This window comes from Methylomicrobium agile, assembly GCF_000733855.1.
GTDB classification, from domain to species: domain Bacteria; phylum Pseudomonadota; class Gammaproteobacteria; order Methylococcales; family Methylomonadaceae; genus Methylomicrobium; species Methylomicrobium agile.
Genome location: NZ_JPOJ01000001.1, coordinates 1,428,691 through 1,656,858, shown reverse-complemented (window position 1 = coordinate 1,656,858; position 228,168 = coordinate 1,428,691). Strand labels below are relative to the sequence as shown.

General features: G+C 55.7%; 215 protein-coding genes, 1 tRNA gene, 6 pseudogenes and 1 other annotated feature (2 of these 223 cut by a window edge). Of the genes and pseudogenes, 107 read left to right on the top strand and 115 right to left on the bottom strand.

The genetic code is table 11. The annotated features are described in order from the left end of the window. Positions 1–298, top strand: the 3' end of a protein-coding gene (locus tag CC94_RS0108005) for a hydrogenase maturation protein (RefSeq protein WP_005368730.1). 1,466 nt of this gene lie to the left of the window's left edge; only the last 298 of its 1,764 coding nucleotides appear in the window; the start codon falls outside the window, past its left edge; its stop codon occupies positions 296–298. 144 nt (positions 299–442) lie between these two features. On the opposite strand, the gene CC94_RS0108000 is transcribed toward CC94_RS0108005, so the two are convergent. The 7 genes from CC94_RS0108000 to CC94_RS0107970 form a co-directional block, all read right to left on the bottom strand. Continuing rightward, positions 443–1,204: an SIR2 family NAD-dependent protein deacylase gene (locus CC94_RS0108000; protein WP_005368729.1), complete on the bottom strand. Its 762-nt coding sequence runs from the start codon at positions 1,202–1,204 to the stop codon at positions 443–445. Between the two features lie 434 nt (positions 1,205–1,638). Next, a tRNA-Ser gene (locus CC94_RS0107995) sits at positions 1,639–1,726 on the bottom strand. 69 nt (positions 1,727–1,795) lie between these two features. Continuing rightward, on the bottom strand, positions 1,796–3,691 hold the full coding sequence (locus CC94_RS0107990; protein ID WP_005368728.1) for an ATP-binding cassette domain-containing protein: 1,896 nt from the start codon (positions 3,689–3,691) through the stop codon (positions 1,796–1,798). Between the two features lie 2 nt (positions 3,692–3,693). Beyond that, positions 3,694–4,917, bottom strand: a complete 1,224-nt coding sequence (locus tag CC94_RS0107985; RefSeq protein ID WP_005368727.1) for a competence/damage-inducible protein A — start codon at positions 4,915–4,917, stop codon at positions 3,694–3,696. A 19-nt stretch (positions 4,918–4,936) separates the two neighbouring features. After that, entirely contained in the window at positions 4,937–5,863 is a 927-nt protein-coding gene (locus CC94_RS0107980) for an AEC family transporter (RefSeq protein ID WP_005368726.1), read from the bottom strand. A 169-nt stretch (positions 5,864–6,032) separates the two neighbouring features. Further along, positions 6,033–6,233 (bottom strand): cold-shock protein, encoded by a 201-nt coding sequence (locus tag CC94_RS0107975; RefSeq protein WP_005368725.1) that lies wholly within the window; start codon positions 6,231–6,233, stop codon positions 6,033–6,035. A gap of 191 nt (positions 6,234–6,424) precedes the next feature. Continuing rightward, positions 6,425–6,778: an FUN14 domain-containing protein gene (locus tag CC94_RS0107970; RefSeq protein WP_031430426.1), complete on the bottom strand. Its 354-nt coding sequence runs from the start codon at positions 6,776–6,778 to the stop codon at positions 6,425–6,427. Between the two features lie 898 nt (positions 6,779–7,676). Here CC94_RS0107970 and CC94_RS21340 point away from each other — a divergent pair. Next, entirely contained in the window at positions 7,677–8,054 is a 378-nt protein-coding gene (locus CC94_RS21340) for a hypothetical protein (protein ID WP_005368722.1), read from the top strand. 118 nt (positions 8,055–8,172) lie between these two features. On the opposite strand, the gene CC94_RS0107960 is transcribed toward CC94_RS21340, so the two are convergent. Continuing rightward, positions 8,173–8,937 carry an inositol monophosphatase family protein gene (locus CC94_RS0107960; protein WP_005368720.1) on the bottom strand — a complete coding sequence of 255 codons (765 nt, stop codon included), beginning with the start codon at positions 8,935–8,937 and terminating at the stop codon, positions 8,173–8,175. A gap of 204 nt (positions 8,938–9,141) precedes the next feature. On the opposite strand from CC94_RS0107960, the gene CC94_RS0107955 reads away from it, so the two are divergent. From CC94_RS0107955 to CC94_RS0107940, 4 genes are all read left to right on the top strand, one after another. Beyond that, positions 9,142–11,034 carry an ATP-binding cassette domain-containing protein gene (locus tag CC94_RS0107955; RefSeq protein ID WP_005368718.1) on the top strand — a complete coding sequence of 631 codons (1,893 nt, stop codon included), beginning with the start codon at positions 9,142–9,144 and terminating at the stop codon, positions 11,032–11,034. Positions 11,035–11,213: 179 nt separating this feature from the next. Then, positions 11,214–11,723, top strand: a complete 510-nt coding sequence (locus tag CC94_RS0107950) for a hypothetical protein (RefSeq protein WP_005368717.1) — start codon at positions 11,214–11,216, stop codon at positions 11,721–11,723. Between the two features lie 8 nt (positions 11,724–11,731). Further along, the gene (locus CC94_RS0107945) at positions 11,732–12,175 is read left to right on the top strand and encodes a universal stress protein (RefSeq protein WP_005368711.1); all 444 of its coding nucleotides are present in this window, start codon (positions 11,732–11,734) and stop codon (positions 12,173–12,175) included. A gap of 78 nt (positions 12,176–12,253) precedes the next feature. After that, positions 12,254–12,682: a TM2 domain-containing protein gene (locus CC94_RS0107940; protein ID WP_005368710.1), complete on the top strand. Its 429-nt coding sequence runs from the start codon at positions 12,254–12,256 to the stop codon at positions 12,680–12,682. Positions 12,683–12,771: 89 nt separating this feature from the next. Here CC94_RS0107940 and CC94_RS0107935 read toward each other — a convergent pair whose 3' ends face one another. Genes CC94_RS0107935 through CC94_RS0107920 form a run of 4 tightly spaced genes read right to left on the bottom strand, consistent with a single transcriptional unit; the run spans position 12,772 to position 15,039 of the window. Next, on the bottom strand, positions 12,772–13,179 hold the full coding sequence (locus CC94_RS0107935; protein WP_005368708.1) for a CBS domain-containing protein: 408 nt from the start codon (positions 13,177–13,179) through the stop codon (positions 12,772–12,774). Then, positions 13,176–13,526, bottom strand: coding sequence for a P-II family nitrogen regulator (locus CC94_RS0107930; RefSeq protein ID WP_005368706.1), 351 nt, complete (start codon positions 13,524–13,526; stop codon positions 13,176–13,178). The genes CC94_RS0107935 and CC94_RS0107930 overlap by 4 nt, the downstream gene beginning before the upstream one ends. 8 nt (positions 13,527–13,534) lie before the next feature. Further along, a complete protein-coding gene (locus tag CC94_RS0107925; protein ID WP_005368704.1) occupies positions 13,535–14,314 on the bottom strand; it encodes a DUF1538 domain-containing protein in 780 nt (259 codons plus the stop codon). Then, positions 14,311–15,039, bottom strand: coding sequence for a DUF1538 domain-containing protein (locus CC94_RS0107920; RefSeq protein ID WP_005368701.1), 729 nt, complete (start codon positions 15,037–15,039; stop codon positions 14,311–14,313). Before CC94_RS0107920 ends, CC94_RS0107925 begins: the two co-directional genes overlap by 4 nt. 443 nt (positions 15,040–15,482) lie before the next feature. Here CC94_RS0107920 and CC94_RS0107915 point away from each other — a divergent pair, with 443 nt between their 5' ends. Beyond that, positions 15,483–15,863, top strand: a complete 381-nt coding sequence (locus CC94_RS0107915; protein WP_005368700.1) for a hypothetical protein — start codon at positions 15,483–15,485, stop codon at positions 15,861–15,863. Positions 15,864–16,247: 384 nt separating this feature from the next. On the opposite strand, the gene CC94_RS0107910 is transcribed toward CC94_RS0107915, so the two are convergent. From CC94_RS0107910 to CC94_RS0107900, 3 genes are read right to left on the bottom strand one after another with little or no spacing between them, the layout of a single operon-like run. Further along, positions 16,248–18,203 (bottom strand): transglutaminase TgpA family protein, encoded by a 1,956-nt coding sequence (locus tag CC94_RS0107910; protein ID WP_005368698.1) that lies wholly within the window; start codon positions 18,201–18,203, stop codon positions 16,248–16,250. Beyond that, positions 18,200–19,156, bottom strand: a complete 957-nt coding sequence (locus tag CC94_RS0107905; RefSeq protein WP_005368696.1) for a DUF58 domain-containing protein — start codon at positions 19,154–19,156, stop codon at positions 18,200–18,202. Before CC94_RS0107905 ends, CC94_RS0107910 begins: the two co-directional genes overlap by 4 nt. After that, a complete protein-coding gene (locus CC94_RS0107900; RefSeq protein ID WP_005368693.1) occupies positions 19,156–20,058 on the bottom strand; it encodes an AAA family ATPase in 903 nt (300 codons plus the stop codon). The genes CC94_RS0107905 and CC94_RS0107900 overlap by 1 nt, the downstream gene beginning before the upstream one ends. A gap of 147 nt (positions 20,059–20,205) precedes the next feature. Here CC94_RS0107900 and CC94_RS0107895 point away from each other — a divergent pair, with 147 nt between their 5' ends. The 5 genes from CC94_RS0107895 to CC94_RS0107875 all read left to right on the top strand — a co-directional run bounded on the left by CC94_RS0107895 (position 20,206) and on the right by CC94_RS0107875 (position 24,527). Continuing rightward, positions 20,206–20,544 carry a TraR/DksA family transcriptional regulator gene (locus tag CC94_RS0107895; protein WP_005368691.1) on the top strand — a complete coding sequence of 113 codons (339 nt, stop codon included), beginning with the start codon at positions 20,206–20,208 and terminating at the stop codon, positions 20,542–20,544. A 20-nt stretch (positions 20,545–20,564) separates the two neighbouring features. After that, complete coding sequence (locus CC94_RS0107890; protein ID WP_031430422.1) at positions 20,565–21,620, top strand: phosphotransferase enzyme family protein; 1,056 nt, start codon at positions 20,565–20,567, stop codon at positions 21,618–21,620. A gap of 174 nt (positions 21,621–21,794) precedes the next feature. After that, positions 21,795–22,544, top strand: a complete 750-nt coding sequence (locus CC94_RS0107885) for an MBL fold metallo-hydrolase (protein ID WP_005368688.1) — start codon at positions 21,795–21,797, stop codon at positions 22,542–22,544. Between the two features lie 242 nt (positions 22,545–22,786). Next, the gene (locus CC94_RS0107880; protein WP_005368686.1) at positions 22,787–23,629 is read left to right on the top strand and encodes an HDOD domain-containing protein; all 843 of its coding nucleotides are present in this window, start codon (positions 22,787–22,789) and stop codon (positions 23,627–23,629) included. Positions 23,630–23,645: 16 nt separating this feature from the next. After that, positions 23,646–24,527: an MBL fold metallo-hydrolase gene (locus CC94_RS0107875; RefSeq protein ID WP_005368685.1), complete on the top strand. Its 882-nt coding sequence runs from the start codon at positions 23,646–23,648 to the stop codon at positions 24,525–24,527. Here the strand turns inward: CC94_RS0107875 and yihA are convergent. Then, the gene (gene yihA / locus CC94_RS0107870; RefSeq protein ID WP_005368683.1) at positions 24,524–25,132 is read right to left on the bottom strand and encodes a ribosome biogenesis GTP-binding protein YihA/YsxC; all 609 of its coding nucleotides are present in this window, start codon (positions 25,130–25,132) and stop codon (positions 24,524–24,526) included. The two genes, CC94_RS0107875 and yihA, sit on opposite strands and share 4 nt — an antisense overlap. Positions 25,133–25,238: 106 nt before the next feature. Here yihA and CC94_RS0107865 point away from each other — a divergent pair, with 106 nt between their 5' ends. Together CC94_RS0107865 and CC94_RS25450 are read left to right on the top strand one after the other, a co-directional pair. Next, positions 25,239–25,925 (top strand): c-type cytochrome, encoded by a 687-nt coding sequence (locus CC94_RS0107865; RefSeq protein ID WP_005368681.1) that lies wholly within the window; start codon positions 25,239–25,241, stop codon positions 25,923–25,925. Between the two features lie 579 nt (positions 25,926–26,504). Next, positions 26,505–27,062, top strand: coding sequence for a thiol:disulfide interchange protein DsbA/DsbL (locus CC94_RS25450; protein WP_051040439.1), 558 nt, complete (start codon positions 26,505–26,507; stop codon positions 27,060–27,062). Between the two features lie 82 nt (positions 27,063–27,144). Here CC94_RS25450 and CC94_RS0107855 read toward each other — a convergent pair whose 3' ends face one another. Then, on the bottom strand, positions 27,145–27,852 hold the full coding sequence (locus CC94_RS0107855) for a copper resistance protein B (protein ID WP_005368678.1): 708 nt from the start codon (positions 27,850–27,852) through the stop codon (positions 27,145–27,147). After that, positions 27,849–29,501 carry a copper resistance system multicopper oxidase gene (locus tag CC94_RS0107850; RefSeq protein ID WP_245619717.1) on the bottom strand — a complete coding sequence of 551 codons (1,653 nt, stop codon included), beginning with the start codon at positions 29,499–29,501 and terminating at the stop codon, positions 27,849–27,851. Before CC94_RS0107850 ends, CC94_RS0107855 begins: the two co-directional genes overlap by 4 nt. Before the next feature lie 277 nt (positions 29,502–29,778). On the opposite strand from CC94_RS0107850, the gene CC94_RS0107845 reads away from it, so the two are divergent. The 6 genes from CC94_RS0107845 to CC94_RS0107825 all read left to right on the top strand — a co-directional run bounded on the left by CC94_RS0107845 (position 29,779) and on the right by CC94_RS0107825 (position 34,786). After that, positions 29,779–30,177 carry a hypothetical protein gene (locus CC94_RS0107845; protein ID WP_005368675.1) on the top strand — a complete coding sequence of 133 codons (399 nt, stop codon included), beginning with the start codon at positions 29,779–29,781 and terminating at the stop codon, positions 30,175–30,177. An 85-nt stretch (positions 30,178–30,262) separates the two neighbouring features. Then, the gene (locus CC94_RS0107840) at positions 30,263–31,111 is read left to right on the top strand and encodes an HvfB family MNIO-type RiPP peptide maturase (RefSeq protein WP_005368673.1); all 849 of its coding nucleotides are present in this window, start codon (positions 30,263–30,265) and stop codon (positions 31,109–31,111) included. Positions 31,112–31,117: 6 nt separating this feature from the next. Continuing rightward, complete coding sequence (locus tag CC94_RS0107835; RefSeq protein ID WP_005368671.1) at positions 31,118–31,873, top strand: HvfC family RiPP maturation protein; 756 nt, start codon at positions 31,118–31,120, stop codon at positions 31,871–31,873. 208 nt (positions 31,874–32,081) lie between these two features. Continuing rightward, positions 32,082–32,918, top strand: coding sequence for a DNA adenine methylase (locus CC94_RS22960; protein WP_005368669.1), 837 nt, complete (start codon positions 32,082–32,084; stop codon positions 32,916–32,918). 9 nt (positions 32,919–32,927) lie between these two features. After that, the gene (locus CC94_RS0107830; protein WP_005368667.1) at positions 32,928–33,611 is read left to right on the top strand and encodes a hypothetical protein; all 684 of its coding nucleotides are present in this window, start codon (positions 32,928–32,930) and stop codon (positions 33,609–33,611) included. Further along, complete coding sequence (locus CC94_RS0107825; protein ID WP_005368666.1) at positions 33,608–34,786, top strand: DGQHR domain-containing protein; 1,179 nt, start codon at positions 33,608–33,610, stop codon at positions 34,784–34,786. The genes CC94_RS0107830 and CC94_RS0107825 overlap by 4 nt, the downstream gene beginning before the upstream one ends. Before the next feature lie 289 nt (positions 34,787–35,075). On the opposite strand, the gene CC94_RS0107820 is transcribed toward CC94_RS0107825, so the two are convergent. Both CC94_RS0107820 and CC94_RS0107815 read right to left on the bottom strand, forming a co-directional pair. Then, positions 35,076–35,630 (bottom strand): hypothetical protein, encoded by a 555-nt coding sequence (locus CC94_RS0107820; protein WP_005368664.1) that lies wholly within the window; start codon positions 35,628–35,630, stop codon positions 35,076–35,078. A gap of 119 nt (positions 35,631–35,749) precedes the next feature. Next, positions 35,750–36,532 (bottom strand): TIGR01458 family HAD-type hydrolase, encoded by a 783-nt coding sequence (locus CC94_RS0107815; protein WP_005368662.1) that lies wholly within the window; start codon positions 36,530–36,532, stop codon positions 35,750–35,752. Between the two features lie 219 nt (positions 36,533–36,751). On the opposite strand from CC94_RS0107815, the gene CC94_RS21335 reads away from it, so the two are divergent. After that, positions 36,752–37,654, top strand: a complete 903-nt coding sequence (locus CC94_RS21335) for a PA0069 family radical SAM protein (protein WP_245549437.1) — start codon at positions 36,752–36,754, stop codon at positions 37,652–37,654. Positions 37,655–37,961: 307 nt separating this feature from the next. On the opposite strand, the gene CC94_RS0107805 is transcribed toward CC94_RS21335, so the two are convergent. After that, positions 37,962–38,612 (bottom strand): glutathione S-transferase family protein, encoded by a 651-nt coding sequence (locus tag CC94_RS0107805; RefSeq protein WP_005368656.1) that lies wholly within the window; start codon positions 38,610–38,612, stop codon positions 37,962–37,964. Between the two features lie 112 nt (positions 38,613–38,724). Between CC94_RS0107805 and CC94_RS0107800 the strand changes: the two genes are divergently transcribed. The 6 genes from CC94_RS0107800 (at position 38,725) to CC94_RS22220 (ending at position 43,930) form a co-directional block, all read left to right on the top strand. Continuing rightward, the gene (locus CC94_RS0107800; RefSeq protein WP_005368654.1) at positions 38,725–39,294 is read left to right on the top strand and encodes a TetR/AcrR family transcriptional regulator; all 570 of its coding nucleotides are present in this window, start codon (positions 38,725–38,727) and stop codon (positions 39,292–39,294) included. 92 nt (positions 39,295–39,386) lie between these two features. Further along, on the top strand, positions 39,387–40,019 hold the full coding sequence (locus CC94_RS0107795) for a hypothetical protein (protein ID WP_169740948.1): 633 nt from the start codon (positions 39,387–39,389) through the stop codon (positions 40,017–40,019). A gap of 174 nt (positions 40,020–40,193) precedes the next feature. After that, positions 40,194–40,376 carry a hypothetical protein gene (locus CC94_RS0107790; protein ID WP_005368650.1) on the top strand — a complete coding sequence of 61 codons (183 nt, stop codon included), beginning with the start codon at positions 40,194–40,196 and terminating at the stop codon, positions 40,374–40,376. A 287-nt stretch (positions 40,377–40,663) separates the two neighbouring features. Next, positions 40,664–41,872 carry a hypothetical protein gene (locus tag CC94_RS0107785; protein ID WP_005368648.1) on the top strand — a complete coding sequence of 403 codons (1,209 nt, stop codon included), beginning with the start codon at positions 40,664–40,666 and terminating at the stop codon, positions 41,870–41,872. Positions 41,873–42,011: 139 nt separating this feature from the next. After that, a complete protein-coding gene (locus CC94_RS0107780) occupies positions 42,012–42,845 on the top strand; it encodes a DUF4198 domain-containing protein (protein ID WP_005368646.1) in 834 nt (277 codons plus the stop codon). Next, positions 42,842–43,930, top strand: a complete 1,089-nt coding sequence (locus tag CC94_RS22220) for a HupE/UreJ family protein (protein WP_005368644.1) — start codon at positions 42,842–42,844, stop codon at positions 43,928–43,930. The genes CC94_RS0107780 and CC94_RS22220 overlap by 4 nt, the downstream gene beginning before the upstream one ends. A 422-nt stretch (positions 43,931–44,352) precedes the next feature. On the opposite strand, the gene CC94_RS0107770 is transcribed toward CC94_RS22220, so the two are convergent. From CC94_RS0107770 to epmB, 7 genes and pseudogenes are all read right to left on the bottom strand, one after another. Then, positions 44,353–44,793 (bottom strand): phage virion morphogenesis protein, encoded by a 441-nt coding sequence (locus CC94_RS0107770; protein WP_005368642.1) that lies wholly within the window; start codon positions 44,791–44,793, stop codon positions 44,353–44,355. A 2-nt stretch (positions 44,794–44,795) separates the two neighbouring features. Further along, positions 44,796–44,975 (bottom strand): hypothetical protein, encoded by a 180-nt coding sequence (locus tag CC94_RS0107765; protein WP_031430410.1) that lies wholly within the window; start codon positions 44,973–44,975, stop codon positions 44,796–44,798. Further along, positions 44,972–46,372 carry a phage head morphogenesis protein gene (locus tag CC94_RS22955; RefSeq protein ID WP_084675314.1) on the bottom strand — a complete coding sequence of 467 codons (1,401 nt, stop codon included), beginning with the start codon at positions 46,370–46,372 and terminating at the stop codon, positions 44,972–44,974. Before CC94_RS22955 ends, CC94_RS0107765 begins: the two co-directional genes overlap by 4 nt. Positions 46,373–46,397: 25 nt before the next feature. After that, a pseudogene (locus tag CC94_RS0107755) lies at positions 46,398–46,916 on the bottom strand (phage portal protein family protein); the annotation flags it as partial. A gap of 12 nt (positions 46,917–46,928) precedes the next feature. Further along, positions 46,929–47,396 (bottom strand): phage portal protein family protein, encoded by a 468-nt coding sequence (locus tag CC94_RS24070; RefSeq protein ID WP_169740947.1) that lies wholly within the window; start codon positions 47,394–47,396, stop codon positions 46,929–46,931. A 295-nt stretch (positions 47,397–47,691) separates the two neighbouring features. Further along, entirely contained in the window at positions 47,692–50,862 is a 3,171-nt protein-coding gene (locus CC94_RS24065) for a calcium-binding protein (protein WP_031430404.1), read from the bottom strand. A gap of 147 nt (positions 50,863–51,009) precedes the next feature. After that, positions 51,010–52,020, bottom strand: coding sequence for an EF-P beta-lysylation protein EpmB (gene epmB / locus CC94_RS0107740; RefSeq protein WP_005368634.1), 1,011 nt, complete (start codon positions 52,018–52,020; stop codon positions 51,010–51,012). An 83-nt stretch (positions 52,021–52,103) separates the two neighbouring features. On the opposite strand from epmB, the gene efp reads away from it, so the two are divergent. From efp to CC94_RS23670, 8 genes and pseudogenes are all read left to right on the top strand, one after another. After that, a complete protein-coding gene (gene efp, locus CC94_RS0107735) occupies positions 52,104–52,673 on the top strand; it encodes an elongation factor P (protein ID WP_031430402.1) in 570 nt (189 codons plus the stop codon). Between the two features lie 158 nt (positions 52,674–52,831). Further along, complete coding sequence (gene epmA / locus CC94_RS0107730; protein WP_005368630.1) at positions 52,832–53,833, top strand: EF-P lysine aminoacylase EpmA; 1,002 nt, start codon at positions 52,832–52,834, stop codon at positions 53,831–53,833. Between the two features lie 80 nt (positions 53,834–53,913). Then, positions 53,914–56,253, top strand: a complete 2,340-nt coding sequence (bamA, locus tag CC94_RS0107725; RefSeq protein ID WP_031430401.1) for an outer membrane protein assembly factor BamA — start codon at positions 53,914–53,916, stop codon at positions 56,251–56,253. Positions 56,254–56,352: 99 nt separating this feature from the next. Next, the gene (locus CC94_RS0107720) at positions 56,353–56,838 is read left to right on the top strand and encodes an OmpH/Skp family outer membrane protein (RefSeq protein ID WP_005368624.1); all 486 of its coding nucleotides are present in this window, start codon (positions 56,353–56,355) and stop codon (positions 56,836–56,838) included. A 143-nt stretch (positions 56,839–56,981) separates the two neighbouring features. Further along, the gene (gene fabZ, locus CC94_RS0107715; protein ID WP_005368622.1) at positions 56,982–57,425 is read left to right on the top strand and encodes a 3-hydroxyacyl-ACP dehydratase FabZ; all 444 of its coding nucleotides are present in this window, start codon (positions 56,982–56,984) and stop codon (positions 57,423–57,425) included. Positions 57,426–57,427: 2 nt separating this feature from the next. Then, complete coding sequence (gene lpxA, locus CC94_RS0107710) at positions 57,428–58,198, top strand: acyl-ACP--UDP-N-acetylglucosamine O-acyltransferase (RefSeq protein WP_005368620.1); 771 nt, start codon at positions 57,428–57,430, stop codon at positions 58,196–58,198. A gap of 6 nt (positions 58,199–58,204) precedes the next feature. Continuing rightward, entirely contained in the window at positions 58,205–58,816 is a 612-nt protein-coding gene (rnhB, locus tag CC94_RS0107705; protein ID WP_245549436.1) for a ribonuclease HII, read from the top strand. A 186-nt stretch (positions 58,817–59,002) separates the two neighbouring features. Continuing rightward, positions 59,003–59,108, top strand: a pseudogene (locus CC94_RS23670) (IS630 family transposase); the annotation flags it as partial. Between the two features lie 120 nt (positions 59,109–59,228). Here CC94_RS23670 and CC94_RS0107695 read toward each other — a convergent pair. The 8 genes from CC94_RS0107695 to mnmG all read right to left on the bottom strand — a co-directional run bounded on the left by CC94_RS0107695 (position 59,229) and on the right by mnmG (position 69,351). Continuing rightward, positions 59,229–60,749 (bottom strand): terpene synthase family protein, encoded by a 1,521-nt coding sequence (locus tag CC94_RS0107695; RefSeq protein ID WP_005368616.1) that lies wholly within the window; start codon positions 60,747–60,749, stop codon positions 59,229–59,231. A gap of 66 nt (positions 60,750–60,815) precedes the next feature. After that, positions 60,816–62,909 (bottom strand): cache domain-containing protein, encoded by a 2,094-nt coding sequence (locus tag CC94_RS0107690; RefSeq protein WP_005368614.1) that lies wholly within the window; start codon positions 62,907–62,909, stop codon positions 60,816–60,818. 8 nt (positions 62,910–62,917) lie between these two features. Then, entirely contained in the window at positions 62,918–64,180 is a 1,263-nt protein-coding gene (locus CC94_RS0107685) for a hypothetical protein (RefSeq protein ID WP_005368613.1), read from the bottom strand. Continuing rightward, a complete protein-coding gene (locus CC94_RS0107680; RefSeq protein ID WP_051911400.1) occupies positions 64,180–64,545 on the bottom strand; it encodes a type 2 periplasmic-binding domain-containing protein in 366 nt (121 codons plus the stop codon). Before CC94_RS0107680 ends, CC94_RS0107685 begins: the two co-directional genes overlap by 1 nt. 655 nt (positions 64,546–65,200) lie before the next feature. Beyond that, positions 65,201–66,073: a ParB/RepB/Spo0J family partition protein gene (locus CC94_RS0107675; RefSeq protein WP_031430395.1), complete on the bottom strand. Its 873-nt coding sequence runs from the start codon at positions 66,071–66,073 to the stop codon at positions 65,201–65,203. A gap of 3 nt (positions 66,074–66,076) precedes the next feature. Next, a complete protein-coding gene (locus CC94_RS0107670) occupies positions 66,077–66,844 on the bottom strand; it encodes a ParA family protein (RefSeq protein ID WP_005368606.1) in 768 nt (255 codons plus the stop codon). Between the two features lie 3 nt (positions 66,845–66,847). Continuing rightward, positions 66,848–67,480: a 16S rRNA (guanine(527)-N(7))-methyltransferase RsmG gene (gene rsmG / locus CC94_RS0107665; protein ID WP_031430393.1), complete on the bottom strand. Its 633-nt coding sequence runs from the start codon at positions 67,478–67,480 to the stop codon at positions 66,848–66,850. Further along, positions 67,480–69,351, bottom strand: coding sequence for a tRNA uridine-5-carboxymethylaminomethyl(34) synthesis enzyme MnmG (gene mnmG / locus CC94_RS0107660; protein ID WP_005368602.1), 1,872 nt, complete (start codon positions 69,349–69,351; stop codon positions 67,480–67,482). The genes rsmG and mnmG overlap by 1 nt, the downstream gene beginning before the upstream one ends. An 83-nt stretch (positions 69,352–69,434) precedes the next feature. Here mnmG and CC94_RS21325 point away from each other — a divergent pair, with 83 nt between their 5' ends. Beyond that, positions 69,435–69,641 (top strand): DUF7230 family protein, encoded by a 207-nt coding sequence (locus CC94_RS21325; protein WP_005368600.1) that lies wholly within the window; start codon positions 69,435–69,437, stop codon positions 69,639–69,641. A 307-nt stretch (positions 69,642–69,948) separates the two neighbouring features. Here the strand turns inward: CC94_RS21325 and CC94_RS0107650 are convergent, their stop codons facing one another. From CC94_RS0107650 to trxA, 3 genes are all read right to left on the bottom strand, one after another. Continuing rightward, entirely contained in the window at positions 69,949–70,776 is an 828-nt protein-coding gene (locus CC94_RS0107650; protein ID WP_005368598.1) for an undecaprenyl-diphosphate phosphatase, read from the bottom strand. 34 nt (positions 70,777–70,810) lie between these two features. Beyond that, positions 70,811–72,067, bottom strand: coding sequence for a transcription termination factor Rho (gene rho, locus CC94_RS0107645; protein WP_005368596.1), 1,257 nt, complete (start codon positions 72,065–72,067; stop codon positions 70,811–70,813). Positions 72,068–72,252: 185 nt separating this feature from the next. Then, entirely contained in the window at positions 72,253–72,579 is a 327-nt protein-coding gene (trxA, locus tag CC94_RS0107640) for a thioredoxin TrxA (protein WP_005368594.1), read from the bottom strand. Between the two features lie 113 nt (positions 72,580–72,692). Here trxA and CC94_RS0107635 point away from each other — a divergent pair, with 113 nt between their 5' ends. Next, a complete protein-coding gene (locus CC94_RS0107635) occupies positions 72,693–73,997 on the top strand; it encodes a DEAD/DEAH box helicase (RefSeq protein WP_005368592.1) in 1,305 nt (434 codons plus the stop codon). Here the strand turns inward: CC94_RS0107635 and yrfG are convergent. Beyond that, a complete protein-coding gene (gene yrfG, locus CC94_RS0107630; RefSeq protein WP_005368590.1) occupies positions 73,960–74,616 on the bottom strand; it encodes a GMP/IMP nucleotidase in 657 nt (218 codons plus the stop codon). The two genes, CC94_RS0107635 and yrfG, sit on opposite strands and share 38 nt — an antisense overlap. A gap of 47 nt (positions 74,617–74,663) precedes the next feature. Between yrfG and nudE the strand changes: the two genes are divergently transcribed. Then, positions 74,664–75,218, top strand: a complete 555-nt coding sequence (gene nudE / locus CC94_RS0107625; RefSeq protein ID WP_005368588.1) for an ADP compounds hydrolase NudE — start codon at positions 74,664–74,666, stop codon at positions 75,216–75,218. On the opposite strand, the gene CC94_RS0107620 is transcribed toward nudE, so the two are convergent. The 7 genes from CC94_RS0107620 to CC94_RS0107585 form a co-directional block, all read right to left on the bottom strand. After that, positions 75,213–76,907: a BatD family protein gene (locus CC94_RS0107620; protein ID WP_005368586.1), complete on the bottom strand. Its 1,695-nt coding sequence runs from the start codon at positions 76,905–76,907 to the stop codon at positions 75,213–75,215. The two genes, nudE and CC94_RS0107620, sit on opposite strands and share 6 nt — an antisense overlap. A gap of 36 nt (positions 76,908–76,943) precedes the next feature. Continuing rightward, a protein-coding gene (locus tag CC94_RS22945) for an IS5 family transposase (protein WP_157203402.1) occupies positions 76,944–77,707 on the bottom strand; the annotation gives its coding sequence in 2 pieces (ribosomal slippage) (positions 76,944–77,350 and positions 77,350–77,707; 765 coding nt in all). An 89-nt stretch (positions 77,708–77,796) separates the two neighbouring features. Then, a complete protein-coding gene (locus CC94_RS0107605; RefSeq protein WP_005368584.1) occupies positions 77,797–79,620 on the bottom strand; it encodes a VWA domain-containing protein in 1,824 nt (607 codons plus the stop codon). After that, the gene (locus CC94_RS0107600) at positions 79,617–80,597 is read right to left on the bottom strand and encodes a vWA domain-containing protein (protein WP_005368583.1); all 981 of its coding nucleotides are present in this window, start codon (positions 80,595–80,597) and stop codon (positions 79,617–79,619) included. Before CC94_RS0107600 ends, CC94_RS0107605 begins: the two co-directional genes overlap by 4 nt. Beyond that, complete coding sequence (locus CC94_RS0107595; protein WP_005368580.1) at positions 80,594–81,070, bottom strand: DUF4381 domain-containing protein; 477 nt, start codon at positions 81,068–81,070, stop codon at positions 80,594–80,596. Before CC94_RS0107595 ends, CC94_RS0107600 begins: the two co-directional genes overlap by 4 nt. Continuing rightward, complete coding sequence (locus tag CC94_RS0107590) at positions 81,071–82,009, bottom strand: DUF58 domain-containing protein (RefSeq protein ID WP_005368578.1); 939 nt, start codon at positions 82,007–82,009, stop codon at positions 81,071–81,073. Continuing rightward, positions 82,010–83,002 (bottom strand): AAA family ATPase, encoded by a 993-nt coding sequence (locus tag CC94_RS0107585; RefSeq protein ID WP_005368576.1) that lies wholly within the window; start codon positions 83,000–83,002, stop codon positions 82,010–82,012. It lies immediately after the preceding gene. A gap of 367 nt (positions 83,003–83,369) precedes the next feature. Here CC94_RS0107585 and CC94_RS0107580 point away from each other — a divergent pair, with 367 nt between their 5' ends. The 4 genes from CC94_RS0107580 (at position 83,370) to CC94_RS0107565 (ending at position 86,362) form a co-directional block, all read left to right on the top strand. Beyond that, complete coding sequence (locus tag CC94_RS0107580; protein WP_031430387.1) at positions 83,370–84,701, top strand: POT family MFS transporter; 1,332 nt, start codon at positions 83,370–83,372, stop codon at positions 84,699–84,701. Between the two features lie 54 nt (positions 84,702–84,755). Beyond that, positions 84,756–85,016, top strand: coding sequence for a DUF4124 domain-containing protein (locus tag CC94_RS24600; protein ID WP_245619716.1), 261 nt, complete (start codon positions 84,756–84,758; stop codon positions 85,014–85,016). Positions 85,017–85,337: 321 nt separating this feature from the next. After that, on the top strand, positions 85,338–86,168 hold the full coding sequence (locus CC94_RS0107570) for an SDR family oxidoreductase (protein WP_005368570.1): 831 nt from the start codon (positions 85,338–85,340) through the stop codon (positions 86,166–86,168). A 2-nt stretch (positions 86,169–86,170) separates the two neighbouring features. Further along, positions 86,171–86,362: a CPXCG motif-containing cysteine-rich protein gene (locus CC94_RS0107565; protein ID WP_031430385.1), complete on the top strand. Its 192-nt coding sequence runs from the start codon at positions 86,171–86,173 to the stop codon at positions 86,360–86,362. 131 nt (positions 86,363–86,493) lie between these two features. On the opposite strand, the gene CC94_RS0107560 is transcribed toward CC94_RS0107565, so the two are convergent. From CC94_RS0107560 to CC94_RS0107550, 3 genes are all read right to left on the bottom strand, one after another. Continuing rightward, on the bottom strand, positions 86,494–87,666 hold the full coding sequence (locus CC94_RS0107560; RefSeq protein WP_005368566.1) for a coiled-coil domain-containing protein: 1,173 nt from the start codon (positions 87,664–87,666) through the stop codon (positions 86,494–86,496). Between the two features lie 197 nt (positions 87,667–87,863). Next, entirely contained in the window at positions 87,864–88,067 is a 204-nt protein-coding gene (locus CC94_RS0107555; protein WP_005368564.1) for a hypothetical protein, read from the bottom strand. 145 nt (positions 88,068–88,212) lie between these two features. Next, on the bottom strand, positions 88,213–88,896 hold the full coding sequence (locus CC94_RS0107550; protein ID WP_031430383.1) for an SDR family oxidoreductase: 684 nt from the start codon (positions 88,894–88,896) through the stop codon (positions 88,213–88,215). A 580-nt stretch (positions 88,897–89,476) separates the two neighbouring features. On the opposite strand from CC94_RS0107550, the gene CC94_RS0107545 reads away from it, so the two are divergent. From CC94_RS0107545 to CC94_RS0107490, 12 genes are all read left to right on the top strand, one after another. Further along, positions 89,477–89,947, top strand: a complete 471-nt coding sequence (locus CC94_RS0107545; RefSeq protein WP_005368560.1) for a transcriptional repressor — start codon at positions 89,477–89,479, stop codon at positions 89,945–89,947. Between the two features lie 56 nt (positions 89,948–90,003). Then, the gene (locus tag CC94_RS0107540; protein ID WP_005368559.1) at positions 90,004–92,049 is read left to right on the top strand and encodes a TonB-dependent receptor; all 2,046 of its coding nucleotides are present in this window, start codon (positions 90,004–90,006) and stop codon (positions 92,047–92,049) included. Positions 92,050–92,125: 76 nt separating this feature from the next. Then, complete coding sequence (zigA, locus tag CC94_RS0107535) at positions 92,126–93,349, top strand: zinc metallochaperone GTPase ZigA (RefSeq protein WP_005368557.1); 1,224 nt, start codon at positions 92,126–92,128, stop codon at positions 93,347–93,349. Beyond that, positions 93,342–93,587 carry a hypothetical protein gene (locus CC94_RS0107530; protein WP_005368555.1) on the top strand — a complete coding sequence of 82 codons (246 nt, stop codon included), beginning with the start codon at positions 93,342–93,344 and terminating at the stop codon, positions 93,585–93,587. Before zigA ends, CC94_RS0107530 begins: the two co-directional genes overlap by 8 nt. Then, positions 93,584–94,357 carry a ZIP family metal transporter gene (locus CC94_RS0107525; protein WP_005368553.1) on the top strand — a complete coding sequence of 258 codons (774 nt, stop codon included), beginning with the start codon at positions 93,584–93,586 and terminating at the stop codon, positions 94,355–94,357. Before CC94_RS0107530 ends, CC94_RS0107525 begins: the two co-directional genes overlap by 4 nt. Before the next feature lie 10 nt (positions 94,358–94,367). Then, positions 94,368–95,084 carry a DUF1826 domain-containing protein gene (locus CC94_RS0107520; RefSeq protein ID WP_005368551.1) on the top strand — a complete coding sequence of 239 codons (717 nt, stop codon included), beginning with the start codon at positions 94,368–94,370 and terminating at the stop codon, positions 95,082–95,084. 24 nt (positions 95,085–95,108) lie between these two features. Beyond that, positions 95,109–96,785, top strand: a complete 1,677-nt coding sequence (locus CC94_RS0107515) for a formylmethanofuran dehydrogenase subunit A (protein WP_005368549.1) — start codon at positions 95,109–95,111, stop codon at positions 96,783–96,785. A gap of 8 nt (positions 96,786–96,793) precedes the next feature. Beyond that, positions 96,794–98,578, top strand: a complete 1,785-nt coding sequence (thrS, locus tag CC94_RS0107510; protein ID WP_005368547.1) for a threonine--tRNA ligase — start codon at positions 96,794–96,796, stop codon at positions 98,576–98,578. Next, positions 98,575–98,988 carry a 6-carboxytetrahydropterin synthase QueD gene (gene queD / locus CC94_RS0107505; protein WP_005368545.1) on the top strand — a complete coding sequence of 138 codons (414 nt, stop codon included), beginning with the start codon at positions 98,575–98,577 and terminating at the stop codon, positions 98,986–98,988. The genes thrS and queD overlap by 4 nt, the downstream gene beginning before the upstream one ends. Next, entirely contained in the window at positions 98,985–99,770 is a 786-nt protein-coding gene (gene folE2, locus CC94_RS0107500) for a GTP cyclohydrolase FolE2 (protein ID WP_005368543.1), read from the top strand. Before queD ends, folE2 begins: the two co-directional genes overlap by 4 nt. Next, positions 99,767–100,204, top strand: coding sequence for a phosphoribosyl-AMP cyclohydrolase (hisI, locus tag CC94_RS0107495; protein ID WP_005368541.1), 438 nt, complete (start codon positions 99,767–99,769; stop codon positions 100,202–100,204). Before folE2 ends, hisI begins: the two co-directional genes overlap by 4 nt. Before the next feature lie 25 nt (positions 100,205–100,229). Next, positions 100,230–101,231 carry a CobW family GTP-binding protein gene (locus CC94_RS0107490; protein ID WP_005368539.1) on the top strand — a complete coding sequence of 334 codons (1,002 nt, stop codon included), beginning with the start codon at positions 100,230–100,232 and terminating at the stop codon, positions 101,229–101,231. Positions 101,232–101,281: 50 nt separating this feature from the next. On the opposite strand, the gene CC94_RS24595 is transcribed toward CC94_RS0107490, so the two are convergent. Next, entirely contained in the window at positions 101,282–101,434 is a 153-nt protein-coding gene (locus tag CC94_RS24595) for a hypothetical protein (protein WP_245619815.1), read from the bottom strand. Between CC94_RS24595 and CC94_RS25445 the strand changes: the two are divergent. Next, positions 101,370–101,769, top strand: a pseudogene (locus CC94_RS25445) (CobW family GTP-binding protein); the annotation flags it as partial. The gene CC94_RS24595 and the pseudogene CC94_RS25445 sit on opposite strands and share 65 nt — an antisense overlap. Continuing rightward, complete coding sequence (locus CC94_RS21315) at positions 101,770–102,282, top strand: GTP-binding protein (RefSeq protein ID WP_425411956.1); 513 nt, start codon at positions 101,770–101,772, stop codon at positions 102,280–102,282. A 259-nt stretch (positions 102,283–102,541) separates the two neighbouring features. Here CC94_RS21315 and CC94_RS0107475 read toward each other — a convergent pair whose 3' ends face one another. Continuing rightward, positions 102,542–102,817, bottom strand: coding sequence for a metal/formaldehyde-sensitive transcriptional repressor (locus tag CC94_RS0107475; RefSeq protein WP_031430374.1), 276 nt, complete (start codon positions 102,815–102,817; stop codon positions 102,542–102,544). A gap of 72 nt (positions 102,818–102,889) precedes the next feature. Here CC94_RS0107475 and dmeF point away from each other — a divergent pair, with 72 nt between their 5' ends. After that, a complete protein-coding gene (gene dmeF / locus CC94_RS0107470; RefSeq protein WP_031430372.1) occupies positions 102,890–103,855 on the top strand; it encodes a CDF family Co(II)/Ni(II) efflux transporter DmeF in 966 nt (321 codons plus the stop codon). Between the two features lie 24 nt (positions 103,856–103,879). Here the strand turns inward: dmeF and bioA are convergent, their stop codons facing one another. The 5 genes from bioA to CC94_RS0107445 form a co-directional block, all read right to left on the bottom strand. Next, the gene (gene bioA, locus CC94_RS0107465) at positions 103,880–105,190 is read right to left on the bottom strand and encodes an adenosylmethionine--8-amino-7-oxononanoate transaminase (protein ID WP_031430371.1); all 1,311 of its coding nucleotides are present in this window, start codon (positions 105,188–105,190) and stop codon (positions 103,880–103,882) included. Positions 105,191–105,259: 69 nt separating this feature from the next. Next, a complete protein-coding gene (locus CC94_RS0107460; RefSeq protein ID WP_031430370.1) occupies positions 105,260–106,267 on the bottom strand; it encodes an L-threonylcarbamoyladenylate synthase in 1,008 nt (335 codons plus the stop codon). A gap of 4 nt (positions 106,268–106,271) precedes the next feature. Next, a complete protein-coding gene (oadA, locus tag CC94_RS0107455; protein ID WP_031430368.1) occupies positions 106,272–108,101 on the bottom strand; it encodes a sodium-extruding oxaloacetate decarboxylase subunit alpha in 1,830 nt (609 codons plus the stop codon). A gap of 179 nt (positions 108,102–108,280) precedes the next feature. Further along, positions 108,281–109,699 (bottom strand): acetyl-CoA carboxylase biotin carboxylase subunit, encoded by a 1,419-nt coding sequence (locus tag CC94_RS0107450; RefSeq protein WP_005368526.1) that lies wholly within the window; start codon positions 109,697–109,699, stop codon positions 108,281–108,283. Positions 109,700–110,166: 467 nt separating this feature from the next. Next, positions 110,167–110,625: a hypothetical protein gene (locus CC94_RS0107445; protein WP_031430367.1), complete on the bottom strand. Its 459-nt coding sequence runs from the start codon at positions 110,623–110,625 to the stop codon at positions 110,167–110,169. A 554-nt stretch (positions 110,626–111,179) separates the two neighbouring features. Between CC94_RS0107445 and nhaR the strand changes: the two genes are divergently transcribed. Beyond that, complete coding sequence (gene nhaR / locus CC94_RS0107440; RefSeq protein WP_005368520.1) at positions 111,180–112,070, top strand: transcriptional activator NhaR; 891 nt, start codon at positions 111,180–111,182, stop codon at positions 112,068–112,070. Positions 112,071–112,180: 110 nt separating this feature from the next. After that, entirely contained in the window at positions 112,181–113,806 is a 1,626-nt protein-coding gene (locus tag CC94_RS0107435) for a SulP family inorganic anion transporter (RefSeq protein WP_031430366.1), read from the top strand. Here CC94_RS0107435 and CC94_RS0107430 read toward each other — a convergent pair. The 3 genes from CC94_RS0107430 to CC94_RS23665 form a co-directional block, all read right to left on the bottom strand. Then, a complete protein-coding gene (locus CC94_RS0107430; RefSeq protein ID WP_245549433.1) occupies positions 113,784–114,272 on the bottom strand; it encodes an NUDIX hydrolase in 489 nt (162 codons plus the stop codon). The two genes, CC94_RS0107435 and CC94_RS0107430, sit on opposite strands and share 23 nt — an antisense overlap. Positions 114,273–114,381: 109 nt before the next feature. Further along, entirely contained in the window at positions 114,382–115,437 is a 1,056-nt protein-coding gene (locus tag CC94_RS0107425) for a transposase (protein WP_005368514.1), read from the bottom strand. Beyond that, entirely contained in the window at positions 115,409–115,648 is a 240-nt protein-coding gene (locus CC94_RS23665; RefSeq protein ID WP_157203401.1) for a hypothetical protein, read from the bottom strand. Before CC94_RS23665 ends, CC94_RS0107425 begins: the two co-directional genes overlap by 29 nt. Before the next feature lie 12 nt (positions 115,649–115,660). Here CC94_RS23665 and CC94_RS0107420 point away from each other — a divergent pair, with 12 nt between their 5' ends. From CC94_RS0107420 to CC94_RS0107390, 7 genes are all read left to right on the top strand, one after another. Then, positions 115,661–116,227 (top strand): c-type cytochrome, encoded by a 567-nt coding sequence (locus CC94_RS0107420; RefSeq protein ID WP_005368508.1) that lies wholly within the window; start codon positions 115,661–115,663, stop codon positions 116,225–116,227. A 102-nt stretch (positions 116,228–116,329) separates the two neighbouring features. Then, positions 116,330–116,752: a hypothetical protein gene (locus CC94_RS0107415; protein WP_005368506.1), complete on the top strand. Its 423-nt coding sequence runs from the start codon at positions 116,330–116,332 to the stop codon at positions 116,750–116,752. Between the two features lie 92 nt (positions 116,753–116,844). Continuing rightward, the gene (locus CC94_RS0107410) at positions 116,845–117,729 is read left to right on the top strand and encodes a fructosamine kinase family protein (protein ID WP_005368504.1); all 885 of its coding nucleotides are present in this window, start codon (positions 116,845–116,847) and stop codon (positions 117,727–117,729) included. A 120-nt stretch (positions 117,730–117,849) separates the two neighbouring features. Then, positions 117,850–118,362, top strand: a complete 513-nt coding sequence (locus CC94_RS0107405; RefSeq protein WP_005368503.1) for a hypothetical protein — start codon at positions 117,850–117,852, stop codon at positions 118,360–118,362. Positions 118,363–118,830: 468 nt separating this feature from the next. After that, positions 118,831–120,057, top strand: a complete 1,227-nt coding sequence (locus CC94_RS0107400) for a GIY-YIG nuclease family protein (protein ID WP_031430365.1) — start codon at positions 118,831–118,833, stop codon at positions 120,055–120,057. Positions 120,058–120,072: 15 nt separating this feature from the next. Beyond that, positions 120,073–122,745 (top strand): EAL domain-containing protein, encoded by a 2,673-nt coding sequence (locus CC94_RS21310; RefSeq protein ID WP_051911397.1) that lies wholly within the window; start codon positions 120,073–120,075, stop codon positions 122,743–122,745. Between the two features lie 436 nt (positions 122,746–123,181). Beyond that, positions 123,182–125,107 (top strand): glycoside hydrolase family 17 protein, encoded by a 1,926-nt coding sequence (locus CC94_RS0107390; protein ID WP_036303813.1) that lies wholly within the window; start codon positions 123,182–123,184, stop codon positions 125,105–125,107. A gap of 50 nt (positions 125,108–125,157) precedes the next feature. Here CC94_RS0107390 and CC94_RS0107385 read toward each other — a convergent pair whose 3' ends face one another. From CC94_RS0107385 to uvrD, 8 genes are all read right to left on the bottom strand, one after another. Then, positions 125,158–125,772, bottom strand: a complete 615-nt coding sequence (locus CC94_RS0107385) for a Uma2 family endonuclease (RefSeq protein WP_005368491.1) — start codon at positions 125,770–125,772, stop codon at positions 125,158–125,160. Between the two features lie 131 nt (positions 125,773–125,903). Next, a complete protein-coding gene (dapE, locus tag CC94_RS0107380; protein ID WP_005368489.1) occupies positions 125,904–127,031 on the bottom strand; it encodes a succinyl-diaminopimelate desuccinylase in 1,128 nt (375 codons plus the stop codon). Continuing rightward, entirely contained in the window at positions 127,028–127,387 is a 360-nt protein-coding gene (locus CC94_RS0107375; protein ID WP_005368488.1) for an ArsC family reductase, read from the bottom strand. The genes dapE and CC94_RS0107375 overlap by 4 nt, the downstream gene beginning before the upstream one ends. Next, positions 127,387–127,632: a hypothetical protein gene (locus CC94_RS0107370; RefSeq protein WP_005368487.1), complete on the bottom strand. Its 246-nt coding sequence runs from the start codon at positions 127,630–127,632 to the stop codon at positions 127,387–127,389. Before CC94_RS0107370 ends, CC94_RS0107375 begins: the two co-directional genes overlap by 1 nt. Positions 127,633–127,691: 59 nt before the next feature. Continuing rightward, the gene (dapD, locus tag CC94_RS0107365; RefSeq protein ID WP_005368485.1) at positions 127,692–128,510 is read right to left on the bottom strand and encodes a 2,3,4,5-tetrahydropyridine-2,6-dicarboxylate N-succinyltransferase; all 819 of its coding nucleotides are present in this window, start codon (positions 128,508–128,510) and stop codon (positions 127,692–127,694) included. A gap of 9 nt (positions 128,511–128,519) precedes the next feature. After that, the gene (gene dapC / locus CC94_RS0107360; RefSeq protein WP_005368483.1) at positions 128,520–129,716 is read right to left on the bottom strand and encodes a succinyldiaminopimelate transaminase; all 1,197 of its coding nucleotides are present in this window, start codon (positions 129,714–129,716) and stop codon (positions 128,520–128,522) included. Between the two features lie 3 nt (positions 129,717–129,719). Beyond that, on the bottom strand, positions 129,720–130,505 hold the full coding sequence (locus CC94_RS0107355) for a M48 family metallopeptidase (protein ID WP_005368481.1): 786 nt from the start codon (positions 130,503–130,505) through the stop codon (positions 129,720–129,722). 131 nt (positions 130,506–130,636) lie between these two features. Next, positions 130,637–132,814, bottom strand: a complete 2,178-nt coding sequence (gene uvrD, locus CC94_RS0107350) for a DNA helicase II (protein ID WP_005368480.1) — start codon at positions 132,812–132,814, stop codon at positions 130,637–130,639. Positions 132,815–132,924: 110 nt separating this feature from the next. On the opposite strand from uvrD, the gene CC94_RS0107345 reads away from it, so the two are divergent. Further along, positions 132,925–133,164, top strand: coding sequence for a YgaP family membrane protein (locus CC94_RS0107345; protein WP_005368478.1), 240 nt, complete (start codon positions 132,925–132,927; stop codon positions 133,162–133,164). Between the two features lie 99 nt (positions 133,165–133,263). Here the strand turns inward: CC94_RS0107345 and CC94_RS0107340 are convergent, their stop codons facing one another. Next, a complete protein-coding gene (locus CC94_RS0107340) occupies positions 133,264–133,710 on the bottom strand; it encodes an FxsA family protein (protein WP_005368476.1) in 447 nt (148 codons plus the stop codon). A gap of 106 nt (positions 133,711–133,816) precedes the next feature. On the opposite strand from CC94_RS0107340, the gene cutA reads away from it, so the two are divergent. The 17 genes from cutA (at position 133,817) to CC94_RS21305 (ending at position 149,641) form a co-directional block, all read left to right on the top strand. After that, entirely contained in the window at positions 133,817–134,143 is a 327-nt protein-coding gene (gene cutA, locus CC94_RS0107335) for a divalent-cation tolerance protein CutA (RefSeq protein ID WP_005368473.1), read from the top strand. Then, positions 134,125–136,344: a protein-disulfide reductase DsbD gene (gene dsbD / locus CC94_RS0107330; protein ID WP_005368472.1), complete on the top strand. Its 2,220-nt coding sequence runs from the start codon at positions 134,125–134,127 to the stop codon at positions 136,342–136,344. The genes cutA and dsbD overlap by 19 nt, the downstream gene beginning before the upstream one ends. After that, positions 136,341–136,856, top strand: coding sequence for a TlpA family protein disulfide reductase (locus CC94_RS0107325; RefSeq protein ID WP_005368470.1), 516 nt, complete (start codon positions 136,341–136,343; stop codon positions 136,854–136,856). The genes dsbD and CC94_RS0107325 overlap by 4 nt, the downstream gene beginning before the upstream one ends. 156 nt (positions 136,857–137,012) lie before the next feature. Further along, on the top strand, positions 137,013–137,459 hold the full coding sequence (gene aroQ / locus CC94_RS0107320; RefSeq protein WP_005368468.1) for a type II 3-dehydroquinate dehydratase: 447 nt from the start codon (positions 137,013–137,015) through the stop codon (positions 137,457–137,459). A 2-nt stretch (positions 137,460–137,461) separates the two neighbouring features. Further along, positions 137,462–137,908: an acetyl-CoA carboxylase biotin carboxyl carrier protein gene (accB, locus tag CC94_RS0107315; RefSeq protein ID WP_005368465.1), complete on the top strand. Its 447-nt coding sequence runs from the start codon at positions 137,462–137,464 to the stop codon at positions 137,906–137,908. A gap of 11 nt (positions 137,909–137,919) precedes the next feature. After that, on the top strand, positions 137,920–139,263 hold the full coding sequence (accC, locus tag CC94_RS0107310) for an acetyl-CoA carboxylase biotin carboxylase subunit (protein WP_005368464.1): 1,344 nt from the start codon (positions 137,920–137,922) through the stop codon (positions 139,261–139,263). Between the two features lie 262 nt (positions 139,264–139,525). Continuing rightward, the gene (gene prmA, locus CC94_RS0107305) at positions 139,526–140,404 is read left to right on the top strand and encodes a 50S ribosomal protein L11 methyltransferase (protein WP_005368462.1); all 879 of its coding nucleotides are present in this window, start codon (positions 139,526–139,528) and stop codon (positions 140,402–140,404) included. 6 nt (positions 140,405–140,410) lie between these two features. Further along, complete coding sequence (locus CC94_RS0107300; protein WP_005368455.1) at positions 140,411–141,064, top strand: zinc-ribbon and DUF3426 domain-containing protein; 654 nt, start codon at positions 140,411–140,413, stop codon at positions 141,062–141,064. Between the two features lie 3 nt (positions 141,065–141,067). Next, positions 141,068–142,264, top strand: coding sequence for a class I SAM-dependent rRNA methyltransferase (locus CC94_RS0107295; RefSeq protein WP_005368453.1), 1,197 nt, complete (start codon positions 141,068–141,070; stop codon positions 142,262–142,264). An 18-nt stretch (positions 142,265–142,282) separates the two neighbouring features. Then, entirely contained in the window at positions 142,283–142,477 is a 195-nt protein-coding gene (locus tag CC94_RS0107290) for a heavy metal translocating P-type ATPase metal-binding domain-containing protein (RefSeq protein WP_005368451.1), read from the top strand. A gap of 2 nt (positions 142,478–142,479) precedes the next feature. Then, on the top strand, positions 142,480–143,037 hold the full coding sequence (locus tag CC94_RS0107285) for a hypothetical protein (RefSeq protein WP_005368449.1): 558 nt from the start codon (positions 142,480–142,482) through the stop codon (positions 143,035–143,037). Positions 143,038–143,251: 214 nt separating this feature from the next. Beyond that, positions 143,252–144,220: a tRNA dihydrouridine synthase DusB gene (dusB, locus tag CC94_RS0107280; RefSeq protein ID WP_005368447.1), complete on the top strand. Its 969-nt coding sequence runs from the start codon at positions 143,252–143,254 to the stop codon at positions 144,218–144,220. Between the two features lie 97 nt (positions 144,221–144,317). Continuing rightward, positions 144,318–144,566: a helix-turn-helix domain-containing protein gene (locus CC94_RS0107275; RefSeq protein ID WP_036303809.1), complete on the top strand. Its 249-nt coding sequence runs from the start codon at positions 144,318–144,320 to the stop codon at positions 144,564–144,566. 47 nt (positions 144,567–144,613) lie between these two features. Beyond that, entirely contained in the window at positions 144,614–146,173 is a 1,560-nt protein-coding gene (gene purH / locus CC94_RS0107270) for a bifunctional phosphoribosylaminoimidazolecarboxamide formyltransferase/IMP cyclohydrolase (RefSeq protein ID WP_005368443.1), read from the top strand. A gap of 196 nt (positions 146,174–146,369) precedes the next feature. Continuing rightward, a complete protein-coding gene (gene purD / locus CC94_RS0107265; RefSeq protein ID WP_005368440.1) occupies positions 146,370–147,653 on the top strand; it encodes a phosphoribosylamine--glycine ligase in 1,284 nt (427 codons plus the stop codon). 443 nt (positions 147,654–148,096) lie between these two features. After that, positions 148,097–148,729 carry an MlaC/ttg2D family ABC transporter substrate-binding protein gene (locus CC94_RS0107260; RefSeq protein ID WP_005368437.1) on the top strand — a complete coding sequence of 211 codons (633 nt, stop codon included), beginning with the start codon at positions 148,097–148,099 and terminating at the stop codon, positions 148,727–148,729. Positions 148,730–149,032: 303 nt separating this feature from the next. Further along, positions 149,033–149,641 (top strand): phosphoribosyltransferase, encoded by a 609-nt coding sequence (locus CC94_RS21305; protein WP_005368436.1) that lies wholly within the window; start codon positions 149,033–149,035, stop codon positions 149,639–149,641. Between the two features lie 17 nt (positions 149,642–149,658). On the opposite strand, the gene CC94_RS0107250 is transcribed toward CC94_RS21305, so the two are convergent. From CC94_RS0107250 to CC94_RS0107235, 4 genes and pseudogenes are all read right to left on the bottom strand, one after another. Beyond that, positions 149,659–150,564 (bottom strand): cation diffusion facilitator family transporter, encoded by a 906-nt coding sequence (locus CC94_RS0107250; RefSeq protein WP_031430358.1) that lies wholly within the window; start codon positions 150,562–150,564, stop codon positions 149,659–149,661. 213 nt (positions 150,565–150,777) lie between these two features. Then, positions 150,778–151,431: pseudogene (locus tag CC94_RS22940) on the bottom strand (arsenic resistance protein). 136 nt (positions 151,432–151,567) lie between these two features. Next, positions 151,568–152,071: an arsenate reductase ArsC gene (locus CC94_RS0107240; RefSeq protein WP_031430357.1), complete on the bottom strand. Its 504-nt coding sequence runs from the start codon at positions 152,069–152,071 to the stop codon at positions 151,568–151,570. A 23-nt stretch (positions 152,072–152,094) separates the two neighbouring features. Continuing rightward, entirely contained in the window at positions 152,095–152,433 is a 339-nt protein-coding gene (locus CC94_RS0107235) for an ArsR/SmtB family transcription factor (protein ID WP_031430356.1), read from the bottom strand. Between the two features lie 294 nt (positions 152,434–152,727). Here CC94_RS0107235 and CC94_RS0107230 point away from each other — a divergent pair, with 294 nt between their 5' ends. From CC94_RS0107230 to CC94_RS0107220, 3 genes are all read left to right on the top strand, one after another. Continuing rightward, positions 152,728–153,357, top strand: coding sequence for a DUF47 domain-containing protein (locus CC94_RS0107230; RefSeq protein WP_031430354.1), 630 nt, complete (start codon positions 152,728–152,730; stop codon positions 153,355–153,357). Positions 153,358–153,366: 9 nt separating this feature from the next. Continuing rightward, complete coding sequence (locus tag CC94_RS0107225) at positions 153,367–154,479, top strand: inorganic phosphate transporter (RefSeq protein ID WP_005368424.1); 1,113 nt, start codon at positions 153,367–153,369, stop codon at positions 154,477–154,479. Between the two features lie 393 nt (positions 154,480–154,872). Further along, positions 154,873–155,454 (top strand): HdeD family acid-resistance protein, encoded by a 582-nt coding sequence (locus CC94_RS0107220; RefSeq protein WP_031430352.1) that lies wholly within the window; start codon positions 154,873–154,875, stop codon positions 155,452–155,454. On the opposite strand, the gene CC94_RS0107215 is transcribed toward CC94_RS0107220, so the two are convergent. The 4 genes and pseudogenes from CC94_RS0107215 to CC94_RS0107200 form a co-directional block, all read right to left on the bottom strand. Then, positions 155,448–156,116, bottom strand: a complete 669-nt coding sequence (locus CC94_RS0107215) for a response regulator (RefSeq protein ID WP_031430351.1) — start codon at positions 156,114–156,116, stop codon at positions 155,448–155,450. The two genes, CC94_RS0107220 and CC94_RS0107215, sit on opposite strands and share 7 nt — an antisense overlap. Before the next feature lie 53 nt (positions 156,117–156,169). Next, positions 156,170–156,568: pseudogene (locus CC94_RS25205) on the bottom strand (IS5 family transposase); the annotation flags it as partial. Then, complete coding sequence (locus tag CC94_RS25200) at positions 156,460–156,936, bottom strand: IS5 family transposase (RefSeq protein WP_031429487.1); 477 nt, start codon at positions 156,934–156,936, stop codon at positions 156,460–156,462. The pseudogene CC94_RS25205 and the gene CC94_RS25200, both read right to left, overlap by 109 nt. 239 nt (positions 156,937–157,175) lie before the next feature. Beyond that, positions 157,176–158,588 carry a sensor histidine kinase gene (locus CC94_RS0107200; protein ID WP_036303805.1) on the bottom strand — a complete coding sequence of 471 codons (1,413 nt, stop codon included), beginning with the start codon at positions 158,586–158,588 and terminating at the stop codon, positions 157,176–157,178. Between the two features lie 238 nt (positions 158,589–158,826). On the opposite strand from CC94_RS0107200, the gene CC94_RS0107190 reads away from it, so the two are divergent. Together CC94_RS0107190 and CC94_RS0107185 are read left to right on the top strand one after the other, a co-directional pair. Next, positions 158,827–159,258 carry a hypothetical protein gene (locus tag CC94_RS0107190; RefSeq protein WP_005368418.1) on the top strand — a complete coding sequence of 144 codons (432 nt, stop codon included), beginning with the start codon at positions 158,827–158,829 and terminating at the stop codon, positions 159,256–159,258. Between the two features lie 23 nt (positions 159,259–159,281). After that, on the top strand, positions 159,282–159,755 hold the full coding sequence (locus CC94_RS0107185) for a DUF3280 domain-containing protein (protein ID WP_031430349.1): 474 nt from the start codon (positions 159,282–159,284) through the stop codon (positions 159,753–159,755). 11 nt (positions 159,756–159,766) lie between these two features. Here the strand turns inward: CC94_RS0107185 and tnpC are convergent, their stop codons facing one another. The 9 genes from tnpC to CC94_RS0107130 all read right to left on the bottom strand — a co-directional run bounded on the left by tnpC (position 159,767) and on the right by CC94_RS0107130 (position 169,115). Further along, positions 159,767–161,401, bottom strand: coding sequence for an IS66 family transposase (tnpC, locus tag CC94_RS0107180; RefSeq protein WP_005368386.1), 1,635 nt, complete (start codon positions 161,399–161,401; stop codon positions 159,767–159,769). 74 nt (positions 161,402–161,475) lie between these two features. Further along, positions 161,476–161,826 carry an IS66 family insertion sequence element accessory protein TnpB gene (tnpB, locus tag CC94_RS0107175; RefSeq protein WP_005368390.1) on the bottom strand — a complete coding sequence of 117 codons (351 nt, stop codon included), beginning with the start codon at positions 161,824–161,826 and terminating at the stop codon, positions 161,476–161,478. Then, positions 161,814–162,101 carry an IS66 family insertion sequence element accessory protein TnpA gene (gene tnpA / locus CC94_RS0107170; protein ID WP_005368392.1) on the bottom strand — a complete coding sequence of 96 codons (288 nt, stop codon included), beginning with the start codon at positions 162,099–162,101 and terminating at the stop codon, positions 161,814–161,816. Before tnpA (CC94_RS0107170) ends, tnpB begins: the two co-directional genes overlap by 13 nt. A 263-nt stretch (positions 162,102–162,364) precedes the next feature. After that, complete coding sequence (locus tag CC94_RS0107160) at positions 162,365–163,216, bottom strand: HDOD domain-containing protein (protein ID WP_031430348.1); 852 nt, start codon at positions 163,214–163,216, stop codon at positions 162,365–162,367. A gap of 293 nt (positions 163,217–163,509) precedes the next feature. Next, positions 163,510–164,241, bottom strand: coding sequence for an oxygen-binding di-iron domain-containing protein (locus tag CC94_RS0107150; protein WP_031430347.1), 732 nt, complete (start codon positions 164,239–164,241; stop codon positions 163,510–163,512). A gap of 115 nt (positions 164,242–164,356) precedes the next feature. After that, positions 164,357–164,971, bottom strand: coding sequence for a hypothetical protein (locus tag CC94_RS0107145; protein WP_031430346.1), 615 nt, complete (start codon positions 164,969–164,971; stop codon positions 164,357–164,359). Continuing rightward, positions 164,968–167,127 (bottom strand): putative bifunctional diguanylate cyclase/phosphodiesterase, encoded by a 2,160-nt coding sequence (locus CC94_RS0107140; RefSeq protein WP_005368409.1) that lies wholly within the window; start codon positions 167,125–167,127, stop codon positions 164,968–164,970. Before CC94_RS0107140 ends, CC94_RS0107145 begins: the two co-directional genes overlap by 4 nt. Further along, positions 167,120–167,899 (bottom strand): oxygen-binding di-iron domain-containing protein, encoded by a 780-nt coding sequence (locus CC94_RS0107135; protein WP_005368408.1) that lies wholly within the window; start codon positions 167,897–167,899, stop codon positions 167,120–167,122. Before CC94_RS0107135 ends, CC94_RS0107140 begins: the two co-directional genes overlap by 8 nt. Positions 167,900–168,158: 259 nt before the next feature. Beyond that, positions 168,159–169,115: an IS5 family transposase gene (locus CC94_RS0107130; protein WP_005369880.1), complete on the bottom strand. Its 957-nt coding sequence runs from the start codon at positions 169,113–169,115 to the stop codon at positions 168,159–168,161. A 732-nt stretch (positions 169,116–169,847) separates the two neighbouring features. On the opposite strand from CC94_RS0107130, the gene CC94_RS0107125 reads away from it, so the two are divergent. The 3 genes from CC94_RS0107125 (at position 169,848) to CC94_RS24590 (ending at position 171,273) form a co-directional block, all read left to right on the top strand. After that, on the top strand, positions 169,848–170,336 hold the full coding sequence (locus CC94_RS0107125) for a hypothetical protein (RefSeq protein WP_005368407.1): 489 nt from the start codon (positions 169,848–169,850) through the stop codon (positions 170,334–170,336). A 382-nt stretch (positions 170,337–170,718) separates the two neighbouring features. Continuing rightward, entirely contained in the window at positions 170,719–170,970 is a 252-nt protein-coding gene (locus CC94_RS0107120; RefSeq protein ID WP_031430345.1) for a FitA-like ribbon-helix-helix domain-containing protein, read from the top strand. Between the two features lie 72 nt (positions 170,971–171,042). Next, positions 171,043–171,273 carry a PIN domain-containing protein gene (locus CC94_RS24590; protein WP_245549432.1) on the top strand — a complete coding sequence of 77 codons (231 nt, stop codon included), beginning with the start codon at positions 171,043–171,045 and terminating at the stop codon, positions 171,271–171,273. Between the two features lie 159 nt (positions 171,274–171,432). Here the strand turns inward: CC94_RS24590 and CC94_RS25025 are convergent, their stop codons facing one another. Beyond that, positions 171,433–171,558 (bottom strand): hypothetical protein, encoded by a 126-nt coding sequence (locus CC94_RS25025; RefSeq protein ID WP_005368404.1) that lies wholly within the window; start codon positions 171,556–171,558, stop codon positions 171,433–171,435. A 325-nt stretch (positions 171,559–171,883) separates the two neighbouring features. Further along, the gene (locus CC94_RS22205) at positions 171,884–172,858 is read right to left on the bottom strand and encodes a helix-turn-helix domain-containing protein (RefSeq protein WP_005368402.1); all 975 of its coding nucleotides are present in this window, start codon (positions 172,856–172,858) and stop codon (positions 171,884–171,886) included. A gap of 158 nt (positions 172,859–173,016) precedes the next feature. Here CC94_RS22205 and tnpA (CC94_RS0107100) point away from each other — a divergent pair, with 158 nt between their 5' ends. Both tnpA (CC94_RS0107100) and CC94_RS21290 read left to right on the top strand, forming a co-directional pair. Continuing rightward, the gene (gene tnpA, locus CC94_RS0107100) at positions 173,017–173,448 is read left to right on the top strand and encodes an IS200/IS605 family transposase (protein WP_005368400.1); all 432 of its coding nucleotides are present in this window, start codon (positions 173,017–173,019) and stop codon (positions 173,446–173,448) included. A 316-nt stretch (positions 173,449–173,764) separates the two neighbouring features. Then, entirely contained in the window at positions 173,765–174,529 is a 765-nt protein-coding gene (locus tag CC94_RS21290; protein ID WP_005368396.1) for a hypothetical protein, read from the top strand. Positions 174,530–174,847: 318 nt separating this feature from the next. Here CC94_RS21290 and CC94_RS22195 read toward each other — a convergent pair whose 3' ends face one another. The 4 genes from CC94_RS22195 to CC94_RS0107080 form a co-directional block, all read right to left on the bottom strand. Further along, positions 174,848–175,279, bottom strand: a complete 432-nt coding sequence (locus tag CC94_RS22195) for a hypothetical protein (RefSeq protein ID WP_051911391.1) — start codon at positions 175,277–175,279, stop codon at positions 174,848–174,850. 30 nt (positions 175,280–175,309) lie between these two features. After that, on the bottom strand, positions 175,310–178,624 hold the full coding sequence (locus CC94_RS21285; protein ID WP_051911389.1) for a hypothetical protein: 3,315 nt from the start codon (positions 178,622–178,624) through the stop codon (positions 175,310–175,312). 428 nt (positions 178,625–179,052) lie between these two features. Then, positions 179,053–180,270, bottom strand: coding sequence for a Wadjet anti-phage system protein JetD domain-containing protein (locus CC94_RS0107085; protein WP_245619714.1), 1,218 nt, complete (start codon positions 180,268–180,270; stop codon positions 179,053–179,055). A 9-nt stretch (positions 180,271–180,279) separates the two neighbouring features. Beyond that, positions 180,280–180,570 (bottom strand): hypothetical protein, encoded by a 291-nt coding sequence (locus CC94_RS0107080; RefSeq protein ID WP_031430343.1) that lies wholly within the window; start codon positions 180,568–180,570, stop codon positions 180,280–180,282. Between the two features lie 3 nt (positions 180,571–180,573). On the opposite strand from CC94_RS0107080, the pseudogene CC94_RS0107075 reads away from it, so the two are divergent. Next, positions 180,574–181,401, top strand: a pseudogene (locus CC94_RS0107075) (IS256 family transposase); the annotation flags it as partial. A gap of 35 nt (positions 181,402–181,436) precedes the next feature. Here CC94_RS0107075 and CC94_RS0107070 read toward each other — a convergent pair. From CC94_RS0107070 to dnaA, 13 genes are all read right to left on the bottom strand, one after another. Beyond that, positions 181,437–182,665 (bottom strand): IS3 family transposase gene (locus CC94_RS0107070; RefSeq protein WP_169740946.1). Its coding sequence is split into 2 segments (ribosomal slippage): positions 181,437–182,374 and positions 182,374–182,665, totalling 1,230 coding nucleotides; the frame shifts between segments, so codons are not numbered across the junction. Next, positions 182,265–182,381 (bottom strand) — a sequence feature (AL1L pseudoknot). Its footprint overlaps the gene before it by 117 nt. Before the next feature lie 92 nt (positions 182,666–182,757). Continuing rightward, complete coding sequence (locus CC94_RS24585) at positions 182,758–183,030, bottom strand: hypothetical protein (RefSeq protein ID WP_245549430.1); 273 nt, start codon at positions 183,028–183,030, stop codon at positions 182,758–182,760. Positions 183,031–183,261: 231 nt separating this feature from the next. Continuing rightward, positions 183,262–183,732 carry a TniB family NTP-binding protein gene (locus tag CC94_RS24580; protein WP_245549429.1) on the bottom strand — a complete coding sequence of 157 codons (471 nt, stop codon included), beginning with the start codon at positions 183,730–183,732 and terminating at the stop codon, positions 183,262–183,264. Beyond that, positions 183,729–185,729 carry a Mu transposase C-terminal domain-containing protein gene (locus CC94_RS0107055; protein ID WP_031430341.1) on the bottom strand — a complete coding sequence of 667 codons (2,001 nt, stop codon included), beginning with the start codon at positions 185,727–185,729 and terminating at the stop codon, positions 183,729–183,731. Before CC94_RS0107055 ends, CC94_RS24580 begins: the two co-directional genes overlap by 4 nt. Next, entirely contained in the window at positions 185,692–186,414 is a 723-nt protein-coding gene (locus CC94_RS0107050; protein ID WP_031430340.1) for a TnsA endonuclease N-terminal domain-containing protein, read from the bottom strand. Before CC94_RS0107050 ends, CC94_RS0107055 begins: the two co-directional genes overlap by 38 nt. Before the next feature lie 247 nt (positions 186,415–186,661). Then, positions 186,662–187,084: a helix-turn-helix domain-containing protein gene (locus CC94_RS0107045; RefSeq protein ID WP_031430339.1), complete on the bottom strand. Its 423-nt coding sequence runs from the start codon at positions 187,082–187,084 to the stop codon at positions 186,662–186,664. Between the two features lie 747 nt (positions 187,085–187,831). Beyond that, positions 187,832–189,538, bottom strand: a complete 1,707-nt coding sequence (locus CC94_RS22190; RefSeq protein ID WP_005368371.1) for a hypothetical protein — start codon at positions 189,536–189,538, stop codon at positions 187,832–187,834. Continuing rightward, positions 189,535–191,508, bottom strand: coding sequence for a hypothetical protein (locus tag CC94_RS0107030; protein WP_031430337.1), 1,974 nt, complete (start codon positions 191,506–191,508; stop codon positions 189,535–189,537). The genes CC94_RS22190 and CC94_RS0107030 overlap by 4 nt, the downstream gene beginning before the upstream one ends. Before the next feature lie 67 nt (positions 191,509–191,575). Beyond that, positions 191,576–192,365, bottom strand: a protein-coding gene (locus CC94_RS22930) for an IS5 family transposase (protein ID WP_005368367.1) whose coding sequence is annotated in 2 segments (ribosomal slippage) — positions 191,576–192,104 and positions 192,103–192,365 — 792 coding nt in all. Because the reading frame shifts where the segments join, the coding sequence is not laid out codon by codon here. A 167-nt stretch (positions 192,366–192,532) separates the two neighbouring features. Further along, entirely contained in the window at positions 192,533–194,968 is a 2,436-nt protein-coding gene (gene gyrB, locus CC94_RS0107020) for a DNA topoisomerase (ATP-hydrolyzing) subunit B (RefSeq protein WP_005368366.1), read from the bottom strand. Between the two features lie 28 nt (positions 194,969–194,996). Beyond that, positions 194,997–196,085, bottom strand: a complete 1,089-nt coding sequence (recF, locus tag CC94_RS0107015) for a DNA replication/repair protein RecF (protein WP_005368365.1) — start codon at positions 196,083–196,085, stop codon at positions 194,997–194,999. Positions 196,086–196,095: 10 nt separating this feature from the next. Next, positions 196,096–197,196 carry a DNA polymerase III subunit beta gene (gene dnaN, locus CC94_RS0107010; protein ID WP_005368364.1) on the bottom strand — a complete coding sequence of 367 codons (1,101 nt, stop codon included), beginning with the start codon at positions 197,194–197,196 and terminating at the stop codon, positions 196,096–196,098. A gap of 77 nt (positions 197,197–197,273) precedes the next feature. Then, positions 197,274–198,590 (bottom strand): chromosomal replication initiator protein DnaA, encoded by a 1,317-nt coding sequence (gene dnaA / locus CC94_RS0107005; protein ID WP_031430335.1) that lies wholly within the window; start codon positions 198,588–198,590, stop codon positions 197,274–197,276. Between the two features lie 172 nt (positions 198,591–198,762). On the opposite strand from dnaA, the gene rpmH reads away from it, so the two are divergent. The 9 genes from rpmH to amrA all read left to right on the top strand — a co-directional run bounded on the left by rpmH (position 198,763) and on the right by amrA (position 209,815). Further along, the gene (gene rpmH / locus CC94_RS22925) at positions 198,763–198,897 is read left to right on the top strand and encodes a 50S ribosomal protein L34 (RefSeq protein ID WP_005368362.1); all 135 of its coding nucleotides are present in this window, start codon (positions 198,763–198,765) and stop codon (positions 198,895–198,897) included. Between the two features lie 11 nt (positions 198,898–198,908). Next, positions 198,909–199,277, top strand: coding sequence for a ribonuclease P protein component (gene rnpA / locus CC94_RS0106995; protein ID WP_005368361.1), 369 nt, complete (start codon positions 198,909–198,911; stop codon positions 199,275–199,277). Continuing rightward, a complete protein-coding gene (gene yidD, locus CC94_RS22920) occupies positions 199,259–199,495 on the top strand; it encodes a membrane protein insertion efficiency factor YidD (protein ID WP_005368360.1) in 237 nt (78 codons plus the stop codon). Before rnpA ends, yidD begins: the two co-directional genes overlap by 19 nt. Further along, entirely contained in the window at positions 199,488–201,218 is a 1,731-nt protein-coding gene (gene yidC, locus CC94_RS0106990; RefSeq protein WP_031430334.1) for a membrane protein insertase YidC, read from the top strand. Before yidD ends, yidC begins: the two co-directional genes overlap by 8 nt. Further along, positions 201,219–202,565, top strand: a complete 1,347-nt coding sequence (gene mnmE, locus CC94_RS0106985; protein ID WP_031430333.1) for a tRNA uridine-5-carboxymethylaminomethyl(34) synthesis GTPase MnmE — start codon at positions 201,219–201,221, stop codon at positions 202,563–202,565. 342 nt (positions 202,566–202,907) lie between these two features. Continuing rightward, the gene (locus CC94_RS0106980; protein WP_031430332.1) at positions 202,908–207,047 is read left to right on the top strand and encodes an EAL domain-containing protein; all 4,140 of its coding nucleotides are present in this window, start codon (positions 202,908–202,910) and stop codon (positions 207,045–207,047) included. Between the two features lie 116 nt (positions 207,048–207,163). Continuing rightward, positions 207,164–207,991: an OmpA family protein gene (locus tag CC94_RS22185; RefSeq protein WP_051911388.1), complete on the top strand. Its 828-nt coding sequence runs from the start codon at positions 207,164–207,166 to the stop codon at positions 207,989–207,991. Positions 207,992–208,078: 87 nt separating this feature from the next. Continuing rightward, on the top strand, positions 208,079–209,116 hold the full coding sequence (locus CC94_RS0106970) for an ExeA family protein (RefSeq protein WP_245549428.1): 1,038 nt from the start codon (positions 208,079–208,081) through the stop codon (positions 209,114–209,116). A 141-nt stretch (positions 209,117–209,257) separates the two neighbouring features. Then, a complete protein-coding gene (amrA, locus tag CC94_RS0106965; protein ID WP_213069424.1) occupies positions 209,258–209,815 on the top strand; it encodes an AmmeMemoRadiSam system protein A in 558 nt (185 codons plus the stop codon). A 223-nt stretch (positions 209,816–210,038) separates the two neighbouring features. On the opposite strand, the gene CC94_RS0106960 is transcribed toward amrA, so the two are convergent. From CC94_RS0106960 to CC94_RS0106950, 3 genes are all read right to left on the bottom strand, one after another. After that, a complete protein-coding gene (locus tag CC94_RS0106960) occupies positions 210,039–210,971 on the bottom strand; it encodes an alpha-E domain-containing protein (RefSeq protein WP_031430330.1) in 933 nt (310 codons plus the stop codon). 11 nt (positions 210,972–210,982) lie between these two features. After that, positions 210,983–212,437, bottom strand: a complete 1,455-nt coding sequence (locus CC94_RS0106955) for a circularly permuted type 2 ATP-grasp protein (protein WP_031430329.1) — start codon at positions 212,435–212,437, stop codon at positions 210,983–210,985. 213 nt (positions 212,438–212,650) lie between these two features. Further along, positions 212,651–215,953: a transglutaminase family protein gene (locus CC94_RS0106950; RefSeq protein WP_031430328.1), complete on the bottom strand. Its 3,303-nt coding sequence runs from the start codon at positions 215,951–215,953 to the stop codon at positions 212,651–212,653. A gap of 226 nt (positions 215,954–216,179) precedes the next feature. Between CC94_RS0106950 and CC94_RS0106945 the strand changes: the two genes are divergently transcribed. Next, positions 216,180–216,920, top strand: coding sequence for a proteasome-type protease (locus CC94_RS0106945; RefSeq protein WP_031430327.1), 741 nt, complete (start codon positions 216,180–216,182; stop codon positions 216,918–216,920). A 263-nt stretch (positions 216,921–217,183) separates the two neighbouring features. Here CC94_RS0106945 and CC94_RS0106940 read toward each other — a convergent pair whose 3' ends face one another. From CC94_RS0106940 to CC94_RS0106905, 7 genes are all read right to left on the bottom strand, one after another. Further along, positions 217,184–219,061: an OprO/OprP family phosphate-selective porin gene (locus CC94_RS0106940; protein WP_245619713.1), complete on the bottom strand. Its 1,878-nt coding sequence runs from the start codon at positions 219,059–219,061 to the stop codon at positions 217,184–217,186. A 149-nt stretch (positions 219,062–219,210) separates the two neighbouring features. After that, a complete protein-coding gene (locus CC94_RS0106930) occupies positions 219,211–220,470 on the bottom strand; it encodes a coiled-coil domain-containing protein (RefSeq protein ID WP_036303800.1) in 1,260 nt (419 codons plus the stop codon). Next, positions 220,460–221,752 carry a hypothetical protein gene (locus CC94_RS0106925; RefSeq protein WP_005375078.1) on the bottom strand — a complete coding sequence of 431 codons (1,293 nt, stop codon included), beginning with the start codon at positions 221,750–221,752 and terminating at the stop codon, positions 220,460–220,462. The genes CC94_RS0106930 and CC94_RS0106925 overlap by 11 nt, the downstream gene beginning before the upstream one ends. Before the next feature lie 257 nt (positions 221,753–222,009). Beyond that, the gene (locus tag CC94_RS0106920; protein ID WP_005375077.1) at positions 222,010–222,309 is read right to left on the bottom strand and encodes a SemiSWEET family sugar transporter; all 300 of its coding nucleotides are present in this window, start codon (positions 222,307–222,309) and stop codon (positions 222,010–222,012) included. A 66-nt stretch (positions 222,310–222,375) separates the two neighbouring features. After that, a complete protein-coding gene (gltA, locus tag CC94_RS0106915) occupies positions 222,376–223,680 on the bottom strand; it encodes a citrate synthase (RefSeq protein ID WP_005375076.1) in 1,305 nt (434 codons plus the stop codon). Positions 223,681–223,739: 59 nt separating this feature from the next. Continuing rightward, a complete protein-coding gene (locus tag CC94_RS0106910; RefSeq protein ID WP_005375075.1) occupies positions 223,740–224,390 on the bottom strand; it encodes a bifunctional 4-hydroxy-2-oxoglutarate aldolase/2-dehydro-3-deoxy-phosphogluconate aldolase in 651 nt (216 codons plus the stop codon). A gap of 259 nt (positions 224,391–224,649) precedes the next feature. Beyond that, positions 224,650–225,969, bottom strand: coding sequence for an MFS transporter (locus CC94_RS0106905; RefSeq protein WP_005375074.1), 1,320 nt, complete (start codon positions 225,967–225,969; stop codon positions 224,650–224,652). Between the two features lie 156 nt (positions 225,970–226,125). Between CC94_RS0106905 and CC94_RS0106900 the strand changes: the two genes are divergently transcribed. Both CC94_RS0106900 and CC94_RS0106895 read left to right on the top strand, forming a co-directional pair. Further along, a complete protein-coding gene (locus CC94_RS0106900; protein WP_005375073.1) occupies positions 226,126–227,778 on the top strand; it encodes an AAA family ATPase in 1,653 nt (550 codons plus the stop codon). A gap of 3 nt (positions 227,779–227,781) precedes the next feature. Continuing rightward, positions 227,782–228,168, top strand: the 5' end (the start) of a protein-coding gene (locus CC94_RS0106895) for a general secretion pathway protein GspB (protein WP_005375072.1). It continues 477 nt past the right edge of the window; only the first 387 of its 864 coding nucleotides appear in the window; it begins with the start codon at positions 227,782–227,784; its stop codon lies beyond the right edge, outside the window.

Genomic DNA, 228,168 nt, shown 5'->3' with positions numbered 1-228,168 from the left:
TGATTTTTATAATGAAATCCGCAGCCAAATCAACAAAACTGTGCATGATGAGGTTGTGTTTTCTGGGTTTATTTCCCAAAAGAATTTCGATAGGAAAAAGGAAGATCGCGAGAAACCTTTATCGAGTTATTTCGAGGAAGAGCTGAAGGAAATGCGTATTAATTTTTATGGGAAGGATCGTAGTTATCATTATGCCCGTGAACGATTTGTTTTTAAAGTAACTAAAGTAACTTGCGGAAAAACGCCAAGTAATATTGCTTTTCACAGAAAAAATGAAGAGGTCATGGCAGCCGGGTAGATCGGGCAACAGCTTCATCGTTGCCCAACGTTTAGGAGGCAATCTTGCTCTGTTATTGCAACAATCTGAAACCGCCACCCAATTGAAACCCTGCAAATGTCGGGCACAAAAAGCGTGCCCGACCTACAGGGCTTTATACACGGGTTAAAATAAGTCCTCCAGGGATTGCAGCAGCGCCGGTAAAATTTCTCCGGCACGGCCTTGGAAGTTGTAATGGACTTGACTATCTAGCGGCGTAGACGTAGCATTGATTTGTATGATCTTTGCTCCATGCAGCTTCGCTCTTTCCGGTAGTTGAGAGGCAGGCCGCACTAACCCGGAAGTCCCGATAGAAAAAAATACATCGCAAGCCATCGCCGCTTGCTCGGCAATCTCCCATGCCGATGACGGCAATGTTTCGCCAAACCAAACCACCCCCGGACGTATAGCGCCCTGGCATTCGCTGCATCTGGGCGGCTCTAAGCGTCTCCCTCCCGCCGGTTCCTCGGGAAGACCGGAAGGAAATGCATAAGAAGAGCCACAATCGAAGCAGCGGGGATGATGCAGGCTGCCGTGCAAATGTGTAACGCCGCAACTGCCGGCGCGTTCATGCAGATCATCGACGTTTTGAGTAACGACGGTCAGACGCTCGACAAAGCTCGCCAACTCGGCGATCGCATAATGCGCGTCATTAGGGGCAGCTTCTAACACTTGCATTCGCCGCCATTCATACCAGCCCCAAACCAAAGCTTGATCCGCTATAAACCCCGTGGGACTGGCTAAGGCATGTGGATCATAATGTTCCCATAGTCCGGTTTGTGCATCTCGAAAAGTCGGTATCCCGCTTTCTGCCGAGATACCTGCGCCGGTAAATACGACGATATGTTCGGCTCTGAGCAAGCCCATTAAAAAATCATTGGAAAACATTACTTACGCTCGAATTTTCATGAGGACGACCTAAGACTTGCAGGCTACGATGTTCGGAATTTTATCCAGCCCGCGCAGCATGTCATTCTTGCACACCTACCGAATCAGCACAGCCGGGTAGGTCGGGTAACAGCTTCATCGTTGCCCGACGTTTAGGAGGCAATTTTGCTCTGCTATTGCAACAATATCTGAAACCGCTACCCAATTGAAACCCTGCAAATGTCGGGCACAAAAAGCGTGCCCGACCTACAGGGCTGATGGCGGTATCTGAGAGCGGCATGACGGTACAAGCTCCGGCAAAGTGCGATATACCGCCATTTATACCGTCCAGTGTGACGGTATGTCAATGAACTTAGTTGGGTCTTTTTTGGACAATAAAAAACCCGCTAAGCCAGTAAACTTGCGGGTTTTTTGAATCTCGTTAAATGCTCAGTTGGCGGAGAGAGAGGGATTCGAACCCTCGATACGTTGCCGTATACACACTTTCCAGGCGTGCGCCTTCGACCGCTCGGCCATCTCTCCGAATTTTGAGCCCATCAGTATGGGAACCGCCAATGATACCGGTTTTTCGCTTTTTTGGCAATGTCTTGCTCAGCCATTTTCACCGGCCAGCGCTTCCAATTCGTCCCAGCGCTGGTAGGCTTGCTCCAGCGCGGCGATGGTCTGGTTCAGTGCGTCCATCGTTTTCGCGATCGTCGCCTGGTCGTTCTTATAGAACTCGAACGAATTGATCAGGCCGTTCAGTTCGGCCTGGCGCGTTTCGAGCCGTTCGATTTGTTCGGGCAGTTGGTTCAGTTCCTGCTGCTCCTTGTAGCTGAGCTTTTTCTTTTTGGCCGGCTGCGGCTGCTCGGCTTTTTCCTTTTCCGGCGCTTTCTTGGCCGGCTGCGCTTTCTGTCCGGGTTCGGGGCGCTGCCGGAACCAGTCGCTGTAGCCGCCGACGTATTCCTCGATGTTGCCGGTGCCGTCCAGCACGAAGACGCCGGTGACCACGTTGTCCAGAAAGGCGCGGTCGTGGCTGACCAGCAGCAGCGTGCCATCGTAATTGACCAGTTTTTCTTCAAGCAATTCGAGCGTTTCGAGGTCGAGGTCGTTGGTCGGTTCGTCCATCACCAAGAGGTTGGCCGGTTTGGTGAACAGCCGGGCCAGCAGCAGGCGGTTCTTTTCGCCGCCGGACAGGCTTTTGACCGGCGAACGGGCCCGTGCCGGCGAAAACAGGAAGTCGGCCAGATACGACATCACATGCTTCTTGCCGCCGGGCAGGTCGACGAAATCGTTGCCGTGCGCGATCGTGTCCGCGACGGTCATTTCGGGATCGAGCTGGTCGCGGAGCTGGTCGAAATAGGCGATTTCGAGCCGGGTGCCCTGTTCGACCGTGCCGCTGTCCGGTTCGATCTGTTTCAGCAGCAATTTCAGCAGCGTCGATTTGCCGGCGCCGTTCGCACCGATCAGGCCGATCTTGTCGCCGCGCTGGATCAGCGTCGAAAAATGGCTGACGATGGGCCGGTCGCCGTAGGCGAAGCGGATGTCGTTCACTTCGATCACTTTTCTGCCGGAGGCTTCGCCGCGCTCCAGGATCATGCTGGTCGTGCCCTGCCGCTCGCGGCGCTGAGCGCGTTCGCGGCGCAGTTGCTCCAGGGCGCGCACGCGGCCTTCGTTGCGGGTGCGCCGGGCCTTGATGCCCTGGCGTATCCAGACTTCTTCTTCGGCCAGTTTTCGGTCGAATTCGGCGTTCTGGTTCGCCTCGTCTTCGAGCGCGGCGGCTTTCCGGCGCAGGTAGTCGTCGTAACTGCCCTGCCAGGACACCAGTTTGCCGCGGTCCAGATCGACGATCCGGGTCGCGAGTTTTTGCAGGAAGGCCCGGTCGTGCGTGACGAACAAGACCGCACCCTGGAACATCAGCAGTTGCTCTTCGAGCCAGGCGATGCTTTCGAAGTCGAGGTGGTTGGTCGGCTCGTCGAGCAGCAGCACTTCCGGCTCGATCACCAGCGCGCGGGCCAGTGCGACGCGGCGTTTCCAGCCGCCGGACAGTTCGCTGATCCTCAGGTCGCCGGGCAAGGCCAGCCTGCTCAGCGTGGTATCGACGCGGTTGCCGAAGTGCCAACCGTTATGCGCTTCGAGCTTGTGCTGCAGTTCGCCGAGTTCGCGCAATGCCTGCTCGTCGTGCGCGGACTGCGACAGATGATGGTAGCGGGTCAGCCACTCGCCGAGTTCGCCGAGTCCGCCGGCGACTGCATCATAGATCGTCGCATCGGCCGGCAGATCGGGGGCCTGTTCGAGCCAGGCCAGTCTCAGGCCGGGCTGGCGCCAGATTTCGCCGTGGTCGGCCTGGATCTGCCCGGCGATGATCTTCATCAGCGTCGATTTGCCCTCGCCGTTGCGGCCCAAAAGGCCGACCCGTTCGCCGGCGTCGAGCTGGAAGTTGGCGTTGTCTAGCAGGGCATGAACGCCGAAGGCGATCGAAAGGTTGGTTAAGCGTAGTAACGGCATGTTTATCGATTGTCTTGTAAGTGGCGGCGCAGCAGATCGAGCCCGAACAGCGCGGCCTGATTTTGCTTGCGCTCTATAGGGCCGGCCAGGATATGGCGGCTTTGCTGAAAGGAATTTTCGGTCAACAACGTATTATAGAGGATGATCGTCCGGTCTTTGTCGCGGAATTGGGACTGGCTGCCTTCATGAAGCTGGACCAGTACAAAATCGGCCGCCCGTTGATCTTGTAATGCTTTCGCAAGTCGCGCTCCCGTCTTGCTCAAATCATTTTCGTCAACGGCTGTGCCGAAACGTTCGCACAATGCGCTCGGCGACCGTTCAAATACGGCGATCTTGAGCCAGGCAGATCCCATGCATTTGGCAGAGAGCAGACCCTGGTTGACAGTCTCGACGACGGCTAGCGCCGCTCCCGTCTCGCACATCAGTTTGTCGACGACCGCGGCGAGGCTGCCGACTTTTTCGGTGAGTCCATCGATGCCGAATACGAAGCGGGAGCTCAAGCGTTCGGCGATTGTATAAGTCAATGCGGCTGTTTCTTCAGCCGGATAATCCGCCGGAAACAACAGTTTGGTTTGTACTTCGTCGATACCGGCACGGAAGCCGAGTTGCACCGAAGGCGGTATTTGGAGTCCGTCGAGACGCTGTTGAATGTCCGATTCGCCGATCCCCACGGTTTTGATCGTGACCAATCTGGAAGGGGTTAACACGAAGCGATCAGGCAGCAACGGCTTGACGCGTTCCAGAAAGATATTGCGCATTTCCGACGGCACGCCGGGCATGAACGCAAACCAGCAGCGGCCGGCCTGCAAGGCGAAGCCCGGCGCGGTGCCCCAGTCGTTGTCGAGGCGGATCGAACCTTGCGGCAGCAGGGCCTGCTTGCGGTTCACCTCGGGCATCGGCCGCTGGCGGTTGCTGAAATAGGCTTGAATCTGCCGGTAGGCGATCTCGTCGAATGCGAGCGGCAGCCCGAACGCCTTGGCGACCGCTTCGGCGGTCAGGTCGTCGCTGGTCGGCCCGAGCCCGCCGGTGCAAAGGCAGCAGTCGGCGCGTTCGGAAATTTCCTTCAACAAGCCGATCAGGTCGCCGAGTTTGTCGCCGACCGCGGTATGCCGGGCGACCGTAAAACCGAGTTGCACGGCTTGCTCGGAGAGCCAGGCGGCGTTCGTGTCGACGGTCTGGCCGGTGACGATTTCCTCGCCTTGGGAAAAGATTTCCAGGATCGGCATGCTCTTAGGTCCGTATGAATCAAAATCCGCCGGCCGCGACCCGATGCCAGAACGGCAGGGTAATAAGGCTCAGCAGGGTGCTGAGCGTGACCGACATGGCGTAAAGCGCGCTGTCGAGCCGGTAACGGTCGCAGAACACGATGCCGAGCACCATGCACGGCATCGCCATTTCCAGCGTCAGGGCGTTTTTATGCGCCTGGTCGAGCGTCAAATACTGGCTGAACCAGAGCGCGAACAAGGGCATCAATCCCATTTTGATCAGGATCACCGGCGCTACGTGCGGCAGATTGCGCAGCGTGACGGCACCCCAGCTCAGCGCCAGGCCCAGCGAGATCAGCATCAGCGGCACCACGCCTGCGCCCAGTTTTTGCAGCACCGAGGCCACCCCATTGGGCAGCGGAACATGGCAAAGATTCAGGATCACCGCGAGTATCGCAGCCAGAAAAGGCGGCGTCGTCAAAAACGATCCGACCGGCTGGCGAACGCTGTCGCCGTTTTGGCCGAAATGGCGCGCGGCCGCAATCCCGACCGTGAACAAGACCGGCGCGACCGCGAACAGATCGATCTGGATCGCCACCGACCGGGCCCAATGGCCGAAGGCCTGTTCGAGCACCGGCAGGCCGAGGTAGGTTACGTTCGGAAACACCGCCGCCAACAGAACCGCACCCATTTGCGGCGGCTCGAACCGGAGCAGACGGCCGCACGTCCAGATGCCGAGCATCCCGAACGCCAGGCAGACGGCGCCGAATAGGGTATATTGCAGCGAGTGGAGTCCGACATCGGCCTTCCAGAGCACTTCCAGTACCAGTGCCGGCAGCAGCAGGTAATAGACCAGGGTGGTCAGCACGGTCCGTGTCTGTTCTGCGGACAATCCGGCCGGGCGTGCGCAACGCCATGCCGCGCCGCAGGCAATCAACGCGAACATTTGCCACAATGTCGAAGTCATGAAGTCCCTGATGATTTAACGATGCGCTATTCTAACATCCGGCATCGCAAAGCAGGATTTCGGCCGCGGAAAGAAGCCGCTGGGGATGAGGGGGAGAAGGAGGCGAGGCGGAGAATCGGGTGGTGATCCGGCTGCAGGCTTTTATCGGCCTGCAGCCGGAACAAAGAAATCAAAGCGGAGTGACTTCTTCGGCTTGCGGGCCTTTTTGACCTTGGGTAATGTTGAATTTTACTTTTTGGCCTTCGTCCAGGGTTTTATAGCCCGTGCCGACAATATTGCGGAAGTGTACGAAAACGTCGGGGCCCGATTCCTGTTGAATGAAGCCGAAACCTTTTTCTGCGTTAAACCATTTTACGGTACCAGTTGCCATTGTTTATGTCCTTTAAAAAAAATGAAAAATAGCCTTCAAGGCGGGTGGTTAGAGCCGGGGAATAACGCGAATCACTTATGATAAACAGGACAAGCAAAAAACAAGGAACTGCGTAGAGATAAGCAACGGTAAATCACTCAGACTCGATTCATCTTAAAGGACACCTACGCTCCCTGTCAACAGCTTAGCTTTTAACCTAGCTTGAATCCCAACGAAAAGCCGGCCACGGCGCTAACGCCACGGGTCGTAATCGTCGACAGGCGGTCGACCAGGAAGCTGCCCGAATTCTTGGCGGCCTGGGTCGCCGCGTCCGCCACATGTTCGAGTTGCGCGCCGTTGATCGTGACCAGGCCGTAATACTCGCCCGCGAACATCAGCACGATCAGCCCGCCGCCGACGAACAGCGCGGTCTTCAGCATCTTTTTGGCGAAATAGCCGACCGCCATGCCGATCACGAACGGCGCGCCGACATTGCCCAGCAAAAAAGGCGCGCTGAAGATATCGTTATCGGAGGCCGAAGGAATGTCGATGGATTTTTGAGTCATACCGGTAAAAAGCAGATGGGCTGGCTTTACGCTGCCCGAATTTATCGCCGATAGTATATAGAATTCAGAACGGCAAATACACTTGAGCGTGTCGATCTCCGGCATCTAGAGCATTTTCGTATCGCGTGTAGGGAAGTCCTCACCTGCTGAAGGGCGCCATGCCGTTAAGTCCAGCCAGCCCCGTAGGGTACGCTGTGCGTACCCTCGATGTCGAAAGGTACGCATAGCGTACCTTACGGGGCTGCATGCCGGACGGGATATTTATCCCATCCGTAACGTTTAACACCGCGCGAACACAGACGAGGATTTTATGCTGCCGGTAGGTCTTCAAACGTGGGGAATGGGGTTATCAACCCATAGGCGCTAATCTAAGATATAAGATATAAGATATAAGATATAAGATATAAGATATAAGATATAAGATATAAGATATAAGATATTGAAAATAAAAGGAATTTCACCTTAAAGTTTTACTTTGATTTGCCGTTCAAAGAGCAGCAACACATTGAAAATTAATGACTTTTATTGGAATGGGTCAATTTTTAAGTTAGCGCCTATGGGTTATCAACCATCCCGCTCAGGGGATTGCCGAGATCCAGATGATAGGGAGGTATGAGGGCTAATCCTCCTGGGTTTCGGGATTCCAGCAATCCCTGACCGGGGCAGGCTCTGCCGGAATGACGTGTTTTCCTTACGAAGGCCATATACCCCAAGCAAAAATGCTCTAGCGGCGCGGCTATCCGGAACCTTCTTCGTCACCGGCCTGACGGGTTCAAGCGTTCGCCTTCGCCGGTGGTTTGGCGGATAGAAAGCGGCTGGAGAACTTATAAAACCAGGGAACGAAGCGTTTAGCGGCCGGTCCGACTGATGTAACACCTTTACATCAGAGGAGAGCGTCATGACAACGCTCAAGAAAAAAATATTAAAAAACCCGCCCATTACGCTGGCGATATTATCCGTAACTCTGCTCCCCCTCAACGCCGGGGCCAATGACGGGCTGGGTACGGGAGCCGTGCTCTATACGACTCCAGCTTACGGCCCGGCCATTCACAGCTATCCCGGCAGTACGGTGGAAAAAAAGTCGCCGCGGCCGGAAATCGTTTACGTCAGCCTGGCTTACGGCCCGGCGATTTACGGTTATCCGCATGCGGGCCGCGAAAAAACCGTGCCCTGGAATGTCGAGTATGTGGATCCGGCTTACGGTCCGGCGATCTACAGCTATGACAGAATTCGGGTTCAGGACAAAGCCAGCGTGTTCTCGCTTCTGTTCGATTGAAGCGGCACGAAGATCGAAAGCCGGTTTAATTGCTGAAAGGCGCTGACAGACCCGCCGGGTTTTTAAAGTCTGGCGGGTTTTTTTGCGAAATACCATTTTGCGCGCGAATGCCGCGGGCCTACATCAACGGCAGGATTTGGTCGAGAAGCTTGCCGTTGGTCGCCAGGATCTGTTTCGGAAACAGTCCGGGGTTGCCTTTGAAGTCGGTCAGAGTGCCGCCCGCTTCCAGTACGATCAATGCACCGGCGGCGACGTCGTACAAATTCAGTTCCTGTTCCCAGAATGCATCGACCTGCCCGTCCGCGACCATGCACAGGTCGAGCGCGGCCGAGCAGAAACGGCGCTGTCCGGTGGTGCGCTGGGCGATCCGGCAGAAGCGTTCGAGGTTGTTGTCGGCCAGGTAGTTGCGCAGGCAGGCGAAACCGGTCGAAATCATCGCATCGCCGAGCACCGCTTCGTCCGAAACATAAGTCCGCTCGCCGTTCTTGACTGCTCCCTTCCCTTTTTCCGCGAGATAAAGATCGTTCAATACCGGGGCATGCACCGCGCCGAGCACGATCTCTCCGCCGATTTCGAGCGCAATACTGATCGACCAGCCGTACTGGCCTTTCGCGAACGAATGCGTGCCGTCGATCGGATCGACGATCCAGCGGCTGCTCTGGTCGGCGCTCTGTCCGGTTTCCTCTCCCCAGAAACCGTATTCGGGATACTCCCGGGTCAGCGTTTCCTTCAGGAATGCCTCGATCGCGACATCGGCTTCGGTCACGAAATCGCGCGCAGCTTTTTTGTTGATCGCGATGTTCTTGCGGTTGTTGAAATATTTCATGCCGATCACGCCGGCAGCGCGAATCACTTTTTCAAGCGCGGCTGGGGTGACCCTCATAGGGACAGTTCCGATAACGGCGGGGTTTGTCATAACGCAGCAAAAATCAATGAAAAAACGCCATTATACCAGCCGCCCCGCTTCGGCCGGCCGAAAAAGTCCCGAGTTGCCTTGCGCGGGGCGGAGATTTTGTTATATTGGCCCGCTGATCGGGGCGCGATGAAATCGCCTCTCGGAATATTGCGGATTTATTGATGATATTTCATGCTCAATTTTAAAAATATCGCTCTGCGCCGGGGCGCCAGACTGTTGTTCGACGAAGCGTCGTTTACGATTCACCAGGGCGAAAAAGTCGGGATCACCGGCGCGAACGGGGCCGGCAAGTCCAGTTTCTTCGCGCTGATCCGGGACGAACTGCATCCCGACGCGGGCGATTTTTCGATGCCGCCGGGACTCGAAATCGCGCATGTCGCCCAGGAAACCCCAGCCGCCGACTGCAGCGCGATCGACTACGTGATGGACGGAGACCGCGAACTGCGCCGCCTGCAGGCCGAACTGAAAGCGGCCGAAGCGGCTCATGACGGCCTGAAGCAGGCCGAGCTGCATGCGGCGCTCGACGTGATCGGCGGTTACGAAGCCCAGGCGCGCGCCTCGCGGCTGATGAGCGGGCTCGGCTTCAAAGCGGCGCAGGAACAGGCCGCGGTCGGCGCTTTTTCGGGCGGCTGGCGGATGCGGCTGAATCTGGCGCAGGCGTTGATGTGCCGTTCCGACGTGCTGCTGCTCGACGAGCCGACCAACCACCTCGACCTCGACGCGGTGATCTGGCTGCAGGACTGGCTGTGCCGGTATCCGGGCACGCTGCTTTTGATTTCGCACGACCGCGATTTCCTCGACGCGATCGCCGATCACGTCGCCCATATCGAACAGGGCAAGGTGAATCTTTATACCGGCAACTATTCGGCGTTCGAAAGAATGCGCGCCGAGAAGCTCGCCCAGCAACAGGCCGCCTTTCAGAAGCAGCAGCGCGAGATTGCGCACATCCAGAGCTTCATCAACCGCTTCAAGGCCCAGGCCACCAAGGCCCGGCAGGCGCAAAGCCGGATCAAGGCGCTGGAACGGATGGAGTTGATCGCGCAGGCGCATGTCGACTCACCGTTCCATTTCAGTTTCGCCGAACCCGGCCGGATGTCGAATCCGCTGTTGACGCTGGATGCCGCGGATATCGGCTACGGCGACAGGATCGTGGTCAACAAGGCCGGCCTGTCGCTGTCGCCCGGCGACCGGGTCGGGCTTTTGGGACCGAACGGCGCCGGCAAGTCGAGCCTGATCAAGGTGCTGGCCGGCGCGATGGCGCCTTTAGCCGGTAAGCGAAACGAATCGATGCACCTGAAGATCGGCTATTTCGCCCAGCATCAGCTCGAACAGTTGCGGATGGAAGAGTCGCCGCTCTGGCATTTCCAGAAATTGGACCCGCAGGCGACCGAAAAGGACCTGCGCAATTTTCTGGGCGGCTTCGATTTTCAGGGCGACAAAGTGATGGAGCCGGTGCGGCCGTTTTCGGGCGGCGAAAAAGCGCGGCTGGTGCTGGCGCTGCTGGTCTACCAGAATCCGAACTTGCTGCTGCTCGACGAGCCGACCAACCATCTGGACCTCGAAATGCGCGAGGCCCTGATCATGGCGCTGCAGGACTATCAGGGCGCCCTGGTCACCGTCTCGCACGACCGGCATTTGCTGCGTTCGGTCACCGACCGGCTGCTGCTGGTCGCGGACGGCAGGGTCGAGCCGTTCGACGGCGATCTGGACGATTATAAGAACTGGCTCGGCGAGCAGAAAAAAGCCGAGCCGAAGGAATCGGCGATCGAACCGGCGTCCGGCGTCAACCGCAAGGATCAGCGCAGGCTGGACGCCGAGCGCCGGCAGCGCAACAAACCGCTGATGGACGCGTTGAAGAAAGCCGAGCAGGCGGTCGAAAAATTCCATCAGGAACAGCGGCAACTGGAACAACAATTAGCCGACCCGGCGATTTATCAGGATGCGGACAAAAACCGGCTGAAAGACGTGATGGCACGAAAGGCGCAGGTGGACAAGGCGCTCGAAGACGCCGAGGCGCTCTGGCTGGAGGCGGAGGAAAAGCTCGCGGCGGCGCAGCAGGATTGAGCGGTCGCGGACATGCACCCGTAGGGTACGCTGTGCGTACCTTAACCATGCCGCCTCTGCGAAACGCTGTATTATTAAGGTACGCACAGCGTACCCTACCCGGAATGACGTGCTTTCCTTACGAAAAGGCCATATACCCAAAGCGAAAATGCTCTAGAAGCAAAGTAGGAGGCCCGCCCATGTACGAACTGATCGTTCTGCTCTTCGATATCTGCCGGTTTAAAAAGGGGCCGGAGGATTTGCCTTATTCGCTGGCGTTGCTCAAAATAGTCGCGGCCGCCTTCGCCGTGGTCCGGGTGCTGATGCATTACCGGGGACATAACCTGCTCGGCGCGGTTCTTGAGACGGCGGCGGAAGTCGGGTATATCGGGCTGTTCAGCGGCGTGATGCTGCAGACGCACCGCCACCTGAACCGTTATTACCAGGTTGCGGGCGCTTTTTTCGGATGTTATGCGCTGATCGGTTTTATCGCCTGGCCGGCTGCCGCGATGCTGGCGGTCGGGCAGTCCGCCGGTCTTGCCTTCATTTTGGCAATCGGCATCATCGTCTGGCTCTGCGCGGTCACGGCGCACATCGTTTATCATGCGCTCGCGCCGAACATTCTGGTCAGTTTGGGTTGGGCGCTGGCGTTTTTAGTCGGTTTCGTATTGCTGGCCATGTCTTTCGGGCAGGTCGACGGCATCGGTTAGGAGGAATTGTGAAGTCATACAAGCACATATTATTGGCGGTGGATTTTTTCGACCGGCAGACGGTCGTCGCCGAGCGCGCGAAGGATCTGGCCGAACGTTACGGGGCCAGGCTCAGCCTGATCCATGTGGTCGATGCCCTGCCGATCGGCGATCCGGCGAACGATGTACTGGTTCCTTTCGAAATGGATTTGTCGCAGGAATTTATTGCGCTCGGCCGCAAAAAACTGGCCGAACTGGCGTCGTCGTTGGGCGTTCCTGAGCATCAGACCTGGCTGGAAACGGGCAGTCCGAAACAGGAAATCCTCCGGATCGCCGAAGAAAACGGGGTCGACCTGATCGTGGTCGGTTCGCACGGGCGGCATGGCTTGGCGCTCCTGCTGGGCTCGACCGCGAACGGCGTTCTGCATCATGCCAATTGCGACGTGCTGGCGGTGCGTTTGCAGCATCCGTAGAGCAGAATAATAAACGGGCGTCCGCCGGGCGGCAGCGGATCCGCGGGTGAACGTCTTTCACATGTAAGGTAGGGGAAAATGATAGGAAAAGTACAAAGTTTCGATCCCGAATCGGGGAGCGGCGCGATCGAAAGCGAAGGCCAAACATATCCGTTCGAGATCAAGGACTGGGTCGAGGGCGTTCCGCCCGAAGCGGACGACGAGGTCCGCTTCGACCCGGAAGGCGGTCATGCGGTTCGCGTCGGTTTGCTCGGCGTTTCTCGCGAGGAACCGAAAGCGGTCAAGTCCAAATACCTGGCGGGCCTACTCTCGCTGTTGTTCGGCTGGGCGGGGTTGTCGCGGTTTTATCTGGGCTATTACAAGGTCGGCTTCATTCAGGTCTTGCTGACGCTCTTTTTGGTGTATGCGAAGTTCCTGGTATTCGTGCCACAGTGGGGCTTTTTGGAAGCGGTATTGCTGCTTTCGAGCAAGTTCGACCGCGACGCCAAGGGAAGGCCGCTGAAATAAAGCGGAGCGATCCGGCGCCGGCTTCGGGGAAACCCGCGAGGTTTTAAACCTCACGGGTTTTCGGCCGGTATTTTTAAAAGCCGCCCGCTTCAGGTAAATATTTTGTAAAGGCCGTCCAGCACCAGCGAGTTCGGGCTGACGATGCCGACCACTTTCCGATCCTCGATCACCGGTGCCCGGACCAGGTCATACTGCGCGAACAGCCTCGAACAATAGCGGATATCCATCTCCGGATGCACCGAAATGACCGGTTTGTTCATGATTTCATAGACATTGACCCGTTCCGGCGCCCTGTCCTTGGCCAGCACGTGGCGGGCGATGTCGCCGCAGTTGATCATCCCGTATTCGTCGTCGTCGTGGCGTTTGTTCACGATCAGTACGGCGGTCTGCATTTCCTTCATTTTCTTCAGCGCTTCGGCCACGGTAGCGATACCGTCGATCGAGCCGAAGTCGGTTTTCATCACGTCCCTGACGCGGATAATAAGGCGGTTGTTCATAGGGAGCCCTCCAGTTCTTGTTGCAATACCTCAACCTGATGCATCACGCCGATCGCGTCTTCGACGTCGATTTGAATCGCGATACCGGTGCCGGGCGTGTTGTCGAAATCGGCGACGGTCGCGATTTTTTCCATGATGAAGCGGCTGAGGTGTTCTTCGACCAGCATCAGCACGACATCGCGCTGCGCTTCGAGCGTCAAACCGAAGAAGGTCTTCGATTGTTTCATGCCTTGACCACGGGCGTTGTTGATCACGGTCGCACCTTTTGCCCCGCCTTGGCGAGCCGTATCGAGCACCAGATCGGTTTTGTCGTCGTCGACGAATACAATGATGAGTTTGAAATGCATGATGTACCTCAGGATTTTGACGGGTAACGGACTTGATTCAGCCATTGCGCGATTTGAGCATAACCCAGCACCGCGATGACCGGAAACAAACTGGCGTAGGCGATTAGCCCGAATCCATCCAGTAGCGGATCGCGCCCGGGCACGGCTTCGGCCAGGCCCAGGCCCAGCGCGGTGATCATCGGCACGGTCACCATCGACGTGGTGGCCGCGCCGGAATCGTAGGCCAGGCCGAGGATCAGTTCGGGAGCGGAGCGGGTCTGAATCACTACCATGAGATAACCGCCGAGAATGAATAAAAAGAATTCGGAGCCGGTCACGATGCGAAAAGCGCCGAGCGCAATGCCGAAACCCACACCGAGCGCGACCGAAATACGTAATCCCCAGGCCCGGATCGTGCCTCCGGAAATTTTCTCCGCCTTTAGCGCGACCGCCAGCAGCGAGGGTTCGGCCAGCGCGGTGGCGAAGCCGATGCTGGCGGCGAAAGCATAAACCCAGGCATAATCGCGCCAATCGACTTTGCCGGCAGTCGGTTCGACGCCGAGAAATTCGGGTAGGGTCAACTGGGCGGCCATCAGCTTGCCAAGGGGAAACAGCGCCATATCCAACCCCTTGAGAAAGAAAACGATCCCGAACAGCACGGAAACGAAACCGATCAGAATTTTTCTGGTGTGGGCGATCGGACGGCGGATAACCAGCAATTGAAAGCCGATGATGGTCGCGGCAATCGGCAACACATCCCGGCAGATTTCCAGCAGGGTAAATACAAACTGTATCACTACGTCAATCATACGGCCATCCCATAGATCAGTACGAAAATAATCGGCGTCAACGACGCGAAAACCACGATGCCGAAGCCGTCGGTCAGCGGGTTGCGCCCCTTGATGGCGGTCGCAAGGCCAACGCCGAGCGCGGTCACCAAGGGGACGGTAATGCTGGAGGTCGCGATGCCGCCCGCATCGTAAGCGATGCCGACGACTTCCTTCGGCGCAAACGGGGTAATCGCCGCCACGCCCAAATAGCCGAGAAAAACCGGTATATAGACGGGCCAGCCGCGGATGATCCGCACGACGCCGACGATCAGTGCGAGTCCGATCGACAGCGCAACCGTGACGCGAAGCCCCAGCGCATAATTTGCTCTCTCGGCATCGCTGGAACCGATGATGTGGCCGTCGCTGGCAATCTGCGCGGCTTGCTGGGCCGCGGCGATCAGCGCCGGTTCGGCGATCGCCGCGCTGAAACCCAGACAGAACGCGAAGAGCAACAGCCAGAACACACTGCCCTTGCGGGCGAAGTCGTAGGCCATGTCTTCGCCGAGCGGGAACAGGCTGAGTTCCAGCCCTTGGACGAACAAGGTCAGGCCGACGATCAGAAAAAGCGATCCTTCGATCAGGTTGGCCAGGTCGGGAGGCGGCTGTTTAATCACCAAACCCTGAAAAACCAGCACGACCGCAAAAATCGGCGCCAAATCCCGGCAACTGCCCAGCAGGTATTTGATGAAGCGATTTTTGAACATGTTGATTCCTGTAATTTCCAAGTCCGGAGGGATTGTATATGAAAGCGCGCGGATAAGGCTAATCGGAAGGCCGTTGCAAGACAAAAATGTGGCCATCGATAAGTGTCAGTCAGGGGCCGGCCCGATGTCGTTAAAGAAGCTCTGATTTTTGCAAGCTCCGTCGCTCTTTTCAGTTGTAGGGTACGCTGTGCGTACCTTTTCAACCTCCATGGTACGCACAGCGTACCCTACCACGGTTTAACCCAAGCCGGCACGATAAGCGCTCGGCGAAGGAACGAGAGAGGAGAAGTGATGATCGACCCAATCCTTAGGAGCATTGAGCGCGGACCTGGAGACATTTCCCCCGTAAAGGAATTCCTGCGCACGGAGACGGCTCGAACGTTATAAAATAAGGCAATCTATTCATCTACCGCAATTATCGCGATAACCTCCGAGGCATTTGCATGAACAAAACGATCACCAGTCTGATTCTTGGCTTGGGCATAACCTGGACAGCCTTTGCCGAAACCGGGCAGCCGGCGGCCGAATCCCCCCCGGCATCTCCTGCCGTCCCGGCAGCGCCCGAGACCGGCAAGCATCACGGCATCAAGCTGAAACAATTGAGCCAGGAGCTCGGCCTGAGCGAAGAACAGGAATCCAAATTCAAGGCGCTGTTCAAAAAGCACAAACAAAAAATCAAGGAAATCCGCGAGGAAGGCCAGGAAGAGGCCAAAGATACGCTGACGCCGGCGCAAAAGCTCAAATTGTACCAGTTGAAAGAGAAAAACAGCGAAAAGCTCAAGGCGTTAAAACAGGCCGTCAAGCAAGAAGAAAACAATCCTTAGAGCATTTTCATATCGCCTATAGGGAGATAATGCCGTTAAGTCAAACCGTCATCTCGGCAGGGATTCATGCCAGGCTTTCCTGCCTGGCCCCCTTCGGGTCAATGCAAATCTGTTCCAGACAGATTTGTGCCGAGATCCAGACTGCAGGGATGCATTAAAGCTTGCCATCCCTGGCTTCTGGATTCGGCAACCGCTCCCTGCGTTGCTCTCGATCGCGTGTTCCTGACGCGATCTACCTCGCCCTTCCTTGGGCTCGTATCTCCCGCATCCCTGCAGTCGTCCGGCAATCCCTGTCGGAATGGCGCGTTTCCCCTCACTTTGCGGCATGGCTTATGACCGTACACCCAAAACGAAAATGCTCTAGCCTCTTGGAGCGAGATCGCGTTACGGTTTGAATGCGGCGACCCGCCGTTTCAGCCGCTCGATGTTCTGGGGATTTGGCCGCCTGCCGTAACGCAGATTCATGAAAATTTCTGTGATTCCGTCCACTTCGTCCGCATGCTCCGGCAGGGCGGCCTTGACCCGTTCGGCGAAGTCTTTCGGGCCTTCGCCCGTGCCTTTGACCAGTCCTTTCCGGGCGAGTCTGCCGCAAAAGCGCGCGTAAATCCGCAAGGCCGGATCGAGTTGCCGGCGCCTTCGGTATAGGATCGCCAGGCTCGACAGCACGGTAACGGCGAGCAGGATCGCGCCCAGCCAGTTCAGCATCGCCCGGCTGCCCTTGATTCCGAAGCCGGCCAGGAAGTGGGCCTGATGGGTGCCGTTATAGTTGATGATCCAGCGCTGCCAGCCGTAATCCACGGTATCCCAGATCAGTCCGGCCTGTTTGAGGAAGCTGACGATCTTGCCGAATTCTCCGGCGGCGCTTTCAAAGTAGATAGTTTCACCCGGACTCAGACGGCTCACGTCGAGCGGATATTCGATTCTTTCCGGCGCCACCGCCGCGGTCGGGTCGTAGCGGACCCAGCCGTGTCTGTCGAGCCAGACCTCGGCCCAGGCATGCGCATCCGCCTGCCGGACCTGGATGAAATTGCCGACCTCGTTCGTTTCGCCGCCCTGGTAGCCGGTCACGACGCGGGCCGGAATCTGCGCGGCGCGCATCAGGTACACGAAGGCGGAGGCATAATGGCTGCAGAAACCGGCGCGCGTATCGAACAGAAAAGACTCGATCGGGTTGGCGTCGAGCTTCGGCGGCTCCAGCGTGTAGCGGAAATTCTCCCGGCGAAAATGGTCCAGCAGGTTCTTGATGAATAGCTCGGGCGCTGCGTCGTAGCCGTGCAGCCGGGCGACCAGATCCTTCACGCGCGCCGAAGGCGTGCCGGGCAGTTGGGTCGCGTCCCGGTATTCGGCGGATGACAGCGGGCCGGTATTGTAGTCCGGATAGGACGTCAGCTTGTAGGCCGCGCGCTGTCCCCGCATCTCGGAAGTGACCATCTGAAAATTCGCATTGCGGCTTAACGGCGGCGAAAATTCGGCCGGCATGTCGAGCGCGAACACCCAGTTCTTTTCCTGAGGCTCAAGCAGCAGGGTGTAACGGTAGGGCCGGCCGGAAACTTGCGGATCGGGCTTCGGATAGCGTTCGAAATTCTGCGCCTGCACCCAGCGTTTGCCGTCGGTCGCCGCCATCACCGGGCCCCGCCAGTAACGCTGATGCGGCGGCGGCAGCGGGCCGTCGAAGCGGGCGCGGAACACCAGTTCGTCGGACAGTCCCAGATTGGTGATCGAGCCCGGCTCCAGCACTTCGCTGAGGCCGGTCCGGTTTCGGGTTTCGCTGCCGATAGCCAGCCATTTCGGCGGGTCGAGGCGCGGAAACAGGATGAACATCGCGGCCGCCAGCGGTGCCGCCTGCAGGACGAAAACCATCGCCAGCTTCAGCGCCTGCGCGATGTGATGCTGCAGGCCGTTCATCGCAATCAGCAGTGCGAGCAGCAGGCAGCAAACGAGGCCGATATAGGCGCCGAACAGGATGCTTTGTTCGTAAAGAAACTGGGTGGCCGCCGCGACGAAGGCCATATAAACGATCAGGCAGGAATCGCGTTCCCTTTTCGTTTCCATCAGTTTCAAGCCCAGGGCGGTAATGAACAGGTTGGAGCCGGCGTCGCGGCCGAGAATGCCCTGCCGTTCCGTGAACAGCAGCACGATGCCCAGGAGCAGCAGCAAAAACAGGACGCGCCGTCCGGGGAGCCAGGCGGGATGCCGGACGCCGAGCAGGCGCCAGCCCAAAAGTGCCGCGAAAAAACCGAAAGAAAGGGGCGGAAGATGCGGGTAATGCGGCAGCACGGCCAGGCCTACCGTTCCAAACAATAAAAATTGCAATTTTTGATGGGAGGCGGTCGCCTTCATAGCGGATACAGTGCCAGGGCTTCGAGACAGGACTGCCGGTGTTGCGCGCCGTCCGCGGGCATGATCCGGTTGCCGGGCAAGCGCAGGCCGTAACGCAGGCCGGCCTGGTCGGCTTCCAGCACCCAGCGGCATAACCGGCTCAATCTTTCTTCGGTCCCGCCGCCGGGCGTTTCGTCGAAGTCCAGCCAGAGCTCGCCGCTGCCGCCGCCGCGGTATTGCTTGCTGAGTACGCCGTAGCCTTTCGCATAGGCTTTCCAGTGGATGCGCCGGACCGGGTCGCCGGCCGAGTAGTTTTTCAGCCCATAAAATTCATCGCTGCCCTGGCGGCCGACGCCATCCCGGTCCGGGCCGGCGGACAAAGGCGGGAGAGGAACGCCAGCCTCGGCGAGCTGCGGATAGACCAAGATTTTCATGTTGAAGCGCAGCGGGGACCAGGCGCGGAACAGGCCGAGCGGAAAGGTGCTGCAGAGCGTGATCGGGCCGGCCTCGCACCAGCCGCGCCGCGCGGCGGTCCGGTGCACGAAGATTTGACTCCGGCTTTCCGGCGGCAGCGTCAGTTCGGTTTCGGGCTGGCCTTCGATTCGGATTTGCGGCCGGAGCAGCGAGGTCGGATTGTCGATATGGATCGGAAAGGCCGCCGTGTCGCCGGCGAACACCGGTTTGCCGTAACCTTCGCGGATCACCAGTCCGGCCAGCGTCCGGAAGGTATGGACGGTGGAGAGGAAAAAGATGCCGGCCAATAAAAACGCCAGCAGGTAAACCGGATTGTTGTTGTACACGAACCCGATGAAAAACAGCAGCGTGGCCAGGAACGCGAAACCGAGGCCGCGCCGCGTGGGCAGGATGAAAATGCGGCGATGATTCAAGATCACCGGATCCGGCGAAGCTTTCTCGCCGCGCACGAAACGGCTGAGCCGGAAGCGTTCCTTCATCTTCAGGCCCGGCGCGTTCATCACACGGCGACCTGGTTCAGGATCGGCGCCACGACCGCAGCGGCGTCGAGATGCCCGGAGCGGATTCGGTGGCCCGCGACCGCGGCCAGCACAGCCTGAATGTCTTCCGGAATCGCCGCGTCGCGTCCGTCCATGTAGGCCCAGGCTTTGGCGGCGGTCAACAGCGCCAGTCCCGCGCGCGGCGACAGGCCGGCCGGGTATGAAGGCGATTCGCGGGTGAAACGGATGATCGCCTGGCAGTAATCGAGCAGTGCATCCGAAGCGTACACCCGAAGCACCTCTTTTTGAATGCGCTGGAGCTGCGCGGGCGGCAGCGCCACGGCCAGGCCGTCGATTAAACTGTGGCGGCTGTGGCCGGTCAAAAGTAAACGCTCGGCGGCGGAATCCGGATAACCGAGTTCGATCCGCATCAAAAAGCGGTCCAACTGCGATTCGGGCAGCGGGAAGGTGCCGATCTGGTGCGACGGGTTTTGCGTCGCGATCACGAAAAACGGCTCCGGCAGCGGATACGTCTTGCCGTCCACGGTGACCTGATGTTCTTCCATCGCTTCCAGCAAGGCGCTTTGCGCCTTTGGCGTCGCCCGGTTGATTTCGTCGGCCAGCACCATCTGGTTGAAGATCGGCCCCGCATGAAAGTTGAATTGCTGGTTTTTCGCATCGAACACCGAGCCGCCGATCATGTCGGCCGGCAGAATGTCGCTGGTAAACTGAATACGCTGGTAATCGAGGCCGAACAGCCGGGCGAGCGTATGCGCCAGGGTGGTCTTGCCGACGCCGGGAATGTCTTCGATCAACAGGTGGCCGCGGGCGAGCAGGCAGCAGACCGCCAGCCGGACTTGCCTTTGCTTGCCGAGCAGGATTTGATTGGCCGAATCCAATAACGCATTGATTGCATTTTGCATGAGTGATGATACGATGGCTGAGCGGAATATGTCAGGCTTGCGACAAGCCTGGCAGGAACCTTGCAAGTATAGCAGGATGTGGCGCCACGTCCTGACGGGCGCAAGACGGTGCGCCGGCTGATGTTAGACTGACATGGAGGAAATCCTGTGGGCGGATATGAAGAAATACGCGGTAATTTGATCGGCATGCTGGAAGAGCTGAACGACCGGCTGAGCAAGATCACCGAAGACGTCAAGCATGTCGCGGAGCCTCCGGAGAAAGACTTTGCGGAACAGGCCGTCCAGGCCGAGAATTACGAAGTGATTGATTTTCTGGGCAATCGCGCCAGGAACGAGATTGCGCAGATCAAGGACGCGATCGCCCGGATCGACGCTGGCCAGTACGGGGTCTGCCAGAGCTGCGGCGAGCCGATCGGCGAAGCCCGGCTGAAGGCATTGCCCTATTCCGACCTCTGCATCAAATGCGCGAGCCAGCAAGGCTGCTGAAACGCCAAAGCGCGCCCCGCATGACTGAACTTTTATCGATAGCCCGGCAATTTGCCGGGTCGAGCGCGGCCGTCCTGCCGCTGGGCAACGGCCTGATCAACGAAACCTATCAAGTGCTCACCGCCGCCGAGCCTTTCGTGTTGCAGCGCATCAATGCGCATGTGTTTCCGGAGCCGGAAGCGGTGCTCGCGAATCTGGCCGAAATCGCCCGGCATCTCGACCGCAAGGCGCCCGAAGATGTCGAACTGAAAATTCCCCGGCCGCTCGAATCCGAAGCCGGGCTTTTCCATGTGCGCGACGGCCGGGACCGGCTCTGGCGCGCGCTCGACTATATTCCCGACACGGTCAGCCTGGAGTCGGTCGGCGATCCGGGCGAAGCGCGCGAGGCCGGTTTTGCGCTGGGGCATTTTCACCGCCTGCTCGGCGACCTGGACCCGGCGCGGCTCAAGGATACCCTGCCCGGATTCCATATCGCTCCGGCTTACCTTGCGCGTTACCGTGAAGTGCTCGCCAACGCCGATTCCCGCCTGATCGACGCGGACTGCGCTGCTTTTATCGACCGCCATCAGGCGATTGCCGATAACCTGGAATCCGCGAAACGGCAGGGGCTGCTGCCGCTCCGAATCATCCACGGCGACCCGAAGCTGAACAATTTTCTGTTCGGCAAGGGCCGGCAAAAAGTGGTCGGCGTGGTCGACCTCGATACGGTCAAGCCGGGCCTGCTGCATTACGACATCGGCGACTGCCTGCGTTCCTGCTGCCATCGCCCCGAAAACGACGCGTTCGATCTCGGCATCGGCGAAGCGATACTGGGCAGTTACCTTGGCGAAGCCGGCCGGTTTTTTACCGGCCCCGATTACGATTATCTGTTCCCCGCGATCCGGCTGATTCCTTTCGAACTGGGAATTCGCTTCTACACCGATCATCTCGAAGGCAACCGCTACTTCAAGGTCGAAGACCCCGGGCAGAATCTTCACCGCGCGCTCGGGCAGTTCCGGCTGTGCGCGAGCGTGATCGATCAGGAACGGGCAATCCGGGCGCTAATCGCTTCGCTGCGCGGCAAAACGGCGGAATGAGCACGGACGATCGGCGATTTGCTGCAATGTTTTCCGGTGGCGGGCGACCGTAGCATAATGTAAGACAGGCGTGCAGCCGACCCTCGTCATGCTGGTTTTCGATACGCTTCCGGCGCCAACTTATTCGCTTCCCTGCGGTCCAATAGCCAGTTGACCCAGCCGGAGGACATCCGCATGACTCTCCCCGAAACCGAAATTCTTGCCGCTCTGGCGCCGCAATGGGTGTGCCTGGAGTGCGGCTACAACATGATCGGCGAAATGCCCGACGTGTGCCCGTTCTGCGGCGCCCGGCACGACCGTTTCCTGCCTTGGGATACCGTCGAAAAACAATTCCGGGTGACCGGGACGCCGGTGAGCGAGGGCGTTACCCAGTTGCTGTCGGTTCCGAAACTCGGCTACGAGCATGCCGCCTACCGGATCGAGACGGAGCAAGGCGGCGTCTGGATCGACGCGCCGTCGGCCTTCAACCGCGATCTCGAACCGGTCAGGGCGATCCTGTTTACGCATCTTCATTTCATGGGCGCTTCGAATCAGTATCGCCGGCTATGGCGGGCGGAAGTCGGGCTGCACGAGCTCGATGCGAGGCATCCCCTGGCCGCGCGGTTCGATGTCGACCGCCGTTTTACCGGAGACTTTACCGCTTTCGGAATCGAAGCGCATCATAGCGGCGGACATACTCCGGGTTTCACGTTTTATATTTACCGCGATGTGCTGTTCATCTGCGACTACGTCTTTTTGACGGCCGACGGCGGAATGATCTTCAATCCTTACGGGCCAAAGCGCGAAACGCGCCGGCAGGGCGCCGTAATTTTCGAAAACCTGAAAGGCCGGCCGCTCAAAACGGTCTGCGGTTACGACTATGTGATCCCTTTTGCCGACTGGCTGGCCCGCTTCGAACGGCTGGCGGCCCGGAGCGATCGTTGATCGAAATTTCGTCAATCTAAATTTCCCGGAACTTTTTCACCCTCCGTTCGCTCTCAATGACGTACGCCTCACAACGGCGTCGGATCAGCCTCGCTCTCCCCCTGCATTCGGCTGATTTTCTTCAAACCCCAAAATACCGCTCCGGTATTTTGGGGTTTTTTCTTTTCTACGGGTCCTCCGGCCGTTAAATTCCGTTTTCTTTGCTATGCTCATAATAATCTTTTTTCATTTTGTGCCAAAGCATGGAAAGTCCGAATTACGCCGAACTCGTTGCCCTGGTGGAAAAAATGCCCGCTTTTCCGAAAAGCGTACAGCGAGTGGTGCAGTTGACCGCCAATATCGAGGTGCCTGCGAAGGAGATCGTGCAAGTGATCGAATGCGACCCGGTGCTGACGGTGAAGATTTTAAAGGTAATCAATTCCGCATTTTACGGGCTATCCCATAAAATCAATTCGATACAGCGCGCAGTCGTGCACGTCGGGTTGAACACCGTCAAGAATCTCGCGATGAGCATCGCCGCGATGGGGATGCTGAAAACTTCGAACAAGGCCGGTTTCAACCCGAGCGCATTTTTGCTGCATGCGTTGACCACCGCCGAGATCAGCCGCAAACTCGCCGAGAGAGCGGGCCTGAGTCAGCAGGCATGCGGCGATTGCTTCGTGGCGGGGTTGCTCCACGATTTCGGCAAGGTGGTGTTTGCGGAGTTCAGGCCGGAAGGCTTCAAGCTGGCATTGGCCAAAAGCAAAGAGGAGAACATGCCGCTGCATCTCTGCGAGCAGGCTTTTCTCGGCATCGACCATGCCGAAGCCGGGGCGTTGCTGGCCGAAAAATGGGAGCTTTCCGAGCTGTTGACCGAAACGATCCGGCATCATCACCACCCTCCGGACAATGCTTTCGGCGAATGCCTGTTTGCGGCGAACCAGATCGGCAAAAGGCTGCGCTACGGCGATGGCGGCAATCCGGTGACCGAGGCCTTTCCCGAGACGGTGGTAAACCGTTTCGGTTTATCCCTGGAAGCCTTGATCGACGACCTCGGCAATCTGGACGTCATCGCGCAGGGAGCCGAACTTTTCATCAAACCGTAATTGCAAAGATAGTTTAATGAAATTCAAATTCTGGGGAGTGAGAGGATCGATTCCGACGCCGGGGCCGATGACCGTCAAATACGGCGGCAACACGACCTGCATCGAAATCCGGACGGAGCGGGACGAATTGATCATTCTCGATGCCGGCACCGGCATCCATGCGCTGGCGCAAACCCTGCTCGGCAGCATGCCGATCACCGCGAACATTTTCATCACCCATACCCACTGGGACCACATCCAGGGCCTGCCTTTTTTCCTGCCGATATTCTTTAAAAACAACCGGATCAACATTTACGGCGGACTCGACCCGGTCACCGACGAAAACATCAACCGGGCGTTGTCGGTGCAGTTGCAATACAGTTATTTTCCGATTCATGAAGCGCAGTTGAAAGCCCGGATCGAATATCTGACGGTCCGGCCCGGCGAAACGGTCAGTGTCGGCAGCGCCCGGATCACCCCGATCATTTTGAATCATCCGGTGCTGAATTTCGGCTACCGGGTCGAGTGCGACGGCGCCTCGCTGTTTTTCACCGGCGATTTCGAAAATCCGGTCAACATTTATCAGCCCGAGGACGATTACTACGAGTCTTTCCAGTTGTTCCTGGTCGAAAAAAACCAGGAAATCCAGGCGGCGATGCGGGGAGTGGATGCGCTGATCGTCGATTCGTCCTATACCGATGAAGAGTATGCGATTCGGCAGGGCTGGGGGCACGGCACTTACCGGTCCGGGATCAAGCTGGCCATCGAGGCGAATGCGAAGCGGCTGTTTCTGACCCACCATGAGCCGACCCGGACCGATGCCGACCTCGACCGGATTTACCGGGAATTGAAGGAACAGCATCCGCATTTTACGGACAGGCTGTTCATCGCGCACGAAGGCATGGAAGTCTGCCTCTAATCCGCGGCCGGCCGGGCGAATAACCGGTCGAGCGCGGCGTGCGCCTCGTCCACCCCGTTTTTCTTCAGCGACGAGAACAACTGCACGCTCAGCGGAATCGGCGCGCCGCTCAATTCTTTTTGGACCTCCAGCAGCGCATTCTTGGCCGCGCCGAAGCTGAGCTTGTCGGCCTTGGTCAGCAGAATGTGCGCGGGCAGCTGCGCATGTTCGCACCATTGCAGCATCTGCCAGTCGAATTCGGCCAAAGGGTGGCGCACGTCCATCACCAGCACGATCCCGCACAACGATTTCCGCCGGTTCAAATAATCCTCGATCGCCTTGCGCCACTGCTGTATGGCCGCGAGCGGCGCGGTTGCGAAGCCGTAGCCGGGCAGGTCCACGAAGCGCTGCCCCTCGGTGATTTCGAAGAAGTTGAGCATCTGGGTCCGCCCCGGCGTTTTACTGATTCGGGCCAGCGCATTTTGCCGGGTCAGGGTATTCAGCGCGCTCGATTTACCGGCGTTGGAACGGCCCGCGAAAGCCACTTCCAGTCCGTGGTCGGGGGGCGCATGTTTCAGATTTGGAGCACTGTTAATAAATTTTGCTTGATGATAAACTGGATTCATTGCTGTCTCGATCCGCTAAGATAAATGGGGTAGAATCCCGGGCCAAGCCGGAAACAGCCAGTTCCGAACGTCATAAAAATAACGAAAAATTCCGAAGGGGAGTCTGATGAAAATAAAGTTCCTGGCCGTTGCAGTCGGTATCGCGATGTGCGGCGCTTCCGCTATTTTACATGCGGAGGGCAATCCTCGCGCAGGAAAAGACAAAGCGGCCGCCTGCAACAGTTGCCACGGCGACAACGGCAACAGCATGGCGCCGAATTTTCCGAAACTGGCCCAGCAACATGCCTCCTACCTGGCCAAACAACTGCTGGCATTCAAGAGCGGCGCCCGCAACGATCCGATGATGTCGGCGATGGCGCTGCCGTTGTCCGACGGAGACATGGCCGATATCGCCGCTTACTATGCGGCGCAGAAAATTTCGGCGAATGCGATGCCGGTGCTGCCGCCGCCCGATGAGGACGAAGACGAGGACGAGCAGCCGGCCGCGGCCCCGGTCAAATCCAAATCGGTGCCCGAACTGATCGCTCAAGGCAGCGACCTGTACCGCAACGGCGACCGCCAGCGCGAGGTGTCCGCCTGTATCGCCTGCCACGGCCCGTTCGGCGAAGGCAACCAGCCGGCGGCGTTTCCGGCCCTGTTTTCGCAGCATGCCGATTATCTGATCAAGGCGTTGACCGATTTCAAAACCGGCGCGCGCGGCAATACGTCGGAAAACATGATGCACATGATCGCCCGGAAGATGACCGACGAGGAAATCCGGGCGGTTGCTTACCATATCTCGATGATGAAATAAGGCCGTGTCGGCATCAGGCGAGAAATAGTGTCGAAAGAGCGCTCTTCATGACGGGCTGTTACGGCGAAAGTTCACTTGGAAGCTCGGGCGGATGAGCGAAGCGCATCCGCCTTTCACTTCATTCGATGGATGTGCGCCGCTATCTCTTCAGCGCCGTTTCGGGTTAGTCTCCGGCGTTAGGTGCGGACACCTTTTTGATGATCGTTAAGTCATACGCTCGTCACCCTGTCTCCAAAGTGAGCGTGTCATTTACAACTACCTGGGAAACCGAAGTTAATGCGTAAAAACTTTATCCAAATCGGACTGATCATTCTGACGCTTGCCGTACTGGCAGGCGCTTCGATATTTTTCTACCAGAAAATGCAAGAGCGGCCCGGCAGTGAGACCGCTGCGCCCGAACAGGCGACGGCAGCCCCGGCGTCCGCAGAGAAACAACCGGCTGCCGAAGCCTCGCCGCCTGCTCCGGCTACGCCGGCGGCTCAGGCGCCGCAGCCCACCGCCGAAACGGCCGCGCCCGCCCAGGTCGAACCGGCCGCCCCGGCGGCAGAGCCGGCCGCAGGCCCGGCAGCGGAGGAAGAACTGGCCGGCGGCTATGAAACGCTTGATGCGCCGCAACCGACCCAGGATCCGGACAAGATCGAGGTGATCGAGTTTTTCTGGTACGGCTGTCCGCATTGCTACGACTTCGAGCCGATTCTCGAAAGCTGGGTCAAAAAGCTTCCCGCCAATGTCGATTTTATCCGCCAACCGGCCGCGTTCAGCGATCTTTGGGCGAAGCACGCGAAAGCGTTTTATGTCGCCCAGGCCTTGGGCGTACTCGACGACAAGGTTCATGCGGACTTCTTCGATACCCTGCAGAACAAGCGTCAGAAGCTGGAAACCGAAGAGGAGCTGGCCGCGTTCTTTACCGCGCACGGCGTCAAGGAAGCCGACTTCCACGAGGCCTACAATTCCTTTCTGGTCGATACCAAGGTCCGCCAGGCTGCGGCTATGCCCGCGCGTTACGGCGTGACCGGCGTGCCGGTGCTGATCGTGAACGGCAAATACAAGGTCGACGGCAGATCGGCCGGATCGCATGAAAAAATGATCGAGGTCACGAACCAGTTGATCAAAAAGGAAGCCGCGGCCAAAAAATAATTTTCCGCTTGAAGACCTGCCGGGTTTTTAAAACCCGGCAGGTCTTTTCCTTATAACGGCGCCGATTTCAGCTTTCGCCGTCTCAATACCAGAACCGCATTCCCACCACAAAGCGCACGCTGTGATGGTGTTCGCGCAGCGACTCCTCTTCCACATAATCGAAGCCGACATAGGGCGCGAATTCGCGCTCGATCTCGTAACGCAGCCGCATGCCCGCCTCGAATTCGGTTACGCCGGCCTTCACGCCGCGGTTCTCGATGTCCTCTGCTGCGACATTGACTTCGATTCTGGGCATCAGGATCAGACGCTGGGTCAGCAGCATTTCGTAGCCCAGGCTCAAGCGGCCCAGCAGATTGCCGTTGTCGGTGATGAAGACGGCGCCGTCGACCTCGACGAAATAAGGCGCGAGCCCCTGAAAGCCGATCACCGCGTCAAAAGTCCGTTCCGGCTCGAACGCCCGGCGCGCGCCGATCTGAAAATCCCAGAACGTATCGATATTGCGGCTGTACAGCAGCTGCAGGTCGGCGCGCCCGAAGATGTCCTGGTCGGCCGAATAGTCGCCCTCGGTTTTCAGGTAAAGCTTGTGGTCGTCGTTGCCGATCCAGTGCTTGATGTCCCATTTGAACAAATGCAGGTTTTCGTTGCCTTCGTACTCGAAACGTTCGGCCATGAACCTGCTGAAAATCATCCGGTCGTCCTGTGCGGAGGCCGGATGCGCGTAGAACAGGCCCGCCAGCAGGCTCCCTAGCAGGAGGCGGAGCTCGACCGGGTTGAAGGAATAGGTCTTCATTCGCGGACGTGCTCGGCTTTCTCGACGATCAGTTTGCGAAACATGCCGGTATCCATGTGGTACAGCAAATGGCAGTGGAACGCCCATTCCCCCTCCGCGTCGGCGATCACGATCACGCTGACCGTCTGGCCCGGCGGCACGTTGATTACGTGTTTTTTCGGATTGAAAGCGCCGTTGCCGTTGTCGAGATACTGCCATAGGCCGTGCAGATGGATCGGATGGTTCATCATCGTTTCGTTCACATAGGTGAAGCGGATATGCTCGCCGAACTTGACCCGGATAGGCTCCGAGTCCGAATATTTGACGTCGTCGAACGACCAGATATAACGGTACATATTGCCGGTCAGGCGTAGCCTGATCTCGCGGTCTGGCTGCCGCCAGCCGCGGTTCGGAGCGGCGGCCATTAGATGCCGATAGTCCAACGCCTTGTAGGAGCCCATCGCGGGCGCTTCCGCGTGAGGCACGGAAGCCGGTCGGGGATGCCTCTGATGTCCGGTATGATCCGCATGATCTGCATGCGGCGGCTGATCAAGTCCGTTATCGTTCGGTACGGCCGCCTGATGCTCGGCATGGGCGCCGTGACCGACGTGCATCGGCCCCATGTCCGCCAGCGTCAACAAAGTGTGCGGACGCATTTTCGGCAATTCCGCCTGCAAACCGATTTTGGGTGTCAGGGTCGCCGACGCAAAGCCGCTTCGATCCATCGCTTCGGCAAAAATCCGGTAAGCCCGGTCCGCTTCCGGTTCGACCAGAACATCGTAAGTTTCGGCGACTGCGATCCGGAGCTCTTCCACATCAACCGGCATCACCGGCTGGCCGTCCGCTTCGATCACCCGCATTTTCAAACCCGGAATCCTGACGTCGAAATGGGTCATCGCGGAAGCATTGACGATGCGCAGGCGCACTCGATCGCCGGGACTGAACAGCGCCGCCCAGTCCATCGCCGGCGTGTGCCCGTTAACCAAAAAATGATAAGTGGCGCCGGTCACATCGGCCAGGTCGGTCGGCTCCATCCGCATCTGCCCCCAGGCCAGCCGGTCGTTTATTGTTTCAGAAACGCCGCGTTCACGCAGGTCGGTAAACAGGTTCGCGACGGTTCTTTTCTGAAAATTATAGTAATCGCTCTGTTTTTTCAGGCGCGCGAGCGTCCGTTCCGGATCGGCCTCGGGCCAGTCCGAAAGCAGCAGCACATAGTCGCGCTCGGTTGGCCGATGCGGGTGTGCCGGCTCGATCACCAGCGCGCCGAACAGACCCTGTTGTTCCTGCATGCCGGAATGGCCGTGGTACCAGTAGGTTCCGTTCTGTTTGACCCGGAACCGGTAAGTAAAGATTTTCCCCGGTTCAATCCCCGCAAAGCTAATGCCGGGTACGCCGTCCATCCGGTAAGGCAGCACGATTCCGTGCCAATGGATCGAGGTCGGCTCCTTCAGGCGATTGACCACGTTCAGCGTGACCTCTTCGCCTTCGCGCCAGTGCAGCGTCGGTGCGGGCAGGCTACCGTTGGCGACGATCGCGGTTTGCGGTTTTCCGGTCAGGTTGACTGCTTTTTCGTCGATCGTTAGCGTATAGGTTCCAGCGCGCGCCGAACCGAAACACAGCAGCGGCAGCCACAACGCCAAAATGAAAAAGCGACGATAAGACAGATTCATGGCAAAAAACGCGGACGGCAATGTAGGGATCGAGGCGGTTTGAAGATAATTTGCATCCATTATCCCAGGCCCTTGCTCTGAGGCGAGGGGAAGGAATCTTTCGAGGCGAATACGGACTAAAATCGCAAGTGGCGAAAATGACAGAAAATCTGTATAGTCGGCGCTTTCGTATCTCTTTTAAGACTATATTCATCTCTTATTCAGATGTCTAGCGTAGATTTACAACCGTTCGGCCGGTTTCCTGGCTGAAAATATTATGAGTAAACGAGGAGTCACAATGAAAAAAATGAACAAATCGCCTTTGGCCGCTGCGATGGGTGCTGCGATTATTTCCACCGCGACCGTCACCGCGCATGCGGAAGCCAATCCGTTCGGCATGACCGAACTGAACGGCGGCTACATGCAACTGGCGGCCGGCGAGATGGCCTGCGGCGCGAACATGGGCGGCATGGATAAATCGAATATGCAGCCGCCGCAAAACAAAACCGCGGAAGGCGCCTGCGCCGGCCAAAAATCCACTGCCGCGCCGGCACCGGCCAAAGCCGCCGAAGGCCAATGCGGCGAAGGTAAATGCGGCGGCATGATGGACGACGGCAAAATGAAATCAGGCATGGAAAGCGTCTGCGGCGCGATGATGAAGGGGCAAGAAGGCTCTTGCGGCGCTACGAAAAAATAATTCCGCCTGAATCTGAGGGAGCGGTGTTTTCTCCGCTTCCTTTCTGCTTTAATTTCATTGAACGAACTTCTTCTTTCGTTTTTTTATGTCGAACTTTCGCGTTCAAGGGGCGGGGCTCGGGCTGAGGCGCTCATTGCTCGCCGAGATCGCCAATCATCCCCCGCTGCAGACCGTCGGTTTCTATGAGGTCGCCCCGGAGAACTGGATCACGCTCGGCGGCCGCTACGCAAAACAATTCCGCTCCCTGACCGAACGCTTCGATTTCGTCTGCCACGGCCTGTCGCTGTCGCTCGGCAGCAGCGATCCGCTCGACGAAAAGCTGGTGCTGGACATCAAAGCGTTCATGGCCGAACACGGGATCAAGCTGTACAGCGAACATTTGAGCTATTGCAGCCATAACGGCCATCTTTACGACCTGATGCCGATCCCGTTTACCGAAGAGGCGGTCAGGCATGTGGCAGGCCGGATCAAGCGCGTGCAGGAACTGCTCGAACAGCGCATCGCGATCGAGAACGTGTCGTACTATGCCGCGCCCGGCCAGGAAATGGCCGAAATCGATTTTTTCAATGCGATCGTCCAGGAAGCCGACTGCGACATCCTGCTCGACATCAACAACATCTACGTGAACAGCGTCAACCACGGCTACGACGCCGAAGCCTTTTTAAGGGCAGTGCCGGGCCAAAGGATCGCTTACGCGCATATCGCCGGGCACTATGTCGAGGCCGAAGACTTTCTGGTCGACACACACGGCGCGGCAGTGATCGATCCGGTCTGGAAACTGCTCGGCAAGGCCTACGAACTGTACGGCGTGTTTCCGACCCTGCTCGAACGCGATTTCAACCTGCCGCCGCTGGCCGAACTGCTCAAGGAAGTCGAGACGATCAAGGCGATCCAGGACGCCTGGCGCAGCGAACATGCGAAACGCTCGGCCTGATTGACGATGGGCGCCGATTTCAAAGCTAGGCAGCAGGCGTTTTCCGATTATCTGCGCAATCCGGAAAGCCATCCCGCGCCCAGCGACGTGAAACCCGAACGGATGGCGATGTACCGGGAACTGTTCTTCAACAACATCGACAACTTCCTGGCCGTCAATTTCCCGGTGCTGCGTAAGATTCTAAGCAATGCGCAGTGGCGCGAACTGGGGCAGGATTTTTATGCGCGCCATACCTGCGCCACCCCTTATTTCTCCGAAATCGCCGAGGAATTTCTCGATTATCTGCAAACCGAGCGGGACCATCCTTCCGACCCGCCGTTCATGCTCGAACTGGCTCACTACGAATGGGCCGAAATGGCGCTGTCGATCGCGAAAGAGGAAGCGCCATTCAATCCGCCGTTTTCCGGCGACTGGTCCGAAGCAACCCTGCAACTCTCGCCGCTCGCCTGGCCTTTGGCCTACCGCTTTCCGGTGCACCGGATATCGCCCGACTACCAGCCGCCGGAGCCCTCCGGACAGCCGACATTCCTGATCGTGTACCGAAACTACGAAGATGAAGTCCGCTTCCTCGAAATCACACCGGTTACCTACCAACTGCTCGCCTTGATCCAGGAACAGCCGGGCCAGACGGCTGCCTCTTACCTCCAATCAGTGGTGGAGCAGCTAAAGCACCCGCAGCCCGAGGTTATTTACGAGAGTGGGCTTAAGATCGTGCAGGACCTGACGGCCAAACATATCATCCTTCTGGGCACCCATAAGTAGGATCGATTTGCCGAAGGCAAACCATCCTTTGGAGTTCCTGCATGTTTCTGGTGGATTGCTGCGAATCCGCATTCTGTGTTGACTGTGGCAATAAAACTCAGGATACTGCTGCAACGTTAGATTAAATGTACCATATCTAGCTTCTTTGAATGATGAGAGGCTAATATGAGATGTCTTTTGTTAATTTGATTCTACCTTTTTAAAATGCATGGAAGAACCTATAGTTATTAATCTAAAACTTAATCAAATTACGTTACCTCCACCATTTCTTAAGTGGGCGGGAGGCAAAAGGTGGGTTTCTAGTCGTATTGTTGAAATGATTGCTCCACTTACGGGTAAGTATATTGAGCCATTTCTAGGGAGCGGTGCAGTTTTTTTTGCATTGAGGCCAGCCCAAGCGCTACTTTCGGATATTAATTTTGAATTGATCAATGCATATAACGCAATAAAGATCAACCCAGAAAACGTTTTAGCGCTTTTACGTGAGCATCAGGCTCATCATTCAAAAGATTATTACTATCGAATTCGCAGCTATAAGCCGAGTTGTATGTTCCATATGGCAGCACGGTTTATTTATTTAAATCGTACATGCTGGAACGGGCTATATCGGGTAAATCGCAATGGAGAATTTAACGTTCCAGTTGGTACAAAGTCGAGCGTTCTTATGTCGACAGATAACTGGTTTGCAATATCGGGTATATTACAATCGGCAAAGCTTGTTTGTGGCGATTTCGAGGATTCAATTGACGTTGCGGAAAAAGGGGATTTAGTTTTTGCCGATCCTCCTTATACAGTGAAGCACAACCTGAATGGATTTATAAAATATAACGATGCACTTTTTTCATGGGGTGATCAGATTCGCTTACGTGATGCGTTGGTGCGTGCAAAGCTTAGAGGAGTCAGAGTTATCGTTACAAATGCACATCATGCATCTATTCGAGAACTTTACCAAGAGCACTTTCTTTTAGAATCAGTAACACGAGCAAGTGTATTGGCAGGTTCGTCGGCACATCGTGGTCGTTTTGAAGAATTGTTGATTTATTGAGAATTCCTTATGTCTATGGAAGAAATACGAATATGCAAAACCAAATTTTTTAGCTCATTATTTCATCTTTGGTTAAATTTAATTGGTTATTTATCACATCTCTGGCTAATTGGATCGTTGTTTAAAGCGGGTCGTAAAACATACGCAGGAGCTTTATATGAATTTACATATTTGCTCTTATGGTCGATTTTACCATTTGGTTTAGGTGCGCTAACGCTTTACGTGGCTTCTGATGATCAAGGTAAAAGTTTCATAGACTTTTGGTTAAGTACTTTTCGAAATGGCGAACTTTTGGTTTTTACAATCTCAATGCTTGCCCCGATCTTGTATCTGACACTTCATGAACCTGATCAAGCCGGACAATTTCCACATAAATTGCCCATATCAACTGTTGTTGCATTGATTGTAGTCACCTGTGCGGCTCTTTTTGCGCTATTAAAGGCACATGCGGTTAAAGACATAGACTTTGTATTTAAACTTTCTGTAATTTTGACACTACTAGCTCTTGCATTTCGCTATTTGGCACTTGTTTATCATAGACTACGAATGCCCCAAATTACTGAGAACGAGTTACGTTCAGCACAAGATGACTTCGTAAATGATTATCGGAAACACGTTGAAGATACGGAACCTCACCACAATGTAGAGGATTTTATGAGGGGTTTCGAAAATCATTTAGGAGGCCAACAATGAGTTTATTTGACTCCGAGAGCCCAATAGAATTTTCCGTTCCTGCCATTTCAATTCGACAGCCTATTGGCGATTTTTTGATTGCCTCTATTCCTTCGAAACTTCTATGTGAAATTGCATATTTTGACGTCCGTCGCATGTTGAAGGAGCGAGATATCGAAACATATCTTGGTATCCAACGTCCTCTTAGCCAAACACGAGTGACCCAACTCCAAACATATGTAAAGACAGTTGATGCTTGTTTTCCTACGGCAGTTATTTTGGCTGTTGAAGGCAGGAGTGCTAGTTTTAATCCTGTAAATAATACGCTGACATTGCGCAATGACCCGAACCCAGAAGACGGATTGGAACCGATTTACTATCGTAATATTGCCAAAGTTCTAGATGGGCAGCATAGAATTGCGGGATTGATGGGTTATCTAAAAGATGATTTTCAAGTGAATGTAAGCATTTTTATTGATATCGATATTGAAGATCAGGCTTATATTTTTTCTACTGTTAATTTAGCACAAACCAAGGTAAACCGTAGTTTAGCGTATGACTTATCTGAGTTAACTAAAACCAGAAGTCCGCAAAAGACTTGTCATAATATAGCCGTCGCATTGGATCAGCTTGAATCTAGTCCACTTTTCCGACGAGTTAAACGGCTTGGAACTGCAACTCCAGGCCGAGATTTTGAGAGGCTTAACCAAGCAACATTTGTTGAGGCATTGATGCCGTTCATTTCTGCAGATCCGGCGCTTGATCGAGATATTCTGAAACGAGGAAATAAGCTACCTTCTCCAAATCAGGCAGAGATTCAAAAGTATCCATTAAGGCCTCTTTTTGTTGATAACGAAGACATGAAGATCGCCGATGTGCTCTTCCGATATTTCTCATCTGCTCGGGATAGATGGCCAAATGCTTGGGCATCAGATGAGAAAGGGCTAATTCTAAATAAAACAAATGGATTTAAAGCTCTTATGCGAACCTTGATGGTAATTTGCAGAGTATTTCAGCCTCCGCCTCATAAGAAACTGCCTGTAAAAGAGGATTTTGATGCCTTATTTGCAAAAGTACAACTAGAAGATAAAGATTTTACTGTGGATAACTTCAAACCAGGTACTAGTGGTGAGAGTACGCTTTATCACATATTGGTAAGCGATATGAGACTTGATGGCCAAATGAATTTGTTTTAATTGTCGTATTATCCAAATATAAAGAGCAATATATCAAAGAAGCCCATCATTTGCGAATGGTGGGTGGCTCTGATTTCGGGTATTCAAAATCGTCTATTTGATTCTTTCAGCACGATAGGATGGGCTGAGGTACGAAGCCCATCAATCGCGAACGATGGGCTTCCTCCTTCGTCAGCCCATCTACGGGGCTAAATTGCGATTAATTAATGCGCGTCCTAAATATTCAAAAACTCAACTCTTTTCGCTGGTACACATGAATAGTTGAATGGATATCGAAAGTCAAAATCATCTATTTGATTTTCCCAAAAGTCATCGAGTTTCTGAGGGCTTCGATAAATCGGCCGATATAGAGCCGAGGGCGATACAGCCGAATTTTGAACCATGCTTTGACCTGTTTAAGCCGTGCCGCGATTCTTTGATGAATAGCGCTGAGCTTGATCTTTTCGATGATCGACAGGATCAATTCATAAGACCGTTTAAACCAGCCGAACGTCATCAGTTTTTCTTTCGAAATGCGGAACAGCCAGAAGGTAAACGCGGCGACCGGAATCTTGCCGGCGTAGAGCATCGTTCCGGCGATCACCTTTCCTGTGCCGATCAGTTGCAGCGCGAAAAGCCCCAGCAGCTCTACCTGGACGAATAAAACCAGAAACACCGCCAGCAGCACATGGCGGTCGAGTCCCCGGATAAACTCTTCGGGTTTTTGCAGGATTGCCAGGCTATGGATAAACCGGTAAATGGGCTCGGCGATATTTTCCCAGACCAGCTCTTCCAGGACGATATAGACGGTTACGAGTATTCCCAGAACAATATCGGTGATTTTGGCGAAGAGTTTTTTTAGCATGGTACGATTTCCGAAAACATCATTGTCAAACGCTTGATTATAGGAACTCAATTCAGTTTGAAAGGTTTAAGCCGCGTCGTAAACAGAAGCCGATCGGCAGTCCGTATTGCGCTTCACGGCTACAACCCCGGCAAAAGATTGGGCAGTTTGGCAACGGAAGGAATGATCAGGCCCGGAACGATTTGGCTGTTTTCCGCATAATCCTGCCGGTATTTGCCGGTTTTGACCAGGATGCCGGTCAGGCCCGCGCGCTGTCCGCCGCCGACGTCGGCGTCGATGTCGTCGCCGACGATCGCGACCTGCTCTGGAGGCATTCCCAGTTCGTTCAGGGCCGCCTTGAAAAAATCGGACGAGGGTTTGCCGATGATCGTCGCCTGCTTCCGGCTGGCGTATTCCAGGCCGCTGACGAAGGCGCCGATGTCCAGCTGCAGGCCGCGTTCGGTCTGCCAGAAACGGTTTTTATGGATCGCGATCAGTTCGGCGCCGCCGATCAGCAAGTTGAAGACGTTGTTCAGTAGCGGGTACGACCAGGCATTACCGATGTCGCCGACGATCACGAAATCGGCCTTGCTGTCGGACTGCCTGAGATGCCGGAAGTCTTGCTTGACGTCGTCGGTGAGCAGCAAATGGCAGACCGGGTCGCCAAATTGCCGAAGGTGGATCAGGGCGGCCTGGGGCGCGCTGACGATTTCGTGTTCGTCGATGTCGAAGCCGAAACCGGCCAGTTTTTTGTGCAGCGAAGCGCGGGACAAGGTGCTGGTATTGGTGACGAAGCGGCAGCAGTAGCCGCGCCGCTTGATTTCGCGGACGGCTTCGATGGCGCCGTCCACGGTCCGGGAGCCGACATACAGGACCCCGTCGAGATCGATCAAGATGCCGCGAATCAACGATAAAGGAGTCATCCGAAATTCCGAAGCCAGAAGTTAAAAGATAAGCGATGAACCACGACGAGCATAATACGCTTCCTCCGCAGGCTCGCAAAGGGCGCGGTGCTTTGAGCATCCGTACGGGGCGCTTCGAGAGCGCCACGAAAGAGGCGTTCGACGACGGCTGGGGCAGCCTTGATGAGCGGCCGGCGCGCGTTCCAACGACGTTGAGCGTCGATACGGCGAAGACGGTGATTGCGTACAACCAGTCGCCGGACGTGCCGTTCGACCGCTCGATCAACCCGTACCGCGGCTGCGAGCACGGCTGCGCCTATTGTTTCGCCCCCCGGCCATGCCTATCTGGGACTGTCGCCGGGGCTCGATTTCGAAACCCGGCTGTTTTACAAGCCCGATGCGCCCGAACGGCTGCGCGAAGAGCTCGGCGCCCGCCGCTACCGTGCGGCTCCGATCGCGCTGGGCATCAATACCGACGCCTACCAGCCGGTCGAACGCAGGCTTGGCCTGACCCGGCGGATTCTCGAAGTGCTGCAGGAAACCCGGCATCCGGTTTCGATCGTGACCAAGTCCGCGCTGATCGAGCGCGACCTGGACATTTTGGCGGAGATGGCTGCAAACGGCCTGGCGCAGGTTGCGGTCTCGATCACGACGCTAAAGGCCGAGCTGGCGCGCCGCCTGGAACCGCGCGCGGCGGCCCCGCACCGGCGCCTGCAAACGGTCGAGCGCTTGGCGGCGGCCGGCATTCCGGTGTCGGTGCTGGTCGCGCCCTTGATTCCGATACTGAACGACGAAGAGCTCGAAAAGATTCTGAGCGAAAGCCGCCAGGCCGGCGCGGTCGATGCGGGCTACGTACTGCTGCGCCTGCCGCTCGAACTCCGCGATCTGTTCGGCGAATGGCTGCGTACGCATGGGCCGTTGAAGGCCGAGCGCGTACTGCACCGGATTTTCGAGGCGCGCGGCGGCAAGGCCTATGATTCGGCTTTCGGGACGCGGATGACCGGTACCGGCGAATACGCCGGCCTGCTCGGCCAGCGCTTCAGGCTGGCCTATAAACGGCTGGCTTTTCCCGGTTCGCCCGGCTTCAATCAGGACCTGTTCCGGCCACCGCTTCCGGGGGGCCAGACGGACTTGTTCCGGTAAGTGCAATGCCGCTAAGGATTTGGGCGGAAATAACTTCCCGGTTTTACCCTGTTCGCATTGCGTAGCTTTTTAGCGCCTATGCGTTCAGTCCCCCTCTTTGAAAAAGAGGGGTTAGGGGAGATTTTTTTAATAAATCCCCCTCGATCCCCCTTTTTCAAAGGGGGAAGCCCAGTAGGTTGGGTTAGGCGCCAGCCGTAACCCAACGCTCGAAGCCGAATCCCGTTGGGTTACGCTTCGCTAACCCAACCTACGGGACTTATCCACCCTTCACGCATTAACTTCTTAACGGCATTGCCGGCAAGCCGTCCTATTTTTGCGCAAAAAAGGCCTGGACCGCCGCGTCCCGGCCTTCCGCGACCTGCTTGACGTGAGGCCGGCTTTCCATTTGTTCGAAGTAATCCACGATACCCGGCACATGCGCCGCAACCAGATTCTCGCCGTAAAGCTTTTGCGTCGCCATCCCGATCAGGCCCAGATGCAACCAAGCGACGATGTCGGCCGCGGTGAAGCTTTCGCCAAGCACATAAGGCGAAAAACGCGCCAGACGCATCACACCTTCGAGGCCCGCTTCGACTTTCTGCCTGACTTCGTCCTTGATTTCCTGAGAAACCGGCGCGCCGAACAGCGCCTCTCCGTAAATGCGGCGCGCAACCAGTTCCACGTTCAGCTCCAGATGCTGGATGAACTCCCGGCATTTGGCGCGTTCAAAAACATTGGCCGGATACAGAGGCTGTTCGGGGTAGGTGTCTTCCAGGTATTCGAGGATCGCCTGCGATTCGGACAGGTAACCGCCGTCGGTCTTGATGAACGGGATTTTGCCCAGCGGCGAGCGCTTTAAGACGGCCGCATCCTGGGACGGCCTCACCACCTCTTCGTTGAACGGAATGCCTTTTTCGAGCAGGGCCAGTTTGGTTTTGTTGTAATAGTTGCTGAGCGCGAAACCGTATAAGGTAATCATGAGGTTCATCTCCGGGTTGAGCGTTGAAAAAATAGACTGACCGGTAAGTCATTTGCAATGATACAGACCGGTCGGTATAGTTGCAACTTTATTTCTGCTTTCATTCTTTATCATGTCCAGCAATCTGAAAGAACGCATCCTGCAAACCGCGTCCGAACTGTTTTACCGCCAGGGCATCCGCGCCACCGGCGTCGATGCGATCGTAAAGGCGGCAGGCACCACCAAAATGAGCCTGTACCATTATTTTCCGTCCAAAAACGATCTGGTGCTGGCGCATCTGCAGAAAACCGCCGAGACGATGCGCGAGAAGATTCTGGGCGGCATTGCGGCGCGGGCGTCCGAGCCGAAAGCCCGGCTGCTGGCGGTCTTCGATGTGTTCGGCGAATTGCTGGCATCGGACGGTTTCCGCGGCTGCCCGTTCATCAATGCCGCGACCGAATCGGCGGCCGAGGGCGAACCGTTCAGGCTGGCGTCCGTCGATTTCTACCTGCAATTCCGCCGCCGGCTGACCCAACTGGCGGAAGAGGCGGAGGCGCGGCAGCCCGAACTGTTGGCCCGGCAATTGAGCCTGCTGATTTCCGGCGCGATCGTCGCCGAACAGATGCAGCGCGATTCGGGCGCGATGCAGGCGGCGCGCGCGGCAGCGGAAATCCTGATCAACCGCAGCCTCGATGCAGCGTAGCGGAATCGAGGCGTTTTTTAGAATCCTTTGAATTTTTCACTGCCGGAGCCAGAACCATGCTTTTTCCGATCCGTTGCTTGCTTATCTTTGTTTTGTTAACGGCGGTACCCGGCCATGCGGTACGGGCACAGGAAGTCGCTTTCGACCTCAACCCGCTTCCCCGCGAAGGCCGCACACTCGACGATTTCACCCCGCGCGGGTGGACAGTCGCAGACAAGACGGATGGCGACTTGAACGCGGACGGCATTGCGGATATCGCCGCGATCCTGGTTCCGTCCTCCACCGATTCGACAGCCGAAGAGGGGCCTCGGGTTCTGCTTGCGCTACTCGGCGGGGCTGGCGGAAAGTTTAGGCCCGCCGGGCATAACGGCGGCTTTCTCGTATGTATGCACTGCGGCGGCGTCAAGGAAAGCTCGGGCGTCGAAATCAAAAGAGGCGTGCTGATCGTGCATCAATTAACCGGTTCCCGCGAGTTTACCGATCAAACGTGGCGGTTTCGTTACGATCCGAAGCTCAGTCGCTTCGTGCTGATCGGGAAGGACCGGACCGACGGCGACGGGCTTCTCGGCACCGGCGATAAAGTCAGCTTCAACTATCTGACCGGCTTCAGGATCAGCGAACGCTACCGTTATGATCCCAAGCGCAACCGGGAAATCACGCTGGCTTCGAAAAAAGAAAAAATTCCGAAAACGACCCCTTTTCTTGAAGATGTCGGGATGGAATGAAAAAGTGAGGGATGCGGAAAAACCGGTACAAAAGCCAGGTTTTCGCCGAACCTCGGTAATATTTTCAATTAGGCTGCTCGAAATTCAGAGTGATCAATTAAAATTGGCCGCTTTTTCTCCCTATCTCAAAAGCGATCCGGCAGAAAAGGCGCGGTCGCGATATCCGGTAAATTTATGCGAAAAACGAGGAAGTCCAAGAAAAATACCAAGCAAACCGATCTATTCGAGCTGGTGGCGCACCTGGAACAACTGGAGCAAATAAGCTCGGAGCTGACGATGATCGATGCGCTGGGACAGTTAGAGTTAAGCACGATCGTCGAGAAACAAATAGACTGGGTGGAATTGGATGAAAGTTGAGCCGGAAAGTCCTGTAGGGTTCAAAAACGATTGATTGGCGTATCACTGTACGAAGGCTCAAGAATTAGCCATTATCTTGTGATTGCATTCTGTAAGGATTGCCCCCTTTCGGGTTCTTTAAAACTCCCAATAATCCTAACGGATAGGCAGCTTTTGCAAAAGTCAACGCACGATTGACAAGCCGGAGCCTCGATGTTAGCGTATCGGCGCCAAAAGACGCCAAAAACCGTTCATTTTTCGTTAGAGTCGCTGGTATAAAACCCATCAAGCCGTAAGAGGACGATGATATGAAACTGCGCAGCTGTTATCGATTTTTCTCCGCTAAAACGGCCTGGTTGGCGGCCCTTTTGGCTTTCTCCTGCACTTTTCCACCGGTGCAGGCCTCCGATCACGCCGACCCCGTTCCGCCGATAAAACTTACAGGCCTGGACGACGGGCTGATCGGCCTCAACGGCCTGTACGGCTTCGTCGACGGCGACCGCCTGGTCGTGATGGTCAACGTTGGGCGGGAACTTATCGATGTCCCCAACGATGTGGCGGCAGCAATGCAGGATACGATCTACAAAGTCCATTTCGACACCCACACCCCGGCGACTTTCGACAATCCGCTGATGCTGCAACGGTTCGGCGGCAGCATAGCGCCCGAAGCCTGGCCGAATATCGCGCCGGATGCCTCTATCACGTTCCGACTCCAAAAGAACCCCAAGGGCGGAGTCAGCGCGAACCGGATCGTTTTCCAGTCGGAGCCCGTAACCACCGGTTTGAGCAATCCCGGCAGCATCCAATTCCAGGCAGGGCTGTTTGACGATCCTTTCCTCTTCAATCGGTTCAACAACAAAAATACCGTAGCGATGATAGCCGGCATTCCGCTTTCCTCGTTCGCAGACAAGCCCAGGAACTTCGTGATGTGGGCGACGGCGCACCGAAGCAACGGCACCCAGTTCGATCACGTGGGCCGCGCAGGCCGGACCCAGCAACCCCGGCTGGATTTCCTGAATGCCTTGCCGCCCAGCAAGCACGTTCCGGCGATCGTCGAAGAGCGCAACAAAAACATGATGCAGCAGTCGCTGTTGAAGGCCGTTTTGAACAAGGAGGTTAAAGACTTCATCAATCGCGAACTGTCCACTCGCATTCAACAAATCTTTCAAATTCGCAATTATGACGGCGATATTCCCGACGTGATGATCCTGAACCTGGATCGTCCGATAGGTTATCCGAACGGCAATGTGCCGGGCGACGACGTGGCCAGATACACTTGTATCGAGGGCCTCGGCGAATGCCAATTGTGGGAAATCGCCAGCTTTACCGATGCCTGCCAGCCGCGCCGGACCTATCCGGACAAGCCGCTGTCGAATGCGTTTCCTTATCTCGGCGAGCCTTGGACCAGGCAGATTTCGATGGATGAGATTCAACGACAGTGTCAACTGGAACGCGATAAATTCAACGAGATCGTGGTGCCGGGCTCCCGATTGCAGCTGAAACCGGTCGCCAAGTAGACTGGCGTTCATTATTTATTATGTCGCCCCTAACCAAAGCGGCATATCGTGCGGGGCTTTCTTCCGTGATCGGGAGAAAGTCCCGTCGTCAATCGGCCGGCCGTCCATTAAGACGCGATCCGGGTTAGAAACTCCTGACATGCGCTCGTTTGCAAACTTGTCCTTGCTCATCGGCAGTATCTTCGTATCGCCGAAACTCGCCGCCCACGAATACTGGCTCGCTCCCTCGGCCTACAGCGCCCCGGTCGGGCAAACCCTTGCGGTACAGGCCTATGTCGGCTCGGATTTCAAAGGCGAACTTCGGCCCTTTGCGGCGACCCGCACCGTCCGTTTGGAGGTGCAGACCAAAGAGCGCAAGGACGTCAAATCCCGAGCCATCAACGGCGACCTGGACCTCGCGCACTTGACCGTGGAAGACGAGGGCGGCATCGTGGTGGCCTTCGAGACCCATTTCGTGCCGGTGGAACTGCCGCCCGAAAAATTCGACGAATATTTGCGCCGGGAAGGGCTGGAAGGCCCGCTAAAAGCGCGGGAGGCCTTGGGAGCTGCCGCAGGGCCGGGCCGCGAACGCTATTTGCGCTGCGCCAAAGCCTGGATCGCGGGCAGCGACGACTCCCGCCTCCGAAAGCCGTTCGGGATGCCGCTGGAAATCATTCCGCGCAGCGATCCCCTGGTATCCGGCAAGCTGACGGTACAGGTGCTTTACAACGCGCAACCGCTCGAAGGCATCCGGGTGAAAGCCTGGAACCAGGCGCTGGCCAGCGGCGCTGTTCCGAGAGACCAGATGGCCAGGGGCCCCGTTCAGCCGGTCGCCCAGACACGTACCGATAAGAACGGCGTCGCGATATTAGAAATCGAAGGGCCCGGCGAATGGCTGCTCAGCGCGGTGCACATGCAGCCGAGTGCGGACAAGCAAGCGGCGGACTGGGAAAGCCGCTGGGCTTCGTTGACCTTTGCACGGGTACCAAAATGAAAGCGGGGCTCGCGCTTTTTTATGTCCGGATCGCGCTAACCCTGTTCGGTTTGAACACCGCAGAAGTTTTCGCCCATTCCGAACCGTACAGCCACCTCGACATCCGCCTGGAGCCGGGCCGGGCCCACGGCAAAGTATTGGCGCACATGGTCGACCTCGCCCATGAGGGCGGGCTCGAGAAACCCGAACGCCTGCTCGATCGGGCCTTTGCCGAGCAGAATCTGGTGATTCTGCACAAAGTGCTCGACTCCCACATGCTGGTTAAAATCAACGGAGAGCCGGCGCATTTTGAATGGCAATCCTTCCGGATCGCCCCCAATCGCCGCTCTCTGTCCTTCAACTGGACCTTACCGCTCGCCCGGTCTGCCGGCAAGGTCGAAGTTTCAAGCCCGCTGTTTCCTTACGATCCGCCGCACGAAACCTACCTGAACATTTACGAAAACGGCGAGATTCGTCTTCAAGACCTGCTCGACAGAACCCATCGCAGCACGACTCATTACAGCGGCAGCATCCAGGGCAGGATTGAAGTGGCTCGCGAGTTCGTCGCGCAGGGGATCCACCATATTTTTATCGGCCCCGACCATATCCTATTCATCATCGGCCTGCTGCTGCCGGGCGGCGACCTGCTACGGCTGTTGAAAATCATCACCGCGTTTACCGTCGCCCACAGCGTAACCCTGGCGCTAGCCACGCTGAAACTGGTCAATCTTTCGCCGTCGATTGTGGAGCCGGCCATTGCGCTGAGCATCGTCCTGGTCGGCCTGGAATCACTGTATACACGACTACAGAACCGCCGCGACTACCGCATCGGATTGGCCTTCGCTTTCGGGCTGATCCACGGTTTCGGCTTCGCAGGCGTGCTGTCCGACTTCGGCCTGCCCGAGGGAGCACTGGGATTATCGCTGGCTTCGTTCAATATCGGCGTGGAAATCGGCCAAGCCTGCATCGTACTGATCGTCACTTCCGTTCTGACGCTCCTTGCCGCCCGCCATGCGCGCTATGCCCGGCGCATGGCCTATCTCGGCACACTTGCCACCATCGCCGCCGGCGGGTTTTGGTTCGTGCAGAGAGTGATGGAGGTTTAAAGCCTGAAGACCAGGATATGGCAAAAATCATTTCCCGAAAGGCCGCCTGATTGCGCCCACGCGCTACGCGCGCATGAGGCACCTCGCGGGTGGCAACAACGGGGCAGACACGCTCTTTAAACACCCCTTATGTTGCAAACTCCATCATTCTTTTCAGGGTACGCTGTGCGTACCCTATTCAACCTTTCACGGTACGCACAGCTGAATAGAAATTAGATAAATGAAAGGGGAAAAGCGAGATAAATGGAAATGAAACGAAATGAAGAGGGATAAAACGGAACGAAAAATAAAAATAATTTGCGCAGAGCGAAAATAAAAAAATCAGCGCGCTCGCCCCTCAAAACGGGGTCTTCAGGGCGTGAACAAAGCCCGGATCAAAAACAGCCCTTGCAATGCTCGAAATCCATAGACGATGGCAGAACTCACAGCGCGGCCTGGATATGATCGCGAATGATGTCCAGAATCTCATCCCGATCGTCATCCGATACGCCCAAAAACGGCCGCTCCGGAATATGCCGGCGCGGGTCGCCGTATTGGTGCGTCGCGCCGTACTTCGAACCCGTCCCGAACAACAGCTGATCGGCCGAGACTTCATAATGCAGCGATCTCCGCAAATCACCCTCCAGCGTCAAGATCTTGTCCTGGTTTTTCGGCTTGCGCGCCAGGTAGCTGGGGGACAATTCCTTCCACGGCTCGTCGTCCGGCGCAACCTGTCGACCAAAGCGTTCGTCATGGCTTCTCGTCAAATATTCGCCGATATCCGCGAAAGCGGGCTCCAAATCGCCCGTCAGATCAACCAGGCGCCGCAACAGCTGCTGTACCGCGCGGTCGTCAAACTCAACTTCGATAAATGCGCCGGCCATGATTATTGATTGCGCAACTTCTCAAGGTATTCCAGCTCATCATCCAGACCCAGATTATCCGGCTCCTCGCGGTTACCGCGCGCATACCCTTCTTCCAACCTGCGCCGCTGCTCTTCTTCGGTCGTGGGCTTCAGCTCTTTCATGGCGCGTTCGAACTTTTCACGGTCTACATTGAATTTCATAATCGAATCCCCTGGTTTTCCAGATAGGCTTGTAAAACAAGCCGTGATCGGCTGCCGGCTGACAAATCGAACACCATCACTCGCGGACCGCCATGCGTTTGCCACCACGCCCGGCCGGCTTCCGATGCCATCAGGTCCAGTACGCTTCGCGCGGTCCGCAATTCCGGCGGTAGTGCGGCGATATCTTGGGCGGTTAGCGGCGCATCGTAGCCCAATCGCGGCCACGTATAATAGCCATTATACGCTTTTTCCTCGAAAGACCCCGCGGCATACGTTTTTATACTGGCGACTCCTAGATCAGCCAATGCCACCACTTGCAGCGCAAAACTGCGCGTTCCAATTTTTTGTTTGCGAAATGCCGGCTCCAGCGCAAAATAATCGTTATGCATGACAAGACCACTCACATCCGCCTGCAAATGCCGCATCATCGCGTTTTGTAACAATGGTCCGGTTGCCTCGAATTCATAGGCATTATCGACGGCTATCAATTCGATCACGCTGCCATCCGGTGCGCCCATCATACTGGCCGCCCCAGCCGCATCTATACCCAGTTTCGGCATCACCCCATCCGGATCGCGCACCTCCACGCGACCGTTGAAATACTTGTCCGTCAGAGGGTCGCGGCTGCTCAAAAACGCCTTCAGCTCATCCCCCATCGCCGGCGGCAATCCCTCGGCCTTGCGCAACGCCTGCTCCCGCACCACGTCCGCCCGCGACCGCCCCGGCGCATAGTCCCAGAACGGATCGATCCCTTGAGGAAAGCGGTGAATCTCGCCGGTCTTCGGATCGGTCCAATCGTAGTGGCCGTCATCCGGCGGCGTGTCCGGCCCGGTCTTGCCCAGCTTGCGCAAGTCGCGCTCGGACAAGGCGAACATCCGGCACTTGCAGCCCCAGCCGTTGGGCGGCCAGTGCGTCTGCGCCCAGGGATCGTCCTGCGCCACCACCAGGCCATCCCAGCTGACGTGCAGCTCCCGCGGATGGATCGACGCATCGGAATGGCGATAGATCAGGTACGGCCGGAATTGCTTGACCGCCTGCACCTGTGCCCAGCGCCCGGCCTGGTATGAGGCGTGCAGATTGGTCTCGTAGATCACCCGCGCCCGCCACGCCCGCCCGGCTTGGGTGTCTTCGCCGGTCCAGCCCGTCCAGCCGCGGGCTGCCACGATCGCTTCGAAATCGCGGGTAAACTCGGCCAGCGTGGTGCCTTGCTCGATGGCCTTGGTCACCGCCTGGTGCAGATCGCTCAGCAGATCGGCCTGCATGGCCCCGGCGACGGTAAACGCTGTATCGTGCTGCTCGCGAACCCGATCGTTCCAGCGCTCGGTCGGGACCAGCTCCTTGGCCCGCCAAAAGGCAATTTGTTCCTTGAACGGCAGCGAGCCGTACCGGACGCCCATTACCGCAGACTCGGACGCGTCGTCATCAACGCCCCTCGTTCACATCGCCCCGGCCGGCCAACTCCGCCGCTAAAAACGCCTCGGCAAACACCGCCGCCAGCGCTTCTTTGTCCCAGGCCGGAAAGATCTCCGCCAGCCGCTCCCGCACTTCGAGCAGGTCCGCGGACGAATGCAGCACGCCGCGCACCGCCTCCATCAGCCCATCGACCGCCGGCTGCGCGGCGCGCTCCAACAGATCCACCATTTCGCCCGGCGGATCGTCGAGCGGACGGGCTTCGGCAAATTGCGCGGCCGGATTATCGGCCTTCCGCCCGGCGTTATCCGGCCGGGCGGGCGCACGGTTTGCCAGGGCTACCGGGTCATTCGTGGAGGCATTGGTGTCGGGCTTCGCCTCGAATTCGCCGCCATACGTATCCTTGACGTATTGCAGCGTCGGCTTATAGCCCATATCGAATATCACTTTGTCGCGATCGGCGCGCTTCTTCAAATCTTCCGGCGCTTCGACTTCGCGCCACACGCGCGGCGGCTTGGCGCCGGGAAAGTTCCAGTCGGTTAGTCACTTGACGACCGACAACTTGAAAAACGTCGGCCAATACAGCCAGTGCGCCAGGCCCAGCCCATACGGATCGTCATCGTCGTCGGCGCCGGTCGCATAGGCCCAAAACTTGCGCGCCGGCAGTGCCTCGCCTTGCGGCGCCCGCGAGGTCAACAACCGCAGCGAGCCGTCCGGCGCAAAGCCGAAACGGCGCTGCTTCTTGACTTTCACGTTGGCCAGGGCGATGAATTGACCGTCGCGCGCCCACAGGCATTCCGATACGGCATAACCCCAAAACAGGCCGGACAGCATCTTTTCGGTCAACCGATCGAACAGGATGTGATCGAGCTGCTCTTTGATAAAATCCGCCGCGGCCTTGTCGGCGCGCTGGGTGCCGCCGGGCTCGACCGTCCATTCCTTGCTCGACAAGGCCAGCTTGCGTTGCTGCGGGTACGCTGTGCGTACCGTTTCACCCTCCGTGGTACGCACAGCGTACCCTACAGCTGCATTGTTCTCGATCGCGTGTTCCCGACGCGATCTACCTCCTGCATGAACCCCATGGATGGCGTGAATGCAGAGATTGCACGACTGTAGGGATACAGGAGGTAGGGCAACGCAGGGAGCGGTTGCCGAGGAGCAAATCTCTGCCCATGCAGTCGAGCGTACCCTACAGCGGCTTTTGCCCTTGGGGGTGTAACCCAAGCCGGGCAATAGAGGATAAGCGGCCGACGGGGAAACCCGGGAAAAGGGATGACCGACCCAATCCAAATACTCTCGCTGATGGTTAAATGAGCAAGTCGAAATCGGTGACCAACAGATCCGGGAAAGTCTTGGTTCCGATGGGTACGACTTCGGGGGGGCTTGCTGGCCCGGAACCAAAACCGGTTCCGGTTCCGGTTCCGGTTCCGGTTCCGGTTCCGGTTCCGGTTCCGGATGAATTCTGACCGCTTCCCGAGGAAGCCCCAAACCCGCCGCTCGTAACCTCGGTGGGAGCCGGTCCGCCGGCTTGCCCGCCATCGCCGGTAGCGGCCAGTTTGGCGAAAAGCACGGGGCTTTTTCCAGCCTCGTCGTAATACAATTTACCGCTTTTCGTATCGTAAACGATAAAAGACGCCGTATCGGTTTGCGCTCTTTTCAAGCCGGGAGCGCTTTCGAAATTGATGATGCCGTCATTGTCTGAATCGAGGTTTTTAAAGATAACGGAGCTCAAGCGGATCTTGTCCGAACCGCTCTCGAAATCGGTAATCAGATCCACATTGCTTTTCGATAAAATGTCTTTGAAAACGAATATATCGCCGTCATCCCCTCCGGTCAGGGTATCCTTGCCTTTTCCTCCCGAAATGATATCGCTGCCGGCGCCGCCGATAATCTTGTTGTTGCCATCATTGCCGATCAGGATGTTATTGTCGTCGTTGCCAACGAGCTTCAAGGCTTTTTTCCCGGCCAATTCGACATTTTCGATATACTGCAATCCCTTGATTTTATTCTTGCTGCTATAAGGTTGGGACAGGTCGACATTGATTGTCGATACCTGCAAGGTATCGTTGCCCCCGCTATCGTAAATGATCAGCGCCTTGCCCAGGGCGATATACAGGTCGTCGCCATTGCCGGCCTGCAGCGTATCGGGAGCGCCCTTGGTGTTGCCGCCGGCCAGCGTGTCGTTTTTATCCGTTCCCGACAAGGTATTCGCATGCTTGAGGTCGAAGTCGGAAAGCTCGATCCCCGCCACGTCGATCGTGTTGCCGGAGCCTCCCGAACCGCCCGTGCCTCCCGAACCGAAGCTGTTCAGGCTGATGATGCCGTCGTCCGTTTCGCCGGTTTTGACGGCGAACTCCAAATACTCGACGCCCTGCAGCGTATCGGTGCCCATATCGGCATAATTCGTATTCAAGGAACGAACGGTAAAACCGCTGCCGATTTTCTTGACTTCGTAATCCAGTTTACTGCCCAGCAGCACAAGGGTATCCGAGCCCGCTCCTCCGTAAATGAAATCGTTTCCTTCGCCGGCGATGAAGCGGTCGTCCCCGGCTCCGCCGACCATAAAATCGTTCCCCTTGCCGGCATCCAGAATATCGTTGCCGTCCCCTCCTCGCAAGGTATCGTTTCCGTCCCCGGAAGTCAGTCGGTCGTTACCGTCCGCGCCATCCATTTGAATGGGCAGCGATCCCCCGATGTTCAGAATGTCATCGTCCACGCCACCGGCGATTGACAGCCCCATCTTGTTGCCGTCTTTATCGAAGCGTTGCATGATGATTTCGGTGCCCGACAAACCATTCTGGTATTTGCCTTGTTGATTGCCATCCTGATATTCCGCCACCCACGAAACGACAAAACCGCCATCGCCAAGTCCGGTGACGGACGGTTCTTTTTGCGAATCCGCCACCTTGGTGTTAATCTGGAATTCGTCGCCGACTTTGTTGCCGTCGTTGTCGAATTTCTGCCCGTAAATGCCGCGATAACTGCCGTCCTGCAACATGGACTGCCAGACCACGACGAAGCCTCCGTCCTTGAGCGCCGCCACCGCGGGCTCCTTTTGATCGTAGCGCGTAAAAGTATTGGCCTTGATTTCCTGAGTCAGCGCCTCGCCCGTCGCGTTATCGTACAAGCGCAGCATGATGCTGCGATCGTAGTCGACGCGCGCCTGGCCGGTTGGTGGAACTATCAAGTAGGGATCGACAGGCGCCTGCCAAACCACCACCGTTTTATGATTCAGCGTCAAGGTGGCGGCAACGGCGTTTTTCGTCTCCTGGCGAAGCTCGTTTTCGATAGCATTGCCCGCATCATCAAAAACTTGCGCTTTGGGTTCGATGGCGTAGTTAATGTTGAACGGACTTTCAGCGTAATCGGCATAGATGGAAGCGAGCTGGTCGTCATAAGCATCATACCCATCGCCCGGCCCGCTTCCGTCCGCGATGTCCGGATGGCTTTGCGAATCGTAAAGATAACTTTCGACGTTTCCGTAATCGTCGAAAATCTTGGCATTCATCGTCATTTTCTCGGTTCCGGTCGAGATGCCTTCATAACCGATGACGACGCGGTTGTTGTCGAGCGCGCTGAGGAACGGATGCGCCGCGCCGCTGTCGCTGACTTTGACTTCCCAGCCGATTGGAACCGGCACGGCACTCGCGTCGTACCATTGCGCAAAAACGCCCGATTGATTCGGGTCGTCGCCGAAGCTCTGGCCGTCGTGAATGGAATCGCCTTGATTTTCCGATACCCAGGCAACCACAAAACCGCCTTCGGACAATACGGCAATGGCCGGACTCCCTTGATCCGCGGTAATGGTGTCGTTCACGCGGAATTTAGGGGAAACCGCCGTTCCATTGGCATCGAAGCGCTGGGCATAAACGCCCGTACCGTCGGCATCCGCGGAACTCCAGGCAACGACAAAGCTTCCGTCGTTGAAATTGGCGACGGTGATGTCGGAACTCAAGCCATCGTTTACGCTATCGAGCAGTTTTGTTTCGAAACGGTCGCTGGTCGTGTCATTATTGAATTTCCTGAAATAAAAGCCGTCCCCGCTCAGCCAAAAGTTCAGAAAGCCACCGTTCGCAAGCGCTAACACCGTAGTATTGGTTTGATTGCCGGCGGTCAGCCCATTGGCCACCATTTCCTGAGTCAGGGACAGGAACGTCGGCTTCGGGTCGGCACTGGCGCTATCGGCAAAGCGCACGATTTCGATGTCCGCCCGCACACGATCGGAGCCGTCCGAGACGCCGTCGGCGTCATTGTTATCGGTAACCCCCAGATAATAACCGAACGACTCGTCGTAGGCCGCCGTCAAAGTGTAATTGGCAACCCCCGTCGCGCTGTCGGCATATTTTCCGCTAAAGAGCGCCGTATCGACGCCGTTAAAAATACCCGTCGGTATGCCGGCTTCTCCTCCCGTCAAATCGTCATCTCCGGCCAAACTTTTCAATACATCGTTCTTGGAACTTCCATTGATTATCGACATGATGACAGTACCTAGTATCTGATAAATATGCTAAAAACTTTGACCAAAGGTTCGGAAAGCGACTGCAACCCAGTATAGTTCAACCACTGTTTTTTGACTACGGACAAGCCGGCCTGACTTTCCGATTTTGCGAGGGAAATCGGGAATTTATAAAATCCTTTGCTTCGAATCGGCGCCGGCGATTTCCTTGACCAGCTTCGGCACCAGATAACCGGGCAATTCGGCCGACATTCGCCGCACCAGTTCCAAAGCCTCGGCTTCGCCGACTTCGAAATGACCCGCGCCGCTGACTTTGTCCAAGAGGTGCAGATAGTAGGGCATGATGCCGCAATCGAATAGGCGCTCGCTCAGCGCAACCAGATCGGCTGCCTTATCGTTCACTCCGCGCAAAAGCACCGATTGGTTCAACAAGATCATGCCTTTTTGTTTGAGCGGACGACAGGCTTCGGCGACCCGGTCGGTGAGTTCGTTCGAATGGTTGCAATGCACAACCAGCACGACCGGTTTGGCGCTTTGGCTCAGAACTTCGAGCAGGCTTTGGGTGATCCGGGCCGGCAGCACGATCGGCAGGCGGCTGTGGATCCGGACCCGTTTCACATGCGCAATCCCGGCGATCTGCCGGAACAGACGCCGCAGGCGCTCGTCGCTCAACAGCAAAGGGTCGCCGCCGCTCAGGATCACTTCCGTAATGTCCGGGTTCTCGCGGATATAACGCAGCGCGGCGATTTCCTTCTCCTTACCGAGCTGCAGGTCCGCGTAGGGAAAGCTGCGGCGGAAGCAGTAGCGGCAGTTGATCGCGCAACTGCCGGTATTGATCAGCAAGACCCGGCCGCGGTATTTGTGCAGCACGCCCGCGGCGTTCGACGCTTCGAGATCGCCGACCGGATTGTCGCTATAGCCCGGAAAAAAAAGCATTTCATCCCGAATCGGCAACACTTGCCGAAGCAGCGGATCGTGGGGATTGCCTTTTTCGATGGCTTCGGCGAAGCTGCGCGGAACTTTCAGCGCAAAGCTTTTAGCGGCCGCTTTCGATACGGGCAATTGCTCGACCGAAAGATTCAGATAAGCGCAGAATTCGTCGATGTCGGTGAAAGCTTCGGCAAGCTGCCGCTGCCAGTTTTTTGCAAAATGGTCGGTTTGTTCGTTGAGTTCCGGCATGAAAGGGCGTTTTCGAGGTTTCTATTGGCAAAAGCCTCTATTATAATGGTGGGATTTTACATTGTTTTAGGTTCGAGGAAAAAATGGCCACATACAGCACCAATGAATTTAGAGGCGGGCTCAAAGTCATGCTGGATAACGATCCCTGCGCGATCATCGAAAACGAATTCGTAAAACCGGGCAAGGGGCAGGCATTCAACCGGGTCAAGATCCGCAATCTGAAAACCGGGCGGGTGATCGAAAGAACCTTCAAGTCCGGCGAAACGCTCGAAGGTGCGGATGTGGTCGATGTCGAAATGCAGTATCTCTACAACGACGGTTCTTTCCGCCACTTCATGAAGCCGGACACGTTCGAACAGTATCAAGCCGACGAAAAAACGGTCGGCGATGCGGTGCAATGGCTGAAAGACCAGGACAACTGCACCGTGACCTTGTGGAACGACGCGCCGTTGGCCGTCACGCCGGCAAATTTCGTCGAACTGGCGATCGTCGAAACCGATCCGGGCGTGCGCGGCGATACCTCGGGCGGCGGCGGCAAACCGGCCAAGCTGGAAACCGGCGCGGTCGTGCGCGTGCCGCTGTTCGTACAGACCGGCGAAGTGATCAAGGTCGATACCCGGACCGGCGAGTATATTTCCCGCGTGAAAGATTGAGCGACAATCTCGCATTTTCCCATTAAGACTTTCAGCCGGGTTGGCCTTTATCGCGGCCCGGCAGCATTTTTGCAGGGTAAGCTTCGCGTGCCTTGATATCTAACGCATTCCGCAACCCTCTCGGCAAGGTACGCACAGCGTACCCTACAATTTCACTCATGATCCATCCAGGCAATCTTTCCGGCGCCGACTGGCGGCCCGGCTGTTCCATCGAGTTTTTGCGGCAAAGAGCGGAGCTCTTACGGCAGATCCGCGAGTTCTTCCGTGCACGGGACGTGCTCGAAGTCGAAACACCGCTGCTGAGCCAGGCCATCGGAACCGACCCGCAACTGGCTTTTTTCCGCACCGAGTTCGATTTTCCTCCCTTACGGCAAGCGATGTATTTGCAGACATCTCCCGAATTTGCGATGAAACGCCTTTTGGCTGCGGGTTCGGGTTCCATTTATCAAATTTGCAAGGCATTCCGGAACGGCGAAGCCGGCCGCTTTCACAATCCCGAGTTTACGATGCTGGAATGGTACCGGGTCGGTTTTTGCCTGGCCGACCTGATGGACGAATGCGAGGCGCTGATCGGAAGCTTATTCGCAGGCATCAAAGCGCTGGAGCCGGCGCAGCGGTTCGGTTACTGTTCGCTGTTTGCCGACTATACCCGCCTGAACGCAGCCGAATTCTCGCCTGCCGATTATCGCGCTTATGCCGAGGCTTCCGGACTTCCGGAAGCGGTCACGGTTTGCGGGGATGATCATGCGACTTGGCTCGATTTCCTGTTCAGCCACCGGATTCAGCCGCATCTGGGAATCGGCCGTTTGTGCATGGTATACGGCTATCCGGCCTGCCAATCTTCGCTGGCGCGCCTGAATGAACACGATCCTCTGATTACCGACCGGGTCGAGCTGTTCATCGATGGCGTCGAACTGGGCAACGGCTTTTTTGAATTAGCCGATCCGGAGGAGCAAAACCGGCGTTTCGATCAGGAACTCGCGGCTCGCCGCCAACAAAAATTGCCGGTCGCGTTAAAAGACGAGCGTCTGCTCGCGGCGTTAAGAGCGGGCTTGCCCGACTGCTCGGGTATCGCGATCGGGATCGACCGTTTGCTGATGGTGCTGTTCGGCAAACCATCCATCGGGGATGTCGTCAGTTTCTCGATAAACCGGGCATAAGCTGTACAAACAAATTCTTATGTTATAATCCGGCCGAGCCCCCTACAAATCAGAGATTGCCGTTCTCTTTCACCTGCCGAATGATGTCTAAACCGATTGCCCGCCTGTTGTCGCTGTACCTGCTGTTATCCCAGGCAGTTGCAGCCGACGAGGACTTCATCGTGACCGATATCAAAGTCAAGGGCTTGCAGCGGATCTCCCAAGGCACTGTTTACAATTATCTCCCTATCAACGTCGGCGAACGGTTTTCGCTGGATAATGCCGGCCCCGCAATCAAGGCGCTGTTCAAGACCGGCTTTTTCAAAGATGTCTCGCTCGAACGGAAAGGTTCCACCCTGATCGTGAACGTGGTCGAGCGTCCCTCGATCGCCAAGATCCTGATCGAAGGCAACAAGGATCTGAGCAAGGAAGACCTGACCAAAGCCCTGGACTCGATTGGAATGTCCGAAGGCAAGGTGTTCAACAAGCAGGTGCTCGACAAGGTCGAGCAGGAATTGAACCGCCAGTATCTGAGCCACGGCAAGTACGCGCTGAAGATCAAGACCGAGGTGACCAATCTGACCCGCAACCGGGTCGGCATCCATATCAAAATTTCCGAAGGCCGCGTCACCAAGATCAAGCAGATCAACATCGTCGGCAACAAGGCGTTCGATGACGAAACCCTGCTCAAGCAGTTGGAATTGAGCACGACCAACCTGCTATCGTTCTATACCAAGAACGACCAGTATTCCAAGCAAAAACTGTCCGCCGACCTGGAAACCCTGCGTTCGTATTATCTGGACCGGGGTTACATCAATTTCTCGATCGAATCGACCCAGGTCGCGATTACCCCCGACAAAAGAGACATTTACGTCACGATCAACGTGAAGGAAGGGGATGTCTACACGCTGGACAAGGTCAAACTGGCCGGCAATCTGATCGTGCCGCCCGAGCAGTTGATCAAACTGGTGAGCATCGGCCCCGGCGAAATTTTTTCCCGGAAGCAGGCCACCGAAACCTCAAAGGCGATCTCGGACCGTCTGGGCGACGAAGGCTATACCTTCGCGAACGTAAACATGGTCCCGGAAATCAACGAAAAAGACAAAACGGTCGTGATGACTTTTTTCGTCGATCCGGGCAAACGCGCGTATGTGCGCCATATCAATTTTGCCGGCAACACCAAAACGCGCGACGAAGTGCTGCGCCGGGAAATGCGGCAGATGGAAGCGAGCTGGGCCTCGGGGTCCAAAATCGAACGCTCGAAAACGCGCCTCGAACGGCTGGGTTATTTCGAGGACGTAAACGTCGAAACGCCGCAGGTCGTCGGCACCGCCGACCAGATCGACGTGAATTACAAAGTCACCGAAAAAGCCTCGGGCAACTTGTCGGCCGGTGTCGGTTTTTCGCAGGTGCAGGGCATCGTGCTGAATGCGAACATTTCGCAGGACAACATCTTCGGTTCCGGTAAGCGGGTCAATTTGGCCTTCAACAACAGCGACTACCTGACCAGTTACCAATTCGGCTTCTTCAATCCGTATTTCAACGTGGACGGAGTCAGCCAGGGCTACAACCTCGGCTATACCAGCCGCGATGCCAGTACGATCAACATCGCCCGGTATTCCACCGATGTCGCCAATGCCGGCATCAATTTCGGGATTCCGTTGAACGAGTTCGATAGCCTGCGCTTCGATGCGGACATCAAGCATACTTCTCTAAAAAAAACCGACTTTTCCTCGATCGAAATTTCTGATTTCATCAAACAGCAAGGCGACAGTTTTTTTACGTTCGCTCCGGCAGTCAGTTGGTCTCACGATACGCTGAACAAGGCAATTTTCCCGACCAAGGGAGGACAACAGCGCTTTTCCGCTCTCGCCACCGTTCCCGGAAGCGATCTGGAATATTTCAAGGTCAGCTACAAGCATCAGCTTTACATTCCGGTCGCCCAGGATTTGACTTTCCGGCTGCACGGGGAAGTCGACTACGGAGACGGCTACGGCGATACCGATAAGCTGCCTTTCTTCGAGAATTATTTCGCAGGCGGCACCGGCTCGGTACGGGGTTATAGGAACAATACGCTCGGCCCCAGGGACCACATTTGCCCTAGCGGGGGAACGGGTTGCATTCCCGGCAAGAGGGTCGCCAACAATCCTTTTGGCGGCTCCACCAAAATCATCGGCAATGCCGAATTGTTTTTTCCGGTGCCGTTTCTATCTGATGTCAAATCGGTCCGGCTGGGAACCTTTCTCGATGCGGGCACGGTCGAGGACGGTTTCAATTTTGGCGACTTGAAATACTCCACCGGCATCTCCGGCGAATGGCTATCGCCGTTTGGCGCGTTGTCGGTCAGTGCCGCATTGCCGCTGAACGCCAAATCAGGAACTCCAACCGATCCGGGCGATCAGAAACAGATATTTCAATTCAACTTCGGGCAGAATTTTTAAAGTGCAAGTTGTTTTGGCTTAAACCTACTTATCCCCTATAATCTATTAAAGTTTACCTCTATTTCCTACATTTTCGATCCTCTGGAGAATTGATCCACAATGAAAACCAAAATTGCATTATTCCTGGGCTTGCTGCTCGCTTCGAACGTGTGCCTGGCCGAGCTCAAAGTGGGCATCGTCTATATGAATACAGTGCTCAAGGAAGCTCCCGAATTGAAGCGGCTCGAACAGGAATTTTCATCGCGCGTGAAGAAAATCAAATCGATGGAAACCGAGCTCAAATCCCTTGAAGACAAATTGAACCGCGACGGCGCGGTGATGAGCGAAAGCGAGCGTACCAATCTGGAAAAAAAGCTGCGGGACAAATCGCTCGATTATAAACGAGCCAGCGAAGAGACCGGCTACGACTTGAATACCCGCAAAAACCAGGAGCTCGGCAAATTGCAGCGTCGCATCATCGAGGCCGTTCAGGCGATCGCGAAAGAGCAAAGCTTCGACCTCGTCTTGTATGACGGTGTACTCTACGCCAACGACAAACTGGATATTACCGCTCAAGTTCAGAAAAAACTGGCATCGGCGCAATAGCCCGGCCAGCGCCTCCTCTATTTCCTTTAGTTTAAATCGATACGAATGGCAGCGATCATGCCTCCGGACGGATTCCATCCCTCGACGCCATTCGTAATTTGAATGACGGGAATCGCATCCTCATCATCAAAGCGATCCGCACCATGTCCATCAAGTTAGATATTTTACAAATACAGAACTTTTTACCACATCGCTATCCCTTTCTGCTGGTCGACAAGGTCATCGAGTGTGAACCTGGAGTCCGGTTGCTGGGAGTCAAAAACGTTACTTATAACGAACCTTTTTTTCAGGGCCATTTTCCCCAAAAACCGATTATGCCGGGCGTATTGATCATCGAAGCGATGGCGCAGACGACCGGCCTTCTGGCCTCCGAAACGGCTCCTGAAGAACTCAGCGGGATGATTTATTATCTGGTCAGCGTCGACAAGGCCAAATTCAAACGCCCCGTCGTTCCCGGCGATCAATTGATGCTGGAAGCCAAATTCTTGAAAAGCAAGCGCAATATCTGGGCATTCGATTGCTCGGCCGAAGTCGATGGCGAATTCATCGCCAGCGCTGAAATCCGCTGTGCAGCCGTGGTAAATTAATTTTGATCGATCCAACTTCCATTATCGATAAACGCGCTGAATTGGCCGGCGACGTTTCCATCGGACCCTATACGATCATCGGTGCCGACGTAAAGATTGATTCAGGCACCGTCATCGGCCCGCATGTAGTCATCAAAGGACCGACTTCCATTGGTAAAGATAATCGCATCTTCCAATTTTCTTCGATAGGCGAAGACCCTCAAGACAAGAAATATGCCGCCGAACTGACCCGGCTCGAAATCGGCGATCGCAACACGATCCGCGAGTTCACCACGATGCATCGGGGGACGCAGCAGGATAACAGCCTTACCAAAATCGGCAACGACAATTTATTCATGGCCTACACCCATGTCGCGCACGACTGCATGATAGGCGATCATGTCGTGATGGCCAACGGCGCTTCTCTGGCCGGCCATGTCAGTCTGAGCAGCCACGCGATTCTTGGCGGTTTTACACTGGTCCACCAGTTTACCAAAATCGGCCAGTACAGCTTTGCTGCAATGGGCAGTGCGATCACCCAGGACGTGCCGCCTTTCGTGATGGTCGGCGGCAAACCCACCCGACCTCATGGGATCAATACGGTCGGGATGGAGCGCAACGGTTTTTCTCCCGAAGACATTCGGCTGATCAGAAAAGCGTACAAAATCGTTTACAAGATGAATCTTCGTCTCGAAGATGCGATTGATGAGCTGCTGAACCTTGACGAAGAAAATACCCATTTAGGCGAATTCGCGGATTTCTTGCGCCATGTCAGCCGCGGCATTTTACGCTAGCCGCGCATGGGACCTGTTTACGCAATGGCGGACGTCATTCTTGCGGAATCCGGGCTGATCGCCGGCGTCGACGAAGCCGGGCGGGGCCCTTTGGCGGGACCGGTCGCGGCTGCCGCCGTCATCCTCGACCCGAAAAAACCGATAAGCGGCCTAGCCGATTCGAAAACGCTGAGTGAGAAGAAAAGGCTGGCGCTTTATCAGGCCATTCGGGAAAACGCCCTGGCCTGGTCCATTGCCGAAGCTAGCGTAGCGGAGATCGACCGGCTGAACATTCTGCAAGCCACGCTGCTGGCCATGCAGCGGGCGGTCGCGCAGCTATCAATCCCGCCGGACCACGTCCTGGTCGACGGCAACCGCCTGCCGGTTTTAGCGGTCCCGGCCCGGGCAATCGTGCAGGGCGACCGGAAGATTCCGGCCATCAGCGCGGCTTCTATCCTCGCCAAAGTCCACCGCGACCGGACCATGGCGGACTATGCAAAAGAATTTCCCGGCTTTGCGTTCGATCTGCATAAAGGTTACGGCACCCGGCAACATCTGTCCGAACTGGCAGAGTTCGGACCTTTGAGCATCCATCGCCGGTCTTTCAAGCCGGTGAAAGATCTGTGCCGCGACAAATGAAAGGATATCGATGACAATCGCATTGATGTGCTCAAGCTGGTGTTTCTTGATAAAACAGTGATTATCTAAGGAATACCTGCGCTCTCAGCAGCTCGAATCGACTTTGCAGCCCGACGATCTCGTCATCTATGACAATTTCCGACCCGACCCATAAGATGGTCTGATTTCGCAGCAATGGCAGCGTAAGGCGCCGCCTTGAAATACCTGCCCCCCTTTTATAGCCCGGCCTTGAATCCAATTGAACAGAGGTTTGCCAAGCTGAAAGTCCTTCCGCGCAAAGCCACGGAACGGATCGTCGATCAGCTTTGGCAAATCCTGGGCACCTGGCTTAATGAGATTTAACCCGAGAAATGCCAAAACTTTTTGCAAAATGCGGTTTATGATTATAACAAATAGAGAAATACTCTAAATGTTAAACGAATGTCTCCTTCAAACGGGTATCAAGTAATTTTGGATGCCGTCCTTCAACAGATAAAACCTCCCAAATAACATGCCCTTCTATCCAGTTTTCTATGCTTTCAATTGCGGTAGATAGTGGTGCAATATCGACTGGCTTTTCTCTTTCTTCACCGGAGGCTTTTAAGCATATTATCGCTTCTTGTTTTTTAATCTGAAACTCTGCTGCACAGGTATTGACTTCTTTCATTACCGCATCGACTGCTGCTTTAAAAGTAAGTTCTGGGTTTATTTCCATATAATGAAGAACAAGGTTTTCATGTAAACCTTCATTCTTTTCTTTGCTTCCGGAAAGCACATCATTAAAATAGCAGATATGATCTTTTCCAAGACGAAAAAGATGATTGTCCTCCAAAATCTCCCGTTCTTTCTGAGTTAGAGATATATTTTGTAAAGCAAAGGCAATTTCAAGCACGAAATCAACCGAGCCTGCATGATGTCTTGTAGCATTAAGTAAAGATAAGGATATTTGAAGATCAATACCAGATTTGCCTTCAGCCAAATCTGCTTGCTTTGTTCGTGTTCCAGCTTCAGTTACGCAACCATTTTTGTACTTCAAGAAACCTTCATATATATATTTGGTTAGAGAAGGTTCTACTATTTCTCTTAGCCTTTCGCCTATATTTTGCAGTCCATTCAATAAACCTAAAATAATCGATCCTTTATTATCAGGGAGGTTGGAAGGCAATGCATAATCTTCTCCCTTTATGGCTTTTAAATATTCATCAAAAATTTCAGAAACCAGTTGTTTATTTTTATTGATATCTGAATTTCTGGAATCCAATAAGTCATCATTAATAAACAACCATGCATTAACATCGCTAGCGATTTTTAATGCCTCTTCCCCTACTGTTGGTAGAGTTGCGGCAGCAAGTAATGCAATATTGGTCTTTTGCATCTTTGCCACTCGACTTTGTACTTGGCAGAAAAGATCTTGCGATAGCTGATGTGTATTTGTCGGACCTGGTACGATATTCATATCGTGAAGCCACTGAACACTATAATTTTCTAGTCCAAAAAAGTGAGGATTAATAAATATCTTTCGTTCTGGTGTTTTAACAAACTTGCAAACTCCCTTAATTTCAACCCCATCGATGAATCCTAGATTAAAAGGATAAGTTCTGTCTCTATAAACCTGTGGGGCATTCTTAATAAACTGCCTCAGATTAAGCAATCTATCCGGTACGACCCATCCGTCCGAAGGTGTTGAACTCAATGACAATGATTCTAGATTTTGTGTTTTGGCATTAAAATGGGAATCAGAAGGCTTTTTGATTGAGACAATCAAGCTACTATCCAGCTTATGAACTACGAAGCCTTTTTTTTCAGCATCTCGCATTATTGCTGCCATAGATAGCTCTTCAGCCGTATTTTGTTGTTCTATAATCGAGGCTTTAATTTTAAAAAAATTAATGTAATTAAATTTCGATTTGACATTATTAAACCATTTAGAAGGTAACAAATAACTTTTGTTCATATTGTCGTCACTATAAACTCTAATCTACCTTGCTTAAGGTAAAAACTGTAAGGGAAATTTATCTTATTATCGAGCCTTCACGACGTTCTTGTTTAAAATGGATTCCTGATCAGAAAAATATAAACACCATCGTCCTTTACCGTTCTTTTTCGCTTCATACATCGCCATATCCACATTGACCATCAGCTCTTCCACATCCTTGCCATGTTGGGGCAGCAAGGCAATGCCGATACTTGCCGAAATCCGGTACTCTTTATTTCCGAACTGGAATTTACGCTCCTTCAACCGCTCATTCAGGGAAGCGGCGAAGGTTTCGGCCCCCACCTGTCCGGTTGTCGGCATCAACACAGCGAATTCGTCGCCGCCCAGCCGGGCGATCAGGTCGGATTTGCGCGCACGCGCACGGAGTTCATTGGCAAGAATGACCAGCAGCGCATCCCCGGCCGCATGACCGCTGCTATCGTTGATCGTTTTGAAATAATCCAGATCGAGCAGCAGCAGTGCGCTGGAATTACCGCTGCGTACCGCATCGGCAAAGCTTCTTTCGAGTTCTTCATGAAACCGCAGCCGATTTGCCAAACCCGTCAAAGGATCGTGGTGAGCAAGCCAGCGGCTGCGGTTTTCGGCCACGATACGGTCAGTCGCATCCATTCCGACGGACAGCACGACCGCGTCGTCTTGATACATGGAGCCTAGAAAAGTATGAATCCAGATAATATGGCGCAGTTCGCCGCTGGCATCGATAATCGACCCTTCGTGCTCGAGACGGTGCAGGGAAGACGAGAATAAATGGATCTGGTTGTTCTGATATTGCTCTTTGCCTTCGTTCCCTTCGAGCAGGTCGACGAACAGATTTTTCTTCAGGTGCTCCGGCGGACGTCCCAGCATTTCGGACATATACCGGTTTACCATGTGCAGCCTGCCGTCGCGCGTCTGCGTTAAAATCATCACCTGCACACTGTCCAGAATACCTTGAATGAAGTCTCTATCAGCAGCCAGGGCCAGCTGACTCTCCTCGATTTGATGCGTCAGGTCGATCGAAGTCTCATACAGCAAATCGATTTCGTCCTGTTTTTTGGGAAAGCGTCCCAACACATTGAACGCCTGATAAGCCTGTGCATACCATCCCCGCGCAACCAGAGGCAAGGTTTGTGCTAAATGGCTCAACCGTTGCAACGGCTTGCGCAGCAGCAAAAACAAAAAGACCTCGGCAAGCAGCAGCGACCCGAGTATCAAAAACAGACTGTTACGGTTGGTCGTTTTCAATGCAACCGTATCTTCCGTAACATCGGAGATGAAAACCAGATAACCCCTTGCACCGGAAATGATGTGCTTAAGAGGAACAACATGGAAGACATAAAAATTATCCTTCCATCGCAGCCAGACATCGGGGGGAATATCCTCCGGCGACGGGTAACGCTCCGACAGATCCTCAATGAAGGGCCTTAATGCCGAAGCATGGGTCAAGGCAGCGGTATACAAGCCCCATCCCGGAAAAACCTGTTCCATCCTTTCGATACTGGCCGGCACCAAAATGCCTATATCCACGCCGGTTGCGGTAGAAAACTCCATTACCAAGTCGGTAATGCGTTGGCTCATGCCGATGAATCCGACGTGTTCGCCATCCGCCAGCAATGGCATCACCACGTTCAGTTCGCATTGCAGCTGGCAGTCTAAAACAGCCCCCGGCTGTTCGCTCTGTTTCGCATGCGCAATGGCGTCCATCATCGATTGCATCGAAACGGCACTGCTGCTATCCGGTGCCCAATTCCAGCGGATCGCGCCCTGCTTATCGAAAATAACGATTCTTTCGACATCCAACTCGTAACGCACGCTGGAGAACTTTCGTTCGAGTTCAGTTGACCGAATCGTACCGTCGTGCGACTTCAATCGGTCCGACAAATTGCCCAACGAGGCAATCACGATGCTGAGACGCTGCAGCCGATCTACCGAATGTTTAATCAAGCCCTTCAATTCAGCGGTCCAGGACGCCTGGCTTTGCGCATACTGCGCTTTAACCTGTGCCTTCAGATACCAGTAATTCAACGCGCCAAAAGCTACACCCAAGGAAAGCAGCAATAAGCTCAGCGACGCCAGCCACTTGCGATGTAAGCTCGAGAAGCGCGGCTTATGCCTGACTTTATATAAATCCTCAACCATTTAAAAATTTAAAACCGAAATGACAGCATTGTAGTAAACAGACTAAAATGCGGCGAGGTTCCGGGGTTATTCAGTGTGGGGTTATCCTTCTCATTCAACCAAGCAGTACCATTCACATAATGATAATCAACCGCCAACAAAAAATTACGTGCGAATTCCCAGCGCACGCCCGCAGTTAAATCCCTCGCGTAAAAACGATGAGGAGCGACCCTTCCACCTGTCATTTGCGACATCTCTCTACCATCTCGGTCGTCGCGGTTGAGATGTAATACATCATAGCGAAGCACCGCCGAAAAATCTGGAGTAAAACGGTATTCGCCCTGTAAATAAAAGTTTTCGGATGTATTTTGCTTCCAGGTAGGAAAATTTTGTAACGATGGAGAATAACCACTACGTTGGCTATCGATCCACCCATATTCGGCTGTCAATGACCATTTTTCCGCATTATACTGTGCCGAAAACAGCGGAAAGGTAATTTTAGTATTACCGTTCTGATAAAACGCATTCGATGAATGAAAATCGCGCTCAATATCGACGATAGAAAACAATAACTTTACACGTCCCCCCATCCATTCATAAAAACTTCTTCCTATAAACGCAGGGCGTCCTCCAAAACTCCCCTGCGCCGCAGGTAAAACCGAAGGGATGCCTGTCCAAAATGCTGCAACTCCCCCTGTGTTGTCTTGAGTCTCGAAAGTCAGAAACTCCAAGCCATACCTGTGTTCACCATGGGTATAACGACCGTAGAGCGCTCCTCCGTCACCCGAAAGCATCCCCTGACGCAAGGCTAGCGCATCGAAATAAATCGACTGAGGTAATAACACGGTGGGTCGAGTCCACAAAACATCGCGGGTATCATTATATAAGCCGAACGGAAGCTTAACCCGCCCGCCGCGAACCCCCATTATCAAAGCTGAATCCAAAAATGCATGGCTATAATCCGCCTGCGCAAAATCGAGACGAACGCCTTGCGTATCAGAACCGCCCGCATCCCGATATAAACCTTGGGCAGAAATTAACAAATTAGGTAACGGTTTTACAGAAGTTGTAAGGCCCATTTCCCTAAAATCCAAACTGACATCGCGGCTCGAACCGAAAACCTGATTATGATCGGTATAAGTCACACCTTGACCGGCAAAACCGTGTACCTGCACCTTTCCGTCCAGCCATTCCAGTGCCGCAACGGCTGTAGGCATCAATAGAGCCAATAAGGAGCAAAGAATCATCGGAGCAGCTTTGCCGAAAATAACATCAAAGTTGACTGATCTCATCAATGATCTCCTGATATGGTCTCTGTATAACCGATAGCGCCTGGCGTAGACTCAATGCGTGCGCGCATTTCTTCTTCCGATTCCACGGTAGTGGGGGAGACGCCGGTACCTGAAAAAACCAGCCGGTCCCAGGCCGAGCGGAGTTGGAACGGATAGACGCCCAAAATTTCTTTCGCAAAACGAATGTGCAAGGGGTGATTATCCGGAAGCACGAACACATGAATAGGGGTGCCGTCAGGCCAGGTACTCAGCCGCATGAAGAATATTTCGCGTATCGTCTCGGTAGTCAGCTGTTTGGCGTTTTTGGTGGAGTCGAGCAAGCGAACTTTTGAATCATCCGCCTGCAAGGCCATTGTCGGCAGCATAACCGCCGACAAAACGACAGCCCGGCGCAAATTGACTAAGACAAGAAAAAAGCCTGGCTGGATGCGACAATCAGACGGACTCGCGTAGCGTTTTTGCTAAACCACCCGGAGCTAGGCCGCTGCATGGGAATTCCCAAAAAAATGAAGAAGCTCGGACAATTCAGCCGAATCGAGACGTAAAGCGTAGAGAGGAAATAGGATCGACGACCGGCCCTGCAATTTGCAATGTTGCCGCCCGGATACAGAAAAAACGGAAAATCGATTGTTACAAAGCCAGCCCTCCTTAATCCCGGCATGAATCATTGAAACAATAAACCCTTCAAAGCAATACGCATACCCGCGCCGCAAGGCATGCCTCACTTCGTCAATGAAAAATAAATCGCTGTATTTCATGGTCAGAATATAGCACAGCTTCGCATTTGTTAAACCTTATGCGGCCCCTTCCCCTGTTATTAAAAGGGACATTCTTGCCTAAACCTGTCCCGTCTTTCCGGAAGCTGGAGCAGGAAATTGAAAAAGCTCGAGCCCGAACTTTTTAAATGGTATTTATAAGAGGGAAAGTTTTTGGCCGTCAACTGAAAATTCAGCCAACGCGTGAAGGAGGGAATGCTTTCGTCTGCCTGCGTCAAACGAAAGCGGAACTGGAAAGGAAAGCTTATTTGATCTGCCCGATGATCCCATCGAGCTCTTCCAGGCTGGAATAAGCGATGATCAGCTTGCCGGCGCCGTTTTTTTTATGGTCGATCGAAACCTTCGCACCCAAGCGGGAAGTCAGGTCTTCCTGCAGGCGCAGAGTATCCCGATCGATGATTTTGATTTTTTTCGTCTCGTCCTCAGGCGACTGAAGCTCCCTGACCAACCGTTCGGCGGCCCGGACCGTCAAACCTTCCTTGTCGATTTTATACGCGGCGGCGACCTGTTTCTGTCCTTCCAAGCCGAGCAGGGCGCGCGCATGGCCCATTTCGATATGTTTATTCAACAGCAGCTTTTTGACTTCCGGGTGCAAATCCAAAAGCCGCAATAAATTGGTCACGGTCACCCGCGATTTGCCGACCGCATCGGCGATCTGTTGATGGGTCATGCCGAACTCGTCGAGCAGGCGCGCCAACGCTTCCGCTTCTTCGAGCGGATTCAAATCTTCGCGCTGGATGTTTTCGATCAACGCGACCGCCATCGCGGTACGGTCGTCGATCTCCTTCACCACGACCGGCACTTCGTGTAATCCGGCCAGTTGCGCCGCGCGCCAGCGCCGCTCGCCGGCAACGATTTCGTATTTTTCGCTTTCGAGCTTGCGCACCACGACCGGCTGGATCACACCCTGCGCCTTGATCGAATCGGCCAGTTCCTGCAGTTTTTCCGGATTGATGTCCCGGCGCGGCTGGTATCTGCCGCGTTGCAGAAACTCGACAGGCAGCGCTTGCAACGCGTGCGAAGGGGCTGAAGACAGCGTTACTTCCGGTTTAGTAATTGAAACATCGCCGAGCAATGCATCGAGGCCGCGGCTTAATCCACGTTTCTTGATCGACATGCGCTACTTCTTCTCTTTTCTCAACATTTCACCGGCCAGCGCGAGATAGGCCAACGCGCCCCGTGAAGTTTTGTCGTAGGCCAAAACCGGCAACCCGTGGCTCGGCGCTTCGGCGAGACGGACATTCCTCGGCACGCAAGTGCGGAACACTTTGTCCCCGAAGTATTCGACCAATTGTTCGGAGACATCCTTGGTCAGGCGGCTGCGGTCGTCGAACATGGTCCGTAAAATACCTTCCAGATGCAGTTCGGGATTGACCGTATTCTGGATGCTTTTGACCGTGCTCATCAAGGCCGACAAGCCTTCCAGAGCATAATATTCGCACTGCATCGGAATCAGCACGCTGTTCGCCGCGACCAGCGCATTCAAGGTCAGCATGTTCAAGGAAGGTGGACAATCGATCAGGATATAATCGTACTGCGTCTTGATCGGCATCAGCACTTCGGCCAGCCGCCGCTCCCGGCGCTCGGCGTCCATCAGCGCGACTTCGGCCGCGGTCAGATCGCCGTTGCCCGCGATCACCGAGAAGCCGAGCTCCGGCAGTTTGATCACGGTTTGCTCGGCCGGCACTTCTTCGACTAAGAGATGGTAGCTGGAATAGAGGACTTTCTGTTTGTCGACCCCGCAGCCCATCGCCGCATTGCCTTGCGGATCGAGATCCACGAGCAGCACGCGGCGCTTGGCCGCCGCCAGCGAGGCCGTCAGATTGACACTGGTCGTCGTCTTGCCGACCCCGCCTTTTTGATTGGTTACCGCAATAACTTTTGTCACACTTTATCCTACAGGGATTGCTTCATTTTGAATGATCACCAGGCAACGCTCCGCCTCGACGCCGGGCGTCGCGAGCGGGACAACGGACGATTTTACCTTAACTGCCGCCAGTTCATCCCGTGGATTTTGCCCTTTCATCGCCAATAACACGCCGTGCTCGTCGAGTAAGTGCGCCGTGGTCTTCAGGATGTCCGGCAACCCGGCGAACGCCCGGGTGATCACCGTATCGAATTTTCGCTCCGGCCGAAAGGCTTCGGCCCGGCTATGGCAAACCTCGACATTGCCGAGTTTCAGTTCCAACACCGCCTGCTGTACGAAGCGGGTTTTTTTCGCATTGCTGTCGAGCAAGGTAAATGACGTTTCGGGCAAAAAAATCGCCAGCGGAATGCCCGGCAAGCCGGCGCCGGTACCGATATCGATCACGCGCCCTCCTTTTGTGTAAGGAAGAACGGCGAGGCTGTCCAGAAGATGCAGCCGCGCCATGTCTTCGAGGTTCCGGATCGCGGTCAGGTTATAAGCCTTGTTCCATTTTTCGATCAGCTTCAGAAAGACGAGCAACCGGTCGATTTGCGCTTCGTTCCATGAAATCCGCAGCGTATCCAGGCCGGTTTCGAGAATACGTCGGCAAGACTCCATCAGGCGCTTTTCTTTTTCAGATAGATCAAAAGCAGCGAAATCGCCGCCGGCGTGATACCGGGAATCCGCGAAGCCTGGCCCAGGGTTTCCGGACGTTGCTTGCGCAGTTTTTCGCTGACTTCGTTCGAAAGCCCCGGCACGCCGGCATAATCGAGCGTCTCGGGCAGGCGCAGGTGATCGTAGCGCAGCGCCCGGTCGATTTCGCTCTGCTGGCGGACGATATAACCCGCATACTTGGCCTGGATTTCGACCTGTTCGCCGACCTGTTCGGGCACTTCCGTGCCTTTGTCGCAGAACGACAGCAACCGAGCCACATCGACTTCCGGACGGCGCAGCATTTCCAGTAGATTCACTTCTTTCTGGATCGGCTTGCCCCAATAGGCTTCGGCCGCGGAGGCCGCCTCGGTTTCCGGCCGGATCCATTGCTTTTTCAAGCCGTCCTGCAATGCGCCGATCGCGTTCTGTTTGTCTTCGAACGCGCGCCAGCGTTCGTCGTCGACCAGCCCCAAGACACGGCCCTGCGGCGTCAGCCTGAGATCGGCATTGTCTTCGCGCAACTGCAGCCGGTATTCGGCGCGGCTGGTGAACATCCGGTACGGCTCTTGCGTTCCGCGCGTGATTAAATCGTCGATCATCACCCCGATATAGGCTTCGTCGCGGCGCGGGCACCAGCTTTCCTTGTCCTGCACCAAAAGCGCCGCATTCAAGCCGGCGATCAAGCCTTGCGCGGCCGCTTCTTCGTAGCCGGTCGTGCCGTTGATCTGGCCCGCGAAAAACAGGCCGTGCATATGCTTGGTTTCGAGCGAGGTCTTCAAATCGCGAGGATCGAAGAAGTCGTATTCGATCGCGTAGCCGGGGCGGACAATTTCGGCGTTCTCGAAACCGTGCATCGAACGCACGAACTCGTACTGCACATCGAACGGCAGGCTGGTCGAAATCCCGTTCGGGTAAATCTCGTGCGTATCGAGCCCTTCCGGCTCAACAAAGATCTGGTGCGTATCGCGGTCGGCAAAACGCACGATCTTGTCTTCGATCGACGGGCAGTAACGCGGCCCGATCCCTTCGATGATGCCGGAATAGAGCGGCGAACGGTCGAGCCCGTTACGGATGATGTCGTGCGTTCTGGCATTCGTACGCGTGATATAACAAGGGATCTGACGCGGATGCTGCTCGCGCCGGCCGAGGAACGAAAACACCGGCACCGGATCGTCGCCGTGCTGCACATCGAGTTTGGAAAAATCGATCGTGCGCCCGTCGATCCGCGGCGGGGTGCCGGTCTTCAGGCGGTCGACCCGAAACGGCAATTCGCGCAGCCGCTGCGCCAGCGCGATCGAGGCCGCATCGCCGGCGCGGCCGCCGCTATAATTTTCGAGACCGATATGAATCTTGCCGGCCAGAAATGTGCCTGCCGTCAATACGACCGCCCGCGCGTTGAAACTCAGGCCCATTTCGGTCTTCACCCCGACGACCCGCTCGCCTTCCACGATCAGGTCGGCCACCGTTTGCTGGAACAGCGCCAAGTTCGGCTGGTTTTCGAGCATATGGCGCACCGCCTGCTTATAGAGCCGCCGGTCGGCCTGCGCGCGCGTGGCCCGGACCGCCGGCCCTTTGCTGGCGTTCAGAATCCGGAACTGGATGCCGCCGAGATCGATCGCCCGCGCCATGCAGCCGCCGAGCGCATCGATCTCTTTGACCAGATGCCCCTTGCCGATCCCGCCGATAGCCGGATTGCAGCTCATCTGACCGAGCGTTTCGATATTCTGCGTCAACAGCAGCGTCTTCACGCCACAGCGGGCAGCCGCCAACGCGGCTTCGGTGCCGGCATGGCCGCCGCCGACCACGATCACGTCAAAATCTTTTTTGAATTTCACAACTGTTTTCTTATCAAACGGGCTGTTATAGTAAACCGGTTTTCCGAAGCCGGAAAACGATGCACTATTATAAGAGGTAAACGATGAAAAAACGTAGAAATTTGAATGAAATAGAAAATATGCAACGGTTGAATCCGGTCGCGAAGCATGCGCACCGGTTTAACAAGGCGAAGGTTTTCGAGGATAAAAGCCAATACCGCCGTAAAGCCAAACACCCCAAGCAGGAGGCTTTCCCAAAAGTTCTCGAACGAATTTTCGGCAAAGCTCCCTGTTTGGCGAAAGCGGCCTGATCGTTCCCACCGCGGCGCGCGTCATCAGACACCTCGCAGCGCGACAACGGCGTAGAGACGTGCTTTAAACACAACCTTCAGTAGGGTACGCCATGCGTACCATTGGAGAGGTGAAAAGGTACGCACAGCGTACCCTACTGCGGCTTGTGCCCTTTAGGGTGTAACATCTGAACAAAAGAAAGATATCATGCAAGTGCTCGGCAACATCCCGGCTTATTTCATTCACCTGAGCCTTCGCATCATGAACATCTTTCAACGCCTTATCGGCAATCGTACCGATAAACTTCGTTGCATGGACTGCTGCCGCTTAACCGCCGCTCCAGTCCACCCAGCCCATCTGCGCCGAGAGCAGCACCAACACCCCGAATGCAATCCGATAATAGGCAAACACCGAAAAATCGTGCCGACTGATAAAACGCAGCAAACCGCGTACTGCCAGAAAGGCGCTGATGAACGACACCGTGCCGCCGACCGCGAACAGGTCGAGGTCGCTCGCGCTGAACAGCGCGCGGTGCTTATAAACGTCATAGAAAGTCGCCGCGAACATGGTCGGAATGGCCAGGAAAAACGAGAACTCGGTCGCCGCGCGGCGGGAAAGCCCGAAAAACAGGCCGCCGATGATCGTGGCTCCGGAACGCGAAGTACCGGGAACCATCGCGACGGCCTGCGCGAAACCGACCTTCAATGCGTCGCGCCAGGTCATGTCGTCGATCGTCTCGGCGTTAATCTTGTGCTCGCGGCGTTCGGCCCAGAGAATCAGAAAACCGCCGACGATAAAGGCCGAAGCCACCACGAAAGGATTGAACAGATAGGTTTTGATCTGCTTCAAAAACAAAAAGCCGAGGATCGCGGCCGGCAAAAACGCCACGATCATGTTGATCGCGAGCCGTTGCGACACCGGCTCGGTTCTAATGCCGGTCAGCGTGTGCCAGAGCCGGCTCCGGTATTCCCAGACCACCGCCAGGATCGCCGCGAACTGGATCGCGATTTCGAAGACCTTGCCTTTTTCGTCGTTGAATCCCAGCAACTGGCCGGCCAGGATCAAGTGCCCGGTCGACGATACCGGCAAAAATTCGGTCAAGCCTTCGACGATACCCAAAATCAGAGCATCCCATAGCACATGAAGATCGGTCATAAGTATGCTCCCTGATAGCCTGACGGATGAAGGCTCAACGCTTCATCGATTCGAAAAATTCGGCATTGGTCTTGAAATCTTTCAGTTTACCGATCAGGAATTCGGAGGCTGCGGTTTCGTCCATCGGTTGCAGGATTTTGCGCAGGATCCAGGTTTTTTGCAGCGTGTCCGGATCGACCAGGTATTCTTCGCGGCGGGTGCCGGAACGGTTGATGTTGATCGCCGGGTAAATCCGCTTTTCCGCGATCTTGCGGTCGAGGTGCAGCTCCATGTTGCCGGTGCCCTTGAATTCTTCGTAGATCACCTCGTCCATCCGCGAGCCGGTGTCGATCAGTGCGGTCGCGATGATCGTCAGGCTGCCGCCTTCTTCGATGTTACGGGCCGCGCCGAAGAAGCGTTTCGGCTTTTCGAGCGCATTGGCGTCGACGCCGCCGGTCAGAATCTTGCCGGAAGAGGGTACGACCGTGTTATAGGCGCGAGCCAGACGGGTGATCGAGTCTAACAGGATAACTACATCGTGCTTGTGCTCGACCAGACGGCGCGCCTTTTCGATCACCATTTCGGCGACTTGCACATGGCGGGTCGGCGGCTCGTCGAATGTACTTGAAATTACTTCGCCGCGCACGCAGCGTTCCATTTCGGTCACTTCCTCAGGACGTTCGTCGATCAGCAGTACGATCAGGTAACATTCGGGATTCTTTTCCGCAATTGCCTGCGCCAGGGCTTGCAGGATCATCGTCTTGCCGGCTTTCGGCGGCGACACGATCAAGCCGCGCTGGCCCTTGCCGATCGGCGCGACCAAATCGATGATGCGGCCGGTGATGTCTTCGGTGGCGCCGTTGCCTTGTTCGAGCACGAAACGCTCATGCGCGAACAGCGGAGTCAGGTTCGAGAAATGAATCTTGTTTTTGGTGTTTTCGGGCGGCTCGAAGTTGATCTCTTCGACCTTGAGCATCGCGAAATAACGCTCATTGTCTTTCGGCGGCCGAATCTTACCGCTGATCGTGTCGCCGGTCTTCAACGAAAAGCGCCGGATCTGACTCGGCGAAACGTAAATATCGTCGGGGCCGGCCAGATAGGAACAACCGGGGGTACGCAAAAAACCAAAACCGTCCTGCAAAATTTCGAGCACGCCGTCGCCATAGATATCGTCGCCGGCCTTCGCCTGCTTTTTCAGGATCGCGAAAATCAGATCCTGTTTGCGCGATCGGGCAACGTTCTCGAGGCCGAGCGATTCGGCGATTTCGATGACTTCACTGATTTGCTTTAGTTTTAACTCGGTAAGATTCATATAAAGGAGGGCTCGACAAAGCGACTGCGGCGCTAGGCCACACGTGCTTACAATAGGATTAGAATTCAGGGATGCAGATTATCGGACGAATAGAGTGAAGCGCGCTGGAATCAGCGCACTCCGTAAGTATAACGCAATAAAAGGAGCCCGTCCAGTGACGGGACGGAGCGAATCGAAAGAATCGCTCAAATATTGCTATTGAGGAAAGCGGTTAGCTGCGATTTGGTCAAGGCGCCGACTTTGGTGGCCTCGACTTCGCCGTCCTTGAACAGCATCAGAGTTGGAATGCCGCGCACGCCGTAGTGCTGAGGGGTTTTCGGATTTTCGTCGATATTGATCTTCACGACCGTCAATTTACCCACAAAGTCGGCCGCGATTTCATCGAGAACCGGGGCGATCATTTTGCAAGGTCCGCACCATTCAGCCCAGTAATCCACCAATACAGGCCCTTTAGCCTTGATAACCTTTTCGTTAAATTCGCTATCGCTTACATGAAGGACTGAGTCGCTCACGCTATTTCTCCAACAATAAAAAAAATTCAACTATAGGAGGGAAGACTGCCGGAGTCAATCAATTTCTAGCTCCGGGTTCAGCCGATCCGATTTTTACGTTATCCTATTAGGATATGAGTAAAACACATCTGACCGAAACCCGATTTTCCAACCTCGAATTATCCGATTCGATCCTCAACAGCCTGGACAGCGCAGGCTTCAAATGCTGCACGCCGATCCAGGACCGGGCGCTGCCGCTGCTGCTCAGGGACCGCGACATTGCGGGCCAGGCGCAAACGGGAACCGGCAAAACCGCGACGTTCCTGCTCGCGACCTTCCAGCGGCTGTTGAACGATACGGAAGCCAAGGAAGCCGCCAATCAGCCGATCAAAAACCCTCGCGCGCTGATTCTGGCGCCGACCCGGGAACTCGCCATCCAGATTCACAAGGATGCGCTGCTGTTGAGCGAGCATCTGCCCCTGAAGTTCGCGTTGATCTACGGCGGCACCGACTACCAAAAGCAGCTCGACAAGATCAAATCGAACGTCGACGTGATCATCGGCACGCCGGGGCGGATCATCGATTTCTACAAACAGCAGGCTTTCAGCCTCGACCACATCCAGGCCAGTGTGCTCGACGAAGCGGACCGGATGTTCGACCTGGGTTTCATCAAGGACATCCGCTACCTGCTCCGGCGCATGCCGCCGCGCGACCAGCGCCTGAACATGCTGTTTTCGGCGACCCTGTCGTACAAGGTCACCGAGCTGGCTTACGAGCACATGAACAACCCGGTGCTGATCAAGATCGAAACCGAAACGGTCACCTCCCGATCGATCAAACAGACTGCGTTCTGCCCTTCGAACGAGCAAAAAATACCGCTTTTGATCGGTATCCTGCAACAATACCAGCCGCAGCGCAGCATCATCTTTGTCAATACCAAGCGTTGCGCGGAGCTGCTGGACGACACCCTGACCGCGAACGGCTTCAAAACGGCGGCCTTGAGCGGCGACGTACCGCAGGAAAAGCGCCAGCGGCTGTTGAACGACTTTCAGGAAAACAATGTCAGCCTGCTGATCGCCACCGACGTCGCGGCGCGCGGCCTGCATATTCCGGACGTTTCGCACGTAATCAACTACGACCTGCCGCAGGATGTGGAAGACTATGTGCACCGGATCGGCCGCACCGCCCGTTTCGGGGCCTCGGGCGAAGCGATCAGCTTCATCTGCGAGGAATACGCCTATTCGATGCCGGACATCGAAGCGTACATCGGGGAAAAGGTGCCGGTCCAGGCGGTCACGCAGGAACTCCTGGCGCAGGACGTGATCCTGCCGGAAAGGAAACCGCGTCCGCCGCAGGGCGACAAACCGCACCGGCGCCAGAGAAACGGCAAGCCCCGGCCGCCTAAAGCCCCAGCATCAGCTCCCGAAAATCCTCGATAGCCCGGTAATCGATAATCACTTTTTTCGGCTGCCGGGAATCGGGCCGGCTGACCGAAAGCAAATGTTCGATTCCGAATGTCCGGGCTGAATTCAACACCGCCAGGCTGTCGTCGATCAGCAACGTGCGGCGCTTATCGAAAGGGTGGTACCGGCTCAGCCAATCCCAAAACCCGGGATGCTCCTTCGGCCTGCCCGAGGCGTGCGAACTGACGATTTCGTCGAAGAAGGCGTGCAGGCAGGTCTTTTCCATCTTGAGCCCGAGGCTGCCGGGATGCGCATTCGTGACCAACAGCACTTTTCGCGGCGTGCGCCTGACCGCTTCGAGAAATTCGGCCACATGCGGCAGCACGCCGATCAGGCCGGCGATTTCGGCTTTGAGCCCCGCGATGTCCAGTTCCAACGCCCGGCTCCAGTAATCCAGGCAATACCATTCCAGTTTGCCTTCCATGCTTTTGAACAGCGGTATCAGCCGCTCCTTGGCCTCTTCGAGCGTCAGGCCGTTCTTTTCAGCATAGTTCAGCGGCACGAATTCCTTCCAGAAATGATTGTCGAAATTCAAATCCAGCAAAGTGCCGTCCATGTCCAGCAAAACGGTGTCAATTTTGTTCCAATCGATCATAATAGGCGCGGTACAATGAAAAATCTCCGATTCAAAATCATAACACCGTGGCCGACAAACCAACCATCCTGAACAAGACCACCGTCGCGCAAAGCCGCCTGTTCCATATCGAAGCGATCGAGATCCGATTCAGCAACGGCGTGCAGCGCAGTTTCGAACGGCTGACCCGGGGCAGGCCGGGCGGCGCGGTATTGATCGTGCCGATGCTCGACGACGACACCGTGCTGCTGGTTCGGGAATATTCGGCTGGCGTGCACCGCTACGAGCTGGGGCTGCCGAAAGGCAAGACCGATCCCGGCGAATCGTTTCTCGAAGCCGCGAATCGGGAACTGAAGGAAGAAGTCGGTTTCGGCGCGCACCGGCTGCATCATCTGAGTTCGTTTTCACTCGCACCGTCCTATCTGGAGCACATGACCGAGATCATCCTGGCCGAAGATCTCTACGAAGAAAAACTGCCGGGGGACGAGCCCGAAGAACTGGAAGTGGTACCCTGGAAACTCTCCGAAATCAACGCCCTGCTCGCGACCGGCGAATGCACCGAAGCGCGTTCGATCGCGGCGCTGTTCATGGCGCTCGAATATTTGAAAGCGCGCGTCTTATAGACGGAACAGCGGCTCCAGGGCCTCGTGCCCGGCCTTCGTCCACTGTTCCCGCGCCTGGTTTTCGGTAAAGGCCTGATACAGTTTCTTACCCTGCCACGGCTCCGCTTCCCGGCTGTACAGCGCTTTATTCAACGCCAGAATTTCATCCCTGAGCCGCGCATCGCAAAAAGCGGCAACTTCACCCAGACTGTTCGCATCAAGTTTCTGCCGCCCCCACGCCAGCAGCGCGTTTTTGGCTGCTGAAGCAGCGTTATCCGCACAGGCTTTTTTCAGGTTTTTGCGGTATTCGTTTAAAGTCTCGGCCGCCGGCTGTTCATCCTTACCCGCCTCGGTCCGGGGACGACGACGTACCAGAAAAAAGGCCAGCGTCGCAAGCCACCCGGCCGCCAGCCCGGCGGAAACCCAGATCCAGATGTTCTGCGCGGCCGTCCGGCTTTCGATCGCCACGGGCGTCCGCACGGCTTCCGGCGCAGCCGGCAAGGGCCGCGCTTCGGTTCCGGGAAGCGCGGAAGCCGCAGCGGCCACTTCGATCGCGGTTTCCGGAATCTTCGCAATTTCCATTTGCCGAGTCCGCGTATTGAACCAGGGAATTTCGATCCCAGGCAGCTTGAAAGACCCGGCCTTCGACGGAATCAGCGCGATCTTTTCCTGGCGTCTGGCCGTCAAGCCGTCGGCATTTTTTTCTTCCTGTAGCACCGGTTGATCCGGGTAGGATTTGACCGCCTCTTCCGGAGCGGAATGATGCAGTTCAGGCAATTGTCCGACCGTACTGCCTTTTGCCCACAGCGTCAGCGTGCGGGTCAAAGGCTCGCCGACTTTCATCCTGCGCGCATCGCCGGACCACTCTTCCTTCAGCTCCAGTTGCTCGGCGGCCAGCCAATGCTGGCCGGTAAAGGAGGAGGGCGCCGGTTTGACCATCAGACTGACCGCCTTCGAAGAAACGCGCTGGGTCCGGGTGAGACTCGAACCGAAAAACCCGTTGAAAGCCGACCGCGCATGGGTCATCACTTCCGCGGTCAGCACGAGCGGCGGAATCGTGATCATCCCGCTTTTTTGCGGAAAAATCGCATAGCGGCGTTCGGTGACCATATAATCGACGCCTTCCACTTGAGTCTGAAAATTTTTGTCGTCACCCAGTTTCTCGATCAATGCATCGGCCTGCTCCGGCTCGTCGATCGTCGCCCGCGCAATCTCGACCTTTGTATATATCCTTACCGTGTACAGAATCTGCGCCTGCACATAGGGATTTTCCGGCGTCGCCTCGACCTCGATAAAAATGTCTTCTTCGTTGCTCGAATTGCCGTTCGCGGAATGTCCGTTTACTACCAGCACAGTCGGCTCGCTCGCGTCCTTTCCGAAACTGACCGGCGGTACCTCCAGACGTCCCGGATGCTTGGCCATCACCGTCAAAGTCCAGCGTATGCTTCGGGTCATCTTCCCGTTGATCAAAGAGACGCTGTTGCTGCTGCTCTGCGAGAGCACCTCGAAATTCTCTTCGAGCGGGCTGAAATCGGGTTCGCCGTCCGGCGCGGCATCGGCGTTGAAGATGAGCTGAAACGACTCGTCGATATTGACCGGATTGCGGTCGAAAGTCGCCTGGATAGTGGCCGCGACCGCCGCCTCGATGGTCAGCGCCTGCCATAATAACAGCCACAGGACTGTCCAGCTTCGCTTGATTTTTTTATCCATGGACGGAATTCCTCTGCGTCTGACTATATAGCGTCGTCATAAGATAGCAGCCCAAAGAGCCATGCAGCGAATCTGCACGGCGGCCAAGAATGAATCAGTGTTTTTGGCATATCGAGTGGCAATCCCTCTCCATCGTTTCAAGTGCAAAAAGGCGTTTTCCACTAAATGGCGAAGACGGTATAGAGCCTTGTCATAACCCCGTGGCTGAATGCGATTCTTCTTGGGCGGGATGACGACGTTCATCTGCTGTGCGGCAGCCTTATCAACAATAGCATCGGTATCGTAACCTCTATCTGCTAGCAGATGCCCGGCATCCAAGCCATCGATCAAGGTTGAAGCCTGTGTGCAATCAGCAGTGGTACCTGCTGTAATAACGACTCTGAGCGGCATACCATGCGCATCCACGGCCAGATGTATCTTACTGTTGAGCCCCCTTTTGTGATCGCCATGTCCTGGTTACCCCCTTTGGCTCCGGCCGCATGCGGATGCACTTTGATATGGCTGGCATCAATCATCAGCCATTCATAATCGGGCTCAGTCACCCGTTGTTCCAGCAGCGACTCCCAAATGCCTTTATCTCGCCAGCGACAAAACCGGCGATGGGTATTTTTCCAATCGCCATAGTCTGGCGGCAAGTCGCGCCACGGTGCGCCGGTGCGTAAAATCCAAAAAACAGCATTGATAAACAATCGGTTATCGCGGGCTTTACCGCCCCAGGCGCCTTCACGTCCAGGCAAACGGGGTTCCAATAATTGCCAGACTCGATCCGATATATCGTGTCGACGATGTGCTGATTTCATCAACTGCTCCCTTCAAAATAGTGTAGTAGCGTGATTATCTCATAACCTTGTGACGACACTATGTAAAGTGATCGGCATCGTTTTTATCGCTACTGCCTGCCGGCGCGCTGCTGGCGCAGGCCGTACTGGTACTTGAATTTGCGTTTCAACAGGCCGCCCGGATCGTCGGGAACCCGGTTCAGCCATTGCTGATTGGCCTGGGCGGTCTCGTCGGCAGGCTGCATGGCTTGGGCCTGCGTCGATGGTTCATTCCGCTCGGCCGAATCCCGTTTCTCTCCATCTTTGGCCGCCGCGGAGGCTTCCTGAGAAGGTCGGGTTTCGGCCTGCTCTTCTTCCTCGCCGGCTTTCTCCGCATCTTTTTCCTGGCCGGCTTCGGATTTGCCGGGTTGGCTCTCGCCGTTTTGTGGTTCGGAATTTCGGTCTTTTCGCTCGGACGGCTGCCCGGCATCGGACTGGTTTTGCGCCGATTCCTGCCGATCCTGCCGTTGGCCTTTTTCCGAATCCTGCTGCTTGGAGTCGCTCTGCTGCCGATTCTGTTGGGATTGTTGTTTCTGCTGCTTCATCGCTTCTTCGACCAGTTTTTTATTATATTCGGCGTCTTTATTGTCCGGATCGATCGTCAGCGATTTGTCGTAGGCGGCGATCGCTTCCTCGAAGCGTCCCGATTTCGCGAGCACATTGCCCTGATTGTAAAAACCGGTTGCGGTGTCCGGGATCGGCAACTCGCCGTCCACGGGTTTGGCTGCACGGTATTGCGCGGCCGCCTTCCAGTCCGGCTTCTCGAACAAGTCGGCCGCGCGGTCGTATTGCCGCGCCGCAAACGCTGCCGCGGCCTGCTGGTTTCTGGTTTGCCACAAATCCTGCCAGTCCAGCGCGTAACTGTTTTCCGGCAACGGCAGCAATACGGCGAACGCCAGGCACAACAAACCTCTCCGGAACGAAAACGCGGCCAGCGGCAGCAAGGCGAGCACGATCCAAGGGCCGAGATCGTCCCACAGATCGATCAGTAGCCGGTTATCGGTTTGGCCCTTGGCCTCATCGGCAACGGGCATATCGACTCCGGCCAACACGCTTTCGATATCGCTGTCGTCCGCCGCCAGGGTCCGGTAAACGCCGCCACCCGCGCCGGCCAGGGCGGCCAGGGCATCCGGATGCAGCTTCGGCACCACGATCGCGCCTTGTTCGTCCTTTAAAAAACCGCCTTTCGGCAGCGCAATCGGCGCGCCTTCGGGCGTACCTACGCCGAGCACCGATAAACGATAACTGCCCAGTTTTTTCGCCGCCGCCAGCGCGGCATCGGGCTCGACTCCGTCGGTGATCAACAGAATCTCGCCTTTGGGCAGGCCAGCCTGCTGCAGCAGCCGCACGGCCAGATTCAGCGCCGCCTCCCCCTGACTGCCCTGCGCCGGCATGATATCGGTGGTCAGGGCCTCCAGCTGACTCGCAATCGTTTCGGTATCGTCGGTCAGCGGCGTGACCGTGAACGCATCGCCCGCGAACACCAGCAGCGCGGTCTGGCCGTCCTTGCGCCGCTGCAGCAGGTCCGCGATCTTGTAGCGGGCCCGGATCAGGCGGCTCGGCTTGACGTCTTCCGCATCCATCGAACGCGACAGATCCAGCGCGATCACCAGGGCCGAATCGTTTCTGAATACCGGCGACGGCAGGCGCTGAACCGTCGGGCCCGCCAGCGCAACAATCGCCAGCAGCGCCATCACCGCACTCGTCACCAATGACTTCCGGCTCGCGGTTACGGCTTTTTCCTGCAAGAGATAGGGCAACAGCGCCGCATCGCAGACCGCCTCCCAGTTGCCCCGGCCGAGCTTGTTCCTGAACAGCAGGAACACGATCAACGCCGCCGGAACCAATGCCAGCAGCCAGTAAGGCCGGATAAAATGAAATTCGCTCAAATTCATGATTCTCTCAAGCGCGACAGACCGATCGCCCCGGCCAGCGCCAGCGCGAGACCCAAAGGCCAGTAAAACAGTTCGCGCCGGGGCCGGAAAAACTGGCTGTCCTTGTTGATCGGCTCCAGTTGATCCAGCAGCAGATAGATGTTGTCCAGCTCACGGGTGTTGCGGGCCCTAAAATAACGGCCGCCGGTCTTCTGCGCAATGTCGAGCAGGGTTTTCTCGTCCAGATCACGCGACGGGTTGACCTTGCGGGCGCCGAACAGGCTGCGCACGATCATTTCATCCGCGCCGATCCCGATCGTATAAATTTTCAAGTGATGCTCGGCCGCCAGCTCCGCCGCTTTCAGCGGCGAAACTTCGCCCGCGGTATTCGCCCCGTCGGTCATCAGAATCAGAACCCGGCTGTTGGCGGGCTGATTTTTCAGGCGCTTGATCGCGAGGCCGATCGCATCGCCGATCGCGGTATTTTCGCCCGCCATATTGATGAAGGACTCCTGCAGCAAGGTCTTGACCGTCTTGCGGTCGAAGGTCAGCGGCGTCTGCAGGTAAGCCTGCGTGCCGAACAGGATCAGGCCCATCCGGTCGCCGACCCGCCGTTCGATAAAATCGCCCGCCACCCATTTGGCCGCGGTCAGCCGGTCTACCTGCTGCTTGTTGATCACGAAATCCTGTTCTTCCATGCTACCCGATAAATCGATCGCCAACATCAGGTCGCGCCCGCTGACCGTCTGTTCGATCGGCTCGCCGAGCCACTGCGGGCGCATGCCTGCGGCCACCAGCAACAGCCAGGCCAGAGCCGCCAGACGCAGCGGCCATTGCCGGGGCCGCGAAACGGCCCGCGTTCCGCCATCGGCAAAATCTTCCAGAAACGGCACTTTCATCGCCGCCTGTTCGGCCGGCAACAGCGGCGGCAATAGCCAGCGGATCAGCCAGGGCAGCGGCAGTACGAGAATAAGCCAGGGCCAGACGAGATGAATCATTTTTTGCGTTTACGTTGCGCTTTGAGCCAGTCTTCACAGAGTTGGAACACATCCCGAACCGCCGGTTCAAACGGCGCGGCCTTTCGATAAGGCATATCGAGGAACACGCGGCCGGGGCCTTCGCTGAACGGCGCGCCCTTGAGCGAACGGTCCAAATAGTGCAGCCAGTCCTGCCCGGTCAGGCCGGCGACTTCGGCGCGCGCATCGATGCTGACCGCAACCCGGCGCAACAGCGCGGACAACTGTGCAATTTTCGCCCGATCGTCCAGCGACGGATCGTTTTTCAGCGTCTTGAGCAATTGGCGGGCGGTTTTGACCACGGTTTTCCGGGTCAGCCGTTTATACAGCCAATACCACATGCCCAGCAGCAGCGGAATCATGACCAGAATCAGCCACCAGCCGGGCGCCGGCGGCCACCAGCCGATCGCTTCCGGAAGATGAATGTCGCGCAACGGCAGATCGGCAACCGGCATTTACGGTCCTCGCATCAGATGCTTCAAAAGCTGCGCCGGGTCGTCCGCGGTGCCGCACAGGACCAGTTGAAACTTTTCCCGGCGGGCAAGCATCTGCAAACGCAGCAGACGCTCCGCGAAACGTTGCCGGTACTCGGCCAGACGCTGCGCATCGGCGCTGTCCATCACCACGTCGCGCTCGCCGTCGGTGAAACGGTAACGGCCTGTGGCGGGAAGACTTTGTTCGAGCGCATCGAACACGAAGAACAGGACCACGTCGCAATGTTCGGCGATCCGCGCCAGATACGTCTCCGCCGCTTCGTTGAGGCCGCGAAAATCGCTGATCAGATACACCCGGCTGCCGGGGTGGGCATGCTTGACCAATCGAGCCAGCGCCTGCTCGAAAGGGTATTCGCCCGGTTGCCCCCGAACGGAGCGATCGGTCAACGCATGCAAAAAATGCAGCACCGCCCGCTTGCCGTTCTGCGGCTTCAGCTCCCGGCAATCGCGGTCCGAAAAGATCTGGCCGCCGATCCGGTCGCCGTGCTGCTCGGCGGTCCATGCCAGCAGCGCGGCCAGTTTCGCGGCTTGTACCGATTTGAACGCGCCGCGGGTCGCGAAATACATTGCAGGGCGGTTATCGATCGAAACGAACACCGGCCGCTCGCGCTCTTCGCGGAATATCTTCGTATGGGGCTTGCCGGTGCGCGCGGTGACTTTCCAGTCGATCGTGCGCAGGTCGTCGCCGGGCTGATACAGCCGCGTTTCGTCGAATTCCATTCCGCGCCCCTTGAATCGGGACAGATAGCTGCCGCCTTGAAACGCGCGGATCCGGCTTCCGGAAGCGGGAAAGCCCGCCGCGAAACGGGCCAGATCGACCAGAGTCTTCAGGCTGACCGTAACCCGTTCATCGGGCTCAACCTCGCGATGCTGCGCGGACTTTCGCTTGACGGACAGCATTTACGGTACGGCAATCCGGGCAATCAATTCCCGGATCACATGATCGGCGGTAATGCCTTCCGCCTCGGCTTCGTAAGACAGAATCAGCCGATGGCGCAGCACGTCGAACGCAATGTCCTGGATGTCTTCGGGACCGACGAAATCACGCTCCTGCAGCCAGGCTTTGGCGCGGGCGCAGCGGTCGAGGGCGATGCTGGCTCTCGGGCTGGCGCCGTATTGCAACCAGCCGGCCAGATCGCGGCCGTACGCTTCGGGATTCCGGGTCGCCAGAATGATCTGCAGCAAATAGTCCTCGAGCGCTTCGGCCATGTACACGTCCAACACCTCATTCCGTGCGGCGAACAAGGTTTGCTGCGAAACGGTTTCGAAGCGTTCGGCCTTGGCGGTAAATTCGGAGCGCGCTTCCTTTCTGGCCAAATGCAGAATGTCTTTTTCATGCTTCGGATTCGGATAACCGACCTTTACATGCAGCAAAAACCGGTCGAGCTGCGCTTCGGGAAGCGGATAGGTGCCTTCCTGTTCGATCGGATTCTGCGTCGCCATCACCATGAACAAATCCGGCAGCGGATAAGTGGCTTGGCCGACCGTGATCTGCCGTTCGGCCATCGCTTCGAGCAGGGCTGCCTGCACCTTGGCTGGCGAACGGTTGATCTCGTCGGCCAGAATCAGATCGTGGAACAGGGGGCCTTTTTGAAATTCGAACGTGCCCTGCTGCGGACGGTAAATTTCGGTCCCGGTCAGATCGGCCGGCAACAGATCCGGCGTGAACTGCACCCGGTGAAAATCGCCTTGAACTCCCTTGCTCAGTATGTTGATCGCACGCGTTTTAGCAAGGCCCGGCGCGCCTTCGACCAGAATATGGCCGTCGGCCAGCAAACCGATCAGCATCCGTTCGACCAGCACTTCCTGACCGATGATTTCCCTGTTGATGATGTTTTTGAGTTTGATCAACGCCTGTTGCGTGATGTTCTGAGTAGTAAGGATTTCCGCCATGTTTCCGTCTCGTTGATTCCTGGATGACAACAACGTTGAGCAAAATGTTGCCGTAAGAACTCGTTTTTCGGTAATGGTTCAATATTTTATCCGCTTTCGGGCCGCCAATTCTAGAGAGTAACTCTGTGTGGAAAGCCTGTATTTTCTGTGGATAGCGTTGCGCAAAACCGCATAATGAAACTTATCCACAAGCCGTCAACAAATTCGCGACGGTTTTAGCGACAGTTTGTGCTATTAAACAAACCCCTGATAATAAAGGCCTATTTTGTCTTATTCACAGACTTTTCCAACTTAATAGCAATAAACAGATTTTAAATCTTTTTACCTTAGTTATGATTACGGCGCGCCGCAACGTTTTTATTAAATTATGGATATTTATAAAAATCAACAAGATATAACTACCGAAATGCCGTCTGGCATTCCCTACATCATCGGGAACGAAGTGGCCGAACGCTTCAGCTATTACGGCATGCGCGCGATTCTGGTGATTTTCATGACCCAGTATTTGATGAGCGCGTCAGGTCAGTCCGACCCGATGACGGAACGGGAAGCGCAGGGTTATTTCCATTTGTTCGTCGCGGCGGTGTATTTGATGCCGGCGTTCGGCGCCCTGCTGGCCGATTATTTCTGGGGCAAATACCGGACAATCATCGGCCTGTCGCTGGTGTACTGCCTCGGCCATTTGAGCCTGGCTGCGAACGATACCCGCCTGGGCCTGGCGCTCGGCCTGGGGCTGATCGCGATCGGTGCGGGCGGGATCAAGCCCTGCGTGTCCGCACATGTCGGCGATCAGTTCGGTCCCGGCAATTTTCATTTGCTCGGCAAGGTTTTCGGCTGGTTTTATTTTGCGATCAATCTGGGCGCTTTTTTGGCGATGCTGATCGTGCCCTGGCTGCTTGCCCATGCCGGTGCCTCGGCCGCGTTTGCCGCGCCGGGCGTGTTGATGGGATTGGCGACTTGGGTTTTCTGGCTGGGAAGGCGCCGTTTCGTGAAGATTCCGGCGGCAAGAACGCAACTGATCAATGATTTGAAAGATCCGGCCGTCTGGCGGGTGCTCGGCCGATTGGCCGCGATTTATGCGCTGGTGGCGGTATTCTGGGCCTTGTTCGAGCAGATCGGCTCGTCCTGGGTACTGCAGGCCGAAAAAATGGACCGCTGGGTCGGGAATGTCGAACTGTTGTCCTCGCAGATCCAGGCGTTGAATCCGTTGTTTATCATGCTGCTGACCCCGTGTTTCTCGTACGGCGTTTACCCTTTTCTGAGCCGGCGGATCGGGTTGACGGCTTTAAAAAAGATTTTGTTCGGTCTATTTCTGGCCGTATTCGCGTTCGCGATTCCTGCCGCGATTCAGATGCGGCTGGATCAGGGCATCCAGGTGCACATCCTGTGGCAATTGCCGGCCTACTTGCTGATGACCGCGGCCGAAGTGATGGTGTCGATCACCTGCCTCGAATATTCCTATACCCAAGCGCCGAAATCGGCCAAATCGGTCGTGATGGCGGCTTATTTTTTATCGGTATCGTTGGGCAATTTGTTCACCGGCGCGGTCAATTTTCTGATCGGTCATGCAGAGGGTGGGATGAAGTTGTCCGGAGCCGGCTATTTCTGGTTCTTCACCGGGCTGATGCTGGCGACCGCGCTGCTATTCGTCCCGCTGTCGCGAGCGGCCGAAAAGAAAGATTCTGCGCATAGGGCTTGATGCCGATTTGGCCTATACTCAATGTCTATTTTATTGTCGGACAGGCGGAACACCATGAAACTCATCGTTATTTTATTCGGCATCCTGTTTTCGCTCGCGGCCGGCGCGGGCGTTTACAAATGCACCGACGAAGCCGGTAGAATCGTTTACAAGGCCAATCCCTGTGCTACGGGACAGAGCAATGTAGAAATCGACCTCAAAACCGGTATAAAGCGGGATCTGGATCGGGAACAGAAGGAACGGCAAATGCAAGACGAACAGGAACAGGCAAAACTGGACGCGCAGCAGGAGGAAGAAAAAAGCAGGCCAGGCTGAAACAGGAAGCGAAGAACGAAAGCGCAAAAAATCAGTTCCTGATCAAGAATAACCCGTTAAAATACTCGGCCTTTGCGATCCCACCCTACGATCCTGAACAACTGCCGTCTCCGGTCAAAAACTTTGCCGAGCGCCTGCCCGAGATCGAGCGTTTACGGCGTGCCGCGGCCGAAAAAGCCCTCGCGTCCAATCAGTGCGGCCGGGTCGAGTCGGTCGAATTGAACGGCAAAAGCACGCAAGATGCGCTGGTGTTTCTGGTCGATTGCAGCACCGGCAAAAAATTTTATTTAACCGAACAGGAAATCAAGTCTCTTTAATCCGATGAATTCAGCGAAAACGATCCTGATTACCGGCTGTTCGACCGGTATCGGCTACACGACTGCAAAAGTATTGAAAGATCGCGGCCATACGGTTATTGCGACCGCGCGCAAAGCTGACGATGTTGCCCGCCTGCAGGCGGAGGGCTTTACCGCGCTGCGGCTCGATCTGGCCGACAGCGGCAGCATCAGGCTGGCGGTCGAACAAACGCTCGAATCGACCGGCGGCAGCTTGGACGCGCTGTTCAATAACGGCGCTTTCGGCCAGCCCGGCGCGGTGGAGGACTTGAGCCGGGAAGTGCTGCGTTTCCAGTTCGAAACCAACCTGTTCGGCACGCACGAACTGACCAACTTAATCATTCCGGCGATGCGCCGCCAGGGCTATGGCCGGATCATCTACAACAGCTCGGTTTTGGGCCTGGTCGCGCTGACCTACCGCGGCGCTTACAATGCGAGCAAGTTTGCGCTCGAAGGGCTGGCCGATACCTTGCGCCTGGAGCTTCGCGGCACCGGCATCGCCATTTCGCTAATCGAACCGGGCCCGATCCTGAGCCGATTCCGGGAAAATTCGTTCGCGCTATATAAACGAAATATCGATGCCGAACACAGCGCTCATCGCGATAAATACCGGGCGATGGAAGCGCGCCTGCAGAAAGAAGGCGCGGCGGTGCCTTTCACGCTGCCGGCCGAGGCGGTCGCCGAAAAAGTCGTGCATGCGCTCGAAGCGAAACGGCCGAAAATCCGCTATTACGTGACTTTTCCGACCTATCTGTTCGGCACGCTGAAGCGGCTCTTGCCTGCCGCCTGGCTCGACCATCTCCTGATCAAGGTATGACGATGCAGGAACCCGACGAAATCATGATCGATTGCCCCTATTGCGGCGAACCGCTCGACGTGCGGGTCGACACTTCGGCAGGACCCCAGCGTTATTATGAAGACTGCTCGGTCTGCTGCCGGCCGATCCTGTTCATCCTTTCCGAGGATGCAGCCGGCGAGCCGGTTCTGGACGTCAAGCGGGACGATGAATGATCTTCCCCTTGCCAGCCTGGGTTATGCACAAACCGCTGTAGGGTACGCTGTGCGTACCTTTTCACCCTCCAATGGTACGCACAGCGTACCCTACAACTGGGCGGCAAACGCGGCGATGCATGACCCGGTTTTTAGCGGAAACTGTCCGGATGCAGGAAACCGCCGAGAAAATCGTCAAAGTCATCCGCCGGCCGTTTTTTCGGAATTTTGTAGGATTTCAAAAAGGCTTTCAGCGCGGCCGAGTTCCGAAAAATTCCGATTTCCTCTTTCAGTTTGCCGATGTCGCGGCGGAGCGAGCCGATATCCTGCTCCAATGCCATCATCATCGTCTTCGGGCTGAGCCGGGCATAAAACGGCCGCCCCATTCGCCCGTTGAATTCCTGCTCGTAACCCAAGACTTCCTGTTCCAGCTCGGACAGTTGTTCTTTCAATACCTTGATGAAATATTTCAGCCGGTCTTCGGCGATATTGTTCAGGTGTTCCTGGTCGATCTGCTCGGCTTCGAGCTGAAGCTCCAAGAGCTGCAATAAATTCTTTTTTTCGTAGGCGGCATTGACGCGCTGCATCAGCTTGGTTTTGCGCCCACGTTCCTCGGCGTCCGGCTCGCGGTCGGGGTGCAAAGCGGCGGCCAGCTTGCGGTACACTTCGCGGATCGACTGGCTGATGTTTTGCTCTTCCTGCTGTTTTTTGGCTTCTTTGTCGAGCTGTTTTTGCGTCTTTTTGCGCTTGCCCCGTTTTTCCTCGGCCTGCCGCTGCTTTTCGGCCTGTTCGGCCTCGGCTTCCCGCATTTTTTCATGCAGGAAGGCCTGCATTTTTTCCGGGGAACTGACGTCCACTTCGTCCCCGATTTCGATCCCGAACATGCCGCCCATCATCGATTTCATCAATTCCGCCGCCATCGCATCGGCTTCTTCCTGCGCCGCATCGATATCGTCGCCGACGTGTTTGTTGTACAGTTCCTTCAACTCGTCTTTGCCGTGTTCGAGAATCAGCTGCTCGGCCAATTCGGTCAGGATGTGCCTGATTTTGGCTTTATCGCTTTTAGTGAAAAGTTTTTCGCCGTAGGCGCGGTCCAGCAGATAGACCATGTCGACGCGGTGACTGTTGTAGCTGTCCCAAAGCGTCTGGTATTCGCTGGCGATTTTTTGATTGTACAGCGGCAGGGTTTCCTGCCATTCGAGCAGCGCCTGTTTCTGTGCCTCGATTTTCTTGAGCAGGTTGTTGAACTGCTTTTGGGCTCGGGACAGTTCCTTAACGGCGGAGGTTTGAATGATCCGGATAACTTGATGATTGCGGTGAGGCATGGCGAGAGAAAGAAGAAGAAATGATCGCCGATTGTATCAAATTTCGGAAGGTACAAAAGTGCGCACCGAACTTGAATGCCTGCCACTAGGCAGACATTCGATTTGAAGAAACCGCAGCCCGGAACCGATCAGCTAGGAGGAAACTGCAACCGGGCTGCGGCAATTGGCAGCACGCCAAAAGAGAAGCAGACTACAGGCTACCTCAAGGACAATTCATATTCGTCCAGTTCGCAACGGTTCACCGCGCGCTTGCGGGCCTGAACATTGCCGTTTTGCTCGCGGAACCAGCCGATCACTTCCGGGCTCAGGGCCAGGTCGAAGCTTTCGCTGATTTCATCGAAATCCCGCCATACGGAGGCCGAAGACGCTTTGCTCTTGGATGGGGTTAATTTTCGTATCATGACGCGACCTTATCGATTGATAATAATACAAGTCAAGTATAAGTTAACTTTATGACACGGCCATGACAGCGAATGTTCCTGGCTTCAAACGAGACTTATATTTCCGCCGAATACCGGAATGAGCCGTACCTCACCATTCCCGGCATTACCAAGGCAGAATCGAGCCGTCGTATTTCAAGAAACTGCCGCTGTCCCGAAGCGTCGAATCCGCAATGACCCGACGCATTCCGCTCACGCTCAGTGTCGCGTCGATCAGCGCGTTGGGCCCGCCCATGTCAGTCTTGACCCAGCCCGGATGCAGAATGAGTACCCCGATGCCGAGGTCTTTCAAATCGATCGATAGGCTCTTCATCCCGGCATTCAGGGCGGCCTTGCTGGTCCGGTACAGAATGCTGCCGCCGCTGCCGTTGTCGGCGATGCTGGCCATCTGGCTGCTGACCGTCACGAGCCTTTTCAGCTTGCCGCGCTGCAGATGCGGCAGAAAGGCTTCGGCCATTTTGACCGGCGCCTGCGTATTGATCAGCAAGGTTTTGGCCCAGGCCGCATAGTCCAGTTGCCCGAAGCCGTGGCCGGAAATATCGCCGTAGATGCCCGCATTGTTGATCAGTACATCGATCGGAGTCTCCCTGATTTCCTTTGCCAGACTGTCTATCCGGGCAAAATCGGCCACATCCAGGGACAGCAGCCGCACATTCGCGATGCCGGCCAGTTTATCGGCCTTTTCCGGTTGCCGGCAACAGGCCAATACCTCCCAGCCTTCCGCCGCGTATTGTTTACAAAATTCCAATCCCAGACCGCGGCTTGCGCCCGTTACCAATACTGTAGCCATTATGGTTTGCCTTCTGCGTAGTTGTGATTAATCGAATACCGGAAACGATAATTTTTCAAAAATCCTGCAAGACTATTATTTTAGTCCAGGTTTGACGGAAGTATGTTCATGCCGGTCGGGGTAACGGGTCCTTGAATGATGCGAAGCTGAATTTTTCGACCATAGCGCCGCTACATGCGGGTTCTGGAAGAGGGTCCAGCCGGTTCGCGCCCGGCAGCGTTTCTTGGATTCATAGAAATAGCCGGGAAAACGCGTACGATCGCTCAAATGAAATGCGAGAAGGGGCATTCGCTCGATTCATGCTTCGAACAAACCCTAATGGCTTTGACGTTTCGTGCGAAAACGATAGGGAAATTCTGCCCCATGTGAAACGGCCATTTTTCGCCATTAGCCAACAATCCGAACGTCTGGCCCATCGCAATAGAAGACATCGCCAGTCTTCTATTGCGATGGGATTATCCGTTGATTAAAAACGAGCTTGTCTTGCTTTTGTATGTGATGTTATATTATAACATAATTCATGGCATTATCGATCATCATGACAACTGTAAATACTCTCTCTACTTCGGCACTCTCTTCGATGCAACGTTTACCCAATCATGATCATCATGATTGTCGTCAATCCGCCATTCGGACGGCCTCGCTGCTTTGCCAGCAGCGAGGAGTCCGTTTTACGGAAATTCGAAAGCAAATACTGGAGCTGATATGGGAAAGTCATCGCGCCGTAAAAGCCTATGATTTGCTGGATAAAGTAAAGCTGAATTCGAGTAGCGCCAAGCCTACCACCGTTTACCGCGCCTTGGATTTTTTGCTGGAACAAGGCTTGATCCATAAAGTGGAAAGTTTGAATGCTTATATCGGCTGCAGCCATGCCGATCGCAAGCACGAGCAATTGCTGTTGACCTGCACGCAATGCCACGAAGTTGAAGAAAGAACCGCGGAGCGCGTGATGGATGCGATCGTCCAAGAGTTGCGGCAAGCGGGCTTCGTGCACCAATATCAGGCGGTTGAAATTCACGGTCTTTGCGTCAAATGCGCCTCCGTTCGCTAATTCTGCTCCTCATTTTTTCGTTTGAAAAATGTAATGATATAACATTCATATTAAATATGATGCCGAAACATAAGCTACTAATTTTACTTGCCGCATCCGGCAGTCTTGCTTTGCCCGTGCAAGCGGAACAGCAACCGGCCGTTGAACTGGATCCGATCATTGTTACCTCGCCGCTGCAGTTGAAACTCTCCGACAGCGCAATGCCGGTTACCGTCTTGAGCGACGAAGAATTGCGCATGAAGACCGGCCACAGCATCGGCGAAACGCTGAAAAACGAATTGGGCATCACCAGCCAGTCGTTCGGGCCGGGCGTCGGCACGCCGGTGATTCGCGGCCAAGCCGGTCCCAGGGTGCGAGTCTTGAATAACGGCATCGGCAGCAACGATGCATCCGCGATCAGCCCCGACCACGCCACCAGCGTCGAACCGTTGCTGGCCGAACGGATCGAAGTGTTGCGCGGGCCGGCCACGCTATTGTACGGCAGCGGCGCGATCGGCGGTGTGGTCAACGTGATCGACAATCGGATTCCGGGCCGAGCCTTCGACAAAGCCCTGAATGCAGCCTTGGAACAACGCTTCGACTCGACCAGCGACGAAACCAGCACGGTGATGAAAGTCGAAGGCAGCAAAGATCATCTTGCCTACCATGTGGACGGCTTCTACCGCCACCGCAACAATCTGGACATTGGCGGCAGCGGCATCGATACCGCCAAAGTGGCAATTACCGATCCATCGCTGGATGTAGTCGACAATCCGAAAGGCTATTTGAATAACACCGGCGCCGAAGCCATTAGCGGTTCCGCCGGTTTGTCGTGGATTGGCGACAACGGCTTTGCCGGCGCCTCGATCAACAATATCAATAACAACTACGGCATCGCGCCGGACGGCACCGGCGAAGAGACCGTGCGGATCGCAATGCGCCAGAACAAATACGACTTCAAAAGCGAGTTGGCCAACCCGTTGCCGTTCGTTAAAAGCGTGCGTAGCCGCTTGGGTTATACCGATTACCAGCATACCGAAATCGCCAACGGCGAGCCGGGGGCGTTTTTCACCAACAAGACCTACGAAGGCCGCCTGGAGCTGGACCATAACGACATTGGACCCTTGCGCGGTACGGTTGGATTTCAAGCGCAGTCCAGTGATTTCCATGCTACGGAAAAACTGACTGGCGAAAGTATCGTGCCGCGCTCGGACATCAGCAGTTATGGTGTATTCGGTGTCGAAACGTTTGAGGCAGGCCCGTTGACTTACCAGTTCGGCGTGCGAGTCGAGCAAACCGACGTCCGTCCTGACGGTCATGACAGTCTGAGCTATACGCCGGTCAGCGCCTCGGCTTCGGCGCTGTGGAAAATCGATAAACGCAACAGCCTGAATCTGGCGATTACGCGTTCGTCGCGCGCGCCCAACGTGCAGGAATTGTTGTCCGACGGATACCACGATGCTACCCGCAGCTACGAGCGAGGCAGTTTAAGCCTGAAAGAGGAGACATCCTACAACCTGGACTTGGGCTACCGTTTCCGAAATGACTGGATGCGAGCGGAACTGGATTTATTCCACAACTGGGCCAGCGATTACATTTATCAAGCCCGCACAGGCGAATTCGTCGACGAAGACGGCAACCCTTGTGCCGTGGATTGCAAACCGATGGTGCTCAGCAACCAATCTGACGCCATCTTCAAAGGCTACGAAGCGAAACTGATTTTCCCGCTGATGGAAAACCGCAACGGTCTAGTGGAGTTGACCTTGTTCAGCGATTACACGCGCGGCGAATTCGTGAACGGCGGCGACGTGCCGCGCATGCCGCCGTTGCGTTACGGACTGCAGTTGGACTACAACCGGGAAAAGCTGGCCAGTTATTTGCGCTTCACGCGCGCGGACGACCAGCCGCATGCCGGCGACTTCGAAACGTCCACCGCCGGCTATTTCCTGCTCAACGTCGGAGTCAACTATCAACTGAAGGCTTACAAGGACGCCAAGCTGCTGCTGTTTGCGAAAGGCAGCAACCTGCTCGATCAGAACATCCGCAATTCGACCTCGTACCTGCGCAATTTCGCGCCGGAAGCGGGACGGGGCGCGGAGATCGGATTCCGTTTGAGTTATTGATCGGCATCATTTCGACCGGGCGCGCCTCGAACCGCGCCTTTTTTTGAATGTACAATTGTTATAATATAACATTACAATGATCGACTCGAATCACACGCATACCGACAAACTCCCCGTGACGGTGCTGTCCGGTTTCCTGGGCGCGGGCAAGACTACTTTGCTGAACCACATCCTCGGCAACCGGGAGAACCGCCGGGTGGCGGTGATCGTCAACGACATGAGCGAAGTCAATATCGACGCCGCGCTGGTCAAAAACGAGGTGCAACTGAATCGCGGCCAGGAAAAACTGGTCGAAATGAGCAACGGGTGTATCTGCTGCACCCTGCGCGAGGACTTGCTGGCCGAGGTCGGCAATCTGGCCAGGGAAGGCCGCTTCGATTATCTGGTCATCGAATCCACCGGCATTGCCGAACCGCTGCCGATCGCCGAAACCTTTACTTTCCGCGACGAGCACGGGGTCAGCCTGTCCGACGTAGCTCGATTGGATACTCTCGTTACCGTGGTCGATGCGGTCAATTTCCTGCACAATTATCAGGAAGCCTTGAGTCTGAAGGAAGCGGGCGAGGCATTGGGGGGGGAGGAGGACGAGCGGAACATCGCCGACCTGCTGGTCGACCAGATCGAATTCGCCAATGTCATTTTAATTTCCAAGATCGACCTGGTCAGCATGGACGAACTCGCCAATCTGAAGGCGATCTTACGCAGCCTGAATCCGGAGACAGACATCATCCCGATGGTGATGGGCCAAGTCGACTTGGCAAAGGTCCTGAGCACTGGCTTGTTCGATTTCGAAAAAGCCGAGCAAGCACCGGGCTGGCTGAAGGAATTGCGCGGCGAACATACGCCGGAGACCGAGGAGTACGGCATCGGCAGTTTCGTTTACAGCGCGCGCCGGCCGTTTCATCCGGAACGTTTTTACCGGCTCCTGCACGAAGGCGAATGGGACAACGGTACACTGCTGCGCTCCAAAGGGTTTTTCTGGCTGGCCTCACGCCCGGAACATGCCGGCAACTGGTCGCAGGCCGGCGGCATCATGCACCACGGTTTGGCCGGACGTTGGTGGGCGTCGGTGCCGAAGGAGGAATGGCCCGAGGCGTATTTGGCGGATATTCGCGCGCAGTGGCTGGAACCCTATGGCGATTGCCGGCAGGAGCTGGTATTTATCGGCCAGAACGTCGATGCCGATCAAGTTCGCCGCGAACTGGATGTTTGCCTGCTGACCGATGCTGAACTAGCGGCCGGCCCGGCCGTTTGGCGCGGCTATCGGGATGATTTTCCGCAATGGTTCGGCAATGGTTGACGTCGATACCTATCTGCACCTGATTGGCGGCGAAGTGCTGATTATCCTGGGTATCGTCATCCCGTTGCTGGACGACAAAACCCACAAGCGCGCGCTGTCCTTCTTATTTGCGGCCGTGCTGGGCTTGATGCTGGTCCACCTCGTCTCCTATGTGTTGCCGAAGCGGCTGGCCAATTTCATCTACAGCTCGCACCACGCCTACCGTTCCCTCCAAACACAAGAGACACAACGGATATGAATGTCGCCTTGCCGACGATCGCCGCCTGCCTGGCCGTGAGCTTATGTTCGCTGTCCAGCGCCTTCGCACTGTGGCTGCCCCCTGACACTTTGAAGCGCATGGTGCCGTTTCTGGTGGCATTGGCGGTCGGTGTTCTGCTCGGTGACGCCTTCATCCATGTGATCCCGGACGCCGTCGCGCGCCGCGGCTCGGTCAGCAACGTGTGTCTGACCGTGTTGGTTGGCGTATTCGGCTTTTTCGTACTGGAAAAACTGGTGCGCTGGCGCCACGACCACAACGTCGATACCCAGCCAAGCAGCAGCGAGATTCTACCCTTGGCGAAAATGAATTTGATCGGCGACGCGATCCATAACTTCGTCGACGGCATCCTGATTGCCGGCAGCTTTCTGGCCGATCCCCTGGTCGGCCTGACGACGACTGTGGCGATCATCGCGCACGAAGTGCCGCAGGAACTCGGAGACGTCGGCGCGTTGCTGCGCGGCGGTTACCGGCCCCGGCAAGCGGTGCTGTACAACTTTTATTGCTCGCTGAGCGTCCTGCCCGGCGCGCTGTTCACGTTGCTGCTCAGTCAGGCCGCGGAATCCTCGCTGATCGTGCTGCTGCCGATTGCCGCCGGCGGTTTTATCTATATCGCCGCGTCCGACCTGATCCCTGTTCTGCACGAGCGTTCCAGCTTTCGCCACCTGGGTGGCCAGAGCGCTGCATTCGCCCTTGGCATCGGTTTTATGCAAGCGATCGTTTCATTCGAACACACCCTGTTAAGCCCTTAAGGAGTCCACCATGTTTGCCCGTGTGCCCTTTGCGCAACCCGACCTATCGCCGCACTTGCTGAATGGCCCGTATCATCCCGTCAAACGCCGGCCGACGCCCAAGACTGTCGTGTCCGATTGCATGGCCGATTTGGCGCGTATCTATGAGGATGACGTCAATCTGTGCTTGATCCGACGACCGTTGCCGGAAGACATCGAAGTTTTCGCCCATACTGCGCTCGACGCTAACATCCGTCTCGAAACCAGCCGGCCGGTCGATCCCCGGTGTTTCGATTTTTCCCTGATCTGGCCGGAGGCCGCAGGAATTCCCGGTTACCAATCCTGGACAGCCGATATTGCGTTATTGGCCGGCGCTTTCTGCGAATTGTTCGGCCGGCGCGAAGCCGGTTTGCGGCTGCGCACGCTGGACAAGGCGATGTGCCCGCGTTTTCATGTCGATTCGGTCGCCGCCAGGATGATTTGCAGCTACGGCGGCAGCGGCACCGAATGGCTGCCCGAAAATGCGCTGGACCGTTCCAAGCTGGGCATGGGCAGTGGCGGTCAACCCGACGCCCAATCCGGCCTGATGACCGATCCGGCCGCGATTAAGCAAATGCCGGTCTTTGCGGTGGGCTTGATGAAAGGCGAACATTGGGAGGGCAATGAGGGCCGCGGCTTGGCGCACCGCTCGCCGATGCCGGCTGACGCGCAACCGCGCCGGTTGCTGCTGACCTTGGATATGTTGTAAGCCGATTCCATAATCTACGATCTCATGCGCATCAAACTGCATAACGGTTCCATTTACGATCCGACCCAAAATTTACATGGCGAAACGCACGACCTGTTCATTCAAGACGGTATCATCGTCGCCGATCCCGGCCCGGCAGCCCGTTTCGACGCAGTGTACGACTTGACCGGCCTGATCGTGATGGCCGGCGGCATCGACATCCACAGCCACATCGCCGGCGGCAACGTCAACACCGCCCGGTTGTTATTGCCCGAGCAGCACCGCAACCATATGGCCCGGCGTTTAAATCAGTCGTTTACCACAGCCAAATGGTCGACAACCGACACCGGCTACCGCTATGCGCGCATGGGCTATACCACCGTGGTCGAGCCGGCGATGCTGCCGGTCAACGCGCTGGACGTGCATCTGCAAATGGCCGACATCCCGATCATCGACACCGCCGCGCTGGCGATTCTGGGCAACGACGATTTGTTGTTGAGATTGATGCGGGCGAAGGCCGGCCAAAACCAAGTCAACGATTACGTGGCCTGGACCCTGAACGCCACGCGTGCCCTGGGTTTGAAAGTCATCAATGCCGGCGGTGCCAATGCTTTCAAGTCGAATGCCCGCCAATTCGGCCTGGACGACGTGGTGCCGGATTACGGCCTCAGTTCCCGGCAAATCCTGCAAACCTTGCAAACCGCCGTTTATCAGCTCGGCGTGCCGCATCCGGTGCACGTGCATTGCAACAATCTCGGCATTCCGGGCAATGTCGAGACCCTCGTCGCGACGATGGACGCCGCGCAAGGCCTGCCGATGCATCTGGCCCACGTGCAGTTTTACGCCTATGGCAGCGAAGGCGCCAAAGGTTTTTCCTCGGCGGCGGCCAAGCTGCTGGAAGCCTTCAACCGCCATCCCAACATCACCATGGACGTCGGCCAGGTCTTGTTCGGCCAGACCGTCACCATCTCCGGCGACGTGATCGCCCAATACAGCCGCCACAGCGATGCCAGCCCCGGTAAATACGTGATCTGGGACGCCGAAACCGAAGGCTCGGGCGGCGTGGTGCCGTACCGCTACCGCGAGGCCAGCTTCGTCAACACGCTGCAATGGGCAATTGGTTTGGAACTGTTTTTGCTGGCCGAAGCACCGGAACGACTGTTTTTCACCACCGATCACCCCAATGGCGCACCATTCACGGCCTACCCGGAACTGCTGCGGCTGCTGATGGACGCCGACTATCGGCAGGAATGCATGGCGCGGCTAAATCAGGAAGCGTTGGCGCTCACCCTATTGCCGGGTCTGAAACGCGAATTGACTTTAGATGAAATTGCCACGATGACCCGTTCCTCTGCCGCCAAACTGCTGGGCCTCGACGACCGTGGCCATCTCGCTCCCGGCGCCGTGGCCGACATCGCCGTTTACGATCCGCGTAAGCGATCCGGCCAAAGCGCCGGCACTCGTATCGATTACCGGGCCATGTTTGCCGACGTCGCGTTGCTGTTCAAAAACGGCCGGCTGGTGGTGCAGGACGGCGTCGTGATCGAGCGCCCAGCCGGCTTGGCGCAAACCGTCACCCCGGTTTACGACGCCGGCATCACCCGCACCGTCAAGCAGCATTTCGACCTTTTTTACAGTTTGAAACTCAGCCAATACGGGGTCAACGACGCCGATTTCGATGGCCTCAAACAGCCGCGTTTTCGTCACATCGCAGCGCTTTAATTTTCGCCATGCAAGCCAATCAATCCGCCATCGAAACCGACCTGGAAACCTTACGCCACGACTGCGCCCACCTGTTGGCGCAAGCCGTCAAGGAATTGTATCCGGCCGCGCAAGTCGCCATCGGCCCGGCCATCGAACAGGGCTTTTATTATGATTTTGCGTTTCCGCGGCCGTTGACGGCCGACGAACTGCCGGCGATCGAACAGCGCATGCGCGAGATCGTTGGCCGCCGCGAACCCATTCGGCGGGAAGCATGGAGCCGTGCCCAAGCCGATGCTTTTTTCGCCGCGGCAGGCGAACGCTTTAAACAAGCGTTGCTGGCCACGATCCCGGAAGGCGAAACCATCAGCGTCTATCGGCAAGGCGAATTCACCGACCTCTGTCGTGGCCCGCACGGCGAGGATACCGGGCAAATCGGACTCGCCTTCAAATTGCTCAAGCTGGCAGGCGCCTATTGGCGCGGCGACCACTGCCAGCCCATGCTGCAACGTATCTACGGTACGGTGTGGCCGACGCAAACCGAGCTGGATAGCCATCTCAAACAACTGGAGGAAGCGGAACTGCGCGATCATCGCCGTCTGGGGCGGGACATGGATTTGTTTCATTTCCAGGAGCAGGCGCCCGGCTCGGTATTTTGGCATCCCAAAGGTTGGCGTTTGTTCCAGCGCTTGATCGATTACTTGCGGCAACGGCAAACGGCGGCAGGCTATCAGGAAATCAACACCCCGGATGTGATGGACATTGGCCTGTGGCAGGCCTCCGGCCATTGGGAAAAATTCGGTGAACACATGTTTACCACCCGAACCCCGGATGAGCGGGTTTTCGCGCTCAAGCCGATGAACTGTCCCGGCGGCGTACAGGTATTCAAACAGGGGTTGCGTAGTTATCGGCAATTGCCGCTACGGTTGGCGGAGTTCGGCAAGGTGCATCGTTATGAACCTTCCGGCGCCTTGCACGGCTTGATGCGGGTGCGTTCCTTCACCCAGGACGACGCCCATGTCTTTTGCAGCGAGCAGCAGATTACCCAGGAAAGCCTGGCCATCTGCGAGCTGATTTTAAGCATCTATCGCGACTTCGGTTTTCATGACATTCGCATCAAATTCTCCGACCGCCCGCTACAGCGGGTCGGCAGCGACGCGGTTTGGGATCAGGCCGAACAGGCCTTGATTCAAGCCATGCAAGCCAGCGGTCTACCGTACACGCATAACCCCGGCGAGGGCGCATTTTACGGGCCGAAACTGGAATTCGTACTGCGCGATGCGGTGGGGCGCGATTGGCAATGCGGTACCTTGCAAGTCGATTTGAATCTGCCGGGCCGCTTGGGAGCCAGCTATATCGACGCCGACGGCAACAAGCAAACCCCGGTGATGCTGCATCGGGCCTTGTTCGGTTCGCTGGAGCGCTTTACCGGCATTTTGCTGGAGCATTACGCCGGCTGGCTGCCGTTCTGGCTGGTGCCGCTGCAAATTGTGGTTGCGCCCATCAGCGAACCAACCGAAGCCTATGCGCTGGCCGTCGCCGACCGCTTAAGCCACGCCGGTTTGACGGTGGAAAGCGATTTACGCAACGAAAAAATCGGCTACAAGATCCGCGAACACAGTGTGGCTAAAGTACCGCTGTTGATCGTGGTCGGCCAACGGGAGATGCAAGACGGCCAAGTCACGCTGCGCTGGTTGCACGGGGGGCGTCAACAAACTCTGCTGTTGGCGCAAGCCGTGGCCGAACTGGCCCTACAAAACCAATACCTTTCATCCCTATCCGGTAAACAAACAGGCCACCTCGAAAACCCATGACTCGCTCTGTACAAACCCAGCCAACCTGCGGCCTCTATACCCTGAAAGTCCACGCCCAATTTTGCTCGGCGCATGCCTTGCGCGATTATCCCGGCGATTGCCGCCGTCTGCATGGGCATAACTGGAAAGTCGAAACCGAAGTACAAGCCAGGGTACTGAATGACATCGGCATTGCCATCGATTTCAAAGCCATCAAGGCGGCAACCCGGCAATTGGCCGATAGCCTGGATCACCGTTTTCTCAACGACATCGAACCCTTCGACCGCATCAACCCCACCGCCGAAAACTTGGCGGCCTGGTTTTTCCGCCAGTTGTCGGCCGCCCTGAACAGCACGCATGTCAAAGTCAATGCCGTGACGCTATGGGAAACCGACACCGCCTGCGTCCGTTACACCGAGGTCGCCGCATGAAAACCTGCACCATCGAAGACATCCAGGGCCGTACGGATACCCGCCGCATTGCGATCGACAAGGTCGGCATCAAGGACATCCTGCATCCGGTGCGGGTGCGGGATAAAAGCGGCGGCGAACAACACACCGTCGCCCGTTTCGACATGTACGTGAATTTGCCGCACGACTTCAAGGGCACCCACATGTCGCGCTTCGTGGAAATTTTGAATAGCCATGACCGGGAGATCAGCATCGCCTCGTTCTCGACCATGCTGCAAGAAATGTTGGCGCGGCTGGAAGCCGAATCCGGCTACATCGACATGCGTTTTCCGTACTTTATCGAAAAAGCCGCGCCGGTGAGCGGCGTGCGTAGCCTGTTGGATTATCAGGTCAGCTTCATCGGCGAAATCGACGCGCAAGGTTGTCGCACCAAGGTCAAGATCGTCGTGCCGGTGACCAGCTTGTGCCCGTGCTCCAAGGAAATCTCCGAGCGCGGCGCTCACAACCAGCGCTCGCACGTCACCGTGACGGCCGGCACGCGGGAATTCATCTGGTTGGAAGAATTGATCGCGCTGGTCGAGTCCGAAGCCTCGTCGCCGGTTTATGGCCTGTTGAAGCGGCCGGACGAAAAATACGTCACCGAATATGCTTACGACCATCCGAAATTCGTCGAGGACATGGTGCGCGACGTTGCGGCCCGTTTGGACGCCGATCCGCGTATTGGCGCCTACACGGTGGAATCGGAAAACTTCGAATCGATTCACAACCACTCGGCTTATGCGCTGATCGAGCGGGTGAAATGAAGCTGTTCAAGCATGCGGAAACCCTGGCCGTTGGGGACAGCCTGTCCTGGGACGCCGTATTGGCTGAATTACCCTTCAACGCCGACGGCCTGTTGCCGGCCATTGCGCAACAATCCGATAGCGGCGAGGTATTGATGCTGGCCTGGATGAACCGCGAGGCTATCCTGGAAACATTGAGTACCGGCCGGGTTTGTTACTGGTCGCGCTCACGGCGGAGGCTATGGCGAAAAGGCGAGACCTCCGGCCATCATCAAACTCTCAAGGAACTGCGCATCGATTGCGACGGCGATACGCTGCTGTTGCTGGTCGATCAACAGGGGCCAGCCTGCCATACCCGGCGTTCCAGTTGTTTTTATCACGCCGTGCGCGGCGAACAAGTCGTGGTGATCAGTGCGCCACAGCCGGATAGCGAATCGCTGTCCAGCCAACGCTAACCCCTGTTCCTTCAGGAGATTCAAGATGAACGCAAGCCCAAAACTCAACTACCCGGTACCGGTCACCATTTTGACCGGCTTTCTCGGCGCCGGTAAAACCACGCTGCTGAACCGCATTCTGACCGAACACCACGGCAAACGCATTGCCGTGATCGAAAACGAATTCGGCGAAACCGGCATCGACAACGAACTGCTGGTACAAGCCGACGAGCAAATCGTTGAAATGAACAATGGTTGCATCTGCTGTACCGTGCGCGGTGATCTGGTGCGTATTCTCGGTGAATTGTCGGAGCGCAGGGAGAACGGTGAGGCCGGCTTCGAACGGGTGATCATCGAAACCACCGGTCTGGCCGATCCGGCGCCCGTGGCGCAGACTTTTTTCGTCGATCAGGACATCGCCGAATATTATCAACTGGATGCTGTCATTACCGTGGTCGATGCCGTCCATGCTCACCGGCAACTGGCCGATCACCATGAAGCGCAGGAACAAGTGGGTTTTGCCGATCGCATTTTGTTGTCCAAAACCGACCTTGCGGAACCGGAAATCATCGCCGAACTGGAAAGCCGATTGCACGCCATGAACCCCAGGGCACCGATCAAACGCGTACATTTCGGTGAAACCGAATTACCGGATATTCTGGATATAGGCGGTTTCAACCTCGAAGACATTCTGAAAATAGAACCGGATTTTTTGCAGGACGTCAGCCATGAACATGACGATGACATCAGTTCAATGGTGTACCGTTCGAAACAACCTTTGGACTCGGCTCGCTTCATGCACTTTCTGGACATCATTATCGGCGCCTTCGGCAAGGATTTATTGCGCTACAAAGGCATACTCAATCTTGCCGGCAGTCCAAACAAAATCCTGTTTCAGGGAGTGCATATGCTGATGGGCGACAGTCAAGGCCTGCCGTGGGCCGAGAAGGAAGAGCGTGAAACTCAACTGGTGTTCATCGGCCGCAATTTACCCAAGCAGCAGATACTAAAAGCGTTGATGGCCTGCCATGTCGATGCCGACGTTTAGATACGGGGATAAAGTGTACAAGTTATATTTTGCTGGTGCCTTGGCGTGTTTCACAGCAACATTTTCGAGATATCGATGATTCCAAACAAAATCCCGGTCATCGTTCTGACCGGCTTTCTGGGTAGCGGCAAGACCACGTTGCTGAACCGCTTGTTGACGGACGGCGTGAAGACGGCGGTGCTGATCAACGAGTTCGGCGCCACGCCGATCGATCAGGATTTGCTGCAAAGTCGGGACATTCCGATGGCGGTACTATCGGGCGGTTGCTTGTGTTGCCAGATCAAGGGCGCGTTGGCGCCGACTTTGAAGAACTTGTGGATGGCTTGGAATAATGCCGCAACCAAGCCTTTCGAACGCATCATTATCGAGACCAGCGGCGTCGAGCCCGGAACCCATATTGGACACGCTGCTGCGCGAACCCTGGTTGTCCAAACGCTACCGTTTGCAACAAATCATTACCACGCTGGCGATTCCGTCAGCCATTGCCCAACTGGAACGTCACGCCGAAGCCCGTGCGCAAATAGCTTGGGCCGATCTGTTGCTACTGACTCACGCCGATCTGGCCGATTCGAACGAACAGGCGGAACTGATTGAATACCTGAACATTCAGGCACCGGCAATTCCAACGCTGACGGCTGCGCTAGACCTATTTGAAGTCTCCGCTTTGCATTGCTACGTCCCCCCCGCTTTCAGGCGTATTCCCGATGGCAATGCCTTGCCGGAACATGGCTTCCGCAGCGTATCGCTCTATCTGGAACACGCGCCAAGCTGGCCGCATCTAAACACCGTTTTACAAACCTTGTTGATAAACCATCCCGACGATTTAGTTCGAATCAAAGGGGTGGTTTATTTCCCCGAGTGCTCTACACCCTCAGCGGTGCATGCCGTCGCCGGTCACTTGTACCCACCAGCGCCCTTGCCGGAACGCCCGAACCAGGATAGACGCAGCCGCCTGGTTCTAATTACAACTTCCGATCCGGAGCGTTTGGCTAGGGCATTGCTGATCAACCTGGACGGAGGAAACAACAAAGCTTCGATACGGCTACATTAAGAATCAAAGTAGGGATTTGCGCGAGCTTTACGGGTCGTCAATCAAGACTCGACGGGGTTATGCAAATTCAGCATTTATTGAAGATCGATAGAATCACCCCGCACAAGATTGCCTTTTCACAATTTATTTGCCTAAAGAGAAAATGCTGGAAGCGTTGAAGTCAGGCCAGGTTCCGGTTTGATTCAGGCTGGCCGGAAGCCGAACGGTCAGCTGTTTCACACGGGGAGCCACGGCATCCGAAAAAAATCGTGCGCTAAGCCTACTTGAGGTAGGAACGCAGCACGGCAACCACCTGTTCCACATCCTCGCTCCGCTGCTTCGGAGGTAAGTCATCCGCGCCAAGGTGTTCGCGGATGTGCCCTTCCAGCACCTCGGCCATCAATCCGTTCACCGCGCCCCGGATCGCGGCGATCTGCTGCAGCACTGCCGAACATTCCGTCTCCTGTTCCAGTGCCCTTTCCAGCGCCTCGGTCTGGCCCTTAATGCGTCGAACGCGGGTCAACAAGGGTTTCTTACCTTTGATGGTATGGGGCATGGCGGCCTTTTTGCTTGGCAATAAAATATACTGGAGTATAGTATATCGAATTTAGACAAAAGGTACTGTCAAATGCCAATTTCCGCTTCTGTTGATGCCTGGCGCCACACCCACGTCTTCGACGAGGGTAATCCGCTGGCCGAGAGGAACACACGCGGGGCTCTCGTATTGACCTCTGTCATGATGGCTGCCGAGATCGCCGGGGGATGGACCTTCAACTCGATGGCGCTGCTGGCCGACGGTTGGCACATGAGTTCGCATGCCTTGGCGCTGGGTCTCTCGGTGCTGGCTTACGGGGCGGCACGACGCTTTGCCCGCGATAAGCGCTTTGCCTTCGGTACGTGGAAAATCGAAGTGCTGGGCGGGTACACCAGCGCCATTTGCCTCGTAGGCGTCGCCGGACTGATGCTCTACCAGTCGATTGAACGCCTCGTCGCCCCGACGCCGATTCACTACGATCAAGCCATCGCGATTGCCGGGGTTGGTTTATTGGTCAACCTGGTTTGTGCATGGCTGCTGAAAGATGGTCATACCCATCATCACGATCACGGCCATCGCCATGAGCACGAAGATCACGCTCACCCTCATCACGACTTGAATCTGCGTGCGGCTTATGTACATGTCCTGTCCGACGCGGCGACCTCGATGCTCGCTATGCTGGCGTTGTTTGGCGGCAAACGTTGGGGAGCGAATTGGCTCGACCCGGTAATGGGCATGGTGGGGGCCGCTCTCATTATTATATGGGCGTATGGATTGCTGCATGACACCGGACGCGTACTGCTCGATGCTGAAATGGATGCGCCTGTGGTGGCCGAAATCCCCGAGGTTATCGGGACAAGCCCCGTCAAGGCTGAAATTACCGATCTGCACGTCTGGCGTGTCGGGAAAGGCAAGTACGCCTGCATCCTGTCGCTTGCCGTTCAAGAAGAGGCGACGCCGGACGACTTCAGGAAACTGTTAGGCATCCATACGGAATTGGTTCATGTGACGGTGGAAGTGAACCAGCACCGAGAACGGCAAAAAATTATGCCGCTTTGAGGGATAGGTAAGGGGTGATTGCCGTCAAATGCCAATTTTCGCCAATTGTTCGATCACAGCAAATATCTCCCCGGCCAGATGGCCGAGTTCGGCATCATTGATGAGGTAAGGCGGCATCGTATAGATCAGGCGGCCGAAAGGCCTGAGCCAGACGCCGCGTTCCATCAGCAGCTTCTGTACGGCCGCGATCCGGACCGGCGCGGCCATTTCGACCACGCCGATCGCGCCGAGCACTCTGACGTCGGTCACTCCCGGCAAATCGCTGCATGGAGCCAGGCCTTCTTTCAGCCCGGATTCGATACGGCCGATGCGGCTTTGCCAGTCGGAAGCGAGCAGCAAGTCGATGCTGGCCGCGGCGATGGTGCAGGCCAGGGGATTGCCCATGAAAGTCGGGCCGTGCATGAAGCAGCCGGCTTCGCCGTGCGAGATCGTTTCGGCGATGTCCGCCGTGCATAAAGTCGCCGCCAGGCTCAGATAGCCGCCGGTCAGGGCTTTGCCGACGCACAGGATGTCGGGGGCGATGCCCGCATGCCCGCAGGCGAATAGGCGCCCGGTGCGGCCGAAGCCGGTCGCGATTTCATCCGCAATCAGCAGCACATCGTAGCGGTCGCAGAGATCGCGCGCGGCCTTCAAATAGTCGGGATGGTAGAACCACATGCCGCCGGCACCCTGTACGACCGGTTCGAGGATCAGCGCGGCGCAATCGCCGGCATGTTCCTGGAAGAGTTTTTCCAAGCCTTCCACATCGCAGGGGTTCCAGGTTTGATCGAAACGGCAGCCGGGACGCGGAGCGAAAAAGTGTTTCGGCAGCACCGAGCGGAAAAGGTGATGCATCCCGGTCACCGGATCGCAGACCGACATCGCGCCGAAGGTGTCGCCGTGATAGCCGCCGCTAAGCGCGATGAAGCGGTGTTTTTCGGTTTCGCCCTGCGCCTGCCAGTATTGCAGCGCCATTTTCAACGCCACCTCGACGCTGACCGAACCCGAATCGCAGAAGAATACCTTGTCCAGCCCCCGCGGGCAAATGGCCAGCAGGCGTTCGACCAGCCCGATCGCGGCCGGGTGAGTCAGCCCGCCGAACATCACGTGCGCCATTTTGCCGAGCTGTTCGATGGCGGCTTCGTTCAGGCGGGGGTGGTTGTAGCCGTGGATCGCCGCCCACCAGGACGACATTCCGTCGATCAGTTCCCGTCCGTCCGCCAGTTTCAGCATGACGCCGTTCGCTGAAACGACCGGATACACCGGATCCGGAGCGATCATCGAAGTATAGGGATGCCAGATGTGATCGCGGTCGTAGGCGAGCGCCGCTTCTAAATTGAAAACTTTGTCGGCCATACTGAATATTGAAAGACCTGGAGCAGGGTACGCTCCGCGTACCTTATTTGGAATTTGAGCTTACCGGGCTTACGAGCCGGGAATCGCCGAACCGGAGGGCACGGTTGCCTTGCGCAGCCGGTCGTTCACCGCATGCCAGGCCTCGCTTTCGGGAGGCTGTTCGATTACGATCATGTCGAGGCCAAGATTATCCGTTTCGCGCAGGGCGGCATAAAGCGCTTGGGCGTAATCGTACGCTTCCGCAGGCATGAGCAGGGTATGGGCCAAACCGGGAGGAAGCACGGCGCGGTGGTAAGCGATCAGGCCGACCCGGCGGCCTTGGGCGATCAGTTGCCTCAGCGTTTCCCAGATATCCCCGCTGGGGCATAACAGCGCGGTGGTACTGGGTGCGTAATGCACCGCCATCAGTCCGGGCGCACGGACATTGAGCGACCCGGCTTTCGCGGCAAGCTCAAGGCCGACTCCCAGCACTTCTTCGATCTGAACCCGGCTGATACGACCGGGCCGCAGCAGCCGCGGCCGGGCGCCGCTCAGGTCGACGATCGTCGATTCGACGCCGACCTTGCACGGGCCGCCGTCGAGAATCAGATCGACGCTATTGCCGAGTTCTTCTTCGACATGCCGGGCCGTGGTCGGACTGATCCGGCAAAAACGGTTCGCGGAAGGAGCGGCAATGCCGCCGCCGAATTTTTCGAGCAGGCGCAGCGCGACCGGATGGCCCGGTACGCGCAGGCCGACGGTCGGCTGGCCGCCGGTCACCGCATCGGGCACGTGCGGCCGCTTTTTCAGAATGATCGCCAGCGGGCCGGGCCAGAAACGTTCGGCCAGGCGCCGGGCAGCCTCGGGTACGGACTCGGCCCAGTCGTCCAGGCGGCCGGCGCCGTTGATATGCACGATCAACGGATGATCCGCCGGGCGTCCCTTGGCCGCAAAGATGCGGCCGACCGCTTCCGCATTCGCGGCATCGGCGCCCAGGCCGTAAACGGTTTCGGTCGGAAAGGCGACCAGGCGGCCCTGGCGCAGCAGATGAACGGCTTGGTCGAGCGCGGCATCATCCGCGATTATCGGTTTGGTCATTGAGTCAATTATTGGGTAGGATTTCGATCAGGACTTCATCCGGGTTGGCGGGTTCACCCTTGACCACATGTACGGCTTTGACGATGCCGCCGACCGGCGCGGTGACCTCGGTTTCCATTTTCATCGCCTCGGTGACCAGCACGGGCTGGCCGGCCTCGACCCGCTGGCCGACCTTGACCGGAACCTCCAGCACATTGCAGGGCATCCGTACGCCGACGTCGCCGGGTTCGGTCGGGCGCCGGCGTTTGCTGGCGATATTGCTTTGCACCGCGCCTTGCGTGCCGCCTTCCAGTACGATTTCATCCAGCGTTTCGACCACGATCTCTTCCGGCACGCCGTCGACCATGAAATAGAAATGGCGCAGCATCTGGTTCTTCGGACCGGCGCCGGTCACTTTGACATGGTAGGACTCGCCGTGCAGTGCGACATTGAATTCGGTCGGCGCCTTTTTGATGCCGCTCTCGGCCGCCGGCTCGATTTCGAGCGGCTCCGGCACCAGATTGCCGGAAGAACGTTGTTCGAGAAACTGTTTGCCGACTTCCGGAAACATCGCATAGCTCAGCACGTCCCGGTCGTTCAGCGCGAGATGGCCGATTTCCTCGCGCAGATGGTCGAGTTCCGGCTTGAGCAGATCGGCCGGGCGGCAGTCGATCGGTTCTTCGCTGCCGATCGCGCGTTTCTGCAAATCCGGATCGACCGGCGCGGGCGCCTTGCCGTAGCCGCCCTGCAGGTAGCGTTTGACTTCATTGGTGATCGATTCGTAGCGCTTCCCGGTCAGCACGTTCAGCACCGCCTGGGTGCCGACGATCTGCGAGGTCGGGGTGACCAGCGGCGGGTAACCCAAATCTTTCCTGACCGACGGAATCTCCTTGTAGACTTCGCCGATCCGGTCCAGCGCGTTGCGTTCCTTCAACTGGTTGGCCAGATTCGAGATCATGCCGCCGGGAACCTGAAAAATATGCACCTGGGTATCGATGCCGGTGAATTCGCTCTCGAAGCGGCGGTATTTCTTGCGTACTTCGGCAAAATAGCGGTTCGCCTCCTGAAGCCGGTCGAGATCCAGGCCGGTGTCGTGGGAGGTGCCTTGCAGTGCAATCACCAGGCTTTCGGTCGGCGGGTGGCTGGTGCCGCCGGACCAGGACGACAAGGCCGTATCGATATGCCGGCAGCCGGCTTCGATCGCCTTCAACTGGCACATTTCGGCCAGCCCCGAAGTCGCGTGCGAATGCAGGTGCAGGGGCAGGTCGACCGCATCCTTCAGCGCCTTGACCAGCTCGTAAGTCGCGTAAGGGGTCAAAAGGCCCGCCATGTCCTTGATCGTGAGCGAAGAGCAGCCGAGTTGGGCCAGGTCCTTCGCGAGCGCGACGAAGCTTGCGGTGTCGTGCGCCGGGCTGGTCGTGTAGCAGATCGTGCCCTGCGCATGCTTGCCGCTGGCCTTGACCGCTTCGATCGCGGTTTTGAGGTTTCTAATGTCGTTCAAGGCGTCGAAAATGCGGAACACGTCCATGCCCGCTTCGGCGGCCCGCTGTACGAATGCTCTGACCACATCGTCCGAATAATGCCGGTAACCGAGCAGGTTCTGTCCGCGCAGCAGCATCTGCAGCGGGGTTTTCGGCAATGCGGCCTTCAGTTTGGCGAGGCGCTCCCAGGGATCTTCCTTTAAAAACCGCAGGCAGGCGTCGAACGTCGCGCCTCCCCAGCATTCCAGCGACCAGTAGCCGATCGCGTCGAGCATCGCGCAGGCGGGCAGCATGTCTTCGGTGCGCAGGCGCGTCGCAATCAGGGATTGATGCGCATCGCGCAAAATAACATCGGTGATATGAACTTTTTGCATGGTTGGGTCTTGATCAGCAGAGACTAACATTGTCCACGAAAGGCACGAAAACGTTCACAGCACGTACCGTCGAATAGCGATCCAAGTGAAGGGTAGGCAAACGATGAAGCGGTCTGCCCGCTCTACCGGCTTTTTGCACCCAATCTCCCGTCTCATTTTTCTTTTTGTGGACATTAAAATCAAAGGCCGGTATGCGCGGCCATCGCGGCCGCGATCACGCTGGCCAGTACTTCGGGCCGGGGTTTGTGCGAATAATGGATCAGCTCCGGGTGCTTTTCGACGAATCCGGTATCGAACTGCCCCGAGCGGAACTCGGGGTGGCGCAGAATTTCGAGATAATAAGGAATCGTGGTCTTGATCCCGAACAGGCCCATGTCGCGCAGCGCCCGTTCGCCGCGTTTGATCGCATCCTCCCAGCTCAGCGCGCTGACGATTACCTTGGCGAGCATCGAATCGTAGAACGGCGGTATTTCATAGCCGGTATAAATCGCGGTATCGGTCCGGACGCCGGGCCCGCCCGGCGCGTAATAGCGCGAGATGCGCCCGAAGCTGGGCAGGAAATTGTTTTGCGGATCTTCGGCGTTGACCCGAAACTGGATCGCGTAGCCGCGCCGGCGAATTTCTTCCTGCCGGAAGCGCAAAGGCAGGCCGGCCGCGACCCGGATCTGCTCCTCGACGATATCGACGCCGGTGATCGTTTCGGTGATCGTATGCTCGACCTGCACGCGCGTGTTCATTTCCATGAAATAGAAACGGTCCTGGTCGTCGAGCAGGAATTCGACCGTGCCGGCGTTCGTGTAACCGACCGCTTTGGCGGCGAGCACCGCAAGTCCGCCGATATATTGGCGCTGCGCTTCGCCGAGCTGCGGCGACGGCGCGATCTCGATCAGTTTCTGATTGCGGCGCTGGATCGAACAATCGCGTTCGTACAGATGAATCGTGTTGCCGTGCTGGTCCGCAAGCACCTGCACTTCGATATGGCGCGGGTTCACGATGCATTTTTCGAGAAATACTTCGGCCCGGCCGAACGCCTTGCCGGCCTCGGAAATCACCCGGTCGTAATTGCGCCGAAGTTCTTCGGCCGAATCGCAGCGGCGGATGCCGCGCCCGCCGCCGCCCGAAGTCGCTTTCAGCATCACCGGGTAGCCGATGGCTTCGGCCACTTCGAGCGCTTCGTCTACCGTATCGAGGTTTCCGGCGGAACCGGGCGTGACCGGCAGGCCCGCCGCGATCATCGCTTTGCGGGCTTCGGTCTTGTCGCCCATTCGCTCGATCACCTCGGCCGCAGGGCCGATGAAGATCAGTCCACGATCGGCGCAGGCCTTGGCGAATTGCGCGTTTTCGGAAAGAAAGCCGTAACCCGGGTGGATCGCGTCGCAGCCGGTGGCGGCGGCCAGATTGACCAGCCCGTAGACGTTCAGGTAACCCGCGACCGGCTCGCTGCCGATGCAGTAGGATTCGTCGGCTTTCTTGACATGCAGCGCAAACCGGTCGGCCTCGGAATAGATCGCCACCGAGCGGATACCCATCTCGGCACAGGCGCGAATGATGCGCACCGCGATTTCGCCGCGGTTCGCGATAAGGATTTTTCGTAACATAACAGGGTGTGGGAGAACGGAGAAACCGTTGTTATTGAGCCGACAAACGACGCCATTGGCGACAGGCTGCCAATATATCAGATTCTTGACCGGTTTGGCGTCATAGGGAGCGTTTCTTCAGGGCAATCGCGCTATGTCCTTTTTTCCGAAGATCCACGCAGCGCGCCAACGGTCCAAATGCCGGACGGGATATGATCCCGTCCGTAACGTTTGGGGATGTTTCCAAAGGCGGTCATGCAAGGTTGTCTCGAATGTTTCAAACCGGCTTAATGGCTTCGATAAAAGGCAGAAGCTCCAATAGCGTGATTGCCTGCGCGTTTCTTGGAGATCACCGATATTGCGCCGGCCCGCTGAAGCTTCGGCTCCGCTTAGTCCGAACCCTTCGATAAGCGCGGGGAGCCTGCCGAAGGACTTGATCGGGACCGTGATCAATAACAACTTAAATCGGGAATTCGGTGACGAAAGATTCAGCTGGTGGCCCAGAAATACAAGCCGAACATGCCGGCCATGCACCCGGCCAGCACTTTTATCCGTTTGCGGCCGGGCAGCTCGGTCCAGAACTGTTTGCCGTCCTTGATCGTTTTCAGCCAGGAAGCACGAAGATACGCAGTGGTGCGGTGATAAAGCCTGGGCGCCGTTCGCCATATTTTATAGGCTAAACCCGCAACGATCACGACTTGCGCATAAAACAGGATCAGCTGGCTATGGTACTTGCTGAGGTGGAGGCTATGTCCGATCAGCTCTTCGAGCATGAAACACAGCGATTCGTAGAAGATATGCAGAAATTCCAGCGTGTAGTGGGCGCCGGCCAAATAGAGGTCGGGCACCAGGATAAGGCTGCCGATCAACCCGGAGCTTACGTAAGTTTTGCGCTGGAATGGAGTCAAGTATTGAATTTTCAGAAGAAGATCAATCAGTTTGCTCATCGGATAGTCCTTTGAATTTCTGAAAAAGAGAAGTTTTTTAAGTGCAGCTAAAAATCGTCGATTTAATGGGGTTGCCAATATACGGCTTCCGGACTGGCGCATTTCCGAGAGAGCGCCGCTCCGTGCCGGCATAAGCGATGTCATGGATCGGGTAAGGCTGCGTTAGCCGGTGTCGGAAAGCCTTCGAAGCGGCGTGGTTAGTGTCGTTAATCAATGGGAGCATAACTTAACCTGACCCGAGAAATTTGGAAAGCAGAATATCTTTAATGAAATGATCGAAAAATTCGATGCATTATCAAAATTGCGCTCTTATCAAGTCAGTGTATACTGCATAATAATCGACAAAACCGAATAGTTTCGAACCGATATAATTATTGCTTTTCAAGCGTCTGGTCATTTTGTATTTGTATTCGTTTGCGCTGCGGCATTGCCATAAAATGGGACGGCAGTCTCGCCAGGGGTCGGCACTGTGTCCGATAAGTCTGCTTTTGTTGGGAAAAAGATAAAAAGTCTCTGCCTGGAGTTTTTATTTTCTGGAAAGTAAAGGCTAAGTCATGATCAATTACAAACATTTGCATTATTTCTGGATGGTCGCGAAGGAAAAAAGCATCGTCAAGGCCAGCGCGCAATTGCATTTGACCCCGCAAACGATCAGCGGCCAGCTAAGTTGCCTGGAGGAAGCGATGGGCGTGACATTGTTCGACCGGATCGGCCGCCATCTGGAACTGACCGATGCCGGACGGCTGGCCTTTTCCTACGCGGATGAAATATTTTCGCTGGGCAGCGAACTGCAAAACGCGGTCCGCCACCGGCCTAAGAAATCCTCCCTGGCATTCAAGATCGGCATCGACAACGTGGTGCCCAAATCGATTGCATACCGTTTATTGGAGCCGGCGCTGCATATTCCGGATGCAATTCATTTCAATTGCCGCGAAAACGATCTGGACGCCTTGCTGAGCGATTTGCTGCTGCATAAACTCGATCTGGTCATTTCGGACAGCCCGATTTCATCGGATCTGGATTTTCGCGGCTATTGCGATCCTTTGGGCGAATCCGGCCTGAGCATTTTCGCCTCAAGGGCTTTGAGGGAGCGCTTGCGGGGCGAATTTCCTTATTGCCTGGACAATATGCCGCTGTTATTGCCGGCTTCGAACACGGGCATCCGGACGCATTTGCAGCGCTGGTTCGACAAATGGCGCATCCATCCGGCCATTGTCGGCGAATTCGAAGATAGCGCATTGATGAAGGAGTTCGCCCAGGCGGGGGTGGGCATGATTGCCGCGCCGACCTCAATCAGGGCCGAGGTCGAAAGAAAACATGAATTGATGGCAATCGGCGAGGTCGAAGAAGCAATCGTTCGGTATTATGGAATTTCGTTACAGCGTAAAATTTCGCATCCGGGTGTTACGGCAATCAAGGAAAAGGCAAAGGCTTGGTTGTTCTAAAGAAGAATATAATTAACAAGGTATATAAATTTTTCTTTATAGTATCGATTCGAAACTAGTATACTAAACGTCAAGGTCTTACTGCCTCGTCTTTGATAAGGAGTCAATCCATGATACACAAACACCTTCAATACTATACGAGCCATTTGAAGGGGGACATACCTTCCGGTATCGTTGTCTTCCTGGTGGCGTTGCCGCTCTGTCTGGGTATAGCGCTCGCTTCGGGCGCGCCGCTGTTTTCAGGCTTGCTGGCGGGCCTGGTCGGCGGTCTCGTGATCGCCTGGCTCAGCGGTTCGCAGCTCAGCGTTTCGGGGCCTGCCGCCGGTTTGACCGTGATCGTCCTGAATGCGATCGAGCAACTCGGCAGCTTTCAAGGCTTTCTGACGGCGCTTGTCATAGCAGGTTTTCTCCAGATGGTCCTGGGTTTTTTGCGGGCGGGCATCATTGCCTCCTTCTTTCCTGCCTCAGTGATAGAAGGAATGCTGGCGGCAATCGGTCTGATCCTGATCATGAAGCAGTTGCCGCATGCGGCAGGTTACGACTCGAGTTTCGAGGGCGATGAAAGCTATATGGCCGATACAGCCTTGTCCAGCCTGCATGCGATGGTCGATTCATTGAGAGCGATCTCGCCCGGCGCGCTCGTAATCAGTTCGGTCGCCCTGCTGATCATGATCATTTGGGAATTATCCTGGTTCAGGAAGCGCAAGCTTTTCAATTTGATCCCCGGGCCGTTGGTGGCGGTGGTCTGGGGCGTGGGATATAACCTGGCGGCGATGAAATTCGCTCCGGAGTGGGCGGTCAACAACCTCAAACACATGGTGACTTTGCCCGTTTTGGATCATCCGACCGCGTTTTTCGATCAGTTTGTATTTCCCGATTGGAGTTTTCTCGCCAATTCCCAGATTTATACCGTCGCGGTGACAATGACCATTATTGCAAGTCTGGAAACCCTGTTGAGCCTCGAGGCGGTCGATAAACTCGATCCGTTAAAACGCATCGCGCCGACCAATCGCGAACTGAGGGCGCAGGGCATCGGCAACATGATCAGCGGCTTTATCGGCGGCCTGCCCATCACCGCCGTGATCGTGCGCAGTTCCGCAAACATCAATGCGGGCGGCAGGACCCGTATCGCCTGCTTCGTGCATGGTTTGTGCTTATTGATCAGTTTGTTGTTCTTTTCGCAATATTTGAATTACATCCCTTTGGCCTGTCTGGCGGCGATTTTGCTGCAAACCGGTTATAAACTGGCAAAACCGAAGGTATTCATGCACTTTTACAAGAAAGGATGGGGCCAGTTTCTGCCTTTCGTGATTACGGTCTGCGCGATTCTGGCAACCGACTTGTTGGAAGGCATGGCGATCGGCATGGCGGTCGGGCTGATTTTCGTGATCATTGCGAATTACCATGCCGCGATCACCCTGACGCAAGACGGATCGCATTATGTGCTTTCTCTCAATAAGGATGTTTCGTTCTTGAACAAGGCGTTGCTGCGCAAATTTATTTTACGTATCGAGGCAGACAGCACAGTCGTGATCGACGCAAGCAAGGCGGGGTTCATCGATCCTGATATCGTCGAAACGATCGAGGGTTTCTTGACCACCGCGCCGGATGACAATATCAAAGTTCAACTGATTGATCTACATGGCAAGGAAAAGATCAAAAAGCACAAAGCCCATGTCGTGCTAAACGGCCGCAGCAAAAAACCTCAGGCCGTTACCGATCCATTGGCAGGATGAAATCGGTGGCCGAATCTTCCGGGGCAAGCAGCCCCTCATTTCGACGGACTGCGGTCCTCCGGATGATTTCGGATAGTCCGGCGGCCAGGGGGTAGTTTTCGAGATTTTCGAGGTTGATCCAGCGCGCTTCCGTGACATCGCTGGCGGCGCAGGGAGTATTCGCGCATTCATCGCGCAGTTCGACCAGAAAATCGACGATCACATAATGGAAGTTTTCGACGCGCCGTTCGACCACCGCAATCAGCGACAGTACATTCACGTCGAGTCCCGTTTCTTCCCGGATTTCCCGCCGGCAGCATTCGGTCAGTCCCTCGCCGGCTTCGAGTTTGCCGCCGGGAACCGACCATAATCCCTGCGAAGGCGGTTTGTTGCGTTTGATCAGCAGCACTTGGTTCTGCCGGTTAAAGAGGAGGCCACCCACGCCGATCATCGGTTCAGGAAAGGAGGAATTTTCTTTATTACGCACGATTTTGCACCCACTGAGTTTTTCGTGTTACCAGGCACGGCTCATCACCTATCACTTTACCCCGTTCCATAAAAGGCGGGCAAAGGGATGCCGTTTTGCAGGCAGCGCTTCAGTCGGCGCAGACCGCGGATGAACCAGGAGACCAGGCTGCGGCGGAGTTTCCTGAAGCTCCAATGGTCGGGGTCACTTTGTTCCCCGGTTTTTTTTCGAGCGGCGTCGGACGCGCCAGGGCGTCGTCCTGGCCGACGCGGACGCACCAGTACATCGCCAGCGCCATGATCAGGACCAGTCGCTCCAGGCGGTCCGCGTGCCAAAGCTGTGAGCTCCCCAGGTCGAAGCCCCGGCCCTTGAAGTCGGAGAACATCGGCTCGATGGCCCAGCGCGCGGCATAGTCCAGCACCGACGCCCGCGACGGAGGGCAGTCCATCGCGATGATCCAAGGGTCTGGATGCCCGGCTTCGTGGAGGATGCCCAGGTTCGTCATGAGCCCCTGTGTGAACAGCCTCACCCCCGACAGATAACGTTCCGCCACGCCTTGTGCCAACTGACCGGTGATGGTCTCGTCGCCATGTCCGGTGTCCGCCAGCACGTTGCCTTTCAGCCGCAGCCGGTAACCCCAACCGTGGGTCTGGACCCAGCCGAACAGAGCGGCTGAGGGGTAGAACCGGTCCGCCGAGAGCAGCACCTGCGCCCCCGCAGGCAGCCAGGCCCGCACCTGCTCCAGCAGCCTTTGCTGACTCTCGAAGCCGATGTTGGCCGGCCCCGCCTCCGCCCGCCAAACTAAGGGCAGCGCCCGGTCGCCGACCCTCAGGGCCACCACCAGCAACGCCATCCGGTCGCCCAAGTCAGTCTGGTCCATAGCCAGCAGCACGGTCTGGCCGTTCCGCGCGGCCTTAGCCAGCGCCTCCCGTGTGAACGGCTCCATCACCCTCGGGGCGAGCAGCAAGGGATTCTTCAGCAAGCGCCTCAGCCATTGTTCGCGCATGTCCTGCCGCTCGGTCTCCAAAGGCAGCAGATTGGCCAGTTCCACGGTGTTCGGCGTCTGGCCTTCGATCATCGCACCCACGGCCAGCGCCAATTTCCCTACCACCGTCTTGCGCAGCCTCGGAAGTGCCCCCGCAAGCCCGTGCTCCACTTCATTCGCCAGTTTTCTTACAGTTCCCAAGCTTACCTTGAATCAAAAGTTGCAGAGGGGGATAGTTTATCTGAAACTGATAGGTGATGAGCCAGGCACGGATACCCGCTTGTAAGCCAATGATCAACATGGTATGTTGCCGAAGCATACACAGCGTTCCAGAAACCTGCGAGAACGAATTTGAAAGATTCTTTCCGCTTGGAAATTTACCATCAAAGTTAATTCCAATAATAACTGTCATGAGAGGTAGAGTATGTTTTCATTAAAGCATTCCGTGTCTGCGTGTCTGGTACTGGCTACTTCCTATTCCGTTCCGGCGCTGGCGGCCGATGCGGCGGCCGGCGCTGAAAAAGCGGCGATATGCGCCGGCTGCCACGGCCCGAACGGCAAAAGCAGCAATCCGCAATGGCCGAATCTGGCAGCCCAGCAACCCGATTATCTGGCCGTACAATTGAAAGCTTTCAAATCCGGCACCCGCAAAAATCCGATGATGCAAAGCCTGACCGCGAATCTGAGCGACCAGGATATCGAAAATCTGGCGGCTCATTTTGCCGCTCAACCGGCCGCAAAAGCGGGCGGCGATACCGCGCTGGCCAAAACGGGCGAGGAAAAGGCCGGCATCTGCCTCCATTGCCACGGCGCGCAAGGGCAAGGCAGTGCGCAAATTCCCCGGTTGGCGGGACAGCATCCGGGCTATCTGGAAGCTCAATTGAAACATTTCAAAGAAGGCAGCCGTCAGGGCGGCCCCATGCAGGGCATGGCGAGCAGGCTTTCGGATGACGACATCAAGGCACTGTCGGCTTATTTCGGTTCGTTGTGATTTGAATTTTCATAGATCGAATTTCAAATTGGATAGCGCTCTCGATTGCCAAGCCTTCGCTTCGGCCGGGTTCCGGAAACAGCATTTTAGACTGGAGGCTTTATGAAAATTGTTCGGTGCTTTACCACGTCCGGGATTGTTTTGTTGCTCGCCGTTTCCGGCGGCGCTAATGCGCAACAGGATAAGGATATCGGCCAGGAGAGGAGAGGAGGTTGGGAATCGAGCGAAATCACCCGCAATAGACAGTCGAGGGACGAAGATAATGTCCGCGGCAGGGCACGGGCCGAGGAACGGCGGGGATTTCGCGATACGCCGCGGGAACCGGGTTCCGCATCCGGCGAAATCAACAACGACAAGCAAACGCGGACCGATCAGGAGGCGCAGGAAGCGGGCAGAACCACCGAACGGCATGAACCGAAGGGCCACCACGAGGCTGCCGCGAAAACCCAGGCTAAACCTCGAATCCAGTCCAAAGCCAAGGCCAAGGCCAAGACAAAGAAAGCACGCAAAACCCCTCGGAAATAAACCTTGGAGAGCTGCGGTAGAGATTCCGAGGTTTTCCGCCGCGGCTCTTTTTATGAGTTCTCTTCATTCTTTTCCGCAGGGTAAAAACGCTAATGAACTGGCAGGCGATTTCCGATCGAATCCGTCTCGAAACCGGCCGCGACTTTCATTTTGCCGCCGCACAGCCCCTGGGCGGCGGCGACATCAACTCGGCCTACCGTTTGCAAGGCCGGGACCGGTCGTATTTCGTCAAGCTGAACCGGCGCGAGCTGGCGGACATGTTTGCGGCCGAATTCGCCGGCCTTCGGGAGATCGCGGCCGTCGGCGCAATCCGCGCGCCGGCTCCGGTCATTCATGGCGAAACCGGGACGCAGGCATACCTTGTGCTCGAATATCTGGAGTTCGGCGCCTCGACCCGGGAGTCCCAGCGCCTTCTCGGACAGCAGCTCGCCGACTTGCACCGGCCGCGGCAGCCTTATTTCGGCTGGCATCGGGACAACACGATCGGCAGCACGCCGCAAGTCAATACCCGCAGCGACGACTGGATTGCATTCTGGCGCGATCAGCGCCTTGGTTACCAGTTGCGGCTGGCCGCCAGCAACGGCTACGCCGGCCGTCTGCAAGCCCAGGGCAAACGGCTGTGCGGCGTCTTGGCCGGGCTCTTCGACGGCTATCGGCCGCAGCCCTCGCTGCTGCACGGCGATCTTTGGGCCGGCAACAGCGCAACGGACAGCCAGGGCCGTCCGGTCGTTTTCGACCCGGCCTGTTATTACGGCGACCGCGAAGCCGATATCGCGATGACCGAACTGTTCGGCGGCTACGGCAAGGATTTCTATCAGGCTTACAATGAAAGCTGGCCGCTCGATGCCGGCTATCCGGTCCGCAAGACGCTCTATAATCTCTACCATGTTCTGAACCATCTGAATCTGTTCGGCGATGGCTATCGGCGCCAGGCCGAGAGCATGACGGTGCAATTGCTCTCCGAACTCGGCGCTTAGCCGGATTTTTCCCAAGGCGGCAGCCCTTCTGCCCACCGCTACCCATGAACTTCCGCTCTCGTTATAATGGATAGTTTTGTTGACCCTTAATAACCATTGTTTTCGTGCGGCATTTAGATCATGAGTCTATTAACCAAATATCTGGCGCTTTGCTGGTTTCACAATAACCCGCTTGATTTGACCCCTTCCAAGTCGTTCATGTGGAAGACAGTGATTTTTTATCTCATCTCGGGCATGATCGTCGAAGGCCTGATCGCGGATCCGGCGGACGGTTCGCTGGAGGTGATGCTGAGGACCATCATGGCGTTTTCGTCCATTACCGTTCTATTGCTGCTGCTCAAAAAACGGCAATACTTCTACCAGCTATTCACCGCGATTTTCGTCTGCGAAAACTTCATCATGACGCTGGCGACCGTGACCGAAGGGCTGTATTTCTGGATGGTGATGAACCACCGGGAAAATGCGGAAGAAATTTCGATCTTGATCGGTGTTTTTCTGGTGCTTTGGTATCTGGCGATCGTCGCCTACATCTTGCGCCGGGTTTTCACCTACCATCGCGCCGCCAGCCTGATTCTGGCGTTCAGCTATTTCGTCCTGACCTATGGGCTGCCGATGATGTTCATGGACATCTGAACCATCGGCGACTTCGATCCGACTTCATTGATCCGTGTCCGGCCAATGCCCTAAAGGCTCGGCTTGTCCAGGAACGTTTTTCAATTTCAAGGAATTGCACGATTCCAACTTACCGGGCACGGCGATCAGGCACTTCCAGCCACCGGAACCGGCCGCTGGCGGAAGGGCGGCCATAAATTATCAGGCAGCCCTCATCCTGGGCAAGTTGTTCAACGTGTCCAGTAATTCAGCGTCGGCAGCAGTTTCAGACATGCTTGCATTTGGAACGGACTACGCATACGCTGTATAGCAGGCCGTACCGCCGACGATGCGCTGCTGCCGCCGCGCGTTTGGGAACACATCGACCTCCGGCGCTTACCTTTGGCGTAGCGGCGCCAAGACCGGCGCAGGCAAGTTCGGGCTGGCAAGCCCTTAAAACCGGCTTTCGCGCGCTTTGTTTTCCATATTCCTGAGACGACCCGAGATACTTTGACCTCCAAAACCAACTGCAAGCTCGATGCGGCTACCCTTGGCAAAATCGTTTTCGCCAGATTCCTGTCACTACCCCTCAAGACTTATGACCGCTGTGTAGAGAAAACCGAAGCTTCGCCTTGCTTTCAGATACTTCATCCCTATGTGAAGGCATCGGTGCTCGACCGAGCCGTTCTGTACGAAGATTCGCCCGAGTACCCGTCCGTGTCGGCTGGCGGGCTTGGCGAAATATGCCTGCTGGCGGGTCGTCCGGAATTCGTTTATTACCGCCCCAGTTTCGTCCGCGAGTACCATCTCGACGAGTCTGCCATCGGGCAACTACGACAGGCACACGCTCTCTCACGGAAGTTGGCTGCGACGATTCATCGGCTTCACCTCATCAATCACCGTAACCGGATGACACATGCTCTGATCCGGACCCTGCTCGATGTTCAGGCCGACTACCTCATGTCGGGCGATCCCATGACATTGGCGGCTCTGCCGCAAATCCACATGGTGCGAATTCTCCTGGAGCGCGCCGATCTACTCAAGGTTGCCGACGCCAGTCGTCTGTCCCGCCTTGTTCGCGGCCTCTCCTTCAGAATGGCGGACGGAAAACTGCAGCCATTGAGCACACTCTTTCCCAGCGAGCGATTACTCAATTGCCATCGCGTCGATGTTCTGATCAAAAGGGAAAAATCCTTGCTGATGGAAGGACGGATCGAGCATCCCTTGTCGGATGCCGCTATCGCGGCTCTTCTGGCGCAACAATGGGGTGTTTCCCTGTCGAGACGTTCCGTGACAGCCGTTCGACATTATCTCGCTATCCCGGACCGGCGCCGTCGGGCCGGAAAGGAAGATTATCTGGCGGCAACCGAGGGATTTTCCCCCTTGCTGCTGATGACGCAGCAATCGGTGAGCGGATCGATTCCGTCGCATCCGGGCGTTTATGAGATACGTTCCTCGGTATTGCGCGAGGAAACCGATCCGCAGGATGCCGCCCTTGCGGCCGAGCGGACACGGATCGTATATATCGGTTCGACGCGAAATTTGCGCAAGCGTTTGGCCGATCATTTACGGTGCAATAACGGTAATGTACTATTGTCCGATCTTCTGGCGGGGGGAGGTGCAAGAGTAAGGTATCGTGCCGTCAGCACAAACTGGCGTCTTCTGGAACGGCAGTTGTATCATGCTTTCTGCGAGACGTTTGGCGCACCTCCGCCATGCAATCGGATGAGTCCATGAAAAATAACAATCATTGTGAAATGGAAGAAATATTGCGCAAGCAAGCAAGCAAGCAAGCTCGGCGATAGGTTTATTTCATCCGAATGGGTGGCGATGAAGACCGGAGGAAGAAAGCCAATCAGCGAGGCTGTCGAATCCATGATCGTCGCGCTCGGCCTGAGCGAGGCGGCGGTGACGACACGCAAAGCGTTCCTCGGCTTCTCCGAAGCGGATGTCCATCATCTAAAAAAGCTCCATGAAGCGTTCGAGGATAGAGGGCCCACATTCGCCAAGCGCTTCTGCGAGCATATGCTAAGTTTCCCGGAAACGCGCCGCTTCATTACAGACTCGTCGATATTGGATCGACTGCAACAGGCTCAGGCCGAATACTTCGGCACTCTCACGGCCGGACATTACGGCTCCGACTATATTCGCAACCGCTTGCGCGCCGGCATTGCCCATCAGCGCATCGGTTTGGAAACGCAATGGTATCTCGGCGCCTATGCCAAATATCTCGTCGATCTCATGCCTGAAATATGGCAAAAACTGGGAGCGGATCACGAGGCTTTCATTGCCGCCTTACAGTCGCTGCTCAAAGTCGTGCTGCTGGATATGGGGCTTGCCGTCGATACCTATATCCATACCGACAGGCGAATGATCCTGGCGCTCCAAGAGTACGCGGAACGGGTGTTCTCCGCCATTCCGGACGGACTGTGCGTTTTGGCCTCCGATTTCACCGTACTTTCCGCAAATCGCGCATTTCTCGACCGCTTCGATTTGTCCAAAGCCAATCTGCGCGGACGCTCTCTGCTTGCCGTTATCGCGGCCGATGGACTTGGCGCCAAGCTCTCTGAAGTGTGCGATTCCGGCATGGCCCAGCACGACCTATTATTCGAAATGGGACGGGTCGGAGAGTCCACGCGCCATCCTGTGCGCGTTACCCTTTCGGGTATGCGCCTTGAGGAAGAAGCACGGTTATTGGTCGTTGTGGAAGACATCACCGAGCAGGTCCGCTTGCAACAAGCCCTTAAAGAGAGCGAGGCCACCTTGCTGCACGCCCAGGAGATAACCCATATCGGAAGCTGGAAGTTGGATTTCAAGACCGGGGTGCTGACCTGGACGCCCGAAGTTGGGCGCCTTTTCGATCTTCCCTTCGATCCTCCCCAAGATACGCCGATCAGTTACGACACCTTCCTCGCCAACGTTCATCCGGACGACAGGGAGATGCTCCGTACTGCCTGGCAAGCAGCCATCAAGGGCGTGCCCTATCGCATTCAGCACCGCATCGTGGCGCGTGGTGAAACGCGCTGGATGGAAGAGCGCGTTGCGCTGGTGTTCGACGATGATTGCCAGCCGGTTCGGGCGGTGGGTACCGTTCAAGACATTACCGAACACAAAGCCGCCGAGATACGGATTGAAAACCTGGCCTTTTACGATATGCTGACCGGCTTGCCCAATCGCGCCCTGTTCATGGATCGCTTCAAACATGAACTGGCGGCGGCAGAGCGTCGCGCTCAAAGGCTTTCCCTGCTGTTTCTCGATCTCAACCGTTTCAAGGAAATTAACGATACCTTGGGACACGATACGGGCGATCGCGTGCTTTCGGAGGTCGCCCATCGCCTGAGGTTGGCGTTGCGCGAGGAGGAGACCCTGGCAAGACTTTCCGGCGACGAGTTCGTGATCATCGCATCCGATTCCAGCGAAGCCGCTTCCCACATTGCAGAGCGCATCGGACGCGCATTTTCCGCGCCCTTTCTGATCAATGGACAGAGCTTCGCGATTTCCGCCAGCATTGGTATTGCGATCTTTCCGGAAGACGGACGGTCCACCGAAGAATTGCTCAAACATGCCGATATTGCAATGTACCGCGCCAAGGGCGGCGGTGGCGGCTATTGCTTCTACAGCGCCGAAATGGGCGAAGCCCTCGTCCGGAAACGTGCCGTGGCGAAACGCCTGGAAGCGGCGCTGTCGAACGGCGGCCTACAGCTCTTCTATCAATCCCAGATACATTTGTCGAACGGCAGACTTGCGGGTGCCGAAGCATTGGCCAGATGGCAAGACGCGCAGTTAGGCGTCATTTCTCCGACAGATTTCATTCCTATCGCTGAAGAGCGCGGTCTGATAGGCACTTTGGGCGAATGGGTGCTCCACGAAGCATGCCACCAAGTGCGGCTTTGGCAGGAACGGCATTACCCAATGCCCGGCAAAGTGGCCGTTAATATCGCGACTCGGCAATTCGAGGATGACGATTTCGTGGATCGGATGCTGCGCATTGCCCGCGAACATCGCATTGCCGCCAACCGCATCGAACTGGAACTCACGGAAAACGGCATGATGCGTGACCCTGAGCGCGCCGTTGACATCGCTCGTGCGCTGGCCTCCGCCGGATTCGCACTTTCGATCGACGATTTCGGTACCGGCTATTCTTCACTTTCCTATCTCCAGCGTTTTCCGGTAAACAAATTGAAGATCGATATTTCCTTCATACGCCACATGCTGACTGACCGCAATGACTACGCAACCGTCAGCACCATCATCGCGATGGGGAAAAGCATGGAGTTGGAAACGCTTGCCGAAGGCGTCGAGCAGGCCGAGCAGGTTGACGCGCTTCTCTCGCTGGGATGTATGCTTGCACAGGGCTATCACTTTGGGCATCCGCTTGCCGCTAACGATTTTGAACGGACTTGGCTTTCCCATGCTTCCTCGTAGCCCTATCGTATTCAACCCTGGGTCGGGTGACGGCGGAGTATCGAGGCTTTAATCATAACAAGATGAAAGGAACTAAAATCTATTTATTATTACTACTATGGAAAATTATGTGTTTAAGAGTCGTTAATATTTAAATATCAAGGACTTGTTTTATGGCGTAAGCTGTCGTTAAAATCCCTGCCAATTTGTTCACAACTTGTGGATAAATCGATACGCGATTTTTTACACAGCCTTATCCACAACTAACTTCGCTTGAATCCACACGATTATTCACCGAAAGTCTTTTTTCCGTCGGCCTTTGGGTTCGTGCCATAGAGAATGTCGATCAGCCGGGAACGGTTGTCGGTCCTCTTCTACAATCCTCATTGGCAATCCCGGCCCCGGGCGCTATGATAGCGGACAAATTTTCACCAGCGCTTTCCTCCACTTACTATCTATGAAAATTGCCCGGACTCTTTTGTTGGTTGCGTTGGCAGTCATCGTCAATGTCTTGATTACCTGGCTGAACAATCTGCCGCAGGATGCCGGCGTGGACGTACCGGACGGCAAGGTCAACAGCGTATCGTTCGCGCCGTTTCGCGAGGATCATAGTCCGTTGACGCTGGTTTTTCCGAATTCGCAGGAAATCGACGAGGATCTGCGGTTGTTGGCCGGCCAAACCCATACGATCCGTACCTACGCGAGTTCGAAAGGATTGACCGGGGTGCCGGCGATCGCGCGCAAATACGGCCTGAAGATGATTCAGGGCGCCTGGATCGGCGGGCCGACCGTCGCGAAGGAAAACGAGGAAGAGATTACCGCTTTGATCAAGGCCGCGAACGATTACCCTGACGTGATCACGCGCGTGATCGTCGGCAACGAGGTGCTGCTGCGCGGAGAACTCGAGCCCGAGCAGCTGTTGAGCTACATCCGCCGGGTCAAGCAGGTGGTCAGGCAGCCGGTGTCCTATGCGGACGTCTGGTCTTTTTACATGCGTTATCCCGAAATTGCGAAGGAAGTCGATTTCTTCACCGTGCACATCCTGCCGTATTGGGAAGACGAGCCGCTGCCGGTCGACAAAACCGCCGAGCATATCGTGAAGAATTACCAGCGCATCCGCGAGGCGTATCCCGGCAAACCGATTCTGATCGGCGAATCGGGCTGGCCGAGCGCGGGACGCCAGCGGGGCTGGGCGGTGCCGAGCGTGGTGAACGAGGCGAAATTCATCCGTTCGCTGGTGCAGGTCGCGAACAAGAACGGTTTCGACATCAACATCGTCGAAGCCTTCAACCAGCCCTGGAAGAGCAAGCTGGAAGGCGTGGTCGGTGCAAATTGGGGACTGTATTCGGTCGACCGCAAGCTGGTGTTTCCCTTGACAGGCAAGGTCGTCGAAAATCCGGCGTGGCCGAAGCGGGTCCTGTTTGCGGGTTTGCTGACCCTGATCGCGGTCGGATTTTACGCGAAGCGTCTGGCGGCGCTTTCGGCGTTGCCGCTTTTAGCTTTCGTCGGCTTCGCGCATTTGCTCAGCGCGCTGCAGGTCAATCAGACCGCCGACCTCTGGTACACTAGCTATAACAATATGGAGCGCTTTCATGCCCTGTCGATTGCCGCCTTGGGCATTGCGCTCGGCGCGCTGTTGCTGCAGCGGGGGGCGGAGCTTCTGCGTTGCGCGGAGCGTTGCGCCTGCGTGCCGGTGTGGAGCCGGTATTTGTTTTTGACCTTTGTCGCGCTGGCCTTCTATAAAGCCCAGGCGCTCGGCTTGAACGGGCGCTATTTGAACATTCCCTATCCCTTGACCTATATTCCAGTAATCGGCGTGCTGGGGCTGCTCGCGCTCGGCGCCATCGGCGGGGAGCGCAACTGGCGGCTGGTTTTGGCCGAAATGCTCGGCGGTACGGAAAATTCGCGTTTCCGCGCATGCCGTCTGAGCGCCTGGGCGGCGCTGGCCGGCGCGGCGCTGCTCGTTTTCGAAGTGCATCTGACGATGACCGGCACCAATTTCCCGACCGCTTACCCCATTTTCGCGGACCGGCTTTACGCCGCTTTCATCACTTTACTGACTTACAGCCAGATGCAGGGCTGGGTGCTGTTGATCGCGGCAGTCATTTTCCTCCTGCCGCCGAGGTTTCTGGCCGGCGCATTGATTCTGGCGGTGCCGGCGCTGATCGTCGGCGAAACCTATGCCTTTATGATCGGCCACGATTTCATCGAAGCCCATCCCGATTTCGGCGACCGCCTGCAGACCGCGCTGCTTTATACGGTGACCAACTGCCAGATGTTGCGGTGGTTGGGCAGCCTTGGCGTGATGGCGCTGCCGCTCTGGGCGGCCGGACGCAGACAGAATGTGAGTGCGCCGGTTGCGGTCTCGGTGCCGTTACCGTAAAGGGCGGATTAGACTGTTCGGGTTGAGCCCATTCAACCCGAACGCCGGATTTATTCGTCATCGAAGCCTTCAAACACTTCGCTCAAATCGATCGAGAGATCGGGAAATAGATGCGATTTTGCCATGCCGCTGTTAGGGTACATGGCGTTTAATCGATAACGTCCGTTATTGTCCGATACGAATTGATAGATCGCCTGTTCGTAAGGATAGACCAGCCAATATTCGCCCACGCCGCTTTCCGCATAGAGTTCATATTTGATCTGCATTTCTTTTTTGGAATTGCCTTTCGAAAGAATCTCGATGATCCATTCGGGAGCGCCGTTGCAGCCTTGAACATCCAGCTTGGCGGTATCGCAGATGACGCATAAATCGGGTTGTACCACGGTATGGATGTCTTTACTGGCTAAGACGGATTTTTTGCGGTCATATAAACGCACGTCGAAAGGCGCAGCAAAGACCTGGCATTTTTTCCCCTTGAAAAAATTGTATAACAAGGCTGCCAAACGGATGGAGACGCGCTGGTGCCCGACATTCGGCGCGGGAGACATCAGCATGATCTTGCCTTTGATCAACTCGATCGTTTCGTCCAGCTGCCAGGTCAGATAATCGGCATAGCTGTAAGTCTGATTCAAGTCCAATTGGGACAGGCGGGTGATTTTGGGCATGGCGGCCAGGCTCCGATCGACTGAAACGGTTTTTCAGGATGATAACACGGCGGCCTAGCCGATAAAATGAATTCGCGCCGGCGGAACGGGACGACGGTCAGAGGGCTTTTCGTCTCTGACCGCAAGGATTGCTAGGTCAGCAGGTTAACCAATACTTGTTCGTAGATCGAGGACAAAATTTCCAAATCCTCAAGCCCGACATGCTCGTTGACCTTGTGAATGCTCGCGTTCAAAGGCCCGAGCTCGATCACCTCGGCGCCGGTCGGCGCGATGAAGCGGCCGTCCGAAGTGCCGCCGCCGGTGTCGTCGTGCGTGTCATCGCCGGTCACCGATTTGATCGCCGCGTGCGCCGCCTCGATCAGCCGGCCTTTCGCGGTCAAAAACGGATTGCCGGACAGCCGCCATTCAATGGCGTAGTTCAGGCCGTGCTTATCGAAGATCGCTTGCGTACGCTGCTTGATCGTCCGTTCGTCCAGCTCGGTGGAGAAGCGCAGGTTGAACAGCACTTCGACCGATCCGGGAATGATGTTTTCCGCGCCGGTGCCCGCATGGATGTTGGAAATCTGAAGCGTGGTGGGCGGGAAAAACGCGTTGCCTTTGTCCCAGACCTCCTCGGTCAATGCTTTCAGCGCCGGCACGAACGTATGGATCGGGTTTTCGGCCAACTCCGGATAAGCCACATGGCCCTGGATGCCTTTGACGGTCAGTTTCGCGCACAGCGAGCCGCGCCTCCCTACCCGGATCACGTCGCCGATCTTCTGGTCGCTGGACGGCTCGCCGACCAGGCACCAGTCGATCTTTTCATTTCTCGCTTCGAGCACCTCGACGACCTTGACGACGCCGTGCGTCGCAATCCCTTCTTCGTCGCTGGTCATCATGACGGCGATCGAGCCTCGATGGTCGGGATGCGCGGCGAGAAAGCGCTCGAGCGCGGTCGTGAACGCGGCGATGCTGCCTTTCATGTCCGCCGCGCCGCGGCCGTACAATTTGCCGTCGCGGACCGTCGGCTCGAATGGCGGCGATTGCCAGGCTTCCAGCGGTCCGGCCGGGACCACATCGGTATGGCCCAAAAAGACGAACAGCGGTTTCGTATCGCCTTTTCTCAGCCAGATATTCTGCGTGTTGGCAAAATTCAGCCGTTCGTCGCGAAAGCCCAAAGGCGCGAGCCGCGCGGCCAGCACGTCCTGGCAGCCTTCGTCCTTTGGCGTGACCGAGGCGCGGCCGATCAGTTCTTTCAATAACTCCAGCGTCGCGCTCATCCTTTTATTTCCGCCAGATTCAACGAATCATACTGGTCGGCCTTGAAACCGAGCTGCAGGGCGCTGCCGGTGTCCAGGATCGGGCGCTTGATCAGCGTTGGGATTTCGAGCATCAGCCGGGCCGCTTTCTCGCGGGTCGGATCGGCCTGCTGTTCGGGGCTCAGCTGTCTCCAACTGGTGCTGCTCTTGTTCAGAAGCTTTTCCCAGCCGAGGCCGTCGATGAAATGCTGCAAGAGTTCCGGCGTCAGGCCGTCGGCGCGAAAATCGTGAAAACGGTGTTCAACCCCGTTCTGTTCCAACCATTGCCGCGCCTTCTTGCAGGTGTCGCAGTTCTTGATTCCGTACAACGTGACCATTACAGCTGGCTGTTCAACAGTTCGTCGAGATCCGGCAGCGATTTGTCGGCCTTGCAGCGGCTTTTGTAGACGTCGACGAATTCCATGAACGCCTGTTCCAGATCGTCCAGGATGTCCTGCTCGTTGTCGATGTCTTCTTCCGGCACGTCGTCCGACTCCAGATATTCCTTCTGCAGGATGATTTCGCTGTTCAGCGACAGCAGGGCGTAGATGATTGCGTTATTGGTCAGTTGATTTTCGCTCATGGGAATGGGGTAGGCTAAATGGAAGAAAACCGGGACGGAGTTGTCCCGGTTGCGGAGGATCAGTCGCGGAGCAGTTCGTTGATGCCGGTCTTGCTGCGCGTCTTTTCGTCGACCTGCTTGATGATCACCGCGCAGTACAGGCTGTATTTGCCGTCCGAGGACGGCAGGTTGCCCGAAACCACGACCGAGCCGGCCGGAATGCGCCCGTAGGTGATTTCGCCGGTCAGCCGGTTGTAGATCTTGGTGCTCTGGCCGATGTAGACGCCCATCGAAATCACGCAGCCGTCTTCGACGATCACGCCTTCGACGATTTCGGAGCGCGCGCCGATGAAACAGTTGTCGCCGATGATGGTGGGGCCGGCCTGCAAGGGCTCCAGCACGCCGCCGATGCCGACGCCGCCGGACAGATGCACGTTCTTGCCGATCTGCGCGCAGGAGCCGACCGTGACCCAGGTATCGACCATCGTGCCGCTGTCGACATAAGCGCCGATGTTCACGTAGGACGGCATCAGAATCGCGCCCGGCGCGATGTAGGAACCACGGCGGGCGACCGCGTTCGGCACCACCCGGACGCCGGCTTTCGCGAAGTCTTCTTCGCTGTAGTTCGCGAACTTGCATTCGACCTTGTCGTAGTAACGGGTGTTGCCGCCGTCCATCAGCCGGTTTTCGTTGATCCGGAACGACAGCAGCACCGCTTTTTTCAGCCATTGGTGGGTAACCCAGTCGCCGTTCACTTTTTCGGCGACGCGCGCCTTGCCGGTGTCGAGCAGGTTCAGGCACTCCTGCACTGCATTGCGCACTTCCGGCGAAACGGTAGCGGGCGTGATCTCCGCGCGCTGTTCGAACGCGGCGTTGATGAGGTTTTCTAAATCGGACATGGTTGGTTTTTATCGTGTGTGAAGAAAATCTTTGATTCTGAAGGCCGCTTCGACGCATTCTTCGAGCGGCGCGACCAGCGCGATCCGGACATGGTTCCGGCCCGGATTGAGGCCGCCGAACTCGCGGGACAAATAGCTGCCGGGCAGCACGGTCACGTTTTCCCGAGCGAACAATTGCCGCGTAAATTCGGTGTCGTCGATCGGCGTTTCGATCCAGAGATAGAAGCCGGCGGGGGGCTTCGACAGTTGCACCGCATCGCCCAGCATGCCGATTACGGCGGCGAACTTTTCGCGGTACAGGCGGCGGTTCTCGGCCACATGTTTCTCGTCGCCCCACGCCGCGATGCTCGCATGCTGGGTCGGCAGCGGCATTGCCGCGCCGTGATAGGTCCGGTATTTGAAATAGTCCCGCAGGATCGCCGCATCGCCCGCGACGAAGCCGGAACGCAGGCCGGGCGCGTTCGAACGCTTCGACAGGCTGTGGAACGCCACGCAGCGTTTGAAGGCGGTATTGCCGATCGCGAACGCCGCTTCGAGCAGGCCCGGCGGCGGGCTGTTTTCGTCGTCGTACAGTTCGCTGTAGCATTCGTCCGACGCGATCACGAAGTCGTATTTTTCGGCGAGTTCAAGCGACCGGATCAGTGTTTCGCGCGGCATCACCGCGCCGCTCGGATTGCCCGGCGTGCAGAGGTACAGCAGCTGGCAGCGCCGCCAGACGTGTTCGGGCACGGCGTCGAAATCGGGAAGATAAGCGTTGTCGGCGATCGTGTTCAGAAAATAAGGCTCCGCGCCCGCCAGCAGGGCCGCGCCTTCGTAGATCTGATAGAACGGATTCGGCATCACCACGAGCGGATCGGCGGTGCGGTCGATCAGGCACTGGGCGAACGAGAACAACGCTTCGCGGGTGCCGCTGACCGGCAGGATCTGCGCTTCGGGATTCAACAGGCCTTCCGCGAGCCCGAAACGTCGGGCCAGCCAGACGGCGATCGCCTGCCGAAGTTCCGGCAGGCCTTTCGTGGTCGGATAATTCGACAGGCCGTTCAGGTGCGTCAGCAGGGCTTCCTGGATCAGGTGCGGGGTCGCATGTGCCGGTTCGCCGATCGACAGGGCGATGTGCCGCTTACCGGCCGGCGGTGTTATGCCCTGCTTCAGCGCGGCCAGCTTTTCGAACGGATACGATTGGAGCTTGTGCAGATACGGCGTCATCGTTTACTGGCATTGGGGGCGTCGGCCCATCGCCTGCGCTTGTTGATAAAAGCCCATTGCCTGGGGCATGTGCTGTTCGAGGTCGTGGATCCGGGTTTCATTGGACGGGTGGGTGGACAGGAATTCGGCGGTCTGTTGCCCTTGTGTCGCCTGGCTCATCCGTTGCCACAGGTTGATGCTTTGGCGCGGGTCGAAGCCGGCTTTGGCCATCAGGTCGACGCCGATGATGTCCGCTTCGCTTTCCTGGGTCCGGCCGTAAGGCATCAGCACGCCGTATTCGGCGCCGAGCCCGAGCATGCCGAACGCGGCCTGGCCGAGCGTCGACTGGGGATTGCCCATCGCCTGAATCATCGACATGCCCGAGTTGACGGCCAGTTCCTGCGAGGCCCGTTCCGCGCTGTGCTTGGCCAGTACGTGGCCGATCTCGTGGCCGATGACCGCGGCCAACTGGTCCTGATTGGCGATCAGATTGAACAGGCCGGTGTAAACGCCGATCTTGTTGCCCGGCAACGCGAAGGCGTTGAACGAATCATCCACGAACACCACGACTTCCCAGCGGCCGCCGGTGGTGCTTTGGGTAATATTGCCGGCGATGCAGTTGGCAATTTGATTCAAACGCGCATCGTTGCTGATCGGTTTGTCGCGTTTGAGCGTTTCGAAGGCTTGCAGGCCCATCTGGTCGACCTGCGAGTCGGGCAACAGCATGAGCTGTGAACGTCCTGTCGGACTGGTGGCGCAGGCGGTCAAAGCGAATGCCACGGCCAATGCGGTGCGGATCTTCTTTAACATGATTCACCTTTTCTATCGTTTGGAAAAGATCATTTTAACGTATCTTGATGGGCGCGGGTTAGGATTAATGCGCACATTGTGCGTATGCTGAGTGTCACGGCTTTGACGGGCGGGATGCGCTTGACGGCTTTTCACGGCAGGGTTTCGAGCCCCGCATAAGCCAGCATCAGCCATTTGACGCCCACGCCCTTGAAATTGATTTGCGCGCGCTCCTGGGCGCCCTGGCCTTCGAGCTGCAGGATCATCCCTTCGCCGAACTTCGCATGGCTGACGCGCTGGCCGAGCTTGTACCGGCTAACCGACAGGGACGGGGATGCCGAGGGTTTCGCGGGCGAGGCGGCGGCCGGACGGCTGACGTTCGCGCGCAGTCGGACTTCCTGGACGCATTCGTCCGGAATCTCGCGCAGGAACCGGGACGGGCGTGGATAGGTTTCGCGGCCGTAGAGGCGCCGGGATTCGGCGTAGGTCATATATAAGGTTTGCATGGCTCGGGTCATCCCGACATAGCAGAGCCGGCGCTCCTCTTCGAGGCGCTGCGGGTCTTCGACCGACTGCAGCGAGGGAAACAGGCCTTCTTCCATTCCCACCATGAACACGACCTTGAATTCGAGGCCCTTGGCCGAATGCAGGGTCATCAACTGCACGCAGTCGTCGAAATCGTCCCCCTGCATCTCGCCGGCTTCGAGGGCCGCATGCGCGAGAAACAGTTCGAGCGGGGCGAGGTTTTCCTCGTTGTCGGCGTTGAAATCGAACAGGCGGGCCGCATTGACCAGTTCTTCGAGGTTTTCGATCCGCTCTTCGCCCTGGTCGCCTTTGCTGTTTTGATAGAATGCGATCAGGCCGGATTTTTCGATGACCCGTTTGACCTGTTCGAAGAGCTCCATGCCTTCGGTTTCGGCCGCCATCCGGTCGATCAGCTGCAAAAATCCGGCCAGCGCGTTGCCGGCGCGGGCGCTCAGCAGGCGCTGTTCGAGCATGGATGCCGCCGCGTTCCAGAGCGAGGTGCCGCGGTCGCGGGCGACATTCCGGATGTCGTCGACCGTTTTTTCGCCGATCCCCCGCGTCGGGGTGTTGACGATCCGCTCGAACGAAACGTCGTCGTTCCGGTTCGCGGTCAGCCGGAGATAAGCCAGCGCGTTCTTGATTTCGGCGCGATCGAAAAAGCGCAGGCCGCCGTAAACGCGGTAGGGAATGCCGGCCTGGAACAGCCGTTCCTCGAATTGCCTGGACTGTGCGTTCGAACGGTACAGAATCGCCGCGTCCCGGCGCGCGCAGCCTTCGCCGATCCAGGCGCGGATCCGTTCGATTACGAAAAAGGCTTCGTCCTGCTCGTTGAACGCCGCATACAGCGAAATCGGCTCGCCTTCGCCGGATTCGGTCCACAGCTCCTTGCCGAGCCGGCCCTCGTTGTGCGCGATGACCCAGTTCGCGGCTTTCAGAATGGTGCCGGTCGAGCGATAGTTCTGTTCGAGCTTGATGACTTCGTGATTCGGAAAATGCTGCTGGAAACTGTAGAGGTTCTCGATCCGCGCGCCGCGCCAGCCGTAGATCGACTGGTCGTCGTCGCCGACCACGAACAGGTTGTTCCGGTCCTGGGTCAACAGGCGCAGCCAGGCGTACTGGATCGTATTGGTGTCCTGGAACTCGTCGACATGCACCTGCTCGAAGCGTTGCTGGTAGAAGGCCAGCACCTCGGGATTGTCGCGCAGAAGCTCGTGCGTTCTGAGCAGCAGCTCCGCGAAATCGACCAGACCCGAGCGGTCGCACAGTTCTTCGTAGGCGCGGTAAATCGCGCTCATCTGCCTTAGATACAGATCGCCGGTTTCGGGCATGTGCCGGGCGCGGACGCCTTCGTCCTTTTGCGCGTTGATGAACCATTGCACCTGTTTCGGCGGCCAGCGCGCCTCGTCCAGGTTCAAGGCCTGCAGCACGCGCTTGGTCACGCGCAACTGGTCGGCGGTATCCATCACCTGAAAGGCGTCCGGCAGTTTCGCCTGTTTCGCGTGGCGGCGGAGCAGCCGGTGCGCGAGGCCGTGGAAGGTGCCGATCCATAGGTTGCGGGTCGGCCGCTGCAACAGTTCTTCGATCCGGCCCCGCATTTCGCGGGCGGCCTTATTGGTGAAGGTGACCGCCAGAATGCCGTGCGGCGAAACGCCCTGCACCTGGATCTGCCAGGCGATCCGGTGCACCAGCACGCGGGTTTTGCCGCTGCCGGCGCCGGCCAGCACCAGCATGGGCCGCGAAGGCGCGGTGACGGCCCGGCGCTGCGCGTCGTTCAGAGGGTCGAGAAGGAGAGTGACGTCGATCATTTTATTGCTTGCACATTTTTTGTGGCTGTGTATATTTGTTCGGCTCTGGGCGTGACAGGCAGGGGCCGTGCTTGGCGGAAAAACAACAATGACACAGTGAGGGTAAGAAGATGAGTTTTGATTTTAAACGTATGTTCAAATTTGAACACAATGTCGGCGATAAGGAAAAAAAATACCGCATTTACGGCGGCGCCGCGCTGTTTGTGCTTTCGGTCGTCACCGCATCGATCTTTTTGCTGGTTGTCGGCTGCGCGCTGATTGCGAGCGGCTTCTCCGGCTTTTGCCCGGTTTATGGCGGTCTCGGCAAGAATACCTGCGGCACGGCCGGTTCGGCTCCCTCCGGCGAATGATATCCGTCAGGCTCGGGACCGTATGCTGCCTGTCTTGAGCCTGATTTCCGAGCGCTTTCGTCTTTGCGGAGGCGTAAAGCGTGGCCCATTCGCCCGCGCTCAATCTTCCTTCCGGAATTCCCCTTCCAGCGCATCCCCGCGCGCCGCTCCGCGCGGACCGAAGGGGCTGTTCGACTGGATTACCTGGATCATATGTTTTTCGAGAATATACTGGGCGATTTTTTGGCGCAGGGGCGGAATCAGGCAAATCATCCCCAACAGGTCGGTGATGAATCCGGGCGTCAGCAGCAGGGCCGCGCCGACCAGCAGGATCGGTCCTTCGATGATTTCGTAGGTCGGCACGTTGCCTTGCGCCAGGTTTTCCTGAAAGCGCCGGAGCGTTTGAAAGCCCTGCCGTCTGAGCAGCCATGCACCGAGCACCGCGGTAAACACCACCAGCGCGATGGTCGGAAAGGCGCCGATGAGGCCGCCGACCGTCAGCAGCAGATAAATCTCCGCGAACGGAAGGATCAGGAGGAACAGGAACAATAACTGGAAGATTCTCATCTAAGGGCTCGGTTTGGGGTCTGACTTGATAAATCCAGCAATACTAAAGATATTGACAGCGGATTTCTAGCATAATATCCGCTTTTCGCTTATTCGCCTGCAAAACATGCCGAACGATGCCCAATTGATTCTTTGCACCTGCCCGGACCGGGAAACAGCGGAAACCCTCGCCAAACGGCTGGTCGAAGGCCGGCTGGCCGCCTGCGTGAACATCCTGCCCGGGCTGACCTCGTTTTACACCTGGGAAAACCGTCTGGAAACGGCCGAAGAGCATCTGCTGCTGATCAAAACGGCCGGCGTCCGCTATCCGGCCGTCGAGCAGGCGATACGCGAGCAGCATCCCTATGACCTGCCCGAAATCATTGCCCTGCCCATCGCGCACGGCCTGTCCGATTACCTGACCTGGATCGATGCATGCGTCTCTACCGACTGATTTTTTTCTGTTTGCTCACTGTCCAAAACGCGGCCTTCGCCCTGAACGGCGAAGACTTGCTGCCGCCCGACCAGGCGTTCAAGGTTTCGGCGCTGGCGCTTTCGCGTGGCCAGCTTGAATTTTCCTGGAACATTGCCGAAGGCTTTTCTTTATACCGGAAAAATTTGCGTTTCGAGTCCAGGACCGAGGGGGTCGAACTCGGCACGCCTCGCCTGCCGGAAGGCAAAACCCTGCATGACGAAGTGCTCGGCGATACGGTGCATTACCGGAACAAGCTGACGGTGCCGGTGCCGGTAAAGGCAGGCGACGCGATTCGCTCGGTAAGCGTGCTGGCGCGTTACCAGGGCTGTTCGGACGAAGGGGTCTGTTATCCGCCACAAAAGAAAACGCTCGACATCGCGCTACCGGTTGTGGCCGCCGCCGTTTCCGCCAATCCGCTCCAGAATCTGGTCAAGGGCATCGCCGGTCTGGCTTCTTCGGCGCAGGAGGATCTGTTGCCGCCCGATCAAGCCTTCCAATTTTCCGCGGCGGTCGGCGATCCGAATACCTTGCAGGTGAACTGGCGGATCGCGCCCGGCTATTACATGTACCGGGACAAGACGAAACTCGAATTGATCGAGGCGGGCGGCACTGCGCTGGACATTTACGAAATGCCGCGCGGCGAACCGAAGGACGACCCGGAGTTCGGGCAGGTCGAGGTTTTTCACGACGAGCTGAGTTTCGATCTGCCGCTGCGGCGCGGCGGCCAGGCCGCGCAGACGGTCACGCTGAAGGCCTCCTATCAGGGCTGCGCCGAGCGTGGCGTCTGCTATCCGCCGATGAGCAAGACAGTGAGGCTGGACTTGCCCGTGGCGCAGCGGATGGCTGCGGCGACTGCGAAACCGCAGGCGCCGGTGTCGGAACAGGACCGGATCGTGCAACTGCTCAAGCACGACAGCCTGGGCATGACGCTGGCCAGCTTTTTCGGCTTCGGGCTGTTGTTGTCGTTTACCCCTTGCATCTTCCCGATGATTCCGATCCTGTCCGGCATCATCGTCGGCCACCGTGCGATCACCACGCTGCGCGCCTTTCTGCTCTCGCTCAGTTATGTGGTCGCCTCGGCGCTGACTTATACCTTGTTCGGCGTCCTTGCCGCGCTGTTCGGCGGCAACCTGCAGACCACCTTTCAGCAGCCCTGGATCATTGCGGTCTTCAGTGCGGTTTTCGTGCTGCTGTCGCTGTCGATGTTCGGCTTTTACCATCTCGAATTGCCGAAATCCTGGCAGGCCGGACTGCACAATTCGAGCGAGCGGCACCGCGACGGGTCGCTGTGGGGGGCGGCGATCATGGGTTCGCTGTCGTCCCTGATCGTCGGGCCGTGCGTGGCCGCGCCTCTGGCGGCGGCGCTGATCTATATCGGCCAGACCGGCGATGCGGTGCTGGGCGGCAGCGCGCTGTTCGCGATGGGCATGGGCATGGGCGCGCCGCTGCTGCTGGTCGGCGCCTCGGCCGGCAAGCTGCTGCCGAAGGCCGGAGGCTGGCTGAACGCGACCAAGGGCGTGTTCGGGGTAATCATGCTGGCGATGGCGGTCTGGATGTTGAGCCGGATCCTGCCGCCGGCGGTCAGCATGCTGTTGTGGGCGATGCTCTTGATCATTCCGTCGATCTACCTGAGCGCGATCGATCCTTTACCCGAACACAGCAGCGGCTGGCGGAAGCTCTGGAAAGGCGTCGGCCTGATCATGCTGGCTTACGGCTTATTGTTGTTGATCGGCGTTTCGGGCGGCGCCACCAATCCGCTCAAGCCTTTGCAGGGCGTGTTGATCAGCGGGGCCAGCGCCGGGGCCAGGCAGGAAGGCATCGTTTTTCGGCGCGTCGCGAATCTTCGGGAGCTCGAACAGCGGATTGAAGAAGCTAGCGCGCAGGGCCGCTATGTGATGCTCGATTTTTACGCCGACTGGTGCATCTCCTGCAAGGAGATGGAAGCCTATACTTTTACCGACCCGAAGGTCAAACAGGCGCTGGCCGATTTTGTGCTGCTGCAGGCCGACGTGACCGAAAATTCGGAACAAGACCAGGCCCTGCTCGCAAAATTCAAACTGATCGGCCCGCCGGCGATCCTGTTCTTCGGTCCGGACCGGCAGGAAAGGGCCGCGCAGCGCGTGATCGGCTATCAGGACAGCAGCACCTTCATCGAAACCTTGCAACGGATCAAACCATGAAACAGGCGGCTATTGTGATCATCATCGGGTTATTGGCGCTGGCCGGCGGCATCGCGCTGCGCTACAGCCTGTATCCCGCCCCGGAAGCCGAGGCTTCGCCTTTGCCCGAATTTACGCTGCCCGATTTGTCGGGCCAAAATCGTTCGGTCAGGGAATGGAAAGACAAAATTCTCGTGATCAATTTTTGGGCGACCTGGTGTCCTTCCTGCCGCGAGGAGATGCCCGACCTGGTCGCTTTGCAGACGCAGTATGCGGCGCAGGGCGTGCAGGTGATCGGGGTGGCGCTGGAGGACAAGGCGCCGGTCGAAGAGTATCTCGACTCCGTCAAGATCAATTATCCGACCCTGATCGCGGGTGAGCAGGGCATGGCGCTGGCCGGCCAATTGGGCAACCGGGCCGAAGCGATTCCTTTCACGGTCGTGGTCGACCGGCAGGGGATGATCCGGGACCGGCATCTCGGCAAATTCTCGAAGCCGGAGCTGGCGAAAATCATCGACGGCCTGCTGGAGTAAAAGGCTATTTGTTGCCCCGCTTTTTTTCGAATGGCGCCAAAACTCCGGCTTAATGACGCTATCTTCCCGGAAAATTAATATATTTGGATTAAACTCTGCAAATCGTGCGGAAATTGTGGGATAATTTCCGCCGTTTTTCATTCGCAGGTTGCACGCATGGCGACGATTGCCGTTCTGAACGGGCCAAATCTGAATTTATTGGGGATCCGCGAACCCGGCCATTACGGCAACAAGACGCTGGACGATATCCGGCAAACGCTGGCCAACATGGCCGAAGGATTCCAGCACCGGCTGGTTTTTCACCAGACCAACGCCGAACACGAAATCGTCGGACAGGTGCACCAGGCCTATCACGACGGGGTGGATTTCATCATCATCAATCCTGCCGCATTCACGCATACCAGCGTCGCGCTGCGCGACGCCCTGCTCGCGACCCGGATTCCGTTCATCGAGGTGCATCTGTCGAATGTGCACGCGCGTGAACCGTTTAGAAAACATTCCTACTTTTCGGATATCGCCAAAGGCGTGATTTCCGGGCTGGGAGCCACAGGATACGAATTGGCCTTACGGGCTGCACATCAGATATTAGCCGAGAGACATTAATCATGGATATTAGAAAAATAAAAAAACTGATTGAGATTATCGAAGAATCGGGTATCGCCGAAATCGAGATTAAGGAGGGCGAGGAATTCGTCCGGATCAGCCGCTATTCCGCCGCGCCCGCGCCGGTCGTCTATGCGTCGCAACCGGCTGCGCCCGTGCCGGCTGCTTCTGCCGCGGCCGCTCCCGCCGCGCCTGCCGGCGAAGAAGTCATCACCGGCCATATCGTGAAGTCGCCGATGGTCGGCACTTTCTACCGCTCCGCGTCCCCCGGCGCGAAACCGTTTACCGACGTCGGCCAGAAGGTGCAGGCAGGCGACACGCTTTGCATCATCGAGGCCATGAAGATCCTGAACCAGATCGAAGCGGACAAAAGCGGCACCATTACCAAAATTCTGGTCGAGAACGCCGAGCCTGTCGAATACGGCCAGCCGCTGTTTGTGATCGAATAACGGAGCGCCTTATGTTCGACAAAATTGTGATCGCCAATCGCGGCGAAATCGCGTTGCGCATTTTGCGCGCCTGCCGGGAGCTCGGCGTGAAGGTCGTCGCGGTGCATTCCGAGGCGGACCGAAACCTGAAGCATGTGCGCCTGGCCGACGAGTCGGTCTGCATCGGCCCCGCGCCGTCGATCGACAGCTATCTGAACATTCCCGCGATCATCAGCGCGGCCGAGGTGACCGATGCCGAAGCGATCCATCCGGGCTACGGCTTTCTGGCCGAAAATGCCGATTTTTCGGAAAAGGTCAAACAGAGCGGTTTCGTGTTCATCGGTCCGAACGCGGACACGATCCGCTTGATGGGCGACAAGATTTCCGCGAAAAAAGCGATGCTTGCGGCCGGCATTCCCTGCGTGCCCGGCAACGGCGACCCGCTGCCGGACGATCAGGAGAAAAACCTGAAACTCGCGCGCGAAATCGGCTACCCGGTCATCATCAAGGCAGCCGGCGGCGGCGGCGGGCGCGGCATGCGCACCGTGCACACCGAAGCGGCGCTGCTGAACGCGATCGCGATGACCAAGGCCGAGGCGGCCAACGCGTTCGGCAATGCGACGGTGTACATGGAAAAATTCCTCGAAGACCCGCGCCATATCGAATTCCAGGTGATCGCGGACGCGCACGGCAATGCGATCCATTTGGGCGAGCGCGACTGCTCGATGCAGCGCCGCCACCAGAAAGTCGTCGAGGAAGCGCCCGCGCCCGGCATTACCGAGGAACAGCGCCGCGAAATCGGCGAACGTTGCGCGAAAGCCTGCATCGACATCGGCTATCTGGGCGCCGGCACGTTCGAATTCCTGTATGAAAAAGGCGAGTTCTATTTCATCGAAATGAATACGCGGGTGCAGGTCGAGCATCCGGTCACCGAAATGGTCACCGGCTTCGACATCGTGAAGGAGCAATTGCGGATTGCGGCCGGCGAGCCGCTCTCGATCACGCAGGATCAGGTCAAGATGACCGGCCATGCGATCGAATGCCGCCTGAATGCGGAGGATCCGAGGACGTTCATGCCGTGTCCCGGCACCATCGAGCAGTTCCACATGCCCGGCGGTCCCGGCATCCGCTGCGAAACGCACATCTATAACGGCTATAAGGTGCCGCCGTATTACGATTCGATGATCGGCAAGCTGATCGCGCACGGCGAAGACCGCAAGAGCGCGATCGCGCGGATGAATACCGCGCTCAGCGAAATCATCATCGAAGGCATCAAGACCAATATTCCGCTGCAGCAGGAAATCATGAGCGACAGCGCCTTCGCGGCCGGCGGGCAGAATATCCATTACCTGGAAAAGAAGCTGGGTTTGTATTGATCCGTAAAGGTGGTTATTCGTAGGGCGGATTACGACTGCACGGATGCAGGAGAGAGGGCAACGCATGGAGCGGTTGCCGAAGACGCGCTTTCCTATGTACTCTCCGGTTTCATTGTCCTTTCCGCGCGTCGTAATCCGCCGCCATTGGGAGTCACCTTCATTCGGCGGATTACGACGCGCGGAAAGCTCCGCTAAGCCGGAAAGCGCAACATGGAGCGCGTCTAATCCGCCCTACATCTTGTTTTTTTACCTTTCTCTCCGTATGGCTTGGCAACAAATTACCGTAATCACTGACGAGAGTACCGCTCCCCAAGTCGCCGAACTGTTCGATGATCTCGGCGCGGTATCGGTGACCTATATGGACGCCGAGGACGAGCCGGTTTACGAACCCGCGATCGGCGAAACAAAGATCTGGAGCAATACGCAGGTGATCGCGCTGTACGAACTCGATACCCATCTCGAAGCGGTGACCGAACGGGTACTCAAGGCCTTCGGCTCCGATCGGCTGCGCGACTGGCGCGTAGAGCAAATCGAAGATCAGGCGTGGGAGCGCGCCTGGATGGAGTATTACCATCCGATGAGATTCGGCGACAAACTCTGGGTTTGCCCGACCGGCCAGGAACAACACGAGCCGGGCACCGTCTGCATGCTGCTCGATCCGGGCCTGGCGTTCGGCACCGGCACCCACCCAACCACCGCGCTCTGTCTGGAATGGCTGGCCGAGCACGATCCGGCCGGCAAGACCGTGATCGATTACGGCTGCGGTTCGGGCATTCTCGCGGTCGCCGCGGTGCTGCTCGGCGCGAAGGAAGCCCATGCGGTCGATATCGATCCGCAGGCACTGACCGCGACGTTGAGCAATGCCGAAAAAAATGCGGTACAGGACAGGATCAAGGTTTATCTGCCGGAACAACTGCCGAAGATGCAGGCCGAGATCGTGCTGGCCAACATTCTCGCGAAACCTTTGTGCGAGCTCAGCGAAAGGATTTCCGATCTGGTCAAGCCGGGCGGCGCGCTGGTGCTGTCCGGTATTCTGGCCGAACAGACCGGGCAGGTCGCGGATGCCTACCGGTCTTCCATCGAATTGAACGCTCCGGCGCAGCAGGAAGACTGGATTCGCCTGGACGGAATGAAGCGTTGAGCCGTGATGTTTACCCGCTGCCCCGAATGTCTGACGACGCAGGCTGTGACGCCGGAAGCGCTGCGCAGCGGCCGGGGCATGGTGCGCTGCAGCCGCTGCGCGGTGATGTTCGATGCGCTGGCGACCCTGGCCGAAACCGAAACGCAGGCGGTTGCCGATGCGCCGCCGGACGATGAACCGTGGGCCGAAAAAAAAACGCGCAGCCCGCGGGTGTGGCGCTTCGGGTTTTTTACCGGCCTCTTCCTGCTGATTGTGCAAGGCGTCTATTTCGAAGGCGTCCGCGCTTTGCAAAACCCGAAATTGCGTACGGCCCTGGAAAACCTCTGCGGAGCCTTGCATTGCCGGTTGCCCGACTACCGAAACCTGGCCGAACTCAGCGTCCTGCACAATTCGTTCGACGAACTGCCGAACCGGCATTATGCGTTCAAGCTGGTGCTGAACAACGAGTCGTCATTTTCGATGCGCTATCCGGCCATCGGTCTGACCCTGCTCTCTTATGGCGGCCAGCCGTTTGCATACCGGTTGTTTCAGCCGGGCGAATATCTGGCCGGGCAGCCGGAAAATGCGCAATTGGCCGCGAACGGCGCGGCCGAAATCAGTCTTGAAATCGCCCCGACGCAAACGAAGGTCGGCGGTTTTCATTTCGATCTCAGTGATTAAGACATGGACATTCCCGAACTTTTTCTCAAGAAAAACGAAGACAAGCGCCTACGCCTCGGGCACTTGTGGATATTCAGCAATGAAGTCGACATCAAGCGCTCGCCGCTGAACCGCTTTGCGCCCGGCGACCTGGCGCAGGTGGCCGCGCATGACGGCAAGCCGCTCGGCACCGCCTATGTGAATCCGAATGCGCTGATTTGCGCGCGCCTGCTGTCGCGCAAGCCGAATCTGAAATGCGGGCCGAATTTCTTCAAGGATCGGATCGGCACCGCGCTGGCAAAGCGCGAAAAAGTGTTCGACAAACCCTATTACCGGTTGGCGTTCGGCGAGAGCGACGGACTGCCGGGACTGGTGATCGACCGTTTCGGCGACGTTTTGTCCGCGCAGATTACCACGGCCGGGATCGAACAACGCAAGGAGGCCGTGCTGGCCGCGCTGGTCGAATTGCTGAATCCGGCCGCGATCGTGCTGAAAAACGACAACAGCCAGCGCCAGCTCGAAGGCTTGCCGATGGAATCGGTCGTCGCCTACGGCGAATTGCCCGATCCTTTGGTCATCGAGGAAAACGGCGCAAAATTCCGGATCGACATCCTGAGCGGCCAGAAGACCGGCTGGTTTTACGACCACCGGATGAGCCGGGCGGAACTGGCCCGGATCGCCAATGGGCAGCGCATTCTGGATTTGTTTTCGTACACCGGGGCCTGGTCGATTCCGGCGGCGCGGGCCGGCGCACTGGAAGTGATCTGCGTGGACGCCTCCGAAGCGGCGCTGCAGCTGGCGCGCGAAAATGCCGCCTTGAACGGCGTCGAGGACAGGATGCGGTTCGCGCACAGCGACGTGTTCGATTTTTTGAAACAGGCGCGCCAGGAACGCCGGCTCTATGATATGATCGTGCTCGACCCGCCCGCGCTGATCAAACGCAAGAAGGATTACCCGCAAGGTTACGAGGCCTATCGGCGTTTGAATCATTTGGCGCTGCAGGTACTCGCGAAAAACGGCCTATTGATTTCTGCCTCCTGCTCGTTCCATCTGAGCCGCGAAGATCTGCACGAAATCCTGCGTTCGTCCGGACGCCATATCGACCGGCATCTGACTTTTATCGCCCAGGGGGGCCAGGGGCCCGATCATCCGATCGATCCCGCGATTCCGGAGACTCAGTATTTGAAAACCTTTTTTTGTTCGGTTTCGTCCGCTTTATAAAGTCATTGAGGCATCTTGATGACCAAGGTAGAATATCGCGACTTTTGCGTTCTCTGCGGCCAGCCTGTTGAAATCGAAGGCTTTACGTTGCAAACCCCCGAAGGGATGTTGAAGTTTTGCTGCGCCGGCTGCCTGAGTATCTATCAACTGCTTAACGATAACAATACGGTATCGACAAGCACATCAACCCATAAAAACGAGGATAAAGAATAACAATGAAAGCTTGTGAATCATGTTCCGGCCGCGCCGAGATCGGCAAATATCATAAACAGGTTCCGGTCTGGCGCCGGGCGGTCGGCCTCGTGTTCGTGTATCTGCCGATCGTGACCTTGCCGTTCGTATTCCTGAGCGCCTACATGGTTTATTTTCATTTGCACCTGATCGGCGGCCGCAACATCAAGCCTTTCTCGGCATTTCTGCCCGCCAAGGACAGCCACCGCTATAACCTGAAAAGCCAGATCACGATGGACGGCTCCTTCAAGGCCAGCCTGTCGCAGTCGAAGCTGTACTGGATTTTGAATTGCACTTGGTATTGCCCGGTCAGCGTCGCGGTGTTCGAATGGCACGCCTACATGGTCAAGATCGTCGAGAACTGGTGGTGCCCTTTCACTCACGAAAAGAAGGAAGGCTACAGCAATGCGAAGATCGACCAGTCTTTCTGGCATATTTATCCTGAAGACCGCGTCAAACTGAACAAGGAAGACCTCGACAATCCGATCTGGAATGAAGAAGCCGAGGCGGCCAAACAGGCTGCGACCGGCCCCTCTGTCTGATCGAGCTCAGGTTCGGCCGATAATGAGCCGGCCAATCAGGGAGCGGTGCCCGGAGGCAGCCGCTTCCGACATCGAATTTTAGATACCGGCAGGGTTTTGCCGTATCCCGACCCACTGGCGCAGCCGCCCGCATCGCAGAGGCGCTGCGCACTAGCTTGATTTTCCACCGCTGCCGCGGGTTTTACTTTCTGTTTTTTTGTTCGTGTGGAACCCGATGCGGATAGGTCCTTACCAACTCGCTAACAATCTGGTTTTGGCGCCGATGGCGGGCATTACCGACCGCCCTTTCCGCGAGACCTGCAAGCGCTTCGGCGCGGGTCTGACCGTTTCGGAAATGACCGCGTCGAATCCGGCCTTCAGGCAGCATGCCCGAACGCTGCTGAAATCGGATGGCGAAGGCGAAAGCGGCGTGCGTTCGGTGCAGATTCTCGGCACCGATCCCGCGCAAATGGCGGAGGCCGCCAGGTTTAACGTCGACCGCGGCGCCCATATCATCGATATCAACATGGGCTGTCCCGCCAAGAAAGTCTGCTCGGTGGCGGCCGGGTCCGCGCTGCTGAGAGACAAGAAGCGGGTCGGCAGCATTCTCGATGCGGTGGTTGCGGCGGCCTGCGTTCCTGTGACGCTGAAGATCCGGACCGGCTGGGATGCGCAGAACCGGAATGCGGTCGCGATTGCCCGGATTGCCGAAAACGCCGGCATCGCGGCATTGACCGTACACGGGCGCACCCGCGCCTGCAAGTTCAACGGCGAGGCGGAATACGACACGATTGCGGCGGTCAAGCAGGCGGTCCGGATGCCGGTGATCGCCAACGGCGACATCGACAGCCCCGAAAAGGCCCGGTTCGTGCTCGATAGGACAGGGGCCGACGGCCTCATGATCGGCCGCGCCGCCTGCGGCAATCCTTGGATATTCGAACAGATCCTGCGTTTTTTCGAGAGCGGCGAGAAGCGCTGGGAGCCGTCCGCCGCGGCAATCAAGGACACGATCGTCTCGCATCTCGAGCAATTGTACGATTTCTACGGCGAATCGACCGGTGTTAGAATCGCCCGCAAACACATCGGCTGGTATTTGGGGCCTTTCGGCTTGATTGGCCGGGAGACCCTGCAAAGGATCAATACCGCCACCCAATCCGCAGAGCAACTGCGTTTGATGCATCTGGCGCTGGATTTTTTAACGTAACCGTCGGGTTGAACATTTTATGGAAACATCCGATAACTCCCCCACAGACAGATTTGACCGCGGACCCAGCGGTCAGCTAGAAAAAAGAGAAACTCACTTGGACCCCAACGCTACGCACTCGATTCCCTTGTCGGCGCACGTCAAGCAGGCCATCGATCTGTACTTTGCACAGATGAAGGATCACGACGTCGCCAATCTTTATGCGATCGTCATGAACGAAATCGAAAAACCTTTGCTCGAGTCGGCTTTGCGCCATTGCGGCTATAACCAGACCAAAGCCGCGAAGGCGCTGGGCCTGAGCCGCAGCACGCTGCGCAAAAAGCTGGAGCAATACGGTTTGTCCTGATCCGAAATTTTTTACTTCTCGATTTTTTTCCACCTTTTCAATTACCCATGAATAAAACGATCAAACGCGCGCTGGTCAGCGTTTCCGATAAGACCGGAATCGTCGATTTCTGCCGCGAACTCAGCGAGCTCGGCATCGTCATCCTGTCCACCGGCGGCACCGCCAAAACCTTGGCGGAAAACAAGATTCCGGTGACCGACGTTTCCGAGCATACCGGTTTTCCCGAGATGATGGACGGCCGCGTGAAGACGCTGCATCCGAAGATTCACGGCGGGATTCTGGGCCGGCGCGGCATCGACGACCAAGTGATGGCCGCGCATGGGATCGAGCCGATCGACTTGGTCGTGGTCAACCTGTACCCGTTCGAGCAGACGATCGGCAAGCCGGATTGCGATCTGGAAACCGCCATCGAAAACATCGATATCGGCGGACCGACGATGATCCGCGCCGCCGCGAAAAACTATAACGATGTCGCGGTCGTGGTCGAGCCGGCCGATTACGCTCCGGTGCTGGCCGAACTGAAGGCCCAACACAATGGCTTGAGCCAGGCGACCCGCTTTAAACTGTCGTTGACCAGTTTCGCGCATACCGCGCGCTACGACACTGCGATCGCGAGCTATCTCGCCAAGATCAACGAACAGCCGTTCCCCGACACGCTGAATCTGCAGTTTTATCTGAAAGAAACGATGCGCTACGGCGAGAATCCGCATCAGGCCGCGGCGTTCTACCAGGAAAAAAATCCGCCCGCCGGCACGATCGCGGCGGCGGCGCAACTGCAGGGCAAGGCGCTTTCTTACAACAACATCGCCGATGCGGATGCCGCGCTCGAATGCGTGAAGTCGTTCGACCAAAAGCCGACCTGCGTGATCGTCAAGCATGCCAATCCCTGCGGCGTTGCCGAAGCCGATTCGCTGCTTGCGGCTTACGACCGCGCCTATGCGACCGACCCGACCTCGGCGTTCGGTGGGATCATCGCCTTCAACCGCGAGCTCGACGAAGCCACCGCGGCCGAAATCGTCAAGCGCCAGTTCGTCGAGGTGATCATCGCGCCGGCGGTCGGCCAGGCGGCGCGGAACGTGCTCGCGGCGAAACAGAACGTGCGCGTGCTCGAATCCGGCGCCTGGCAAAGTAGTGAGACGCCCGGCTTCGATTTCAAGCGCGTTGCGGGCGGTCTGTTGGTGCAGAACCGGGACAACGGCCGGATCGGCGTGCACGACATCCAGGTCGTCAGCAAGCGCGCGCCGACCGCCGAAGAGCTCGGCGACCTGCTGTTCGTTTGGAAAGTCGCCAAATTCGTCAAGTCGAATGCGATCGTCTACGGCAAAGACCGGCAGACGATCGGCATCGGCGCGGGGCAGATGAGCCGGGTCTATTCGGCGAAGATCGCCGGGATCAAGGCGGCCGACGAAGGATTGGTAGTGTCCGGCTCGGTCATGGCTTCGGATGCGTTCTTCCCATTTCGGGACGGCATCGATGCCGCTGCCCAGGCCGGCATTACCGCAGTCATTCACCCCGGCGGCTCGATCCGCGACGAAGAAGTGATCGCCGCGGCCGACGAGCATGGCATGGCGATGGTCTTTACCGGCATGCGCCACTTCAGGCATTAATCGATAAAATGTAGGGTGGGTTCGACGCGCTGTGCTCTTTACCTTCTGAGTTAGGCAGAGTTTTCCGCGCGTCGAACCCGCCTGGCAACCTGGCGGGTTACGGCGCGCGACCATAATAGATGCCATCCAAGTGCGCACCGTAATCCACCCTACATTTTTTCTCTTCTACCGTTTATAACTTTTCTTGCTGAACATTATGCAGATTCTCATCGTCGGCAGCGGCGGCCGTGAACACGCCCTGGCCTGGAAGGCCAAACAATCCCCGAAAGCCGAAAAAGTCTTCGTTGCGCCCGGCAACGCGGGTACAGCGCTGGAGCCCGGCATCGAAAACGTTGCGATCGCGGTCGACGACATTTCAGGCTTGCTCGACTTCGCGAAACAACACGCGATCGGCCTGACCATCGTCGGTCCCGAGGTGCCTCTGGTGCTGGGGATCGTCGATCGCTTCCGGGAAGCCGGCCTCAAATGTTTCGGTCCACCCGCCGCGGCGGCGCAGCTCGAAGGCTCGAAAAGCTTCTGCAAGGATTTCATGGTCCGCCACCAGATTCCGACCGCCGCCTATCAGACTTTCACGGATAAGGATCGCGCCATCGCTTACATTAGGGAGCAGGGTGCGCCGATCGTGGTAAAAGCCGACGGGCTTGCGGCCGGCAAAGGCGTGATCGTCGCGCAGACCGAAGCCGAAGCGGTCGCCGCCGTCGAAGACATGCTGTCCGGCAATGTGTTCGGCGAAGCCGGCAGTCGGGTCGTGATCGAAGAGTTTCTGCAGGGCGAAGAAGCCAGCTTTATCGTAATGGCCGATGGTCAGCATGCGCTCGCGATGGCGACCTCGCAGGACCACAAGGCCCGCGACGACGGCGACAAGGGCCCGAACACCGGCGGCATGGGCGCCTATTCGCCCGCGCCGGTCGTGACGCCCGAAATTCACCGGCGCGTGATGAACGAAGTGATCGAGCCGACCCTGAAAGGGATGGCCGAAGATGGCCTGCCGTACACCGGCTTCCTGTACGCGGGGCTGATGATCGCCGCCGACGGTTCGATCAAGGTGCTCGAATACAACTGCCGCTTCGGCGACCCCGAAACCCAGCCGATCATGATGCGGATGAAGAGCGATTTGGTCGAACTTTGCGAGGCGGCGCTGGAAGGCAGGCTTGATCGAGTTACCAGCGAGTGGGACCCGCGCGCCGCGCTCGGCGTGGTAATGGCGGCCGGCGGTTATCCCGATGCTTACCGGAAAGGCGCGGCGATCAGCGGGCTTCAGACCACGGCAAATAAGGACATGAAAGTCTTCCACGCCGGCACTTCGCGATCTGGCAAAGACATCGTCACCGCCGGCGGCCGCGTGCTCTGCGCCTGTGCGCTCGGCGACACGATCGCCGAAGCCCAGAACAAGGCCTATCGCCTGGTCCGCAACATCGATTGGGACAACGTTTATTACCGGACCGATATCGGTTTTAAAGCCATCGATCGGAATTTGTAGGCGAGAGTTGATGTAGATACGGTTATTCACGTCAAGCGTTATGAAGCGCAGTGTTGTAGGGCGTTTTCGCGATAGCAAAACGCCAATCCGTAAGGCGGAACCGGCTCTGCCGGGTTCCGCCGCAGGATGACGGATCGCTGAATGTGATGGCGGATTGCCTGGCGGCGAATCCGCCCTACAAGGTCTACAAAAGCCGTAGGATGTGCCGAGGAACGAGGCGCATCGGCCGAGATATAACGCGAACGATGCGCTTCCCTTCGTTCAGCACATCCTACATTGCTTGTCAATAAGATCTGGCAGGCCTCACTTCCGGCAAGCGGATAAAACGCGGCCCATTAACGAACGATGATCCGAAATTCAGTCCCTGTTAATGCCGGCGAAGTATATTCCGCCTGGAAAAGCATTTTTCTGATTTTTTCATTATTCCGACAGGATAATCAATCATGCAAAACCTGATAAAAAAATATGCGCTGTTCGCCCTGGTCATGCTGGGGCTGATCCCGATGACCAACGCGGCGGCCGGCGGCTTGCAGGAGCCGCAGCAGGTGATTCAGAACGTTTCGGAGCAGTTGCGCCAGCGTTTTCAAGACAAGGCGTTCACCCGCGATTTTGCGCAGGTGACCCGCTTCGTGGACGGCGTGATCTACCCGCATGCCGACTTCGACGTGATCGCGCCTCTGGTTTTGGGCAAGCACTGGAAAACCGCGTCCCTTGCCGAACGTGAACGCTTCAAGAACGAATTCCGGACGCTGCTGATCCGGTCTTATTCCCGGGCCTTCGTCGAATACGCCAACTGGACGCTCCATTTTCAGCCGATCGATGCAGGCGACGGCAAAAAGGTCGTCGTCAAAACCGAAGTCCTGCAGCCGGGACAAAAGCCGGTGCAGGTCAATTACCGGATGTTTCAAGGAAAAGGCGGCTGGAAGGTGTACGACATCATCATCGAAGGCGTGAGCCTGGTGACCAATTACCGTTCGAGTTTCAGCGAGGACATTCAGAAGAAAGGTTCGTTGAGCGCGCTGAACGATTCTCTCGCCAAACGTAACGCCGAAGCGTTAAGCGGCAAAGGTTCCTGATGCTGCTGCCGCGTTGAGCGCTCAGGGTGCGTGACGGCGCCCTGACTCCTCTCCTATTTTTTCCTCCCGTTTCACCTGCAACGCATCGCGGTATTCTTCCGTTCCATTCCGCTTCGCTGACGTTCGACTCGCTGAAAGCCGATGTCTGAAAGGCCCGTTGCCGGGGAGACAAGCGCGCGCCGAATCCCTGCCAAGCAGGCTCCCCGCTTAAATCTGCCGGCCTTCTCTCCGGATGCCGTTTGACGCAACGGTGTTATGCTATCGGTCACCGGAACGCGGTCTATATACAACGAGGATTTGTCTATGATGCCCGAAACCATGCCTTGCACCCTGGTCACGTGGGAAGAAGTTTACCGTCTATGCCGGGAGGCGGCGCGGAAGATCCGCACCGCCGGGGCCCCGGTCGATATGATCGTGGCGATCGCGCGAGGCGGGTATATTCCGGGGCGGCTGTTGTCGGACATGCTGGGCGTTTCCGACCTGACTGCCTTGAAGATCGAGCATTACCGCGGCGCGCAAAAACAGCGCGAGGTGCTGGTCAAATATCCTTTGAATGCCGACATCAACGGACGCGACGTGCTGCTGGTCGACGATGTGTGCGACAGCGGCGAGACCTTCGCGGTCGCGGTCGAGCATCTCCGTAGATCCGGAACGTCCCGTTCCTTGCATACGGCGGCGATGCAATTGAAAACCGTCTCCGAATTCGTGCCGGATCATTATGCCGGGACGATCGGCGAATGGCGGTGGATTATCTATCCCTGGGCGGTCAATGAAGATCTGTCGAGCCTGATCGAGAAAATGCGGCTCGACACCCGGGATCCCGTCCGTTTGCGGCAGGCGTTCAGGCGGCTGCACGATGTCGACGTGACCCTTCGGCAGGTCGAGGATGCGTTAGGGTTGCTCGATGACTAACGTCGTCTCTTCCGCCGCTAATAACATTGTTCGGAATGGCAGGCGGCTTCGCCGGCGGATTCGAACTGAATCGTCGCGTGGCCGATGCCGAAGCGGTCATGTAAATCGTGATTGATCTGATGCAGCAAAGCATTGCTCCGAGAATCATCGGTAAGCACCAAGTGCACGGTCAGTGCCGCCTGGGTGGTACTGAGGCCCCAGATATGCAGGTGGTGCACATCGGTTACCGCAGGCAGTCCGAGCAGGTAGGCGCGCACCGCCGCCGCATCGATGCCTTCGGGAACCGCGTCCAGCGCCAGATTCAGCGAATCCCACAACAGCCGCCACGAGCTGTAGATGATGGTCAATGCCAGTATGAGGCTGAGCGCCGGATCCACCCATTGCCAGCCGGTGAATAGAATGACGGCGGCGCCTGCGACGACTCCGGCGGAGACCAGCGCATCGGCGGCCATGTGCAGGAACGCGCCGCGGATGTTCAAGTCGCTCTTGCGTCCGGACATGAACATCATCGCCGTGCCTGCGTTGATCACGATCCCTGCCACCGCGACCCAGATCACCGTGTCGGCGGCGATCGGGGAGGGCGTTTCGAGACGTTGGACCGCTTCCAGGATGATCGCGCCGACCGCGACCAGCAATAACACCGCATTGGCGAGTGCGGCCAGCACCGACGCGCGCTGCAGGCCGTAACTGTGCCGTTCGGTGGCGGCGCGGCGGCTCAACGCGGTTGCTCCCCAGGCGAGAAACAGTCCCAATACGTCGCCGAGATTGTGTCCCGCATCCGCGATTAGCGCCAGGGAGTGCGAAAGGAATCCGTATACGACTTCGGCGGCGATGAAAATCGAGTTCAGCAGGATTCCGACGGCGAAAGCGCGGCCGTAATTCGGCGCGTGCGAGTGTGGGTGAGAATGATGCTCTGTATGCATGACAATAATGCGCGGTTGTGATCGGAACCGGAGGCAATGCCCCGAGTCACCGCATTATCGACAGGAAGGCGGAGAATTGCAATCGATGGTGCTCGGCCGCACCCAGGACATCGGTTTACCGAAGAATCGGCGATTTTTCAAACCATAGACCAACGGGCGCCCGACAAATTCATCGGCGAACTTTGCCTTAAAGCTGTTCCGGCAACGGAGAGGCTATCGGTGCATAGGCTGCCATGTTCGCCCGTATAACCGTTTTTTAAAGAGAAACGCCACATTGACCCGTCCGATCATCACCGGCACTTCGATCAGCGGACCGATGACTGCCGCAAAGGCGGCGCCGCTGTGGATGCCGAATACCGCTACCGCCACGGCAATGGCCAGCTCGAAATTATTGCTGGCCGCCGTAAACGCCAAGAACGCCACCAGACCGGCCGCGTATTCATTATCGCCGCGCGCCAGTTCGTTTCAGACGATCACCATTGCGATGCAGCGGGCCAGCCCGATCAGAATCAGGCCAGCCATGTATTCCGGATAATCGCGCAGAAATACGACCGCCAGCGCGAACATCAGCACCGGCCCGATGATCCAGTTCTGCAGCAGCGACAGGCCCAGCACCCGCCAATCCCGAAACACATCGCCCAGCGCTTCGTGGCGCGCCTTGGCCAACGGCGGGTACATCATCAGAATCAGGCCGGCTGCAATCGGGAGATTGGTCGTTCCGACCGAAACGGCTCGATTGAATTGTTGAATTGGTTCCGGCCATAGAAATCCGATTCCTACGCCAAGCGCCATAGCCATAAAAATCCAGAGCGTCAGAAAGCGATCCGGGAACGACAAGCGGGGAGCGGGGCAACGAGGTATGTTCATGAGGGAACCGAGCCGATCGGGAAGTCGAATTTGGCGTAATCTTCCCGAATTACGCTGGATTCGGCCTGAAATAGGGCGCTGTAGAAAGCGATATTCCGTTAAAGATCGTCTATGGCGATATGAAGACGAAAGCGCTTCATGCGGATTCTCCGGCAAGCGATGAGGGAAGCAAGGTTCCGATGCGGTCCAGTTCGGTTTTCAAGCGGCCACGATCCTGCTGCAGCGCGTTTAAAGGCAGCCGCAGAAACTGCTCGATGCGGTAGCGCAAGATGCGATATGCCTTCATAAAGGCGGCGTCGATTTCTTCGTCGCCGCCTTCGGCATGGGCGGGATCTTCGACGCCCCAGTGGCTGCGCACTGCAGGCCCGAGATAGACCGGGCAGGTTTCGTTGGCGGTATTGCCGCAGACGCTGAGTACGATGTCGGGTGTCGCCGGCAGAGCGTTCCAGGATTTGCTGAAATAGCCTTCGGTGGAAATCCCTTCGCGTTCCAGCAGCGCCAGCGAACGCGGATGCACTTTGCCGGTCGGTTTGCTGCCGGCGCTCATCGCCTGCCAGCCGGGCGGCGCCAGATGGTTGAAGGTGGCTTCGCCGAGGATCGAACGGCAGGAATTGCCGGTGCATAAGAACAAAACGTTCATGGAAGCTCGTCCTTTGATGAAAATTAGGGGTTGCCGCGGCAGGTCTTCGCCGGCTCTGCATCGAAGCATTGCTCTGCATGGCCGCTGCAGCATTCGGCAGTCAAATAATCGATCAGCGCCTGCATCACCGGCAGATTGGCGCGGTAACGCTGATACCGGCCTTCCTGGGTTACGTTGAGCAGGCCCGCATGGGTCATGGCCTTCAGATGGAAAGACAGGTTGGTGGGCGGCAGGGCCAGCAGTGCGGCGATTTCCCCGGCCACCAGGCCGGCAGGCGCGTGCTTGACCAGAAGCCGGAACACATCCAGCCGGATGCCGGAGGCCAAGGATTCGAAAAGGGAAGTGGCGAGTTGTTTATCCATATATTAACTATACAACAATGATTGAAATATTGAAAACAAACAACGATAAATTTTCCTCTTGTTCATGGTTTTCGATCGACCGCTTTGATTTTCAAAACGCGCCGTAAAAGCGCCTATTTTCGGCTGGCAGGGTATTCGACCGGCCGGCTTGCTCCCGGCGGCAATAGTTCTTGTGGCGTTTGCTCGCCCTCGCACGCATCGGCATCCCCAAAACTTCTCATATTCAGCCAACAGGTTATGCGATAATGGGAGAGAATTAGCAAAGCCTTACGGGGCAAAAATAAGGAAGAAACCATGTTTTCATTGCAAACTATCTTCGGCAAAGGCGACAAGTTTTACAGCCTCCTCGAAGCCAGTGCGGAATCCGCGCGTGCGTCGACCAGGGCGCTGATCGAACTTTTGAGTACGCCCGCATCGCAGCAATCGCTGGAAAAGTTTAAACAGGCGCGCCGCCAGGAAAAGGATTTGGCCGCGCAGATCAGCGAAGAACTGGTCGACACTTTCGTTACCGTACTCGAACGCGAAGATATCGAAGCCCTGAACGGCGCGCTCTATAAAATTCCCAAGATCGTGGAAAAATTTGCGGAGCGTTACACGCTTGCCCTGGCGCGAATCGGCGACGTGGATTTCGCGAGCCGCGCCGCCATGCTGGAACAGGCCTGCGAAGTTTTGCAACAGATGATCGGATTGTTGCGGTACGGCATGGATCTGGACCGGATCAAAAAATTGAACGATCGGCTGCACGCGATCGAAGGCGAGGCCGACCGCCAGATCCTCGAATTGTACCGGGATGCCTACGCGAATGAATCCGATCCGATCCGTTATCTGATCAAGATGAATTTGTTCGAAATTCTGGAAAAGGCGATCGACCGCTGCCGCGACGCCGGCAATGTCATTTATCACATCGTTTTGAAAAACTCGTAAAAGGTCGCCATGCTGACTCTGCTTTTGCTTGTCATCCTGGCAGCGCTTGTCTTTGAATTTATCAACGGATTCCACGATACCGCCAACTCGATCGCCACGGTTGTGGCCACCAAAGTGCTGACGCCGACCCAGGCGGTCGTGCTTGCGGCCGCCACGAATCTGTTCGGCGCCTTGTCCGGGACCGCCGTCGCCAAAACCATTTCCTCGGGGCTGGTCGATACCAGTCTGGTGGCCATTTCCTCCGAAGTGTTGATCTGCGCGCTGGTCGGCGCGATCATCTGGAACCTGATCACGTGGGCGCTGGGACTGCCGTCCTCTTCCAGCCATGCGCTGATCGGCGGCTTGTGCGGCGCGGCGCTGGCGGCGGGCCACAATGATTTCGATGTGCTGATCTGGTCGAAAACCGCGGACGTCTGGACGGAGAACAAGGGGCTGCTCTGGAAAGTCTTGATTCCTATGGTCAGTTCGCCGATTGCCGGATTTTCGCTGGGTATCGTGATCATGGGAGCATTGATGGCCGTGATCAGTGGGATGAATTCGCTGGGCGGGGCGTTGGCGCGGAGCGTCCGTCCGAAATGGATCAATGTCGCGTTCGGTAAAGCCCAGCTGGTTTCGGCCGGCTACATGGGGTTTGCGCACGGCACGAACGACGCCCAGAAAACCATGGGCATCATTGCCTTGTCGCTTTTTACCGCGAACAGCGCGGGCACTCTCGACCAATTGCCGGCCTGGGCCGAATTCCTGCGGCCGGACGGAGGCGAGAAGGATATCGATACCTGGATCGTATTGACCTGCGCGCTGGTGATGGCGATGGGCACCGCCATCGGCGGCTGGCGGATCATCAAGACGCTGGGCCATAAAATGGTCAAATTGCACCCGATCAACGGTTTCGCTGCGGAAACCAGCTCGGCGACCATTTTGCTGACGGCGGCCCACTTCGGGATGCCGGTTTCCACCACGCACAGCATTTCTACCGCGATCATGGGCGTAGGTTATGCGAAAAATCCTCACGCACTGAAACATTCCGTGATCGAGCGGATCGTCTGGGCTTGGATTCTGACGATTCCGGCCGCAGGCGGCCTGGCCTGGGGCATGGTAAGCCTGCTGTTGCTGTTCCGGTAGGCCTAAATTCCTCATCCGGTATCCCTTCCTTATTATTATCCGGCCTGCTTCAGGCCGATATTCAAAGTTTGCCGCCTCCGGACTTTTGCCGACCGGGGCGGTTACCTTGCCGAATCTTCCCGACAGTCGGCAAGCCTGGTAGGTCGGGCAACCGCTTCACCGTTGCCCGACATTTGGGCGGCGAAGAGGCCGTTCGATGATCCGTAACCGTGACCTCATACTGCCGCATCGAAAAAGTTCGGGCACAAAAAGCGTGCCCGACCTACACGGCGGCCGGCAGGCTCTTTGCCCGCATCGCTATCCAAAACGACTCGCGGAATTCATGGTCTATCGATAAATACGCGAACTTTGTTCGCGCAGAGGATTCGTTATGGCTTGCAGTTGGAGAAGATCATGAATACGAAAGAACACATCGATATTGAAATCCGGCTCATTCAGGAACGAATGCAGCACTATTTCCACAGGCATTGGAAACTGTTCCTGGCGGAAGGGATAATTTTCATCCTGCTTGGATTTTGCGCCATAGTCGTCCCCCGGTTTTTCTCCGTGGCCGTGGTGATTTTTTTGGGCTGGCTGATTCTGTTCGGCGGGATCGTGCATATCAGCCGCGCTCTGCTGTTTTCCGGAATGCCCGGTTTCGGATTGTGGCTGTTTATCGGTATTTTACAGGCGGTGTTGGGCTATCTGTTCATTGTCCGGCCTGCCTCGGGGATACTCACCTTAACGATGCTGATCACGTTGTATTTTGCCCTGGAAGGCATTGCCAAAATTTCTTTGGCTTTCAGGATGCGCCCTTTACCCAGTTGGAGGATGATTTTGTTCAACGGCATTACGGGATTGGCTTTTGCGTTGATCGTCGTGATCGCCTGGCCCGAAACTTCGCAATGGCTGCTGGGCCTGTTCCTGGGCATCAATATGCTTTTCCTGGGCGCGGCGTTGGCCAAAATCGGCCTGCATCATAAAGTCAGCTATTGACTTTCGGCTTTCCCCGCGTCCGTCAACTCCAGCAGATCGATCACGTTCAGCCGGATCGCCAGCCGCGTCAGCTCGATGTCGCTGGCCGCGCCGAGTTTGCGTTTGATCAGGTAATGGCTGTTGCAGACCGTTTTCTGGCTGATGTTGAGCGTCTGCGCAATCGCCTCGATCGGCCGGCCTTCGACCAAAAGGCGCAGAATTTCGAACTCCCGCACCGTGAGCGCCTCCAGCGCCATCCGCTCGCTGCCGAGTTTTTCCAGCGCCAGCGCTTGGGCGATATCCGGGCTCAACGCATGGCGGCCCGCATGGACCTCGAAGATCGCGCGCAGCAGCACGTCCGGCGGGCTGCTTTTGGTGACGTAGCCCAGGGCGCCGGCGCGGCTGGCCTGGACCGCGAAGCTCGGGTTCTGATGCATGCTGAACACCAGGATTTTGGCGTCCGGACAGCGCTGCCTGACCCGCCCGATCAATGCCAGGCCGCCGATGCCCGGCAGCGACAGGTCGGTCACCATCAGGTCCGGCTTGCATTCCTTGAAGCGGAGATAGGCCTCCGCGCCGTCCGCCGCTTCCGCGATCACCTGCAGGCCGGTTTGCTTGGCCAACAGCGCGCGGTAGCCCTCGCGGACGATCGCATGGTCGTCTACCAGCAGGATGTTGATCATCGATTTCCGGCCTCCTCCGTCATTTTGTTGAGTTAAAAGCTTAGATAGTGTCGTCATAAGATAGCTGTCCACAGGGCGATGCACCGGATCTGCACAGCGGCCAGGAACGATGCGGTGTTCTTGGCATAGCGTGTGGCAATACCTCGCCAGCGCTTGAGGTGCAAGAACGCGTTTTCTACTAAATGCCGCAGTTTGTACAGGTCGCGATCGTAGTCGCGGGGTTGTTTTCGATTGCGGCGTGGCGGAATGACCACCGTCATCTGATTTGCTTCGGCTTGGGCTACGATAGCATCGCTATCGTAGCCTTTGTCCGCCAATAAGTACTGAGCATCCACGCCTTCGATCAAGGCTGAAGCCTGCGAACAATCTGCTGTGGTACCTGCTGTAATAAGGATTCTGACCGGCATACCATGCGCATCCACGGCCAGATGTATCTTACTGTTGAGCCCCCTTTTGTGACCGCCATGCCCTGATTGCCGCCTTGCGCGCCGGTCGCATGCGGATGGACTTTGATGTGGCTGGCATCAATCATCAACCATTCATAGTCGGGTTCGGTGACCAACTGTTCCAACAGGGCTTCCCAGACGCCGTGATCTCGCCAACGGCAAAACCGGCGATGGGTGTTCTTCCAATCGCCATAGTCAGGTGGCAGGTCGCGCCATGGCGCACCGGTACGCAAAATCCAGAAGACCGCATTGATAAACAAGCGGTTGTCTCGCGCTTTTCCGCCCCAGGCCCCGGCACGGCCGGGCAGATGGGGTTCCAGTAAGCTCCAAACCGTATCGGAAATGTCATGGCGGCGGTGGGCAGGTTGGGACATGGCTCTTTAATCTCATCAGCAACGACAATCTCCGTATTATACCTGACAAAGACTTATCTTGTGACGACACTATCTAGGGTCCGGTAGGAAATAACTTCCCGAATGTTGATTATTTTGAAAAGCGGATGATTCACTCCCCTCTTTGAAAAAGAGAGGAGGGGGAGATTGATCCGACAAATCCCCCTCGATCCCCCTTTTTGAAAGGGGGTAGTTGTTTTTGACGCAATCCTTATTCCCTTTCAGCTTTCCCGCCAAGGCGAAAAGGAGCCAGCCGCGCTCGCTGCCATTGCCGCGCAGCTTGGCTCGGCCGCCCTGGGCATCGGCAATACGACTTCAATCTTCAATCCATGAGGTTCGGCGATGGACAGCGTCAGTTGTCCCTGCAAGGCGGCGACCCGTTCGCGAATTCCGAGCAGGCCGATGCCGGGGCCTTCCGGAAAAGGCAGCGTGTCGGCGATGCCGTCGTCGCGGACGGTTAAAGTCGCCCGCTCTTCGGCCACCGTCAGCGTAACTTCCACATGATTGGCCGCCGAATGTTTCGCGCTATTGGTCAGGCATTCCTGGGCGATCCGGAACAGCGCGATCGCCTGCGGCTCCGGCAAGGTCCCGCAGTCGCCGCTGATGTTCGATTCGTAACGGATTTTGCCGGCGCCATGTTTGTTCCATCCCGCTATCATACTGTTCAGGCTGGCGGCAAGCCCCAGTTCGTCGAACTCGGCGGGCCTGAGGCTTCCGAGCAGGCTGCGCACATGAGTCATCATGTGTTCGCTGATCCGGACGATGCGGGTGGCTTCTTCGATCAGTTCCGGACATTCCCGCTCCGCCGTATGGATGATCGAGGCGGCGACCGCGTTGATCGCGGCCAGGCATTGGCCGAATTCGTCGTGCAGTTCGCGGGCCAAGTCGCGGCGTTCTTGTTCCTGTAGATCGATCAGCTGGACGGCGAGCTTTTGGCGCTCCGCTAGCAACTGCTGTTGAGCGGCCGCCAGCTGGTTGATCGCGGCGGCGGTCTGCGCCCATTCTCTCGGTTCGAACATGGGCAGGCGATGAGCCAAGTTGCCCTCCCTCAGGGTTTCCAATCCGGCGACGATGACGCCGGCCGGCCGCAATGCCCGATTGACGCTCAGGTAAACGGGCAGGCAGACGGCCAGGATGGTCAGCGCGGAAAGTCCCAGCAGATTCCTGACATCGCTCCAGGCCTGCGCAATGTCCATTTCGGCGCTGGACGATACGGCCAGCGTGCCCTGGATGCGGCCCTTGAAGGCTACCGGCCGCGCTATCTCGAGGCCGGGAGCGAACAACGCCCGGTACAGGCTGGCGAAGCTCTCCGGCGAGCCGTGCGGGGACAGTTTCGCGCCGTTGCACAAACTTTTAACGGCGGTATTGTCTGCGGGTTCGAAACGGATACACAAGCCGGGAACGCCGGCAGTCTCTTTCCAGAGCGAGAAGTCCGGAAACGTCCGGGGTTGGCCGAAGCCGGCATCGATGCGCAACAACTGAAATTCCAACTGTCTGCCCAGCGATTCGGCGGTGGTCTGAATCGTCTGCAGGGTTTGCCGATGGCTTTTCTGCAGCACGTAGACGGAGTCGGCCAGGAGGCATGCCAGCGCGACGGCCGCGATACGGAACAGCAAATGGCTTTGTAGATTCATGGGCAAGCCTGCCGGCCTTTTGTCCGAAGATGGCTGCATTTTAGGTGACGGCCGGCGCGGTGAAAAGCCGCCGGAACGAAAGCAGGCAAATTGCCCGTGCTTTCCGGGCGGATTTCGGCTTACGGCGGATTTTTTTTGTCATAGACTGAGGCCTGCCCCGAATGCCTCACGAGTAAGGGCGAGTGCAGGGAGCCGTTCTCCCGTGCGATTCTACACACTGACCCTAAGGAAAAACCGCATGAACCCGCTTCTTTTCGACCGCGCCATTGCATGGCAAACCCTGGAAAATATCGCGCATTTGCAGTATGCGATCCTGGACATCGACCGGCAGAACAGGATTATCGATGTACTCTTCAAATTCGCCGCGCAGGCGCAGATCGTTCTGCACCGGCATAAGGTGTTGAACCACATGCTGGTGATTCAGGGCGAACACCGCCTGTACGAGGCCGACGGAAGCCTGAAGGAAATCAGGCCGGTCGGCCGCTATACCGTCAGTCCTGCCAGCGACGAGCCGCACCGGGAAGGCGGCGGCGACGAAGACGCGATCGTCTTTTTTAGCATTCGCGGCAGCGATGGCGTGCTCTATGAGATTCTGGACGATGACCTGAATGGGGTGGCTACTTTGAGCATGCAGGACTTTATCGATTTGCACAGCCGTCGAATGCAGTAATAGCGGGTTTTGGGAGAAATCGCATGTATCGCTCGACAATATTCGTAGTGTTGGTTTTTAAGCTGCTCGCCGGTTATACGGCACAGGCTGCGGAACGGATCGCCGTTTTGGATTTCGAACTGAACGATCTGACCTCTTTGCCCTATACTCCCGAAGAGCGGCGGCGTACCGCCTCCTTCCGGCCTTTGCTGGAACAGGCGCTGAAGCGGACGGGCGATTACGAAATGGTTCGGGTCGATGCCGAAGACCAGGCGGCCGCCGATGCGGGTTTGGGTTATCTGTTCCGTTTTCCCGAGCTTGCCGCCAGGCTCGGCGAGCAGGCCGGCGCCGATTGGGTGGTTGTCGGCCGGCACAGCAAGCCCAGCTTTTTGTTCTCTTATTTGATCGCGAATCTGGTTGATGTCAAAAATCGCGCGTTAGCCGCCGGCTATGCGATCGAGCTGAAAGGCAGCCACGAAAAAGGTAAGCGGCCAGCGGAACCACATAGCCAGGACTAAAACGTTATGATTTAATCCGCGAAGCGAAGAGGCAGAAGCTCGTCGATGCGACTGTTGGGCCAAGTTGGGAGCTTTTCCAGGGTTTCTTTTAGCCATACCGCTGGATCGAACCCGTTGAGCTTGGCGGTGCCGAGCAAGGTTTGAATGATGGCGGCACGCTGGCCGGCGCGTTCGGAGCCTACGAACAACCAGTTTTTTTTGCCCAATGCAATCGGACGAATGCTGTTTTCGATCGGGTTATTGTCGATCGGCAGATCACCAGTCTCGGCGTAGCGCGTGAGCGCAGCCCATCGCTTCAAACTGTAGTCGATCGCTTTGGCGGTGGCACTGCCGGGCGCGGTGCGCAAACGGGTTTGCTGAAGCCAGTCGTGGAAGGCTGCCAAGGTCGGCAGCGTTTTTTCGACACGCAGGGCTTGGCGCCCATCGGGCGTTAGGTCACTCCCTTCGGCTTCAATCGCATACAGCACCGCGATGCGGTTCAAGGCTTCGTGCGCGATCGGGCTCTGGCTGGCCTGGAACAAGTCGAAGAATTTCCGCCGTGCATGCGCCCAACAGGCGAGCTCGATGCACGGTTCAAGCAGGCGTTGATCCTCGGGATGCGCGCGGGCGGCCGCAAACAGGGCTTTGTAGCCGGCATAGTCGTCGACGACGAGGTGGCCTTGCCAGTCTTGCAGAAACTGCTGCGCATGCCGGCCGCTGCGGCCGGCTTGATAGTCGAAGACGAGGATCTTCGGTCCCGGCTGCAAGTCGTTGCTGCGATACGCCCACAAATAGGCCTTTTTCGTTTTGCCGTTGCCGGGATCCAATTGCGGCACCGGCGTCTCATCCGCATGCAGGCAATCGCGTTGCAAGAGGTGCCAGGCCAGACGGTCTGCCAAAGGCTCTAAGGCGACGCCGAGGCGTCCGACCCAGTCGGCCAGGGTGGAGCGGGACAAGGTTACGCCGTCGCGGGCAGCGATCTGTTCCAACCGGTACAGCGGCAGGTGATCCAGAAATTTACTGATCATCACCCAACTCAACAAACCGACCGCCGCCATGCCGCCATCGATCACCGCCGGCGGAATCGGCGCCGCGGTCACGGTTTCACAGCGCCGGCAGGCATATTGCGGGCGGATGTGCCGATGCACGAAGAACTTGGCCGGCTCGACGTCCAGTTGCTCGGTCACATCCTCGCCGATCTTGACCAAGTCCCGGCCGCAGTGCCCGCAGGTGCAGGACTCGGGTTCATGCCGGTGCTCGACGCGGGGCAAGTGAGCGGGCAACAGCTGACGACCGGCACGCAGGCGTTTCGGACGAGCCACCGTTGCACAAGGGCTGTCATCCTGCAGTTGCTCGACTTCGGCTTCAATCGCCGAAATATCCGTGTTCCAGGTTTCCTCGAAGACATCCCGCTGCAGCGGAGCCAAGGCTTCGCTCTTGGTACTGAAACGGATGCGCTTGTAATAGGCCAACTCGTGCGTCAGCGCGGCGATTTTGACCTCTTTGGCTTGCAGGCTGGCGTCCTTCGTTTGCAGGAGTTGCTGCTGATTCGCAATGGTTTGAGCATCCTGCGCCGCTTGCTCGACAAGCGTCTGAAGCATTGCCGCGACTTGGGCTTTAGCGGCCGGTTCCAGGTTGAGTTGATCGAGTTCAGCGAGCAAATTCATGGGGGATATTATACCGCACTCATCCCCTGAAAGCCTTGATATGACTGATGTTCAAGAGGATTTTATCGTTAACATCAGACTCGCCATTCCGCCGAGGGTTGAGCCGATAACCGTTGCCAATCGACACCGGCGGCCAACCACTGCCACTGGGCCGGACTGATCGCAAACACCGGATCAGAGGCCTGGGGCCAGACAAAACTGCCTCGATGCAAGCGCCGCTGACAGAGCCACACGCCATTGCCGTCCCACAGCAACAGGCGCAAGCGGTTGCCGGCACGGTTGCGGAAGATGAAGGCCGACCCAGCACACGGCGAATGACCCAGGCTCTGCTGCACGATCGTGGTTAAGCCATCCAGGCCGCGCCGCATGTCGACCGGCGCCACCGCCAGCCAAATCTGTGCCGGGCTCGCGATCAGGCCAGGCATCGCAACAGCTCCGCGAGCCAACTCGCCGGCATCGAAGCCGGCAGTTCCAGGCGATGGCCCTGAGCATGGGTAAAGACAATGACCTCAGTGACAGCCGGTTGAATCTGCACCGGTATCAAGGCCGTCGAATCCTGCTTGGGTAATTTGCGATAATCGCTCAGCCGTGCTGTGAACGTACGGACATTGAGTTGCTGTGCTGCGCAATACGCGGCTTGCGACAAACCACTGCGTTGCCACGCTTCGATATGCTGACGCCATTTCGCTGTGATGGCCATGCTAAAACTCCTGATCAAAAAAATCACAGGATGCCGCAGACGAAAACTATTTTATAGGTGGCTCGGATGGACGCTTACCGAAAAAGTTTCGCAGCGAGGCATCGAGGCGCTGGCGAAAAAAATTCATGATTCGATTAAAAAATAAATACGGCAAGAGGATGCGGGGATGCGGCATTCCCGCCAAACAAAAAAAGCGGCGATCTTGTCGAAGCGGCTCCGGAAGCGTTTGTCAGATTGCTCGTTGGGCAGGCGGCTAGGATTGATTATCCAAAAAGGCTATTGACTAATTCGATGTTGTCCGAAATATTCTCGAGCGTGATCGTTTCGGTGTCGAAGCTGAGTCCGAGTTTGGCGAAAGCGGGCACTATCGAGCAATCGACTCGACAGGCCGGATGGTCGGTTCCGGCAATGCTTTGTAAAAAGGCGACTTGCACAACGTCTACATAATCAGCCTTGGCTCCCGCATCGTATCGGAAATTGTTGTATTCCGAGGCGACCGGCTTTATCGTCGCCGGAAAGTTCAATTTATCCATCACGATTTTGCCGGCGGTGCCGTGCGCTTGTTCGAGCAGCAAACCGACGAGGGTGGGGCTTTCTTTGAACTCTTCAAATTCGGGGGATTGATCAATCATCATGAGTATGGGCAATTTCCCTACTTGGTGAATGAGTCCGGCAAGTATGGCCTCATTGGGGTCGAGGTGAGGCGCAAACGAGCAGAGGAAATGGCTGGCGGCAGAGACATTCCTGCTCAGCTCCCAGATTTGCTTGAATTCGTTTTCCAGAAATTTCGAGGAGGGCGCAAACAGTTGCTGGGTGATCATGCTGCTGACCAATGTGCGGATCGTGTTGTTGCCTAGCCTTAACACCGCCATCTGCACATTGGAGATTTCGGTTCTTCCCCGAAATTTCGGACTGTTCGTCACACGTATGAGACGAGCCGATATCGCCGGATCGGTGAGGATAATTGCAGCCAGATCCTTAGGTGAAGTTTCCTCTTTGGAAACCGCGTTCATAATGTTGATGGCAACGTCGGGTAGCGTCGGCAGATAAGGACTGTTGTTTACCAATTCGTTACTGATAACATCAATGGCGGTTTCAAGTGAAGCTAATTTCATTCTTTCATCCTTATTAAAAAATCTCATTTATTCTTCAGATAGGCAAACCCTCCAGGGTTCCATCCATGTCTTTAATTTTAGATGAAATTTTGCACAATTCTCTTGCTTGTCTCATGAATTTGAAGCCGCATCACAGAGATTTCCGAGTAGGGAAGTAATCATTTTTTGAAATAGAAGCTGGCGCTTGTCAGGCGGCCGGGCGTCGACGTCGCGCCCCGGCACCAGAAAACCGCGCCCGGATCGGCGAGGGCGATCGCCTTGGCCACGCCGATAAAGCTTTTTCTCTGGAAGAGTCAGACTGCCATGCCGACCTGTAAAGCATCGAACCAGTCTAAGAAACGCCCCACATCGTCACCTTTGAACATGCGTCCGTGTTGCGGAGCCAGAATCTCGATATCCAGTTTTCTAACCCGTTCGATCCAGGTCTTTTTGGCTGGGTTGGAGGGCATCCAACGCTGGTGGAAATAACGCATTTTTTCCGTATGCGCTTCGAAATCATCGACGAATAGCGGCGCCTCCCCCGGTTCGAGCGCGGCGCCGATGTCGCCGCTCATCAAAATCTTTGCCTCCGGATCATACACGTGAAAGTTGCCCGAGGAATGCAGATAGTGCGCCGGGATAAACTGCAGCTCAATCGCCTCCAGTTTGAGGCTGCCGCCATTATCGGCAATCGGAACATATTCGATCGATTCACACCCGTAATGCCGTAAAAATCCCTCCCAGATTTTCGGAGCATGAAGTTTGGCGTGGGGCAGTGCCTGATCCCAGAGACTCAGCGACGAAATGACATCCGGGTCCTGATGTGAAGCAAACAGATCGGTAATTTGTTCAACAGGCGCATGATGCAAAACCGCCGCCATCATGGGAGCAAACAGTTCATAGCCTCCGGGATCGAGCAACAGGCAGCGGTTGGCCGTACGTACCATATATTGGTTGGAATCGATGATGTTATCGGGTTTGTTTTTGTCCCGGCCGAACATGATCCATTGATGCTGAGATCCTTCATAAATATTGATCGATTTCATGGTACGAGAGGCTCTGTTTTTGGCAGATTAATAATGTATGTCCGATAAGGCCTGACCGAGGTCGGCGCCCAAGTTCGAAAGACGACCCGTTACCCGTGCAACGGGCGGCAAGCTTTTATTTGTTGGCTGAACCAAACCGGGATAGGGCTATGATGCAGCGTTGTACATGGTCGTGTATTTTGCGGGCGGCGTTATCCACGCTTTTCGATACGGTTTGCAGACTTTGTAAGTATTCGCCTGCCTGAGACGCTTCGATTCTGGAGTATGTCGCAATAATTCCTGCCGTTTTGGCATGTTGCGTTACTGTATCCAGATGATCCATCAGCAGGGCGACGTCGCGCTTAAATTGCAGCTGACAATTCTGTACTATAGCCTTCGCGTCGGCCAAGGGTTTTTGCATGGAATGGGCATGAACCGCCGAGCCGCACGTGGTGGTAATCAATTCAAATTTATTGAAAGCTTCCGTTTTTCGATATTCCTTGATCGTTATCCGGCATAATGATGTTGCCAGTTCGTTGATAATCTCGATATTTTGTATCATCTCTTTCGCCAAATCATTGATGAAATCGGTAATCGGCTGAAATCCCCTGGCTTTGTCTCCGGCACGGAATGCGATGGCTTTGGCGTTTGCGGCAGCCAATGAAATTTCCTTCGATATCGATATAACGGCGGTTAATTCAGAGGTGATGGAAGCCACCGCAATGAACTGTGTTTTGGTTTGATGATTCATAAAGTGTTCAGCGGCAGCCCGATATGAAAGCCTTGTCCGAAGTTGATGCCCATGTCTTTCAATAGATCGAAGATTTCCTGAGATTCGACGAATTCGCCGATCGTCAAAATATCGAGTTCCTGGCATAAACGGGACAGGTTGTGCACCAAGGCCCGATCGATTTTCGAGTTGAGGATATTGCGTACGAAGGCGCCGTCTATCTTGACATATTCGAAACGCAGTTCCCGAAGATAGTGAAACGAATTGTAGCCGCTGCCGAAATCGTCCAGCGCGAACGCAAAGCCTTTTTTCCGGAGATTGGTCAGGAACTTGCCCATATGCGTGATATCGCTGATCGCGTCGCGCTCGAGAATTTCGAACACGATGCTGCTTGGCGGCACTTCCAACTGAGCGCACAATTCTTCGGCGTAGCCTAAAATGCCCCGGCCCTGGATTTCCTGGGCGGACAAATTGATAAACAAGCGTTTGGGTTTGCCTTGGGAATGAATGATCTGCCGATTGGCTTCGATCACTTTCCGTACCATGATCCGGTCCAGTTCGCGTCCCATTCCGTATTTCTCGATTGTCTCGATGAATTGGCCGGCTACCGTGACGCGGCCGTCCGTTTCAAGCAGCCGGGCGATCGATTCGTAGGCGAATATTTCGCCGCTTTTGCAATCGACGATCGGTTGGAAGTAGGGCTGAATGCGTTCCTCGCGCAATGCCCGGCGCAATTCCTCGGCGACGGAGCGACTGTCGCGCATGATTTGCTTTAAATGCGCGGCGGCATCGAACTCGCATACTTCGTTTTTACCCAGACCTTTTGCCTGGTACAGCGCGACATCCACGCCCGACATCAAATCCTCGACAGTCTGCATGTCCCTGGGATAACTGACGATGCCGACCGAGGTGGTGACGTGAAAATCCTTGCCGTTCGGCGATTTGAAAGCCAGGCTCTCCAAATTGGCCCGAATCGACTCGGCGGCGATTTTGGCGCCCTCGGGCGGCGTTTCCGGGAGAATGACCGCGAATTCGTCGCCGCCCATGCGGGTGGCGATATCGCCCTTGCGCAGGTGGGACGTGATCGATTCGGCGATTTTCTTCAATACTTCATCGCCCAACGGATGGCCATAGGTATCATTGATCTCCTTGAAATCATCGAGGTCGAGCAATAACACCGCGAACTGATGGTGATGACGCGACGAACGCCCCACTTCGTATTCCAGCATTTCGTTGAAATAACGGCGATTATGAATGCCGGTCAACGGATCGTGGACCGAATAGTATTCGAGTTCGGACAAAGTTCTGCTCAACACCTTGCTGGACCCGACCACCATGACCATAACCGAGAGCAGTGATCTTATGATCGTCCGTTCCTGCGCGGTCAGGGTATTGACCGAAGCATAGGCAACGCCGAGCAGTCCATCCAGGCCGTAAGCGTGGTCGGGAACGGGCACGGTGAGCATCCTGATATCGGAAAGGTCGGCGGTCCGAAGGTGGCCCGGAATCTGGTATTCCTCGATGTCGAGAAGCACATCCTTCGGTAAATTCAGCTGCCGCAGCATTTTTTGGCCGAGCTGGATGCGGACCTGGCGCTTTTCCTCTTCCTTGTATTCGCCCATGTAATAGAAATACAACGACAGTCCGTGTTCTTCGGCAAACGCGATGAAAAAAAAATTGAATGGAAAAATCTTGTGGAATCCGGCCAGTATTTCCTGAACGAATTCCTTCCATTGCGAAACTTTTTCGTGCGAAAGGATGATGTTTTCCAGAACCTGGCTCTGCCGTTCGAGCAGGCTTTTTTCGACCAGAATCGAAGCCAGGTAATCGGTCGTTTCGGTAAGCTCGTCGATCACCTGCTTCAGGTATTTGCCGTTTTTATACCATTGCCGCTGACGTTCATCGACGAGTTTATCGAATGCCAGATCCAGATTTCGAAAATCCGTAATCGCATTCCGGAACATTTCGACGGTTAATGGATCGTCGATACGCGCCAAACCGCGTTCGAATTCTTCAAGTCCCTTGCCGTGAAGGCGTTTGACCAAAGTGCTGATGGACGAAGCGAAGCTCCGCGTCCGGCTTTGGCTTTCCAGCAGGGAAAAGAGCTGGTTCATCAAGCGTATGCGTAAATCCTCGATATGATGAGGATAAGCCGCAGTGTCTTTAACGCTATTCATTCCAGTTCCCCATCGCGAAATGGCCGCTGTGCGTCATCAGGTCGACGCCGCATTTCAGCTCCTTGAACCAATTCAAAAAATCGGGGACGGACTGGCCTCGATAAATCGGCCCATGCTGGGGTGCCAGTATTTCAATATCCAGCTTCGATACGGCTTCCACCCAAAGCCGCGCGGCTTTGTTGCATACCATATAACGGCGGTGAAAGCCTTCGATAAAAGGCAAATGCGCTGCAAAATCGTCGACGAATTCATATTCGCGATCGACCGGCAGCATTGCCGCGCCGATATCGCCGGTGAACAGAATTTTTGCAAGCGGATCGTAGACATTGATCTGCCCTTCGGAATGTAAAAAATGCGCAGGGACGAGCTGCAGTTGAAACCCGGGCGCGATAGTGCATTGTTTCCCGGCATCGGGGACGCCGACAAATTGAGCCATGCTGGCGATACCGTAATGGGGCAGGAAACGCATCCAGATATTCGATACATACACCGGCGCATCGGTCAGTTCCAGCCAGGTGGACAAGCCGCCCACGATATCGGGATCCTGATGGGAAAGAATGATCGCACAGATCTGTTCGGTTTTGATATAGCGCAACAATTCGGTCAATACGCTGGGCATCACGCCGAAACCGCCGGGATCGAGCAACACGCCACTGTCCTCATGCACGATGAGATATTGATTGGAGCGAATCCCGCTTTCTTCGCCGGGTTCGCTTTCATTCAGCAGGATGAATTTGTGTTCGCCGGAATCGAACAATTTGATGTTACGCATTTGAATTTTATCCAGTTTATAAAAGACTGATTTCCGTTATCAAAATGATAGACGTATTTTAACGGTTAACAATGTTTTAACCGGTAAAATCATTAATAATGATTTTAAGGAAGCTCTGAATAAGTGGTTTTTATAAGCGACACCGTGCGACATCCGTGGCACCTCGCCGAAAATGGGCAAATCCTTCCCGGCAGCGCCCGCTATCGGGGTGATTTCACTCAGTGTTCTCGGTTTTCCAGGGCGAAGGACAAAGGTCTCCCTAGGTCGGCTGCAGCGCCTGCCGAACGTGATAAAGATTGCCCAGGGCAAACAGCAAGTAGAGTTGTTGGGCATTCTTGAACAGCCCCCGGTAACGCACTTTGGTATAGCCGAACTGGCGCTTGACGATCCGGAACGGATGTTCGACCATGGCGCGTAACGGCGCCAGCATGTGGTTGTGAAGGGCTTGCTCTACCGGCAACTCCTCACCCTTCCCCCGCTTGAACGGAAAGGCCCAAACCGGCTCACCTTCCAGGCGATCCGCCGCCAGATTCCGGTCCTTGCGGGTATAGGCCCGATCGCCCAGCACGACCCGTTCCTCGCCGTGCAGCAACGCCTCCGTCATGACCCCATCCGCCACCTTGGCGGTGGTCATCTCCACAGTATGCACCAACCCCGACTCGGCATCGACCCCAATGTGCGCCTTCATCCCAAAGTGGTAATTGTTCCCTTTCTTGGTCGAACTCATCTCGGCATCCCGTTTGCGCGCCCGGTTCTTGGTGGACGGCGGGGCAGCGATTAATGTCGCATCGACGATCGTGCCTTGCCGTAGCAACAGGCCTTTTTCGGCCAACAGCGCCGCCGTTTCATCAAATAGGGTTTGTGCTAACTGATGGCGTTCCAGCAGATGCCGGAACTTGAGGATCGTGGTTTCATCCGGCAGGGCGTCCTCGCCCGCATCGAGCCCGGCAAACTCGCGCAGCAGCGGCATGTCGTGCAATACTTCCTCCATCGCCGGATCGGAATAGCCGAACCACTGCTGCATCAGGTGAATGCGCAACATCGTCGCCAAGGGAAAGGGGCGGCGGCCTCGGCCCGCTGTCGGGTAGTGCGGCGCTATCCGGCTCGCCCACAAACTCCAAGGCACTACCTGCTCCATCTCTTGGAGAAATTGCTGCCGCCGAGTCTGTTTCGGTTTCTTCACAAACAGTGGGGCACTGAGTCCGAGTTGCTTCATGGCGGGCACCTATCGAAAATGGCAAGCTGCGGATATTTTATCCCAGGCGTAGGACTTATTCAGAGTTTCCTTAAGCTTTTTCCGGTACGGAGACGCTTACGTCCAAAAAATCTCGAACCGGTCTGAAGCGAGGTTTGCTCGGTCGGAATTGTCTTGGACCGATTTTGGCGGATAACCGGGTGTCGAACATTACACAAAAACCTTATTAAAAACAAGAATAATGATTGCTTTGTTTGGACGGGATCACCGATTTTTCAACCGGGTTTGGACGGTGGCGGCCTAAATTCATTTCATCCAAGTTTGGGAGAGATGGCTCGGAATGCAGTTCGGCAAAGATTATTGAGTTGTTGCAGGAATTGGGAATCTACTAGTCAGTCAATTTGAAGCGAATGGATATATTTGGGATGATAAACGATTCTAATGAGTTGTTGATCGTTACTGATTGTTATTGTTGAGGTTAGCCCATCCCGTTATACACAACTCAAATTCTAGCAGTATGACCGGATAATTTGCGGGGAGATTAGGAACGAAATGAGTTGGATAACGGAAGAACTGTCAGGGATAGATTTAGGCGGCCAAAGCTTGGATGTGCTTACTTCTGGTAGAATCGGTGTATATCTTGGTTGGATCGTGCCGTTGCGAGTTTGAGACCGATTTGTTGACTGTTGAACGGGTTGCCACAGCGCAGAATGACGCGGCGTCCGATATCACTGTTCATGAGAGCATAACGCTATGACCTTTTTAGCCGTTAAAACCCGGACATTCCCAAAAACCTCGAAAGAGCATTATCTGACCGGCCTGACGGCGTTGAACATCCCGGCGCCCGAAGGTACGGGCGACTGGCATTTTGCAGAGACATTTGAGGGTTTTGCCGGTCGTCCGCCGGGGCCGTATCAACTTGCTGGCGAGACTTTGATGAACACTCGGCCTTTGTTGGGTGACACCGGTATTTTCGACGCGCGGTCGCGACTGGAACCCTATCATCTGGAACTGCCGCCAGGATCGGTCTATACCGCCGACCATTATCGTGCAATCGCCGATATGGTTCTAAATGCCGTTGTTCGCGGCCAACCGTTCGAGGAATCAATTGACCCCGACGATTGGTTACCGGAAGCTGATGAGCAGGCACGCTTGCTACGATTACTTGAAGTCGCAAAGCCATTTTTGAACGTTGAACAATGGCACAGGATCATTTCATGGATTTCTCAATCGATGATGTGATCAATCGTCAGTAATACCATCAGGAGGAACAAGAGCAATGTCGTTTAATAGCCGAGATTCAGGATGGGCATTGTCTGGAGAATCTGAATTTTTCGAATGATCATTAGACATCTATTAAAGATCAAAGTCCGGCGTGTCCCAAAATTTGCCTTAAACGGCTGATTACCCACTTCATAATATTCATTTCGCTAAAAACAGCGGTGAGAAATTATCCGTTTTGGCCTAAAACATAAATCAGCCCAAATCTTCAATAAACACGACATTTTAACGCCAGGAAAAGGGCGGTGTCGGCGGCATGTCGCATCATTGAGGACTTTTGCGACTGTGTTCCATGCGCTTGCGCGATGATAGCAAACAACTTACCATGCAATCATTGAGACACATGGCAAATGTGACCGTACGAAATTTACCCGATGCCGTGCATCGCGCGCTTTGCGTGCGAGCTGCCCATCACGGCCGCAGCACCGAGGCCGAGATTCGTGACATTTTGGAAAACGTCGCTCGCCCGCCCGAGCGCGTCAAGCTCGGTTCTTTGCTGGTTTCCATCGCTCGCGAAGCCGGCGGCCTGACCGATGCCGAGCACTTTAACCAGTTCCGTGACAAGACCCCGGCCGAGCCGATGAGGTTTGAATGATCGTCGTTGATACCAACGTTTTTTCCGAATTGTGGAAGGTCGAGCCGAATCCCAACGTGCAGGCTTGGATTGATGCCCAGGCCGTCGAACGAAACGCTCTATCTGTCTGCCGCCACGGTGGCCGAGCTGCGCTATGGCCTTGCGACAATGCCCGAGGGCAAGCGGCGCACGATCTACCAGGAACGGCTAGAGTATGAAGTTTTGCCGACCTTTGCAGGCCGCGTGCTAGCCTTCGATCTGGATACTTCAAAAGCCTATGCCGACTTGATGGCGCGGGCGAGGGAAGAGGGTAAGCATCGGTAAGGCAGACGGTTATATCGCGGCTACGGCCTCCGCACACGGGCTGATGGTGGCAACGCGCGACACCAGCTCATTTGAGACCCGGGCTTGAAGTTATCAATCCGTGGGAGGAGGCCGCGCCATAAAGCAGGGTTAGCAAGGCCGCCGCTGGCCTGTCACCAATCAGTTCACGGGAACAGCATCGCCGGTGTCCCCGTAATCGCTCGCCAGCTCGATCAGTCCGGCGATGTCATGCAGAGCGGCGCAGCAGCTCCCCAGTTCCCGCCAGTCGGACATCCAGATATTCATTTCACAATTGTGGGATTTTTTCAGAAATTATGAGATTTAGGTCTTCGTAAAAAATCTCATAATTTAAAGATAAAAATCTAACGAAATCTCGCAATTTCAGGGAGGATCACCAGATGGCCTCAGGATACTGACAAGACCACGGTTTACCGGCACCTTCTGCCAGAAACCTCAGCAGTTTGCCTGGTTTCTCGGTGCCGGAGTCTCGGTTTCGGGCGGCAGACCGAGGATGATCCTGAAGCTCAAGCGCCGGCTCGTAAAGACATTTATGGGCCAAATACCTGGCACATGCGGCCTGTCATTTTTTCTTTTCCGGCAACCCGTCTTGCTATTCCAGTTCATCAAGCATCTCTGCGTCCATTTCCATTCGCCCCTGGTCGAAACGATGTGTCGGCAACATAACGTAATCGAGCGCATTCTTATTGATAAAAACAATGCGATGCCAACCTGCGATGGGCAATCGTATCAAATCATTATCCAGCTCACCATCAAAATCCACCAACGGGTAAAAGGCCTCAAACAATGCCTCAGCTCCAACAGCATCCACACTACGCCGTTGTCCGCTTGATAGCTGATATGTCAGCTTCATTGCCAAGTCAAATATCCTATCCGTTTCCTTTTGATTCTTATCTTTCTCGCTTTCCAGTTCCTCCGATTTAATCAGCCCATCGGCCACGAGCTTGCCATATTGATCGTCCGTAATCATGATGCGCTCTGAAACTCGCCGTACGTCTTCGGGAGCGAATTCATTCAAACCATTCTCATCGTCACAGCACAGTGCCTCTACAATCTCCCAATCGCGTGCATCGGGCATCTGCAACTGAATAAAATCCTCGTAATGACCATGTTCGAGACCGTAATCGTCATAGGCTTCGCTGGAAAAATACAGGTCGGCAATCGCCTGCGTCCGAATGATGACGGTCTGATTCGACAAACTTTCAACGGTCACAAATGCGAGGCTACGTTGCAAATCCTGATGCAGGCGTGAAAACGCGCCATCCGAGATCGAAAGTAACAACGGCTTTCCGCCACTGTGAAAGTAAACAGCGACTTCACCGTAATAATTGAGATCTTCGCCCACCGATTCGTCGTAAAACCCTGCCTCGATAGGAAGGTGTCTGCCCAACAAAGCATCCGCACCGATCTGCAATACCTCGGCCAATTTATTAAGTTTGTCTTCCGGAATCGAAGACGCGCCGGACTCCCAGCGTTGGTAGTTGGGTTGTGAGACGCCCACAGCCTTGGCCAGTTTGGCCTGCGTCAACCCGGCCTGAATTCGGTACTGTTTGAGTTTGAGTGCCATACCTTTTCTCCAAAACCAATTTATACGTATAATAAACGTGTAAATTGGCTTTGTCAAAACAACCCGACCTATCGATTTAATTTTCCATCATAAGGTTTAAACCACCGGCTTTAGCCGGTCAGCTTTAGCAGCGATAATAGCGGCCAGAGAGGTGGGCTATGGAATACAGATACGGCAGTCATACGGTTTTTCAGATCGAGTATCACTTTGTATGGGTGACGAAATACCGCTATAAAGTTTTGAAAGGCGAGGTTGCCGAGCGAGTTAGAGAACTGGTTCGGCAGACCAGTGAAGCTTTTGAGATTCGGATCATCCGAGGTGTGGTAAGTAAAGATCATGTGCATATTTTGGTAAGTGCGCCACCGACTATGGCACCGAGCGAAATAATGAGGCGCATCAAGGGTCGGACATCGAGTTATCTCTTTGAAGAGTTTCTGCATTTGAAGAAGCGTTATTGGGGGCAATACTTTTGGGCGCGAGGGTATTTCTGCGCCACAGTAGGGCAGATGAAGGAAGAGATGATCAAAGATTATTTGGAGCATCATTTTGAACCCAACCCGAACGATAATTTTAAGATGGAGCCGGATTAAGACGCGTCGTTGAGTCGACGCGTATCCGGACTTTCAGTCCGTTACTCGAACCCACCTGCTTTAGCAGGTGGTTGTTTAGTTTGATTGTCAATCTGCCGCGCATAGATATTGAAAGCGGTAAGCACAGCCCACTTCAGACTTGTTTGAACTTTTGATAAACGCGGAAGCGCGTCCGGTGCCAGCATCGGTTATCAACCGTACCAGTTTCATTGGCATTCAGCAGAAAAGATTGGTGTATTTTTACCGGCAGTTCTTCCATGAATTTCCGGGATCCGCCTTTTAGCCTCTGAAAGCTGTGGTTGAACGATACGCCACGATGCATCTGATTCGCGACATTACGGAAAAACATACCTTGTTCAGTACGAATGCTAAAAAAGTGCAACTGTGGTATCCATTCAGCCGGGCCTGCAAGAAATATGACCTGGCCCCTTCGGTGTTAAACCGGGCCATCACCGATAAACAAGTCAATGTACATCATGAGCGCACCCGGAAGGAGTATACCAAATGCGCGATTTATCGCCCGGACCTGGAAAAAGTTTTACCGCATTTGAAAGGCTTGATAACGGCTCAGGAGGCCGCGCAACTTCTGGGCGTGACGAAAGCCCAATTTGCCCTGTTGCAAAACAGCGGCTGTTTTAAATTCGAGATCCCTCCCCGCGAGGGCTATTGTTCGACGTGGCAATATTCCCGCTTGGAGCTGAAATCCCTGATCGAAAATATCAATTTGGGGGCAGCGTGTGCGGCCGTGTTGCAAATCATGCAGCATCAAATCCAGAGACGTATATTGAAATACCGTTTCTACAAGGTGATCAAGGCCATTGTGGCCGGACAGCTTGTTGTCCGAAAGCCCGATAACGAACGCTATGAAATCCGGGATCTATTTCTGGATAAAGCGGAATTTGCCGCTTTGGCTGGACCAACTGCGTCCCAATGCGGATGCTCTGCCGGTTACGGAAGCCGCCAAGATTCTCGGGGGCAACGAGGAGTTTGGCTACCAATTGGTAAATCGAGGGTATCTGAATCACAAAACGGATTCGCGTCATGCCAGACTAATATTTCCGGATCATATCCGGCAATTTAAACAGGAGTATGTCATTCTATCCAAGCTCGCAGAAGACTCGGAACGCAGCTCGGCAAGGATTATTGAGTTGCTGGACGCTTCGGAAATCTACCCGGTTGATCATCACGATGCCGATAAACTGCGGCAAAGGCTGTATTATAAATAGGTGTTTCAAAGCAAAAACATCTGCCAGATTGGTATCGGATCGTTGATCCGTCATATCGTTATCTCGCATCAAGCTGGCCGAATTTCGAATGCTTGAATTCGGCCATTTCCAGTCAGTTAGCTTCTATTTTCGTACGGCTGCATCAATAGGTGCTCGGATTCATGCGACTAGGCTTATTGTGACCAAGCTTCGCTCTTGAGCCAATCATCCAGAGAATCTACCCTGACAAATTCAGTCGGAACAGGGTAAGGTGGGTGGACCATCCACCAATGCAGGTCGCGGCTTACATACATCTCCACATCGCGTCCCTCGGCCACCACGGCAGGCGGCCACTTCAGCAGTTCGAGCATACGTGATCGGTGTTCCTTCACGAAGTCGCGGCGTCGGGCGATCTTGCTGAACTGACCTTTTCTATCCGCTTCATCCTTTCCAAAAATCTCATCTCTGAGTCGCCTAGAATCTTTGACGCTGAACGGAGGCTTGTTGTATTTGCACTCCACCGTTACCAACGTGTTGGTGAAAGGCCAGTAGGCCAAAACGTCAAAGTCGCCGACATCTGGGAAATGTTCACCTGGGAATCTATGGAAAAAGTCCACGCCCCGCATGACATATTGCGTAAACCTGCGGAAGATTTCCTAGGTCCGAACCTCTAGCTGTTTCTCGATGCGTTCCTTGATCAATCGTACTTCGCGCTCGACCGCAGGCCAGGGAAGGTCGGCAGGTAGGTAGCCGTCGACAACTGACTTAGACCAGATATGCAGTGCGCGGCTAGCCCCCTCCGCACCCCAACGAAGCATCCCACCATCTGGCACTAGAGGCCGAATGGTGTAGCGGTGCAGACGTTTGATATGTTCCCAGAAAGGTACGTCACTTTCGTCAGTGTTGCGTCCCGGTAGACGGCGAATGTCGACTGCGGACAAAGTGAGGCACTGAACGATGGCCTCACAATCTGCCGAAGTGGCCCCTTCAAGGCTAGAAAAAATTGCCTCATGGATCACCTGGCTGGAAGCTACGTAAGAGAGCGCGGGCTTTGTCGCCAGCTCATGCCGAATGGGCTGAGACAGCACGATCAAGCACTGAAGTAAGTGTTTGAGCTCGAAGCCGGCATCTTGCCGGAACGCTTGGCGTAGCCTGGGGTTCTCCAAGTCCTCAGCAAGATCGCCCACAACTGCGTCAGATTCAATTACTCCAATACCCAGCTGCCACCGAGCATATTCCCGTTCAAAGGTAGCTTGACGGTTTTCATGATCAGGGGAATAGAAGATCTGGGGAAGATAGGACTCATCGATCTCTACACCACCGACATCCACACCGTTATGAAGGGTGTCACTTGCCTCCGCAAGGACCATATACCAGTCAACGAATCCGACGAGCGATCGGAGAAGGCTCGCATCGATAGGCTCTCGGCCGGTCCGTTGCGGAGAGCTCAGTGCCTTTTCGAGCAGGTAGCGATAGTGGCGGGCATTACCACCAAATTCCTTGCGTGCCCCGGCAACCGCCTCATGGCGATCATAGTCGACCTCATGCATCAGGCTCTGACACGTGCGCATCACCCTGTGGCGCTCGCTGATCAACAATGCCTCGTGTTGCTCAATACAGTTGCGGACTAACTCATTGGGCTCGTGCTTCGCAATCAACCCGTCTATGTGTTGCCGGAGGTGTTCCCGTCCTGCATCAATCCGTTCTTTTGCCTCCTTCAGCTCATAGCGGCCTGGGGCGAACCCAAGCTTGCGCATGCTGACGGCCAGATGCCGTCGGGCCAGTTTGTAATCCGTTAGCGTCGGGATGATCGGATCGACATACTCTAGCGCATCAACCGACTGTTGAACTACACTCAAACAATATCGAGCCGGTCGAGTAGCAGTAGCTCGAATCTGGGCAAGAACGTCTTCGGCCAGTTGCCAACCGCAGACGTGATGGATGGTCATAAGGGTCTCGATAAGGCTTTCAATCTCGAATGTGGCTGTCGTCGCCTCATTGAGCCCCGTTTGCACTGCTGCAACATTCACCCGAAGCCGCAATTTTAATGGGCTTTCCGATAACTTGTCGCACGACGTAACGATAGGGGTCCGCGCTAAGGCAGCATCTGGCATTGTAGATTCATCCAACCTGCACGCGCGATCGGTCTCACATTGAATAACTACATGTCGACGCTCAAACAACGCCAGCTCGAACACCAAGTTTCGACATTGCTGTAAGCAGTCCGAGAGCGCTTGGACGAATAGGTCAAGTAGTCGGTTCTCTAGCAAACTTAAGGAATGGTCAATGTTCATGACGACTTGAATAGTGCAATCGGCCATCTCGACCGAGTAGGCGAGAGAATCATCATGGCGTGAGCACATTTCGATCACGCCGCTTGCGTTCTTATCGAGAAGCCATCCGATGGAACCATCAGGGAAGTACCGAGGGGCATTTTCCCAGAAGGTCGAGAGGTTCTTATACCTCCAGCTACTGCCCCAGCTGGGATCAAGCGAAATGAATGTAGGCGTTACTGCACCCTCGACCAGCACTTCGTTGAAGTCACGAAAAGATGCGAAGAGATCAACCGCTCCTCTTGAGAATGGATTTAATAACCCATCCTGTGTATCGACGTATGTCCAGAATCTTTCAAGTTCATCAAGGTCTTTGATGGCGTCAAAGATAGTAATCAGGTCTGCCAGCGGCAGCAAACGAATTGGCTTTTTCGGCGCATCCAATGCTCCAAATGTGGTGCCTGCAATTGTAAGCACCAACAGTAAACTAACATCTTTAGCAGAAGGACTTTGGCCGTCCTCGTTGGCAATAACTGAGCGTGGGCCATGGACATGTTTAAAGCCCCATTTTCTACCAGGCTTCATTGCCGATAGAGCCTGTTGAGCATGTTGTTTTACAACGGAGACTGTGGCATGTGAGCAGCAGACAATCAGCCAGAGGCGAGTATCTGAGATGACGCAGCTTATTGAAAAATCGAACTCCTGATCTTCAATCCAGATTCGCAAAGGACCGGGAACGACGTGCCGGAAGCGCTCTTGCACAAACCCCGCCAACGACCTGTGTGTCGCATAATCAATAGGCTTAGCTCGATTAGCCCAGACATCAATGGTATTGCCCGGTGCATTTCGGACGCCTATGGGAATCCATTGATCGTTGAACACCATTCCAGCAAACGGCAAAGCGATACCCTGCAGGCAAGCATCGCCGAACGCGTCGTACTCTAGCGGCGCTTGATAGGCGCCAATCTGGATATCAAGTCGGCCGCTTGATTTTGTGCGCCGATCCTTGAGCTCGGCCTGAGCACTGAGGAGCGTCTCCTGACAAGAGATCCAAAATTCTGAGGGAGGTACCTCGATGTATCCGGCCGTCACGGCGGGCTCAGGTTGAGTAGCAAGTTCTGGGATGCTGCGTATGACATGGTTTTGAATCGCGATGGCGAGATTCATATCAGCCAAGGCCAGCAGATTGTCTGCATGGGTAATCCTGAAGGCTTCCACAAAGTCAGGGGTTCGCTCTATGCAACTTCCGTAGAACATAGGTACGAATTCATCGTCTAGCAGCACCCGGACTTTGCTCCAATCGATTTCGGGAACATAATCCTCCAGCATCGGAAAGTCTGGGCATGCCGCAATGAGAGCCTCAGTGAATGCTTTGAATTCTTCATAGGTAGTAATTGGTTGTCTATCTTTAGAAGAGTGTTCCATCCCGACAAGGATCGACAAGGCGAGGATGTGCTTGATCGGGCTCGCTGCATTGACAGGCCACAGGTCCGATATTGCGATGGCCAATGCAGCGTCGAATTGATCAAAACGCTGTAAAATTGATCGCACAGCTATGACTTGATCTGCGAACTTTCGTTCGATAGCCCTCGAATGAAGATTGTTTTTTTGATCTTGAAATAACTTATTAAAATTGTGAGACGAAGCTATTGATTGAGCTTCTTTACGTTCTCTCTTTTCTCTAGATTTCTTTCCCAAAAAGTACTCCAGTTACCACGCAATTGCTTTATTCCCGCATTCTACTTATGCGACATGACCTTAGCAGAGCCAGATTTGGATTTTTTGATGTGTTATTAATGATTAGCAATAATGTCAGGTTAGGGACAAATTTCTGCCATTGAACCAGAGGGGTCGATAACAGCCAATAAACTCTTGCACCATAACCAATCACTTAGCCATTTCATAAATTCTGAGATTTTTTTCAGAAATTATGAGATCTGACAACCGACAGTTATGTCGGGTGACACAATTAATGAAAAATGGTCGATTGATTTTAAAGTGATATTTCATTTTTTGTGTCATACCCTATACTCGCTTTTGACACAAAAAATGAAAAATTTCGGATTTTGTGCCACTAATAATGAAAATTTTTTTTCAACTCTGAAAACTTACCAATGAACTGAATACTACGTCGCTGGCCATACAATAGGCAATGCCTCTTGTTCGATCGCCACTGTTCCTAATCCGTCTTTCTCATTTCCCCAACTCCATCGTTCACAGATATTTTGAATTTGTATTCGCTCAGCCAATAATAAATCACGTGCTATGGCTATATCAGCCGGCAGCAAAGATGCGGTCATGCAATGGAGTCTCAAATCGAAACCCACATCTGAACAGCACATTGCTAAATGATTAGCAATTCTAAATCCGCCACCATCTATATCTCCCCAGTGATATACAGAAGCATTCCGTGGTAGCTCTTGAAGCAACAATTTATACACCCTTTTCCAAGATGGGCTGGGCATTCCGCTTGTATAAAAAACAATAGCTCCTTGAGGCCGTTGGGACACCAACTCGTGAAATGTCGTTAGATTTTCAACTGTCAGTAAATATGAAAAATATACTTCCCCCTTAATAGCCTTTATTTCCTTCGGTGCCAAACCGATATAAGGCCTTAATACCTTAGTTTCTTGCTGGCCATATAGAACCGTTAAATCTCCAGCCAGCAATAAAGTGGGTGGAAACTTAACTAAACCGAGTTCGCTAAAAACCTCTTCAGCTTCTCGAATAGAGGCTGGCAAGTCATTTTGGATAAGCGAGTCAATGTAAGGAACCAGTGTTTCTAAACGTTTACTGTTACTAAAAAGAGAGGCGCTTAAGCGACGAATAGGAATATCATCACCAATTTTGTTTCTACAATAATCAATAACCCGAATTGCGCTGATCCATACCTCAAAATCTCCTGGTTTGGAATTACGTACTTGCGAACCATATCGCCAGTTCTCGAGTACTTGCTCCAATAATGGGTACCGATCAAGATTCGAGGCAAACTCTCGAGAAGCTTGCTCAATCAATACCCAACGAGGCACTACCCCGAGGTAATTCGCCAGCAGGTTTTCATCAAGCAAAAGCACCCGTTCAACTTGAGAGTTCTCATCCGCTCGCTTGTCCCATTCAATTTTAATACATCCCTGTTTTTCAGCGGCTCTCAGTACGGCATTACACTCCAATTTATCCTTGTGTCGCTGCAACCGCCAATACTCCGGTACTGATTTATCTGATAATCTTAATGATATGGCACGAGAAGCATCCTTAGCCAAAGCGTTTTCAGCTCTCCTAAGCAGCTTTCCAAGAATAGAGTTAGCAGCTTCTTCACCTGATTGGACAACAGGCTCTCCCACCATCATCTCCGTTTACAGTGCGTCAGCAATTAGCTGCGCTTCCTGGACATCAAGCAGCTCTTGATGCAGCAAAGGAATATCGCTACTCAATAGTCGGCGGGCAGGCTCTTTGACTCGTACTTGCTCCACAAAGACATCCGCACCATAGCGAACCAAATCATAATAATTGTCCAAAAGAGGCGCCAGTTGGAGGGTGTAAATAATTCCGTGTAACCGCTTATTTTCAGTGTAGTAAACTTCTCTCAAGGAGAGCAGAAAATGAGCGATATTATTAAAGACCCCACGATGGTTGCCGCTTGACAAGATTTGGCCCGTGGCGTTAAGTCAGAGCGTGATTTAGCGGCACTGACTCAGGATTTACTGAAAATCACGGTAGAAGCCTCGCTGAATGCCGAAATGGATGCCCATTTAGGGTATGCCAAGCCTTCTCCCGAAGGCTATGGTTCCGGCAATAGTCGCAACGGTTATGGCACAAAAAAGCTGAAAAGCGGACACGGGGTCATTGAGATTGACACCCCACGCGATCGTAACGGCAGCTTCGAGCCGCCGCTGGTCACCAAGCATCAAACCCGCTTGAGTCATTTTGACGATAAGATTCTGACCTTGTATGCCAAGGGCATGAGCACGCGAGATATCGTCGAAACCTTCCGCGAACTCTATGGCGCCGATATCTCGCCCACCCTGGTGTCTAATGTCACGGAAGCGGTACTGGGCAAAGTGATCGAGTGGCAATCCCGACCCTTGGATGCGCTCTATCCTATCCTCTATCTGGACTGCATTGTCGTCAAAATCCGGCAGGACAAGCGAGTCATCAACAAAGCCGTTTACCTGGCGCTCGGCGTCACCCTGGAAGGCAGAAAGGAGTTGCTGGGTCTGTGGCTGTCCGAAAATGAAGGCGCCAAATTCTGGCTGTCGGTCCTGACCGAACTGAAAAACCGCGGCGTCAAGGATGTGCTCATTGCCTGTGTCGATGGCTTAACCGGTTTTCCGGAAGCGATCGCCGCCGCTTTCCCAAGCACACAAGTCCAACTCTGTATCGTGCATAGGGTGCGCAATTCCTTGCGTTTCGTGTCCTGGAAAGACCGCAAAACCGTCGCCGCCGGGCTCCGGAAAATCTACCAGTCCGTTACTGAACCGCCCCGGGTTTGTCGGAGGCTGATTGTTGTGAGTCATGCCGCGATAGCCGACTCGGAAAGTTGTTGATAATATCTTGCTTCGGCTTCTGCCGGAGGGATATTACCAATTGGCCCTAGCAAGCGTCGATGATTAAACCAGTCAACCCAGGTCAAAGTGGCGAGTTCGACGGCTTCGCGATTCTTCCAGGATTGTTTATGAATCAGCTCGGCCTTATACAAGCCATTGATGGTTTCAGCCAGAGCATTGTCATAAGAGTCGCCGACGCTACCCACGGATGCCTCAACGCCAGCTTCTGACAGACGTTCGGTATAGCGAATCGACACGTACTGCACGCCGCGATCGCTATGGTGAATCAGGCCGCCGTCACGCACGGGTTGCCGGTCATGTAACGCCTGCTCCAGCGCATCCAGTACAAAGTCGGTGTGCGCTGAGGCAGAGACCTTCCAGCCAACGATATAGCGGGAGAAGACATCGATCACGAAGGCCACATAAACAAAGCCTTGCCAAGTTCTGACATAGGTGAAATCGGCCACCCATAACGCATTCGGACGCTCGGCACTGAACTGCCGGTTGACGCGATCCAAAGGGCAAGCCGCGTCGGCATCGCTGATCGTAGTCTTCACCGTTTTGCCGCGTACGATCCCTTTCAGTCCCATTTGCTGCATCAGGCGTTCCACCGTACAACGAGCCACAGCCAAGCCTTCGCGCTGCAATTGCCACCAGACTTTGCGGGCGCCGTAGGCTTGGAAACTTTCATCCCAAACTCGGCGAATCTGCTGGCTTAGAGCCTCGTCCTGCTTGGCCCGGGTTGAGCGCAATTCAGGATTAGCGGCGCGTGCTGCGTGCAGATAATACGTCGATGGGGCAATCGGCAATACTTTGCAGATTGGCTCGACCCCATAAGCCTCGCGATGTTCATCGATAAAGGCGTTCATCGTTTGAACGGGCGGTCGAGCTCCGCCTGTGCAAAATAAGCCGACGCCTTGCGCAGAATCTCGTTGGCTTGGCGTAATTCGCGAACTTCCCGCTCCAGCGCTTTGATCCGTTCCGATTCGCTGCTGATCGAACCTTTCGCCTCATCGTTGGTTTTTTGCGATTGCCTGATCCAGCGGCGTAGCGTTTCAGCTGTGCAACCCATCTTGGCGGCAATCGACTGAATAGCCGCCCATTCCGAAGCGTATTCACTCTGATGCTCGCTCACCATGCGAATGGCTCGTTCCCGAATCTCCGGTGAATAATGATTTGTTGTTTTCGTTTTCATAGCTCCATCTTCTCATAAGTTGGAGCCTCCGATAATCCCGGGGCGGTTCACTTGCTCCAATTGAGGACTAACAGGGTAGTCACTAAACGGAATCAACATACCGCCTCCTTACGACGTTTACGAGCACTTCTGAAATTACCGGATTCGAACGGCTCGTTACCCCGATCCAGGCGGCGAAACTCGAATGTCGGATTAAAAGGATTCAGCTTGCCCACGCCCTCCCACCAAAGCTCCTCGGTGAAGGCTTGCTCCAGCAATTGTGGCCCAATCTCCTTCACTTCCGTTTCCAATGCGATTCTCAAAGCGGTGGCCAAGAGTTTCTTAATGTAGGCAACACGGCCATCACTGGCGTAGTGCAAGCGCATACCCAGTTCATCCCACCCAAACTGGCCACACATCAAGGGGAGTGGTAGGCAAGACCCCAGCGAACGAAACAACTGGAGGCATTCGGCGTGGATGGAACTCTTATCACTTTGGCCCAAAGCTAAGCGAATTCGCCGGGAAAAGCGCCGCCGAAGTTGTTCGTTGACTTGTAAGATTTGTTCGAGACGAGGCAAGCCAAGAAACACGGTTGGAATACCGGTCTGATCGATTAACTATTTTAACCAGTCGCCTACCATGTAATGTGTGGTAGCTTTGCCTCGGTCGTGAATATGTTGGGCTTCGTCGAACAAGATCATTTCCACCCGACAGGCCCTACATAACGTAATGACCCGAGAGGTTTTCGCCGAAACTGTACCGGTGGTAGCAGCCGGATCGCCTAGTTTTTCTAAAAGAGCCGAGGCCACGCTCGATATAGTAGCTGCCGAAGGGACCGACACGATCAGTACCGGTGTGACATCCCGGTCCGGCAAGGTAACCTTGGGATATTGCTGCTCGATCCATCGGCAAATACTACTTTTTCCAGCCCCGCTTTCCCCAAGAACCAGCAAATGCTGAGCGATGCCCGTCTCGCGAAACAGCGCAAGATTCGCTTTAACCGCATCGACCGCGACGACAAAGGGTGGGAAAGGAATGTACTCTTCATCAAAACGTTGTAATTCGTCGAAAATCTCTTTGAAATTCATTCTGATTCTCCAGAATTGCGTTTCAGCTGGAATGAAGTGATGATGTCCGGCGCCGTCGGCTCCGATCCTTGGTCAGATAATTTGGGGGATTTAAGTTTTTGAGGCTTCGGTAATTCAGCGGTATCCGCTTTTTTGATTGGGGTTTCCGATCCACTGGGTTTGCTGCTGCTAATGCCGCGTAAAGCGGCGCTACGACGTCTGGCCACATGTTTGCGATTAGTCATCAATTCTTCGATCGATCGTGACAAATCAGATCGTGCCCGTTCAAGGGCGATACGATCAACTGCGGCTAAACCTTGCTCACGCAACTGTTGGCGAATAAATTCGTTCTGTTTGACGGTCAGCCCCTTAGCAAACTCGTAATCGAGTGCTTTCACCGCCACAGGCTCGGCATCGTTAGGTCCCCATACCTGAATTTCGCCCAAATCTTCCGGATCATAGACAACACGGACTTTAACGCCTTCATCAAAGGCTCGCAGTATGGGACCGAGTTCATCTGAGCTATAACGGATACCGTTTAAAAAAATCCCGTCGCGACGCAATGACCGTTCAGCCACTAAGCCAATACGGCGCTGCAAAGTGCGTAAATCGTCGGGAAGTACCGGTTCGTAATGCGAAATGCCCTCGTGCCATCGAGCCCAAGGCGTGGTATTTATCCCACGATGCCTGTCTTGGGCATAAATATCAAGAAGCCATTTTTCGAAGATATGATTGAATTCGGCAAAGGTCATCAGGGCCGCCTTTTGCGAATCGTAATCGCCGCGCAGATAAAACTTGGCAAAACTGGTACCCGGCAGTTGATGGGCAAAGAAATAGTTAATCGTTTTGAGATAGCGCTCGACCACACCCTTGAATCGTGGTTCATGATTCGGGCAATATTGGATACGGATTCCCAAGTCGTAAGCAACGCTTTCCAGATCGTTGCTGTGGAATTCCAACCCATTGTCGACCACTAAAACTTCGGGTAATCCGTAACAAGGCCAGCGATTCTCGGTTTTTAATGACGGCATCACGGCCGTAGCCGGATTTTTGGGCAGAATTGCATGCCGAAGTGCGCCCATTACCGCAGCAGTCGAAGGACTATCGAAACTCAAATAGTAGCCAAGCAACATTCGGCTATAGTGGTCGATAATCACGGTCAAGGTTGGCCTACCTAACGGTAGCCAAGTTTTTTCGTCGATTAAGAACAGATCAAGCGGCGTATGGTCAATTTCAACCCGCTCCAGGATACGGGATGTTTTCGCGCCGGTTTTGCCGATCCTAAAGCGGTTATCGGCCACCGCCTTGCTCTCTTTGAGGAGCGCAATTTCGTAAGCCCCCACTCTCGCAAGCAGCCGATAAAGCGTCCGCATCGTAAACGGCTTGATCTCTTCATTCCGCGACGTCCTCGCATTCTCGGCTTCAAGCTTGGCCAGGAATTTGGTGTAAATAGTTGGGACGGAAGCCTGCGGCGATACTTTAAACGCCTCTTCTACTGCCTCGGATACGAGTTGAAGAATACGATCATTTTGCCGCGACTTCTTAAGCCCACGAAGATCGGTACGGGGAATCATCGCTCGGGTATCATGTGTCGACCGGTAACGCCGGAACCAACGATAAACAGAGGTTGCGCTGGGTGGCGTATCATCACCCATTTCAGCCGCAGCTTGTTCAATCAACGGTTTGAGGTAAGTCGCTGTGAAAACTGGAGCACCCTGTCCCAATATATGTTCAATGTAGCGGCGTCGACGTAAGGCTTCACATCGGACGCTTTCGGATAATTCATCCAGAGGTCGCGAAAATAATGGCGCCGAATCCCTTATGGTAAGCTGAGACCGTTTCGCGGAAACATTGCCCTCCCCATATTCGTTTAACATCGTCTCCCGCGTGACGATGGACAAACAGCCATCGGCAACACGTTCGATCAGCAATTCGCCGTTGGGTTGAAGCCGAGCGATTCGATATTCAGCACCATTCCAATCAAAAACCGTGTTCTTGTGCAATGCAAAACCAGCCATTGTCAGCCTCCAAGTCAATTGTTATAAGGGTTTCATGCGAAATAGGCTGTTCCAAGGAACAGCGAAGATGTCCAGCTAACAACAAGCTGTAAGGGTCGATACCGCCGACATCGAACAAATTCGCGGCTGCCGTAAGCGATAACGGAAACTGGTTGCGATATTTATTGATAGCAACAGCAAGCGCGTCCGAAGAAGGAGGGACGCGTGAAGCTCGATGGTAAATCCACCTGAGATTTGATAAGCGCGGTTCTTGTCGGATAACTTGATCGGTCAAAATGACAAAAGCGGTTTCCGAACGGCGCATGTATTCGGCTACACGATCGAGTTTGTGCTGTACATCACCATGTTGAAGGCTACGTGTCGGCTTGACCTCAATGAATATGATTTCACCGGTGGTCAACACCAACTCGAAATCCGGCGTATAGCGCCGTAGCCTTGTTTCATCTGGATAGTGGATAGTGACCGGTTGCTCACGGTACCGAACGATATTTGGCGAAGTTTCGAAAAGATAAATTGCTTCTAGCTCAAGCAAACCTTCGTGGTGAACCATCCGCCCGTTCTTACGACTGGGAAATTTTCCACGAACGATCCCACCGGAAGGGGTGATGATATTTCTGGCTCTTTTATGGACGTCGCCATCAGGTCGATTTCCACGCCAAGCCCCCTGCCAAAGATTTTTTGACATGACTGCTCCTTCCGGAGATGAGAGCAGAGTAAGCTCAACCCTACATCTCCAGCTGCTGTATATGACATACCGATTTTTAGGCAAAAAAAGACCTGAACACGGTTAAATGAACGTGTTGTAAACCGGCTCTAAGATGAAAATGGCTTGACGCTGGGAGAGGTTGTAGCGATACTGAGGACGCTAATCGAGGGTATCGTTACGATGCTTTCCAAAGCGGGGCAAGCCGCAAGGTTTGTCTCGCTTTACTTTACATGGCAGCCTCCTCGACTTTGTGACGTTTTGTTCTACGCATTGATCTGATAATTTGCGGTTTTTGCGGATCGCGAAAACGTACAATTTCGCGAATCACACGAACTTGCGCTTCCGACAGTTCCGATAGATATTCCCTTAAGTCCTTTAACATCCAGTACAGGTCTTCCCTGGCATCCAAGTCGATTGTGAATTTGCGTTGAGACGCATCCCGCGCCTCATGCAACTTTTGTCGTTCTTCGGGCGAAAGCGACAACCCGTCGCATATACGTTCTACAAGCTCTATTGTGGGCGGCCCCTTGAGGCCAACCTCCAGCGCGGAAATATAACTTTGTTCATACCCAACCATTTCGGCAAGTTCGCCCTGGCGTATGCCATAGCGTGAACGAAGCGAAATTAAGCTTTGGGAAAATGGGCTCATGCTTTAACTAAATAAGAAATAGTCTTAACCCAAGAATAATAAAAATCCGACAAGTAAGCAACAGCCTTAAAAAGATAAATCCTTTATAAATCAGTCTAATATATGCAATTTGGTAGTACGGAATTAGATATTTTGGTACTTCAAAATTAGGCATATTGGTCAGGGGGTTTTCTATTTTTACGAAAGATTTTCCAGAAAAATCTTGTCTGATGGCCGGCAAACTTACTTATAAATCAATCATGAGCAGCCGTATATGAAATGAATTTCTTACAAAATGGCGATAGCGCTCGGCCATCACGAAAATTTAATTAAAATTTTTTTTGGATTCGAGAGATTGGTACCCTGAAGCTGTCTTGGAAGTGGCGCACGATATTGACCTGATGAATATGCAAAGCAGGCCTTATAGGCCAGAGACCTAGAGGTTTGGAGACAAGCGGAGTTCGCGACACCGGCACGCTGAAATTGTCTTGGTTTTATAACGCAATTGCGAATTCCGATTTCAAAACCACCAAGCATTTCAACCGAAACCCGCCAGTAGCGCAGATCGGCCAGGCACAGACGATCACAATTACCCGGTTAATGGCTGGTCAATTTCATAAAGCAGTCATTTATGAATAGAGCTTGATTAATATGCCAAAGCTGGGAAGGTCAGATTCCATGTTTTATTAGTCATCACGAGGAGCGTTGTTTTTCTAGTTTTGTAAGTGATGGGTGAGGCTTTATTTTGGAATCACTGTGGATTGCTTTTCAAATAGAAGTGCCCATCAAAGAATACCAAAATACTGGCGCAACAGGCGTTGAAAAGTGCCGATGCGCAATGAGGTCAAGCGCTATAAGTCCCGCCTTAGTCGCGGGCGATTCAAGAATGACTTTTCCAAATTCCGATTGCCTTATTATGTCCATTTGCTTTCGATAATCTTCTGCTAAAGGAGGTAGTTGTATTGGCGCTTCTGCTACGCCTGACTTAAAGTGAGCTTGCCGAAAATAAAGGTGTTGATACAGGTCTTTTTCAGGATGCCAGAGTTGGATGCAAACGTTGGGGTAATCGTCTTTGGCATTTTTCGCCAACATCTCATAAAGTTCGTCCATACCAAGAATGACGCTCCAACCGGCGATAGTCGCCAGCATCCAAGACATTTCCAGCATGCGGTCTGATGCCTGCCCTCCTAGCCAGCCGCCTTCCTCTACCATGTCATCCAAAGAGTCTGTGGCAATAGGTACAAATTTTTTCGCTTTGTAGGCGTAATCTACGTTCCGAAACAATTTTCGCAACCATTTTTTGGCAGCTTCCGCTCGGCCCATGCCAATTAATGCAAACATAGCCAAAGTAATATCTTGGCTATGCCGATCTAGGCAGGGTGAAGTGCTGACCCCGTTATTTTGTAACCATGCCTCCAAAGCATCGGCAACCACATTAGCATTGCAAGACCAATAATTTTTTTCTTCCTCTGTGGCTATCGGATGAAAACCTAGAAACAAAGCAATACTTGCCAAAATACCGATTTGCTCGAAGGCGATCAGGGAGGATTCCACGCCATTAGAGGTATACCGAGTCAAACTGTTTTCTACGAAGCAATGTGGCTGAATCCGTGCGAAGTATTGCGATGCAAAACGATAATACCCCCACCAGATCATGTTGAACGGCTCGGCAATAGCGTCCTTTCTGTTTTTTTCATCAGCGAGTTGAATTCGATGCCACGACCACAACATGGCACGTTCCACGGCCAAGAGGCCTTGCCGGGTGTCGCCATCATCACCTAGCGTCCAGTGTGCGAACGCTTGGGCTGACAGATTGACGATCCGCAAGGCTTTCAACAAAGCTTTGCCGGTCTTGGGCTTGTCAATCAGCTGTCCCTTGTTATTCAAATCCAAGGTTCTCATAAACAAACGATGCAAATCTCGTCTGTCATACTCGCTATCGCCTGATAGGGCTAACGCACGGCGTAAATCGCGCCGATCTTCGTCATGAAAAATGTGTTCATCTAAGAGGTGTTTTTCGATCAGGGTAGCGATGGCATCCGCGCCCCAGAATTCAATAATTGCTTTGGCTTGGTTGTCAGTGACAAAACCACTCCAACTGGGTTGCACAGTTTGTTTTAATTCTCCGCTGGTTGCAACAACGATGCGAATACTACGGCTTTGGTCTTGCGGTTCAAGGTGTGATTTCAAATAAACATGAAAAATATCATTGATGCTTTGGTAAACGGCTTGGCTGTTTCCATCCCATTCAGGACGTCCAATGTCTCCTTGTTTGACAACCAAAAGCAATAATTCATCAATTCCTGTTTCTGGATTCTTACCCCTGGCTGCAATATCCACCCCGTATTGCCGATTGCCTGTCTGTGGACGAGCAACTGTAACGTAACCCATTTCCACCAGCAGGTCAGGCAGCAAACGATCCAGCTCATCCCGCTCCTTGAGTGTACGTAGGTATTCAGCGATCACCAGTTTCATTCATCACCTCGCTTAGCAAGCCTGAGCTCTAATTTTGTAATTTCATCGTTGAGGGGATCAATAACGTATTGAGCTGGCAACGTAATTGAATAGGAATGGGAGCCTAGGCGGTTGATGGGGCCAACCTCATCGCCATAGATGGAAAAACTCCCTGTCCCTGCTTTTAGCTGAATTCTTATGCAGATTTGTTGGAATATCGATTGTTCGTCTGCTTTATCCCTCGCCTCTCGCATTTCCCTTTCTTTTTTCAATGTGACGGAATGTCTAATGCGTTCGGGGATTGGGGGGCGTAGTTCGTGTCTAATGGCCAACTGGTTGATTGCCTCAGTGTAAGCAAGTAGTTCTGCATGGGCGGACTTTAATAATTCTTTTACTTCGGGCGTAGCGCCCTCCAATTTCTCTTGAATAGTTTCCAATGTGGCATGAGAATAATTTCGTCCCACTTCGTTAACCAATAACGCGTGTACCCATCCGAAAGTTTGCTGCTGAGCCTCATTGGCCTCTAACAATGAAAAGGTCAGAGAAAACAAAGCTTCCTCATAAAAAGTCCAGCCTATTAACCGCCGTACAAGGTATTTGAAGTCAGCGGCATCTAAAGTATCGAGAACATCTTTAGCAAAAACCGGATGCTTGATTCCATGCACCCATAAGTAACCAATCAGTTCAGAATAAGCTGCCCCTAAAACTCGTTCATCAGAAATCAGCCAGCGCGTAATCAATTCATATAACAGGGGCTTATTTGCCAATTTGCTCAAACTCCGGGAAAAACATGAACTCAATTTTTCATCCGAAGTTTTGGCATTGTAATGTTTAAGTATCCAAGCTGTTAAACAGTCATATACCAGTTGATCGTAGATACCCGTTTCGATCAACATTGAAAGCGAAGAGTCAAAATCATTCGCGAGTCCGGCATCCAAATCTGTCAATGCGTACAGCATATCTGCCAGATTTGGATGGTCTTTTAGGATTTTGAGATTCATAAAAACGAAGTTACCTAGCACCTGCAACGCTGCTTGGTTATCGGGTTGCGCATGTAACAACAGCTCTGCAACCAACTCCTGTTGCGATACAGCAGCATTTGATAGCGCCCGCCAAGCTTGCAAACTGATATTGGAATTCGAATGATGTCCCATTGCCTTTAGAATTTCTTGAACACGGTTTTTCAAATCGGGTTCCTTTTCCCAGTGATGACTCAAGCGCCCCAGTATCCACAAAGCACCTGCCAATAGCTCATTGCAAACAGAGTCGGTATCCAACACTGCAAGTTCAATGGCTTCACGAGCTTGTCCTGCGGCTACTAAGCCGCTCAAAGCCGCGCCATACAAATTTGTATTTGCTACTGACATGTCTTCTCGGACAAGTACATATAGCTCTCTGGCAAGATGGGGATGTGCTGGCAAATAGTCGCTTAGTTGATTGTAAAACATACCTGCGAGCAAATCGCCTGAGGTTTTTATGTGCTGCACCGCCGCTAATTCGATTATATCCACTACGTTCATATTAGCGATATACGGCAGCGCATTGCCGATACCTCTCAAAACATCAAAAACATTGCGGCCATCCGGACTAGTGATTACTTCGATCCCGGCATTTAGAAAATTCAGCTTTTCAGACATCAGTCCCAAGAAGCGTCCGTCGGTAGAATCATTATGCTCAGTTTCATGAATCCATAATTGTTGTGCTTCATCAAACATTGTTCGTGCATTCAGCGGTAATTCGGAGTCCTCGAATTTGCGGAAACTATGCACGGCGGTACAGTGATTTCTCGCTTCTATTGAAGTGAATCTCAATTCATTGTCTTCGATGCCATAAAGCTCATCGATTTGCTTGGGTGAAAAGGAAACGGGAGTTAAAACTTCAATCGTGATGCTTTGGTTACGTTGGTAATGAAGTTCGGATGCAAGCTGTGTAACTTCTTTGGGAATTTCTTCGAGTAGAGAACTAAAGAATCTGGGCATGATGGTATTCATATTGTCTGTCTCGAGTTTCAGGCGTATCTGGAAATAGACTTGTCATAGCTCTGATCTTAGAACCTGTTCACGATCTCTTAAGCAAAAGCGCCAAGAAAGCCAAATGAACGAACTGAAGACTGGTATTCAGCTTACGCTCGCAGTTTTTCCATAGCCGTCGGCATTTTTCCAGCCATGCGAAAGATCGTTCGACGATCCAGCGTTGTGGAATCACCTCAAAGGTATGCAATTCATTGCGCTTAGCCACTTGCACCGTTGCCCCCAACTGTTCCTGAACGGCGGTCGCAAAGGGTTGGCCCGAATAGCCGCCATCCACCAAGACGCTGGTGACCTGCGTCAGATTAGCGGTGCAACGTGCAATAGCCTTTAATGCTCCCGCTCGGTCTGTGACATCGGCCGTGGTGACCTCGATCGCATGAGGTAACCCGAGCATGTCCACGGCAATATGGCGCTTGATGCCGGATACCTTTTTGCCGGCATCATAGCCTTTGAGTTCTGCACTATCAGTGTTCTTCACGCTCTGCGCGTCGACGATGATGAAGCGCGTCGAGGCGTTCCGCCCCTGTTTGCATCGGACCTCGCCAACCTGATTTTTTTAAAGCCTGCTCCAAAACGCTGATGCCGTCTTGGGCAGGCTCTCGCCATTTTTCAAAATAGGCATACACGGTTCGCCATTTGGGAAAATCACTCGGCAGCATCCGCCACTGGCAACCGCTTTTCAATAAATACAGTATCCCGCAAAAGACTTCGTATAAATCCACCGTCCGCGGCTTGGTTCGCTTTCGCACGCCTTCCAGTAAGGGCCTGATGTGTTCAAATTGTTCTCGACTGATGTCACTGGGATACTTTTTTCTCATCCCTATTTATTTTTGCGCAATTCAAAGATTATGAACAGGGCTCTTAGGCTCTACTGGAAATTTAGCGATAACTGGAATAGCCGGATTTTTTCATTATCTATGTCATTATTTTTTCACTAACTTGTCATTTTTTTCATTAATAGTGTCATCCGACATCATCCGACAGCTTAAACGTCAAGATTCGCCACATCCAGCGCATTCTTCACGATGAAATCCCGGCGCGGCTCGACCACATCGCCCATCAGTGTGGTAAATATTTCGTCGGACGCAATCGCATCTTCGATCTTCACCTGCAGCAGGCGGCGGTTGTTCGCATCAAGCGTGGTTTCCCAGAGCTGTTCCGGGTTCATTTCGCCGAGGCCTTTGTAGCGCTGGATGTGCTGGCCTTTCTTGATTTCGCGCATCATCCAGTCGAACGCTTCCTTGAAGTTCGCGACCGGCTGCTGTTTTTCGCCGATCTGCATATAGGACGTGGCGCCGAACATGCCGGTGGTCAATTCCGCATAGTACGCGATTTTTTGGTAATCCTTGCCGTTGAAAAAACTGGCCGGCACGACGAATTGCTTGTTGTTGCCATGCTGGCGCTTGTCGACCGTAATCGTGAAATCCTGTTCGTGCCGGTAATTCAATTCGATTGTGTAGAGGGTTTTGTCGTCCGAAGCGGAAAGCTTGCCTTGCACTTTCGCCAGCCAGGCGTTCAAAGCCTCCTTGTTTTTGAGCAGCCGCTCGTCGGCCACTTCCACCAGCATCAGCTGTTCCAGAAAACCGCTGTCGTAGCGTCTGGCAAGACGGTCGATCGTGCGCGTGACTTCGGTGAATTCGCGCGCCAGTTTTTCGAGTCCCTGGCCTTGAATCGGCGGAGCGCCTTCGCTGGCGAACAGCTGGGCCTTGTCCAGCGCCTGTTGGATCAGGTATTCGTTCAGCGCCGAGTCGTCCTTCACGTAATGTTCCTGCTTGCCTTTTTTGACTTTATACAGCGGCGGCTGGGCGATATAGATATAGCCTTTTTCGATGATTTCGGGTAATTGCCGGTAGAAAAAGGTCAGCAGCAGGGTGCGGATGTGCGAGCCGTCCACGTCCGCGTCGGTCATGATGATGATCCGGTGGTAGCGCAGCTTGTCCAGGTTGTATTCTTCCTTGCCGATGCCGCAGCCGAGCGCGGTGATCAGGGTGCCGACTTCTTCCGATGAAATCATCTTGTCGAAGCGTGCCTTTTCCACGTTCAAAATCTTGCCTTTCAGCGGCAGAATCGCCTGGGTGCGGCGGTCGCGGCCCTGTTTGGCGGAGCCGCCCGCGGAATCTCCTTCGACGAGGAACAGTTCGGACAGGGCTGGGTCTTTTTCCTGGCAGTCGGCCAGTTTGCCGGGGAGTCCCGCGATGTCGAGCGTGGTTTTGCGGCGAGTCATTTCGCGGGCTTTCCGCGCCGCTTCGCGCGCGCGCGCCGCATCGACGATCTTCATCGCGATCGTTTTTGCGATTTGCGGGTTTTCGAGCAGAAATTCCTGCAATTTCTCGTTCATCGCCGATTCGACGATCGGTTTGACTTCGGACGAGACCAGCTTGTCTTTCGTTTGCGAGGAGAACTTCGGGTCCGGCACTTTGACCGATAATACCGCCGTCAAGCCTTCGCGCGCGTCGTCGCCGGTGGTCGCCACCTTTTCTTTCTTCGCAAGTCCGCTGGTTTCGATGTACTGGTTGATCGTACGGGTCAGGGCACTGCGGAATCCGGCCAGATGGCTGCCGCCGTCGCGCTGCGGGATATTGTTGGTGTAGCAGAATACGTTTTCCTGATAAGAATCGTTCCATTGCATTGCGATCTCGACCGCCACACCGTCCTTTTCGGTCAGGAAATGGAAGACTTCCGGGAATAGCGGGGTTTTATTCTTGTTCAGATGCTCGACGAAGGCCGAGATGCCGCCTTCGAATTCAAAGATGTCCTGCTTATCGGTGCGTTCGTCTTCCAGAATGATCCGGACGCCGGAATTCAGGAATGACAGTTCGCGCAGGCGTTTGGCGAGAATGTCGTAATGGAATTCGATATCGGAAAAAGTTTGTGTGCTCGGTTTGAACTTGATCATGGTGCCGGAGCCTTCGGCGGGGCCAACCGCTTCGAGCGGTGCGACCGGCTCGCCCATTACGTATTTTTGTTTGTGCAGTTTACCGTTTTTGCGGACTTCGAGGTACAACTCTTCCGACAGTGCATTCACGACCGATACGCCGACCCCGTGCAGGCCGCCCGAAACTTTGTAGGCGTTATCGTCGAATTTGCCGCCGGCGTGCAATACGGTCATGATCACTTCGGCGGCCGAGCGTCCTTCTTCTTCATGGATGTCGACCGGGATGCCGCGGCCGTCGTCCTTCACCGAGACGAAGCCGTCGTTATGGATGATCACATGCACTTCCTTGCAATAGCCGGCCAACGCTTCGTCGATCGAATTGTCGACGACTTCGAAAACCATATGATGCAGGCCCGTGCCGTCGTCAGTGTCGCCGATGTACATGCCGGGGCGTTTCCTGACCGCATCGAGTCCTTTCAATACCTGAATACTGGAACTGTCGTATTGATCCTTGATGGTTGCCTGATGATCGTTTTCTTGACTCATTTATGTACCTGCTGTTTTTGCTTTTGTTTCACGTGGAACAATCCACCGGATTGATATGGCCATGTTCCACATGGAACATTTTGTAGTTATGAATATTGGATAAATCGCCAAAATCGGTGGGCGAGGTGGCGGTTATGAAAACTTGGGAGTGCATGACGTCCAAATAGCGCAGCACTTTCGCGCGATTTGCCATGTCGAGCTCGGCAGCGAAATCGTCGAAGAGGATGCACGCAGTATCTTCTTCATGTAAATTCAATAGCTGTACCTGGGCGAGCTTCAGGCTGATCACCAATAACTTCAACTGGCCGCGGGAGACGATATCCCTGGCGGGCAGGCGATCAAGGGTGACCAATAAGTCGGCACGGTGCGGGCCGCTTTGCGTGAAGCCGTAACGCAAATCCTTTTCGGTATCGGCATCCAAAGCTTGTAACAAGGATTCGGTAGCATCCCACCCGGACGATAAAGACAAGGCTATCGCCGGCAGCTCCAACATGTAACCGGCGATGTCCTGAAAAACGGGGATAAACGCCTCCAGATAGCGGCGCCGGCAATGAGTGACTATTGTACCGTAATCCGATAATTCCTGGTTCCATACTTGCAGGTATTCCGGCTGGCGGTTTTTCAGTAAGGCATTGCGTTGCGCAAGAGCTTTTTTATAGTTGCGCCAAGCCGGTAAAAAAGCCGGATCGTGATGAAAAACGCCCCAGTCGAGAAATTCGCGGCGCTCCTGCGGTCCGCTGTCCAGCAATTCGTAACTTTTCGGATAGATCAACTGCAACGGGAGGGCATAGGCAAGGCTCGACCGGTTCGGCATCGTGTGTTGATTGATCCGTATTTCGCATGACTTGGCGTCAAGCCTGACGCCAAGGTGCTGGTGCGCGCCGCCGGAAAACACGGTTTGCCCGGTAACCAAGAGGTGATCGTGCGAAAAACGGATGACGGGCTTAATCGAGGAAGAGCGGAACGATCTGGCGCGGCCGAGTAGGAAAATGGCTTCCAGCAAGGCGCTTTTGCCGGAGGCATTGGCGCCATAGATGAAATTGAGCGTCGGAGCAGGATGGAGTGTGGCGTGTTGGATATTTCTGACCGAAGCGATATCCAGTCTTGAAACAGTCATCAGATCCGTATCATAAGCGCATCGGCATCACGATGAATTTGTAAACCTGCTGGCCGGGTTCATTGATGAAACAACTGCTCAGGTTCGAAGCAATCGTCAATTCCGCGGTATCTCCTTCGAGATTTGAAACCGCATCGAGCATGTATTGTGCATTGAACGAAATGCTGAACTCGCCCTTGCCGTAATCGATCGTCAGTTCTTCTTCGGCTTCTTCGTGTTCTGGGTTGTGCGCGTTGATCCGCAAAAGGTCCGCAGCAAAATGAAAGGTTACGCCGCGGAATTTTTCATTCGCGAGAATCGCGACCCGGGTCAGGGCTTCGCGGAGCAGCGGTTTCGGGATCGCAATCGGGTCGAGGAAGCTTTGCTGGAAAACTTTGCCGAAATCGGGATATTTGGAATCGACCAGCTTTGCCGAGAATACCGCGTTGTGGACTTCGATCCGGATGTGGTTGCTCGAAAAGCTGACCTGCAAGGGTTCATCGCCGTCATCGAGCAGCCGCGACAATTCCTGGACGCCTTTCCGCGGCACGATGATTCGTGCTTCGAGGCCGGTCGGCGTTTCCAGTTCGTCTTCGTAGATCGAAAGGCGGTGGCCGTCCGAAGCGACCAGTTTCAGCGCATTGTTCGAGATGTGCAGCAGCAGGCCGTTCAGATAGTAGCGTACGTCCTGGTTGGCCATGCAGAACATGGTCTTGTCGAGTGCTTTTTTTAGCTTGCCCGAACTGATCGTGAAACAGTTCTCCATCTGTGATTCGGCAAATTCGGGATAATTTTCCGCGGGCAGGCAGGACAGCGAAAAACGGCTACGCGGCGTCGCCAGTTTGACCATGTCGCCTTGCTGTTCGATCCGAATTTCAGTATTCGGCGGCAATAGCCGGCAAATGTCGAGAAATTTGCGTGCGGGCAGGGTAGCCGTGCCAGGCTGCGCACCGATCACGGACAGGCGGGAAACGATCTGGATCTCCAGGTCGGTGCCGGTCATCGTCAGCGTGTCCGCTTCGATTACCATCAGTATGTTCGAAAGAATCTGCATTGTTTGCTTCTTTTCGATCACGCTGACGATTTGCTGCAAAGGGGGCAGGAGGGTGTCTCGATTGATGCTGAATTTCATAGGCGAGCGTGGGTTTTGTTCAATAAAAGGCAAAGTTAAAAATCCGCAAGGGGTAGAGCCCGTGCTGACTGTCCGGATCAATGCGACAGGGAGCGCAACAGATTTGCGTAATCCTCGGCGACCTTCACGTCCGATTCTTTCAATTCGTTGATTCGTTTGCAGGCATTGATCACGGTCGTATGGTCGCGTCCGCCGAAAGCGTCGCCGATTTCGGGCAGACTGTGCGAAGTCAGCTCGCGCGCAAGGCTCATTGCAATTTGCCGAGGCCGGGTGATCGACTGGCGCCGGTTTTTGGAAGACAAATCGGCAATCCTGATTTTGTAATATTCGGCGACCGTTTTCTGGATATTGTCGATATTGACCAGTTTGTCCTGCAGCGAGATCAGGTCGTGCAGCGCTTCCTTGGTAAACTCGACCGTGATTTTCTGGCCGGTGAATTGCGCGTTCGCGATCACCCGCCGCAGTGCGCCTTCCAGGTCGCGCACATTGGACGGAATCCGTTTCGCGATGAAGAACGCGACCTCCTGCGGCAGTTCGACATGGGCCATATCGGCTTTTTTCATCAGAATGGCGGCGCGCGTTTCCATGTCGGGTGGCTCGATCGAAACCGGCAGTCCCCAGCCGAAACGCGATTTCAGGCGGTCTTCGAGGCCGTCGATTTCCTTCGGGTATTTGTCGCAGGTCAAGACGACCTGGTGCTTCTTTTCGAGCAGCGTATTAAAAGTATGAAAAAATTCTTCCTGCGAGCGCTCCTTGCCGGCAAAAAACTGAATGTCGTCGATCAGCAGCACGTCAAGGCCGCGGTAATATTCCTTGAAGCTGTTGATCTGGTTTTGCTGCAGCGCCTTGACCATGTCCTGCACGAATTTTTCCGAATGCAAATAAACGATCGAGGCAGTCGGGTTTTTTTGCAACACCGCATTGCCGATCGCATGCATCAAGTGCGTTTTGCCCAAACCGGAGCTACCGTAGATCAACAGCGGATTGTAGGCTTTGCCGATATTCTCGGCGACCTGGGTCGAGGCGGCGCGCGCCAGCTGGTTCGATTTGCCTTCGACGAAATTGTCGAAGGTGAACGCCTTGTTCAGAAAGTTGGGCTGCTGTTTTTTGGTTTCGGTCTGTTGTGTGACTTTGAGGGCGGCCGGCGCCTCCGGTTTTTTCGAACCGATTTCGAGATCGAGTACCAGCGCGCCGTCTGCAAACTGATGAATCGTTTCTTCGATTTTCGCGAAATGATGTTCCTTTACCCAGTCCAGTACGAAGCGGTTCGGAGCCAACAGCCGGATACGTCCTTCGGTTTCTACGGCTTGTAACGGGCGAATCCAGGTGCTGAAATCGGAGCTGGAAATTTCGTTTTCAAGCTTGGCGAGGCAATTACTCCAAATCGAACTCATGAGGGTAATCTTGATAAATTTAAGGTAGTGAAACAATCAAAACGGCAATCTGTCATTTTGTTTGTACAATCAAAACAAAGCGCGGCGGAATTGACAGGATAGCCGGAATATTCTATCATCCTAAGGCTTTTTTATCTGTATTTCTTAAAATTATTTCGATCGGGCTACATTCATGAAAAGAACATACCAACCCAGCAAATTGAAACGCGCCAGAACCCACGGTTTTCGCGCCAGAATGGCGACCGTCGGCGGCCGCAAAGTATTGAGTGCGCGCAGAGCGAAAGGCCGCGCCAAATTGACAGTATAGTCGGCAATCGGGTGACTGAGAACAGTTTAAGTTTTCCTTCTGCGTTGCGTCTGAACAAGCCGGACGATTACAAAAAAGTTTTTGCCAAACCGGTAAAATCCGGCGATCAATACTTTACCTTATTGGCCATCAGGAATGATCTCGATCATCCGCGGCTGGGTTTGGCAATCGCCAAAAAGCAAATCAAAAAGGCGGTGCACCGGAACGTGATCAAACGGGCTGTCAGGGAAAATTTCAGAATACGGCAGCATAGTTTGGGCAATATGGATATCGTGGTTCTGGCGCGCAGGGAAGCTATCGACGCGCCCCGGGAAGCGTTAAGTCGTTCCCTGGAAAAGCATTGGTCAAGGCTGGTATCCCGATGCGCTTCGTGCTCATAGCGGTTATCAAGTTTTATAAATATTTCATAAGTCCCTTGCTTGGAAACCACTGCCGGTTTTATCCAAGCTGTTCTACTTATGCCATCGAAGCGCTTCGGCTCCACGGTTTCATGGCTGGCTCCTACCTCACCCTGCGCAGACTATTGAAATGCCACCCTTTCCACGAAGGCGGGAGCGATCCCGTTCCGGAAAAACTCGGTAATTATAAGAATGGATAATATAAGATTTCTTCTCATCTTCAGCTTTGGCCTGCTGCTTTTCATGCTGTACCAGCAATGGCAGATCGATTACGGTCCGAAGACGCCTGCGCCGACAGCGGTAGAGAGTGCCGCGACAAATATCAAAGAAGACCTGCCGACCGCGAACGGCGAGGCGGCGCCGGCGGACGCGTCCGCTGCGGCACAGGCTAACGTTGCCGCTGAGGCTATATCCGCCTCCCAAACCGTCAAAGTCAAAACCGATGTGCTGGCGCTTGAAATCGACCTCGCGGGCGGCACGATCCAGAATTTGGATCTGCTTGTTTATCCGGTCGAACAAAACAACACGTATGTCGACGCGCTGCGCCGCCTGGTCGGCATGGAGCCGGAGCAAGTCAACCGCACTCCGGTTCGCCTCTTCAATGCCGCCAAGGACAAATACTTCATTGCGCAAAGCGGTTTGATCTCAAGTCAAGGTTCCGTCTCGGCGCCTACGCATCATACCGTCTTCAGCAGCAGCCAGGACAGCTATACGCTGCCGGAAGGGCAGAGCAGCCTGACGGTGCCGTTGACCTGGACCGACGCCAGCGGCCTGAAGGTGACCAAAGAATTCACGTTTACCCGCGGCAGCTACGAGATCAAGCTCGGACAAAAGATCGACAACGCTTCCGCAGCGCCCTGGAGTGGCAGACAGTACAGCCAATTGCTCAGAACGCCGCCGAAAGAAAACAAGGGCAGTGCGCTGGCCGGCGGCATGCGCGCCTATAACGGCGGCGTGATCTACACCGAAAAAGGAAAATATCAGAAGATCGATTTCGACGACATGCAGGAGGAGGTGCTCAATACCAGTACGAAGGGGGGATGGACCGCTTTCATTCAGCACTATTTCGCCTCCGCGTGGATTCCGCCGGCCGATCAGGAAAATCATCTTTACACCAAATGGCTGCAGGAAGACGACCGTTACGTGATCGGTTCGTATTCGCCGATAGTCACCGTGTCGGCGAACGGTTCGGCAACGCTGACTTCGAGTCTGTTTGCAGGTCCGAAGATTCAGCCGATGATGGAAAAAGTCGCCAAAGGACTGGAACTGACCGTCGATTACAGCGTACTGACTTTTATCGGCAAACCGATTTACGCCTTGTTGAACTGGATTCACAGCTTCACTCACAACTGGGGCCTCGCGATCATCGGCGTGACCCTCTGCATCAAACTGCTGATGTTCCCGCTCACCCAGGCCAGTTTCCGCTCGATGGCCAAACTGCGCAAGGTGCAGCCGCGCCTGAAAGAATTGCAGGAGCGTTTCGCGGACGACCGGATGCGGCTGAATCAGGAAATGATGGCGCTCTACAAGAAGGAGCAGGTCAACCCGCTCGGCGGCTGCTTGCCGCTCTTGCTGCAGATTCCGGTATTCATGTGCCTGTACTGGGTGCTCGGCGAGACGGTCGAATTCCGCCAGACGCCGTTCACGCTCTGGCTGCAGGATTTGTCGGTGCAGGATCCTTTCTACATCCTGCCTTTAATTATGGGCGTCACGATGAAGATTCAGCAGGGCTTGAACCCGGCTCCGGTCGATCCGGTCCAGGCGAAGGTCATCAAGATGTTCCCGATCATCTTCACGATCTTCTTCCTGTTCTTCCCGTCCGGTCTGGTGCTGTACTGGGTGGTCAACAACACCTTGTCGATCTTCCAGCAGACGTACATCACCAAGCAGATCGAAAAAGCAGGACTTGCTACCTCCACCTAAGTGCTGATCGAGTTTAAAGATACCATTGCGGCCATCGCGACACCGCCCGGCAACGGCGGTGTCGGTATCGTCAGAATTTCCGGCAGTCTTGTTCCCCGGATTGCCGAACAACTCCTCACCAAACCCCTGCCGCCGAGACTGGCGCAATACACGCCTTTCCTCGATGCCGACCGTAGCGTGATCGATACGGGCATTGCCTTGTATTTTCCGGGACCTGCTTCCTATACCGGCGAAGACGTGCTCGAACTGCAAGGACACGGCGGTGCGATCGTGCTCGACATGATGCTGCGCCGTGTGCTGTCGGTTGGCGCGAGACTCGCTAACCCCGGCGAATTCACCGAACGCGCGTTTTTGAACGGCAAGCTCGACCTCGCCCAGGCCGAAGCCGTCGCCGACCTGATCGAAAGCGGCACCGAGCAATCGGCGCGCTCCGCGCAGATGTCGATGCAGGGCGCCTTCTCCCGGCTGATCAACGAACTGGTCGAAGAACTGACCTATCTCCGGACCTACGTCGAAGCCGCAATCGATTTCGTCGAGGAAGAAATCGACTTTCTCAGCGACGGGATCGTCGAAAACCGTATCGCCGCATTGCTTGTCCGGATCGAACAAATCCGGCAAACCGCCAAACAAGGCCGCCTGCTTCGCGACGGCATGACCGTCGTGCTGGCCGGCAAACCGAATGCCGGCAAATCGAGCCTGCTGAACGCATTGGCCGGGCATGAGGCCGCGATCGTGACCGACATTGCCGGCACGACACGGGACGTGCTGCGCGAAAGAATCCAGCTCGACGGCATGCCGCTGCACATCATCGACACCGCAGGACTTCGCGAGAGCAACAACGCGGTCGAACGGGAAGGGATCCGCAGGGCGTTTGAAGAAATCCGCAAAGCCGATCTGATCCTGCTGCTGATCGATGCGCGCGAACCTGACGCCGAAGCGATCCGTCGAACTTTGCCGGACAGCATCCCGATCACCGAAGTTTACAACAAGATCGACCTGCTCGGCCGTGCGCCGGAAACGATCGAAACGACAGACGGCACGCAAATTTATCTGTCGATCAAAACTGGCGAGGGCATGGATTTCCTGACCCGCCACCTCAAGCAAAGCGTCGGCTTCAACGACAGCGCCGAACACGTCTTCATCGCCCGCCGGCGCCATCTCGAAGCGCTCGACCAAGGCCGTGTCTTGATCGAAAGCGCGCTCTTCCAACTGCAAAACAACCGTGCCGGCGAACTGGTCGCCGAAGATCTCAGACAGGCGCAAAATGCGCTGGGCGAAATCACCGGACAGGTTACGTCCGATGATTTGCTTGGGAAAATTTTCTCCAGTTTTTGCATCGGAAAATAAACCCGGCAAACGCGGAAGAAGACCCGTTCCCGATCAGGCCGAATAAAATCGGATTGTGCGCAGGAGAGAGTGTCCGAAATCCTTTTTGGAGGCTTTAACGTTCCGGCATTCCGCGAGTGTGAGGCATAAACCTTATATTTAATGCTAATATTAGCGGATAACTTTAAGGCGGGGCCGCTCAATTATCCGAAATCAATAACGAACCGATGCTCCGGCTTTAGTAAATGCGGTTCGAAACTGTCCATTGAAACCCGATCATATCCCTGCGAACAAAGCTTGGAAAGCCGCGTCTATTAGGAACGCAGATAGAGTCATTTTGGAGGATTACTGGAGTACCATGAAATGTATGTTGTAGGCATTGGCGCGTCCGCCGGCGGACTGGAGGCTTTGTTTTCTTTCGTTGAACAATTGTCGCCAAGCAACAATATGAGCTATGTCATCGTTCAGCATTTGCCTGCCGATAAACGCAGCGCGTTGGTCGAGTTATTGAAAAGCAAGGCAAAACTTTCGGTTGAGGAAGCGGCGGACGGCGTCGGTCTCTGCGCCAATACCATCTATGTGGCGCCGGCAGGGAGAGATATAGAAATCGACAAAGGTTGCCTCAAACTTTTATCCGCTTCTTTGGCACCCGCTCCTAAAACCACGATCGACTATTTTTTTTACAGCCTTGCGGAAGCCTATCAGGAAAAGGCGGTAGGCGTTATTTTTTCCGGCACCGGCCATGACGGCGCCAAAGGAATCAAAGCCATCAAAGCGGCCGGCGGGCTTACCATTGCCCAGCAACCCGCAACCGCCAAGTTTAAAAGCATGCCTGAAGCGGCGATAGAGCAAGGCCGGGCCGATATCATTCTCAGCCCTGCAGAAGCCGCGTTGGAGCTGGGGTTGATAGCCAAGAATCTGGATATTCCCGTTACTGAAGGAAAGGAAACCCAATTGCCTCCGGAGATTAGAGTTATCGTTGACGATATTTTAAAAGTGACGGGAATGGATTTCGTCAATTACAAAAACAGCACGGTGATCCGCCAGGTCAACCGGCGCATGGCGATACTGCACATCGACGATCTTGGCGAATACGTTCAATTTACAAAAGGCAACCCCGAGGAGCTGAGCCAGTTGGCCAAAAGCTTTTTGGTCTGCGTTACGTCGTTTTTCCGGGATGCGCAGTGTTTCAATGCGTTAAGGGTGGCGTTGAAAAAGATTCTGACGCATAAAAAAGCCGGGGACTATATTCGTGTCTGGGTTCCGGGATGCGCTACCGGCGAAGAAGCCTATTCGATTGCGATGATTTTGGCGGAGGAGTTGGGGGCCGAAATTTCGCGTTACCGCGTGCAAATTTACGGCACCGATATCAATGCCGAAGCGATCCAGACGGCGCGTAAGGGGACATACGACGAATTGTCGTTGATTGCTTTGGACTGCGCCTTGAAAGCCAAATATTTCACCGAAGACGAGTATGGTTTTATCGTAAACAAGTCGCTCCGCGATTTAATCATTTTCTCCCGCCACGATCTGGTCAAAAGTCCCCCTTTTATCCGCGTGGATTTGATCAGTTGCCGTAATTTATTGATTTATTTCAACCAGGCGCTTCAGGAGCAGATACTTAAAATCTTTCATTACGCTTTGGTAAGCCAGGGCATCCTATTTCTCGGCCAGGCGGAATCGCTCTGGAGTTTGAGCGATGCCTTTATTGAACTGAACAGGAACAGCAAATTATTCGTAAAGAACGATTCGCACATTATCCGTCCCGGTCTGGACTCCAAAAGCTTGATGCACTTCAATGCAAATCGGGACATCAGCAGTGTGATGCCCGTGCATCTGGTCTATAAATTGTTGGGCCAGGATAAGCTGGTTGATATCTATGCGCCCCCGAGCATCCTCGCCAGCCGGGAAGGCAAGATTCTGGAATTTTATAAAAGCTGCGAAGCGTTTATCAAAATCAAAAAAGGGAAAGCGGATTTCAACCTTTTCTCGATCATCGATCCGTCGCTGAAAACGGAGTTGAAGGCTTTTTGCCATAGCGCTTTGTCGCGCAGGGAAACGGTGACCAGCCAGACCATGATGTTAACGGCGGATGAGAAGACGGTCCATTACCGGATTATCGTGACGCCCGTTTATCAGGAATCGTTCAAGGAAGAATTATTGCTGATTTCGTTCCAGGAAGTGGAACGCAATCCCGAAATCATCGATACGGATCAGGTGGCGGTGTCGCGCCTGGTCGAGATGGAACAAGAGCTGCAGATGGCGCGCGAAACGCTGCGGACGGTCACGGTGGCGTTGGAAACGAATGTCGATGCCTGGCAGGTGTTGAACGAAGAAGTGCAGGCGGCCAATGAAGAATTGCAATCCACCAACGAAGAGCTGGAAACCTCCAATGAAGAACTGCAATCGATCAACGAAGAACTGACCCAGGTCAATAACGAGCTATCGTTAAAAACGCGGGAATTAAAAGAAGCGAACGACGATTTGCGGAACGTGCTGGACAGCATGGACAAAGCGGTCATCGTGGTCGACAGCCGGATGCATATCAATCGAATCAACGAGGCCAGCAAAAAATATTTCAATGGCGGCTTTATCGACGGTACCGAGCAACCGAATTTGAATACGTTAAAGAACGCTTTAGGATGTGAGGATTTAATCGGCCGAATTCAGCAGGTGATTGACACGGGAGCGACGTATCACAGTAAATTGCCGATACAGAAAAAATATTTCGAATTGATCATCTATCCTTATTTCAGCCGAAATATCGATACGGTTACGGGAGCGGTCTTAACGATTCAGGATATTACCGAGCAATGCCTTGCGGAAGAGCAGATTCGCCTGGCGGCAAGCGTGTTCGGAAACGCCAACGAAGCGATCGTCATTACCGACGCCGGCAATCAAATCATCTCCATCAACCCGGCATTTACCGAGATTACCGGTTATGAAAAAGCGGAAGTTGTCGGCAAAAACCCGAGTATCCTGAGTTCAAAGCGCCAGTCGTCCCAATTCTACGAAAGCCTGTGGCAATCGATCAAAGACACCGGAAAATGGCAGGGAGAGATATTCAATAAACGTAAAGACGGATCGGTTTATCCCGAATGGCTTTCGATCAGCACCCTCAAGGACGAGTCAGGAAAAGTGTTGCATTATATCGGAATTTTCACCGACATCAGCGCCGCATATAAAGACCGGGAAACGATCATTCAGCAAGCCAATTATGATGCCTTGACCCATCTGCCGAACCGGAACCTGTTCTTCGACCGGCTCAAGCAAGCGATCGCGAATGCCGGGCGCGCTCGGGAATTGGTCGGCGTCATGTTTATCGATCTGGACGGTTTCAAAGACATCAACGACGCGTTGGGGCATTCGCTGGGCGATATTTTATTGCAGCGGATCAGTCAGCGCATGGTCGGCATTTTGCGAGAGTCCGATTCCCTCGCCCGGTTCGGCGGTGATGAGTTTACGGTGCTGGTGACGGGCCTGCAAAAGGAAGCGGACATTATCCCTACCGTGGAAAAAATTCTGGAAGCGATTCAGGCGCCGATTGTGGTAGACGATCACGAGCTGAACGTAACGGCCAGCATCGGCATTACCGTGTTTCCAAACGACGGCAAAGACGGGGAAACCTTGCTCAAATACGCGGACAGCGCCATGTACACGGCTAAGGCCGAAGGCCGCAACGCTTACCGCTTTTTCACGCCGAGCATGCATGAAAAAGCCAAAATACAGCACAGCCTCAGCAACGATATTAAAATTGCCATAAAAAACAATCAATTTACGGTGCATTATCAGCCGGTTTACGACTTGTTCCGCAAACGGATCGTCGGCGCCGAAGCGTTGCTCCGTTGGCAACACCCGGTGCGCGGGAATGTGTCTCCGGAAGAGTTTATTCCGCTCGCCGAAAGCCTTAATTTGATCTCGAAGATCGGCGAGCTGGTATTGAGCGAAGCCTGTCGCTTCATGGCAGGCTTGAACAGGATTTTGCAGGAGCCGCTTTATATCGCGATCAATTTTTCGCCGCTGCAATTCGTTGCCGGAAACTGTGCGGAAAACTGGATCGACATCATTGAAAGCAGCGGCATGAATTCGAGCCATGTAATCGTGGAAATTACCGAAAGCCTGATGATGAGCCATCAGGCCAATTACATGCTGCAATTGCAACTGCTTAAACAACAAGGGATCAGAATCGCAATGGACGATTTCGGCACCGGTTTTTCATCCCTGAGTTATTTGAAAAAATTGCCGCTGGATATTTTGAAAATCGACCGATCCTTCATTCGCGATGTTTTATGGGATCCGAATGATGCCGCGCTGATCGAAACGATCATCGCCATCGCGAAGAATTACTCATTGGAGCTGGTTTGCGAGGGGGTCGAAGAAAAAGGGCAGGTGGACTTTCTGGTGCAACGGGGGTGCCGTTACGCCCAAGGTTTCTATATCCAGAGACCCGTTCCGGGGGAACAGTTTATTGAACTGGCGAAAAATGGAGTCATCGTCGCTTAAAGGCTCGGGATCGAAATTTAACAATCCGATGAAACGATTGGAGAAAATGCCCCCTCTAATTTTTGTTGGCTTTATGGAAAACGCAGGTGATATGCCGATCGGGATGAGGGGGAGGAATGGAATATCTGAGAATGCGCCGAGCCATTACCGCGGCTTCGATTACGATGCTGGGCGCATCGGCAGTGATTTTTATGGCCGTGCTATTCGTCTCCCGGCAGAGAGCGATTTCCTTCCCGGCGGGAGGCCGCGAAACGGAAGCCCGCCGGGAATCCCTCACGGCTGTCGACACATCCCTCGAAATACCGGCGCCCGAACAAAAGCGGAGCCTCGGCATGATCCATAAGCCGGCATTATCCGAAAAAACCAGGGAAGGCGGGACCGCGCAGAACGGTAACGCAAGCGCAAGAAAACCGGCAGAGCAGCCGGATACTTCAGTCCCGCTTCTATCGGCCGTTGTTACCGAGGCGACGGCCCCGCGAATCCCCGAGAAACCGTCGAATCCGGCCTCTCCGAAGAAAGCCGAAGAAGAAGGTCTTTCCCGGGATGGGGAAATGCGCCTGCGCCTGCTCGTGCTTGGCGAAGGCGCGTTTTCTCCGGGCGTGGCAAAACCCGGGGCCGGTGCGCAGGCTGAGATCGACAAGATCATTCCGCTTATTCAGGAGAGATCTTCCGACAAGGTCATCATCGAAGGCCACGCCGACAGATCGATACCGGGCGGCTTTACCCGCACGCAAGCCTGGAAATGGAACAAGATCGTCTCGATGCTGCGCGCGAAGGCCGTCGCCCAAGCGCTGAAGCAAAAAGGCGTCGCCGGCGACAGGATCATCGTGAAAGGACTTGGCGATTCGATGCCGCGGGCTTCCAATCTGACCCGGAAGGGGCGCTCGAAAAATCGCCGGGTCGAAATAACACTCTCGCCGCCCGGCACTGACGCCGGGCATTGATTAATGGATTGCTTTGTAGTTACAAAGTTTGTGTAGACCAAACTGGAACAGGGTAGTATGTATACGAATCACTTTTCATTGAATAGCATGCCATTCGAAAACGTTGCCGATCCGGCCTGTTTTTTCGAACAAGGCGACTATAGCCGCGTACTCAGCCGGATGGTCGATAGCGTTCTGGCGGAAAAAGGTTTGATGGTGGTTGCAGGACCGATCGGCACCGGCAAAACCACCTTGAGCCAAAAACTGATGGTATCGGTTCCCGAGAAAACCAAAATTATCTGGCTGGGCGAGCCGCCGGAAGCCAGCGAAGAGTTGCTGCTCTTTCTGACCCAGGAATTAGAGATCGAATGTCAGCCATCCGGCCGGGTTTTCATGCTGAGGGACATCAAGGCGCATTTGCAGAAGCTGCGCAGCGAGGGCAATCGCTGTCTGTTGATTATCGACGAAGTGCATAAAATATCCGAGGATGTGCTGGAATGCGTCCGGCTTTTGAATAATCTTGAACAAGGCCGGACCAAACTGATCCAGATTCTCCTGATTGGGCAGGAGGAATTCCTCCTCAAACTGGCCCAGCCGCATTTGGAATCGTTTAAACAGCGGGTTGCCTGGCTGGAGGCGATCGGTACAATGAGTCCTGCCGAGGTGCACCAATATATCCGGCATCGGCTGAAAGTGGCGGGATGCCGTTCGGGCATTTTTACCGGCGAAGCCGTCCAGGCGATCGTGGCGGCGACGCGAGGCACTCCGCGACTGGTCAATACGTTTTGCGACAGGGCGCTTCGCGTCAGCTTTGAGGCCGGCAAAACACGGGTCGATGTAGACAGCGTGCGGCAGGCGGCCGACGAAATCGGGCTGGGGAGCGAAGTTTTTCTGTGGCTGACCAATCATCGCAGCGAGGAATCGGTGCAAAAACAGGAAGCAGGAGGCCCGGCGGTGAAGCAAGTCTCCGCTTCCAGACCGGCCGCGTCTTTACCGCCGAGAGGCGCGGCCCAGCCGGCCGGCAGAGGACAGCCGATCAGGTCGGCTCAAGAGAGTACCTCATGGATGTTCCCGATTTTACTGCTGTGCGGCTCGCTTTTATTGTTCGGTTCGAGTCTTTGGTTTTTATTCAATTTTGCGGAATAAGGGCGGATAATAGGAATTCACCGATTTAACATAAGCTTCAGTCCGGACTAACGTTCGCATGAGCTTTTTGAGATATGTTAACTTCGGCAATTTGATCATTGTTATTGACTCGCCGGGCTAAGCCGTAAACCCGAAATCGGAGTGAAGTTGAATTCACAACAAGCCCAAATATTGCTCGACCTGGCTAAACGTTCGATTCGGCACGGCCTCGAAACCGACAGCCCCTTGAAAATCGATACCACCGCTTTTCCTCCGGAATTCCTGGAGCCGCGTGCGACTTTCGTGACCCTGCACAAGCACCGCCAGCTTAGAGGCTGCATCGGCATGTTGAAAGCAGTGCGGCCGCTGGCCGAGGATATTGCCGAAAATGCGTTTGCCGCTGCGTTTAGAGACTATCGCTTTCCGCCGCTGTCGGCGGACGAATTCGAACAACTGGAAATCCATCTCTCGATTCTGACCCCGCCCGAGCCGATCGTCTTCGCATCGGAAGAGGATCTGCTGACGCAACTGAGGGCCGGCGAAGACGGGCTGACTATCGAGGAAGGCAGGCGGCGCGGAACCTTTTTGCCTTCGGTCTGGGAGCATTTGCCGGACCCGAAGCGGTTCCTCAGGCATCTGAAGCAAAAGGCGGGGCTGCCGGCCGATTACTGGTCGGATAACCTGCGCTTCTACCGCTACCGAACCGAGGTAATCGGTTGACAACTGGCGCGAGAAGAATCGTAGGGTACGCTGTGCGTACCATTGAGGGAAAAGGTACGCACAGCGTACCCTACAACTGGGCTGAACGGGACGGAGGTTTATAACCCCATCCCCACTGTTCGAAAATTCTCCGCAAACACAAAACTGTGCGTACCTTTTTGAAATTAAGTAAGCTCCGGATTTATTTGAAATCCACACTCAGGTAAGGTGATGGGCGCCTTACTCAATGCGGAGGCAAAAACCAGGCGCTGCTGATCTCGTCATGCACCCGGTCGAGCGCGATCTGCACTTGGTCGATGAAGTGGTGCAGCGGCGCGCACGGCATTTTCTCGACCGGCGTCGACAGAATCCGGGACTTGGCCTGATACAGAATCCGGATCGCCGATTCGTGATTCGGCAAGGTTTTCAGGCTGCGTTCGATATTGCACAGGTTATGCCGGATCGAACGCGGGAAATCCGCGCTCTGGAACAGAAAGAGCAGCACGTCGCCGCGCCGGACCCGGGCCTGCATGCTGCGGCGGTACATTTGGTACGCGCTCAGCGAGCGGAGCAGGCTGACCCACTGAAGCGTTTCGAATGCCTGCAATCCGGAATTTTCCAGGGGCAACAACCCGTCCGTGCGGACATCGATAATCCGCGTGGTCATGTCGGCCCGTTCGATGTTCCGGCCGAGCAACAGGAAATGGTAGCCCTGGTCGTGGTTCATCGTGCCTGCCAGCATCCCGTTCAATGTTTGCGTGGTCAGGATGATCCGTTTCAGGTATTCGTGGCGGCCGCGTTTGGACAGGCCTTCGTCAAGCCGTTCGCCGGCGTCGAGATGGTGTTTGTTGATCAGCTCCCAGGCTTCGCGCGGCATATAATCGCGGATCGTGCGCGCGTTTTCGCGGGCCGCGCGCAACGAACTCAGGATCGAACTTGGATTTTGCTCGGAGCCGAGCATGAACCGGATCACTTCCGGCTCGCTGTAATCGGAATGCTGAGCTTCGAACAGGTCCTGCGCGCCTGCCATCGCAATCAGCGGCTCCCAAGCCGGCGTAATGCCGCGCGGCAGGTCCAGATGCAGGGCCGCGTTGGCGGCCAGGAGGCGGGCGGTATTTTCGGCGCGTTCCAGATAACGCCCTACCCAGTAAATATTTTCGGCGACTCGCGATAACATCGGCTTACTCCTTATCGAAGGGGTACGATCCAGGTGTCCTTGCTGCCGCCGCCCTGCGACGAATTGACGACCAGCGAACCCTGCCTGAGCGCCACCCGGGTGAGGCCGCCCATCGTGACCTGCTGTTGATCGGCGCTGAGGATGAACGGACGCAGATCGACATGGCGCGGCTCCATGCGCTTCTCGACGATCGTCGGCACGGTCGAAAGCCCGAGCACCGGCTGCGCAATGTAGTTGCGCGGATCCTGTTTCAGGCGTTTGGCGAATTCCTCGCGTTCCTTTTCGGTCGAAGCGCTGCCGACCAGCATCCCGTAGCCGCCCGATTCGTTGGCCGGCTTCACGACCCGGTTTTCGAGATTGGCGAGCGTGTCGGCGAGCGCCTCGGGCTCCATGCAGCGCCAGGTCGGCACATTCGGCAGGACCGGTTTTTCGCCGAGATAGAACTCGATGATGTCGGGCACGTACGAGTAGACCACCTTGTCGTCGGCCACGCCGGCGCCGGGCGCATTCGCCAGCGCGACCTTGCCGGCCTTCCAGGCGCGGAGCAGTCCGGGCACGCCGAGCAGCGAATCGGGATGAAAAGCTTCCGGGTCGAGAAACAGGTCGTCGACCCGGCGGTAGATCACGTCGACGCGCGCAGGGCCGCCGACCGTGCGCATGTACACGCAATCGTCGCCGTCGACGTAGAGGTCGCGGCCTTCGACCAGTTCGCAGCCCATTTGCTGGGCCAGATAGCTGTGTTCGAAATAGGCCGAATTGTAGACGCCCGGCGTCAGCACGACCATTTCCGGGTATTCGATGTCGCGCGGCGACAATGCGGCCAGCGCGTCGTAAAGCTGCGACGGGTAATCATCGACCGGCAGCGGCGCATAGTCTTCGAACAATTCGGGAAACACGCGCTTGGTGACCAGACGGTTTTCGAGCATGTAGGAGACGCCGGAGGGCACGCGCAGATTGTCTTCCAGCACATACACGGTGCCGTCCCGGTCGCGCACCAGATCGGAGCCGCAGATGTGCGCCCAGACGCCGAAACGGGGCGAGATGCCGACGCACTGCGGCCGGAAATTGCTCGAACTGGCGATGATTTCCCGCGGGATGATGCCGGCCCGGATGATCTCCTGATCGTGGTAGAGATCGTCGATGAAGCGGTTCAGCGCGGTCACGCGCTGTTTGAGCCCTTTCTCGATCGTATCCCACTCGTTCTTGGCGATAATGCGCGGTACGATGTCGAATGGCCAGGTACGGTCGATCGCGCCCCGCGTTTCGTCCGAATAGACCGTAAAGGTGATGCCCATTTCCTTGATCGCGAGATCGGCTGCCGTTTGCCGGGACGCCAACTCGTCCGCGTCCATGCCGGCCAGCAACCTAGCGAGCTGCTCGCCGTGCGGGCGCGGCCGATTTTCGGTGTCGATCAGTTCGTCCCAGACCTTGCCGGCTTCGTATGTTTTCCAATCGATGTTTTTCATGCGGTTTCTCGCTTTTCGTAGGGTACGCTGTGCGTACCTTTTCAGGTTTCCCTACGCGAATAGCTCTCTATGGGGTACGCACTCGGCAATTGCTCTGTCCCTAGACCACCCTTTAGTGGTGGCATTGCTCTCGATCGCATGTTCCCCGCGATCTACCTCCCCCATCCATGGGGTCGTACCTCCTGCATCCCTGCAGTCGAGCGTACCCTACCTTTATGTTCTGAGATCCAGCGTATAGGGGAACTCGTTGTTCACTTCCTCGCACGGCGCGATGACCGGCCCCGGCGTATGCCCATGTGCCCAGAACCGCGCCAGCCGCCGGGCTTCCGCCTCGTTCGCGTTGACCGGCAGGGTTTCGTAATTGCGTCCGGCCGGATGCCCGACATGGTAAGTGCAGCCGCCGAGCGCGATGCCGTTCCAACTGTCGATCAGGTCGAACACCAGCGGCGCCTGGGCCGGAATCGTCGGATGCAGGCCGGAGGCCGGCTGCCAGGCCTTGTACCGGATGCCAGCCACCCATTCGTCGCGGCGCGCGGTGCGGCGGAGCGGCACCCGGCGGCCGTTGCAGGTTACGACATGGCGGCCTTCGGTCAGCCCCCGCGCCTTGATTTCCAGCCGTTCGACCGACGAGTCGACGAAGCGGGACGTGCCTTGCGCGGTCACTTCCTCGCCGAGCACATGCCAGGGCTCGATCGCGAACCGCAGCGCCAGTTCCGCATCGCCGATCTGCACCGCTCCGTAATGCGGAAAGCGGAATTCCAGGAACGGCGCGAGCCAATCCATTGCGAACGGATAACCCCAGCGCTGCATCGTTTCGGTCACATCCTTCAGGTCGCCTGCAACAAAATGGGGCAGCAGAAAGCGGTCGTGCAGTTCGGTGCCCCAGCGCACCGGTTCGAGCTCGTACGGATGCTCCCAAAACCGTGCCACTAATGAACGTAGAAGCAACATCTGTACCATGCTCATCCGGGGGTGCGGCGGCATCTCGAAGGCGCGGAATTCGACCAGGCCGAGGCGGCCGCTCGGGCCGTCGGGGGCGTAGAGTTTATCGATGCAGAACTCGGCGCGGTGGGTATTGCCGGTCATGTCGGTCAACAGGTTGCGCAGTACCCGGTCGACCAGCCAGGGGGGCGGCTCCTGGTGCTGCGCGAGCTGCTTCAGCGCGATCGAGAGCTCGTACAGCGATTCGTCGCGCGCCTCGTCCACGCGCGGCGCCTGCGAGGTCGGGCCGACGAACAGGCCCGAGAACAGATAAGACAGGCCGGGATGGTGCTGCCAGAAGCGCAGCAGGCTGGACAACAGGTGCGGACGGCGCAGAAACGGCGAATCGGCGGCGGTATGGCCGCCCAGCGTGACGTGATTGCCGCCGCCGGTGCCGGTGTGGCGGCCGTCGAGCATGAATTTTTCGGTGCCGAGGCGCGCCAGGCGGGCTTCCTCATACAGGCTCTCGGTCAGTTCGGACAAGGCGGCCCAGTCGGCTTCAGGCGGCACGTTCACTTCGATCACGCCGGGGTCGGGCGTGATGTTGAAACGCTTCAGGCGTTCGTCGCGCGGCGGCTCGTAGCCTTCGAGCAGGATCGGAATGTTCAGGTCGGCGGCGGTGTTTTCGAGCGCAGCGACGAGCCGCAGCCAGTGTTCGAGATCGATCAAAGGCGGCAGAAACACATGCAGCCGGTTGTCGCGAATTTCGACGCAGAGCGCGGTACGGATCAGGTAACGGTCCCAATCGGCGGGGACCGCATCGGCAAAACCCTGTTCGCTGATGCCCGGATGCGGAGCGGCCGCACCGAGGCGGTGCGTGTAACGGGTCTGCAACGCGCTGTGATCGGCGGGCAGCGGCTTTTTCGGCGCGAAAGGATCGAGCGGAATCAACTGCTGGCGTTGATCGGCAGGCTCCCACAGCAGGCTGTCCAGCGGCAGCCGGTAACCCATCGGCGAATCGCCGGGCAACAGGAACATGTGTTCGCGGCGGAACTTCCAGCGCGACGAACGCCAGCAATCCTTGCTGTAGTCCCAGGCGATAGGCAGCACATGGCCGACGACCCGGTCGAGGCCCTGTTCGAAAACTTTGCGCAGGCGGGCCCGCTCGATCGGGTCGCGCAGCTTCGAATCGAGCACGTCGGCGTTCGCCGGCAGGTTGCCTTCCTTCCAGAGGTAGTAAAGCCCATCCTCGAAGCCGGGCATCGCATGGTCGGTCGGCACGCCGAGAAAACCGGCAAGGCGGCTGATGAAGCGGCCGGACAGATTGGTCTGCGACCGGAGGCGGTCCCGGTAAGCGGCGAGCAGGGCCGGGTTGCGCCAGACCGGCACGCCGTCGGTGCGCCAGAACACGCCCAGCGACCAGCGCGGCAGCTGTTCGCCGGGATACCATTTGCCCTGGCCGTGGTGCATCACGCCGCCTTCCGCCCAGCGGCGGTAAAGCCGGTGCAGCAGGTCCTCGGCGCGTTCGCGCTTGTGTTCGCCGAGCGCTTCGGTATTCCACTCGGGCGAGTCCATGTCGTCGATCGAGACGAAAGTCGGTTCGCCACCCTGGGTGAGCCGCACGTCGCTGCCGTGCAATCGTGCGTCCACCTGTTCGCCGAGCCTTTGAATGGCAGCCCATTGTTCCGCGCTGTAGGGTTGGGTGACGCGCGGATCCTCGTGCACCCTGACGACCCGGTTTTCGAAACGGAACGATACTTCGCACTTGTCGACCGCGCCGGTGATCGGCGCCGCGCTGACCGGGTCGGGCGTGCAGGACAGCGGAATATGGCCTTCGCCCGCGAACAGCCCCGAAGTGGGATCGATGCCGACCCAGCCCGCGCCGGGCAGATAGACTTCGGTCCAGGCGTGCAGATCGGTAAAGTCCTGCTCCGGCCCGGAAGGGCCGTCGAGGCTCTTCCGGTCGGCAGCCAACTGCACCAGATAGCCCGACACGAAACGCGCGGCCAGTCCCAGATGGCGCATGATCTGGACCAGCAGCCAGGCGCTGTCCCGGCAGGAGCCGGTGCCGAATTCAAGCGTTTCCTCGCAGCTCTGGATGCCGGGTTCCATACGCAGCGTATAGCCGATGTCCCGCTGCAGGCGGCTGTTCAATGCAACGATGAAGTTGACCGTATGGTCGGGCCGCTTCGGGATTTCCTGTAGCCATTGGCGCAGCCTGGGGCCGTTTTCCCGGATTTCGAAATAGGGCGCCAGCTCCTTGGCCAGCTGAGGTTCGTACCGGAACGGGAATTCGTTCGCGTAGTCTTCGATGAAAAAATCGAACGGATTGACCGTGACCAATTCGGCGACCAGGCTCACTTCGACCGAGAGCTTCCGGGTTTTTTCCGGAAACACATAGCGGGCGACATGGTTGCCGAAGGCGTCCTGCTGCCAGTTCACGAAATGCTTGGCCGGTTCGACTTTTAAGGAATACTGATGGAGCGGCGTGCGCGTATGCGGTGCAGGGCGCAGGCGGATCAGATGCGGCGCCAGCGCTACCGGCTGATCGTATTCGTAAACGGTAAGATGTTGAATCGCGATGGTCAGAGACATGGGCGTTCTCAAAAAAAGCTGCGTAATGAAGAAATGTCGAAAAACGGAACGGGTCTTGGCGTCTGTGCAGATATTTCAAAGCAAGAACCGCACCAAAAACTAGAGCTGTGCCGATAAAACAGTCCGGACGGCGTGAAGGGAACCATGCGGCAGGAAAAAAGTCGCTTTAACTAACCGCATCTTCTAAAATGGACGCGTTTTTTGATTTTTTCGGGGAGAAAATGCAATGACTTATTGTGTGGGGTTACTGTTGAAAGACGGCTTGGTGTTCGCGTCCGATTCGCGCACGAACGCCGGCGTCGATTATGTGACCTCGTTCAGTAAACTGCATATCTTTACGCCGGCGCCCGACCGTTTCTTCGTGCTGATGTCGTCCGGCAACCTGGCGACCACCCAGGGCGTATTGAACCGTATCGTCCGCGATTTGGAATATCCTTCGGACCGAGGGAGCCTGTTGACCGCGCGTTATATGTTCGAAGCGGCCGACTATATCGGAAAAATCAGCCAGGAAATTCAGCGGGAACACGGTCCGGCCCTGATGTCGTCCGGCGTCAGCGTCGAAACCACGCTGATTCTCGGAGGGCAAATCCAGGGGCAAAATCCCGGCCTGATGCTGATCTATCCGCAGGGCAACTATTTCGAAGCGACGCGCGAAACCCCTTATCTGCAGATCGGCGAAAACAAATACGGCAAGCCGGTGCTGGACCGTGCGGTCGGTGCCTTGACCGGCCTCGAAGAAGGCGCGCGCCTGCTGCTGGTTTCCCTCGACGCAACCTCGCGCTCGAATGCGACGGTCGGACCGCCGTTCGAAGTCGCCATCTACCGGCGGGACGACATGAAGATCAGCCAACACCTGAAACTGGCCGCCAACGATCCGTATCTGCTGCAATTGCAGCAGCGCTGGAACGAGGGGCTGTGCGCCACGCTGCACAGCCTGCCGGTATTCGAGTGGGAAACGCCGGCCTAGGATTGAAGCCGGCATTGCGTATGCCGATCCGGATCTCCTGCTGTGCGGTTTCCCCCGGCTTTCGTCTTTCTACCGGCTTAAAAGCTCCCGGCTCAGCCATTGTTACTACCCCCGCCTCTGCCGGGCGCGGCGGCCGTGGGAATCAATTATCGCCGAGAAGCGATTCGCGCATAAAAAAAGCCGCCCCGTAGGATGATTACAGGGCGGCTTTCGATAGCGGCCTATTGGAAGGCTAAAAAACCTGTCCTGCCGAACTGCGACTGTTACCAGTCGACTTGAACGCGGGTTTCAAGGATATCCAGATCGGCATTATTAAATGCCCGGCTTGTCGCATTTCCAGTCGTGCCGCCCGGAACGGTAGTGACGGTACCGGTATTGATGTCCAGGGCATGAACGTAATTCGCCATCACGCGAAGATGCGAATTAGGATACCAGTTGATACCGAACTTGGCTGTCGACGCGCGTCCGCCATTAATGATGCCGGAGTTCAAGTCCATGTAATCGTATCCGGCCGCAAGCTCCCATGCGCCCCAGCCGCCGTGCATGTCAAAGTTGTGATTCGGTTTGATCCGGTCCCAGGAGGCGGTTTTAGCTTTATAGTTGCGTGATTCGCCGGTCAGGAAGTAGGTCATATAGCCGTAGTAACCTTCCAGCGATTCGTCTTTGTCGTAACCTTTTCCATGAATATTGGCTTGGAGATATTCGCCCTGCACCGAGAATGGGCCATAAACCAGCGCGGTTTCGGCGCCCCACCGGTGGAGGTAATCGGCTTGAATCGCAGCTGCCGACTTGATATTACCGGAAGTCAAATTTCCCGTATTCAAGATGGATGCACGGTCTACGTTGGAACCTATGCCGTTGGCGAAAATGACGCCTCCGTTACTGTAACTTCCATCGCCTCTGTAATTATTGTTAAAGGTAATGTACGATCCCGATGCACCTACGTGTAAGAATTTGGTTTTGCTTTCCATCCACGGCAAGCCGGTCACGCGAAGGTTGGCTTCCCAGCTGGTATCACCGCCGCCGCCGTTCCGGTTGACGCCGCCATTAAGATTAATTGCACTGCCGGTACTCGTACCGTTAACTGCATTATTGCCATAGGCATTGTAGCCGCCGACTCCTTCGGTTTGCAGCGAGGTGCCGATTTGCCAGCGTTCGGTCGCGTAGTTCGCGCCGAAGCCCACCTTATAAGTATTCAGGTTGTCCACGAGGGTGTTGACGGCCATATTCCGTTCGATGAACGTCGTATAGCGGTTGCTGGTCGCTTCTTCCAAGCTGAACGGTTCTTTAAAGGCACCGAATTTGACCGAGAAAGGCTTGGAAAAATTATAGCGAATGAATGCGTCGGTAATACCGCCCGCGTTCAAGCCATTGCCGCGCGTAAAATCGTATTCGAATTTATAGTCGGTATTTTTGAAAAAAGTTCCCTCGATGCCCAGACGCGCCCGGCGGAGTGTTGTGCCATCGTTTAATTCCGAGGGGACGCCTGTCGGGGTTACAAAATCTACAGGCAATTTCTGATTAATGTTGGCCTGTGAGTCGACCTGCATGCGCCCATTGATACCGGCGGTGAAATTGCCGTCTTTGGTCGCAAAATGTATCCCGTCGTCGAGTTTGACATGAACCGACTCGGGTCCCGAAGCTTCCTGGGCATGCTCTTCGAGCGCCTTGATTTGATTGTCTTTTAACGCCATCTCTTCCCGAATCGCGGCGATCTCTGCGGCATTCTGTTGCTCGGCGGTTTTCGCGTGCGCATCCTCAACCCTTTCAAAAGAGCCCATGAGCTGCCGGTTCGGACCGGGCTCGGCGTAAATTTGCTTGGTTTTGACGTCGACATAAAGGTCGATCGCAAACGCGGATGAAGATGCGCCGGCGCCCAAGGCGGCCGCCACGGCCAAAGTCAGTTTGGAAATATGCATGTTGCTCACAGTGATGATTAAAACTGCGGCAAGGATAGAGAATAAAAATGACGGAAAAATGACGGAAATATTACGGTTTGATGACGGCGCAACAAATCGGTGAAGTCGCTGCGAATCTGCAACAACGAGGGAAAATCGCTGTACAGGCTTTCGATAAAGATGGCCCCAAGCAAGGGCCATCCTATCGAGAAGAAGGAAATTTTTTAATGCCGAATCGCTCACGGAAGGTCGGCAATTATGGAAAGCAATGGCCGGGTGATGATCCGCATGCCGGAAAGAAGCCGGTCCGTACGGCGGGTTTCCCGGCGCGCTTTTACCGGGATTTGCTTATGATGAAATAAAAAGGTATAGGAGTATTAAGAGAGTGACGATTACTGGGTCTGTGATTGCGACAACCGGTTCGCCGCCTCAATGTCGCTCTCGGCTTCCTTGATCGCCCGCGACAGTTCGGCGCGCTGTTTGTCCAGCACCAGCCACTCGATTTGCCGGTGCAGGTAAGCGTCCTTGTTTTTGGTGACTTCGACGCGCAGCTCCAGTTCCTTGATTTCGGCCTGCAGTTGCATTTCCTTCAGGCGGGTCTGGTGCTCGATGCGTTCGGCTTCGAGCTGCTCTTCGTATTTCTGCTGCTCCTGCTGCAGCACTTCCTGCGCCTTGTAGCCGGCCTGCAGCTCCCGTTCTTTCAGGATCGCTTCGTGTTCGAGCCTTTTTGCGTGCAGTTGCTGCTCCAGTTCCTGCCGGCGGGCCTGCTGTTCGAGCTCGAACTGCAGGGCTGCGGCCTGCTCGATGCTTTGCAGGTGCTTTTCGTGTTTGACCTTTTCTTCGTGCAGCTTCGCTTCGATCGTAAACTGATCGGCGTTCTGCTTTTCCTGCACAGCCAGCAGCTGGCGCTGGTTCTCCCGCTCGATCGCCAGTTTCTGCTGCTCCAACGCATGCAACTGGTTCAGGCGTTCGAGGCGTTCCTTTTCCAGCATCTGTTCCTGACGAGTCCGTTCGCGCGCCTGCCTCTCGCGGAATTCGAAATTTTTCTCCAGGATGCTCAGGTAAACCGCCTCCTGGGTAAAACGGCCGTCGAGGCCCCGGCTGTCTTCCAGGTCGGCGAACGACGGGGTCAGTGAGCAGACTGCGCGGCATTTGATGTATTTGACGGTCAACGCCTCGTTGATCGTTTTTTCGATCTGCTTTTCGGTGGCGAAAAGGCCCGATTCGATCCATTCGCCGTCGCGAAGATTTCTGAGCTCGGCATCGACGGTGGTCCGGATCAGCCCTTCATAGCCGGATTTGATATGCGCGTTGATGTCGGAGAGGATTTCGAGGTTGCGCTCGGCATAGCTGAAAGTCGCCTGAAAATGGATCTTCAATTGCGCCTCGATCGTGCAGAGTCCTCCGTAAAGGGCGGTGGAAACGCTGATTGGCCATTCGGCGACCGGTAAAGGATAGACGCGGTGGTAAAAGCGCGGAAAGAATTTGGCGGGATATTCGAACAACCGGTAATACGGCCCCAGTTTGGCAAGTACGACGCGGCTCTCGCCGTCGAAGCCGGGATCCCAGACCTCGGCTTCGGGGGCGTCGGAAAAAGTTTGCGGCGGCAGTCCGGCCAGCCAGGCGTCGAGCAACGCTTGTTTATTCGTCATCGGTCACCTCCACGGCGACCGGAACGGCCGGTCCGGAAGCGCGCATTGCCTGCTGCGCCTTCAGGGCGCGGATTTGCGCGCTCATCCGTTCTGCGATCAAAGGGTAAAGATTCGGCGCGAATTCGACAGACTTCGAATCGATCTTGCGCAGGAAACCGCGGCTCAATAAAAAGCCGACCGCGAACATCCGCGACCAGTCCGAATAGCGCCGGGCTTTTTCGATCTCCGATTTTTCGATCACCATTTCGAGTTCGTCGTTTTCGTTGATCCTGAACTCGGTAAACTGGCGGAGGCATTCGAAGGCCAGTTCCTGTTCGCGCTCGCTCAGCGGTCCCGGCGCGGTGAATTCCAGCCGGTAGGATAAAAACACCGTGAAAAAATCCGCCATGGACGCGCAGAGAAAGGCGAAGAGCGAAAAGTCCTTCCACATTGCGAACGACGGCGTAATGCCCTGCACGATTTCCGTATAAGTCATCAAAATCGGCATGTCCGGTGCAATGACGCCGTTGCTGGTCGCCATCTGATTGAATTTGAGCGAGACTTCCTGCAGGCTGGAAACGATTTTACGGTAGCGCGCTTCCGCATCGGGTGAACTCATGTTCCATTCGTTCAGTCCCGTTTGGAGTACGCGGATGTCCTGATTCAGTTTCTCGAATTCCTGCACGACCTGCGCCGCTTCCTTTTTCTTGGTTTCCAACACTTCGCGCTGGTAGCGGAAAAAAGGTCCCTGGCCGATCATGTTTTTTTGCGTCGGCGGGGCGTCCGGGTGAGTGCCGTAGTAAGCCTGGGTGACGCTCTCGGAAGCCTTGTCCAACTCGGCCTGCTGCTGTTTCAGGATCTTCGTTTTGGTGTCGGCGACGCTTTTCAGATAGGCGTTCACATCGGTGCGGATTTTGTTCAACCGGTCGATTTGAATGTTTTCCTTCTGGGAAATCTCGTAGAATTTGAAATACGAAAAGGTAATCGACGCGGAAACCGCCACCAGCAACGAAGCCAGCACGCTGAAAAAGCGCAGTCTGTTCGCTTTCCAGTGCATGCCGGCGATTTCCAGCGAGCTGATCACGATGATCGACTGGATCGCGATCGTGATGATCAGCGCAATCCAGGAAACGATAAAATGCGACAAGCCGTAAAAAGTGGTGAAACCGGTCGCCATACTCAGCATCAGCACGATCGGAATCGTCCATACTCTGAGGCCGGCAACGAACAGGGTCTGTATGCTGTTGATGATGCCGCCGAGCCCGCCGGAGTTGTGTTCTTTTCTGATTCTATTGATGTCCATCGTTGCCAGATTGGGGAAGTATCGCGCTTGAATCCCCGTAAATTAAAGAGAAACCGCCGTTTGGGAATGAGGCGCAGTCTATTTGATTTATAAGGAAAATGCAATCGGCCGCGCACCGCCGGCGCATTCGGGTTTCAGGAAACGGCCCGGCTGCGGGAGCCCGATAGCGGCGAGTCGTCACTATGAATTTGCATCCCGATTCATCGCAAAAAAGATATCAGCCGGGCTTCCGTCACGCATCTTCGATAAAACCGGAGTTATTCGGCCGCTGCCGCCGTATGGCTTTGTTCCCTGCCGGTCAGCCGGTTGTAAATTTTGACGTAAAGAATCGAGGCGGAAAGCAGCAGCGTGATCGAGTTTGCCGCAATGATCGCGTTATTGTGCAGAAAAATGCCGTAAATCAACCAAAGCGATACGCCCAGCGTAAAAATCGCGTACATCGACAGCGAGAGCGAGGCGGTATCGCGGGTTTTTAGGGTCAGGAGCGCCTGCGGCAGAAACGAGGCGGTGGTCAGCAGCGCGGCCAGATAGCCGATCAGTTCAGGAAGGGCCTGCATGATTTTTATCAAAACGTTGGAAAAAGACCTGCCGGGTTTTAAAAACCCGGCAGGTCTGCAATTAGCCTAAACGGTCCTGCCGTGCCGCGCCGGCACGTCGCGGCGGGTTGCTCCTGTATAGAGCTGCCGCGGCCGGCCGATCTTTTGCTCGGGATCCGCAATCATTTCGTCCCAATGCGAAATCCAGCCGACGGTGCGGCCCATCGCAAAGATCGCGGTAAACATCTTGCTCGGGATGCCGAGCGCGTGCAGCACGATGCCCGAATAGAAGTCGACGTTCGGATACAGTTTCTTTTCGATGAAATATTCGTCTTCGAGCGCTATCCGTTCCAGTTCGAGCGCCAGCTTGAACAAAGGATCGTCCTGCAGCCCCAGTTCGCCCAAAACTTCGTAGCAGGTTTCGCGCATCAGTTTGGCGCGCGGATCGTGGTTCTTGTAGACGCGGTGGCCGAAGCCCATCAGCCGGAACGGGTCGTCCTTGTCTTTCGCTTTGTTGATATAAATGCCGATGCGGGAGGTATCGCCGATTTCTTCCAGCATGTGCAGTACGGCTTCGTTCGCGCCGCCGTGCGCCGCGCCCCATAGACAGGCGATGCCGGCGGTGATGCAGGCGAACGGGTTCGCGCCGCTGGAACCCGCGAGCCGAACGGTCGAGGTCGAGGCGTTTTGTTCGTGGTCGGCGTGCAGGATCAAGATCCGGTCGAGCGCCCTGACCAGCACCGGATTCGGCTCGTATTCTTCGCACGGCGTCGCCAGCATCATGCGCATGAAGTTTTCGACGTAGCTGAGCTTGTTTTGCGGATACATGAAGGGCGATCCGGCGCTGTATTTATGGCACATCGCGACGATCGTCGGCACCTTGGCCAGGAGCCGGATCGCGCTCATTTCGCGGTCGCACTTCGAACGGATATCCAGCGCGTCGTGATAGAAGGCGGATAAAGCGCCGACCACGCCGACCATGATCGCCATCGGGTGCGCGTCGCGGCGGAACCCCTTGAAAAAGTTGGTCAGCTGGTCGTGCACCATCGTGTGCATCGTAATGTTGCGCTCGAATTCTTTCAGTTGGTCGAAGTTCGGCAGTTCGCCCCGCAGCAGCAGGTAGCAGACTTCCAGAAACGAACATTGCATGGCCAGTTGTTCGATCGGATAACCCCGGTACAGTAATATGCCGGCCTCGCCGTCGATATAAGTGATCGAGGACCGGCAACTGGCGGTCGAGGTAAAGCCGGGGTCGTAGGTGAACATGCCGGCCTGCTTGTACAGCGACTGGACATCCAGCACGCCGGGGCCTATCGTGCCGGACAACACGGGCAGCGTACACAGGGGTTCGGATTCGGGAGTGGATAGGACGATAGTGCTGGGTTTGCTCATGGTGTCAATCTCGGTTGGGACGCCGTTGCGGCGTGTTTTAGTGTCGATTGCGGAGTCAATTAATCGGGATTGGCGTTGACGATTGCCTGTCTCGAAAGCTCGGTGACTTTGGACCAGTCTTTCGCATTCAGCGCGTCCTGGGGAGCGAGCCAGGAACCGCCTACGCAGGCTACGTTAGGGAGTTTGAGGTAAGCCAGATAGTTATCGGGCGAGATGCCGCCGGTCGGGCAGAAAGTCGCCTGCGGGAAAGGGCCCGCAATCGCTTTCAGCATCGGAATGCCGCCGGCCGCTTCGGCAGGGAAAAATTTGAAGTGGTCCAGGCCGGATTCCATGCCCAGCATCAGTTCGGACAGGGTTGCGATGCCCGGAATTAATGCGATGTCGCCATTCACCGCCGCGTCCAGCAGGGAAGGGGTGATGCCGGGGCTGATCGCGAAGACCGCGCCCGCGTCCACCGCGGCCTGTAATTGCGCCGGATTCGCTATCGTGCCGGCGCCGACGATGGCGCCTTCGACTTCCCGGCTGATGCGTCGGATGGCTTCGAGCGCAACCGGCGTACGCAAAGTGATTTCCAGCACGCGAATGCCGCCTTCGACCAGGGCTTTTGCTAAAGGCACTGCGTCGTCGAGATTCTTGATGACCATCACCGGCATCACGGGGCCGGCGCTTAATACTTCGTTAGGCGGAATTTTCCAGTGCTGATTTGCCATGTGTTTCGTACGAATTCGGGTAGTTAAAGTCGGTCATCCTTGACGCCAAGTATCGCGGAATGCCCGGCGCAAGGCGCCGGACGATTGATTTTCGGCGAGAAGAACGGTTATTTCCCGGCTTCCAGGCAAAGGCCGTGGAACCCGAAAGGCCGGCGATTCTCTACCGAAACAATGAATTAAAGTTCACAACATTGTATCGGGCAAGGGACAAATGTCAAAACGGAAAGATAGGCCCATGAATTCAAAGCAATAATATCGATCAGCTATCGATTCGGCAGCCATTGCCGATTGGACCTGGGCTAGGCGCTTCTTCTTCCGGTTTCACCGCCACGAAAATCAGCAGGACACCCGACGCCATCGTCGCCGCCAGCAGCGGCAGCGCCAGCTTGAAATCGCCCGTCGCGGTTTTCAGCCAGGCGATCACATAGGGGCCCGCAAAGCCGCCCAGGTTGCCGATCGAATTGATTAGCGCCAGGCCCGACGCCTTGGCCGGTCCCTCCTTTAGTAGCCTATGCGGCAGCGTCCAGAACGGCGCCAGCGTGCTCCAGACGCCTGCCGCTGCGATCGCGATCGCGGCGATCGCCCAGACCGGCGAGGCGAGGTAGGGGCTCAGCGCGAACGCGGCGGCCGCGATCCAGGCGCAGATCACGATGTGCCAGCGCCGTTCGCGGGTCCTGTCCGAATGCGCGCCGACGATCACCATCGCGATTACGGCCGCGAGATAGGGCAGGCCGGTCAACAAGGCAGTGCGCACGTTGTCGAGTCCTGCCCAGCTCTTGATCAGTTGCGGCAGCCAGAGGCTGATGCTGTAATAATTGATCACCACCGCGAAATAGATCAGCGCCAGCAGCCAGACTTTCGGATGGCGCAGGGCCTGTTTCAGATCGGCGGCATGAGGGTGGGGAGCCGTTTCGCGTTCGGCAGCCAATGTCCTTTCGAGCCAGGCTTTCTCTTCACCATTCAGCCAGCCGGCTTCGGCCGGACGGTCGGTCAGCCAGAAATACAGCACAAAGCCGAACAACACCGAAGGCGCGCCTTCGGCCAGAAACAGCCATTGCCAGCCTTGCAGTCCGAACGCGCCGTCGATGCCGAGCAAGAGCCCCGCCAGCGGCGCGCCGAGCACGCCGGAGGCCGCGGTCGCGGTGATCAGCAGCGCGCCGTACTTGGCCCTGACCGGGGCCGGAAACCAGTAGCTGAAATACAGAATCATGCCTGGAAACGAGCCGGCTTCGGCAAGGCCGAGCAGAAAGCGCAAAATATAAAAACCTTGCGGAGTTTCGATAAACACCATCGCACAGCAAATCAGTCCCCAGGTAATCATGATCCGGGTCAGCCAGAGTTTCGCGCCGACTTTTTCCAGAATCAGGTTGCTCGGAATCTCGAACAGCATGTAACCGACGAAAAAGATGCCCGCGCCGAAGCCGTACACCGTGTCGCTGAACTGCAGCGCATCTTTCATCTGCAGTTGGGCGAAGCCGACGCACATGCGGTCGAGATAGGCCAGGATATAGATGATGTAGAGCGGGGGGAGCAGGCGCCAGGCCAGTTTGCGGTATAGTTGATTTTCGTTGATCGGCATGATGTGAATGGGGCGAGAGGCTGGGTGCCGGACGGCTGCCAGATTATATAGGGAAAATGCCCGCTATCGCCGAAGAAGGGGCATTTTTTACATCTTTTGACGGGTAATGGGTTAAAATCGGGGTTCATCCTAAATCTGTATTACCCGATTCCCGCTATGTACGAGCAGTATTTTCATTTTGCGGAATTACCGTTTTCGATAGCGCCAGATCCCCATTTCATTTATATGAGCCGCCGCCATCAGGAAGGCCTGGCGCACCTTTTATACGGGATTACCGTCGGCGGCGGTTTCGTCGCATTGACCGGCGAAGTCGGCACCGGCAAGACGACCCTGTGCCATTGCCTGCTCGGCGAATTGCCGGACACTATCGACATCGCGTTGATCCTGAATCCCAAGCTGAATGCGCTCGAACTGCTGGCGACGATCTGCGACGAGTTGGGGGTGGCCTACGATAAAGAGCGGCAGACGCTGAAACAACTGGTCGATGCCTTGAACCATTACCTGGTGGAGGCGCACGCGAACGGCCGGCGCACCGTGCTGCTGATCGACGAAGCGCAGAATCTGAGCATGGAAGTGCTCGAACAGGTCCGCCTGCTGACCAATCTGGAAACCAGCAAGACCAAGCTGCTGCAAATCATTCTGGTCGGCCAGCCCGAATTGAAGCAGATGCTGCGGCGGCAGGAACTCAGGCAGCTCAACCAGCGCGTCACTGCGCGCTACCATTTGCAGCCGCTGTCGCGCGCCGAAACCCGGGACTATATCCGGCACCGGCTGCGGGTTTGCGGCGGTGATCCCGATCTGTTCAAGGAGCGGGCGATCCGGAAAATATACAAATTGTCCGGCGGCATTCCGCGCGTGATCAATATCCTGTGCGACCGCGCCTTGCTGGGCGCCTATGCGGAAAACGCCGCGCACGTGACGCCGGGTAGGGTCAAAAACGCCGCGCAGGAAACCCTGGCGCCGGCCGGGCCGAAATGGCCGGCATGGCGTATCGCCCTGCTGGGGATGCTGGCGCTCGGCGGGGTGGCGGCCGGCCGTTATTATCTGTTTCCTGACCGGGACGCCGCGTTCCGGCACCGGTTTTTGGGCAGCCCATCCGAAACGGCGGAGGCAAAGTCCGGTCCGGCCGCTCCTAAATCCGTATCGGCGGCTCCAGCTCCCGTGCCGAAAACCGAACCGCTGCCTCCGAAGCAGGTTTCGTTTGCCGAATGGGTGACCGATACCCGCCTGACGCTGCCGCTGGGCTTTGCGAACGCACTGAGCGCGCTCGGAAAAACGGCTTCGCCCGTCGGGACGATCGATTGCGAGGCGCTCAAGGCCTTCGGCGTGTTATGCCAGTTCGGCAAGGCCAGTTGGAAAGAGCTGCTGGCGATGAACCGGCCGGTCATTCTGGAGTTTGTGCTGCCGGCCGAAGAAAAGCGCTACGCGCTGCTGACCGGCCTCAAGCAGGGAAACCCGGTATTGCTCGGAAACGACCGGCATGACTTTTCGCTGGCCGACGTGCTGAGTTATTGGAACGGCTACTATTTATTGCTATGGACGCCGACGATCGCCGATGCGCGAACGATTTTCCCCGGAGAACGGTCAGAGAGAATTGTCTGGCTTCGACAACAGATGGCGCTGTTCGACGGGTTGAATCCGCCCGTGGCGGCGCCCCAGCTATTCGATCAGGACTTGAAGACCCGGGTCCTCAAATTTCAGCACCAGCACCATTTGGCCGAAGACGGTGCGGTGGGAGTCCAAACCCTGTTTTATCTCGACAATCCGACCGAGGCGCCGAACAAGCCTCATCTGACCTTAACCGATTAACACATGTCTTATATTCTCAATGCCCTACGCAAATCGGAACGGGAGCGGCAGGCCAACCGGCCGGAAACCCTGACCGAACAAGTGCTGACGCCGCCGGCGCTGAAAAGCCGGAAAACCGCGATGGTGATCGGCGCTCTGCTGGCCGTCAATCTGCTGGCCCTGCTGCTGTTGGTCTGGTATTTGAAAAAAACGGACGATACGCCGGTGGCGGGAAGGCAAGCCGGCGCCCTGGCGTTACAGCAAAAAGCAGCGCGAAAGCCTCAACCGGGTGCGGTAAAACCGGCTGACGCTGATGCGCCTTCCGAAAAAGCGCCGGCCGCGGCGGCGCCGGCTCCCCAAATGATTAACCCTCCGGCGCCAACCGCCGCAGCATCTGCCACAAAATCGCCT

What these genes read in the sequence shown, in the direction of transcription:
- CC94_RS0107240 (WP_031430357.1), bottom strand. Translation starts at nt 152,071, where the DNA reads ATGAACGTTTTGTTCTTATGCACCGGCAATTCCTGCCGTTCGATCCTC.
- CC94_RS0107600 (WP_005368583.1), bottom strand. Translation starts at nt 80,597, where the DNA reads ATGATTCATCTCGTCTGGCCCTGGCTTATTCTCGTACTGCCGCTGCCC.
- yihA (WP_005368683.1), bottom strand. Translation starts at nt 25,132, where the DNA reads ATGAATCCAGTTTATCATCAAGCAAAATTTATTAACAGTGCTCCAAAT.
- dnaN (WP_005368364.1), bottom strand. Translation starts at nt 197,196, where the DNA reads ATGAAATTCAGCATCAATCGAGACACCCTCCTGCCCCCTTTGCAGCAA.
- CC94_RS0107565 (WP_031430385.1), top strand. Translation starts at nt 86,171, where the DNA reads ATGCAGGAACCCGACGAAATCATGATCGATTGCCCCTATTGCGGCGAA.
- CC94_RS22205 (WP_005368402.1), bottom strand. Translation starts at nt 172,858, where the DNA reads ATGGCACTCAAACTCAAACAGTACCGAATTCAGGCCGGGTTGACGCAG.
- CC94_RS21340 (WP_005368722.1), top strand. Translation starts at nt 7,677, where the DNA reads ATGACAACGCTCAAGAAAAAAATATTAAAAAACCCGCCCATTACGCTG.
- CC94_RS0107935 (WP_005368708.1), bottom strand. Translation starts at nt 13,179, where the DNA reads ATGAACAACCGCCTTATTATCCGCGTCAGGGACGTGATGAAAACCGAC.
- CC94_RS0107250 (WP_031430358.1), bottom strand. Translation starts at nt 150,564, where the DNA reads ATGCATACAGAGCATCATTCTCACCCACACTCGCACGCGCCGAATTAC.
- CC94_RS0107785 (WP_005368648.1), top strand. Translation starts at nt 40,664, where the DNA reads ATGAAACTGCGCAGCTGTTATCGATTTTTCTCCGCTAAAACGGCCTGG.
- CC94_RS0107055 (WP_031430341.1), bottom strand. Translation starts at nt 185,729, where the DNA reads ATGGCTGGTTTTGCATTGCACAAGAACACGGTTTTTGATTGGAATGGT.
- CC94_RS0107140 (WP_005368409.1), bottom strand. Translation starts at nt 167,127, where the DNA reads ATGAATAGCGTTAAAGACACTGCGGCTTATCCTCATCATATCGAGGAT.
- CC94_RS0107855 (WP_005368678.1), bottom strand. Translation starts at nt 27,852, where the DNA reads ATGAAGACCTATTCCTTCAACCCGGTCGAGCTCCGCCTCCTGCTAGGG.
- CC94_RS0107450 (WP_005368526.1), bottom strand. Translation starts at nt 109,699, where the DNA reads ATGTTACGAAAAATCCTTATCGCGAACCGCGGCGAAATCGCGGTGCGC.
- CC94_RS0107850 (WP_245619717.1), bottom strand. Translation starts at nt 29,501, where the DNA reads ATGAATCTGTCTTATCGTCGCTTTTTCATTTTGGCGTTGTGGCTGCCG.
- purD (WP_005368440.1), top strand. Translation starts at nt 146,370, where the DNA reads ATGCAGATTCTCATCGTCGGCAGCGGCGGCCGTGAACACGCCCTGGCC.
- CC94_RS0107420 (WP_005368508.1), top strand. Translation starts at nt 115,661, where the DNA reads ATGTTTTCATTAAAGCATTCCGTGTCTGCGTGTCTGGTACTGGCTACT.
- tnpA (WP_005368400.1), top strand. Translation starts at nt 173,017, where the DNA reads ATGGAATACAGATACGGCAGTCATACGGTTTTTCAGATCGAGTATCAC.
- CC94_RS0107545 (WP_005368560.1), top strand. Translation starts at nt 89,477, where the DNA reads ATGCAACGTTTACCCAATCATGATCATCATGATTGTCGTCAATCCGCC.
- accB (WP_005368465.1), top strand. Translation starts at nt 137,462, where the DNA reads ATGGATATTAGAAAAATAAAAAAACTGATTGAGATTATCGAAGAATCG.
- recF (WP_005368365.1), bottom strand. Translation starts at nt 196,085, where the DNA reads ATGACTGTTTCAAGACTGGATATCGCTTCGGTCAGAAATATCCAACAC.
- rsmG (WP_031430393.1), bottom strand. Translation starts at nt 67,480, where the DNA reads ATGGAGTCTTGCCGACGTATTCTCGAAACCGGCCTGGATACGCTGCGG.
- CC94_RS21290 (WP_005368396.1), top strand. Translation starts at nt 173,765, where the DNA reads ATGCATCTGATTCGCGACATTACGGAAAAACATACCTTGTTCAGTACG.
- CC94_RS23665 (WP_157203401.1), bottom strand. Translation starts at nt 115,648, where the DNA reads ATGACAGTTATTATTGGAATTAACTTTGATGGTAAATTTCCAAGCGGA.
- CC94_RS0107605 (WP_005368584.1), bottom strand. Translation starts at nt 79,620, where the DNA reads ATGAATTTGAGCGAATTTCATTTTATCCGGCCTTACTGGCTGCTGGCA.
- CC94_RS0107880 (WP_005368686.1), top strand. Translation starts at nt 22,787, where the DNA reads ATGGAAAGTCCGAATTACGCCGAACTCGTTGCCCTGGTGGAAAAAATG.
- CC94_RS21305 (WP_005368436.1), top strand. Translation starts at nt 149,033, where the DNA reads ATGATGCCCGAAACCATGCCTTGCACCCTGGTCACGTGGGAAGAAGTT.
- CC94_RS0107150 (WP_031430347.1), bottom strand. Translation starts at nt 164,241, where the DNA reads ATGAAATCGATCAATATTTATGAAGGATCTCAGCATCAATGGATCATG.
- yidD (WP_005368360.1), top strand. Translation starts at nt 199,259, where the DNA reads ATGCGCTTCGTGCTCATAGCGGTTATCAAGTTTTATAAATATTTCATA.
- CC94_RS0106950 (WP_031430328.1), bottom strand. Translation starts at nt 215,953, where the DNA reads ATGTCTCTGACCATCGCGATTCAACATCTTACCGTTTACGAATACGAT.
- dapC (WP_005368483.1), bottom strand. Translation starts at nt 129,716, where the DNA reads ATGACGCCGTATCTGCACAAGCTCCAATCGTATCCGTTCGAAAAGCTG.
- CC94_RS0107875 (WP_005368685.1), top strand. Translation starts at nt 23,646, where the DNA reads ATGAAATTCAAATTCTGGGGAGTGAGAGGATCGATTCCGACGCCGGGG.
- CC94_RS0107980 (WP_005368726.1), bottom strand. Translation starts at nt 5,863, where the DNA reads ATGACTTCGACATTGTGGCAAATGTTCGCGTTGATTGCCTGCGGCGCG.
- thrS (WP_005368547.1), top strand. Translation starts at nt 96,794, where the DNA reads ATGCAAGCCAATCAATCCGCCATCGAAACCGACCTGGAAACCTTACGC.
- CC94_RS0107390 (WP_036303813.1), top strand. Translation starts at nt 123,182, where the DNA reads ATGAAAATTGCCCGGACTCTTTTGTTGGTTGCGTTGGCAGTCATCGTC.
- rho (WP_005368596.1), bottom strand. Translation starts at nt 72,067, where the DNA reads ATGAATCTTACCGAGTTAAAACTAAAGCAAATCAGTGAAGTCATCGAA.
- CC94_RS0107220 (WP_031430352.1), top strand. Translation starts at nt 154,873, where the DNA reads ATGAATACGAAAGAACACATCGATATTGAAATCCGGCTCATTCAGGAA.
- CC94_RS0107770 (WP_005368642.1), bottom strand. Translation starts at nt 44,793, where the DNA reads ATGGCCGGCGCATTTATCGAAGTTGAGTTTGACGACCGCGCGGTACAG.
- CC94_RS0107765 (WP_031430410.1), bottom strand. Translation starts at nt 44,975, where the DNA reads ATGAAATTCAATGTAGACCGTGAAAAGTTCGAACGCGCCATGAAAGAG.
- CC94_RS0107325 (WP_005368470.1), top strand. Translation starts at nt 136,341, where the DNA reads ATGAAACAGGCGGCTATTGTGATCATCATCGGGTTATTGGCGCTGGCC.
- CC94_RS0107790 (WP_005368650.1), top strand. Translation starts at nt 40,194, where the DNA reads ATGCGAAAAACGAGGAAGTCCAAGAAAAATACCAAGCAAACCGATCTA.
- CC94_RS21325 (WP_005368600.1), top strand. Translation starts at nt 69,435, where the DNA reads ATGAAAAAACGTAGAAATTTGAATGAAATAGAAAATATGCAACGGTTG.
- CC94_RS0107145 (WP_031430346.1), bottom strand. Translation starts at nt 164,971, where the DNA reads ATGAATCATCAAACCAAAACACAGTTCATTGCGGTGGCTTCCATCACC.
- CC94_RS0107780 (WP_005368646.1), top strand. Translation starts at nt 42,012, where the DNA reads ATGCGCTCGTTTGCAAACTTGTCCTTGCTCATCGGCAGTATCTTCGTA.
- hisI (WP_005368541.1), top strand. Translation starts at nt 99,767, where the DNA reads ATGAAGCTGTTCAAGCATGCGGAAACCCTGGCCGTTGGGGACAGCCTG.
- CC94_RS0107340 (WP_005368476.1), bottom strand. Translation starts at nt 133,710, where the DNA reads ATGAGAATCTTCCAGTTATTGTTCCTGTTCCTCCTGATCCTTCCGTTC.
- CC94_RS0106955 (WP_031430329.1), bottom strand. Translation starts at nt 212,437, where the DNA reads ATGAAAAACATCGATTGGAAAACATACGAAGCCGGCAAGGTCTGGGAC.
- gltA (WP_005375076.1), bottom strand. Translation starts at nt 223,680, where the DNA reads ATGAGCAAACCCAGCACTATCGTCCTATCCACTCCCGAATCCGAACCC.
- CC94_RS0107555 (WP_005368564.1), bottom strand. Translation starts at nt 88,067, where the DNA reads ATGATACGAAAATTAACCCCATCCAAGAGCAAAGCGTCTTCGGCCTCC.
- CC94_RS0107405 (WP_005368503.1), top strand. Translation starts at nt 117,850, where the DNA reads ATGAGTCTATTAACCAAATATCTGGCGCTTTGCTGGTTTCACAATAAC.
- CC94_RS0107295 (WP_005368453.1), top strand. Translation starts at nt 141,068, where the DNA reads ATGGACATTCCCGAACTTTTTCTCAAGAAAAACGAAGACAAGCGCCTA.
- CC94_RS0107475 (WP_031430374.1), bottom strand. Translation starts at nt 102,817, where the DNA reads ATGCCCCATACCATCAAAGGTAAGAAACCCTTGTTGACCCGCGTTCGA.
- CC94_RS22185 (WP_051911388.1), top strand. Translation starts at nt 207,164, where the DNA reads ATGGAATATCTGAGAATGCGCCGAGCCATTACCGCGGCTTCGATTACG.
- CC94_RS24590 (WP_245549432.1), top strand. Translation starts at nt 171,043, where the DNA reads ATGCCCAGGCCGTCGAACGAAACGCTCTATCTGTCTGCCGCCACGGTG.
- yidC (WP_031430334.1), top strand. Translation starts at nt 199,488, where the DNA reads ATGGATAATATAAGATTTCTTCTCATCTTCAGCTTTGGCCTGCTGCTT.
- CC94_RS0107815 (WP_005368662.1), bottom strand. Translation starts at nt 36,532, where the DNA reads ATGACTCCTTTATCGTTGATTCGCGGCATCTTGATCGATCTCGACGGG.
- CC94_RS0107130 (WP_005369880.1), bottom strand. Translation starts at nt 169,115, where the DNA reads ATGAAGCAACTCGGACTCAGTGCCCCACTGTTTGTGAAGAAACCGAAA.
- tnpA (WP_005368392.1), bottom strand. Translation starts at nt 162,101, where the DNA reads ATGGCCATCACAGCGAAATGGCGTCAGCATATCGAAGCGTGGCAACGC.
- folE2 (WP_005368543.1), top strand. Translation starts at nt 98,985, where the DNA reads ATGAAAACCTGCACCATCGAAGACATCCAGGGCCGTACGGATACCCGC.
- CC94_RS0107200 (WP_036303805.1), bottom strand. Translation starts at nt 158,588, where the DNA reads ATGAATCTACAAAGCCATTTGCTGTTCCGTATCGCGGCCGTCGCGCTG.
- yrfG (WP_005368590.1), bottom strand. Translation starts at nt 74,616, where the DNA reads ATGATCGATTGGAACAAAATTGACACCGTTTTGCTGGACATGGACGGC.
- CC94_RS0107825 (WP_005368666.1), top strand. Translation starts at nt 33,608, where the DNA reads ATGAGTTTATTTGACTCCGAGAGCCCAATAGAATTTTCCGTTCCTGCC.
- epmA (WP_005368630.1), top strand. Translation starts at nt 52,832, where the DNA reads ATGATCCATCCAGGCAATCTTTCCGGCGCCGACTGGCGGCCCGGCTGT.
- CC94_RS0107675 (WP_031430395.1), bottom strand. Translation starts at nt 66,073, where the DNA reads ATGTCGATCAAGAAACGTGGATTAAGCCGCGGCCTCGATGCATTGCTC.
- CC94_RS0107550 (WP_031430383.1), bottom strand. Translation starts at nt 88,896, where the DNA reads ATGGCTACAGTATTGGTAACGGGCGCAAGCCGCGGTCTGGGATTGGAA.
- epmB (WP_005368634.1), bottom strand. Translation starts at nt 52,020, where the DNA reads ATGCCGGAACTCAACGAACAAACCGACCATTTTGCAAAAAACTGGCAG.
- CC94_RS0107920 (WP_005368701.1), bottom strand. Translation starts at nt 15,039, where the DNA reads ATGTTCAAAAATCGCTTCATCAAATACCTGCTGGGCAGTTGCCGGGAT.
- zigA (WP_005368557.1), top strand. Translation starts at nt 92,126, where the DNA reads ATGATCGACTCGAATCACACGCATACCGACAAACTCCCCGTGACGGTG.
- CC94_RS0106905 (WP_005375074.1), bottom strand. Translation starts at nt 225,969, where the DNA reads ATGCCGATCAACGAAAATCAACTATACCGCAAACTGGCCTGGCGCCTG.
- CC94_RS0107650 (WP_005368598.1), bottom strand. Translation starts at nt 70,776, where the DNA reads ATGACCGATCTTCATGTGCTATGGGATGCTCTGATTTTGGGTATCGTC.
- oadA (WP_031430368.1), bottom strand. Translation starts at nt 108,101, where the DNA reads ATGCAAAAAGTTCATATCACCGATGTTATTTTGCGCGATGCGCATCAA.
- CC94_RS0107685 (WP_005368613.1), bottom strand. Translation starts at nt 64,180, where the DNA reads ATGAGATCAGTCAACTTTGATGTTATTTTCGGCAAAGCTGCTCCGATG.
- CC94_RS0107355 (WP_005368481.1), bottom strand. Translation starts at nt 130,505, where the DNA reads ATGTTAAAGAAGATCCGCACCGCATTGGCCGTGGCATTCGCTTTGACC.
- CC94_RS25025 (WP_005368404.1), bottom strand. Translation starts at nt 171,558, where the DNA reads ATGAATATCTGGATGTCCGACTGGCGGGAACTGGGGAGCTGCTGCGCC.
- fabZ (WP_005368622.1), top strand. Translation starts at nt 56,982, where the DNA reads ATGTCCATCAAGTTAGATATTTTACAAATACAGAACTTTTTACCACAT.
- queD (WP_005368545.1), top strand. Translation starts at nt 98,575, where the DNA reads ATGACTCGCTCTGTACAAACCCAGCCAACCTGCGGCCTCTATACCCTG.
- CC94_RS0107415 (WP_005368506.1), top strand. Translation starts at nt 116,330, where the DNA reads ATGAAAATTGTTCGGTGCTTTACCACGTCCGGGATTGTTTTGTTGCTC.
- CC94_RS0107845 (WP_005368675.1), top strand. Translation starts at nt 29,779, where the DNA reads ATGAAAAAAATGAACAAATCGCCTTTGGCCGCTGCGATGGGTGCTGCG.
- CC94_RS24580 (WP_245549429.1), bottom strand. Translation starts at nt 183,732, where the DNA reads ATGAATTTCAAAGAGATTTTCGACGAATTACAACGTTTTGATGAAGAG.
- dsbD (WP_005368472.1), top strand. Translation starts at nt 134,125, where the DNA reads ATGCGTCTCTACCGACTGATTTTTTTCTGTTTGCTCACTGTCCAAAAC.
- prmA (WP_005368462.1), top strand. Translation starts at nt 139,526, where the DNA reads ATGGCTTGGCAACAAATTACCGTAATCACTGACGAGAGTACCGCTCCC.
- CC94_RS0107445 (WP_031430367.1), bottom strand. Translation starts at nt 110,625, where the DNA reads ATGAGCAAACTGATTGATCTTCTTCTGAAAATTCAATACTTGACTCCA.
- CC94_RS0107690 (WP_005368614.1), bottom strand. Translation starts at nt 62,909, where the DNA reads ATGGTTGAGGATTTATATAAAGTCAGGCATAAGCCGCGCTTCTCGAGC.
- CC94_RS0106900 (WP_005375073.1), top strand. Translation starts at nt 226,126, where the DNA reads ATGTACGAGCAGTATTTTCATTTTGCGGAATTACCGTTTTCGATAGCG.
- CC94_RS0106945 (WP_031430327.1), top strand. Translation starts at nt 216,180, where the DNA reads ATGACTTATTGTGTGGGGTTACTGTTGAAAGACGGCTTGGTGTTCGCG.
- cutA (WP_005368473.1), top strand. Translation starts at nt 133,817, where the DNA reads ATGCCGAACGATGCCCAATTGATTCTTTGCACCTGCCCGGACCGGGAA.
- CC94_RS0107800 (WP_005368654.1), top strand. Translation starts at nt 38,725, where the DNA reads ATGTCCAGCAATCTGAAAGAACGCATCCTGCAAACCGCGTCCGAACTG.
- CC94_RS0107135 (WP_005368408.1), bottom strand. Translation starts at nt 167,899, where the DNA reads ATGCGTAACATCAAATTGTTCGATTCCGGCGAACACAAATTCATCCTG.
- CC94_RS0107515 (WP_005368549.1), top strand. Translation starts at nt 95,109, where the DNA reads ATGCGCATCAAACTGCATAACGGTTCCATTTACGATCCGACCCAAAAT.
- CC94_RS0107260 (WP_005368437.1), top strand. Translation starts at nt 148,097, where the DNA reads ATGCAAAACCTGATAAAAAAATATGCGCTGTTCGCCCTGGTCATGCTG.
- CC94_RS0107955 (WP_005368718.1), top strand. Translation starts at nt 9,142, where the DNA reads ATGCTCAATTTTAAAAATATCGCTCTGCGCCGGGGCGCCAGACTGTTG.
- CC94_RS0108000 (WP_005368729.1), bottom strand. Translation starts at nt 1,204, where the DNA reads ATGTTTTCCAATGATTTTTTAATGGGCTTGCTCAGAGCCGAACATATC.
- CC94_RS0107225 (WP_005368424.1), top strand. Translation starts at nt 153,367, where the DNA reads ATGCTGACTCTGCTTTTGCTTGTCATCCTGGCAGCGCTTGTCTTTGAA.
- CC94_RS22195 (WP_051911391.1), bottom strand. Translation starts at nt 175,279, where the DNA reads ATGCGGGGCGTGGACTTTTTCCATAGATTCCCAGGTGAACATTTCCCA.
- CC94_RS0107300 (WP_005368455.1), top strand. Translation starts at nt 140,411, where the DNA reads ATGTTTACCCGCTGCCCCGAATGTCTGACGACGCAGGCTGTGACGCCG.
- CC94_RS0106980 (WP_031430332.1), top strand. Translation starts at nt 202,908, where the DNA reads ATGTATGTTGTAGGCATTGGCGCGTCCGCCGGCGGACTGGAGGCTTTG.
- nhaR (WP_005368520.1), top strand. Translation starts at nt 111,180, where the DNA reads ATGATCAATTACAAACATTTGCATTATTTCTGGATGGTCGCGAAGGAA.
- CC94_RS0107190 (WP_005368418.1), top strand. Translation starts at nt 158,827, where the DNA reads ATGAACCCGCTTCTTTTCGACCGCGCCATTGCATGGCAAACCCTGGAA.
- accC (WP_005368464.1), top strand. Translation starts at nt 137,920, where the DNA reads ATGTTCGACAAAATTGTGATCGCCAATCGCGGCGAAATCGCGTTGCGC.
- CC94_RS0107530 (WP_005368555.1), top strand. Translation starts at nt 93,342, where the DNA reads ATGGTTGACGTCGATACCTATCTGCACCTGATTGGCGGCGAAGTGCTG.
- dnaA (WP_031430335.1), bottom strand. Translation starts at nt 198,590, where the DNA reads ATGAGTTCGATTTGGAGTAATTGCCTCGCCAAGCTTGAAAACGAAATT.
- CC94_RS24600 (WP_245619716.1), top strand. Translation starts at nt 84,756, where the DNA reads ATGAAACTCATCGTTATTTTATTCGGCATCCTGTTTTCGCTCGCGGCC.
- dapE (WP_005368489.1), bottom strand. Translation starts at nt 127,031, where the DNA reads ATGAGCGCGACGCTGGAGTTATTGAAAGAACTGATCGGCCGCGCCTCG.
- CC94_RS0107975 (WP_005368725.1), bottom strand. Translation starts at nt 6,233, where the DNA reads ATGGCAACTGGTACCGTAAAATGGTTTAACGCAGAAAAAGGTTTCGGC.
- CC94_RS0107595 (WP_005368580.1), bottom strand. Translation starts at nt 81,070, where the DNA reads ATGCCGGTTGCCGATCTGCCGTTGCGCGACATTCATCTTCCGGAAGCG.
- CC94_RS0107385 (WP_005368491.1), bottom strand. Translation starts at nt 125,772, where the DNA reads ATGCCCAAAATCACCCGCCTGTCCCAATTGGACTTGAATCAGACTTAC.
- CC94_RS0106970 (WP_245549428.1), top strand. Translation starts at nt 208,079, where the DNA reads ATGCCATTCGAAAACGTTGCCGATCCGGCCTGTTTTTTCGAACAAGGC.
- CC94_RS0107915 (WP_005368700.1), top strand. Translation starts at nt 15,483, where the DNA reads ATGAACAAAACGATCACCAGTCTGATTCTTGGCTTGGGCATAACCTGG.
- CC94_RS0107805 (WP_005368656.1), bottom strand. Translation starts at nt 38,612, where the DNA reads ATGATTACCTTATACGGTTTCGCGCTCAGCAACTATTACAACAAAACC.
- dusB (WP_005368447.1), top strand. Translation starts at nt 143,252, where the DNA reads ATGCGGATAGGTCCTTACCAACTCGCTAACAATCTGGTTTTGGCGCCG.
- CC94_RS0107580 (WP_031430387.1), top strand. Translation starts at nt 83,370, where the DNA reads ATGGATATTTATAAAAATCAACAAGATATAACTACCGAAATGCCGTCT.
- CC94_RS0107835 (WP_005368671.1), top strand. Translation starts at nt 31,118, where the DNA reads ATGGGCGCCGATTTCAAAGCTAGGCAGCAGGCGTTTTCCGATTATCTG.
- CC94_RS25200 (WP_031429487.1), bottom strand. Translation starts at nt 156,936, where the DNA reads ATGTCCCAACCTGCCCACCGCCGCCATGACATTTCCGATACGGTTTGG.
- CC94_RS0107375 (WP_005368488.1), bottom strand. Translation starts at nt 127,387, where the DNA reads ATGGTCACGTTGTACGGAATCAAGAACTGCGACACCTGCAAGAAGGCG.
- CC94_RS0107235 (WP_031430356.1), bottom strand. Translation starts at nt 152,433, where the DNA reads ATGGATAAACAACTCGCCACTTCCCTTTTCGAATCCTTGGCCTCCGGC.
- CC94_RS0107370 (WP_005368487.1), bottom strand. Translation starts at nt 127,632, where the DNA reads ATGAGCGAAAATCAACTGACCAATAACGCAATCATCTACGCCCTGCTG.
- rpmH (WP_005368362.1), top strand. Translation starts at nt 198,763, where the DNA reads ATGAAAAGAACATACCAACCCAGCAAATTGAAACGCGCCAGAACCCAC.
- CC94_RS0107290 (WP_005368451.1), top strand. Translation starts at nt 142,283, where the DNA reads ATGACCAAGGTAGAATATCGCGACTTTTGCGTTCTCTGCGGCCAGCCT.
- CC94_RS0107950 (WP_005368717.1), top strand. Translation starts at nt 11,214, where the DNA reads ATGTACGAACTGATCGTTCTGCTCTTCGATATCTGCCGGTTTAAAAAG.
- CC94_RS0107830 (WP_005368667.1), top strand. Translation starts at nt 32,928, where the DNA reads ATGTCTATGGAAGAAATACGAATATGCAAAACCAAATTTTTTAGCTCA.
- CC94_RS0107520 (WP_005368551.1), top strand. Translation starts at nt 94,368, where the DNA reads ATGTTTGCCCGTGTGCCCTTTGCGCAACCCGACCTATCGCCGCACTTG.
- purH (WP_005368443.1), top strand. Translation starts at nt 144,614, where the DNA reads ATGAATAAAACGATCAAACGCGCGCTGGTCAGCGTTTCCGATAAGACC.
- CC94_RS0107970 (WP_031430426.1), bottom strand. Translation starts at nt 6,778, where the DNA reads ATGACTCAAAAATCCATCGACATTCCTTCGGCCTCCGATAACGATATC.
- CC94_RS0107960 (WP_005368720.1), bottom strand. Translation starts at nt 8,937, where the DNA reads ATGAGGGTCACCCCAGCCGCGCTTGAAAAAGTGATTCGCGCTGCCGGC.
- dapD (WP_005368485.1), bottom strand. Translation starts at nt 128,510, where the DNA reads ATGTCCGATTTAGAAAACCTCATCAACGCCGCGTTCGAACAGCGCGCG.
- gyrB (WP_005368366.1), bottom strand. Translation starts at nt 194,968, where the DNA reads ATGAGTCAAGAAAACGATCATCAGGCAACCATCAAGGATCAATACGAC.
- CC94_RS0107345 (WP_005368478.1), top strand. Translation starts at nt 132,925, where the DNA reads ATGAGTTTTGATTTTAAACGTATGTTCAAATTTGAACACAATGTCGGC.
- CC94_RS0107410 (WP_005368504.1), top strand. Translation starts at nt 116,845, where the DNA reads ATGAACTGGCAGGCGATTTCCGATCGAATCCGTCTCGAAACCGGCCGC.
- CC94_RS0106930 (WP_036303800.1), bottom strand. Translation starts at nt 220,470, where the DNA reads ATGACGAATAAACAAGCGTTGCTCGACGCCTGGCTGGCCGGACTGCCG.
- CC94_RS0107635 (WP_005368592.1), top strand. Translation starts at nt 72,693, where the DNA reads ATGAGTAAAACACATCTGACCGAAACCCGATTTTCCAACCTCGAATTA.
- CC94_RS0107925 (WP_005368704.1), bottom strand. Translation starts at nt 14,314, where the DNA reads ATGATTGACGTAGTGATACAGTTTGTATTTACCCTGCTGGAAATCTGC.
- CC94_RS0107435 (WP_031430366.1), top strand. Translation starts at nt 112,181, where the DNA reads ATGATACACAAACACCTTCAATACTATACGAGCCATTTGAAGGGGGAC.
- CC94_RS0107885 (WP_005368688.1), top strand. Translation starts at nt 21,795, where the DNA reads ATGACTCTCCCCGAAACCGAAATTCTTGCCGCTCTGGCGCCGCAATGG.
- CC94_RS22960 (WP_005368669.1), top strand. Translation starts at nt 32,082, where the DNA reads ATGGAAGAACCTATAGTTATTAATCTAAAACTTAATCAAATTACGTTA.
- CC94_RS0107990 (WP_005368728.1), bottom strand. Translation starts at nt 3,691, where the DNA reads ATGCCGTTACTACGCTTAACCAACCTTTCGATCGCCTTCGGCGTTCAT.
- CC94_RS0107840 (WP_005368673.1), top strand. Translation starts at nt 30,263, where the DNA reads ATGTCGAACTTTCGCGTTCAAGGGGCGGGGCTCGGGCTGAGGCGCTCA.
- aroQ (WP_005368468.1), top strand. Translation starts at nt 137,013, where the DNA reads ATGGCGACGATTGCCGTTCTGAACGGGCCAAATCTGAATTTATTGGGG.
- CC94_RS0107460 (WP_031430370.1), bottom strand. Translation starts at nt 106,267, where the DNA reads ATGACCAAACCGATAATCGCGGATGATGCCGCGCTCGACCAAGCCGTT.
- CC94_RS0107680 (WP_051911400.1), bottom strand. Translation starts at nt 64,545, where the DNA reads ATGCTGCCGACAATGGCCTTGCAGGCGGATGATTCAAAAGTTCGCTTG.
- CC94_RS0107045 (WP_031430339.1), bottom strand. Translation starts at nt 187,084, where the DNA reads ATGAGCCCATTTTCCCAAAGCTTAATTTCGCTTCGTTCACGCTATGGC.
- uvrD (WP_005368480.1), bottom strand. Translation starts at nt 132,814, where the DNA reads ATGATCGACGTCACTCTCCTTCTCGACCCTCTGAACGACGCGCAGCGC.
- CC94_RS0106925 (WP_005375078.1), bottom strand. Translation starts at nt 221,752, where the DNA reads ATGGACATCAATAGAATCAGAAAAGAACACAACTCCGGCGGGCTCGGC.
- CC94_RS0107185 (WP_031430349.1), top strand. Translation starts at nt 159,282, where the DNA reads ATGTATCGCTCGACAATATTCGTAGTGTTGGTTTTTAAGCTGCTCGCC.
- CC94_RS0107160 (WP_031430348.1), bottom strand. Translation starts at nt 163,216, where the DNA reads ATGAAATTAGCTTCACTTGAAACCGCCATTGATGTTATCAGTAACGAA.
- CC94_RS0107540 (WP_005368559.1), top strand. Translation starts at nt 90,004, where the DNA reads ATGATGCCGAAACATAAGCTACTAATTTTACTTGCCGCATCCGGCAGT.
- rnhB (WP_245549436.1), top strand. Translation starts at nt 58,205, where the DNA reads ATGGGACCTGTTTACGCAATGGCGGACGTCATTCTTGCGGAATCCGGG.
- CC94_RS0107865 (WP_005368681.1), top strand. Translation starts at nt 25,239, where the DNA reads ATGAAAATAAAGTTCCTGGCCGTTGCAGTCGGTATCGCGATGTGCGGC.
- CC94_RS0107120 (WP_031430345.1), top strand. Translation starts at nt 170,719, where the DNA reads ATGGCAAATGTGACCGTACGAAATTTACCCGATGCCGTGCATCGCGCG.
- CC94_RS0106920 (WP_005375077.1), bottom strand. Translation starts at nt 222,309, where the DNA reads ATGCAGGCCCTTCCTGAACTGATCGGCTATCTGGCCGCGCTGCTGACC.
- CC94_RS0107285 (WP_005368449.1), top strand. Translation starts at nt 142,480, where the DNA reads ATGAAAGCTTGTGAATCATGTTCCGGCCGCGCCGAGATCGGCAAATAT.
- tnpB (WP_005368390.1), bottom strand. Translation starts at nt 161,826, where the DNA reads ATGCCTGGCCTGATCGCGAGCCCGGCACAGATTTGGCTGGCGGTGGCG.
- CC94_RS0106910 (WP_005375075.1), bottom strand. Translation starts at nt 224,390, where the DNA reads ATGGCAAATCAGCACTGGAAAATTCCGCCTAACGAAGTATTAAGCGCC.
- CC94_RS0107890 (WP_031430422.1), top strand. Translation starts at nt 20,565, where the DNA reads ATGACTGAACTTTTATCGATAGCCCGGCAATTTGCCGGGTCGAGCGCG.
- CC94_RS0107590 (WP_005368578.1), bottom strand. Translation starts at nt 82,009, where the DNA reads ATGCTGTCCGTCAAGCGAAAGTCCGCGCAGCATCGCGAGGTTGAGCCC.
- bamA (WP_031430401.1), top strand. Translation starts at nt 53,914, where the DNA reads ATGATGTCTAAACCGATTGCCCGCCTGTTGTCGCTGTACCTGCTGTTA.
- tnpC (WP_005368386.1), bottom strand. Translation starts at nt 161,401, where the DNA reads ATGAATTTGCTCGCTGAACTCGATCAACTCAACCTGGAACCGGCCGCT.
- CC94_RS0107930 (WP_005368706.1), bottom strand. Translation starts at nt 13,526, where the DNA reads ATGCATTTCAAACTCATCATTGTATTCGTCGACGACGACAAAACCGAT.
- CC94_RS0106960 (WP_031430330.1), bottom strand. Translation starts at nt 210,971, where the DNA reads ATGTTATCGCGAGTCGCCGAAAATATTTACTGGGTAGGGCGTTATCTG.
- dmeF (WP_031430372.1), top strand. Translation starts at nt 102,890, where the DNA reads ATGCCAATTTCCGCTTCTGTTGATGCCTGGCGCCACACCCACGTCTTC.
- CC94_RS0107570 (WP_005368570.1), top strand. Translation starts at nt 85,338, where the DNA reads ATGAATTCAGCGAAAACGATCCTGATTACCGGCTGTTCGACCGGTATC.
- CC94_RS0107085 (WP_245619714.1), bottom strand. Translation starts at nt 180,270, where the DNA reads ATGGTGGGAGAGCCTGTTGTCCAATCAGGTGAAGAAGCTGCTAACTCT.
- CC94_RS0107820 (WP_005368664.1), bottom strand. Translation starts at nt 35,630, where the DNA reads ATGCTAAAAAAACTCTTCGCCAAAATCACCGATATTGTTCTGGGAATA.
- CC94_RS0107910 (WP_005368698.1), bottom strand. Translation starts at nt 18,203, where the DNA reads ATGAAGGCGACCGCCTCCCATCAAAAATTGCAATTTTTATTGTTTGGA.
- CC94_RS0107125 (WP_005368407.1), top strand. Translation starts at nt 169,848, where the DNA reads ATGACCTTTTTAGCCGTTAAAACCCGGACATTCCCAAAAACCTCGAAA.
- CC94_RS0107620 (WP_005368586.1), bottom strand. Translation starts at nt 76,907, where the DNA reads ATGGATAAAAAAATCAAGCGAAGCTGGACAGTCCTGTGGCTGTTATTA.
- CC94_RS22220 (WP_005368644.1), top strand. Translation starts at nt 42,842, where the DNA reads ATGAAAGCGGGGCTCGCGCTTTTTTATGTCCGGATCGCGCTAACCCTG.
- CC94_RS0107720 (WP_005368624.1), top strand. Translation starts at nt 56,353, where the DNA reads ATGAAAACCAAAATTGCATTATTCCTGGGCTTGCTGCTCGCTTCGAAC.
- CC94_RS0107050 (WP_031430340.1), bottom strand. Translation starts at nt 186,414, where the DNA reads ATGTCAAAAAATCTTTGGCAGGGGGCTTGGCGTGGAAATCGACCTGAT.
- CC94_RS0107230 (WP_031430354.1), top strand. Translation starts at nt 152,728, where the DNA reads ATGTTTTCATTGCAAACTATCTTCGGCAAAGGCGACAAGTTTTACAGC.
- bioA (WP_031430371.1), bottom strand. Translation starts at nt 105,190, where the DNA reads ATGGCCGACAAAGTTTTCAATTTAGAAGCGGCGCTCGCCTACGACCGC.
- CC94_RS22190 (WP_005368371.1), bottom strand. Translation starts at nt 189,538, where the DNA reads ATGAAACTGGTGATCGCTGAATACCTACGTACACTCAAGGAGCGGGAT.
- CC94_RS0107585 (WP_005368576.1), bottom strand. Translation starts at nt 83,002, where the DNA reads ATGGCGGAAATCCTTACTACTCAGAACATCACGCAACAGGCGTTGATC.
- CC94_RS0107695 (WP_005368616.1), bottom strand. Translation starts at nt 60,749, where the DNA reads ATGAACAAAAGTTATTTGTTACCTTCTAAATGGTTTAATAATGTCAAA.
- CC94_RS24065 (WP_031430404.1), bottom strand. Translation starts at nt 50,862, where the DNA reads ATGTCGATAATCAATGGAAGTTCCAAGAACGATGTATTGAAAAGTTTG.
- CC94_RS24585 (WP_245549430.1), bottom strand. Translation starts at nt 183,030, where the DNA reads ATGCGCTTGCACTACGCCAGTGATGGCCGTGTTGCCTACATTAAGAAA.
- CC94_RS0107560 (WP_005368566.1), bottom strand. Translation starts at nt 87,666, where the DNA reads ATGCCTCACCGCAATCATCAAGTTATCCGGATCATTCAAACCTCCGCC.
- efp (WP_031430402.1), top strand. Translation starts at nt 52,104, where the DNA reads ATGGCCACATACAGCACCAATGAATTTAGAGGCGGGCTCAAAGTCATG.
- CC94_RS0107905 (WP_005368696.1), bottom strand. Translation starts at nt 19,156, where the DNA reads ATGAACGCGCCGGGCCTGAAGATGAAGGAACGCTTCCGGCTCAGCCGT.
- CC94_RS22955 (WP_084675314.1), bottom strand. Translation starts at nt 46,372, where the DNA reads ATGGGCGTCCGGTACGGCTCGCTGCCGTTCAAGGAACAAATTGCCTTT.
- CC94_RS0107900 (WP_005368693.1), bottom strand. Translation starts at nt 20,058, where the DNA reads ATGCAAAATGCAATCAATGCGTTATTGGATTCGGCCAATCAAATCCTG.
- CC94_RS0107030 (WP_031430337.1), bottom strand. Translation starts at nt 191,508, where the DNA reads ATGAATACCATCATGCCCAGATTCTTTAGTTCTCTACTCGAAGAAATT.
- CC94_RS0107940 (WP_005368710.1), top strand. Translation starts at nt 12,254, where the DNA reads ATGATAGGAAAAGTACAAAGTTTCGATCCCGAATCGGGGAGCGGCGCG.
- CC94_RS0107215 (WP_031430351.1), bottom strand. Translation starts at nt 156,116, where the DNA reads ATGATCAACATCCTGCTGGTAGACGACCATGCGATCGTCCGCGAGGGC.
- CC94_RS0107525 (WP_005368553.1), top strand. Translation starts at nt 93,584, where the DNA reads ATGAATGTCGCCTTGCCGACGATCGCCGCCTGCCTGGCCGTGAGCTTA.
- CC94_RS0107985 (WP_005368727.1), bottom strand. Translation starts at nt 4,917, where the DNA reads ATGCCGATCCTGGAAATCTTTTCCCAAGGCGAGGAAATCGTCACCGGC.
- CC94_RS0107490 (WP_005368539.1), top strand. Translation starts at nt 100,230, where the DNA reads ATGAACGCAAGCCCAAAACTCAACTACCCGGTACCGGTCACCATTTTG.